Annotated in this window: 203 protein-coding genes, 2 pseudogenes and 2 other annotated features (2 of these 207 only partly in view); of the genes and pseudogenes, 39 read left to right on the forward strand and 166 right to left on the reverse strand. The window is 41.0% G+C overall.

What is annotated here, in order from left to right; genetic code table 11:
* From I588_RS26815 to I588_RS09615, 15 genes are all read right to left on the reverse strand, one after another.
* Positions 1–1,002, reverse strand: partial view of a DEAD/DEAH box helicase family protein gene (locus tag I588_RS26815; protein ID WP_010755239.1) — the 5' portion only. It extends 1,425 nt beyond the left edge of the window; only the first 1,002 of its 2,427 coding nucleotides appear in the window; it begins with the start codon at positions 1,000–1,002; the stop codon falls past the left edge of the window.
* A gap of 103 nt (positions 1,003–1,105) precedes the next feature.
* The gene (locus I588_RS09550; RefSeq protein WP_010755238.1) at positions 1,106–2,089 is read right to left on the reverse strand and encodes an aldo/keto reductase; all 984 of its coding nucleotides are present in this window, start codon (positions 2,087–2,089) and stop codon (positions 1,106–1,108) included.
* Positions 2,079–3,206: a mannitol dehydrogenase family protein gene (locus I588_RS09555; RefSeq protein ID WP_010755237.1), complete on the reverse strand. Its 1,128-nt coding sequence runs from the start codon at positions 3,204–3,206 to the stop codon at positions 2,079–2,081. Before I588_RS09555 ends, I588_RS09550 begins: the two co-directional genes overlap by 11 nt.
* Positions 3,207–3,219: 13 nt before the next feature.
* Positions 3,220–4,041, reverse strand: coding sequence for a PTS system mannose/fructose/sorbose family transporter subunit IID (locus tag I588_RS09560; protein ID WP_010755236.1), 822 nt, complete (start codon positions 4,039–4,041; stop codon positions 3,220–3,222).
* Complete coding sequence (locus I588_RS09565) at positions 4,028–4,795, reverse strand: PTS sugar transporter subunit IIC (RefSeq protein WP_010755235.1); 768 nt, start codon at positions 4,793–4,795, stop codon at positions 4,028–4,030. The genes I588_RS09560 and I588_RS09565 overlap by 14 nt, the downstream gene beginning before the upstream one ends.
* A 23-nt stretch (positions 4,796–4,818) precedes the next feature.
* A complete protein-coding gene (locus I588_RS09570; protein WP_010755234.1) occupies positions 4,819–5,865 on the reverse strand; it encodes a zinc-dependent alcohol dehydrogenase in 1,047 nt (348 codons plus the stop codon).
* Complete coding sequence (locus I588_RS09575; RefSeq protein WP_010755233.1) at positions 5,862–6,695, reverse strand: sugar phosphate isomerase/epimerase family protein; 834 nt, start codon at positions 6,693–6,695, stop codon at positions 5,862–5,864. Before I588_RS09575 ends, I588_RS09570 begins: the two co-directional genes overlap by 4 nt.
* A 1-nt stretch (position 6,696) precedes the next feature.
* Positions 6,697–7,578, reverse strand: coding sequence for a class II fructose-bisphosphate aldolase (locus I588_RS09580; RefSeq protein ID WP_010755232.1), 882 nt, complete (start codon positions 7,576–7,578; stop codon positions 6,697–6,699).
* Positions 7,579–7,617: 39 nt separating this feature from the next.
* A complete protein-coding gene (locus I588_RS09585; protein ID WP_010755231.1) occupies positions 7,618–8,079 on the reverse strand; it encodes a PTS sugar transporter subunit IIB in 462 nt (153 codons plus the stop codon).
* A gap of 12 nt (positions 8,080–8,091) precedes the next feature.
* On the reverse strand, positions 8,092–8,511 hold the full coding sequence (locus I588_RS09590) for a PTS sugar transporter subunit IIA (RefSeq protein WP_010755230.1): 420 nt from the start codon (positions 8,509–8,511) through the stop codon (positions 8,092–8,094).
* 174 nt (positions 8,512–8,685) lie between these two features.
* Entirely contained in the window at positions 8,686–11,400 is a 2,715-nt protein-coding gene (locus I588_RS09595; protein ID WP_010755229.1) for a sigma 54-interacting transcriptional regulator, read from the reverse strand.
* Positions 11,401–11,589: 189 nt separating this feature from the next.
* Positions 11,590–12,444, reverse strand: a complete 855-nt coding sequence (locus I588_RS09600) for a MurR/RpiR family transcriptional regulator (protein ID WP_010755228.1) — start codon at positions 12,442–12,444, stop codon at positions 11,590–11,592.
* 158 nt (positions 12,445–12,602) lie between these two features.
* On the reverse strand, positions 12,603–14,048 hold the full coding sequence (locus tag I588_RS09605; protein WP_010755227.1) for a PTS transporter subunit EIIC: 1,446 nt from the start codon (positions 14,046–14,048) through the stop codon (positions 12,603–12,605).
* A 13-nt stretch (positions 14,049–14,061) separates the two neighbouring features.
* Positions 14,062–14,949 (reverse strand): N-acetylmuramic acid 6-phosphate etherase, encoded by an 888-nt coding sequence (gene murQ, locus I588_RS09610; RefSeq protein WP_034692487.1) that lies wholly within the window; start codon positions 14,947–14,949, stop codon positions 14,062–14,064.
* A 13-nt stretch (positions 14,950–14,962) separates the two neighbouring features.
* Positions 14,963–16,024: a DUF871 domain-containing protein gene (locus I588_RS09615; RefSeq protein ID WP_034692301.1), complete on the reverse strand. Its 1,062-nt coding sequence runs from the start codon at positions 16,022–16,024 to the stop codon at positions 14,963–14,965.
* A 771-nt stretch (positions 16,025–16,795) separates the two neighbouring features.
* Between I588_RS09615 and I588_RS09620 the strand changes: the two genes are divergently transcribed.
* The gene (locus I588_RS09620) at positions 16,796–17,776 is read left to right on the forward strand and encodes a hypothetical protein (protein ID WP_010755224.1); all 981 of its coding nucleotides are present in this window, start codon (positions 16,796–16,798) and stop codon (positions 17,774–17,776) included.
* A 61-nt stretch (positions 17,777–17,837) separates the two neighbouring features.
* On the opposite strand, the gene I588_RS09625 is transcribed toward I588_RS09620, so the two are convergent.
* The gene (locus tag I588_RS09625; protein ID WP_010755223.1) at positions 17,838–18,515 is read right to left on the reverse strand and encodes a YjjG family noncanonical pyrimidine nucleotidase; all 678 of its coding nucleotides are present in this window, start codon (positions 18,513–18,515) and stop codon (positions 17,838–17,840) included.
* A gap of 616 nt (positions 18,516–19,131) precedes the next feature.
* Between I588_RS09625 and I588_RS09630 the strand changes: the two genes are divergently transcribed.
* Positions 19,132–20,058 carry an ABC transporter ATP-binding protein gene (locus tag I588_RS09630; protein ID WP_010755222.1) on the forward strand — a complete coding sequence of 309 codons (927 nt, stop codon included), beginning with the start codon at positions 19,132–19,134 and terminating at the stop codon, positions 20,056–20,058.
* Complete coding sequence (locus tag I588_RS09635; RefSeq protein WP_010755221.1) at positions 20,055–20,828, forward strand: ABC transporter permease; 774 nt, start codon at positions 20,055–20,057, stop codon at positions 20,826–20,828. Before I588_RS09630 ends, I588_RS09635 begins: the two co-directional genes overlap by 4 nt.
* A gap of 38 nt (positions 20,829–20,866) precedes the next feature.
* On the opposite strand, the gene I588_RS09640 is transcribed toward I588_RS09635, so the two are convergent.
* The 3 genes from I588_RS09640 to I588_RS09650 all read right to left on the reverse strand — a co-directional run bounded on the left by I588_RS09640 (position 20,867) and on the right by I588_RS09650 (position 23,180).
* Complete coding sequence (locus I588_RS09640) at positions 20,867–21,757, reverse strand: sensor histidine kinase (RefSeq protein WP_010755220.1); 891 nt, start codon at positions 21,755–21,757, stop codon at positions 20,867–20,869.
* Complete coding sequence (locus I588_RS09645) at positions 21,757–22,434, reverse strand: response regulator transcription factor (RefSeq protein ID WP_010755219.1); 678 nt, start codon at positions 22,432–22,434, stop codon at positions 21,757–21,759. Before I588_RS09645 ends, I588_RS09640 begins: the two co-directional genes overlap by 1 nt.
* A 62-nt stretch (positions 22,435–22,496) precedes the next feature.
* Positions 22,497–23,180 (reverse strand): hypothetical protein, encoded by a 684-nt coding sequence (locus tag I588_RS09650; RefSeq protein ID WP_010755218.1) that lies wholly within the window; start codon positions 23,178–23,180, stop codon positions 22,497–22,499.
* 272 nt (positions 23,181–23,452) lie between these two features.
* Between I588_RS09650 and I588_RS09655 the strand changes: the two genes are divergently transcribed.
* The gene (locus tag I588_RS09655) at positions 23,453–23,665 is read left to right on the forward strand and encodes a zinc ribbon domain-containing protein (protein ID WP_010755217.1); all 213 of its coding nucleotides are present in this window, start codon (positions 23,453–23,455) and stop codon (positions 23,663–23,665) included.
* An 81-nt stretch (positions 23,666–23,746) separates the two neighbouring features.
* Here the strand turns inward: I588_RS09655 and abc-f are convergent, their stop codons facing one another.
* The 11 genes from abc-f to I588_RS09710 all read right to left on the reverse strand — a co-directional run bounded on the left by abc-f (position 23,747) and on the right by I588_RS09710 (position 36,645).
* Positions 23,747–25,216, reverse strand: a complete 1,470-nt coding sequence (gene abc-f / locus I588_RS09660) for a ribosomal protection-like ABC-F family protein (RefSeq protein WP_010755216.1) — start codon at positions 25,214–25,216, stop codon at positions 23,747–23,749.
* Between the two features lie 308 nt (positions 25,217–25,524).
* Positions 25,525–28,995, reverse strand: coding sequence for a MucBP domain-containing protein (locus I588_RS09665; protein WP_010755215.1), 3,471 nt, complete (start codon positions 28,993–28,995; stop codon positions 25,525–25,527).
* Positions 28,996–29,436: 441 nt separating this feature from the next.
* Positions 29,437–30,276, reverse strand: coding sequence for an aldo/keto reductase (locus tag I588_RS09670; RefSeq protein ID WP_010755214.1), 840 nt, complete (start codon positions 30,274–30,276; stop codon positions 29,437–29,439).
* Positions 30,277–30,480: 204 nt separating this feature from the next.
* Positions 30,481–30,981, reverse strand: a complete 501-nt coding sequence (locus I588_RS09675; protein ID WP_010755213.1) for a GNAT family N-acetyltransferase — start codon at positions 30,979–30,981, stop codon at positions 30,481–30,483.
* Between the two features lie 68 nt (positions 30,982–31,049).
* Positions 31,050–31,808: a permease prefix domain 1-containing protein gene (locus I588_RS09680; RefSeq protein WP_010755212.1), complete on the reverse strand. Its 759-nt coding sequence runs from the start codon at positions 31,806–31,808 to the stop codon at positions 31,050–31,052.
* Positions 31,798–32,133: a PadR family transcriptional regulator gene (locus I588_RS09685; protein ID WP_010755211.1), complete on the reverse strand. Its 336-nt coding sequence runs from the start codon at positions 32,131–32,133 to the stop codon at positions 31,798–31,800. The genes I588_RS09680 and I588_RS09685 overlap by 11 nt, the downstream gene beginning before the upstream one ends.
* A gap of 110 nt (positions 32,134–32,243) precedes the next feature.
* A complete protein-coding gene (locus I588_RS09690; RefSeq protein ID WP_010755210.1) occupies positions 32,244–32,696 on the reverse strand; it encodes a hypothetical protein in 453 nt (150 codons plus the stop codon).
* Between the two features lie 218 nt (positions 32,697–32,914).
* Positions 32,915–33,616 (reverse strand): RraA family protein, encoded by a 702-nt coding sequence (locus I588_RS09695; protein ID WP_010755209.1) that lies wholly within the window; start codon positions 33,614–33,616, stop codon positions 32,915–32,917.
* An 11-nt stretch (positions 33,617–33,627) separates the two neighbouring features.
* Positions 33,628–34,194, reverse strand: coding sequence for an HD domain-containing protein (locus tag I588_RS09700; protein WP_010755208.1), 567 nt, complete (start codon positions 34,192–34,194; stop codon positions 33,628–33,630).
* A 43-nt stretch (positions 34,195–34,237) separates the two neighbouring features.
* Entirely contained in the window at positions 34,238–35,638 is a 1,401-nt protein-coding gene (locus tag I588_RS09705) for a DASS family sodium-coupled anion symporter (RefSeq protein WP_010755207.1), read from the reverse strand.
* 23 nt (positions 35,639–35,661) lie between these two features.
* Positions 35,662–36,645, reverse strand: coding sequence for a hydroxyacid dehydrogenase (locus I588_RS09710; RefSeq protein WP_010755206.1), 984 nt, complete (start codon positions 36,643–36,645; stop codon positions 35,662–35,664).
* 163 nt (positions 36,646–36,808) lie between these two features.
* Between I588_RS09710 and I588_RS09715 the strand changes: the two genes are divergently transcribed.
* The gene (locus I588_RS09715) at positions 36,809–38,692 is read left to right on the forward strand and encodes a sigma 54-interacting transcriptional regulator (protein ID WP_010755205.1); all 1,884 of its coding nucleotides are present in this window, start codon (positions 36,809–36,811) and stop codon (positions 38,690–38,692) included.
* Between the two features lie 96 nt (positions 38,693–38,788).
* Here the strand turns inward: I588_RS09715 and I588_RS09720 are convergent, their stop codons facing one another.
* A complete protein-coding gene (locus I588_RS09720; protein WP_010755204.1) occupies positions 38,789–39,760 on the reverse strand; it encodes a diaminopimelate dehydrogenase in 972 nt (323 codons plus the stop codon).
* 206 nt (positions 39,761–39,966) lie between these two features.
* Here I588_RS09720 and I588_RS09725 point away from each other — a divergent pair, with 206 nt between their 5' ends.
* From I588_RS09725 to I588_RS09745, 5 genes are all read left to right on the forward strand, one after another.
* Positions 39,967–40,536 (forward strand): glycerol-3-phosphate responsive antiterminator, encoded by a 570-nt coding sequence (locus tag I588_RS09725; protein ID WP_010755203.1) that lies wholly within the window; start codon positions 39,967–39,969, stop codon positions 40,534–40,536.
* A 159-nt stretch (positions 40,537–40,695) separates the two neighbouring features.
* Positions 40,696–42,144 carry an NAD(P)/FAD-dependent oxidoreductase gene (locus I588_RS09730; RefSeq protein ID WP_010755202.1) on the forward strand — a complete coding sequence of 483 codons (1,449 nt, stop codon included), beginning with the start codon at positions 40,696–40,698 and terminating at the stop codon, positions 42,142–42,144.
* A gap of 1 nt (position 42,145) precedes the next feature.
* Positions 42,146–43,414, forward strand: a complete 1,269-nt coding sequence (locus tag I588_RS09735) for an NAD(P)/FAD-dependent oxidoreductase (protein WP_010755201.1) — start codon at positions 42,146–42,148, stop codon at positions 43,412–43,414.
* Positions 43,411–43,764: a DUF1667 domain-containing protein gene (locus tag I588_RS09740; RefSeq protein WP_010755200.1), complete on the forward strand. Its 354-nt coding sequence runs from the start codon at positions 43,411–43,413 to the stop codon at positions 43,762–43,764. Before I588_RS09735 ends, I588_RS09740 begins: the two co-directional genes overlap by 4 nt.
* A 135-nt stretch (positions 43,765–43,899) precedes the next feature.
* Positions 43,900–44,979 (forward strand): CPBP family intramembrane glutamic endopeptidase, encoded by a 1,080-nt coding sequence (locus tag I588_RS09745; protein ID WP_010755199.1) that lies wholly within the window; start codon positions 43,900–43,902, stop codon positions 44,977–44,979.
* A gap of 48 nt (positions 44,980–45,027) precedes the next feature.
* Here the strand turns inward: I588_RS09745 and truA are convergent, their stop codons facing one another.
* The 15 genes from truA to I588_RS09820 all read right to left on the reverse strand — a co-directional run bounded on the left by truA (position 45,028) and on the right by I588_RS09820 (position 58,828).
* Complete coding sequence (gene truA, locus I588_RS09750; RefSeq protein ID WP_010755198.1) at positions 45,028–45,768, reverse strand: tRNA pseudouridine(38-40) synthase TruA; 741 nt, start codon at positions 45,766–45,768, stop codon at positions 45,028–45,030.
* 156 nt (positions 45,769–45,924) lie between these two features.
* Complete coding sequence (locus tag I588_RS09755) at positions 45,925–46,434, reverse strand: DinB family protein (RefSeq protein WP_010755197.1); 510 nt, start codon at positions 46,432–46,434, stop codon at positions 45,925–45,927.
* A 156-nt stretch (positions 46,435–46,590) separates the two neighbouring features.
* The gene (locus I588_RS09760; RefSeq protein ID WP_010755196.1) at positions 46,591–47,562 is read right to left on the reverse strand and encodes a Gfo/Idh/MocA family protein; all 972 of its coding nucleotides are present in this window, start codon (positions 47,560–47,562) and stop codon (positions 46,591–46,593) included.
* A 15-nt stretch (positions 47,563–47,577) separates the two neighbouring features.
* Positions 47,578–48,624, reverse strand: coding sequence for a PTS fructose transporter subunit IIC (locus I588_RS09765; RefSeq protein ID WP_010755195.1), 1,047 nt, complete (start codon positions 48,622–48,624; stop codon positions 47,578–47,580).
* On the reverse strand, positions 48,605–48,928 hold the full coding sequence (locus I588_RS09770) for a PTS fructose transporter subunit IIB (RefSeq protein WP_010755194.1): 324 nt from the start codon (positions 48,926–48,928) through the stop codon (positions 48,605–48,607). The genes I588_RS09765 and I588_RS09770 overlap by 20 nt, the downstream gene beginning before the upstream one ends.
* Positions 48,925–49,413, reverse strand: coding sequence for a PTS sugar transporter subunit IIA (locus tag I588_RS09775; protein WP_139243991.1), 489 nt, complete (start codon positions 49,411–49,413; stop codon positions 48,925–48,927). The genes I588_RS09770 and I588_RS09775 overlap by 4 nt, the downstream gene beginning before the upstream one ends.
* 46 nt (positions 49,414–49,459) lie before the next feature.
* A complete protein-coding gene (locus I588_RS09780) occupies positions 49,460–50,227 on the reverse strand; it encodes an SDR family NAD(P)-dependent oxidoreductase (RefSeq protein WP_010755192.1) in 768 nt (255 codons plus the stop codon).
* Between the two features lies 1 nt (position 50,228).
* Positions 50,229–50,927 (reverse strand): deoxyribose-phosphate aldolase, encoded by a 699-nt coding sequence (gene deoC / locus I588_RS09785; protein WP_010755191.1) that lies wholly within the window; start codon positions 50,925–50,927, stop codon positions 50,229–50,231.
* A 165-nt stretch (positions 50,928–51,092) separates the two neighbouring features.
* Positions 51,093–53,030 (reverse strand): BglG family transcription antiterminator, encoded by a 1,938-nt coding sequence (locus I588_RS09790; RefSeq protein WP_010755190.1) that lies wholly within the window; start codon positions 53,028–53,030, stop codon positions 51,093–51,095.
* A 373-nt stretch (positions 53,031–53,403) separates the two neighbouring features.
* A complete protein-coding gene (locus I588_RS09795) occupies positions 53,404–54,726 on the reverse strand; it encodes a coiled-coil domain-containing protein (RefSeq protein ID WP_010755189.1) in 1,323 nt (440 codons plus the stop codon).
* A 396-nt stretch (positions 54,727–55,122) separates the two neighbouring features.
* Entirely contained in the window at positions 55,123–55,803 is a 681-nt protein-coding gene (locus tag I588_RS09800) for a zinc ribbon domain-containing protein (RefSeq protein ID WP_010755188.1), read from the reverse strand.
* A gap of 15 nt (positions 55,804–55,818) precedes the next feature.
* On the reverse strand, positions 55,819–56,934 hold the full coding sequence (locus I588_RS09805; RefSeq protein ID WP_010755187.1) for a PrsW family glutamic-type intramembrane protease: 1,116 nt from the start codon (positions 56,932–56,934) through the stop codon (positions 55,819–55,821).
* A complete protein-coding gene (locus I588_RS26425) occupies positions 56,931–58,157 on the reverse strand; it encodes a serine hydrolase (RefSeq protein WP_010755186.1) in 1,227 nt (408 codons plus the stop codon). Before I588_RS26425 ends, I588_RS09805 begins: the two co-directional genes overlap by 4 nt.
* A gap of 4 nt (positions 58,158–58,161) precedes the next feature.
* Entirely contained in the window at positions 58,162–58,431 is a 270-nt protein-coding gene (locus tag I588_RS09815; protein WP_010755185.1) for a Mor transcription activator family protein, read from the reverse strand.
* 127 nt (positions 58,432–58,558) lie between these two features.
* Positions 58,559–58,828, reverse strand: coding sequence for a Mor transcription activator family protein (locus I588_RS09820; protein WP_010755184.1), 270 nt, complete (start codon positions 58,826–58,828; stop codon positions 58,559–58,561).
* Between the two features lie 68 nt (positions 58,829–58,896).
* Between I588_RS09820 and I588_RS09825 the strand changes: the two genes are divergently transcribed.
* Positions 58,897–59,841 carry a helix-turn-helix transcriptional regulator gene (locus I588_RS09825; protein WP_010755183.1) on the forward strand — a complete coding sequence of 315 codons (945 nt, stop codon included), beginning with the start codon at positions 58,897–58,899 and terminating at the stop codon, positions 59,839–59,841.
* A gap of 174 nt (positions 59,842–60,015) precedes the next feature.
* Here I588_RS09825 and I588_RS09830 read toward each other — a convergent pair whose 3' ends face one another.
* The 3 genes from I588_RS09830 to I588_RS09840 all read right to left on the reverse strand — a co-directional run bounded on the left by I588_RS09830 (position 60,016) and on the right by I588_RS09840 (position 61,794).
* The gene (locus tag I588_RS09830) at positions 60,016–60,273 is read right to left on the reverse strand and encodes a hypothetical protein (RefSeq protein ID WP_010755182.1); all 258 of its coding nucleotides are present in this window, start codon (positions 60,271–60,273) and stop codon (positions 60,016–60,018) included.
* Between the two features lie 108 nt (positions 60,274–60,381).
* Positions 60,382–60,897 (reverse strand): YehS family protein, encoded by a 516-nt coding sequence (locus I588_RS09835; protein WP_010755181.1) that lies wholly within the window; start codon positions 60,895–60,897, stop codon positions 60,382–60,384.
* 225 nt (positions 60,898–61,122) lie between these two features.
* On the reverse strand, positions 61,123–61,794 hold the full coding sequence (locus I588_RS09840) for a Fic family protein (protein WP_010755180.1): 672 nt from the start codon (positions 61,792–61,794) through the stop codon (positions 61,123–61,125).
* Positions 61,795–62,138: 344 nt separating this feature from the next.
* Between I588_RS09840 and I588_RS09845 the strand changes: the two genes are divergently transcribed.
* Positions 62,139–63,599, forward strand: a complete 1,461-nt coding sequence (locus tag I588_RS09845) for a helix-turn-helix domain-containing protein (protein ID WP_010755179.1) — start codon at positions 62,139–62,141, stop codon at positions 63,597–63,599.
* 184 nt (positions 63,600–63,783) lie between these two features.
* Positions 63,784–64,722 (forward strand): immunoglobulin-like domain-containing protein, encoded by a 939-nt coding sequence (locus I588_RS09850; protein WP_010755178.1) that lies wholly within the window; start codon positions 63,784–63,786, stop codon positions 64,720–64,722.
* Between the two features lie 503 nt (positions 64,723–65,225).
* On the opposite strand, the gene I588_RS09855 is transcribed toward I588_RS09850, so the two are convergent.
* The 4 genes from I588_RS09855 to rlmH form a co-directional block, all read right to left on the reverse strand.
* Positions 65,226–67,055 carry a beta-glucoside-specific PTS transporter subunit IIABC gene (locus I588_RS09855; protein ID WP_010755176.1) on the reverse strand — a complete coding sequence of 610 codons (1,830 nt, stop codon included), beginning with the start codon at positions 67,053–67,055 and terminating at the stop codon, positions 65,226–65,228.
* Between the two features lie 27 nt (positions 67,056–67,082).
* Positions 67,083–68,540: a glycoside hydrolase family 1 protein gene (locus tag I588_RS09860; RefSeq protein WP_010755175.1), complete on the reverse strand. Its 1,458-nt coding sequence runs from the start codon at positions 68,538–68,540 to the stop codon at positions 67,083–67,085.
* Positions 68,541–68,632: 92 nt separating this feature from the next.
* Complete coding sequence (locus I588_RS09865) at positions 68,633–69,415, reverse strand: MurR/RpiR family transcriptional regulator (RefSeq protein ID WP_010755174.1); 783 nt, start codon at positions 69,413–69,415, stop codon at positions 68,633–68,635.
* A gap of 238 nt (positions 69,416–69,653) precedes the next feature.
* Positions 69,654–70,133 (reverse strand): 23S rRNA (pseudouridine(1915)-N(3))-methyltransferase RlmH, encoded by a 480-nt coding sequence (gene rlmH / locus I588_RS09870; protein ID WP_010755173.1) that lies wholly within the window; start codon positions 70,131–70,133, stop codon positions 69,654–69,656.
* A gap of 350 nt (positions 70,134–70,483) precedes the next feature.
* Here rlmH and I588_RS09875 point away from each other — a divergent pair, with 350 nt between their 5' ends.
* Positions 70,484–71,800: a S1C family serine protease gene (locus I588_RS09875; RefSeq protein ID WP_034692475.1), complete on the forward strand. Its 1,317-nt coding sequence runs from the start codon at positions 70,484–70,486 to the stop codon at positions 71,798–71,800.
* A 61-nt stretch (positions 71,801–71,861) separates the two neighbouring features.
* Here the strand turns inward: I588_RS09875 and I588_RS09880 are convergent, their stop codons facing one another.
* The 4 genes from I588_RS09880 to I588_RS09895 form a co-directional block, all read right to left on the reverse strand.
* Positions 71,862–74,441 (reverse strand): YfhO family protein, encoded by a 2,580-nt coding sequence (locus tag I588_RS09880; protein ID WP_010755171.1) that lies wholly within the window; start codon positions 74,439–74,441, stop codon positions 71,862–71,864.
* Between the two features lie 204 nt (positions 74,442–74,645).
* Positions 74,646–75,257: a YtpR family tRNA-binding protein gene (ytpR, locus tag I588_RS09885; protein WP_010755170.1), complete on the reverse strand. Its 612-nt coding sequence runs from the start codon at positions 75,255–75,257 to the stop codon at positions 74,646–74,648.
* 101 nt (positions 75,258–75,358) lie between these two features.
* Positions 75,359–75,820: a universal stress protein gene (locus I588_RS09890; protein WP_034692474.1), complete on the reverse strand. Its 462-nt coding sequence runs from the start codon at positions 75,818–75,820 to the stop codon at positions 75,359–75,361.
* Positions 75,821–75,832: 12 nt separating this feature from the next.
* Positions 75,833–76,159, reverse strand: coding sequence for a thioredoxin family protein (locus I588_RS09895; RefSeq protein ID WP_281169966.1), 327 nt, complete (start codon positions 76,157–76,159; stop codon positions 75,833–75,835).
* 137 nt (positions 76,160–76,296) lie between these two features.
* Between I588_RS09895 and I588_RS09900 the strand changes: the two genes are divergently transcribed.
* Positions 76,297–76,629, forward strand: a complete 333-nt coding sequence (locus I588_RS09900) for a hypothetical protein (protein ID WP_010755167.1) — start codon at positions 76,297–76,299, stop codon at positions 76,627–76,629.
* Positions 76,630–76,675: 46 nt separating this feature from the next.
* On the opposite strand, the gene pepV is transcribed toward I588_RS09900, so the two are convergent.
* Entirely contained in the window at positions 76,676–78,088 is a 1,413-nt protein-coding gene (pepV, locus tag I588_RS09905; RefSeq protein ID WP_010755166.1) for a dipeptidase PepV, read from the reverse strand.
* 139 nt (positions 78,089–78,227) lie between these two features.
* On the opposite strand from pepV, the gene I588_RS09910 reads away from it, so the two are divergent.
* Both I588_RS09910 and I588_RS09915 read left to right on the forward strand, forming a co-directional pair.
* Positions 78,228–79,073 carry an NAD(P)H-hydrate dehydratase gene (locus I588_RS09910; RefSeq protein WP_010755165.1) on the forward strand — a complete coding sequence of 282 codons (846 nt, stop codon included), beginning with the start codon at positions 78,228–78,230 and terminating at the stop codon, positions 79,071–79,073.
* Positions 79,070–79,510, forward strand: coding sequence for an acyl-CoA thioesterase (locus I588_RS09915; RefSeq protein ID WP_010755164.1), 441 nt, complete (start codon positions 79,070–79,072; stop codon positions 79,508–79,510). Before I588_RS09910 ends, I588_RS09915 begins: the two co-directional genes overlap by 4 nt.
* A 5-nt stretch (positions 79,511–79,515) precedes the next feature.
* Here I588_RS09915 and I588_RS09920 read toward each other — a convergent pair whose 3' ends face one another.
* The 5 genes from I588_RS09920 to I588_RS26820 are packed head-to-tail and all read right to left on the reverse strand — an operon-like array spanning position 79,516 to position 86,943.
* Positions 79,516–80,340 (reverse strand): oxamate carbamoyltransferase subunit AllH family protein, encoded by an 825-nt coding sequence (locus I588_RS09920; protein ID WP_010755163.1) that lies wholly within the window; start codon positions 80,338–80,340, stop codon positions 79,516–79,518.
* Positions 80,341–80,364: 24 nt separating this feature from the next.
* Positions 80,365–81,588 (reverse strand): amidohydrolase family protein, encoded by a 1,224-nt coding sequence (locus tag I588_RS09925; RefSeq protein ID WP_010755162.1) that lies wholly within the window; start codon positions 81,586–81,588, stop codon positions 80,365–80,367.
* A gap of 27 nt (positions 81,589–81,615) precedes the next feature.
* Positions 81,616–82,941 (reverse strand): citrate transporter, encoded by a 1,326-nt coding sequence (locus I588_RS09930; RefSeq protein WP_425387099.1) that lies wholly within the window; start codon positions 82,939–82,941, stop codon positions 81,616–81,618.
* Positions 82,942–82,996: 55 nt separating this feature from the next.
* The gene (arcC, locus tag I588_RS09935; protein ID WP_010755160.1) at positions 82,997–83,932 is read right to left on the reverse strand and encodes a carbamate kinase; all 936 of its coding nucleotides are present in this window, start codon (positions 83,930–83,932) and stop codon (positions 82,997–82,999) included.
* 17 nt (positions 83,933–83,949) lie between these two features.
* Positions 83,950–86,943: a bifunctional FdrA/YlbE family protein gene (locus I588_RS26820; RefSeq protein ID WP_010755159.1), complete on the reverse strand. Its 2,994-nt coding sequence runs from the start codon at positions 86,941–86,943 to the stop codon at positions 83,950–83,952.
* A gap of 121 nt (positions 86,944–87,064) precedes the next feature.
* Between I588_RS26820 and I588_RS09950 the strand changes: the two genes are divergently transcribed.
* Positions 87,065–88,654 (forward strand): PucR family transcriptional regulator, encoded by a 1,590-nt coding sequence (locus tag I588_RS09950; RefSeq protein WP_010755158.1) that lies wholly within the window; start codon positions 87,065–87,067, stop codon positions 88,652–88,654.
* Positions 88,629–89,423 (forward strand): alpha/beta hydrolase, encoded by a 795-nt coding sequence (locus I588_RS09955; RefSeq protein ID WP_010755157.1) that lies wholly within the window; start codon positions 88,629–88,631, stop codon positions 89,421–89,423. Before I588_RS09950 ends, I588_RS09955 begins: the two co-directional genes overlap by 26 nt.
* A 33-nt stretch (positions 89,424–89,456) precedes the next feature.
* On the opposite strand, the gene relB is transcribed toward I588_RS09955, so the two are convergent.
* The 5 genes from relB to I588_RS09980 all read right to left on the reverse strand — a co-directional run bounded on the left by relB (position 89,457) and on the right by I588_RS09980 (position 93,793).
* A complete protein-coding gene (gene relB / locus I588_RS09960; RefSeq protein WP_034692296.1) occupies positions 89,457–89,687 on the reverse strand; it encodes a type II toxin-antitoxin system RelB family antitoxin in 231 nt (76 codons plus the stop codon).
* Positions 89,688–89,777: 90 nt separating this feature from the next.
* On the reverse strand, positions 89,778–90,608 hold the full coding sequence (locus I588_RS09965; RefSeq protein WP_010755155.1) for an energy-coupling factor transporter transmembrane component T family protein: 831 nt from the start codon (positions 90,606–90,608) through the stop codon (positions 89,778–89,780).
* Positions 90,605–92,311: an ABC transporter ATP-binding protein gene (locus I588_RS09970; protein WP_010755154.1), complete on the reverse strand. Its 1,707-nt coding sequence runs from the start codon at positions 92,309–92,311 to the stop codon at positions 90,605–90,607. Before I588_RS09970 ends, I588_RS09965 begins: the two co-directional genes overlap by 4 nt.
* 64 nt (positions 92,312–92,375) lie before the next feature.
* On the reverse strand, positions 92,376–92,927 hold the full coding sequence (locus I588_RS09975; protein WP_010755153.1) for an ECF-type riboflavin transporter substrate-binding protein: 552 nt from the start codon (positions 92,925–92,927) through the stop codon (positions 92,376–92,378).
* Positions 92,924–93,793, reverse strand: coding sequence for an SAM hydrolase/SAM-dependent halogenase family protein (locus tag I588_RS09980; RefSeq protein ID WP_010755152.1), 870 nt, complete (start codon positions 93,791–93,793; stop codon positions 92,924–92,926). The genes I588_RS09975 and I588_RS09980 overlap by 4 nt, the downstream gene beginning before the upstream one ends.
* 304 nt (positions 93,794–94,097) lie before the next feature.
* On the opposite strand from I588_RS09980, the gene I588_RS09985 reads away from it, so the two are divergent.
* The gene (locus I588_RS09985; RefSeq protein ID WP_010755151.1) at positions 94,098–94,328 is read left to right on the forward strand and encodes a DUF378 domain-containing protein; all 231 of its coding nucleotides are present in this window, start codon (positions 94,098–94,100) and stop codon (positions 94,326–94,328) included.
* A 136-nt stretch (positions 94,329–94,464) separates the two neighbouring features.
* Here I588_RS09985 and I588_RS09990 read toward each other — a convergent pair whose 3' ends face one another.
* The 4 genes from I588_RS09990 to I588_RS10005 form a co-directional block, all read right to left on the reverse strand.
* Positions 94,465–95,829, reverse strand: a complete 1,365-nt coding sequence (locus I588_RS09990) for an APC family permease (RefSeq protein WP_010755150.1) — start codon at positions 95,827–95,829, stop codon at positions 94,465–94,467.
* Positions 95,830–96,026: 197 nt separating this feature from the next.
* Complete coding sequence (locus I588_RS09995; RefSeq protein WP_010755149.1) at positions 96,027–97,004, reverse strand: NAD-dependent epimerase/dehydratase family protein; 978 nt, start codon at positions 97,002–97,004, stop codon at positions 96,027–96,029.
* A 33-nt stretch (positions 97,005–97,037) separates the two neighbouring features.
* Positions 97,038–98,231, reverse strand: a complete 1,194-nt coding sequence (locus I588_RS10000; RefSeq protein ID WP_010755148.1) for a glycine C-acetyltransferase — start codon at positions 98,229–98,231, stop codon at positions 97,038–97,040.
* 636 nt (positions 98,232–98,867) lie between these two features.
* Positions 98,868–99,176, reverse strand: a complete 309-nt coding sequence (locus tag I588_RS10005; protein WP_010755147.1) for a DUF2089 family protein — start codon at positions 99,174–99,176, stop codon at positions 98,868–98,870.
* Positions 99,177–99,609: 433 nt separating this feature from the next.
* Here I588_RS10005 and I588_RS10010 point away from each other — a divergent pair, with 433 nt between their 5' ends.
* Positions 99,610–100,371, forward strand: a complete 762-nt coding sequence (locus tag I588_RS10010; RefSeq protein ID WP_010755146.1) for a LytR/AlgR family response regulator transcription factor — start codon at positions 99,610–99,612, stop codon at positions 100,369–100,371.
* A gap of 165 nt (positions 100,372–100,536) precedes the next feature.
* Here the strand turns inward: I588_RS10010 and I588_RS10015 are convergent, their stop codons facing one another.
* The 13 genes and pseudogenes from I588_RS10015 to I588_RS10070 form a co-directional block, all read right to left on the reverse strand.
* Positions 100,537–101,589, reverse strand: coding sequence for a zinc-binding alcohol dehydrogenase family protein (locus I588_RS10015; RefSeq protein WP_010755145.1), 1,053 nt, complete (start codon positions 101,587–101,589; stop codon positions 100,537–100,539).
* A 102-nt stretch (positions 101,590–101,691) separates the two neighbouring features.
* Positions 101,692–102,360, reverse strand: a complete 669-nt coding sequence (locus I588_RS10020; protein WP_010755144.1) for an NAD(P)H-dependent oxidoreductase — start codon at positions 102,358–102,360, stop codon at positions 101,692–101,694.
* 194 nt (positions 102,361–102,554) lie between these two features.
* Positions 102,555–103,214: an endonuclease III domain-containing protein gene (locus tag I588_RS10025; RefSeq protein WP_245569547.1), complete on the reverse strand. Its 660-nt coding sequence runs from the start codon at positions 103,212–103,214 to the stop codon at positions 102,555–102,557.
* A gap of 70 nt (positions 103,215–103,284) precedes the next feature.
* Positions 103,285–103,628: pseudogene (locus I588_RS10030) on the reverse strand (winged helix-turn-helix transcriptional regulator).
* 335 nt (positions 103,629–103,963) lie between these two features.
* Positions 103,964–105,169 (reverse strand): hypothetical protein, encoded by a 1,206-nt coding sequence (locus I588_RS10035; protein ID WP_139243986.1) that lies wholly within the window; start codon positions 105,167–105,169, stop codon positions 103,964–103,966.
* Positions 105,170–105,577: 408 nt separating this feature from the next.
* Positions 105,578–106,249 carry a helix-turn-helix domain-containing protein gene (locus tag I588_RS10040; protein WP_010755140.1) on the reverse strand — a complete coding sequence of 224 codons (672 nt, stop codon included), beginning with the start codon at positions 106,247–106,249 and terminating at the stop codon, positions 105,578–105,580.
* Positions 106,250–106,273: 24 nt separating this feature from the next.
* Positions 106,274–107,359: a WxLIP family cell surface protein gene (locus tag I588_RS10045; RefSeq protein WP_010755139.1), complete on the reverse strand. Its 1,086-nt coding sequence runs from the start codon at positions 107,357–107,359 to the stop codon at positions 106,274–106,276.
* 95 nt (positions 107,360–107,454) lie between these two features.
* On the reverse strand, positions 107,455–108,096 hold the full coding sequence (locus tag I588_RS10050; protein ID WP_010755138.1) for a WxL domain-containing protein: 642 nt from the start codon (positions 108,094–108,096) through the stop codon (positions 107,455–107,457).
* Positions 108,097–108,108: 12 nt separating this feature from the next.
* On the reverse strand, positions 108,109–108,471 hold the full coding sequence (locus I588_RS10055) for an EF2685/EF0750 family sortase-dependent surface protein (RefSeq protein WP_010755137.1): 363 nt from the start codon (positions 108,469–108,471) through the stop codon (positions 108,109–108,111).
* A gap of 22 nt (positions 108,472–108,493) precedes the next feature.
* Positions 108,494–112,243 carry a WxL domain-containing protein gene (locus I588_RS26430; RefSeq protein ID WP_010755136.1) on the reverse strand — a complete coding sequence of 1,250 codons (3,750 nt, stop codon included), beginning with the start codon at positions 112,241–112,243 and terminating at the stop codon, positions 108,494–108,496.
* 277 nt (positions 112,244–112,520) lie between these two features.
* Positions 112,521–113,615 carry a tyrosine-type recombinase/integrase gene (locus tag I588_RS10065; RefSeq protein ID WP_010755135.1) on the reverse strand — a complete coding sequence of 365 codons (1,095 nt, stop codon included), beginning with the start codon at positions 113,613–113,615 and terminating at the stop codon, positions 112,521–112,523.
* A gap of 616 nt (positions 113,616–114,231) precedes the next feature.
* The gene (locus I588_RS28050) at positions 114,232–114,366 is read right to left on the reverse strand and encodes a hypothetical protein (RefSeq protein ID WP_010755134.1); all 135 of its coding nucleotides are present in this window, start codon (positions 114,364–114,366) and stop codon (positions 114,232–114,234) included.
* A gap of 337 nt (positions 114,367–114,703) precedes the next feature.
* On the reverse strand, positions 114,704–115,078 hold the full coding sequence (locus I588_RS10070; RefSeq protein ID WP_139243985.1) for a hypothetical protein: 375 nt from the start codon (positions 115,076–115,078) through the stop codon (positions 114,704–114,706).
* A gap of 335 nt (positions 115,079–115,413) precedes the next feature.
* Here I588_RS10070 and I588_RS10075 point away from each other — a divergent pair, with 335 nt between their 5' ends.
* A complete protein-coding gene (locus tag I588_RS10075) occupies positions 115,414–116,265 on the forward strand; it encodes a MurR/RpiR family transcriptional regulator (RefSeq protein ID WP_010755132.1) in 852 nt (283 codons plus the stop codon).
* A 116-nt stretch (positions 116,266–116,381) separates the two neighbouring features.
* Positions 116,382–117,221, forward strand: a complete 840-nt coding sequence (locus I588_RS10080) for a Cof-type HAD-IIB family hydrolase (protein ID WP_010755131.1) — start codon at positions 116,382–116,384, stop codon at positions 117,219–117,221.
* 81 nt (positions 117,222–117,302) lie between these two features.
* On the opposite strand, the gene I588_RS10085 is transcribed toward I588_RS10080, so the two are convergent.
* The 8 genes from I588_RS10085 to I588_RS10120 all read right to left on the reverse strand — a co-directional run bounded on the left by I588_RS10085 (position 117,303) and on the right by I588_RS10120 (position 131,016).
* Positions 117,303–118,127, reverse strand: coding sequence for a manganese catalase (locus tag I588_RS10085; RefSeq protein WP_010755130.1), 825 nt, complete (start codon positions 118,125–118,127; stop codon positions 117,303–117,305).
* 28 nt (positions 118,128–118,155) lie between these two features.
* Positions 118,156–118,398, reverse strand: a complete 243-nt coding sequence (locus I588_RS10090; protein ID WP_010755129.1) for a GlsB/YeaQ/YmgE family stress response membrane protein — start codon at positions 118,396–118,398, stop codon at positions 118,156–118,158.
* 628 nt (positions 118,399–119,026) lie between these two features.
* Entirely contained in the window at positions 119,027–122,302 is a 3,276-nt protein-coding gene (locus I588_RS10095; RefSeq protein ID WP_010755128.1) for an LPXTG cell wall anchor domain-containing protein, read from the reverse strand.
* Positions 122,303–122,317: 15 nt separating this feature from the next.
* The gene (locus tag I588_RS10100; RefSeq protein ID WP_010755127.1) at positions 122,318–123,193 is read right to left on the reverse strand and encodes a hypothetical protein; all 876 of its coding nucleotides are present in this window, start codon (positions 123,191–123,193) and stop codon (positions 122,318–122,320) included.
* A complete protein-coding gene (locus I588_RS10105) occupies positions 123,190–124,407 on the reverse strand; it encodes a class C sortase (RefSeq protein WP_010755126.1) in 1,218 nt (405 codons plus the stop codon). The genes I588_RS10100 and I588_RS10105 overlap by 4 nt, the downstream gene beginning before the upstream one ends.
* 111 nt (positions 124,408–124,518) lie before the next feature.
* Complete coding sequence (locus I588_RS10110) at positions 124,519–126,396, reverse strand: SpaH/EbpB family LPXTG-anchored major pilin (protein ID WP_010755125.1); 1,878 nt, start codon at positions 126,394–126,396, stop codon at positions 124,519–124,521.
* Positions 126,393–127,961 carry a SpaH/EbpB family LPXTG-anchored major pilin gene (locus tag I588_RS10115; protein ID WP_010755124.1) on the reverse strand — a complete coding sequence of 523 codons (1,569 nt, stop codon included), beginning with the start codon at positions 127,959–127,961 and terminating at the stop codon, positions 126,393–126,395. Before I588_RS10115 ends, I588_RS10110 begins: the two co-directional genes overlap by 4 nt.
* Position 127,962: 1 nt before the next feature.
* Complete coding sequence (locus I588_RS10120; protein WP_010755123.1) at positions 127,963–131,016, reverse strand: hypothetical protein; 3,054 nt, start codon at positions 131,014–131,016, stop codon at positions 127,963–127,965.
* 477 nt (positions 131,017–131,493) lie between these two features.
* Here I588_RS10120 and I588_RS10125 point away from each other — a divergent pair, with 477 nt between their 5' ends.
* Positions 131,494–132,996: a sensor histidine kinase gene (locus I588_RS10125; RefSeq protein ID WP_010755122.1), complete on the forward strand. Its 1,503-nt coding sequence runs from the start codon at positions 131,494–131,496 to the stop codon at positions 132,994–132,996.
* A 15-nt stretch (positions 132,997–133,011) separates the two neighbouring features.
* Here I588_RS10125 and I588_RS10130 read toward each other — a convergent pair whose 3' ends face one another.
* From I588_RS10130 to I588_RS10140, 3 genes are all read right to left on the reverse strand, one after another.
* Positions 133,012–133,830 carry a MetQ/NlpA family ABC transporter substrate-binding protein gene (locus tag I588_RS10130; protein ID WP_034692460.1) on the reverse strand — a complete coding sequence of 273 codons (819 nt, stop codon included), beginning with the start codon at positions 133,828–133,830 and terminating at the stop codon, positions 133,012–133,014.
* Positions 133,831–133,890: 60 nt separating this feature from the next.
* Positions 133,891–134,141, reverse strand: a binding site (T-box leader).
* Positions 134,142–135,074: a cysteine synthase A gene (gene cysK / locus I588_RS10135; protein ID WP_010755120.1), complete on the reverse strand. Its 933-nt coding sequence runs from the start codon at positions 135,072–135,074 to the stop codon at positions 134,142–134,144.
* Positions 135,075–135,200: 126 nt separating this feature from the next.
* Positions 135,201–135,893 carry a helix-turn-helix domain-containing protein gene (locus tag I588_RS10140; RefSeq protein ID WP_010755119.1) on the reverse strand — a complete coding sequence of 231 codons (693 nt, stop codon included), beginning with the start codon at positions 135,891–135,893 and terminating at the stop codon, positions 135,201–135,203.
* 666 nt (positions 135,894–136,559) lie between these two features.
* On the opposite strand from I588_RS10140, the gene I588_RS10145 reads away from it, so the two are divergent.
* Positions 136,560–138,017: a helix-turn-helix domain-containing protein gene (locus I588_RS10145; protein ID WP_010755118.1), complete on the forward strand. Its 1,458-nt coding sequence runs from the start codon at positions 136,560–136,562 to the stop codon at positions 138,015–138,017.
* Positions 138,018–138,050: 33 nt separating this feature from the next.
* On the opposite strand, the gene I588_RS10150 is transcribed toward I588_RS10145, so the two are convergent.
* The 12 genes from I588_RS10150 to infC form a co-directional block, all read right to left on the reverse strand.
* Positions 138,051–139,487, reverse strand: a complete 1,437-nt coding sequence (locus tag I588_RS10150) for a family 1 glycosylhydrolase (protein ID WP_010755117.1) — start codon at positions 139,485–139,487, stop codon at positions 138,051–138,053.
* A 10-nt stretch (positions 139,488–139,497) separates the two neighbouring features.
* Positions 139,498–141,360: a beta-glucoside-specific PTS transporter subunit IIABC gene (locus tag I588_RS10155; protein WP_010755116.1), complete on the reverse strand. Its 1,863-nt coding sequence runs from the start codon at positions 141,358–141,360 to the stop codon at positions 139,498–139,500.
* Positions 141,357–142,202: a PRD domain-containing protein gene (locus tag I588_RS10160; protein ID WP_010755115.1), complete on the reverse strand. Its 846-nt coding sequence runs from the start codon at positions 142,200–142,202 to the stop codon at positions 141,357–141,359. The genes I588_RS10155 and I588_RS10160 overlap by 4 nt, the downstream gene beginning before the upstream one ends.
* A 275-nt stretch (positions 142,203–142,477) precedes the next feature.
* Positions 142,478–145,036, reverse strand: a complete 2,559-nt coding sequence (locus I588_RS28055) for a LuxR C-terminal-related transcriptional regulator (RefSeq protein WP_010755114.1) — start codon at positions 145,034–145,036, stop codon at positions 142,478–142,480.
* 45 nt (positions 145,037–145,081) lie between these two features.
* Complete coding sequence (locus I588_RS10170) at positions 145,082–146,044, reverse strand: ABC transporter permease (protein ID WP_034692289.1); 963 nt, start codon at positions 146,042–146,044, stop codon at positions 145,082–145,084.
* The gene (locus I588_RS10175) at positions 146,041–146,781 is read right to left on the reverse strand and encodes an ABC transporter permease (protein WP_010755112.1); all 741 of its coding nucleotides are present in this window, start codon (positions 146,779–146,781) and stop codon (positions 146,041–146,043) included. Before I588_RS10175 ends, I588_RS10170 begins: the two co-directional genes overlap by 4 nt.
* A gap of 13 nt (positions 146,782–146,794) precedes the next feature.
* On the reverse strand, positions 146,795–147,730 hold the full coding sequence (locus I588_RS10180; protein ID WP_010755111.1) for an ABC transporter ATP-binding protein: 936 nt from the start codon (positions 147,728–147,730) through the stop codon (positions 146,795–146,797).
* 191 nt (positions 147,731–147,921) lie between these two features.
* Positions 147,922–148,992 (reverse strand): hypothetical protein, encoded by a 1,071-nt coding sequence (locus I588_RS10185; protein ID WP_010755110.1) that lies wholly within the window; start codon positions 148,990–148,992, stop codon positions 147,922–147,924.
* Between the two features lies 1 nt (position 148,993).
* Positions 148,994–149,626 (reverse strand): hypothetical protein, encoded by a 633-nt coding sequence (locus I588_RS10190; RefSeq protein ID WP_010755109.1) that lies wholly within the window; start codon positions 149,624–149,626, stop codon positions 148,994–148,996.
* Between the two features lie 598 nt (positions 149,627–150,224).
* Complete coding sequence (rplT, locus tag I588_RS10195; protein ID WP_010755108.1) at positions 150,225–150,584, reverse strand: 50S ribosomal protein L20; 360 nt, start codon at positions 150,582–150,584, stop codon at positions 150,225–150,227.
* A 68-nt stretch (positions 150,585–150,652) separates the two neighbouring features.
* A complete protein-coding gene (gene rpmI / locus I588_RS10200) occupies positions 150,653–150,853 on the reverse strand; it encodes a 50S ribosomal protein L35 (protein ID WP_010755107.1) in 201 nt (66 codons plus the stop codon).
* Positions 150,854–150,944: 91 nt separating this feature from the next.
* Positions 150,945–151,469, reverse strand: a complete 525-nt coding sequence (gene infC, locus I588_RS10205) for a translation initiation factor IF-3 (RefSeq protein WP_010755106.1) — start codon at positions 151,467–151,469, stop codon at positions 150,945–150,947.
* A gap of 38 nt (positions 151,470–151,507) precedes the next feature.
* Positions 151,508–151,638 (reverse strand) — a sequence feature (ribosomal protein L20 leader region).
* Between the two features lie 187 nt (positions 151,639–151,825).
* Here infC and I588_RS10210 point away from each other — a divergent pair.
* Positions 151,826–152,881: an FUSC family protein gene (locus I588_RS10210; protein ID WP_010755105.1), complete on the forward strand. Its 1,056-nt coding sequence runs from the start codon at positions 151,826–151,828 to the stop codon at positions 152,879–152,881.
* A 17-nt stretch (positions 152,882–152,898) separates the two neighbouring features.
* On the opposite strand, the pseudogene I588_RS10215 reads toward I588_RS10210, so the two are convergent.
* Positions 152,899–153,803, reverse strand: a pseudogene (locus I588_RS10215) (magnesium transporter CorA family protein).
* 108 nt (positions 153,804–153,911) lie between these two features.
* Positions 153,912–154,568, reverse strand: coding sequence for a deoxynucleoside kinase (locus tag I588_RS10220; protein WP_071879621.1), 657 nt, complete (start codon positions 154,566–154,568; stop codon positions 153,912–153,914).
* Positions 154,569–154,824: 256 nt separating this feature from the next.
* Between I588_RS10220 and mvk the strand changes: the two genes are divergently transcribed.
* The 4 genes from mvk to fni are packed head-to-tail and all read left to right on the forward strand — an operon-like array spanning position 154,825 to position 158,872.
* Positions 154,825–155,769, forward strand: coding sequence for a mevalonate kinase (gene mvk, locus I588_RS10225; protein ID WP_010755101.1), 945 nt, complete (start codon positions 154,825–154,827; stop codon positions 155,767–155,769).
* Positions 155,762–156,754, forward strand: coding sequence for a diphosphomevalonate decarboxylase (gene mvaD / locus I588_RS10230; protein WP_034692286.1), 993 nt, complete (start codon positions 155,762–155,764; stop codon positions 156,752–156,754). Before mvk ends, mvaD begins: the two co-directional genes overlap by 8 nt.
* Positions 156,751–157,839 (forward strand): phosphomevalonate kinase, encoded by a 1,089-nt coding sequence (locus tag I588_RS10235; protein ID WP_010755099.1) that lies wholly within the window; start codon positions 156,751–156,753, stop codon positions 157,837–157,839. The genes mvaD and I588_RS10235 overlap by 4 nt, the downstream gene beginning before the upstream one ends.
* Positions 157,829–158,872 carry a type 2 isopentenyl-diphosphate Delta-isomerase gene (fni, locus tag I588_RS10240; RefSeq protein WP_010755098.1) on the forward strand — a complete coding sequence of 348 codons (1,044 nt, stop codon included), beginning with the start codon at positions 157,829–157,831 and terminating at the stop codon, positions 158,870–158,872. The genes I588_RS10235 and fni overlap by 11 nt, the downstream gene beginning before the upstream one ends.
* Positions 158,873–158,922: 50 nt before the next feature.
* Here fni and I588_RS10245 read toward each other — a convergent pair whose 3' ends face one another.
* The 5 genes from I588_RS10245 to tgt form a co-directional block, all read right to left on the reverse strand.
* On the reverse strand, positions 158,923–159,615 hold the full coding sequence (locus I588_RS10245) for an aspartate/glutamate racemase family protein (RefSeq protein ID WP_010755097.1): 693 nt from the start codon (positions 159,613–159,615) through the stop codon (positions 158,923–158,925).
* Between the two features lie 8 nt (positions 159,616–159,623).
* Complete coding sequence (locus tag I588_RS10250) at positions 159,624–160,118, reverse strand: hypothetical protein (RefSeq protein ID WP_010755096.1); 495 nt, start codon at positions 160,116–160,118, stop codon at positions 159,624–159,626.
* 220 nt (positions 160,119–160,338) lie between these two features.
* On the reverse strand, positions 160,339–162,942 hold the full coding sequence (gene adhE / locus I588_RS10255; RefSeq protein ID WP_010755095.1) for a bifunctional acetaldehyde-CoA/alcohol dehydrogenase: 2,604 nt from the start codon (positions 162,940–162,942) through the stop codon (positions 160,339–160,341).
* Between the two features lie 303 nt (positions 162,943–163,245).
* Complete coding sequence (gene yajC, locus I588_RS10260; RefSeq protein ID WP_010755094.1) at positions 163,246–163,590, reverse strand: preprotein translocase subunit YajC; 345 nt, start codon at positions 163,588–163,590, stop codon at positions 163,246–163,248.
* Between the two features lie 80 nt (positions 163,591–163,670).
* Entirely contained in the window at positions 163,671–164,816 is a 1,146-nt protein-coding gene (tgt, locus tag I588_RS10265; RefSeq protein WP_010755093.1) for a tRNA guanosine(34) transglycosylase Tgt, read from the reverse strand.
* Between the two features lie 497 nt (positions 164,817–165,313).
* Between tgt and adhE (I588_RS10270) the strand changes: the two genes are divergently transcribed.
* A complete protein-coding gene (gene adhE / locus I588_RS10270) occupies positions 165,314–167,917 on the forward strand; it encodes a bifunctional acetaldehyde-CoA/alcohol dehydrogenase (RefSeq protein ID WP_010755092.1) in 2,604 nt (867 codons plus the stop codon).
* A gap of 62 nt (positions 167,918–167,979) precedes the next feature.
* Here the strand turns inward: adhE (I588_RS10270) and I588_RS26825 are convergent, their stop codons facing one another.
* Complete coding sequence (locus I588_RS26825) at positions 167,980–168,153, reverse strand: type II toxin-antitoxin system YafQ family toxin (protein WP_081632959.1); 174 nt, start codon at positions 168,151–168,153, stop codon at positions 167,980–167,982.
* A gap of 774 nt (positions 168,154–168,927) precedes the next feature.
* A complete protein-coding gene (locus I588_RS10275; RefSeq protein WP_010755090.1) occupies positions 168,928–169,758 on the reverse strand; it encodes a MerR family transcriptional regulator in 831 nt (276 codons plus the stop codon).
* Positions 169,759–169,840: 82 nt separating this feature from the next.
* Between I588_RS10275 and I588_RS10280 the strand changes: the two genes are divergently transcribed.
* Positions 169,841–171,817 carry an ABC transporter ATP-binding protein gene (locus I588_RS10280; RefSeq protein WP_010755089.1) on the forward strand — a complete coding sequence of 659 codons (1,977 nt, stop codon included), beginning with the start codon at positions 169,841–169,843 and terminating at the stop codon, positions 171,815–171,817.
* Positions 171,801–173,657, forward strand: coding sequence for an ABC transporter ATP-binding protein/permease (locus I588_RS10285; RefSeq protein ID WP_010755088.1), 1,857 nt, complete (start codon positions 171,801–171,803; stop codon positions 173,655–173,657). Before I588_RS10280 ends, I588_RS10285 begins: the two co-directional genes overlap by 17 nt.
* A 279-nt stretch (positions 173,658–173,936) precedes the next feature.
* On the opposite strand, the gene I588_RS10290 is transcribed toward I588_RS10285, so the two are convergent.
* From I588_RS10290 to I588_RS10465, 36 genes are all read right to left on the reverse strand, one after another.
* Complete coding sequence (locus I588_RS10290) at positions 173,937–174,548, reverse strand: YczE/YyaS/YitT family protein (protein WP_010755087.1); 612 nt, start codon at positions 174,546–174,548, stop codon at positions 173,937–173,939.
* A complete protein-coding gene (locus I588_RS10295) occupies positions 174,541–176,439 on the reverse strand; it encodes a BglG family transcription antiterminator (protein ID WP_010755086.1) in 1,899 nt (632 codons plus the stop codon). The genes I588_RS10290 and I588_RS10295 overlap by 8 nt, the downstream gene beginning before the upstream one ends.
* Before the next feature lie 54 nt (positions 176,440–176,493).
* Positions 176,494–177,936 (reverse strand): glycoside hydrolase family 1 protein, encoded by a 1,443-nt coding sequence (locus I588_RS10300; protein WP_010755085.1) that lies wholly within the window; start codon positions 177,934–177,936, stop codon positions 176,494–176,496.
* Positions 177,937–177,948: 12 nt separating this feature from the next.
* Positions 177,949–178,290 (reverse strand): PTS lactose/cellobiose transporter subunit IIA, encoded by a 342-nt coding sequence (locus I588_RS10305; RefSeq protein WP_010755084.1) that lies wholly within the window; start codon positions 178,288–178,290, stop codon positions 177,949–177,951.
* Positions 178,291–178,318: 28 nt separating this feature from the next.
* The gene (locus I588_RS10310) at positions 178,319–179,587 is read right to left on the reverse strand and encodes a PTS sugar transporter subunit IIC (protein WP_010755083.1); all 1,269 of its coding nucleotides are present in this window, start codon (positions 179,585–179,587) and stop codon (positions 178,319–178,321) included.
* Between the two features lie 3 nt (positions 179,588–179,590).
* The gene (locus I588_RS10315) at positions 179,591–179,896 is read right to left on the reverse strand and encodes a PTS sugar transporter subunit IIB (protein WP_010755082.1); all 306 of its coding nucleotides are present in this window, start codon (positions 179,894–179,896) and stop codon (positions 179,591–179,593) included.
* 193 nt (positions 179,897–180,089) lie between these two features.
* Positions 180,090–180,857 (reverse strand): helix-turn-helix domain-containing protein, encoded by a 768-nt coding sequence (locus I588_RS10320; protein ID WP_010755081.1) that lies wholly within the window; start codon positions 180,855–180,857, stop codon positions 180,090–180,092.
* A 17-nt stretch (positions 180,858–180,874) separates the two neighbouring features.
* Entirely contained in the window at positions 180,875–181,618 is a 744-nt protein-coding gene (locus I588_RS10325) for a recombinase family protein (RefSeq protein WP_010755080.1), read from the reverse strand.
* Between the two features lie 197 nt (positions 181,619–181,815).
* The gene (locus I588_RS10330) at positions 181,816–185,145 is read right to left on the reverse strand and encodes a hypothetical protein (RefSeq protein ID WP_010755079.1); all 3,330 of its coding nucleotides are present in this window, start codon (positions 185,143–185,145) and stop codon (positions 181,816–181,818) included.
* A gap of 110 nt (positions 185,146–185,255) precedes the next feature.
* Positions 185,256–185,903 (reverse strand): hypothetical protein, encoded by a 648-nt coding sequence (locus tag I588_RS10335; RefSeq protein WP_010755078.1) that lies wholly within the window; start codon positions 185,901–185,903, stop codon positions 185,256–185,258.
* A 12-nt stretch (positions 185,904–185,915) separates the two neighbouring features.
* Entirely contained in the window at positions 185,916–186,764 is an 849-nt protein-coding gene (locus tag I588_RS10340) for a BsaA family SipW-dependent biofilm matrix protein (protein WP_016250044.1), read from the reverse strand.
* The gene (locus tag I588_RS10345; protein WP_010755076.1) at positions 186,761–187,531 is read right to left on the reverse strand and encodes an LPXTG cell wall anchor domain-containing protein; all 771 of its coding nucleotides are present in this window, start codon (positions 187,529–187,531) and stop codon (positions 186,761–186,763) included. The genes I588_RS10340 and I588_RS10345 overlap by 4 nt, the downstream gene beginning before the upstream one ends.
* Positions 187,532–187,572: 41 nt before the next feature.
* On the reverse strand, positions 187,573–188,889 hold the full coding sequence (locus tag I588_RS10350) for a hypothetical protein (RefSeq protein WP_010755075.1): 1,317 nt from the start codon (positions 188,887–188,889) through the stop codon (positions 187,573–187,575).
* Positions 188,890–188,950: 61 nt separating this feature from the next.
* Positions 188,951–189,892, reverse strand: coding sequence for a signal peptidase I (locus tag I588_RS10355; RefSeq protein WP_010755074.1), 942 nt, complete (start codon positions 189,890–189,892; stop codon positions 188,951–188,953).
* Positions 189,893–189,905: 13 nt separating this feature from the next.
* Positions 189,906–190,991, reverse strand: a complete 1,086-nt coding sequence (locus tag I588_RS10360; RefSeq protein WP_010755073.1) for a glucosaminidase domain-containing protein — start codon at positions 190,989–190,991, stop codon at positions 189,906–189,908.
* A complete protein-coding gene (locus I588_RS10365) occupies positions 190,981–191,295 on the reverse strand; it encodes a hypothetical protein (RefSeq protein WP_010755072.1) in 315 nt (104 codons plus the stop codon). Before I588_RS10365 ends, I588_RS10360 begins: the two co-directional genes overlap by 11 nt.
* The gene (gene lepB, locus I588_RS10370) at positions 191,292–191,753 is read right to left on the reverse strand and encodes a signal peptidase I (RefSeq protein ID WP_034692280.1); all 462 of its coding nucleotides are present in this window, start codon (positions 191,751–191,753) and stop codon (positions 191,292–191,294) included. Before lepB (I588_RS10370) ends, I588_RS10365 begins: the two co-directional genes overlap by 4 nt.
* A gap of 42 nt (positions 191,754–191,795) precedes the next feature.
* Positions 191,796–192,962, reverse strand: coding sequence for a hypothetical protein (locus I588_RS10375; protein ID WP_010755070.1), 1,167 nt, complete (start codon positions 192,960–192,962; stop codon positions 191,796–191,798).
* 15 nt (positions 192,963–192,977) lie between these two features.
* Entirely contained in the window at positions 192,978–193,925 is a 948-nt protein-coding gene (locus I588_RS10380) for a coiled-coil domain-containing protein (RefSeq protein WP_010755069.1), read from the reverse strand.
* Positions 193,926–194,292: 367 nt separating this feature from the next.
* On the reverse strand, positions 194,293–195,399 hold the full coding sequence (locus I588_RS10385) for a tyrosine-type recombinase/integrase (RefSeq protein WP_010755068.1): 1,107 nt from the start codon (positions 195,397–195,399) through the stop codon (positions 194,293–194,295).
* Between the two features lie 2,240 nt (positions 195,400–197,639).
* On the reverse strand, positions 197,640–198,401 hold the full coding sequence (locus I588_RS10395; RefSeq protein WP_010759844.1) for a helix-turn-helix domain-containing protein: 762 nt from the start codon (positions 198,399–198,401) through the stop codon (positions 197,640–197,642).
* A 15-nt stretch (positions 198,402–198,416) separates the two neighbouring features.
* Entirely contained in the window at positions 198,417–199,154 is a 738-nt protein-coding gene (locus tag I588_RS10400; RefSeq protein ID WP_016250045.1) for a recombinase family protein, read from the reverse strand.
* Positions 199,151–199,342: a hypothetical protein gene (locus tag I588_RS10405; RefSeq protein ID WP_010759846.1), complete on the reverse strand. Its 192-nt coding sequence runs from the start codon at positions 199,340–199,342 to the stop codon at positions 199,151–199,153. Before I588_RS10405 ends, I588_RS10400 begins: the two co-directional genes overlap by 4 nt.
* Before the next feature lie 20 nt (positions 199,343–199,362).
* On the reverse strand, positions 199,363–202,530 hold the full coding sequence (locus I588_RS10410; protein ID WP_016250046.1) for a hypothetical protein: 3,168 nt from the start codon (positions 202,528–202,530) through the stop codon (positions 199,363–199,365).
* Positions 202,531–202,643: 113 nt separating this feature from the next.
* The gene (locus I588_RS10415) at positions 202,644–203,285 is read right to left on the reverse strand and encodes a hypothetical protein (protein ID WP_016250047.1); all 642 of its coding nucleotides are present in this window, start codon (positions 203,283–203,285) and stop codon (positions 202,644–202,646) included.
* A complete protein-coding gene (locus I588_RS10420; RefSeq protein ID WP_016250048.1) occupies positions 203,285–204,199 on the reverse strand; it encodes a hypothetical protein in 915 nt (304 codons plus the stop codon). Before I588_RS10420 ends, I588_RS10415 begins: the two co-directional genes overlap by 1 nt.
* Positions 204,196–204,972, reverse strand: a complete 777-nt coding sequence (locus I588_RS10425; protein WP_016250049.1) for an LPXTG cell wall anchor domain-containing protein — start codon at positions 204,970–204,972, stop codon at positions 204,196–204,198. Before I588_RS10425 ends, I588_RS10420 begins: the two co-directional genes overlap by 4 nt.
* Positions 204,973–204,999: 27 nt before the next feature.
* Positions 205,000–206,256: a hypothetical protein gene (locus tag I588_RS10430; RefSeq protein WP_010759851.1), complete on the reverse strand. Its 1,257-nt coding sequence runs from the start codon at positions 206,254–206,256 to the stop codon at positions 205,000–205,002.
* A gap of 61 nt (positions 206,257–206,317) precedes the next feature.
* Positions 206,318–207,238 carry a signal peptidase I gene (locus I588_RS10435; RefSeq protein ID WP_016250050.1) on the reverse strand — a complete coding sequence of 307 codons (921 nt, stop codon included), beginning with the start codon at positions 207,236–207,238 and terminating at the stop codon, positions 206,318–206,320.
* Between the two features lie 13 nt (positions 207,239–207,251).
* Complete coding sequence (locus I588_RS10440) at positions 207,252–208,313, reverse strand: glucosaminidase domain-containing protein (RefSeq protein ID WP_016250051.1); 1,062 nt, start codon at positions 208,311–208,313, stop codon at positions 207,252–207,254.
* On the reverse strand, positions 208,306–208,596 hold the full coding sequence (locus tag I588_RS10445) for a hypothetical protein (protein WP_010759856.1): 291 nt from the start codon (positions 208,594–208,596) through the stop codon (positions 208,306–208,308). Before I588_RS10445 ends, I588_RS10440 begins: the two co-directional genes overlap by 8 nt.
* Positions 208,593–209,057: a signal peptidase I gene (gene lepB / locus I588_RS10450; protein WP_051138942.1), complete on the reverse strand. Its 465-nt coding sequence runs from the start codon at positions 209,055–209,057 to the stop codon at positions 208,593–208,595. Before lepB (I588_RS10450) ends, I588_RS10445 begins: the two co-directional genes overlap by 4 nt.
* A 51-nt stretch (positions 209,058–209,108) precedes the next feature.
* Positions 209,109–210,236 (reverse strand): hypothetical protein, encoded by a 1,128-nt coding sequence (locus tag I588_RS10455; RefSeq protein ID WP_016250053.1) that lies wholly within the window; start codon positions 210,234–210,236, stop codon positions 209,109–209,111.
* 18 nt (positions 210,237–210,254) lie between these two features.
* On the reverse strand, positions 210,255–211,088 hold the full coding sequence (locus I588_RS10460) for a coiled-coil domain-containing protein (protein WP_016250054.1): 834 nt from the start codon (positions 211,086–211,088) through the stop codon (positions 210,255–210,257).
* Positions 211,089–211,126: 38 nt separating this feature from the next.
* Entirely contained in the window at positions 211,127–211,270 is a 144-nt protein-coding gene (locus tag I588_RS27280) for a hypothetical protein (protein ID WP_010759860.1), read from the reverse strand.
* A 187-nt stretch (positions 211,271–211,457) separates the two neighbouring features.
* Complete coding sequence (locus I588_RS10465) at positions 211,458–212,570, reverse strand: tyrosine-type recombinase/integrase (RefSeq protein WP_034705997.1); 1,113 nt, start codon at positions 212,568–212,570, stop codon at positions 211,458–211,460.
* A 732-nt stretch (positions 212,571–213,302) separates the two neighbouring features.
* Between I588_RS10465 and I588_RS10475 the strand changes: the two genes are divergently transcribed.
* The 6 genes from I588_RS10475 to I588_RS28185 all read left to right on the forward strand — a co-directional run bounded on the left by I588_RS10475 (position 213,303) and on the right by I588_RS28185 (position 216,273).
* Complete coding sequence (locus I588_RS10475; protein ID WP_016250056.1) at positions 213,303–214,076, forward strand: hypothetical protein; 774 nt, start codon at positions 213,303–213,305, stop codon at positions 214,074–214,076.
* Between the two features lie 398 nt (positions 214,077–214,474).
* On the forward strand, positions 214,475–214,690 hold the full coding sequence (locus tag I588_RS10480; RefSeq protein ID WP_010755458.1) for a DUF1659 domain-containing protein: 216 nt from the start codon (positions 214,475–214,477) through the stop codon (positions 214,688–214,690).
* A gap of 2 nt (positions 214,691–214,692) precedes the next feature.
* Entirely contained in the window at positions 214,693–214,935 is a 243-nt protein-coding gene (locus I588_RS10485) for a DUF2922 domain-containing protein (protein ID WP_010756584.1), read from the forward strand.
* Between the two features lie 124 nt (positions 214,936–215,059).
* The gene (locus tag I588_RS10490) at positions 215,060–215,452 is read left to right on the forward strand and encodes a hypothetical protein (RefSeq protein ID WP_010755456.1); all 393 of its coding nucleotides are present in this window, start codon (positions 215,060–215,062) and stop codon (positions 215,450–215,452) included.
* Positions 215,453–215,510: 58 nt separating this feature from the next.
* Entirely contained in the window at positions 215,511–216,104 is a 594-nt protein-coding gene (locus I588_RS26835) for a DUF2922 family protein (RefSeq protein ID WP_010756583.1), read from the forward strand.
* A gap of 76 nt (positions 216,105–216,180) precedes the next feature.
* The gene (locus I588_RS28185; RefSeq protein ID WP_010756582.1) at positions 216,181–216,273 is read left to right on the forward strand and encodes a hypothetical protein; all 93 of its coding nucleotides are present in this window, start codon (positions 216,181–216,183) and stop codon (positions 216,271–216,273) included.
* A gap of 153 nt (positions 216,274–216,426) precedes the next feature.
* On the opposite strand, the gene I588_RS28190 is transcribed toward I588_RS28185, so the two are convergent.
* From I588_RS28190 to I588_RS10565, 13 genes are all read right to left on the reverse strand, one after another.
* Complete coding sequence (locus I588_RS28190; RefSeq protein ID WP_081632996.1) at positions 216,427–216,663, reverse strand: CPBP family glutamic-type intramembrane protease; 237 nt, start codon at positions 216,661–216,663, stop codon at positions 216,427–216,429.
* Positions 216,664–217,353: 690 nt separating this feature from the next.
* Positions 217,354–220,557, reverse strand: a complete 3,204-nt coding sequence (locus tag I588_RS10505) for a C-type lectin-like domain-containing protein (protein WP_010756580.1) — start codon at positions 220,555–220,557, stop codon at positions 217,354–217,356.
* A gap of 301 nt (positions 220,558–220,858) precedes the next feature.
* Positions 220,859–221,620 (reverse strand): winged helix-turn-helix domain-containing protein, encoded by a 762-nt coding sequence (locus I588_RS10510; protein WP_010756579.1) that lies wholly within the window; start codon positions 221,618–221,620, stop codon positions 220,859–220,861.
* Between the two features lie 17 nt (positions 221,621–221,637).
* On the reverse strand, positions 221,638–222,381 hold the full coding sequence (locus I588_RS10515; protein WP_010756578.1) for a recombinase family protein: 744 nt from the start codon (positions 222,379–222,381) through the stop codon (positions 221,638–221,640).
* A 661-nt stretch (positions 222,382–223,042) separates the two neighbouring features.
* Positions 223,043–223,687, reverse strand: coding sequence for a hypothetical protein (locus I588_RS10525; RefSeq protein WP_010756577.1), 645 nt, complete (start codon positions 223,685–223,687; stop codon positions 223,043–223,045).
* A gap of 15 nt (positions 223,688–223,702) precedes the next feature.
* Positions 223,703–224,548 (reverse strand): BsaA family SipW-dependent biofilm matrix protein, encoded by an 846-nt coding sequence (locus tag I588_RS10530; RefSeq protein ID WP_010756576.1) that lies wholly within the window; start codon positions 224,546–224,548, stop codon positions 223,703–223,705.
* Positions 224,545–225,276 carry an LPXTG cell wall anchor domain-containing protein gene (locus I588_RS10535; protein WP_010756575.1) on the reverse strand — a complete coding sequence of 244 codons (732 nt, stop codon included), beginning with the start codon at positions 225,274–225,276 and terminating at the stop codon, positions 224,545–224,547. The genes I588_RS10530 and I588_RS10535 overlap by 4 nt, the downstream gene beginning before the upstream one ends.
* A 38-nt stretch (positions 225,277–225,314) precedes the next feature.
* The gene (locus I588_RS10540; RefSeq protein WP_010756574.1) at positions 225,315–226,631 is read right to left on the reverse strand and encodes a hypothetical protein; all 1,317 of its coding nucleotides are present in this window, start codon (positions 226,629–226,631) and stop codon (positions 225,315–225,317) included.
* 56 nt (positions 226,632–226,687) lie between these two features.
* Positions 226,688–227,671 (reverse strand): signal peptidase I, encoded by a 984-nt coding sequence (locus I588_RS10545; protein WP_010756573.1) that lies wholly within the window; start codon positions 227,669–227,671, stop codon positions 226,688–226,690.
* 13 nt (positions 227,672–227,684) lie between these two features.
* Positions 227,685–228,821, reverse strand: coding sequence for a glucosaminidase domain-containing protein (locus I588_RS10550; RefSeq protein WP_010756572.1), 1,137 nt, complete (start codon positions 228,819–228,821; stop codon positions 227,685–227,687).
* Positions 228,811–229,128 (reverse strand): hypothetical protein, encoded by a 318-nt coding sequence (locus tag I588_RS10555; RefSeq protein ID WP_010756571.1) that lies wholly within the window; start codon positions 229,126–229,128, stop codon positions 228,811–228,813. Before I588_RS10555 ends, I588_RS10550 begins: the two co-directional genes overlap by 11 nt.
* 4 nt (positions 229,129–229,132) lie before the next feature.
* Entirely contained in the window at positions 229,133–229,597 is a 465-nt protein-coding gene (gene lepB, locus I588_RS10560; protein ID WP_010756570.1) for a signal peptidase I, read from the reverse strand.
* 39 nt (positions 229,598–229,636) lie between these two features.
* Positions 229,637–230,686: the 3' portion of a hypothetical protein gene (locus tag I588_RS10565; RefSeq protein ID WP_010756569.1), read on the reverse strand. It continues 84 nt past the right edge of the window; 1,050 of the gene's 1,134 nt are visible here — the last part of the coding sequence; its start codon lies off the right edge, out of view; its stop codon occupies positions 229,637–229,639.

A 230,686-nucleotide genomic window follows, 5' to 3' on the forward strand; every position in this document is an offset into this window, starting at 1 on the left:
TGGGAACAAATGCAGCGCCTCATCATACAACCAGCCCGCCTTTTTCAACTGATGAAAAATGGGCAATTCCGGCTGCTCTGCAAACAGCTGCTGATAAATAGTAATTAATTGCTTTTTGCCTAAAGGTGGAACTGCAGCTTTCTTCCCCTGACGCTTGGAACTGCCTAATAGCTGCCAATGCTCAGGAGTCAATTCATAGCCATGATGATTCAAGTAAATTAAGGCACTAGTAAATAGCTCAAAATTTTCATAAATCTCCTTTGAGTACTCTAGCGGCTGCTGAACAAAGCCTAAGGAAAGCAAATAGTCCACCGTCTCCTGACTTTCCATCAACGCTTCCACCAGCTCATTTTGTTTCGCTAAAAAGGCAAAATACTGCTGGGTAATTTCCTGATTGGCCGGAATCAAATAGAGAAAATCCTGATGCGGACACAGAACCTCCTCCTTCACCAGCTCGGGAATGCTAATTTCTTCATCAATCGGGCCATTTAACTCAATGTATTGCTTCCACTCCGCCTGCGAACTGTCAATTGGCGGTGTGGCAGTCAAGGAAATCGTCAACAGCTGCGGATGTTTTTTCTTCAAGTCAATCAGCAATTCGCCCCAGCTTTTTTTTAAATGATGGGCTTCATCAAAAACTAACAGCTCCAGCTGATCAACATAAGTCGGCTCCTCCTTCAGTCGGTTGTAAATGGTCTGATACGTCTCCACTGTAATACGACCAGGCTGTTCAATCGAGCCAGAAAGATAGCAGCTGTCTGCTGGATTTACTAAAAAATATTCTTCGATTGTTGTTAACCACTGCTTTTTCAAGATCAGGGAAGGAACCAAAATTAAGGTTTTACGATCCAAACGCCGGATCATTTCAATCCCTAAAAAGGTCTTGCCAGCCCCTGGTGGAGCCACCAGATGGACTGAATTATTGGTTAAATAAGCAGCAAAGTTAGTCAATAGACGCTCCTGATAACTGCGCCATTGAATCTTTTCATCCGATAACCACATTTCGGTTCCCCTCTCTTGCGTGTTTTCTCTATTATAGCCTAAATGAATCCAGCAAAAAAACTGCTGGCAGCCTTTATAGGCGTGTCAGCAGTTTTTGTGCGTGTTATCCAATTTCCAACCGTTCCAGCTCGGCATTGATAGCCTGTAAGTCTTCGTCTGCCAGCTGCCAGTTGAAGGCCTCGCAGTTGATTTTGGCTTCCTGTGGGTTGCGTACGCCTAGCAAAGCAGTATTCACAAAGCTTTGCTGAGTAGACCAGTTAATGGCGACTTGAGCGACTGGCTTGTCGTATTTTTCGGCAATCTGATCCAACGTCTTTAATAGTTCCATAATCTTCGAGAAGGTTGGCTCTTTGAAGAATGGGTAAAAGGTTAATCGGAAATCTTTTTCATCAAACTTCGGCAACTCGCGAATAGTGCCGGTTAAAATTCCTGCTCCCAAAGAACCAGAAGTCATTGTCGCAATGCCCTTGCTTTCTGCCCACTGCATCAATTCCTTTTGTGACTGGTTAACCATTGAAAAGGGTGGTTGAATTACATTGACTTCCCCATATTGCAAGGCTTCTTCGATTAATTCTTTAGAGGCATTGCACAGCCCAGTATAACGAATCTTGCCGGCTTTTTTCAAATCATTTAAAGCGGCCATTGTTTCTTCAATTGGCGTATTAACATCCGGCCAATGCATCAAGTAAAAGTCGATGTAGTCTGTACCTAATCGTTCCAATGAATCTTCAAATTCTCGCATAATGGGATCATATTTGTTGTTGCGAACCGGCTTGCCGTCAAAGTGACTGATGTACGAGCCAAACTTGGTAGCAAGATATAATTTTTCACGGTCATAGCCTTTGATTGCTTCCCCGACAATTTCTTCTGCTGCTCCTTCACCGTAAATCGGAGCGGTATCGATAATATTGACCTCTTCCTCCAGCATCGCTTTGATCGCTGCAATTGATTCACTGCGATCTACCTCGCCAAAGCTGCCACCCGCAGAATTGGCTCCCCCCATTGCCCAAGTGCCAACTGCTACAGAGGAAATTTCCTGTCCCGTACTGCCAAATGTTTTATATCTCATCTTCTTTTTATATCTCATCTTCTTCTCCTTCAATTCCTTGATAGTGTTTTTTGATTAACTGATAGAGGATAAAATCCTGCTGAGGATCCAGGCCGCAGACTTCTATCAATAGCTGATCAACAGTTCGCTGATCTTCCTTTTGCAGATAACGAAGCCCATAGGCAACCCCCAATGTAATATAGAAAGGCAAAATATTGTATGCCAAACACAGCTTCGCTGGTCCAATAAAACGTTCCTCGGCACCTAGTTTTACCGCTGGATTGGCCGTAACCCGTTGAATCGGGTCTTTGACATTTTGGGTTAATTTTTCCTGCATGTAGGCTACCCATTCCTGGTCTTCTACTGGATCAAAGGTGTATTTGGCGCTTATCGCCTCATGCGCTTCTTCAAAGGCACCTATTAAATAGGAGCGAATCTTCGAGTCCTGCTGAGCTTCACAGACAAAGGTCATGTGTTGTGCATCACCGATAAAACCGGCCATCACATGCCGCATGTTGCCGACATAAACCTTGCGATAAATTCGACCTTCCGCATTAGAGACAAACGCTACCTGTGGAATTTGCGGCTGCTCACCTTTGAAGGACAAGCCATCTATTTCTAAGTGCGGATTAGCAGTAATCATAACTGCGTATGGGTATTTCTCCAATTGTGCTTCACTTAATGGCAGACCTGCAGATAAAACCATCACTTGATTGATTCCGACTGTTTTCTGGAAATCAATCTTCTTATCTTCATCTAGGGCGTCTTCAACAAAAGCACGGAACTTCTGCGGTGCACCTAAAGAATTCACACAAAGCATAATGTTCATCAGTTTCATTTTCTGACGCAGCGCTTCAGCGAGATGATTTGCAATGCTTTGAAAAGCGCCTTCGTAAACACAGCAGAAAACGAATTCGTGATCGATTAGCGCTTCGGTTAGTCGATCCGGCGGGATAATTTCAAAAGTATTTATCTCATGCCGTTCCGATGTTTCTCCGTCAGCGACAAAAACAGAATAGCCGCCATTTTGTTGCATAGTTTCCAAGGCTTCAGTGTTTAAATCATAGAAGGAAAGCTGGTAGCCAGCTTCCTTCAGCAAATAGCCCACGACTCCGCGGCCAATATTTCCTGCTCCGATGATTAGTGCTCGTTTCATTCTATTCGCTCCTTTAGGCAATAATGCCCAGCATGAACAAGGCAACGCCGACCACCATCGTACCTAGCAAAAGCGGTACAACCTTTACACCGCGATCCAGCAGCCAGTATATAATTCCTACTAAAATTAGTGACAGCATGCTTGGCAAGATACTGTCCAAGGTTTCCTGCAGCTGCATCGCCCCGTCCTTCACCGATCCGCCAATCACGATTGGGGTAGAAACTTTAATGTTAAAGGCACACATAGCTCCAATTGCCATCAATCCCACTACTGAACAGGCATAAGAAACCTTTTGCATAATGTTGGATTTTTCCGATTGGATAATAAAGTCGCTTCCTAGGTTGTAGCCTAGCTTCAAGGAATAAAAGCGGGCTAAAAAATTAGGAATATTGTACACTAGCAGGAAAATAATCGGTGCCAACACACTGCCGTTTGCCGCCATTTCAGTAACCATCGCAGTGGCAATAATTCGCAGCGTTGCCGGAAAAATCGTATCGCCAATCGCAGACAAGGGACCCATTAACGCAGTCTTCATCCCACTAATAGTAGTAACATCAAATTCAGCCGACTTGGCATTTTCCTCTTCCATCGCCAAGGTAATCCCCAACGGAAAGCCGGCTAGAGATGGCGTGATATTGAAGTATTCAGTATGGTGACGACGAACCGCTTCATTTAATTTCTCAGGATTGTCAGCATAGATTTTTTCTAACGCTGGCAGCATGGAAAAGGTAAAACCGCTGTGCATTTGCCCAGGGTAATCATTCAAGCAATTCAAGGCAATATAACGGGTAAACACTCGATTTAAATCTTTTTTAGTTAATTTAGAAGTCATCATCCAGATCCCCCTGTTCTACGGTTGGTGTATTATTTAAATTGTGCGGTGTCAGCATAATCATCACAAACATTACGGCAAACAAGGTAATAGCAATCGTCGGCAATTTCAAATAGGCTGCCAGCATAAAGCCGATGAAGAAAAACGGCGACATTTTTTTACTGATAATCATCTTCAGCAGCATGGCAAAACCGATAGCCGGCAAAAGATTGGCTGCAGCTGACATCGCGTTGATGACATCTACTGGAATGGAATCAACAAAGGTTTGAACTGCACCGCTGCCGGAATAGACCGCCAGCAAGCCGAAAACAAAATAAATCCCAAAAGTAGAAATCCAGCAGCCCAGCACATAAATTCGCGAGGCCGACTTCAGCTGGCTTTTTTCCAACTGCTTGCTCATGGCAGTGGCAAAAACGGAATTAAATAATTTCACAACAATAAACAGGAAGCCCCCCAATAAACCAATTGGAACTGCTAAAGCGGTTGCCAGCTCACTGCCGGCATTAGTCATAATGGCAAAGGCGGTTCCGATAACCCCAGCAGCAGCGCCATCTGGACTTACCGCTGCCCCAACAGGAAACGAACCAATGAAGATAACCTCCAGCACACCACCAATAATTACACCCTGCGTTACATCTCCTAATGCCAGTCCCATCAGCGTGGATGCCACCAGCGGACGTGACAAGTAGCAGTAGCCAAAAAACATATCCATCTTACAGATTCCCAAGATCAACCCTGCAAGTACTGCTTCTAACATAGTTTTCCCTCCTTGACTCTTCTTTAAAAGACGACGCTTACCCGAAATGCACCTGGGACAGTAGCCGCTTCAAAAGCCTCTTGAATTTTTCCCAGCGGATACTTGGCTTCTACTAGCTTGGATACATCAATTCTTCCTTCACTAATAATCTCAGCCGCATATTGGAAATCATCAATATCGGCACTAAAAGTTCCTAACAATTCCAGCTTGCGGTAGTGAATAGCATTGGAATCAATGTTCAGCTCTGGGCTGGGGTAGCCGGCCGCAAAAAGTAAAATTCGTCCGTCAATCTGCTTCACCATTTCCAGTGCCTGATTATTGGCCGAGGTTGCTCCAACCGCAACCACCACTGCATCAACACCTTTGCCGCCAGTCCATTCTTTAACGGCTTCCACTGGATCTGTCTCCGAAACATTGACAACTTCAAAGCCGTAATCCTGGGCAGTTTGAATTTTCTTCTCCATCATTTCAGTTAAAATTACTTGGCAGCCCATTTCACGGGCGATTAATGCATTCAAGATCCCCATCGTGCCGGCACCAATAATTGCTACAGTTTCTCCTGGCTGAACCCGTAATTTTCGCAACCCTTCAACAACCGTTCCAGCAGGTTCCACAAAAGCAGCTTCAGAAGGATCAACCTCTGGACTCATTTTGCACAAAGCACGGTAAGTCTTCACCACATATTCCCCACAGCCAAAATTGCCGTAGTAGCCATCTGATGAAGCCACATTCATTACGCCGCGATGCGGACACTGGCTGGTTTTTCCTGCTTGGCAATAGTCACACTCACCGCACCAGTCATAGCCGACACCAATCGTTTCACCGACCTCAAAATCAGGAACTTCCGCTCCTTTGGCAATAATTTCCCCGCTGTATTCATGGCCGAAAGCCATAGGCAATGGTTGTTTGCCTAGACGGGCACCATTCCAGACACCATATTCTGACGTACACAGGTTGCAGGCTTTAACTTTTACTAAGACTTGATCAGGCTTCAGCTCCGGAATAGTGCGCTCATGAACCTGAGCGACGAATTTATCAGTAATAACAGCAAATTTTGTTTGGTTGGTCATAATTGCTCCTCCAATAGTTTTAGTTGATCATAGGTAGCCTGGTAAATTTTTCGAGGATTTTCACGATAACTGCTGTGGGTAAATTCTAAGCAAAATTCCCCTTGATACCCTTGCTGTTGAAATTCCTCCAGCACCTGCTGCAGCTTCAGCTCTCCCGTTTGCCAGGCTACATGGGCAAATTGCCCTTTTTGATAATTGGTTAAATGACAATAATCAATGCATGAGCCGAATATCTGAAAATAATCAGCAATACACTCGCCCTGACGGCTGATGGTTCCCGTATCAATAATCACCTTCAAATTCTCCTCATCTACCTCAGTCAAATAGCGTTTCATGCGTTCTAACGAGTTTACCAGCTTGGTACTTTGAGGAGTTAACGGCTCCATTGCCACCTTAATACCATAGCTTTTGGCAAATCGACTTAACCAATGCGCCATTTCAACTGATCGCAGCCAGGCTGCAGCCGGATCCTCATCGTGAAATGCCCAGCCGGAAGTAATCATAATCCTCGGACATTCCAGCTCATGGGCACTGTATACCACGTGGCGAAAATAGTTTTTAGTCTGTCGAATTGCTTCGGTTCCCTTAGCAGCCAAGTGGAAAGGCTGTGGGCAGCTTTGTCTGGGACTCAAGCAGCTGACAGATAAGCTGAACTTTTTCAGCAGCTGCTGAAAAGTCAGAGTGTCCGTGTGGCTGTATGAATCAATGAAAAAGTGAGTCGGACAAGCCCAAAGATCAATCGTTTGATAGCCAATTTCACTGATCTCTTTTAGAAAAGTTTCCAGTTGATACTGCTGGTAGCAGTGATTCATCGGGGCAAAGCGCTGCATCTTACCAGCGCCCTTCAGATTTGAACAGCTTCATATAATGCATTAATTTAGCTTTGTAAGCATCGGCGCCTACAGCGAAAAGCTGCTGCATGTTCATGCGTTTAGTCGTGAACTCATCAGTGTCTACTCCCTTTGGTACTTTGATTTCTAAATTATTGGCATAGCTGGCTTCCATCGCATCTAAACCAGCCATTACTAAATCAGTGTTTAAATTAACCTTTTGAATGCCATGTTCGATGGTTTTGCGCAGATTGTCATCGCCGGAACCAGATCCGCCATGCAAGACTAATGGCTGTTCAATTTGAGCGGCCAAAGTATCCAGCAATGGGAAATCAATTTTGCATTCACCTTGGTAAACACCATGAGAGGTACCAACAGCTACTGCCAAACAATCGACATTAGTTTGGGCTAAGAAATCGGCAGCCTCTTCTGGTCGAGTCAACCCAGAATCACGAGTCTTATCGTATTCAAAGGCTTGACCGACATGTCCTAACTCTGCCTCTACCGAAATTCCGCAGGCATGGGCAAACTTAACAATTTCCGCGGTTTCCTTCACATTGTCCTCAAAGCTGCTTTGAGAGCGGTCAATCATGACTGAACTAAATCCGGCTCGGATCGCATTGGCGATATCTTCAAAGGGTCCGCCATGATCCAAATTGACAGCAACCGGTACTTCTGGATAACGACGTTCATAAAAACGAGCAATCTCAGCACATTCATAAATGCCGTGAACCCCTGCAACATCCAAAATAATTGGTGCCCGCAGCTCCTTGGCGGCTAAAAAACAGGCTTCTATCGTTTCACGGTTAAACACATTAGGTGCGGCCACCCCGTATCCGCCTTTCTTGGCTTCCTTTAACAGCTGATGCATTGGAATAATCATTGTTTTCCTCCTATTTTTTCCTTCAAAAATTACTCTCGTTTATTTGTATTGAACAATTGAATCGGTGGGAACCTGTTGGATTTCTACGCTGACTCCAGTTGAAACCAGCTCCTTCAACTGTTCCTCTTCCTGCGGCAGCAGATTAATGGCTTTTGAGATATTTTTGGTTCCTTCTCGTGCTTTAGTTCCACCCAAATTCAGTCGCTTAATATCCGGGATTGCCTGGATCAATTGATAAGCATCGTCGATTGAAGCTACAACAATAAATAGTTTGTATTTGTCGGTTTTACCGGCTTGAATCGCTGTAATTGAATCTTTGACCGTCTTGATAACCACCTTAATATTGTGGGGACAAGCCATTTTCAAGGTCGCTTTTTGCAAGGCATCGTTAACTACACTATCGTTAGCTACCAAGATACAATCGGCCTTGATACTATTGGTCCAAGACAAGGCTACCTGTCCATGGATTAAGCGATGATCAACACGCACTAATTGGATCATTTCATTTCCCTCCTAAAATTCGTCTTCTGTCATGTTCAGCTGCAACTGATTGCAGTAAGTAAATCCTTCATTGGCACTAGCCATCGCCTGAACAATCGCTGTCTGACTGTCGGCTTCTTCGTTGGACAACTGCACCAGCAAATCAATTAAAAACGCCAAGTTCATGCCCGAAATCAAATGAATGTTTTCGCCTTTATTGATACGCTTCATCCATTCATTGTTTACACTGCCGCCAAATATATCGGAAACTACAAACAATTCATTGTCCTGGTTTGCCTGAATGATCTGGTCGATTTCTTTTTCGACATCTTCATGCTCCCGGGTGTAAGCACAATAATAATCAAGATTGGGAAAATCGCCAGCGATCATCTTGACTGTATCTACCATGCCTTTGGCTAACCAACCGTGGCTGAAGCATAAAACCTTCCTCATGGAATCCCTCCTTTTTCCTCTTCGCTTTATTAAAAGCAAGTCCTGTGCCAATTACTGTTCATCAATAAAAAATAAGCCAAAATCCTACTGCTGCAAGGACTGCGGATTGAATGCAAACAAAAAGTGACACTATCTTTTGCAAAAAGACAGTGTCACTGATTTCTTTATTTAGTGTCACACAAAGTTCTGAGTGATATTGTAAATGTAATAAGCCTCTTCTACCGGCAATGTAATATTGTACAACTGCTCGATTGGGTGAAAGGCCGTTTGGATCATGGAACAAATCTGCTGCTGGTTTCGTAAAAATGCTTCATCCTGCGGCATCGTGTCCATCTGCTGATTGCGAATCAGCCGTTCAATCATGCAGCTGACGTGCACATACAACGTCAGCTTTTGATTATTGTTCAGCTTGCGATTGATAAAGCGTTCCAACGTTTCCATACAGGGCTCAATTTGGGAAATGACTTTAGTGCTGTCCAAAATCGTTAAGGAATCAATGATCTTATTCAAGGACAGATTCTTAATCATTTCATTGTTTACCACTTCTGCCACTTCCTTGGCGGTATGCTGTTCCAACAGCTGCAGCAGCCGATTGTCCTTATCGGAAAACAGATCCTCAATTGAAATAAACGGCAGCTGCCCCAGCTGCGGATCAGCCGTGCCGATTAAACCGATCACTTCATTCGTTTTGAAGACCTCTGTTTCAAAGCCCTTTTGCTTCAGCTGCTCAAAGTCTTGAGCAATAAATTGCAGCTCGCTTTCGGCTGGTACAATCTTAGTGAACAATTCCTTTAGTTTAATGGCAGTCCCAAACCCGGTACTGCAGGATATAATCACTGCCTTCGAAGCTTTCTTCTCTGGGTAAATCAGCTGGCAGTGAATTTTTCCGGTTTCCTTCATCTTCTCAGAGATTTCAAGAATACTTTGCTTTTGCTGGATTAGATCACCGCCCCATAAAGCCATTTCAGTGGATACATTGTTGATCAGTACAATCGGTGAAGTAATATTTTTAACTAACTGCTTGCCAATATTGTGAAGCGAACCCATATCCACCAGCACCAGCAATCCTTCCTGATAGTCGTAGCTTTCTACATATTGCTCAATGCGTTCAATTAACTCGTCAACACTAACATCCAGCGGCATATCAAAGGAATCAAAGATATGCGCCTTTAGCATTCGGTTCACCACACTGCTGATACTGCTGGCAGTCGCATAGCCATGGGCGATAATTAGGCCGCCAATCGCTTTGCTCTCAACCGTTTTTCCGGCAATTTGCGTGAGCATAATAAATAGCTTATCAAACTGACTTAAGGACAAATCTAAATTGTTTTCCAGCAGCTGAAACAACGTGGGGGTATTTTGTTTACTCATTTTATAAAGGTATTGGTACAGCTCCTGCAGCTCGGCTTTTTCTATATTAAACTGCAGTGCTTCGGTTCGTTTCAATAAATAATTGGCAATCATGAAGATGTCATTGCCGTTAGACAGATGGTTCTGAGCGTGCATCACCAGCTGGAAGGTCTCCTGCACCTGACGAATCATGTAATTCAGGATTTCCTGAGAAGTACTGACATCATTGAAAATCAATTGATCAATAAACGAATACAATTCCGACATCGCCTGCTCCTGAAAATCGACAAAAGTAAGCTGCTCCTTTTGCAGGGCCTTAAAAAGCTTTAGTACCCGGCGAATCATCTTGTCAGCATAGCGATTAAACAAGGTAATTTCCTTAGATACCCGAATCTCCATCGCCGGAGTAAACAAAACCGGTTCGTTCAAGAACTTCTTCTCATTTAACAAATCCAAATTAGCTAAAAGCATTTCCTCAGGCACGGAATTCCGGCGAATATCTACTGGATTTTTTCCCTGCTGCAGCGAATACTCGCGGGCACAAACCCGTTTGATCAAATTCTCCACTTCTCCAATATTACCTTTGTGCTGAGCATGCGTCAGTAGATGGATGACCGTACTGGACACCCGCAGTGAGCATTGCAGGACACTGGCTTCTTGCTTCAACATCAAGTAAATCAAATCCTGACGCTCCTGATAGGTTCGCTCCGCAAAGTTCGGCAAATGACAAATCATAGGAATTCGCCGTAAAAAGGTCGGCAAAAAACTGCTTTGCACTTCTTCAGTTGTGGCAAAAATTAACCGAACATTGGCTTTCCGCAGATTGTCCGTCTCCCCAATCCGACTGAAAACCTTCTGATCCATCAAAATAAATAGCTTTTCTTGTCCTTCCGGCGATAATCGGTGAACCTCATCCAAAAAAAGGATACCACCTTTAGCCTCTTCGATTAAACCGCCACGGTCACTATCCGCTCCGGTAAATGCCCCACGTTTGTAGCCGAAAAGCTGACTGGATAAAAGCTCCGGATTGTTGTAGTACTGGGCACAGTTAAACACAATAAACGGTGCCTTTTCGCTCAAAATATTCTTTGCTAGGCTGTATTCATAAACTAGACGAGCCAGCATGCTTTTCCCAGTTCCTGACTCCCCATGCAGCAGGATCGGTAAGCCTTCTGGATAAATCGCCGCGGAAATCAACTGCTCAATTGGTTCCTTCAGACTGTCGTTGCGGCCGATCACTCGATCAAAAGCATCGACTCCTCCCTGGCGCTTCAGCTCTCCGATCGAAGCGTACACCGCTCCCTCCAAAGCACAATCTAAAACGGTTTCAACAAAATTCCGACTAAAAAAATAAACTGGCCGGGAATTGATTTTGATTAACAACGACTCTTCCACCAGCTCGTTCAAATACTTACTAGCGGTGTTGCGCTTAATGGTAAAGTAATCACAAATTTCGTTAGCAATCACTGCTGCTGCTTCATCCAATTGATTGACCTGTTGATTTTTATCTACTACAAATTGATATATTTTCTGCTTCACAAGTATCATCCCCTTTGATATTGTTCGACATTTCACGTATATAATTTAACAGACAAACTATTGGTTAGCATTATAAGCTAGAAACAGAGAATCAACAATAGCTAAAATGGCCTGCCCAAAAAGAAAGCAGGTGATTTTGAATAAAAAAATCAGCATTCAGCCTGGAAACTGAATGCTAACTTTTTACGATTAATGGTCAATTTTCACTTTCTTAACTGCTTCTTTGGTATTTTGCAGCAGCTCAATGGTTTGATCGTAATGTTTTGCTGCATAAGACAGGAAGAAGACATCCACTACAAACAGCTGCGCCATTAAAGAAACGGTGGCTGCCGCACGCAAAGGATTCTCCCCTTCGTGCTCACTGACCAAACTGATGGTGGCGATGTCGGCCAATTTTGAACCCCCGAATGAGGTTAAGCCAATTACCTTCATTTGTCGCTCTCGAGCTAATTGTGCTAAACGAATTGTTTCCCGCGTTTCGCCAGAGTTGGAAACTCCGATAAACAGTGAGCCTTCACCGACAGAAGCCATCATTCCAGCCATGTGATGGTAATCCTGCTCAAAGATCGTCACCTTTCCTAAACGAGAAAATTTTTGATACATATCTTGGGCGACCAAACTGGAGGCACCCACCCCGTAGATATAGATCGTCTGTGCGTTTTCTACCAATTCTACACATTTTTCGACGGTTTCATTGGTTAAACAGGCCACATTTTTGTTTAAGACATAATCGATTCGAGCCTTCAATTTCGTTTTGATGGTATCAGGATTGTCTTCTTTATCAATATCCGTATAAACCTCAACTTTTTGCTGGCCGATGTCTGAAGACAGCTGCAGCTTCAGCTCGGTAAAGCCGTTCAAACCGATCGAACGAGTAAAACGAATAATCGTCGCAGGACTAGATGCAGCCTCTTTGGCTAATTGACTGGCCGTATAACGAATTACCTTTTCTGGCTTTGCTAAAATATACTCTGCTAAATTCCGTTCAGACTTACTAAGGGTAGGCAGCTTGTCTCGAATTAAAAATAGAATATCATCGTTCACAAAAGTCAGCTCCTCGTAAAATTGATATCAGAGAATCCAAGATCTCTGATTTTGTACTAATCCTTTTTTATCCTCTTCGTGAATATTTTACAGGAAGCCCTACTATTTAGATAGAGAAAATTCAAAAACTCCGGTATCGAACCGGAGCTTTTCAAAGGTTATGCAATATCGCCATCAATCGCTCGTTGCGGAACACCAAACAGATACGTTACGATAAAGCCGCCAAGATAGCCGGCCAAAAGTCCTGCCAGATAGCCCCACCATTTGCCATCAGCAATCAACGGAAGCAGCGCCACGCCGCTTGGGCCAATTGTCGTCGCCCCAATGCCGCCGATTAAACCAATTACGGCACCACCAATGCCGCCGCCAATACAAGCCGTAACGAAGGGACGTCCTAATGGCAAGGTCACACCATAAATTAATGGTTCACCGATACCTAAAATCCCTACTGGCAGAGCCCCTTTGATCATTTCTGTCAATTGATGATTTTTACGACATTTGATCCAAAGAGCCACAGCAGCTCCAACCTGTCCTGCACCAGCCATTGCCAAGATTGGCAGCAGCAAAGTCATTCCAGATTGATCAATCATTTCCAAATGAATAGGTGTCAAAATTTGGTGCAAGCCAAACATTACCATCGGCAGGAATAACGCCCCTAAAGCAAAACCAGCAAATGCACCACCAACATTCAAAATCGTATTAATCGCACCAACTAAGCTGTTTGATACAGCTCCCGCAAAAGGCATCAGGATGAAAATGGTGATTAAACCAACCACTAGCAAGGCAATCGTTGGTGTAACGATAATGTCAATTGCTTCAGGAATGATTTTGTGCAGACGTTTTTCCAGCATTGCCAATAACCAAACTGCAAGGATTACCCCGATAATTCCTCCTTGCCCAGCAGCTAAATCGCCACCGGTAAACAAGTTTTTCAAGGGTTCTTCCACATTCATTCCATTTAACATAGTAACGCCGCCGATGACTCCTCCCAGGGCTGGTGACGCACCAAATTCAGTCGCAGCGTTAATCCCTACATAGATAACCAAATAGGTGAAAATACCATTCTTGATGATATTCATCACTGTTACATATTGCAGCCAGTCGCCGGAAAGCTGTCCCCCAGTAATCATGTTTCCTAAGACAGAGGCTATCCCGCCAATGATTCCTGCGCCAACAAAGGCTGGAATCAGCGGTACAAAGATGTTGGAAATTGATTTTAACGCTCGCTTGAAGGGGGTGTTCTTATTGGTTTTCGCTTTTTGCTGCGCCTTAACCTCTGCCGCCCGCTGCTCGACTTTGGCTTTGCCGCTTAATTCTGGTTCAGCATTGGGAAATTCTTCCCCTAGCTTAACGCCCGCCAAACCAACCATTTCATTAGCTACTTTGTTGACTGTTCCTGGACCAACCACCACTTGCAGCGTTTCATCCTCGACCACACCCATGACGCCTTCAACTGCTTTCAGCTTTTCCAGGTCTACTTTGTCATAGTCTTTAATTTCCATGCGAACTCGCGTCATGCAATGAACGATTTTATTGACATTGTTCATGCCACCAACATTTTCATAGATTTCTCTTGAAATGCGTTTGATTTTGTCTTCTGCCATTTTTTTACCTCTCCTATAAAGTATTCTTGATAAAGCCTCTGCCTTGAATCAGTTTCTCTTCTGCTGCTTCTTTGCTTGAACCAGTTAGAATCATCACGATGGCTACTTTGACACTCTCGCCGGATTCAGCGAATGCTTGACTAGCTGTTTCGTAGGTACAATCAGTCGCCTCCATGATAATTCGCTTGCTGCGTTCCACTAGTTTTTCGTTGGTTGCCTTCACATCTACCATCAAATTCTTATATACTTTTCCGATACCAATCATCGACAGCGTCGAGATCATATTTAAAACCAGCTTCTGAGCTGTTCCCGATTTTAGTCGGGTTGATCCAGTCAAAAATTCTGGACCGACTTCAATCTCAATTGGGTATTTCGCGTATTTACTGATCACCGCATCGCCATTGCAGGATAAGGAAGCCGTTGAAGCACCGACTTCTTGGGCATACGTTAAAGCACCAATTACGTAAGGGGTTCTTCCGCTGGCAGCAATTCCGATGACCATATCTTTATCCGTCAGGTTCAGATCAATCAAATCTTGTCTTCCTAGTTCTTGAGAATCTTCAGCACCTTCAACGGCAACCGTCATCGCTTTTTCTCCGCCTGCAATTAGTCCGACTACCATTTCACTGGAAACACCAAAGGTTGGCACACATTCCGCTGCATCCAGTACTCCTAAGCGTCCGCTAGTTCCCGCACCTAAATAAATTAAACGGCCTCCTTGATTAAAGGATTGGATCGTCGCTTCAATGACTGGCTCAATTGTCGATAGCTTTTTCTCTACAATTTTGGCAACCTTTTGATCCTCTTGATTCATCAGCTGAAGTGCCTCTGAAATCGATAGTTCATCTAAATTCATCGTTGCCTGATTCCGTTTTTCTGTAATCAAATTTTCCAAATTAATCATTTGCCTGCTCCTACTCTTTCTTTTGTTCAATTAACTCAAAGGCCACCCCTGCAGTCACCAGGTTTAGCAGCGGTAAATCTTCAGGGCATATCGCTGCCACAACATTTACCTTTTCATCTGCGGGTAAGGCTCTTTTGATAATTTGAATCTCTCCCATATAGCGTTGATACTTCTGATTATCAATTGTCACAGCACCAATTGGACGTGCAACAGTATTTTCTGGCGGGATTGAATCAATGTCTTGAAACCTAGCATCTGCGCTGCGAATTACATCCCTGGCTTCGTCTTGACGATTCCGGTGTGTGCGCAAAATCATTGATCGATAGTCCTCAACCACCTTTTGAACCCTGAGCACTACTTTCTTTTCCTGTGAAAACTGCTGCCATTGCTGCAAAGTGGACATTTTAATCTGCGGGTCTCCAATGTAGCAAGCGTCACAATAGCCCTGCGTTTTCAATTCCCAGCTGGCAAATAAAGGATGAACCTCTCGATGCTGCTCTAGTGTAGGCAGTCCTCGCTTCAACGGGCCTCGTCGTTCCTTGTCACCAGCAACAAAAGCTACTACCCGAAAGGATTGCTTTAACCACTGGTTTTTAGCAGCCGCCCACTTATTATCTAGGCCCGTTTCAGGTCTTGGATAATAATTGTGCCATGCCTCAAGCTTTGAAAAATCTGCGCCTAATTCCTGCAACTCCGTTAGGTCGTCTGGTGTAATCGTGCTGGCGTTTAAACCGATTTCAATTCGGTGTGTCAGCTCAGCAATCGTTTGATTAGAAATACCATCATCCATTCGCAAACCAGTGACCCCCAGCTGCTTCAATTCCTCCACACGTTGCAAGGAAAATCCCGCCTTTTCCAAAGCATTCGCTGAAATATCAACCATCAGCTTCATCGATAACGCTTGCGCCAATGCACCCAGTCTTTGCAATCGCTCTTTATACTGCGAAGCATCCTCTTCTGGAATGTGCAGAGAAGAAAAAATCCCTGTAAAACCCGCCTGATGTGCTTGGCGAATATACGCTTCTTGCTCGCGGCTCATGTCCTGATCCAAAAATACTGAGATACCGTCCATAAAACTGCAACCCCTTTCATTCACAAACACATTATACACATTTAGGAATATTATTTCAATATATATTTTCAAATTTCCCATTTTCGGAAATATTATTCCTAAAAAATCACTCAGGTTATTTAATGTTGCCCTTCGATAAAGGCACTCTTGATTTCTTGTCGCTTTATTGTAAGACAGCATTTACCCGTTAGTATTTTGATCCCAAAAAAGACTGTATCCTCCATTCCTTTTTAGGAATTTTGTCTACAGTCTGAAGCTATGTCTCTTTTATTCTTTGTCGTTTCATCGAAAAGTATGTCCGGGTTTCGTTCAAGGAAAACATTTAACGATACTCTTATACTCGGGCAAGCGATATCCTCTCTCTTGCTCGCATTTTGATTAAGAAATCCTGCACCTTGCGTTCCAGTGTTAAAAATTTTTTCAGCATTAAAATAACAAATATTCGTGTGAAAACCAGAATGCTTTTGAAAGTGATGCTGGCGTGCCAAAAAACAAAAGAAATTAACGAAAATACTTGATTGTAAGTCACCTTTCACTTTTCTCTTCACGAAAAAAACTTACATAAAATAACCACTGTTATATTACACGTGTTATAAATAGTTTTAACAAAAGTGACTATTAATTGCAATTTATTATTGAATCATGAGATTTTTTACGGTATTCTATAACCAAATTATTAGAGCATTTACAACAATACAACAAACAAAAAAATTAGAATGATCACATTTTTGCTACAACTAAACCATTTAATGCTTACGAGGAGATGTAACTATGACAGCGAAATCACTTATGAACAAATCAGCCCAGCCCTTCGGAAAAAGACAGGTCTTCACCCTAAAAAAACGCGAGACTCTTTCCAGCCGCTTAGAAGCTTTTTTATCGGAAACCAAAAATACTGCGTTTTTCATTCAATTTTGTGTAGCCATCATGGTACGCAATGCGTTTAGTCCGCTTGATCTATCCTTTGTCGCAAAAAAACAAGTGCGCGACTTATTCCTAACTGGCGAAGTTCCGGCCTCCGTTCGTCATTTATGCATCTACTTCCAAGATTATTTTACCACTGATAAAGAATGGCAAACTGTCATCAACCGCCTATACAAAAACCAACAAGAATTCAACGAGCTGACGCAACAAGCGCGTTTACAGATAGAACCCTTGCGCCCTGCACTAATTTCTGGGGAGCAACCCGTCGACAGCAGACAAAAATTGAAGGCCGGCTTCTTAGATGAAGCCAACAAAATGCATACTTGGAGCTTAAGTAACGTAGTGTGTCTGCGTTCACCTGAAGAACATCGGGCTCTATTAGATATTTTAGGAAATTTAACCGTTTTCCAAAAGGATGGCCGGCGTCAATTCACCCAAGTGGTTTGGCTGGACTTTGCCCCTGATGAACGCACCCGCAACTTCGACATTCGCAATGAAGAAGACACGGCGGAAGAAGCAGGCGAACAATTAACCGAACAGCAAAAAAAAGCTTCAGCTAAAAAGGCCGTGCCAAACGATGGTGATAAAGCAGACGCAGATACTGAGGCTCAGTCAGCTCCGCCCGTTAATCAGTCAGAGCAGACACCATCTTCGAATGATACGAAGAAGAAAAAAGCCGGCAAAGTCCCAACGGATCGGATACCCAGCTGGAAAGACTTGACTGCAACTGGCAAAAAAAAGAAAAAAAAGCGGAATCTTGAGCTGGAAAAAGCGCTGCGCAAGAATACCAGCAAGAAAAAGAACCGGAAGCGGAATAGGCGGAAATAGCTGTATGTTGGGAAAACAGAAAAAGCCCCAGCAGCCAGCTTAGGACTTAGTTTACGAAGGATTAAATTCCTAGTTTTGGCAATTCCTCCAGCTTAGTGAGCTCCAAGAGTTCAGGAAGATCCGCTGGTCGACTTCGCTGATGCTTGTTGAACCAGATAGGAATTAATCCGGCATTTATTGCACCGTGGATATCTGCTGTTAGGCTGTCTCCTAACATAAACGTTGCTTCAGCTGCAGCACCACTTCTTTTTAGGCATTCGTTGAAAAACTCAGGATCAGGCTTTTCATACCCTATTTCGTCTGAAACATAAGTATCGTCAAAAAAATGAAGCAGCTGGGCCTTTGCTAACCGTTTGAGCTGCGTGGCCAAAATACCATTGGAAGCTGCATAAAGCCCATAGCCTTTCTGTTGTAGATAGGACAGCATTTCGAGTGCGCCCTTGATTACCACAGCTTCTTCGCCTAAATGTTGCTGGAACATGGTTTGGAATCGTTGATAAGGTTGGGATGACTGCGTCTGCTCTAAAAATTGCCGAGCTCTTTCTCTCAGCACCTCTTCAATGGTCAGCTCTCCTTTTTTCTGTTTGGACCAAAGCATTTTATCGATTTGGCGATAAATGGCTAACGTAGCTGATGAATACCCGATGTCCAGCTGTTGGCAGGTCTTTTTCAGCGCCTGCTCACTCCCCTTTTCGTAATCTAAAAGGGTATCGTCAATATCTAAAAAAATAGTTTTCATTGGGTTCCCCTCACTTGTTTGATGGTTTATTTATTATACCAGAGGAGAGCTTAAGTCTTACCACCAGTAAGCATTCAAAAAACAGAAATGACGGGCATCTTTGTCTTTTGAGTTAAATTGACGCCATAATTGCCTTTTTCTCCAACGCTCTGCAGCAAAGCCAGGCTCCTTTATGCCATTGGAAAAGACGGGATCGTCAACTTTTTCCTACATTGAATACCCCATCCTCAGCTGGTGCATAGCCCTCAGCTTTTTTATTTTACAAAAATCCAACTATAAACGTCTCCTATTTACTGAAGACCGTTCCCTTGTCGACATCATAATTCCTAAAAAGAGAATAAAAAACCAGTATTAAGTAGTACCCCCCCAAGCTCTGAATTTTCCCATTGTGATAGTAGCTCCTCCACTCTTTCATTTCTACGTCCGCTTAAGAATTCACGTTTCCAGCCCTTTAGAGAACCTTTTTCCGGCTAAACCTCTCAAGAATTTTAGAAATATTTTAGAATTGGTTGAGAGTTATCTGAAAAAGAAACCGTAAACTGATAAGTATAGAAGGTCAGTTAACTGATTCCGGACCTTATTAAAACTAAACTTAACTTAAAAGGAGCAGCACACCATGGAAACTATTCTAACTGTTCAGCAGCTGAATAAAAAATACAAACAGCAATATGCCTTAAAGGATGTCTCACTACACATTCGCAAAGGAGAAATTTACGGCTTGATCGGTCGCAATGGCGCCGGTAAAACAACCTTGCTAAAGGCAATCACCCGATTAATTGCGCCGACAAACGGCCAGATTGCTTTGTTCGGTTCTTCTACCGATAAAGAATGGACCAACAGCCTAAAGCGTACTGGGGCGGTGATTGAAACACCCTCCGCCTACGATCAGCTGACAGCCGAACAAAACTTAGCCTACTATTGCAAATTGCGCGGCATTGTTCAGTCAAAGCAGGTCATCAAAGAAACCCTAGAACTGGTGGACTTAACGGATACCGGCAGAAAAAAATATAAGAACTTCTCATTAGGGATGAAGCAAAAGCTGGGGATTGCCATTGCTATTTTGACTCGGCCAGACTTTCTAATTCTAGATGAACCGATTAACGGCTTGGACCCAATTGCGATCGTCGAGTTTCGTCGTCTGATTAAACGCTTGAATGAAGAGCGGGGCATGACCATCATTATTTCCAGCCATATTTTAACGGAGCTTTATCATGTGGCAACCCGCTTTGGGATTATTAACGACGGTCAGCTGGTGAAGGAAATTTCGAAAACTGAATTTGATCAGATGAATGATGAATTTATCGTCCTGCAAACCAAGCAAATCCAGCAGGCCAGTCAATTTTTACAGGACAGCTTGCATTATGTCCTAAAGGTAGTTGACAAGAATACCATGCACATTTTTGGAGAATCCAATCAAGTCAATCACATCATTCAGGCGCTGGTTGAGGAACGAATTGTCATTGACGGCATTTACCATTCAAAACAAAACTTAGAGGATTATTTCACCGAACTTGTGGGTGAATTAGGAGGAAACTTATCATGATTAATACCATTCGAGCAGATTTTTATCGTTTATTTCATTCAAAGGGCTTTTACATCAACCAGCTGCTTTTAATTGGCTTAGTCGTGCTCTCAGTCGGCACCGAAGCGTTAGGCTCCGTCGGGATTTCCCATGACTCTCTCCAGCAGCTGCAGGAGCAGGTTACCCAAGCGAAGTGGTCGGGTGCCAACACTTTAATTGCCATGTCCACTATGTCCAGTTTTCTTATGTATTTCTGCTTGCCGCTTTTCGTTATGACTATCGGCTTTGATCTATCAAAAAAGACCTTGAAAAACTTGATTTCATCTGGCATTTCTCGCGGGGAATTTTTCTTTTCAAAATACATTGTTTTCCTGGTGACCATATTGATGCAATTTGCCTTTTATTATGGTTTATCCTTTTTAACGGCAGCCATCAAAAATGGCGTAGGGGATTTTGGGGTCAATTACTTTGAAAATTTTTTCCGTACCTTAGGTGTACAGTATTTATCCATTAACGCAATCTTTGCTTTTGGTTTACTGGCTCTGTATCTATGCTTCTCTAATATTGCAGCCGTTCTAGCTGTCGTGATTTTGCCGATTGCAACTGGAATTATCACTATCATCTATTCTAAGGTAAAAGTTCTGCAATATATAAGCTTCCAAGGCAGCATGGATTCTGCTTGGCTAAGTCTTCCTGACAACTTTTGGTTAAACACCATGATTGCAGCTGTTCTAGTAATTATTTGCTGCGGCACGCTTTCCCTCATCTCCTTTAAGAAGCGAGATCTATAAAAACAGGAGGCTGTGACGGTTATCGCCACAGCCTCTCTTTATTTCCTGCTTAACTCCCAAGTAATTTCTAAACAAAACTGTTGGTCCTGAGCCTTCATGGAGAAAAATCCTTGCGTCAATTCAACCAGCTCTTTCGTAATGTACAAGCCCAATCCCGAAGATTTTTCCGTTTCAGACATATTCTCTGAATAAAAACGGCTGGTCAGCTTTTCGAGATTTTGAATTTCCTGCTGACTCTGATTGCAGATGGTTACATAAGCCCGCTTATCATCACTAGAGAGCTTAACCGTCAGCTGCTTTTCCCCATGCTTTAAAATATTGCTGAAGATGTTCTGGAAAATCCGCTGCAAGATTTCTGGATCATTTTCGATCAAACAGCCTTCCTGAATAGCCACCTCTGCCTCAAACTGCTGCTCAGTCAAACTACTATAATAATTTAACAGGTTTTCGGTTAATGCCTGCGAAAGATCCAGCTGCTGAAACTTAGGCTGGACATTGGCCTCCAATAAATCTTGATATTCCAGCAATACCTCGACCCGCTGAGAAACTGTCGTTAAATTCTTTTGGATTTTTGCTAGTCGTTCCTGTTCCTCCGGCAGCTCCTTTATCAAGGTTTGCGTGAAGCCGCTGGCAATTGTTAAGGGTGTCCGAATGTCATGGGTAATATTATGAATGGCTAAATCCAGCGTCTTTTTCTCCTGCTGATTAAGAATGCGACTCTCCTGTAGCTCGTTAAAAATCTGGTTTACCTCATGAATTAACGGGTCCAGCCCCTTTTGATGTTGGGAATTCATCAAAACAACGTTCGTTTGACTGACTCGCTTCTCTTCAATCTCTTTTGCCAGACTGCGAAGGCTCAAACGCAAAACAATATAACGATAAGCCAAAAACACAGCTGCCAACGTACTAAAAATTGCTAAATAGCTCATTATTCACCTGCCAGCTTTACACCGACAGCCCAGACGGTTTCGATGTACTCATTCTCAGCATCCAGCTGGCTGATTTTCTTACGCAAATTACTTAAGTGGGTGTTCAAGGTATTATCTCCTGGCAAATAGCTTTCCTGCCAAACCTGCTCATACAGCTGTTCCTTTGTAAAAATCTGCTTAGGACGGCTCATTAACGTTTTCAAAATCTCAAATTCCTTTTTCCCTAACCGCAGCGACTGGTCCCCTGATTGGATGGCAAAAGAATTCTCATCCAGTGTGATATTTTTATAGCATAAACAGGGTTTCTCTGTTTCAGCAGGCTGAGCACTTCTCAGCTGAACCATCACTCTGGCACGGACTTCATCTAAATCAAAGGGCTTGGTAATGTAATCATTGGCGCCATTCAGCAAGTAATCACTAACAGTCTTTTTATCACCTAAGGCCGTAATAATGATTACCGGCACGTTACTGCTCTGACGAATTTCCGCTAACACCTCTTCACCGTTTTTCCCCGGCAGCATAATATCCAGCAACACTAAATCGATCGCTTCATAACGAAACAGCATCAGCCCCTCAGTCCCCGAAAAAGCCGGAAACACCTCATGCTGCTCCTTCAATAAATCCTGTAAAATTTCATTGATATCGTTGTTATCTTCAATAATTAAAATCTTGGCCATCCGTTATCCTCATTTCTCTTAGGTAAGAACGCTCTTCACTCTGGTAAAAATATTTCCAGATCTCATTTTTTCTTCAGCTTACTGAAAAACTTTTGCAGCAAAGAGCTTTGCTTCGCAGCAGGTTCGCTAGCCTTCTGCTCATTTCTCAACGATTTCATCAAAGTAGCATTCAGCTGCTGATAGCTTTCTCTGGTGAAAAGTGTTTCCCCGTGATGATTAGAATATTCATCAGTCCCAATCGTCGAACCTAATGCATCCCCGGGAAAAATCCACTGGTTTTCTTCCAGCTTTTCAATTTGCTGAATAAGCGCTGCGATGGCGTGATAAAATTCCAAATGGTCTTCATAAAAACCGATCATCTGTCCATAGTCAATGGTAATCGTTGCCTCAGGATTGTGTTCCTTTTGCTGCTTAATTACGTTTATAAACGCATCATAGGTTTCCGTTAAGCAGCCATATGCCGACTCAATGTAGGTACGATTCTTTTCTAAGTTGTCTAAATACGCTTGAATGCCTAGCTGAACTTCACCAATTTGATTCGTGGTGAACCAGTCCACATACAGCTCTTCGTAGTCATCCTCATCCATTCCCTCTGGTTCTTTTGGAGCGGATAGCTGAACAGCTTCTGCTATTTTGGCCTGAAACGGCTGCGGACACCCGCCTAAAATCCAAAAAACTGGTAACGTATTGTTGGCCTCGAATAATTGACACTGATCATCGGTTAACAAGTAACTTCTATTCCCCATGTTTACTCCTCCCAACCCTTTTAATTCCTTAACTCATTTTAGCAATAAATGCTAAGCATAACTATTGTTTTTCTAAAATGGCTTTACTCCGACCAACCAAAAGCAGTTATTAATCAAATTCCATCAGAAGCGCTTGTCCTCAGTTATTCATTCTCTCCAGCTAAAAAATACTCCTAAAGTCAAGACAAAAATCAGTCTAAAGGAGTAAGCTTTTTTCCCGAAAAATTGCTATTCTATAAGTGTAGTTAAGCTAAATAAAGGAGAAAAAGAAAATGGAAAAACGACAATACGTTTGTGACAAGTGTGGGAATCAGCATTACGAAACCGATCAGTTTCAGGCAACTGGGGGAAACTTTGCCAAAATCTTTGATGTGCAAAACAAAAAATTCCATACCATCAGCTGCTCGCAATGCGGCTACACCGAAATGTACCGCGGAGAAACATCCGATGGCTGGAACATTTTAGACTTTTTAATGAACGGTTAATCATTCGATTTAACGTATTAACATTCACATAAAACCTTACGCTAGCCGGACCATTCGACGGGAAGAATGGTCCGGCTTATTTTAGTTCTGCAAGCTTAATTTCTGCCCCTCCAGCAAATACCCCTCGTCTGCGACCCGCTCCACAAAATACGAATCATGGGAAGTAAACAATACGGTTCCGTCATAAGCCTGAAGCAGCTCCTCCAAAGCTTCAATCGTTGTCAAATCAATAAAGTTGGTCGGTTCATCTAAAATCAGCGTATTAGACGGTTGAATGAACACCAAAGCCAGTGAAACTCTGGTCGCCTCACCACCACTCAACTCAGACAATGCTTTGGTAATATCCAGTTGAGAGAAGCCGAGCCTGTTCAGCACGCTGCGGACAATTGGTTCGGAATAGCTGGTTTGCTTCATCAAATACTGCAACAGGCTCTCAGTCCCACTATATTTGTAATCCATCTGACGATACATTCCCAAGACTACTTTTGGAGAAAGAATGATTCCCTCTCCGTTGGCTGCAATCTGGTTTAGCAAGGTGGACTTGCCCACACCATTGTCGCCAATAATGGCGATTTTTTTACCTAATGGAAATTGGAAATCACAAGTCTCAAGCAGGATTTTGTCTCCTGGCTGCAGTGTTACCTGCTCTCCACGAATAGGAAATTTGTTGTGCAGCTCCAATGACTGGCTCTTAGGAAAAGCAATCCTTGGTTTTCCGTCCAGTGCTACTGCTTGATCCAATTGTGCCAAACGAGATTCCATCGCTTTAGCTGATTTTTGCAGACCTTTTTGAACGGTGTCTTTTTGCTTAGAGGAGGACAAGCGATCCGGCCGAACGTTTTGCTGCTTTTTCTTAGCAGATACCTTTTCGGCTTTAGCTGCCTGTTCTTTTTTCTTGGCAATGGCTGCTTCTATTTTACTTTTTTCTTTTTGATACTTTTCAGCTGCTCGGCTCTGCTCCAACTGCTCAGCTTCTTTTTGCTGCTTATAGTCTTCATAATTGCCAATGTATTCGGTGACTCGTCCATCCTTGATTTCCCAAATGGTGGTCGCTAGCTGATTCAGAAAATAGCGGTCGTGGCTGACAAAAATCAAGGTACCATAGTAATAGCGCAGCTCCTCAATTAGAATATCGACACCCTTGCGATCTAAATGAGTCGTTGGCTCGTCCAGCAGCAGACCCATTTGATAAGTGGACAACACCTGCGCCAGTCGAAGCTTAGTAGCTTCACCCCCGCTTAAGGTTGCGACGTCGTTTTTAGGGATCTTCAACCGTCCCATTAATTCCCAATCCATACTCTCGGAATCCGTTACTTCTATCGTTTCGGCAATTTGCGAAAAGTAGTTAAAGCTGGTTTCTCGCTGAACAGTTCCTACTTCTGGAGCCAGTTCTCCTTGAATTATTTTTAGTAAGGTAGATTTTCCCGACCCGTTGTCGCCGATAATGCCGATGCGGTTATTCTCGTAGGCGCTCAACTCTTCAATGTGCAGCACATCTTTTGCGCCAAAGCTTTTTTGAATATTGGTTAATTTGATTGCTAAAGTTTCCATGATTTCCCTGCTCTCCTTTTGGGAAAAGAGCGCACAAAAAAAGAGATAGTCTGGTACTATCTCTAGCCATTTCTATTCGAACAGGAAAAAAGTATAGACTCATCCCTTGAAATCGCTCTTCCCAAGACTTTTGAATGTATTCAATTAACTATTCAAAAGTACGTTGCGCAATTTCATTGATGCAGTCATGGCTTTAGCTCCTCACTTGGTTGTTTGATACCTTAAGCCTAGCGTATTCTCTGACAAAAGTAAAGTTTTCCGCCAGACAAAAAAAGTGCGCACCTTTTACAGTACGCACTCAAATTGTTTTAGAGATTACTGAACTTTTGTTTTCTTAACAGGAGAACAGCTGCTCCAACAATTAAAATTCCTAAAGCAGTGATCAACACTGGATTCGCTCGTTCTTCTCCCGTTTTAGGCAGCGTCTTGCCTTGAGCAGCAGGTGCTGTGCTGCGCTGTACAGTGTCCGGCAGGCTTCTGACTGTGGCTGGTGTTGTTATGACACCTGTGCCTCCGCCAGTTGCTGAACCAGCTCCGTCACCGGTTGTTGGCAAGCTGTCTTTCACATAAACATAGGTAATGGTTTGTTCTTGCTCCTGATAAGTGCCATTCGCATTTTCAGGCGTTTCCTTTACCTTCCAGCCAGTAATTGCTTTAGCGGTCGTTTCATATTTTTCGCCAATGATGCCTGTTTGCTGTTCAGTGTCAGCTAGTTCATTGCCGGCTTCATCCACGTAGCGAATTGCGATGGTTCCCTTATTGCTGTAAATGTAGGTGACTATTTGTGGCTCCAAGGTGTATTTGCCCGCCTTATTGCCTAATACTTCCTTCAATACATATCCATCAAATTTCTTTTCTTCGGTCTGGTAATCTGAATTGACGGCACCAGATAAGAGAGCTGGATTCGCTAATTGCTTGCCTTCTTCGCTTAAGTAATTAACGAGTACCTTACCTTCTTGTTTCCGGTAAATCACAGTTACCTCTTGGGTCTTCTCGGTGTAGAAGCCGCTAGTTAAGCCTTTGATTTCCTTTAACGTATAAGAATCGATTGTTTTGGTAAACAGCTCCAACGGAATCGCTGTGTCGATTGGCTGTTCATCTGAAAAGTCTTCGGCAATTTTCTTGCCGGCTTCATCCTGGTAATGAACAATCAGCTTTCCTTTACTCACATTTTTCTGATAAATGTAGGTAACCTTCGTAATTCCCTCGGCATATTCGCCGACCTCAGAGCCTTGAACTTCCTTAAGGGTGTAGCCTTCAATTTTCTTAGAAGAAGTGGTATAGGACTTGCCCACCTCAGCAATCGTCACTTCACTGTTGCGCAAAGGATGACCATCCTCGTCCTGATGCTCAACTACCAAGACACCTGTTTGTTTTCCGCTGTCTTTTTCAGCATAAATCAAGGTCACTTCCTGATCGGCGGCTGTGAATTTCCCGCTGACAGCGCCAGTGATTCCCTTCAATACATACCCATCGAAGGCTTTCACCTCAGCAGCATAATACTCATCCACAGCTCCAGTTAATGTCTCATCATCAGCTAATGGTGTGGTATCTTCCTTCTGATAGTGGACGATCACTTGGCCTTGTGCCGCTGGATCTTTCGTATAAACGTAGACAACCTTCGTTATTCCTGCAGCATACTTTCCATTGGGTGCGCCTTGCACTTCTTTGAAGGTGTAGCCTGGAATGTCTTTTTGCTGGGTCGTATAATCGGTGTCAATTTCTCCCATCGAAACCTCATCGCCAGCCAATGGTTTGCCTTCTTCGTCTTGATATTGAGCCAAGACAGTTCCTTTTTCTTTTACCGTCTTCGTATAAATCAAGGTAATTTCCTGCGGCTGATCACTAAAGATACCAGTAATTGAGTCGCCTTCCTTTACCCCGGAAAACACGTAGTCATCAATTTGCTTAATTGATGCATGGTAAGTTTCTCCTAAGGCACCTGTTAACGTTTCATCTGGGCTGATGCTGACCAGCTGTTTATTTTCGTCGTAGGTCATGTAGTGGACGATTACCGGCTCTGATTTTTTCCAAACAGCATAAAGCGTTTCATTGCCTTTAGGGATGGTGATCGAATTGCCCTCCGCATAAGTTGGGTCAGGGTCCTTGGCTGCTTCATCCTTTGACCAGCCAGCAAATTGATAGCCTTCTTTGGTTGCTTTCAGGTCAGTACCTGCAGGAATTGACTGGTTCAAATCCTTGTAGCCTACTTGATAGTAAGCAGTGGGCTGTGTCCCCTCATAGTAAATGGTACCTTCATATTTAGCCAGCTCCGTACCAAGATCAAAAATCCCGCCATTGCTGTCATATTTAATCCAATCAATTTCAACCGATCCAATGTCAGCCTTCGCCGTTCTTGGCAAGTCCCGCTGATCTACAAATACACCCCACAGATTATCTACCTGGTCATCAGCGGCTTTTTCAGGAGCAATTGGGACAGTCGGTAAAACGATCGCATCACTAGCAGTGCCTGCTGTGATTTTGTTGTAATTGTCCACTAACCCTACTGGCGCTGTTCCGAAAACATCCGTCATAGTTGTGGTGCTTGCTGTTCCATTGTCATACCCAATGTTGGTTTCTAAATCACCGGTACCAGCGATTGAGGTAGCATCGGCAATATTGTTTTTGCTTGCCGTTCGGGATTTATTGCCGACAAATAGATTGTTGGCATAACGTCCAGCAGAAACATTCGTTATATAGCCTGAGCTTCCAATGGCACCCCCATCGTAAACAGCTTCGTTTTCCACAAAGCTGTTATTGACATAATCAATGGCCGCTTTTCTGCCTTGAGTCATTCCGCCATTGGCATATATCTGAATGGCCCCGCCGCTGTTTCCTGAAAGATCCTGTCCCAAAGCTTTATTTTGGTAGAAGGTATTGTTCTTGAACAGCACTCCGCTGTCAATGTTGTCATTAGTTTGTATCAGAATCGCACCGCCATCATCTCCGGCAATGTTGCGTACAAAGGAGTTGCTGTCGAATAAAATCTGCGTGCCGGCTACCGTATTAAAGAAGGCGATAGCCCCACCATCCGCCAGCTTCGCTTTTCCGCTGGTAATCGTTTCTACCGATTTATTGCCTTCAAAGTAATTGTTGGTAAAGCTGAAGGTTGCGGCACTGCTAGGCTGGAAGAAATAAATCGCCCCACCTTCACCACCGACATTGCCGGTTCCAGCATAGGTGGTTTCATTGTTTAGAAACTGACAATTACTGGCAGAAAAGTTAGCAGAATACCCTTTACAGGCAATTGCTCCCCCAGAATAACCAGAGCCGGTATTCTTATTATTGGAAAAGGTACAATTAACCAATCGGGTATTCCCTGCCGTGTAAAAGGCAGCCCCATCGTCATAAGATTGAAAATTATTCACTTTGGTATTTTCTAAAATGAACTCACCCTTGTAACCAGAGATAGCTAAGGCGCGTGCATTATTACCCAATCCTTCCAGATTCATATTTTTCAAGGTTAAGGTTGAGCCGGCAGCTCCCGTGCCGCTGCCGTAGGAAAACAATTGCTTTCCCGTAGTAGATTGCAAGGTCAGGCCATTCCCGTTTACCACCACTTGATACGGCGACTCCTGCAAAGCAATCGTTGTATCAAGATCCGTTGGAAACGAGCTGTCCAAGGTAACGGTTCGATCACTGGGTGCATTGTTCACCGCATCCTGCAAATCTGCAACCGTAGTAACCGTCATTTCATCCGCAAACGCTTTCTGTCCTGCCACGCCGAATGAAAACAGCAGCAGGCCGATTCCTAACAATCCTTTAATCCTTTTATTCATTTTTTTCCCCTCACATTTCTGTTAAAAATTATTTTGTCCATTAATTCACAAAAAGTAATTTGATCGCTTCACTTCCCTCATAGATTCAGACCAAAAATCATTTTCTGACCCTATAACATTATTTTAATTTTATTTTATGGGATTTAACTTGCTTTTTCAACACATTATTTTATAATTCACTTATTTTTTCGTTTAATCAGCTTTAATTAAAGATTATTGTTTAGAGCTAAATTAACAAAAAACATTTAACTTATTTCTCAAAACCAATCGATTTATTATCACTCATAAAATTACTAACGTTATTTAAAGACAAAGGCCTTTGGGAATAATAATCAGAAATTCTTTTGCGTTTTCTTACGTAACTTAAACACGAAACACAAAAAAGCTGAACAAGAGCAGCGAGTGCTAACTTGTTCAGCAAAGGTCAATTGTATTTAGTTGCTAGTCAAATTCTTCATATTCATTTGGATCTTGTCCATCCACACGACCCTCTGGCTTGTTCAGCTGATTGATCGCCGCTATTTCTTCCTCGGTCAAATGAAAATCAAAAACGGCGAGATTGTCCCGTTGACGTTGCGGATTGCTGGATTTTACTACTGGTAAAATTCCGCGATCCAAGTGCCAGCGAATGACAATTTGCCCCGGGGTTTTATCATATTTTTCCGCCAACTTTTTCAATATGTCTTCTTCCAGCGAAACCGTGCCGCGACCTAATGGACTCCACGCCTCGGTGACAATACCACGACGTTTGTTCTCAGCCAGCCGTTTTTCCTGCACCCAGTAAGGATGAATCTCAATCTGGTTGACTGCCGGTGTGACACCCGTTTCTTCAATGATGCGATCCAAATGCTCGGGTTCAAAATTCGACACCCCAATGGAGCGGATCAAGCCCATTTTCTGAGCAGTGATCAAGGCCTGCCAAGCCTCTACATAATGATCTCGCTTTGGCAGCGGCCAGTGGATCAAATACAAATCAAAATAGTCCAAGCCCATCCGACGCAGCGATTCTTGAATCATCATCAAGGCATCGTCATAGGTATGATATTTCCCTGGTAATTTAGAGGTTACAAAAAGCTCTGCCCGCGGTACACCTGAGCGGCGAATCGCTTCACCCACAATGCCCTCATTGTCATAGTTCGTGGAAGAATCGATTAAACGATACCCGCTTTGAATCGCTGTAATAATCTGGTTCATCCCATGGTCTCCGCGAATCGCTACTGTCCCTAAGCCTAAAGCTGGCAATTTGTGTCCATCATTCAATGTAATCATTGGTGCTGTCATTTGCAAATTCCTCCTTTAGTAATATGGCTGACCTTCATTTTTAAGGCAAACATGCTTGTTTTCCTGAATTCAAAAAACAGCCCTCGCCATGAAAATCAACTCTCCACCTTCAACTCTACCACTCATAGGACCACACGTTAAATTTGCTGTTTATAGGGACGAAAAAAGCGCACTCTCTTTTTTAGCTGAGAAAGTGCACCTTTTTTATTGCTCTGTTTTCCAAATTAGCTTTTCCGACTGAGTGGTTATTCCACCAATCGTATCTTCAAAATACTTCAAGTGAAGGGCACCTAGTTTGCTGTACACCGCTCGGGCTTGGTCGTTGCCTCGCAGGATACAAATAGTGACCTGCTTTCCTTCCTGTCTGGCATCAGCTAAGATTTCTCGCAGCAGTAAAGAACCAATCCCTCGGTTGCGGAACGACGAGGAAACATGAAGAGAATCAACATAGATCGTATTTTCCAGCTCAGACTCTTTTGATACAGCAACAAAGCCGGCAATTTGTCCTTCTGCCATTGCAACCAGTAAGGTCGTTTCTTGCGTTGCCAAAAACTTCGCCCATTGCTTTTCACTATCTGCTGGATTCATCGCCTGCAGAAACGCCTCAGGTAAAATTTGTTTATACGTGTGCTGCCAATTCTCTGTATAAATAGCAGCAATTGCCGGCAAATCAGTCACCTGTGCCGGACGCAATTCAACGGTCATAGAATCCCTCCTCGAAAATATTTCCTATCATAAGCGATGCAGACGGATTGTTCAAGTTGAATCTGCTGTTAAATTGCCACTGCCACCGGCCGAAATCCTTCTAGGCCGATTACCATAAATGGTCGATCTTTTTTGATCACTTCTTGATTGGTTTTGAGGCTCAGCTTTTTACCATTAACAAGACCAGTCCCTTTGTAAGAAATGTCCGTGACAGCCACACCTATTTCCCAAAGCAGCTGCTTTTCTTTACGGTCCTTGACGAATGTGATCAGATACCGCTGCAGGGTAAGCAATCCCGCCAACAGCAAAATACAAAAGAGCTTCTGCTGGAGAGAGCCGGAAAACGGAAAAACTGCGATTGCTAAAACGAAGCCGCTATTGGTAATTCCTCCGCCATCCCAGTTTTCACCCCAAGCATAGAACAAGGCCGAATCGGTATATTTTTCCATAAAAGAAATCAAAAAGCCGGCGCACGCAGTTATCCCCGCAATGCCATACAAAATAAAATTTGGTGCCGAAGCACTGGTTCGTCCATAGCCGAAAAAGTAAGGAACTACATTTATAATTACCGCACAAATTAGAAAGTAACCGGTCATCCGCCAATCAATTCCTCGACGATGGACCTTGTTCAATTGTCTCCCAACAACGACTGGATCACCTAATTGCTCCAGTACTTCCTGCTCAGCCGCTTCTTCACTTATCCCCTGACGGATCAACGATTCCTTATGATCCTCAATATGAGCGGTATACTCTGCCAAAATTTCTTTGCGAACACTGCTGACACTGATTTGCTTGGTCAGCCTTTTTAAATAGTTTTTAGTATCCATAAGTCACAGCTCCAAGAATGTCGGTGACGGTGCTGGAGTAGGTTTCCCACTCTTTGATTTTCTCTTCTAAAAAAAGACGGCCGGTTGCAGTCAATTGGTAATACTTCCGCTTTTTCCCCTTCACCTCAGTTTCATAGCTGGTTAAATGTCCAGCTTTTACCAGCTGATGCAGCAAGGGGTATAAGGTACCCGTTTTCAATTCAAATACATTTTGCGAGCGCTTGGCTAAGGTTTCGATCATTTCATAGCCATACATATCCTTGTCTGACAGCAAACTTAAAATCAGCAATGTCGTACTACCAGATACTAAGCCTTTATCAATCATTGATCTCACCTCCATAGGTAGATTATCTACTTATAGTATATGTCGACAATCTACTTATGTCAATGGCACAAAAAAAGACACAACCAATTTCAGTTATGTCTTCATCCGATCTATTCAGCTAAAGCCGCTATTTTTTTCAACGTTCCATCTAAATTGTTTACATGCCAGCTTTTGGTGCCCCAGAAGTTTTCAACCGAAAGTGCACCGCTGTTTCTAAATAGTGCCAATTCTTTTTGCTGGGTAACCAAATCAATCTTGCCATCTTCTAGTCCCAAAGAGATCCGGTAGTCAAAGCCTGATTCTTCAATCTGTACCGATTTAACTGTACTGATAGGAATTTTTAAGGGCTCTTGATCCTTCACTTTGCCCGTCCAGCTTAACGGTGCCAAGACTAAATCCTTTTCGCAAAGCTGTAAAATGTAAGAAGGTGCTTCCTTAATTAAAAAACGTGCGACCTTTTCACTTAAGTTTGGCGCTGCATATTTTACTACGATACAGCTGTTTTCTAAAGGCTCTACCCCTAATGCTCTCAATGATTCTACCACTTTAATTTCTTTTGCCATGTTTAACTCGCTCCTTTTTTCTTTTCCTTCGATGAATTAAAGATACTGGAAAAAGCCGCAGAGAAGGCTTGAATTTCCTGAATGGTTTCTTTTCTTTCCTGAACAGAAGTTTATGGTTGGCTTTTGCTACTTCTATAGTTGGAATAAAGTTTGGTATTGCAATCGCACAAAATAAGCCGGCTCGAGTTCAAGCCGGCTTACCTCTTTTCTAAATTAGTTTATCGGTCATTCCATTTGCTTGGAATAAACTCGATAGATTTTTTCTCAAGTGTATTTTTTACCCAATCACGATTGTTTTTGCCTTCTCTAGCAGCATTCACCTTCGCTTGATCGCCTTCAGAAAGCTTCAGCGCTTTTTCGTAAATGTCTTCAGCGTCTTCCCGTGGAATAACAATTACGCCGTCCTGATCACCTAAAATAATATCGCCCGGATTCACGGAAATTCGTCCGCAGGCAATCGGAACATTCACTTCTCCGGGGCCTTCTTTATAAGGGCCACCTGGAGTTGTTCCGCTAGCATAGAAAGGAAAATCCATTTTACCAATGCTGTCGATGTCTCGCATTGGACCATCTAATACAATGCCGCCTAATTCCAAGAAGCTGGCACTATACACCGTCATAATTTCCCCCATCAAGGCTTGGCTGCGATCGCCTTCATTGGATACCACAATGATGTCTCCCGGCTGTGAAATATCTAAAGCCGCATGAATCATCAGATTATCTCCTGGACGTGCCTTTACCGTCAAGGCTGGACCACACATGAACTTTGTTGGTTTAGACATTAATTTAATATCGCTGTGCATCGCACATAAGCGCCCCATTGTGTCCGCGACATTGGCCGCTGGGAGTTTGCTAAACTTCTCGATTAATTCTTTTGAAGGTAATTCTCTTTCTAAAAAAACTCTACTTCCTACACCCATTTTTCCATCTCCTAATCAACTTCTAGTGTAAGCGGAACGTTGGCTTCCATAAAATGAAGATCCGCATCCATAACATCACAGTAAAATAAAATCAATTCTTCCTTTGTTTTAGGCAACAGCTTCGACTGCCCCGCATGAGAAACACAGAAAGCCACTACTTCTTTTGGCAAATTGTATTTTTGCGCATAGAAGCCGCTTAGGAACCCGTGCTGATAAATGGCTCCAATGTCTGATTTCTTACTAGTACCGACGCCGCCTTCAGCATAGGTCATTTCCTCTAGCTTGCATACATCATGCAGCACACCTGAAATGATCAAGATATCAAGATCCAGCGGATAATTGTATTCAGTGATTGTCCGCTTCGCAACCTTCAAGGCATTGTCGACTACGCTGTTAGTATGCTGCACCAAAGGAACATTAGGTGCTCGCATAGCAAACTGGGCATCTTGAACGTCCTTCCAGTCACTTTTTTCAAAGGCTTCTATCCAAATATCACAGGCGGTATCCACCCATTGTTTATTTGTTACTTCATTTAAAGCTGGGAAAAAATCTAAGATATTTTGTCTGTTTAAGGTCATTTTTGTTACTCCTTCTTTTTTTATTTAAAACAGGGAATTCTTTTTACCAAAAACCTAGCAGCTTCCAATAAGGAAAACCAATAACAATATAAATAGCTAAGATGATGATCAGCATAATGGTTCCTACTACATACCAATCTCTTTGCGAAACATATCCATTTCCGTAGATATAAATGCTGGCTCCATTTCCGTAGTTACACAGCAGTGCGCCATAGCCGCCAAAGAATGCCAGCATAAAGGATAGGATCAGCATATTAACCTGTGTAGTAGAAGCAATCGTTAAAATAACCGGATAGATCGAAGCAATATAGGCTGCATTCGATACGAAAAAGTATTTAGTGAGAAAACTAATTAATAATAAGATAGCTAATACAACCATACCGTTGACATGAACTAAATCTAAATTGGCTTCCAGGATACCAGATAGCCAAACATAAAAGCCGCCGGTCATAAGTGCAGAAGAGACACTGAAGAATAAGCCGTACCATAAATACATGTTCCAAGCAGCTTTTTCCTGCATTAAATCGTTCCAGTCCAATATTCCTAGAACTAATTCCAAGGCTAAAAATCCATAAGCAACGGCGTACATGTCGATACCAAAACGAGGTCCAATCATCCAGCCTAAAATAGCTAAGATAAACAGCACTGCTAATTGCTTTTCTTGCTTAGAAACTTCGCCCATTTCAGCTAATTTCCCTTGCACAAAAGGCTTGATATTTTCCAATTTTTTCAGCTCAGGCGGGTAAAGCTTATAAACCACTAGCGGTGAAATTAACAATACAATAGCACCTGGTACTAATGCAGCCTTGAACCAAAGCATCCAAGTTAACTCAATTCCTGCTACACTCTTAATCGTTGAAGCAATTACCGCATTGGAAGCCATCCCCGTCAGAAACAGCACCGCTGTGGACATTGCCACTACGTGTTCCAATATTTCTAAATAAGCACCCAATTTTCTTGGATTTTTATCAGGATGGGAATCTAAAGACTCCGCCACCCCTCTAAAAATCGGGAAGACAATCGCTGATCGTGAAGTATTCGATCCCGTAGCAGGACTTAAAATCAAATCACAGAACATCATGATGTAGCCTAACCCCAAGGAAGTTCTGCCGAATTTCGAAAGAATCATATAGGCCAAGCGTTTGCCTAAACCCGTTTTATTGAAGGCCCCGCAAACCAATAAGACGACCAGTAAAAACCAAACACCCTGATTGGCATAACCGGAAAACAGGACAGTGGCATCTTCGACAAAGAAGGCGAAGACACCGATAATTACTAAGGAAATGATTGGTTCACTTAAGGGCTTCAGGATAAGCCCTAGCAGAACAGACAAACAAATTCCAAACATTCTCCACGTTTCTGTCTCTAAGCCTGCTGGTGTTTCGATTAGCCAAATAATCACAGGAACTAAAAAGACAATCACTAATTTAACGATCCTTTTCATTACAAACCCTCACTTTTTATGATTTAAACAGTCACCTTTTTTTTACAAAAGTCCTTCATTTCTGGAATCGGCCAAGTGACTTCCTTGCCGCTAAGCACTTCATCCACACCAATTGCACAATGCAGCGACGCACGATCTGTTGCTTCAATCGTGGCAGCACCTAAGTGAGGCCCAATTGTAACGTTGTCTAAATAAAGCAATGGGTTATCAGCTTTTGGAGGTTCTTCCATCATTACATCCAGTGCAGCGCCAGCAATTCGTTCATTCTTCATCGCTTCGTAAAATTCGTCTTCTTTAATCAATTTCCCTCTGGCGGTATTGATTAAGTAGGCAGTCGGTTTCATAAGCTCTAATTCTCGTGTACCAACAAATCCTGTTGTTTCTTCATTAGCCGGACAATGCAAGGACACGAAATCACTTTCCTTAAAGATCTGATCAAAATCATCGATTAATTGAACACCCTCTGGAACCTCGGCTTGGGTTTTATATGGATCGTAAGCAATGACCTTCATGTTAAAGCCGTGCAAAGCCTTTTTGGCTACGCGAGAACCAATATTACCGACTCCAATAAGTCCTAATGTTTTCCCATCCATTTCTACACGCGGTAATTTTAATTTTGCATAGTAGAAATCATCGATGAAGTGCTTTTGAGTCTTTTTGAAATTGCGTGAGCAATTCAGCATGTACATCATCGCTGCTTCAGCAACCGACATGCTGTTTGCAACTGGTGCATAACAAACCATTACATTGTGGTCTCGGGCTGCCTGTAAATCTACCGTATCGTAGCCTGCCCCATGACGTACCACGACTTTCAATTTATCAGCTGCTTCAAACACCTTGCGAGACATCTTTGACAGACGTACGATAATGCCATCACAGCCCTTAATATCACGAATGATATCTTCCTCTTCTAGACCTGAACCTTTAATTAGTTCATACCCTCGTGATTCTAAATACTCTCTTCCTTCTTCCATAATTTCTTGCGGCAATAAAATTTTGTATCCCATGAATAACTCCTCCTTTTTTCTTATACAACTATTTATAAAGCAAATAGCGTGCCAAAAGTAAAAGCCTAAAAGAAAGGGTTTACTTCCCTATTTATGAAATGATATATTTCATATAGCGAAACTTTTTATTTCAACGAAATATTTTATCCCAAAGGAGAATATCATGGAGATCATACTTTTTTCTGGTCAAGAACGCTTTACTGCAAAGGCGGAAAAAATTCTTGAAGACCGTAATCTTAAAGAACGATGTCTAGTTGTGGAAACGGCTGGAAGAAAAACTCAGCAGGTAGCTGACTTCTATTCTGAAAATGGCGCCAAAGTATTTATTGCTCGTGGACAGAATTTTGACCTGATCAACAAAAAATACAATATTCCGGCTGTCTCGGTAAGAGCTACCTACGAGGAAATTTTGGTGGCTTACCAACAAGCACAAATGATTTCCAATCGAATTGCGATTCTAGGCTACGGTTCGATTTACACCATGATTCAACGGTTTCAACGCATTTCACAGGAAGAGTTTTTGGCAATTAAAATTGACGATGTGAAAAACGTCAGTCATTTGATGAAGGAAGCGGCTGCTAAAGGGTACGATACCTTTGTTGGCGGAATTACAACCCGTGAAGCCTGTAGTGAACTCGGTCTAAACCATGTCATGTTGGATAGCGATTCGCTATCCATCAAAATAGCTTTAGATCAGGCACTGAGCTTAATTGACATTCAATCAGAAAGAAGCCAGAATTTCACATTAATTCAAACGATCCTGAACACCTCAGAAGATGCGATTATCGCCTTTGACGAGAAGCTGAAGATCACCTTTATCAATGACAAGGCCAAAAGAATTTTCAAAAGCGAGTTGAATCAAAGCGTTACTGAAAAACTCTTTCCAGCTGAAATCAAGACAAAAATATATGACAATCAAGAAAGCCTGCAAAATTACTTAATTCAAATCAATGAAGAACCACACTTGCTCTCCATCAAACCATTAATTACTAATCAAAAAGTTTACGGCGCCGTAGCAACCATCACAATTAGTACCGAATTGATTAATTCGGAAACTACCTTGCGGAAACAATTAGCCGAAAAAGGACATATTGCTAAATCAAACTTCAAGGATGTAATAGGCAAAAGCAGTGTCATTGCCAAGACAATTACTTGGGCTAAAAGAATCGCCAAGTCTGAAAACAATATTCTAATTCACGGTGATACCGGTACAGGTAAAGAGTTGTTCGCTCAAAGCATTCATAATTTCAGTTCTCGTCAGTATGGTCCCTTCATTGCCATCAACTGTGCGGCATTAGCAACCTCCATTTTGGAGAGCGAGCTCTTTGGTTATGAAAAAGGTTCCTTCACTGGCGCCAGCAATCAAGGGAAAATGGGCGTATTTGAACTTGCTCATAAAGGAACACTTTTCTTAGACGAAATTGGTGAGATCAGCGGTGAACTGCAAGCGAAGCTGTTAAGAGTGATTCAAGAAAAGGAGATCGTTCGCGTAGGTGGCAACAATGTTATTCCTGTCGACGTACGGATTATTACAGCTACGAATAAAGATCTGAAGAAGCTGTCTAGAAAAAATGAATTTCGCAGTGATTTATTCTATCGTTTATCCGTCTTAGAATTAGAACTGCCTCCATTGAAGGAGCGCAAAGAGGACATTCCCCTATTGGTTTCAAATTATTTAAAAATTAACTATCCAACGATTGAAATCGAAGAAGCTAGTCTCGATTATTTTAAAAAGTTTCCTTTCGAGGGGAATATCCGACAATTAATCAATCTGGTAGAAAGATGCGCTGTCTTAGCGGATTATTCAAAAATTAGTCAATACATTGTAGAGAAGGTCTGTAAAAAGGAATTCGAAGCAGTAAATGAGGACACCTCAATAGACATAGAAGATGCGGCAACTCCGCTTCAACCGATAACTGATGAAGCGAGGTGCCTTGAAGCAGCTTTAAAAAGGAATTTCGGTAATCGGAAGCAAACAGCTCAAGAGCTCAAAATTAGTACAACTACCCTCTGGAGAAAAATGAAAAAATACGGCATTGGTCTGTGAAATAGCATTTAATCGGCCGTTTATGGTACTACAGCTATTGCTATAAACAGCAAAAAAGTTCGGCCCTTCTTCGAGAAAGGTCGAACTTTTTTATTCTTACAGTAATTCTTTCCGCAACGTCGCATCATCTAACGGCGACAAGTATTTTGGTGCAATATCTAATACAGTGAATGCCCCAAATTGTTCTTCCTTTGCCAAACGGACACACGCTCTAGCATAAGCAACTAATACACTGGCTGTGAATTCTGGATTGCTCTCTAATTGCAGGGTGTACTCGATCACTTGGTTCGTGATTTCACCAGTCGTTCCTGTGTGTAAAACCGTTCCGCCATGCGGCATCGCTTTGTGATCACGATTTAACTCTTCTTGAGAAACGAAGTTCACTTCGGTATCGTAGTCAGAGAAATAGTTTGGCATGGTTACAATCTCTTCTTTGATTGCTTCGGCGTCTGCGCCTTCCTCCAATACGACAAAGCATTCTCTAAAATGCTTGTCGCGAGTGGTTAATTCCAGCTTTTCGCCGGCCTTCAAATTTTCAATTACTTCATTGTTAGGAATGGTATATTGAGTCGCATCGGCCACGCCTGCAATTCTCCGTAAAGCATCTGAATGTCCTTGACTGACACCCTTGCCCCAGAAGGTATTCGTTTCACCCGTCGGCAAGATACTTTGTGCATACAATCGGTTCAAGCTAAATAATCCAGGATCCCAACCCGTTGAAATAATCGACACTGTTTGATTGGCTTTAGCCGCTTGATCAACCTTGGCAAAATGCTCAGGAATCTTGGCGTGGGTATCAAAGCTGTCAATCGTATTAAAATTCTTGGTGATTTCCGGTGTTTGTACCGGCAAATCAGTTGCTGAACCACCACACAGAATACAAACATCTATATCTGCTTTTTTGCTTAATAGATCATCCATGTGGAAAGCCGCAGCTCCTTCTGTTGCGACTGTTTCCGGTGATCGTCTAGTAAATACTCCGACTAATTCCATGTCCGGATTCTGTTTTAAGGAACGCTCCACACCGCGACCTAAATTTCCATACCCGACAATTGCTACATTGATCATTCAACCACTCCTCATTCTTTGTTAGTTTGATTATACTATAATAGAAGGAAAAAAATACTGAATTATTTAATCGTTTTCTCATATTTTCGCTAATGGCAAAATTTTTCCTCATACTAGCAGAGCCATATTCTGCTAGTAATTTATGATAAAATAAAACTGACTACTAAAGGACCTTGGTTCCTTTCAAGATGGGGAGAAAGTTGACGATGAACACACATGAACTCTATACAAAATTGGAGCTGGCTCCAGTGATTGCTGCTGTGAATAACGAAGAAGAATTGGCTCAAGCTTTACTAACTGATGTAGAGGTCGTGTTTGTGCTGCAATCTCATTTAATGCAGCTGCAGGAGCTGTCAGAAAAGATTAAACACAGCGGCAAAGTTGCCGTTTTACATGCGGATCGGGTCAAGGGACTGTCCTCAGATGAGACAGCGATTGACTATATTAAAAAAAGCACTTCTTTTGATGGCATTATTTCCACCAAGTCTACAATTGTTCATTATGCGAAAAAAAGGCAGCTGCTGGCTATTCAGCGTTTTTTCCTGCTGGATTCTTCTGCTTTAGCCAATGTTGAACGGCAGCTGACTCAGACCGAAGCTGATCTAGTGGAAGTCCTGCCAAGTGTTTCGCCAAAAATCGTTAAAGAGCTGGTTAAACAATCCCGCAAGCCCTTGATTGTTGGTGGACTAATTCGTGATAAGGAAGATGTCATGGGGGCTTTAGGAGCTGGAAGTCTCGCCGTATCAACAACAATGGCTGCCGTTTGGTCAATCTAATATTGTTGCCGCCGCAAAAAGGTGTTATAATACAGGTAACTAAATAACTTGCTAGAGACAAAAAGAGTATAGCAGCAAATGCCAACAAACCTTGGCATCTGTTTCCTATACTCTTTTTTTGTGCTGTAGTCCTTGAAAATTAAGCTAGGGGGAAAGAATATGTATGATGTAACCATCATCGGTTGTGGCATCGTCGGAGCCGCAACTGCCTATGAATTAAGTAAATATCAATTAAAAACACTCGTCTTGGAGGCCGAAAACGATGTCAGCCAAGGAGCCACCAAAGCCAACAGTGCTATTTTACATGCCGGCTTTGATCCTGAGCCTGGTACTTTAATGGCCAAACTGAATGTGGAAGGTGCTGCGTATGCCAAGGAGCTTTGCCAAAAGCTTGCCGTTCATTACAACCAGATCGGCTCATTAGTTGTTGCTTTTTCCGAAGAAGATTTAGCCTTGATTCAGGAACTATATGACCGTGGAGTAAAAAATGGGGTGCCAGATTTAGCGTTGCTGAATAAAGAAGAGCTGTTGGCAAAGGAGCCTAACCTTTCCCACCAAGCTGTTGGGGCACTTTATGCACCTAGTGCTGCCATCGTTAATCCTTGGGAATTTTGTCTGGCTCTAGCTGAAACAGCCGTAAAAAACGGAGTCGAACTGGCGTTGAATAATCAGGTAGAAGCCATCACCCAAACCGCGGAAGGCTACCAAATTGAAACCAATCAAGGCACGTATCAAACGAAATATATCTTTAATGCAGCCGGCATTCATTCAGACGACATTCACAATATGGTTGCTGAGCCGAATTTTGAAATCACCCCAAATCGCGGTGAATACTATCTATTAGATAAATCAGAAGGCGCTGTTGTCAATCATGTAATTTTCCAATGTCCTTCAAGTATAGGAAAAGGCGTGCTGATTAGTCCAACCGTTCACGGTAACCTGATTGTTGGTCCTAACTCTCATGGCCTTCAGAAAAGTGAGCTGGGAACTGGCTTAGATACAGGCAATACCGCTGCCGGATTATCCCAGGTTGCCCAGCTAGCCGCCAAATCGGTTCCAGATCTTAATCTACGGCAGTCGATTCGTAATTTTTCCGGTGTTCGGGCCAACAGTACCGGCAGTGATTTCGTAATTCAAGAGGCAGCAGCCGGCTTCATCGATCTGGCCGGGATCAAATCGCCTGGTCTCACCTCTGCGCCAGCCATTGCGCTCTATGCCATTGAATTGCTGGAAAAATCAGCAGAAACCTCATTTGAACTAAAAGAAACATTTGTCGATACACGGGAAAAAGTTGTTTTCCAGGAACTGACTATTCCTGAAAAAAATCAATTGATTGCAGAAGACCCTAGCTACGGGAGAGTAATTTGCCGCTGCGAAACCATTACCGAGGGCGAAATCAAAGCAGCCGCTCACTCACCGATTCCTACTACCTCGCTGGACGGCATCAAACGCCGCTGCAATGCCGGAATGGGACGCTGCCAAGGCGGCTTCTGCGGTCCCCGAGTAGTGGAAATTTTGTCAGAGGAGCTGGGGATTTCTCCGCTAGAGGTGCTGCAGGATCGTAATGGAAGCAACGTATTAGTCGAAGCTACTAAGGGAGGGATTTAATATGCATGAATTAATCGTTATTGGCGGTGGTCCAGCTGGGCTGGCGGCGGCGATGGCTGCCTACAATGAAGGAGTTCGAGATATTTTAATCATTGAAAGAGACAAGCAATTAGGCGGCATTTTGAATCAGTGCATCCACAATGGCTTTGGCCTGCACTACTTCAAAGAAGAGCTGACTGGTCCCGAATATGCGGGACGGTTTATCGATATGATTAAGGAAACAACTATTCAGGTCTTTTTAGATACAATGGTGTTGGAAGTATCCGAAAATAAAGAAGTTCATATTGTTAATAAGGAGCAAGGCTATCAAATCCTGAAGGCTAAATCCATTGTCCTAGCAATGGGCTGCCGCGAACGCACTCGTGGAGCAATTGGGATTCCCGGCAGTCGACCAGCAGGTGTTTACACCGCTGGTACTGCCCAACGCTATGTAAATATGGAGGGCTACCTAGTTGGGAAGAAGGTGCTGATTTTAGGTTCTGGCGATATTGGACTTATTATGGCTCGCCGCATGACTTTAGAAGGGGCTGATGTTTTGGCCTGTGTTGAGGTGATGCCTTACTCAGGCGGTCTGACCAGAAACATCGTTCAGTGCTTAGACGATTTTGATATTCCATTATATTTATCCCATACCATCACTGAAGTTCGTGGCAAAAGCCGGGTAGAGGAAGTCGTTGTTTCACAAGTGGATGAAAACCGGCGACCGATTCCTGGTACAGAACAGACCTTCGAATGTGACACGATTCTTCTGTCGGTTGGTTTAATTCCAGAAAATGAATTGAGTCGCAGCGCTGGTGTTGTGATGGATAATAAAACCAGTGGTGCTATTGTTTACGAAAACATGGAAACCTCAATCCCAGGTATCTTCGCCTGCGGAAATGTGGTTCACGTCCATGATTTGGTGGATTTTGTAACCGCCGAAAGTACCCGGGCTGGTGTGGCAGCTGCTCAGTACCTGTCCCAACAAAACCAGCAGGAACAGGAAACCGACTGTCTCACAATTAAAAATGGCAATTATGTCACCTATGTCGTGCCGCAAAAAATTCGCGAGGACAACGTGCCGAAAAAAGTAGAGCTGTTTTTCCGGGTAAACAAGGTCTTTGACGACAGTCAAATTGTTGTGAAGTCTCAAGGAGAGGTCATTGCTAAAAAACGAAAAAGCTATATTGTTCCTGGAGAAATGGAAAAGATCAATTTATCGAAAAAAGTTTTGGATAAAGCCGGCAGCGGCGAAATTGAAATCTCAGTGGAGGAGGTCGTAAAAGCATGAAAAATTTCATTTGCATTATGTGTCCCAAGGGCTGTCACTTAACAGTCGACGAAGAAAATGACTACCAGGTTACCGGCTATAGCTGCAATAAAGGAATTAAATACGGCAAAGCCGAAGCCACCAATCCCATTCGGGTGGTGACCTCCACTGTTGTAGTAAACAACGGGGAAGCGCATCGTTGCTCAGTCAAAACCGCCCATGGCATCCCAAAAGAAGCCGTTCGTGCTGCCATGCAGGAGATCGATCAAGTCCGACTGCAGGCACCTGTCAAAATCGGTGATGTCGCGATTGAAAATCTTTTAGATACCGGCGTCGATGTAGTGGTTACCTGCAACATTCAAGCAAGCTGATTTACTAGGAGGTTCATCCCTTGAGATGGACCTCCTTTCTCATTCACGCCTAATATTCAACCATTTAGGAAAAAAGCCGCTCTCCAGTCAGCATATCCGCTAAACTTGCTATAAGAAAAGAAATGGAGAGTGGAAATGATGGAAGAGCAACTTGAAAGTAAACAGCTGAAGATTTTCTCCGCTATTGCTTTTGGATTACCAGTAATTATGGGGTTATTCATGTGGTATGGCTACAATACTAAAGGAAACATTGATCTTTTCACCTTGACACATATGTATTATCCGGCAGCTGGAGCAATGATGGCCCTTTTAATCAGTGGAAAGGCCAAGAAAACTATTCCGAAAGCCTTTTTTATTGGTTATTTGATTCAAACCGGAATGATGATTGCCTGCAGCTTATTGGGATTATTTATGGGCGGCAGCACGTTTATGATGATCGGCAGCTTCGTCATGATTCTTGGCAGTATTTTTCTATGGATTGCTCTGCCGGTTGCTAAAAAAGAGCGCCGAGAAGCTTATGGTCTGCGTAGAAAAAACGGGAAGCTGACCGTCGCTTTGGTTTTATTGTTTGTTGTATTGTATACCGCACGCATGGTGATTTATTATGTAATCGAAGGTGAACTTGGCAGTATGACAGAGATCTTCTCCAAATCGCAAACCTGGTTGTTCTTAGTACAAACCTTAGTCAGCTACTTGATTATGTTTGCCCCTTATTTTGGTGAAGAATACGGCTGGCGTTACTTCCTGCAGCCGATGTTGCAGAAAAAATATGGCATGGTGAAAGGTGTATTACTACTAGGAATCGTTTGGGGACTTTGGCATTTGCCGCTGAATTTCTTCTATTATACTTCACCAGCCATCGGTATTATTTCCGTAGCTAATCAACTTGTGGTTTGTATCACCATGGGTATCTTCATGGGATGGGTATATATGAAGACCGACAATGTTTGGAGTGTGGTTGCGATTCATTTCCTGAATAATAATCTGGCACCGATTTTCGCTGGCGACCTTACCGGCGAATCGATGTCTGGCTACTCGATCGGCTGGTCTGACGTTGCCACAGCAGCTGTTATCATGACCCTTTGCTACGCTTGGCCGATAATTACCAAGTACTTCAGGAATCGAAATCATTTGAACCTGACCCCTGAAGCTCGGGCAAACCAACTAATTGAAGAACCCGTACCAAAAAAGAATATAACAACTAAATACGCTTAACTATCCAGATAAAAAATGGGCTCAGCTATCTTCGCTGCGCCCATTTTTCTATTTATAATACACTTCATCCAAAAATAACCCTTGAGCTGGCACGGTTTCTCCAGCATTTTTTCTGACCTTGCTGGCAAATACTTCGTCAATTGCCTCAAGCTCCATTGTTCCGGCACCAATTTCCAGTAACGTCCCCACAATAATGCGCACCATTTTATGCAGGAAGCCATCTCCCACAAAGGTAAAATGCAGCAGGCTGCCTTCTTCCTCAATGCTAATACGTTCAATTGTGCGAACAGTCGATTTTTTCGTTTTCTTCAAAGCAGAAAAGCCTATAAAATCATGTTTGCCAGTTAGCTTGCGACATGCTTCCCTCATGCGATCTAAATCCAACGCTTGCGGATAATGATAGCTGTAGCCTCGTTCAAAAGCCGAAGGAATTTCAGCATGCCAGACATAGTAGCTGTACTGTTTCCCAGTCGCATTGTAGCGCGCATGAAATCGTTCAGCTGCCTCTTCGGCTTTCTTCACTACAATATCCTGCGGCAGATACCGATTGAGAAAAGCAATCATCTCCGCCAAAGACATGTCACTGTTGGTTTTAAAATTTGCTACCTGACCACGCGCATGAGTTCCGCCATCGGTTCGTCCTGAACCAATAATCTCAAGCTCCTCACCCGTCATTTGCTTAATGATATTCTCAATTTTCCCCTGAATCGTCTTATCTGAATCTCCCAGCCGTTGCCAGCCCAGGTAACGTTTGCCATCATATTCGATGGTCAGTTTAATATTTCTCATGTGATCTGTTTTGCTCCTCTAGTTAAGTTAGCTTTATAATATCATTTTTCAACGATCGCTCGCTTACTTTTTTGCAACACCTTTTGATTCTTAAGAAAATAAGATCCATTCTAAAAAAGCCAACCACCCTAAGATGATCAGCCTTAACCTATAGAATTATTTGCCGATGACCAGTCTTCTAGTGTAAACTGCTTGCCCCGAATGCATCACCGCATCATCAATTGCCGAAACAATCCGCACCTCTCTTGTTACCGGTGGTGTCCAGCTGTCGTCAATGATCTCCTCCAGACTTTCTTCCTTTAGCCCTTCTAAGTAAGTAATCGTAAAATCAACACAGGCCGACAAATAGTCCAGCAAAATATCCTTGTTGTTCACTACCACCTTCTCGGCTTCTTCTGGCGTATGATGCCACTCTTCTGTATCATCCGGTAAATCCAACGCAAACTTTTCGCTCCAACCAGCTGACAGCCACAGCGGCTTCGTATGATTCAACTCTGAAATCTGAAAATCCAGTTCGCGAGCCGTGTGCCACATCAGCCAAGTAACTGATTTGATCAACGGTGCCGGCATCGTGTTGGCTTCCTCCACACTCATCTGGCCTAAGGTATCCTCCAGCCGTTCCTGCCCCCGCTTCAACGTATCAATCGACAATTTTGTAAAATTCATCTGTACCCCTCCTAGTTAAACCAAAGTGAACACTAGTATCTATTACTCACTTTACTACAGCGGTTACTTATCAGCAAACGTTCTGGTGCAAGGAGCAGCCGGAAATTCTTTGCTCTAAGAAGAAAGAATACTCTCATACAAAGCTGGCGACATTTTTTATTCAAAGGGATATTTAAATCCCCATAAATTACGAATTTCTGTCAGTAGTCTGTTCACATCCAAGCTCCAAGCCAATGTGTCATTGCTTTTATTTTCGGTAATATATTTTTGAATAGCAGCCACTTCATACTCTAACGCTGCGCCACTATGTCCCAAGACAATTTCTTCTACTCGATTATCCTCAGTAAAAACTATTTTGGCTTGATCCGCCCTGGGGTAATTTTCAATTTCAATATATCCTTTTTCTGCAATAATCGTACCACGTTTAGCTTGCTTAGCCCTCATTGTCAACGCAATAACCACTAGCTGACCTAAAGCATTTTTCATCAAAATTCCGGCCTCTTCATCCACTCCTGTTTCAAAATAATTTACAGTTGAGAGAACAACGTTCGGCGTTTCAGCTAAGAAAAAGCGAGCAAAGGACACCGCATAGACCCCGATATCCAGTAAAGCACCTCCTGCCAACTCCTTGGAAAAAAAACGATGAGTTACATCATACTCCTTACAACTGCCGAAATTTACTTGAACCATTTTTACTTTCCCCAATTCTCCTGACTGCAGTCTTTCTTTGACCGCCGAAAACAGAGGCATATGATACAGAGTCATTCCTTCCATAATTACTAGGTTCTGTTGCTCAGCAATTGCGATACATTCTTCTAATTGTTGATTATTAACCGTAATCACTTTTTCTACAAATACATGCTTTCCAGCTAATAAAGCTTTCTTCATCCACTCATAATGCAAATTGTGAGGGGTGGCCACGTAGACAATCTCTATCTGTTTATCTTCAAGAAACTCTTTTTCACTGGTAAATACCTGCTGAATCGCATATTCCTCGGCAAATTTCTTAGCCATATCTGCTGAAATATCATAAACACCATAAATCTCCCCATTTACTTTCGTCAGAGCCTCGCCCATTTCATGAGCAATCCAACCGCTGCCCACTATTCCCCAATTACATTTATCCATTGAGTATCTCTCCTTTTATACCGACGGCTCTTCTTCTATTTGAGTCTCAGCTTCCGGCGATTTCTTTAATAAGAGAAGACAAATCGCAGTTACTACTCCTCCTAGCAGCCAATAAAGAACGAACAAACCGGGATTACTGCTTAGAAAAACGACAAACAATCCCCCATGAGGTGCATGAAGTGTAATGGCAGAAGCATAGCAAAGCGCACCAGAAACCGCTGAGCCAGCCATCAACGCCGGAATAACTCGAAAAGGATCGGCAACAGCAAAAGGAATGGCAAATTCGGTAATTTCAAAAATCCCTCCAGTAATCAACCCAGGCAGGTTTGAAAACTCATCCTTAGTGAATTTCTTTTTCATAATAATCATTGCTATAGCGATTCCCAAAGGAGGTGTCATTGCCGCCACACAACTAGTTGTTAAAGGAATCCAGTTTCCTGCTTCACTAGCTGCTAAGGCAAACGCGTAAGACGCTTTATTCAGCGGGCCGCCCATATCAAAAGCAATCATACACCCATGAATAATTCCCAGCATAATAGCACTTCCTGTACCTAACCCCTCTAACCAATTAGTCAAACCCACACTTAACGCAGTCATCGGCTTGCCAATCACGTAAATCATTAAAAAGCCAATAACCAGAACGCTGATTATAGGAATAATCAAAGTCGGAAGAAGCGAACGCATGCTCAAAGGTAATGGAATCTTTTTTAATTCGCGAACCAAAAAGCCGGCAATAATCCCCGCGACCAAAGCACCAATAAACCCAGCACCCATTTCATCAGCTAATAGCCCACCTACCATGCCGGAACAGATAGCTGGCTTATCGGCGATGGCAAAAGCTACATAAGCTCCCAGTACGGGGGTCATCATAGCGAAAGCTCGTTTCCCTACCCAGAAAATGGTGCTGCTGACATTGCCGAAAGGCTCAACCGAGCTGGGAATATCTACTCCCCCTACCGCAAACCCTAAAGCAACTAAGATACCGCCGGCAATAACAAACGGCAGCATAAACGATACCCCTGTTAACAATCCCGTTTTTATATCATTCAGTATTTGCTTCATTTTCATGCTCCTTCCTAAAGATAATGCCCGCATCCTTCACTAAAGTATGAGGATCTGTTTGAAAAATTTTTTCTTCAAATCCTGCAAATCGTTCGCTTTTTTGAATGCCGACATCATTTGCTAATACAATCAAATCCGCCTCTTCAATATCTTTTTTATTCAACTCATTTTCAATCCCTAAGGCGCCTTGAGTCTCAACCTTACAAGGGATGTTTTTTTGTTTGCATAATTTCTTTATCGATTGCGCCGCCATATAAGTGTGCGCAATCCCTGTCGCGCAAGATGTAATCGCAATTATTTTCATGTGTATTCCCTCTCTTCATCTGCTAAGTCTCTGGCATACTTCAAGAATTCTTGCAGTGTTTCTAGTGAACGTAATTTTTGTAAAAATTCATCATTAGCCAATAAACCGGCTAAACTGGCCAGCATTTGAATATAAGCTTCTCCCGATTGCTCCTGAGAAACCGCTAACATAAATATAAAACGAACCAAGCCGGTCTCACCAGAAGATTCATATAAGAAGGGCTCTCGCATTCGACAAAACAAGACTGCAGGCCTTTTTACTACAGAGCTTTTGGCATGAGGTAAAGCAATTTCATTGCCCATGTAAGTAGAGCCTAAAGCTTCCCTTTCATATAACGCCTGTTTAAATACTTCTTTATTGGTAATAAGACCCGCTTCAAAATACCATCGAGTTAATTGAACAAACATTTCATCTTTATCATTGAACGGGGCTATATCTAGAAAAAAAGTTTTTTCATTTAAGATCGCTCCAATGTTTTTTTCCATCATGTACTCTCCTCACACCACCATTTGCTTTTTTGGCATCAGCAGTCTATTTTGCTGCAATTCCTCCATCAATTCGACAGCAGCAGCCAACGATATAACTGGATTTATTCGATGATAAAAACAAGACTAAATCTGCTATCTCATCGGGTTTGGCATAACGCTTTAATGGAATACCACTGACAAAATCCGCATGAGCTGCAGCAGGATTTTCCGGCTGAGCTTTTTCTTCCATCGCTCGAATCATGGCTGTATCGACTGATCCTGGACAAATTGAGTTCACCCGAATGCCTTCATTCACATACTCCAAGGCCACAGACTTAGTTAATCCATTCACCGCATGCTTTGCAGCGCTATACAGTGGTTTTCTTCGGCTGGCAGATAACCCAGCAATTGAAGAAATATTCACTATTGTTCCTTGCTTGTCTTTCAGCATTTCCTTTATTGCATGTTTAATAAAGAAAAATGTTCCTTTCACATTGGTGTTCATCATTACATCAAAATCATATTCCTCCATGTCAGTAATGTAGGCCTGTTTCCCATCTATTCCGCCGCAATTAACCAGATGATTAAGCTTGTTAAAATGTTCAACTCCCCTATTCACAACCTGAATAACTTCAGACTCCTTGGTTATATCAGCCGCCTGACAAATACAGCGTTCATCTGAATAAGCATTGGCTTCCTTCATTTCTTCCAGCGCTGGCAAAGAGATATCTGTTAAAATCAACTTTGCGCCTGCTTCATAGAACTTCTGTGCACAGACACGGCCGATTCCGCCACAAGCACCATTAATCAATACGACTTGCTGCTCAAACATTCTACCCCTCCTCTGCCAGCTGTTCCTTGGCTGCTTCTGTAATAGCAATCCCTGCGGTTCCTCCCAAACGGACTGCCCCAATTTCTAAATAAGTGCACGCATCTTCTAATGTACGAATTGCGCCTGAGGCCTTTACTAGAATTTTATCTCCAGCGGCTTTTTTCATTGCAGTCACATCCTCAACAGTAGATCCGTAATTCGCGTACCCAGAAGAAGTTTTCACAAAATCTGCTCCCGCCTCAATTGCACACTCCACTGCCTTTGAAATTTTGTCATTTCCAATAATTGAAGTTTCGATAATCACCTTTACAATTTTTTCTTCTCCATAACTCTTGAAAGCCTGCACAACCGCCTGTAAATCAGCAATAACATACGAATAATCTTCATCTAAAAATTTCCCAACATGCATCACGATATCAATCTCATCAGCACCATACTTTGCACATTCATGCGCTTCAAAAACCTTTGTTGCTGTCGTCATTGCTCCTAAAGGGTAAGCCATTGTGCAGCATACATGCACCTGCGTACCAGCCAAAGCCTCTTTGCACAATTGACAATAGCTTGAACTTAAAACAACGGAAGCAAAGCCATATTCTTTGGCTTCACTACAAAATTTCAATACTTCTTCCTTCGTTGCATCTGCCTTTACCAAACTGTGGTCAAAGTAACTAGCCATCGTTTCTAAAAATTCCCTATTCATTCGATCACCCTTCCTATTTTTTTACACCCTAAGTATAGTCTGAGAAAATCTGTTTGAATATTCAGAAATTTTCATTTAGTTTTGAGTAAAGCAGACTCACTTATACAATTCATTTCCTTTATTCAATGCAACGTCAGCAATCACTCAATAAAATTCTTCACTTGCTTAGTGAAATTTATTACCGATTCCTTCTTCAATGACCTGTTTAAATTCAGATAAGTTCTCTACTTTCTTTAATTGGGAAACTAAAAAAGGCAGCTGCGATATTTCATAAATACTTTCCATGATACGTTCAAACTCACGTGTTTCATCTGGTTTTATGCATAAAAGCAGCACAATTTGAACCTTTTCTTGATTCCATAACAACGGCTTAGCAGTGGTGAGAATACCGATTCCATTCTTTTGGATGACCTCGGGATAGGGATGGGGAATTGCAATAAAATTCCCTACTTCCGTTCCACTGACCGTCTCTCTTTTAGCAACAGAATCATACATATCAGAAGAGCCATAGTTCAGAGCCTCCATCTTACAGCAAATATAACGCAAGGCTTCATCTTTGTCAGGAATTTGTTTTGAAAATATTGATATTTCTTCTTTAAAATAGCCAAAGAGCAGATTTAAGCTTTCTTTTTCTGTTTGTTCCTTCCTGTTCAAATAATCATGAATCTTCTCAATATCATGTTGCTTCAATACGGGCGATACATAAATTACCGGTGTTTCAACATTCTTTATTTCAGTAGTCGCAACAATTAAGTCAAGCTGCTCCTCCTCTAGCTTATCTAATTGCCGACTGCTGGTCATAACCTTTACGACATGCAGCTTGGGGATTTCCGAATGAAGCTTAACCTTTAAAAACTCTGCCATCCCTTTTCCTGAAGGACAGACAATTGCTACTTGACTCTGTTCATTTTGATTGACCTTCGTTTCCAAGGCAACAATGATATGCATAGTGAACAGACCAATTTCTTTATCACTAAGGTGAATACTCAACCGATCTTCTAGTCTTTTGGCAATTAACAACGATATCTCAAAGGAGAATGCAAAAGACCTTTTCAATTCATGTAATAATGGATTGTCTATTTGAATGCTATAGATTGACCGATTAATAGCAGGTATCAGGTGTTTAAACAAATTCTCAATCAAACGCTGATTGTGGTGAAAATTAGTAAAATAGATTAGATCAATTTCTTCCAAGACAGTCGTCAAAATTTGGCGAACCTGTTGCGGATCGATCGTTGAATGATGAATATTCTCAGTGGTCATGCTCAAACCTGACAGAAAACAAGCCAAATACGTCAGCTCAGCGCTGCGATATTCTAAATCAAAGGCAACACATAGCTTTTCCAACAAATAATTACTCTGCTTGAAAAGAATCGTTTCTACCTGTGTTTCATCCATTATTTTTCGACGATCCAAGAATTTTTTTTGACGATAAATAGTCACACACAAGTATATGAATAATTTCTTAAATTCATGATCGGGAATAATTGTGTTGTGATATTTTTCGTATTCAATTAATAACTCATATAACCCTATGACAGAAACTCCCTGATAATCCTTTGTTTCTTGTAATGTTTGAAACAGGCTGAAACTTTTGGATTTAAGCTCAATCATGACTAATGCCATCCGAATATCGATTTCGTTGCCCGAAACAAATAATCCTAAGTTATTCCTCAACAATTTCAGCTGATGTTTTTCCAACTCCTTAGCTACTATATCCAATTCATTGGTAATCACACTTCGACTAAAATACATAGACTCACATACTTCGGCAATCGTTATATAGTTATTCTGTCCGAGCAAATACTTAATAATTTCATATTTCCGAAAATTATCTGTGAATTGATTAGTAGTAGCATCAACAGAACCAATCAAGTTATACAAATAGCCTTTTTTATTTTCATCAACGACCAAAAAAACTCCTTTGCCTCTAAGTGTCTGGATTTGAATGTTTTCAGACTTCAGCTTTTGGTTAATATTTTTGATATCCGATTTGATTGTCCGCGAAGAAACATGCAGCATTAAAGCAATATACTCAGTGGTAATCGTTTTGTCTTGATGAATCAGCAGTTGAACAATCGCCTTTTCACGCTCTTTTAGCATACTTATCCCCCCAGTAAAGTAGCCTATTGTTACCTTTATTATAAACAGCTTTTCCCCAAGTGCAGTATTTACTTTTTCACTAACTCATGAAACCTTTAGAGGTTAGAGAAGACATTTGAATACCTGAGAAAAGGTTTAGAGTCTCTCTTTTTTCATTCCGAAAAAGCAGTTGTTGTTTTTTTATTAACTGTCAAGTAAACTAAGCTATTCAAAAATATGTTGCTGTTTGATGTTTGATCAATAATCCAGTCTTGATAAATTTTTCACTTATCTCAGAAAACTACTGTAAAAAGTTAGATAGGCTAAATGATAAAGAGTTATATTCAAGGCACAAAAAAAGCTTCCGAAATTCGGAAGCTCGTAATTGATTGCTTTATGGGTGAATATAAGTTAAACCTGATGCACTTAAGGTTGCAGTGTTTGGTCCCATTGGTGTTGGGAAGCCCATGCCGCCTTGAGTGATTGTGATTGTGTTGCTGCCAGCATCATAGGATTGTACGTAAGCTACGTGTCCATAAGATGGATCGGCATTCCATGTTCCAACAGATTGTCCTTGAGCAAAGACAACGATTGAACCAGCTGCAGGAGATCCGTCTACCTGGAAGCCGTCAGCTGCTGCTGAAGCACCCCATTGACAGCCATTCCCCCAGTAAGTTCCAGCCCATGGAGCTACTGATTTCACGTACCAAGTACATTGACCTGGTGAGTACATATTGCCTGAACCAGTATGATCAACTCTGCCGCCAGTGCTGGTGCTTGGAGCTGTCGCTGCAGGTGTTTGTGGTACAGAAGAACTTGTTTCTGTTTTTGGCTCAGAGCTTGTTTGTGTTGAAGAAGAGCTTGATTCAGTAGCCGCTGTTGATGACTCTGAAGTTGCTGCTTGTTCTTTCGCTTCTTGAGCTGCTTTAGCTTGAGAAGCTTCAAACGCTTTTTGTGCTTTCGCTGCTTCTTCGGCTTGACGTTTTTCTTCCGCTTGACGTGCTTTTTCAGCTTCTTGCTGTTCTTTCAGAATACGCGCTTGTTCTGCTTTAGCAGCTTCTTGCTGCGCCTTCAATTTAGATTTATCTTGTTCAGCAGTTGCTTGCTCAGCCGCATAGTTTGCTTTGATAACGTTCAATTCAGCTTGCTTATTCGCAATCGCATTTTGTTGCGTTTCTAGTTCTTTTTGGTTTGCAACCAGCTCAGCCACTTTTTCTTCATTGGCTTTGACTTGCTTTTCAACTTCTTGTTTGTCTTCTTTTTGCTGTTCCATCAATGTTTTGTTCGCTTTAACCATTGTCGTCATCGCTTGAACACGACCAACAACATCTGATAATGATTCAGCATCTAACACTGCGTTCACGTAATTAGTTGCTTGACCATTTACTTGTGCATCACGAGCTTGATCTTCAATCAACTTTTCACGCTTTGCAATACGAACCTTTAAGGTAGCAATTTTATCTTGTAATTTCATTGTATCTTCGTTTAATTTTTCTTGTTTCGCTTCTAAGTCTTTTACCTGTCCGCTTACTGTTGCGATTTCAGCAGTCATTTCGTCAATCTGTGTTTGAACAGATGATTGTTTTCCTTGCAATTCGCTGATTTTTTGATCTTTTTCTTGAATTTGCTGGTCGTAGCTATCGGCTAAAGCAATGCTTGGTACTGTTGATAAAGCTAATGTGCAGACCAATACTGCTGATAAAATACTTTTCTTCACTGAATAATTCCTCCGGTTACAACTTTAATTATTTAATAAGCTCTTCATAAGATTTTCTTTCGATACCAGAAGCAATTTTACCATAGTGATGTATCACACATATGAATAGGATGTTACAGAAATATTTCAATCTAGTTTTTTTATGTCGCCGTAACCATATAGTTGAGTAAGATTAGATGATTATTAGTAATAAAATCATTTGTTATTTTTAACCATTCTAATCTAGTGAAATCCTAATTCATAAGCATTAAATCAGCTTTGAAAGCGTTAACCATTTGTTTTAATAGTCCAATTTAGACTTTATAAGATTGAAAAAGTTCAACGAGAATTCGCTGAACTTTAAGTTGAAAATAAACTATTTTGCCTAGTAGGAGTTTGCTTACTGAGGCATTTGGATTATTCCTTTGTTGCTGTCCCACATTCTGGACAGAACTTAGCATCCTCAGCCAGTAACGCCTGGCAATTTTCACAATGCTTTTCTTGAGCTGCTTGTACATTTGTGCCGCACTCTGGACAGAACTTGGTATTTTTGTCGATTGCAGCCTGACAATTGGGACAAGTGTCTAGTAATGATTGTCCGCAAGAGCTGCAAAATTTCGTTCCTTCTGGATTTTGCGCCCGACAGTTGGAACAGACAATTCCAGCAGTTCCATTACTGCCAGACATCGAAACAGTCACTATTTTGCCGCCGGTTTGAATATAATTTTCAATTGCAGCGAAAATTTCCTGTGGTAATTGCTGCTGCTTAAAGGCTCCAAATGCAGCTGTTGCCAGCAATGGGGCAAAAACAATTGCTCCGACACCTGCTGCGGCAGCTTTATCAACCCATTTTCCAGTACCAACATTAACGGTAATGCTTTCTGGTGTCGACTGGAAGATCTGCACCTGTGTCGCTTGATCCATGCCAGCAAACTTTTTCCAGCTTTGCTCTTCTTTTGCTTGAACCAGATAACCTTCCGGTGTTGCCATTCCTTCGACTACAAATCTTTTCTTTTCACGGAAAAAAATCTCCAAGCCGCGACCAACACTTTCAGCTGTCATTCCCTCTTCTAATGTAAACATCTTTGATTCTGCCATTTTCATCCATCTCCTCTAATTTTTTATCTGCCGAAACTGATTAACTTCTTTTAATCCGGCACTCATTAAAATAAATAATTCGATCCAAGCCGCAACGATCAGCAAAATATAAATCAGCAGCTCGCTATTCAGTAACACGATGCCCATATCCCAGACGCCATGGAGTACCACTGCCGAAGCAAAGAAAAAGACAAAGCGTGTATCAAACAGCTGATTCATATTGAAAGAGCTGGTTTTCTTCACAATAATCACCGCTCCACCAATCATCGCTGACCAAGCCAGATGTGTGCCGATACTCATCCAGCCCCGCAAAATAATCAATCCGATCACATCTCCATAGCCCAACAATTCCCTAAAGACATAGCCAGAAGTTTCAAAGGCCGCAAAACCTGCACCAACCGCCGCTCCTATCAGCAAGCCATTTAGAATTTTGTTAATCTTATATTTGTTAATAAAGTAAACAACAATCACTGCCTTTCCCAGCTCTTCTACCACACTGACTAAAAAAGCATCTGTAATCGTCATTACTCCAAAATAAGTTGCTTCATCACTAAACGTCACAAACTCATACAAAAATAATGTGCTAAGAATTGAAATAACACCCCCGATGAAAAAGATTTTAATGACTTCAAAAATACTGATATTTTGATAGACATTAGTTTCAAAGAAAAAGATCAATACTGAGAAGGGAACGGCAAAAGCACCAATGATAATCAGTCCTGGAAGTGCATTGCTGTTTTCAAAGCTAGTCACAGCTACCAAAAGTGCTCCAAAAACAATCAGTGCCGCGATAAAAATTCGGGAAAACAACCATGGCTTAGACCAGCTGTCAGAAACCTCTGAAATGTCGGGTGTCGTCTGCTTCGTGCCCGCAATAAAAATTTTTTCAGCTTCCTCGTTTGTGTGCTTTTTAGCGACCTGTGAAAACAATTGATTCAAATCAATCTGCAGGCCATCCTCTTCTCCAGCGTACTTGCCGATTGCCCGAGTCGCTTCGGTAAAAAGTCCCTTCGCTTTAGCTGTTTCCGCCGCTTCCGCTGGGGATGTCATCATTGGTAATGCAGCACCACACTTCCCGCAAAACTTTGCTTGATCCCCTAATTGATTGCCGCAATGTGGACAGAATTTCATTCTTCATCACTCCTCATAAACGTTTCGTAAAATTCTTTTCCTAAACGATTCATTGCTACTAATTGTTCACTAGAATTGCCATCCTCTGAAAGAACCACCAATACATAAGCGTTGCCGTCCTTTTCAAAAATACAGGCATCATTTTCTATTCCATAATCAGCATACTCTCCCGTTTTGTTGTAGATATTTACTTCTGGTCCAATTTGCGCCGGCAGCTTGCGGTGGTTTTTATTCTGATTCAAGAGCTCTAGCATTGCTAAATCATGAACCGGTGAAACCTGTTTTTGCTGATAAACGTTTTGTAGTAAGCGAGCTACATCTTCAGCACTCGTGTAGTTATCAATTCCCGCTTCCAATGCTTCCGTATCCAGAAACAAACGATTCATCACGGTTCCGGAAAAATTCTGCTCACGAAGATAATTGTTCAACTCTGAAAGACCCCCAAGCTGTTCAACCAGAATATTGCCAGCTGTATTGTCGCTATCCACCATCATATGAGCAAGCAACTGATTGATCGTCAATGTGCTACCAATTGGATAATCTTGCAACACGCCCGTTCCACCAACAATATCTTGGCTGAGCAGCGTATATTCCTGATTTAACGCCAATCTTTTTTGATCCACTTGCTCATACACAGCTGCCATAATGAATAATTTGATTACACTTGCAGCCCGTCGCATATTTTTTTCTTCCATTGTAAAGGTAGGGCCGTCAGCTTCAATTGGTGCCAGCAGTACACTGAAATTTCCATCAGCTCCGTTTAAAGCAGTTTGAGCAATTCTTCTGGCTTCTGCCACGTTAAATGTTGACTCCTCTGATTCGCCTGTTGTCTCCGTGGTAGAGACCAATGATTGACTGGTGTTGCTTTCTTGTGATGTTTCCGTTGAATGCTCAATGGAAGACTGAACCGTCGTTGCCTTTTCTTCAGAAGTACGGGTTGTCCACCAGAAATAACCGCCGATTGCTCCAACCAGCAGTAATACCAGCAGGCCCCACTTCCAACCAGACTTTTTGGGGTCAGGGTTTATTTGCGGCCTGCCGCGGTAGATGGCCCCTTCCTCTTTTTGCGAAATAATTTTCTCTGTAACAGCTTCGGTATCGACAGCAGTTTCTGCCGACTCTTCAATTGGTTCTGGCGTTGAATGTTTAACCGATGTTCCACATTTCTCACAAAAGGCTGAAGCTTCTGCCAGCGGCGCACCGCATTCTTCACAAAATTTCATAAGCCTAACTTTCCTCCTGCTCTTTGATTTCTCGCAGCATTCGCTCAATACTGCGCTGACTGTAGCCATAGGTGCGAGCCAGCTTTTGCTTGTTGCGGCCATCGTAATCGCTGCGCAGTACATCCAGCATATGTGACCGAGAAATCAAACGTACGGGTAAATTCAATTGAATCCCTCGATATTCCTTGAATAAGTTCAACGTTGCTTCGGTACCAATAACTTTCTGCAAGTCTTTATAAATTTTATTCCAACCAGACGTATCAAGCTCATTCACTTCTTTTCCCCCATTCGTCACTCCTTAGTTAAAATAATAATGTTTTCAAAAAACCTTATCTCGCGATTTTTTCAACGACATTACGCTTCCTTTTGTCGCTGCTTTCTAGTTGACTCTGTAACAACAACTAGGTAAAATCCTCTTTTTGTTTTTCCTTGATAAGTCGTTCAATCTGTCGCTGTGAATAGCCATATTTCTGGGCAAGATGTTGTTTGGTCTTAAGGTCAATCGGAGGAAGGATTGCCAGTCTTTCTGCCAGCTTTTTACCACTGTAAAGCTTTTTAGGAACACTAATTACCAGCCCTTGGTAATGCTCAAAAAATACCAGCATTGCTTCTTCGCCCAGCAGCTCTGCTAATTCTTGATAAAAGCTATTTAGTAATTCTTTTTCAACCATTGAAACCTCCCTCCTTCGGCAATATGGTATCATTAAGCAATGACACATTATGTCGCAAGGAGGTCCTCATGAACAGCAATAAGCGAATTATTGAATTATTTCTCACTCTTTACCAAGGTCAACGTCTTGCTATCCCAGAGACTAGTTCTCGCTACGATGTTTCGCCGCGTACCATTCAACGGGATCTTGCCGCAATTAAAGAGATTCTGAGCACCAGCGATGTTGCGCTAAAATTGATTTACGATCCCCATCAACAACGCTATAAGCTGGAAAATACTGACAAGCTTTCACCACAAGAAGTTTTATCAATCGGCAAGATTCTACTGGAGAGTCGAGCACTGACGAAAGAAGAACTAGAAAAGATCATTAATCATCTATTAAAGGAACTCTCTGACGAATCCAGCAAGACAGTCAAGAAGTCACTAGCAAATGAGTTGTTAAACTACTATCCACTAAAGCATCAGGAAAACCTATTCCAATTAATTTGGGATTTCAGCCAGTACATTGCTGAACACACCGTCATTGCTTTCGATTACCGCAAAAATCGCGGCGAATTTGTCCAACGCAAAGGCCTGCCGGTTTCACTGATTTTTTCGGAGTACTATTTTTATGTCCTGCTGTACAACCCAACGTATGAAAATTATTTGATTTATCGCCTGGATCGTTTCGGTAAAATCACTATTACTTCAGACAAAATAAAAATCCCCTACAAAAATCGTCTAGAGGATGGTGAGCTGCGGAAAAAAATCCACTTTATGTATGCCGGCAAAGAAGTCACCTTCACCTTTCGTTTTTGGGGAATCGTCGAGGCCGCTTTAGACAAGCTGCCAAATTCTAGAGTCATCAAAACATTCGAAGACACTAGCGTGATTATTGAAGCCACTGCCTACGATACCGGTGTAATCATGTGGCTGCTGAGTCAAGGCAAGAATGTTCAGGTACTTTCGCCGCCGTCATTTGTGGACAAAATACGAGAAGAAGTTGAAGACATGTTAAAAAGGTACACGGATTGACCGTGTACCTTGGGTTGAATTTATTCTTTTGCTAAATACTAGATAATAGATTACTTTTTCAATAGTTTTGCGTAATAAACCACCCTAGCTAAATTTATCGCTTCACCATCTAATAATCCTCATCGTTTCCAGCTACGGAGCCTTTGCTTTTAGGCCAACTGTCATTTCCAACTGTTAATTTAAAAACCAAACTTCATTCATCTTACGTAGAAATTCATCAGACAATGTATATTGACTGCCTTGTGGAATGACTGAATCTATACCACAGCTTGGACATAACGCCGTTTGATCCGGTTCCCCATCAATCCAGCTTTGAATTCTCTCGTAATTAAAGATTGCACCACAATAGAAGCAACCACACAAGCCTGAATTCTTTAACAACTCCTTGTTGTAAATTGAATATTTGTGGGCATCAGCATAAATTTTTTCCACGATAAAGCGACTCCCTTACTGTTTCTAAATACGGGCTACTTTCATATTTTGAATCCGGCTCGAGATTATAGATATCAAGCGATTTTTACATTATAAATCAAGCATTAATCACTTCTCTCGATTTTCCTCACTCCGATAAACCAAACCCAATCCTTTTAAGAAATTACGCGCATACTTATCTCCACAAGGTTTGAAGTTGCGATGTCCTTCTTTTCGCAAGATAGCCCCAAGCTCACCTTTTGAAGGATAAACTTTGGCCTCAGCAAGAATCGCCAGCATGTCATCGCTAGTCAAGAATAGCGCAATTTTCAGCTTTTTCAGAAGAACATTATTAATATATTTGATCTCCTTGCTTTGCGGCTGTACTTCTTCCGCAGGTTTATCTTTTTGCGGACCGCGTTTAAGAATGATGAAACCATTCAAAAAGGCATCTAATTCTTGATTGTCGATCGGCTTCAAATACACATTGTCTTCCTCACGTGAAGCAGGCTTCACTTTAGTCAGCATCTTATGCATGTCATCCTTAGTAATCGTGATTCCACCTAGCTCAAAAGCCTTGATGAGATCATTATCCTTAATATCAATGGCGTATCTTAAACGCAGCAATCTATCATTGTTGTTCATTTAGTGTCTCCTTGTTTTCGTTTTTCTATTTGAAATTCTCGAAAATTGATTTCAAACATCCTATCAGTTGTAGTATACCTTACAATTAATTGCTTTAGTGATGCAAATACGTAAAAAAGACATTTAGGATTACACATATGCAGGAAACATTCCTGTACATAAGGTGTAATTTCTAAACGCCTTTATTCATTCAAAGCAAAAAGTCATTGCTATTACTAAGCTTAACTATGGGAATTCAGTCATTCGTTCACGTTCAAATACCATTGATTCCTTAAATAATTTTGCCAAGGACTCACTATCCTGTTCTCCTAGATATTCCATATATTGACCTCGCCATTCTTTTCTGATAACAATCGGCACTCCTAAATATTTCATACTCAGGTACATCAATAGTAGGCGTCCGGTTCGTCCATTTCCATCAGAAAAAGGATGGATTCGTTCAAACTGAATATGAGTATCTGCTAATACTTCCAAAATTTCTTGTTCATCAGTTAATAAATCTAGACGGTTGTTTGTATTGTCAGCCCATTGACTCATTAGTAATGGCATTTCCTCCGGCACAGCCGTTTTGAATTCCGCTCCACGGATCGCATTTTGCTGCGTTTTAAACTGACCCTTATCATGCTGCAGACGATCTGTTAGCAGAAAATGAAATTGCTTGATTTCTGCTATATCTAATGACTGATTTTCAGCTAACAATCCAATCAAATAAGCAAAGGCTTGCTTATGATTTTCAATTTCATAAAATTCACGAATGCTTTTACCGCTGCTGGGAAGCGTTCCTTCTAAAAGGATAGAGACCGTCTGCGGCAAGCTGATGGTGTTACCTTCTATTCCACTGGAATGATACGCCATTCGGACAAGCGCATCGTCTAAATAGTCTTGAGAAACATCCATGTCTTTTCCTCCCCACCCGTGCTTACACTATTTTATTATACCTTAATCGAGCGACTCAAAACACTTGTAGCTTTTATATCTACACTGACACTAGCATCTAATGTTCAAATGTCCGCAAAAAAATACTTACTTATATTACGAACCCACATATCGCAAATAATACTTTCAAAAACCGCATTACTCAGTATCCCCTCTCCCTATCATAAACTAATGATAGCCATGACTTTTCTCGATAGCATCAGATTTCTTATTGCTAAAGCTAGTGACAAAAATCCGGAATGTTCGTGATTTTTGCAGGTGGTCAGACTATAATAAATGTAGTGATGAGGAGTGGAGGTAGTACGGTGATTGAAGCATTTATTGAAAAAGATGTTATTCGACAAGTCAAATTGATCGAATACCTTTATGAGTTAGAAAAGCTGACCTTGCGTGAGGTTGCCAAGCGGCTACAAGTGACAACGAATACAGTGAAACGAGACTTTGATAAAGTCGTCTTAATGTTAGAGGAGCAAATCGAGTTTTCTGAAATCACCAGTACAACGATTTCCATTATTTTCAATAGCTCCTTTACGCGTTATGAATTAATTAAATTGATCTACCAAGATTCGTATTTTTTAAAAACATGTGCCTATTATTTGCTTGGTGAATCCGATTATCTGACTCTGGTAGAAGCAGAATTTATTTCAGTCGCCAAAGCTTTCACAATAAAAAAGCAGGTAGAAAACTATTTCAAGGCAGCAGAGATCATGGACGAAAATGGTGCCTTCATTAATAATGAAATTCGCTATCGTTTAGTCCTTATTTCTGTTTGGATGCGATGCGATGTATTGGATAAGCTGATTGTTTCAGATAAGTATAAAACCGCTACTGTTTTTGTAAATCAAGTCTTATTCAAGTTTGCCAATGGTTACGAAAAAAACAAAAGAGAATATCAATTTTTGCTGCTGAATACCTATTTGTCGCTCAGTCGCTTTAAAGATTTTTCTTTAATGTACGAAAAAGAAGCCATTACCTATTTGAAAAATACACCGACTTTTCAACAACTGATGGACGTTAATGACTTGATTTTGACGAAAGACAAATTACCGGAAACTGAAATTCAATATCTGGCTTCGATTTATAAATCGATCCCTTTAAACACGAGAAATTATTTAATTGTGGAAATGAACTATCAGAGGGAAAGAGAATTGATGATCGAGAAAAATTTTATGGTTCGACAATTGCTTAAAAATTTTGAAGATGAATTTTCTGCTGATTTGTTCAATCATGTTCTATTTGAAAAACCCTTTATGAATTTTGTTTATTCTTTATGGCAGGAAACCCAAGCTTTTTCTGTTGAAAAGCATTTTTATCTAAGTGACCAGCAATTACAGTTAGCAGAAAGAATCAAGCAAGTCTTAGAATCTTGGCAGAAACACTTCCATTTAGAAACAGAAGTCACATTCAATCAGACCACACTTGAAAAGTTCTGCTCTCAAGTAACCGTGAGTTTGATGCAAAAAAGAACCCCAAAATTTGTTTTCTTCTTTATTGCAGAAGATGAGCTATCCCATACTATTTACCGGGAGAACTTAAAACGTTGGTTGAACTTGGACTATAATGTTATTGATAGCACTATGTATTATTCCTTAGATGAATTACCAATTTATGTCAAAGACTGGCCAAGTATCGTTATATGCGAGCGATCGCTAAAATACGATTTCACGATTCCCGATTCACTCACCTTCTTTCCAATCTCACGAAACTCGATTTTAGAGGATACCAAAAATATTTTATCCTATGTTTATAACTGGAAAACTGAATAATACCTCAAAAGAAGACAGCTGTACCTTAGAAAAGCCATTCTGGCACTAGGGCTACAGCTGTTTTCTTTATTTTTTCATCTTTTGTGAAAATCCATGAAATAAGATAGAAAATATCCTGGAAAAGAAATTGTATACTACTCTCGAAAAAAGAAATAAATCTATTTTATTAAAGGGAGTGTTTACAATGACTGCATTAAAAAAAGCAATGATTTTTTCTATTGGTTTGTTGTTACCACTGACTTTTCTAGGATTTGCAAAGCAAGATGATCATTCTAATGCAAGTGCAAAAGACACGATGCCCCCTAAAATCGAGCATATCGCAGACTGCACGTTGACATTAAGCGAAGCAAAAAATTTTGATCCAATGGAAAATGTACAATCTTTTGATAACGTAGATGGAAATCTAACAGAAAAAATAAAGCTAAACAGTGACTTAAAGAAGGACACGGTTGGAAAATATGAATTGATTTACTCTGTAGCAGACAGCAGCAGCAATAAAACTTCTAAAAAACGAACAGTCACAATTGTTCCAGACAAAGAAGACCCTTCAACTGTTGAGCCTGCTGTTTCTGATCAACCAAAATCCGTCGAAGCAGATACTCCAGTTGCTGAAAATAATCCCGATGTTCCTGAAGCTGTAGAACCAGTTGCGGATAATACTCTTACAGAAAATCAACCTGCATTGGTCGAAGAGAATACAGCACCCGTTCCTGAAGCTGAATCAGTCATGACCCAACAAAATTCTACTATCAGCTTTTTAGGTAGTACCATTCCCTTCATCAATTGTAATGGCGCTAGTCAAGCTCCTAGCAGCGGTGCCGGTACATGGACAGGGACAGGAATGGTCAATGATGGCGCACCTACCCATTTCATTGGGCATAATCCTGGTGACTTTGCACCAGTAATGAACATCACAGTTGGCACACCAATTACCGTAGTTGATGGGCAAGGTAACACTCGAACCTACACAGTTTATGAAGTACTTGATGTCTATGATGATGGAATTAATGTCCATGACCCAAACGACGATATTTGGGCTAGAGTAATTGATGCCGGGGGAGAACGCATCTCACTTCAAACCTGCATCACTGATTCAGTGAATCGAATCGTTTTAGCAAGCTAAAAATAATTCTACAGATCAATAAAATGAACCCTGTAAATATGATTCCATAATATTTGGTGTTATTACTTAAATGAGTAGGAACACCAAATTTTTTATGACAAAAGGCATTTGCTTCCTCTATAATTAAGTCGCTGAACAAAATATAGAAGGAAAAACCAAATGCCTACGACTAAGAGCAATAGAAAGAAAGACGAACAGACAAGTGAATTCGTAAGAAAGTTGCTAAATATAAAGGATCAAACCTCTACCTCTGCAATCTGAGAGAACATCGAAATGTTCTCCATTTTTTAACTTAATTTAAAAACAATATCATTTAACAAATACCCTTTTTTAGTGGTCAACTAAAAAATAGGCAGGACCAAATAGGTAGAAAAGAACATAGTCTTCTCTACTTATTTGGTCTTGTCTGCATTACCAGTGACATACCTGTTGATTTGAACTTACATCAATAAAAAGAAAACGTTATCAATATTTCTAGTTATAAGCCCTCTTCCAAACTGTCTTTACAAACTAAACAAATAACTATTTTTTTCAACTTTGTTAGATATTTTCCCAATATTTTTTTTGTCAAGCTCTCGATTCAAAAAAATTATTGGAACGACTGTATCATACTCTTTCCCAATATTTTCTAAATCAAAGCTTAATAATTCTTGTCCAATACTTATTTTATCTCCTGTTTTAACAAGAGGTGTAAAATGTTTACCATCTAGTTCCACCGTATCAATTCCCACATGAATCAACAATTCGATTCCCTCATCAGAAGTTAAACCAATTGCGTGATTTGTTGGAAAAACCGTAGTAACGACACCACTAAATGGTGCAACTACTATTCCATCTGTTGGTTTAATCGCAAAACCTGATCCCATTGTTCCAGTTGAAAAGGCTTGATCATTTACTTTAGATAGTTCCACTATTTCACCTGATAGAGGAGAGTTGAACAAGCCTACACTATCATCACTAGTTTGCGAAATTTCAACATCAATTTCTTTTTTCGGTGTTTTCACAATTAAGAAGGTAATCACAAAACCTGCTACCGTACTAATTAAAAAAGCACTTAAAACAACGGGTACATTAACTTGTAAATAGATTGGTAAACTAACAATACTTGATGAAGCAAACGCTGGCAATTCAATTCCCATAAAAGAAATATAAGCTCCACCAATCGCTCCACCTAAACAAGCAGAAAATAAAGCCCGTTTATTATGAATTAGCACCGTATATAAAGCTGGCTCAGTAATTCCAAGAACTGCTGAAATACTGGCTGAAGTGGCTACTGCTTTTTCTGTTTTATTTCTTGTTTTAAAAATCATCGCTGCCGTTGCTCCAAACTGAGCCATTGTAGACATCATCATTGTTGGCAATAAAAAGTCACTTCCACGATCCGATAGATTCTGGAAAATCACAGGTGTAAAAGCTTGATGCATACCTGTAATAACTAGTAGTGGTCTTAAAAATGATAAAATGAAACCAGCAATTAATTTGTTAAATGAAAATAATGAACCAACGAAGGTTGAAATAGCTACTCCAACATAATTTCCTAAAGGTCCTAAAATAATAAACATTAATGGGATCATGATTAACAGTACAATAGTTGGTGTGAAAATAACTTTTAAAGCATTTGGCATATGTTTATCTACAAACTTATAAACATAACTTAAAATCCAGACTGATAAAATAATTGGAATAACTGAGTTCGCGTAATTAATAATTGGAATTGGTAAACCAAAGAATGATAGTTTGCTTACTTCGCCACCAATTACAAAAGCAGTGAAAGTTGGGTGAATTAAAGCAGCCCCTAAAACAATCGCTATTGTTCTATTTGTATTAAATACCTTAGCAGCGGAGGATGCTAATAAAATTGGTAAAAAGTAAAAAGAAACATCCGCAATCATATTAAATAGAACAAAAACATCACTTTCAACTGGTACTAAATTAAAAGCTTTAACTAACGCTAAGATAGCTTTAAGCATTCCCGCACTAGCAATCGCTGGAATAACTGGTACAAATACACTAGATAAAATATTCAAGAAGTTTGAAAGAATTCCCTTCTTCTCTTCTGATTCATTTTGATTTGCATTTTCAGAATTAAAATTCCCTAGTAAATTAATTTCACTATAAACCTGTGCAACTTGTGGACCGATAACAATTTGCAACTGATTATTTTTAAATTGAACTTTTAAAACTTCATCAACTTTTTCTAATTCATCAACTTTGACAAGATTATTATCTTTTAGATTAACTCTTAGGCGAGTCATACAATGCATCATGCTTACAACATTAGATTTACCACCAATAAGCTCTAAGATCTTTTTAGCTTGATTTTTCTTATCCATTTTTTTCTCCCCATGTCATCCTTAAAATTAGTTTCCTTTTAAGTTTTTTCCATTTGTTTCAATAAATTCTTTCATCCAATAATAAGAAGCTTTCGGATATCTATCTTTTGTCCCATTTCCCTTATCATCCATGTCTACATATACCCAACCATAACGTTTTTTCATTTCGCCGGTACTTAGAGAAACTAAATCAATACCACCCCACATGGTGTAACCAAGAACTGGAACTTGATCAATCTCTACTGCTTTTTTGATTTCAGCAAAATGATCATTTAAATAGTCTATACGATAATCATCTTGTACAAATAAATTTTCATCAGGTTGGTCAATTTCACCTAAACCATTTTCAACAATAAATAGAGGTTTTTGGTATCTATCATAAACTTCATTTAAAACATATCTAATACTTGTTGGATCAATCGGCCAACCCCAAGGTGTAGCTTTTAAATATGGGTTTGATCCAAAAGGTAAAGCGATAATTCCTAAAGTATCTTCTCTTGAAACAGTTGTTGAACGATAACAACTAAATGAATAAAAATCTAATGTTCCTTCTCTTAAAATATCGTCATCTTCATCAGCCATCGTAATAGAAATACCTAATTCATCCCATATTTTTTGACTATAAGATGGATAGTAACCTCTTAACATCACATCTGAAAAATAGAAGACTCTTCTTCTTTGATCCATCCAGGCTTGTTGGTCATCAGGATGACATGTTGCTGGATAAGTTGGTGAAGAAGCAAACATCGCACCTAACATAGCACCTGGCATAAGTTCTTTAGCAAGTATTTTGGCTTTAGCACTGGCTACAAATAAATGATGAATACATTGGAAGGTTGTTTGGGCATCTGCTCTAGTTGTTCCAAGGTGAGAATATCCTTGTAACACATTTAATTCATTAAAGGTAATCCAATATTTTACTTTATCTCCAAAACGATTAAATAAAACTTCACATAATTTAACATAGCGATCAATTAAAATACGATTCGACCAGCCACCATATTTATTCGCTAATACAGCAGGTAATTCATCATGACAAATTGTAATCATCGGTTCAATATTATATTTTAGACACTCATCAATAACATTGTCATAAAATTTTAATCCTTCTTCATTTGGTAATTCTTCTTCCCCTGTTGGAAAAACTCGTGTCCAACAAATACCAAAACGCATTAAACTTAACCCCATATCTGCTAATAATGCGATATCTTCTTTATACCGATGATAAAAATCTACTGCCTTGTGACTTGGATAATACTCATTAGGGTCAATACAACCAATTGCTCCTTCTGGAATTGAACCACGAATTGGCGATGAGCCTTTTATTCCATCTGGTAACTCATAAGTAATTTTTCTTGGTACTTCATGAGAACCATCTGTTACAAAATCATGAGTTAACAGACCTCTTCCCCCCTCAGAAAATCCTCCTTCATACTGAAAATCTGCACTAGCACTTCCCCATAGCATATTAAATGGCTTATTCATAATAATATTACCTCCTACTATTTATAAGTTGATAGTAGCAAAAAAAACGCTTTAGAAAGCGTTTTTTTCACGTTATGATTCTCTGTTTCATATTATGAAACACTTTCGTCATCAAACTTTCTTTTATAATTTAGGTAAAGTAAATCTGAATAAACATTCAACAACATCCATGATGAATAATCTGTTTCTTGACCCAATACAATAGTTTGATTAACATACGAATAGTCTTTTGTCTCATCAATAGTAATAAAGTAAATAGTCGGCTTTTTTAAACGTTGCATAGTAATTGGATTTGGTTCTACTCTTTCAAAAAACTTACCGCCAGCTGAAAAAACAATGACTAAAGCATCATCTTCCAACGTTTCAATCAGTTCTTTCTGTTCAACAAAATCATGACTGGTCCGGACAACTTTTCCTAATTTAGTTAAGTTATCCTGTAAAGAAACTGCAGCAAATCCAGAAGAAACTTGTCCCATTAAAAAAATATTGTCATGACTTTTAATCAACTCAACCAAATGCTCGATTTCTCCTAAATCTAAATTATCACTTAAATAATCGACTTGATTTTTTACCTTACTAAAGTAATTGTTAAATAAATCGTCACTTTCAATAGCGTTTAAATAAAAATAATCATTTTTAGAAACTCGGTAAGTTGCTAAAGCTAGCTGAAAATCAAAATAATCCTCATAACCAAGCCGTTTAGAATAACGACTAATAGATGCTTTGGATACATTACAAGCGTTCGCCATATCTGACATAGATATTTTCTTTTGATACTTGATGTTTTCAAGTATGTATTTAGTAATAACAAAATTCACAGAGTCTGCTGGTTCACGATTCAGAATGGATAATAATTGGATTCTTATATTACTCATATAATTTCTAGCCCAATAATCCAGGCTACCTCCTTTTAAATTATTTCTTAATATATTATATATAGTTCATCACAATGTTTTTATAAGCATCTATTTAATATATTGTACACAACGCTATTATTATATTACGTAAATGGATTACCAATTTATTTTTAATAATCAAAACAACCTATCTTTCATTGATGTTTACTTATAATTTGAATCATTCTTATCTCTCACAAATATCCCACTAATCGCATCACTTATGATATGGAGCATTCGTATTTATCCTAAACGATCGATAAATTTGCTCCACCAAAATCAACCGCATCAGCTGATGAGGATAGGTCATCTTCCCAAAGGATATTTGAGCATTGCTGCGCTTCATGACTTCTGGACTTAGACCTAATGATCCACCGATAACAAAGACGAATTGACTGTTGCCAGAAACCTGCAGGCGGTCCAGCTGGGCAGCGAATTCTTCGCTGGTGGGATTTTTGCCTTCGATAGCTAGGGCATAGACGTATTCGCCTTCTTTGATCTTGGCTAGAATGCGTTCGCCTTCTTTTTGTTTGACCTGCTCCATCTCGGCTTCGCTTAGTTTTTCGGGGGCTTTTTCATCTGGAACCTCTAGAATAGTTATTTTTGCGTATTTTGACAGGCGTTTGGTGTATTCGGCAATTCCTTGAATTAAATATTTTTCTTTCAGCTTTCCCACAGTTATGATTTTGATATTCATTTTGTTTTCCTCTTTTCCACTTTTTTATCCACACTAATCACAGGTTTATCCACAAAAACATGGGGTAAAAAGCCTGTTTTGATACGAATTTTGCTTACAAACATATGTTTTCCCCAGAGTTACCCCCATTATCCACAAAACTGTGGATAACTATATTCCTCTTTTAAACAGAGTTTTCCCTGACTTTTCCACGAGGAATGTGGAAAAGTAGTCTAATTTTTTTCATGTTATAAAAAATAATTACCCAACTTCTTCATAAAAAAGTCAAAACAGCATAGTAGACTAATCTTAGTTAAAAATACTATACTTAATATAACGTATATTCAAGTAAAGGTGGAGGAATAATAATGATGGATAAAAATGATATGACCCCTACTCCAAAAAATTCAAACGGCTTCTTTAAGCGGTTTGGGATTGGCCTATTAGGCGGTTTGGTTGGGGCAGGTTTAATATTTGGTATTTATTATGCTGCAACTAGTGCTGGCTCTAGCGACAATGCCAGCGGGTCACCAAGTGCTGGCAGTACTCAAGTCAGCAATATGAAGGTTGACGCAAATTCTGATATTACTGAGGCAGTTGAAAAGGTGCAAGGTGCAGTAGTATCTGTAGTTAACCTGCAAAGACAACAACAGCAGCAAAATGGCTTAGGCGGCTGGTCAGATATTTTTGGCGGCGGAAATAATGGAAATAGCGGTGAAGAGTCTCAGGATAGCCAAAATGAAAGTGATGACAACCTGGTAGAGGCTTCTGAAGGTTCTGGTGTCATTTATAAACGTGAAGGCAATACAGCTTATGTCGTAACTAACAATCACGTAGTGGAAGGACAAAATGGGCTGGAAGTTTTGCTAAAAGATGGCTCTAAAGTAAAAGCTGAGCTAATCGGAACGGATACTTACACTGACTTGGCTGTTTTGAAAATCGAATCAGACAAGGTTGCAGATATTACACCAGCTACCTTTGGTGATTCTGACAGCTTGAAGGCGGGTGAACCAGCAATTGCTTTAGGTTCTCCACTAGGTTCTCAATATGCCAACTCAGTAACTGCTGGTATTATTTCTTCATTAGGGCGGCAAGTAGTCAGCCAAACAAGTGAAGGCCAATCGGTGAATATCAATGCCATCCAAACAGATGCTGCGATTAACCCTGGTAACTCTGGTGGTCCGTTAGTAAACATTGCCGGACAAGTAATCGGTATTAACTCTAGTAAAATTGTTCAAACTGAATCTAACGTAAGTGTTGAAGGAATTGGTTTTGCCATTCCAAGTAATGATGTAGTCAATGTCATCAATCAACTGGAAACGGATGGAAAAGTAACTCGTCCTGCTCTAGGAATTACCATGCACAATCTTTCTGATTTAACGAGTCAACAACAGGAACAAATCGTTAAAGTACCTAGCTCGGTAACCCAAGGTGTGGTTATTGCCTCTGTTCAAGGAGCAACTCCAGCTGAAAAAGCTGGCTTGAAGCAATATGATGTAATTACTAAAATTGATGGCGAGAATGTTTCCACTGGAGTTGAACTGCAATCCGCTTTATACAAACATAAAGTTGGGGACACCGTTGAAATTACCTACTACCGTGAAGACAAAGAGCATACAGCCAAGGTTGAATTGTCATTAGATTCTAGTGCATTGCAAAAGCAATCAAACAACCAACAAGGTGAATAGCTAAAAGGGCGGTCGCGAGATCGTCCTTTTTCTTGCGCAAAAAAAGCAGAGAAATCCCCAATTACTTGGTGGATTTCTCTGCTTCTTTGCGTCTTGCCAGCGGTTTGTAGACAACGTAATAGCCAATGACACCTGTCATTACAACTATGGACACGATACCTCCGACAACCGGTGCTGTTGGACGGTACACAAGTCGAATCTGATGTTCTCCCTTTTTAGGGACAGTCACTGATAAAAAGCTGCCGAAAACCTTTTTAGTTTTTACTTTTTGATTATCAATATACACCTTCCAGGCATCGTCATAAGGTATCGACAAATACACTGTTTGATTGTCTTCTTCAACGTTTAACGTACCTCGCAGCTGGTCATCTCGCTGTCCTTTCAAATCAAAGGCAAATTGATGCTTGTCAGCCAGCAGCTGATTGAAGTTGGCTTCATCCAATGTAGCAATTTCTGCCTGTTTAAAGTTAAAGTCTTTCTTGCCCTTCAGCTCAACGGTAACCTGTTCACCAGCTTTAAAGTAACCTAAGTTGAACAATTGATTGGTTTGAATGCCAATAGCAGTTTGGTGTTTTTTGCCATTGATTAATAATTCATCAACATTTTTCCAATAGACTTTAGGCAAATACATGAACAGCTTGCCGCTCTCAGTTGTTTCCAGGGTAAAGGTATTGGGCTTCTCGCCCATCGTCATTTTAGCCGGCTGGAAATAGTGCTTTTCTTGTTTCTTAAGGGACTGTAAAATACTTTCCTGGTTATCAATTACTTTATTCGGCTGCAATTTTACTTGGCTGTCTTCCAGCAGCAAGCCCATTCCCAAGGCCTCCGAATTTTCGTAAACATGTAAATTGTGCGATTTTTTAAAGGCGGCTCGATCCTCTAGTTCCTGCGGTTTTATCGAGTAGCGAACATTCAGCAATAAATTCAGTACCGGATTTTCATCCACATACGTAAAGCGCCGTACATTGCGCGAATAAATGCCCAGATTGACGAGAGTGTCCAGCACATCCTTTTCCAAGGTAGAGGTGTAGCTGGAAATATCAGCAAAATTGTACAAGAACGAGTCGTTGTAGCTGTTGTAAGCAATTGAAAAGCCATCATTGTTTTGATCGGTCTTCTCATTGATGCGCCATAGGGTCGGCGAAGCATTCAGCTCATCAATCAGCTCACTTTGGTTCTCATAAAATTTGGCGAACTTTGATTGGCTGCCAAAAGGAATCGCGTTTAGCGCATGCTGATAGTTAAAGCCCAATTCGAAAAAGGTTAAGCAGGCGATAACACCGATTAGCCATTGATAATTTTTGCGCTTCAGAATAATAATCAGCAATGCATACAGCCAAATCAGGGCTAAGCTATAGCCGAGATAAGCGGTATTGCTGACCAATTCATTTTTGATGAACCAGCGTTCGTTAGCTGTTCCTTCAATATTCGCACTAAGTGGCGCCAGTAAAAGCAAAATGCTAAAAACGCCCGCCGATTTGACCAGCGTCTGAGTCAGCTGCTCTTTGTCTAATTTCAGCCAGGCGGCATAGCCAAAGCGAATCATCAGCAGGCTGAAAATAAATACATTGCGGTAAGGAAAACCGGCTGGACTTTGGAACATGTGCCAGACCGTATTTATCAGCTGAACAATAAAGGATAGAAATAAGGCCAGCATCAAAAAGAAGGTGCCTTTTCTTTCCCGCTTACTAATTTTTTGACAGAAAAAGTAGCTGATAAACAACAGAACCATCAAAATGCCTGAATACATCGTTGGCAAATGCTGCAGACGATCCTCGAATTCATACGTGCCAATTCCTAATTCACCGAAAGCGGACAACGCAAAGCGAGGCGTTGGCGCAAAGCTTAGCGGATCAAAATTAGTTTTGGCAGTCCGCAGCATGCCCACCAACGATGGCAGCAAAATAAAGCTGGTAGCAATTCCGGCTAAAAAGGAAACGACAATAAATTTCCGCCATTCCTGCCACAGAACTTTGGGTCTCCAGGCACCTTTTTCCGGATGAGCCAGCCAGTAAAGATACACACTGTAAATCACGGCATAAATACAAACCATATAACCTAAATAATAATTGGTCATAATCGTCGCAAACAGCGAAATCCCATACAGCGATCCCGTTTCCTTGCGCCACAGCTTTTCCAGTCCAAAGGTTACCAGCGGCAGTAAAATCAGAGCATCCAGCCACATAAAGTTTAAGCTGTAGGCCACTACAAACCCGCACAAGCTGTAGGAGGTGGAAAAAATAATCGTCGCAAAGCTGGGTTGATTAAAGTGTCGAGTTAGATAGTAGTACATGGTGCTGCCCATCGTAGCGATTTTGGCCGTGATAATCCAGATGAGAGCAATCGGCAGATTTTCGTCTTGAAAGAGCAGACAAATCAAATTATAAGGACTGATTAAGTAATAGCCGCTCAATGCCTCGATTGATCCGCCAATTCCATTTGAAAAGGAATACAGACTGACTCCTTCATCGAAGAAACGCTTAAACAAACTCATAAACTCCAGGTATTGGGTTCCGATATCACTTACCAATAAGTTATTATCGCCAAACGGGGCAATTGCCAGTGAGTGCCAGATCGCCAGCATGATAACAAACGGTACTAGAAAACTCCCTAGTCCGCGTAAAATTTTTTGCGTGGTCATTTCAACCTCCTTGATACAAAATTTCATTTTTTCAGAAATTTTTCTTTATTCTAATCAAGGATAGCCATTATCTGAATTTCTGTCAAAAGACTTCCGACCGATTTAACAAATAATTTGTATGATTTTTTTCAAAATAACCCGATTTTTTATGAATTTCAGCAAAAAAATAGCCAAACGAAGGATATTTTCCCGTTTGGCTATTGCTTATTTTCCTACTTGAAAAGCTTCTCCCACCACAGCAGCTTCATCAAGAACCAAAATGCCCTTTTTCTCTGGAGCGTTAGGCAAATGTAATTCCTTCGCTGAACAAATCATGCCGTAGCTTTCAACACCTCGCAGCTTACCAGGCCAGATCATTAAACCGTCAGGCATCATCGCACCAGGTTTAGCTACCACTACCTTTTGTCCTGCTGCGATATTGCTGGCGCCGCAAACAATTTGCAGCACTTGGCCGTTGTCTACTTCAGTTTCGGTGATATGCAAATGGTCTGAGTCGGGATGATCGACACAGGTCTTCACATAGCCCACCACAATTTTAGGCTCATGATCTGGAGCTAAGCGCTCTTCAAAGCCGGCCATTTCCATTTGTTTATTCAATACATCAATGTCTTCATCGCTTACGTTGACCTGTCCATTGCCTTCAATCGTTAAATAGTCGGAAACGTTGAAGAAGTTCCAGGCAACTGTTTTACCCTCGTCGGTTTGGATACGTGCAACATTTGCTTTACGCTCCGTTTGATTTTCTTTGTTTTCATCATTGGCAACGATCACCAGTAGTGTATCGCCGATTGTTTCTTTATTATAAGCAAAAATCATGCTGTGACCTCCCTTTAATTCTCTGGTATCTTATCAAAAAAAGCAAAAAAGTGCATGAGATTTTTTTCATTTTAGCCCGCTGCGCCCAAAAGAAAAGCTGGCTATTCACCAGCTTCTTTACTTGGATGAACGATCAGTACATCGCAAGGTGCTTCCTTAATCACGTGACTGGCTACACTGCCCGTCATAAACCGTTCAACCGCATTTAAACCAGATTGTCCCACCATAATCAGATCAATGCCATATTTTTCCGGCAGCTTGTGGGCCATCGCTTCTTTTGCTGAGCCGTAAGCTAAAATGCCTTCCACCTCATCATAGCCGAAATCCTTTGCCAGCTTCCGATAGTCGGTAATCAGCTTTTTGGCATCATTGGTTTGCTGCTCAATGATGTTTTCGTTTAAAGACGAATAGCCCATAATGTTATAAGCTTGATTGTCTAAAACATGAGCCACATAAACCTTTCCTTGGTTACGCTTAGCAACAGAAAGAGCCTTTTTAAATGCCTCGAGTGCTTGTTCGCTGCCATCTGTCCCTACTAAGATGCGTTGATAATTTTGTATCATCATTTTTCTCACTTATCCTTCCACTTTTTCTAAAAAGCCTACGATCTCCTCTTTGGTTTTACGATTTTTATTTACCAGACGCCCTAATTCTTCCCCATCATTGGTGACAACGAAACTAGGAATGCCAAATATATTCCACTCAGCGGCTACATCCAAGTATTCATCCCGGTCCACTTGAATAAATTGAAACTGAGGAAAGGCGGCTTCAATCTCCGGCATTTGCGGTTTGATGAAGCTGCAGTCACCACACCAGTCGGCAGTAAAAAAGAAAACATTTTTTCCCTTTTCTGCATAGCTGGCTAGTTCCTCAATGTTCTTTGGAATAATCATTTGCGTCACGACCTTTTCTTTTGTTACTTTAATTATACACGTTTCTTTTTGTTTTGCGAAAGAAAGTATTTTTGGCAATTAAGCAAACCTTTTAAGCGAATCTATGTTAAAATTGATGGGAAATAGACGTCAGGAGGTTTATGCATATGGGCAAGCACACAGATTTTTCCCGCGGCTTACTCCTTGGTTCAACTCTTGGACTCGTAGGTGGAATTGCCGGTAGTTACTGGATTCAGAAAAAACAAAATGTCTCCCCGGATGAGATTTTAAATCGCATTAAAAAAGCGTTTTTAGAAGAAGGACCCATTGAAGGCTCATGGATTTCCTTTGAAACAAAACCTTTACGAAAATTTGCTATTCGCATGAATGCTGTTGAAGGCGGCATTACCCGTCTAGAGGATGGGAAATTGGTGGCCTACGAATTTATGGCTGATGCCAAAACCGGAGCAGTTTTAACCATTGATCGTTTAGCTATGTAAAAAAGTCACGAAAATCTTTGTCGATTTTCGTGACTTTTTTTGTTTACTATTTTGCCAAGCGGTAGATTGCGTCTGCATAAATGGCAGTTGCCCGTAAAATATCGGCTACTGGCATAAATTCATTGGCTTGGTGCATGGTATCAGTATAGCCTGGGAATTGTGCCCCGTATGCTACGCCGCGTTCCAACAGACGGCCAAAGGTGCCACCGCCGATGATTTTTTCTTCGCCTTTTAGTCCGGTATGTTCTTCAAAAACATCCATCAAGGTAGCGACTAATTCATCATCCACTGGTACATAGTGAGGCAGCATGTGGTGTCCATCTAAGACGACCTTCGCATTGTCCGCAAATAAGTCAGTTAATGTTTTTTCAATTTCTTCTGCTGTAATGCCTTTTGGATAACGGAAGTTCAAGACAATTTGGTTGCCTTCGTCTTGGCCGTTTTCAAATTTGAATACACCCGCATTCATGGTTAATTCGCCCATGACTTCATCTTGGTAAGCCACGCCTAGTTTTTTACCATAAACATCTTCATGGATGTAGTTGGCTGAATAATCAATAAAGGCTTTAGCCGCTCCGTCGAAATCGTAGTTGTTCAAGAAGACTGCCAGGAAAGTTCCCGCATTGGTTCCTGATTGTGGGCTGGCACCGTGGGCAGCTTTACCGACAAGATCAATGGAGACTTCGTTGCCGTTTACTTCAGCAGTACCACTAATAGGATTATTTTCAACATAATCTGCAAAGTCATTGGCTAATGCTTTAGCAGCCGCTTCATCTGGCGTTTGGACAACTGCCTTCGCATTGCCTGGTACCATGTTGGCACGCAAGCCAGCATTAAAGCTGCTTAGTACATAGTCCACGCCGTTTGTGCCGCTGAATTGAGGAACAAAGGTAACATTCCCTTTTTCACCATTGATCATTGGGAATTCCGCATCTGGCGAGAAGCCAAAGTCTGGTTTTTCTTCGTGTTCAAAATAATAATCCATATCTGCCCAGCCGCTTTCTTCATCGGTTCCGATGACAAAACGGATTTTTTTAGAAACAGGCAGGTCTAATTCTTTAATCATTTTCATTGCATAGTAAGCCGCAACGGTTGGGCCTTTGTCGTCGCTTGAGCCGCGGGCGTATAATTTCCCGTCTTTTACTACTGGTTCATAAGGATCTGTATCCCAGCCATCACCAGCAGGTACCACGTCTAAGTGGCCGAAGATTCCTAGGGTTTCATCCCCTTCGCCAAAATCAATGTGGCCGGCATAGTTGTCTACGTTTTTAGTAGCAAAGCCGTCACGTTCAGCGATAGCCAACATTTTTTCCAAGGCTTCTTTTGGTCCTGGTCCAAATGGGGCTTCCTTTGTTGCCTGACTGTCGTCACGTTCGCTGTTGATTCGCAACAAGTCGTTCAAATCGTTTAACAAGTCGTCTTTCCGTGCTTCGACTTCTTTTTTCCAATCGATGGTCATTGCATTCATCCTCCTTGTTTTTACCACTTTTATGATAGCACTCTGAATTGTAAAATGAAAACAAAATAAACCGACTATTTAAGACAGATGACCCTGGTTGTTCTATAATAAGAAGAAAAGCATAAAGAAGGTGAACCTCGTGAACCAACTGACCGAAGATATTTTAACTAAGGTCATTACTCGGCGTCCTGAGAATTCCCATAAAGGGACCTTTGGACGTGCCGCTTTAATCGGCGGAAACAACCAATATGGCGGTGCCATTATTATGAGTGCCGAAGCCTGTGTGAATGCCGGTGCTGGCTTGACAACCGTCGTTACCTCTGAAAAAAATCATGCACCCCTGCATGCCCGACTGCCAGAAGCGATGGTTATCGATTATTCTGACACAGAGCTGCTGGTGGATCTGCTGAAGAGTATGGACGTCATTTTGATCGGTCCAGGCTTGGGGCTCAGTGTTACCGTTCTATCTATTTTAAAAAAAATCTTGCAGGTTCAGCTGGAGCACCAATGGCTGATTATTGACGGGTCGGCAATTACCCTGTTTGCTAGTCATCGGCTGCCTTTGAAATACCCGGAAAAGGTTGTCTTTACCCCGCATCAAAAAGAATGGCAGCGACTAAGCGGACTGGAAATTGATCAGCAGACAACTGAAAACAATCAGGAAAAACAAAAAGAGCTGCAGGCCATGATCGTACTAAAAAGCCATCGCACTGAAATTTACGATGGCCATCAGATTTGGCACAATACTGCCGGCAACGCTGCGATGGCAACTGGCGGCACAGGGGATACTTTGGCAGGCATGATTGCCGGCTTTATTGCTCAGTTTGGCGGCAGCAGTGAAACAATTGCAGCGGCGGTCTATCTTCACAGTAAAATCGGCGATGATCTGGCTGAGGAGCATTATGTGGTTCTTCCTACCACAATCAGCCAAGAAATCTCCCGCTATATGAAAAAATACGCACAACAAGAAAGGACAAAAAAATGAAACTTTATCCTGGCTACAAACGCAAACCTTTTTATTATGAAACAGACAAAATGGGCATTATTCATCATTCCAATTATATTCGCTGGTTTGAAGAAGCTCGAGTGGACATGCTGGAATTTGTCGGCTATCCCTTTGAGCGAATCGAAAAATACGGGATTATCGTGCCGGTTTTAAGCGTCAGCAGCACTTACAAAGATATGGTACGCTTTGGTGATGAAGTATTGGTCAAGCCGACTATCAGCAACTATACTGGGACTCGTTTGGATTTCAAGTATCAAATCATTAACGTGGCAACTGGCGTAACCACGACGGTTGGAACTAGCGAGCATTGCTTCATGTCCAGTGAATCCAATCGACTGGTTCATTTGAAACGGCAAAATCCTGAATTACATCAACTATTTATGGACTATTACAATCAAACAGGTGAAGAAGCTTAGCTTCCTCACCTGTTTTTTACTGCATTTAAGCCCAGTAAAATCCCATAGGCTGTGTCTTTTCCTGAGGTTTCTCCGATAGATAAAATTCGTTGCACGGCTTGTGCTAATTCTGCCTCGGCTGCCGGCTGCTGCATTCGCTGCTGCAGCTCTACAAAAGGTGAACTGGCAAAGCCGGCCAGCATCGCTTCCAAATAATTTTGGCTGACAATCGTCGTTCGATCCGTTTTTGAAGCCAAAGCGGTCTTCAGCTGTTGGGCTGCCGGCAATTGATAACTGAGCAGGACAAACAAATAACCCATCAGCAAATCATCGCCGCTGGGGGTTAATCCCTGCCCTCGCCCTACAAAATATGTAGTCAATGCTTCCCAATTTTCACGGTCCAAGTTCGGCTGCAGCAAGAATTCAAAGAAGGCGGATTCCTTTACCCCCACGGTCAAGCCCAGCTGAGGTCGCAGCTGAAGGCTTTCTAGTTTAGCAATCATGGTCATAAGCACCGTGGAGTCAAAGGAAACCGTCGTCAAGCGTAAAGAAACTGGCTGAACTACCTCAAAGCTGATTCTTTTGGTGCCCTTGCGGCTGTAAAAGGTCATGGAGTGATCCGTTAGTTTCACCACATTGCCCTGCTGGCAAAAGGGTTTTACTGCCTGGAAGCTTTCCGCTGGAATCTGAATACCAAAGCTGGACAGAAAATCCTTCGCATCAGTTACATGCAGCAGCTGCTGGCCAAACACTAAATTAAAGGAGTGCTGAAACACACTGTGAATCTGCCCGATCTTGCCGAAGCCATCCAAGGACGTTAGATAGGAACTAATCTGACAGCTATTTTTCATGTTTATTGCACTCCTTTCGTTTAATTAGCGGTTGATGGTTACTTTTGTATCCACCTTCACGGTTACACAGCCGTTTTTAATTACATAAACTCGTTCAGGGATGTCAATGATCGCATTGGCTTTGACCTTCGTGTCTAACAAGACTAGGTCAGCCTTTTTCCCTTCTGCAATTCCATAATCGGTTAAGCCTAAAGCCTTGGCTGGATTTTCAGTAATCATTGGTAAAACGGTTGGTAAATCGTCAGCGCCGCCTAAATGTCCCACAGGAACCGCCAGCATCGCAATTTGAATCAAGTCACCATTGCCGTAAGGGGTGAAGGCGTTGCGAATATTATTGGTTGCCAGACAGATGTTTACGCCGGCATCACGCAGCTTGCGAATTGGCGTTACCGCTCGGCGAACGTTGTATTCGTCATTACGCGCACCTAAATGCAAGTCAGTCGCTGGTAATGGCATCACATTGATTTTCGCTTGGGCCATCTTGCCGATTACTCGATCCAGTTCGTCTTTCTTCATGGCATGCAAAGCCGTTAAATGCCCCACTGAAACACGGCCTTCGTAGCCTTCTTTGATGGTTTTTTCGCACAGGTATTCGATGGACGTTTCATCTGCTTCGTCCGCAAAGTCCTGATGCAGGTCGATATCCTTGTTATATTTTTTAGCAATTTCAAAAATCAAGTCGATGTGCTCATTGGCTGGTGCATCATTGTAAGGAATGCCGCCAACTACATCAGCACCCATATCCATGGCTTCATACATCATTTTTTCTGTACCAGGTGCTTTGAAAATTCCTTCTTGCGGGAAGGCCACTACCTGCATATCAATCATGTCTTTGTATTCTTCTTTTAATTTCAAAATCATCTTAAAGCCGGTAAAGCCCTGTGCCGGATCAAACTCGGAATGGGTTCTAACAGTTGTTGCCCCACGGCGAATAATCATTTCCAAGGCTTGCTTCGCCCGGTTGTATACATCTTCTTCAGTGAACGTTGGTTTCAATTTGGCGGTTACTTGAATTGCTTCTTTTAACGTGCCTGATTTGTTCGGTTCACGGTCAGCGATTAACGCCTTGTCCAGATGAATGTGGCTTTCCACTAGTCCTGGGATCAATACGCGGCCGTCTGCTTCAATTACTTCATTTGCGGTTTCGTCAATCGTCGGTGCAATTTTGACAATTTTGCCGTTTTCAATTGCGATATCCTGCAACGCTTCGCCGTCATTTAATCGTGCTTGTTTAATTAATAAATCCATTCTGTTCACTCCTATGTCTTTTTTATATTAACCAAAAATTAATCCAATTGCTAACAGTAAAACCGAGGCTAAACTCAGCCATTTGACATTTCCTTTTACCACATCCAAAATTGGGATCTGGAAACCGGAAGATAAAGCCTGCATCGTAATGTTTACAAAGCTCATTTGACTGCCTAAGCCGACACCCATCGTCACAAAACCTAAAGCCAACGGTGGGAAGCCTAGTGAAACTGCGACTGGCAGGACTAACGTCAATACCGAACCTACATAAGCACCTGCTGGAACCCCGATTAATACGCCAGTCAAAATAGCTACTGGTACTACGATAAATTCCGGCGCATTTTGTGCAATTCCGGCGATTACCGCAAAGGTTCCTGTTTGAGCGATAACATTAATGAAGGCCAAGAAAATCCCTACTTGGAACAAACGCGTTAAAATGTAGGTGGAACCGTCGACCATTGCTTCCACTGATTGATTCATGGTGAAGTCGGTACAAATGAATACCAGTGCTAAGGTTAAAATCATGTAAACCAATGGCGTGAAGAAGGCAAATCCGATTACATCATTTACCACTGGACCAAAGATTACGGCAAACAACAAGAAAGTTGCCGGTAAAGTTAATTTGAACAGTTCTCCATTGGATTTTTTATCAAAAACATCATCCTCTGATTCCTTGAAGCCGACGTTCCGGCGTTTGGTTCCCCAGAAAGCTAAAACAATCGCTAAGGCAACAAATACTAACCAGTACGGACGCATTACTGAAACGTAATCACCAACACTTACATCTCCCAGCTTGGAAACAATACTTGATTCCAAAGAAGCCGGTGAAGTGGTAAAAGATACCGCTGCCGCCAAGGACATTCCGGCAATCAGCTCGGGAACAACCCCAACCGCCGCAAAGGCCAAGGGTGCGATAACCATCGCGCTGCCGCCGCCAATTCCTGACATGTAGGTTGCTGCGGCTAATAACACTACGATAAATGCTGAAACAAATTCGACTTTTCCTTTAGTGCCTCGTTTAGCCAGTGTTAAGGCTGCCGAGTAGCTGCCTGCTTTAAATACCGCCATCGCTACTGCTGAGTTGATAATGGGAACGGTGATGCTCAACATTGATGGAATGGTCTCCAACAGCTGAGCATTGGCATCCATTAGGCTGACGCCGCCGATCAGCATGGCTAGAACCCCGGCTACTAAACCTGCGATAATCATATCGACCTTCATAAACAGCAAAACCAGCACCAATATTAAGGGAACAATAACTAAAATAGCTTTAAATCCAGTTGGCGCAGTAATGGCATCTAATCCATCCGATGCATAAGCGCTGATTCCTGATGTCACGCCTACCAGCAACATCAGGAGAAATAACGTAATTTTTCGTTTCATGACTAAGCTCCTCTACTTTGTAGTATTAACAAACAATTCTCGTTCCAAAGCCGGCTACAATATTGCTTAAATTTTCAATGGACGTAATCACGGCTTCGCGTTTTTGACTTTCTTCTACAAAATCAATCGCAGATTCAACCTTTGGCAGCATGCTGCCTGGCGGGAATTGATTTTCTTTAATGTATTGCTTGGCTTCTTCAATTGTTAATTTTTCCAGCTTCTTTTGATCCGGCTGATTGTAGTTGATGTAAATATTATCGACACCCGTTAGGATAATCAGTCGATCGGCATTGATCTCTTTGGCTAGATTGTTAGCGGAAAGATCTTTATCAATCACCGCTTCTGCCCCTTCATAAACACCGTCTTGGTTTTTGATCACGGGAATGCCGCCGCCACCGACACAAACAGTGATAACATCTGCTGCCACCAGTGATAGGATCGCATCCTTTTCAACAATCCGTTTAGGCTTAGGAGAGGCAATCACTTTACGATAGCCTCGTCCTGAATCCTCCTGATAAACACCTTCCCCATTGGCCATTTTTTGCTGCGCTTCCTCTTTGGTGTAAAAAGGCCCGATTGGTTTCGTAGGATTTTGGAAGGAGGGATCTGCGGCATCTACCTCCACTTGGGTAATCACGCTAATGACACTTTTTTGGATGCTGCGTTTTTGCAATTCGTTTTGAATCGCCTGTTGAATCCAGTAGCCGATACTGCCTTCTGTCATAGCTACATTGGTGTCCAGCTTCATCATAGGTGTCTTTTCTGAATCACCGGCCTTTTGCTGGATCAGCAGGTTTCCTACCTGCGGACCATTGCCGTGGCAGATCACCACCTGCTCTCCGAGTTCAATAAATTCGATAATGTCTGACGCGACCTTGCGTACAACCTCCTTTTGTCCTTCGTCAGTAGGAATTTTATCTAAAATGGCATTTCCGCCTAAAGCAATCACATTTAATCCCATGTTTGTCTAATCCTTTCTTACTCGACTTCGATGCCTAGCGATGTTGCATAGGCTTCTAAGGCTTTTTCAAAGCAGCTTAATGGTGCTCTAACTGTTCCTGCACCGACTTGACCAACGCCGGCTTCTTTATTGGCAATACCGGTATTAATAATTGGAGTAATTCCTGTTTCTACAACTTTGCGAATATCGATGCCTAGACAGGTCCCTTGGAAATCCCAAGTTGGAATGGTCCAGGTTGGGTTATGTCCAATACTAATCTCGGCCATTTCATTGGAGATAGACAAGGCATCTTGGAAGCCGCCTGCTCCGACAAAACGAGTGACCCCAGGAGCTGCTACCATCGCCATACCGCCGACTCCGATGGTTTCAGTGATGGCACTGTCTCCCATATCCGGGTTGCCGTCTTCTTCGGTAAATCCTGTGAAATACAAGCCTTTTGGCAAATTCACCGGAGCAGTGAACCATTCGTCGCCGGTCTCAGCAATCCGTACCCCAAAATCAACACCGTTTCTCGTCAAGGTGGTAACTACTGTTCCTTTGGCATTTTTACGCGCCGTATCTACGATGGATTTGCCGGCTGCCATCATAATATTCAAGAAGAACTGATCGGTATCTGCCAAGAATTTCATGACATCGAATTTGTCTTGTTCATCGATTTGCAGCGTCACAATATGTGGTGCTACTTCCCGTAAAAAGTTCAAGGATGCCGCAAAATTGCGTTGATGGAACTCATCCCCCATCGTAATTGAACGGGCAATCAGAACACTCAAGTTAATTCCGTTGGCGTTTTGTTTCAATGCTCCTGACAAGGTTGGTCCTAAAACATCCTTCATCCAGTTCAAGCGGTCAATCACTTCCTGTGAAAAGGCCCCAAAACGCAGCACTTTACCAATACCTTCATTCATGGTGCAATAGCCAGTTGAGCCGTCCAGGCGATTTTCAACTACAAAGACCGGCATGTTCGCTGAGGTAATCCCTCCCATTGGTCCAACTGCATGGACATGATGACAAGGAATAAAGCGAATCTCTCCTGCTTCGACTAAGGCAGTGACTTGATTTTCATCGGTCGCCCAGCCTTCAAAAATAGCGGCCCCTACCACTGAGCCCTTCATAGGACCAGTCATGTCTGCCCAAGCAATCGGTGGTCCAGCATGCAGCAAGGTTTTGGTTGCTTCATTCAGCTCTGGAATCACCGTTTTAGCTGGCACAACATCGGTTAGGAATGGCTGAGCGTTTTTGATTTTTTCCATTACCTGCTGGTTTTCTTCGTTAATTTGATCTTCGTAATCAGCTAAAGCGTTCAAGATTTTGATCATCTTCTGATTGCCGCCTGCCCGAGGCTTCCAGTTGAATTGCTCCGATTTGCCATCGAAGGCTTGAATCGATTGGTTAAAGCTTTGCAGACCGACATTAATGATCCGTGGTTTTGTGTTTAATAGTTCCATCACCTTTTCACTTGGTGCAGGCACGGTTACTTTGCTGCCTTGATAAGCAACCACGACTTTTGGTTCTTCGGTTAGTTCAATTCCTTTTAAGCGCAAAGCCAATTGGACGGCTTTCGCATTGCTTTCGGCAACCAATACACCTTTGGCTTTCAAACGTAAAACGGCATCTTCATAGTTTTGCGGATCTTTATTCGTTCCAACTACCGTAGCGATAAATGTCAGCTCTGGATTAACACCTTGGGCTTCCTTGATGGCTGGCATTAACGCCCCCACCATGTCTTCATGAGCACCGTAGCCTAGAACAACATCCAACAAGATGACTCCGGTATTTGCATCTGCTGCGTATTCTTGAATCTTCTTCACTCGAACTTCTGGGTCAATCATAGGATGAGGCTTGCCTTGAGTGTAAATATCATCCCCTAAGTCAATCACATCGTAGCCAGCTGATTTCAAAATGTAGCCGGCTTCCTTAACTAACCCTGCCAAGCCTAGAGCTTCTGAGATCAGCATGCCGGCTTCAGCTGCCAAGGTTCCTCCTGAATAAAGGCCTTTGATAACTTTGTCTTCGCCAATTGTTTGCTCAGGTGCCGCAACTGGTTCGAAATAGTTTTCCTTAACGGGTACTTCATTAGCTAAATCAACCGCAATCTTAGCTGTTTCCTCTAACGTATGAGCCAAGTAAACCTTGCCTTCATGAGCTGCAGGTTTTTCACCTAGGAAAATTGCTACGACTGGCTTGGAAATACTTTGCAGCAGCTGCACCACTTCATCCCGCACTTCTTTTGCTGGCGGCTTAGAAATGACACAAATGACATCTGTAGGTTCGTGGTTCTCTAAAGCCACAATTGCATCCTTCATCGTAATCGCGCCGACCTTGTCACTGAGATCCCGACCGCCGGTACCAATGGCATGAACCACGCCATTTCCTAGACGATCAATAATCGTAGTTACTTCTTGAATCCCGGTTCCGGAAGCTCCGACAACCCCGATATTCCCTGGTGACACGACATTGGTGAAGGCAATCGGAATACTAGAGATAATCCCCGTTCCGCAGTCTGGCCCCATCATCATCAAGCCTTTTTCATGGGCCAGTTGTTTCAAACGTACTTCGTCTTCTACAGGAATGTTGTCAGTGAAGGAGAAGACATGCAATCCGTTTTTCAACGCTGTTTCCATTTCAGCTGCTCCATATTCTCCGGGAATACTGAACAACGCCATGTTGGCATCTGGTAATTGCTCCAAGGCTTCCTGCCAAGTAGTCGACGCCTTTTTTGCTTCGCTAGAGCCTTTAGAAGACAAATCGCTTAAGAAGTTGTCCACCTCTGGCAAGACCTGCTCCATAATTTCCGGCAATTCGCTGTCAACTACAATCATCAGGTCATTGGGTGAAGCCGCTTTCGCTTCTTCCGTTAATAAACCGGTATTTTCTAAAATATCTTTATTGGCATTGGTTCCCATCATCAGCTGACTCATGGTAACTGCCTCTAATTCATTGATACGGTTGGTCAATAGCATCAAATTAATGGAATCTTGATAATTATTCTTTAAAATAACTGTATTAAGCATTTCATTTATCCTACCTTTCCTCTACACTATTATTCTAAAGATAAAAGATTGCGTTTTCATCGGACAATATTCTAAAAAAGTGCTATACTTTTTATCCATAAAGCGCAAAAAGGAGAATCTCATGAAATTAAAGGAATTGCTGGCCCAGGGAGAATTAAAAACGAGTAAAATTCTGACTAAGGATATCGGTCTGGAAAACGATGTAGAATCGGCGATGGTCTTAGAAGCCATGGACATTGAAAATTGGAGCAAGAAAAATCAATTGATTCTGACTTCCTTTTACGCCTTCAATGGGGTTTCCGAGGAGGAGCTGGAAATCTTCTTCTGTAAGATGCAGCAGATTGGCGTCAGCGGCTTAGTGGTAAAGATGGATCGCCTCATCAAAATTATCCCGGAATGGGTAATCGAGCTGTCCTTTAAATATGAGATTCCCTTGATTAAGATTGCCCAGGAGGTCAGCTACGAAAAAATTCTGTTGACGATTTATGAGCCCCTGCTAAATTACCAAACCCATATTTTACGCACCTATTACGAAGTACGCCAGCGCTTTACTAAGCTGGAGCGCAGCTATCCTTCTTTAGAACGGATTATGGAAGAGTTCTATCAAGTAATTAATTATCCCTGCAGTTTGAAGCTGATTGATAAGCAGCGGGAGATTCACTTTGGCGAAGTACCGAAAAATGACGTGGTACTAAATCGGGAGAGCTTAGCCAGTGGCGAATTTACTAAGAATGACTACACACTGCTGACCCTTTTTTCGCAACACGAAGGCAAGACGCGCTCGGCTCTGGAGGTAAGCCTATTCAATCCTTACTCCAGCAATTGTCTGCTGCTGGTTTATCTAAACCAGGCAGAGGTGAAGGAAACGGATTTGATGATTATCGAAAATACGATTGATGTGCTGCAGGAGAAATTCAATACGGAGTACTTATTAAAGAAGGAACGCTATGAACGGCTGAACAACTTAGCGGATGCCATCCTGCAAAATACGCCGAAAAATCCGGAGGAACTGGAAAGCCTGTTGAAGGAAGCCGATATGAACCACTATGCGTTCTATCAGGCAATTGCCTTCCCCACTAAGACACCAGAGGCTCAGCTGATTAAGGATCGGACATTGAATTTATTGAAGTCCTTGAAATCTAAATCGATCTTCTTTGATCACCACAATTACTCCTTGATCCTGCTGAATTTTGATCAGGAGAAGAGTATTGCTAAGGTCGAGGTGAAGCGTTTGTTGGCAGAGGTGCTGGAATACCATCCTTCGATGACGTTTGCCTTAAGCAGCTTGAAACGTAAGCATGAACTGAAGGAAATTTTGATGGAATGCTTAGATATTCTGAATTTCAGCGAGGAATTTTATCACGATGATGTAGTGGAATTAGCCGATATTGGCATCTTCCGACATTTTATTCGCAGCGAACAGCTGGAAGTGATTGATGAACTGGTGCCAGCAAAATTATTGGCTTTGTCGCAGGAAAACTACGATTTGTTTGAAACCTTCTATCAGTTTCTGCGCAACAAGCGCAATTATAAGCAAACGGCCGAAGCCATGTTCCTGCATTCGAAAACGATTCGCTATCGTTTGACCAAGATCGAACAGTTTCTGGCAATTGAGCTGGATGATCCCTTGCAGGTCATGAACCATGAAATTGGTACCTATATTATTAAGATGAGGAGAAACGCCATTGAAAAAAATCATCACCCTGACTAACGATGCTGCTGTTGCTATATATCCTGCAACTTCCGAAAAGAAAGTCGTGCTTTATTTCCACGGCGGCGGCTTGATTTACGGTTCGAAAAACGATTTACCCAGCGAATTAAGCGAGAAATTTTTAGCTAAAGATTACACTGTTCTAGCGGTAGATTACTTGCTAGCCCCGAATAATACACTGCCGGAAATTGTTGATGCCTTAGAAGAAAGCTTTTATTTATTGAAGGATTCGGTGTTTGGTGATCGGCCCTTTGGCTTTTGCGGACGTTCGGCTGGCGGGTATTTGATGCTGCTGTTGACGAAGCGTTTGTTGGCTAAGGGAATTTCGCCGGACTTTTTGGTTAATTTCTATGGCTATACTGATTTGGCGTTTATTCAGCAGGATCGGCAATTGCTACCTATGACGATTGAAAAGGAGCAGCTTGCTGCGGTGGAATTGACGCAACCCGTTTGGGACGATCCGCTGATGACCCGTTTCTTGCTTTACCATTACGCAGTGCAGCAAAAGCTGCTGCCGGAATACTATGGGGTAGATTCTGATGAGGCATTCTCGGTTACAGATGCCGACTTGGCACAATTCCCGCGAACCTTCAGCAGCGCCAGTACTTCCGATAAGGAAATCCCCTTTAGCTATAGTAAGAAAATCGGTCGTTTAATTCCTGACAGCTGCTTCAAGCCGGTCTATTATTTGGAACATGATTTTCTAAAGGAAGTCCACAAGCCAGAGGTGCAGAAGGTGCTGCAGGCGTTGGAGGATTGGCTGGAATAGAAAAAACCTCCATCGGCTGGAGGTTTTTTCGCCTTATTCTAGTCCGCCAAACTCAGCTAAAACTTCTGCTAGCGAGACTGTTTCTTTTCCTGCTTCCAGCCATTGCTTATGAGCAATTTCAGCCAGCTGCTGATCGTAAGCGTCTTCCAATTGTTCCATGGAGTACTGCTTCATTAATTCAGAAAGAGACAGTCCATAAAATTCTGCCATGTATTGCAGCCATTCTTTTTCGGAATCACTTACTTCGATTGCAATGATTGCCATTTTCCCTGTCCCCTTTTTTTCTTTCACTCTACCATAAAACATCAAAACATCCCAAAAAAACTAGTCAGGCCTTCACCTAACTAGCTTTCGTTAAAACGGATTATAAAAACGTCCTCCATTGACTCTAAACAGCAGCAGGCTGACAGCAAACAGCAACACACTGCTTAGCATCAACAGATAGTCCTTATTCTTAAATGGTTGATCCACATACCAGGTGCGTTTTTTCTTTTGACCGAAGCGGCGCAGCTCCATCGCGGTACTGATGGTTTCAATCCGATCCAGACTGGAGAAAATCAGCGGCAGCACAATTTGTCCTGTGCCCTTCAAGCGTTGCGACAGCTTGCCCTTTTTGGACATTTCAAAACCGCGAGCCTGCTGGGCTTGGGAAATACTAAAGAAGTCCTCTTGAATATCTGGAATATAGCGCAGAGCCAAGGAAACTGCATAGCTGATTTTGTAGCTCAAGCCGATTTTATTCAGACTGGCCGCAAAAGAGCTGGGATTGGTCGTTAATAAAAAGACCAGTGCCAACGGAATCGTACAAAAATATTTCAGCACTAGGTTAAACAAGTAAAACAGCTGCTCCTGCGTTAAGGTGAAGCGACCGATTCCTTCCAAAATCACATGGCGGCTGCCATACAAATGAACCCCGTACTCTGGTTCAAAAATATAGACTGCCAGTAAATTTAACACCGAAAAGAAAAAGATAAACTTCATAACAAAGGAGATCTGGTGCCATTTAATATTTGCCAGTTTAAACAGGAACAGGGAAAAGACACTGACAATCAGCAAATACCGGGTGTCATAGGTTGTCATACAGGCTACTGACACCAGCAGCAGGAATACCAGCTTAGCTGTGGCATTCAAGTGGTGGATCATTGTATTATCGGGATGATACCCTAAGGTTTGATGTTCGTTCATCGTTGGCGCACCTCCCGATCATAATGGATAAATTTGCGAGTGAAAGCAATCGGGTCCGAGAGACCGATTTTCTCGGCAAAGGTAAACAGGCTGGTTTCCTTCAAGGAAGATTCCTCTACTAGCTTTCTCGAGGTCAGAACGTCAATTGGCGTGGTGTCCATCAAGACTTTTCCGCCGCCGATCACTAAGGCCCGATCACTATATTCCAGCATTAAATGCATGTCGTGAGTAATCATAACCACGGTTTTTCCTAGCTTGTTTAATTCTTCGATAAAGCTCATCATTTCGGTATAATTACGGAAATCCTGCCCAGCCGTTGGTTCATCAAGAATAATCATCTCCGGCTCCAGCACCAAAATCGCCGCAATCGTTACCCGTTTTTTCTGTCCGTAGCTAAGGGCGGCAATCGGCCAGTTTCTAAACGGATACAGTCCGCAAACTTTTAAGGCATGCTCGACTCGTTCCTTAATCTCTGTTTCAGAAACTCCTCGCAGCACTAGCCCCAAAGCTACTTCGTCAAAAATCATTTTCTTTGAAATCATTTGGTTAGGGTTCTGCATCACGTAACCAATTTTGTCGGCTCGCTCTTTAATAGATTCCTTAGTGATATCCTGACCGTTCCACAGCATTTGACCATCGGGTGAGATGAAGCCGCAAATCGCTTTAAACAGGGTGGATTTACCGGCACCGTTTTTGCCGACAATACTGATCCGTTCGCCTTTGTGAATCGTAGTTGATAGGTGATCAATCACTAATGGATCTTGTTTGCGGTAACGGTAGGTTAAGTCGGATAATTCTAACAGCGGCGCCCCTTGTTCAGCAGGACTCAAATCAAAGTGCGCCGCCTCCCAAGTCACCATGTTAGCCTTGATTTCTGAACCATCTAAAGCAGCCAGGTTCGCCAAATTCGTTACTTTTTCTAAGTCAACCTTGGCATATTTCATAGACGTCACATACAACGGCTCGCGAATCCCATTTTCAGCTAAAACCGAAGACCGCAGCAGCTCATCTGGTTTCATGTCCGCAACAATCTCGCCCTCATTGAAAACGATCACCCGATCCACCGGCTGATCCAGCACGTCTTCTAAACGGTGCTCAATAATGACTACCGTGGCTTTAGAATCTTTGTGCAGCCGATCAATCAAGGCAATCGCTTCTTTACCAGCCGAAGGATCCAGATTGGCTAAAGGCTCATCAAATAAGAGAATCGGTGCCTCATTAATCAGCACACCCGCCATGGAAACCCGCTGCTTTTGACCGCCTGATAGATCCTGCGGTCGTTTGTCCAGATGACCGTCAATATCCACCACCTCAGCCCAGCGTGCTACCTGTTCCTTCATTTGTGCCTGGTCCACTGTGTCATTTTCCAGCACGAAGGCGATATCTTCAGCGACGGTTAAGCCGATAAACTGACCATCGGTATCCTGCAAAACAGTTCCGGTACTAAAGGACAGCTCAAACAACGAACTGTCAGCAATATTTTTCCCATCAACCACTACTTCCCCTTGAATGGTTCCTTCGTATTGATTGGGAATCAAGCCATTAATACAATGGGCGAAGGTTGATTTGCCGCTGCCAGATGGGCCCACGACCAACACCTTTTCACCTTCATTAATGGTGACAGTTAAATTCTTCAAGGTTGGTTCCGATTGACTATGGTATTGAAAAGTAAAATTGTTAAATGCAATCATCGGTTTCGTCATGTGATCTTCTCCTTGAGCAATAAAACGCAGAAAAGCCGAGTGCTAGGCACCCGGCTAGCGACAGCTAGTCCTTTTTCAGACTTCCTTGTTTGGTTTGGGTCGCTGCGTAAGCTTTCATTAATAATGTACCAATAATTCCTACAGCCAAAGCATTTACCACCACAGAGACAACGCCTTGGGTATAAACTTTGTTGGCAGGTTCGCTATAGATGATAACATCTAAAGTTGGTGCTAACAAGCCCCAAACAACTGCATTAGACAGTACTTGAAAAATATTGAAATAAATTATTTCTTTTTTACCAAAAATACCATGCTGCAAATCAATCTTGCGGCCCACAAAGCCGAAAATCAACCCGATAACCCCTGAACAAATAATCCAGCTCCACCAAGCACTGCCATAAGTAGTAAAGTCTTTTAACGTATGGCCGATGAATCCGATCAAGGCACCAGCAACAGGTCCATAAATGACAGACATCAACGCTAAGAATGGATACGCTGTTTCGATGTTGGTATTAGGAATCCCGGTTGGAATCACCACAAAACGTCCCAAAATGACAAATACCGCTGAGCCAATCCCGATGGCTACAATTGTTTTGACTGAAAATTCTTTTTTCACACTTCTTCCTCCTCAAAAATAATCCGTGGTGCCTTGCGCAATTCAATCTTCCAATCCGTACCCGTGCCGATATGATACAAGTCAGAGAAGGAATCCTGATTGACAGCAACACCGATATTTACTAATGAATTGATGTAAACCAGCGGTTCGCCGACATTCACATCAGCAAATGATTTAGCAAACTGCATAATGTTTTGATAGACCTTTTTGCCTTGGTGGAAAATGGTTACCTGCAGCATATCTCCATGCTGGATGCCTTCATTTTTAAAGTAGTCCAGCGGAATATTGGTCCATAATGAACCGAAACGTACATCTAATACGTCAATGCTGCCGCTTAAAATATGGCCTTCATGCTTCGCTTCAACGATCTCTAATTTTTCAATACTATCATTAGAAACGACACTGCCTAGTTCCTCAAAGGTAATCTCTCCACTAGCTAAACGAGCACCATTGTAGGCATAAATGTCCCGACCGTGGAAGGTATGGCTCTCCTCGGAATGCGGCAGACGGCTTTTCACTTCGTCAATCGCCCGAACTTCTTCAATACCTTCATAATGCTTAATATGTGTCAATGACCCATTATCCGGTGTAATTACATAATGCCCAGACTTGGTTTTGCAGACAATACTGCGACGGGCACTGCCCACACCAGGATCGACTACTGAAACAAAAACCGTTCCCTCTGGCCAGTATTTAACTGTTTGGTATAACCGATAAGAAGCTACCCAAATATCATAAGGAGGGATATCATGAGTCAAATCACTAATGGTAATCTCTGGACTCACCATATGAGCCACTCCGTACATTGCGCTGACCGCGCCATCACCTAATCCAAAATCCGTTTGTAACACTAAATATTTTCCCATAACAGCCTCCGATTGAACAAAATTTCATAACTTTCTGAAATATCTTATAATTTCAGACACAAAAAAGCAACTGATTTTTACGGTAAATTGCAGAAACATTCGCGATTTACCAAAAATCATCTAAAATCAATACTTTTTTTCACTTCACTGCCGACAATCGTTAAATTCACATCTGATTTTATCCAAATTGCGACTAGTGCCATTAGAGTTTTCCCATACTGAGAAATAACAAGTTCATATCTTTGTAAGCTCTGTAAAAAAGCTATAATATATAAAATATCTTAAGATAAAGGAGGAAATGACAATGAAAACATTAGACTATATTGCACTTGGATTATTGATCGTTGGCGGCTTAAACTGGCTATTAGTAGGGTTATTCGAATTTGATTTAGTAGCAGCGATCGCAGGTGGTCCAGCTACCCTTCTCGCAAAAATTATTTACGTAGTTGTCGGGATTTGTGCGATCTATTGCTTACGCTTCTTCCCACTTATCTCGCGCTCGGCTGAAGTTAGAGACACCACCACGCGCATGTAAAAATGAATAACACGTTAGGTTGTTGGAGCAATAGTTCCAACAATCTTTTTTTGTGCTTTGAACCCTCCGTATAGCAGGTGGTTTTCAAAGCACAAAAAAACACCAGCAACCGTGGCTGCTGATGTTCGTTTGATACTTATGCTTGTTGATTTTTCTTCATCATATAGAAGTATACAGGAATTCCCAATGCAGTAATCAATAAGCCAACCATTGCTAGTGAGAATTGATTAATTAGGGTCATAATTAAAATGAAGACCCCGCCAATGATGGCAACTGCTGGAATGATTGGGTATAACGGCACCTTGTATGGGCGATGCAGATCTGGTTCGGTTTTCCGCAGCTTGATTACCGCAATGAAAACTAATGTATAGAAAATCCAGATAACAAAGACCAGCATGTCCGTTAATAAATCAAATCCGCCTACCATCATCATGCCAATAGCAATGACTAATTCTAAGAGACCGGCAATGTAAGGAACGGAATTCCTGTTTAATTTGGCTAGCTGTTTAGAAAATGGCAATTGTTTTTCAATTCCCATGGTGTATGGCAAACGCATCCCAGTCATGGTATAGCCATTGATCGTTCCGTATACGGAAACCAAGATACCGATAGTGACCAAACGTCCACCCATACCGCCGAAAATGCGTCCGGCAACTTCCATCGCTGCGTTTTCGTTACCAGCTAATTCTGGAATAGCCATGGTTTTCAAGTAAGCCCAGTTGACTAACAGGTACACTACCATGATACCTAAGATTCCGCCAGCAATTGCTCGTGGCAAATCTTTCGCTGGTTTTTTCAATTCCCCAGCCAGGTTTCCTACGTGAATCCAGCCGTCGTAAGCGAACATTGTTGCCAATAGTCCGGCACCTAACGCTGGTGCGAAGCCGCCGACATTCGCTCCAGCTTGAACTGGAAACAGGCTGACTTCTACGGCACCTTGACGCATCAAACCAAAAATTACAATTAATGCTAGTGGGATTAACTTGAAGACTAGTGTAACGGATTGGAACATTCCGCCGGCTTTAGAGCCTAAGAAATTAATCAGCATAATGGAGGCTGCCGCCACAATTGCTATTGGGATGATCGTTCCATCTCCTAAGCCGAACAAATTCTTGAACTGAGTAGCAAAAATGATCGACAATGCGGCCACATTCGCTGGAAAATAAATAATTACTTGAGCCCAACCTAATAAGAAGCTTGGGAATTTACCATAAGCGCGTTCGATATAACGCAGCATTCCGCCGGTTTCTGGAATGGCTGCGGCAAGCTCCGCTCCGGTCAATCCGGCACAGACACTAATTAGTCCTCCTAAGAACCAAGAAAGCATGTGCATGCTGGTTGAGCCAGTTACTGCAGCAACACTGGCTGCTTTAAAAAATACTCCTGCACCGATTACCGTACCCATTACGGTAGATAGCGCCGGGAAGAAGGTCATCGTTCGTTTCAATTCACCTTCTTTTGTTGCTGCTGATGCAGCAACCTCTTGTTGGTTCGTTGCCATGCTTGTTCCCCCTCATTGATCTTTTGCAATGACCAGCCGCAATCGCTAATGTAATAAATGCAGTTTGCGAAGGAATGGCGGCTTTTTTGGTCTGCCAAATATTTTATCACGCAGCCTAGAAAAAGGGAGTATTTTGCTTAAAACACTCACCTTTTTCTTAGCGGCGCCTCATAGATTTTTTAACGATGTGTGTTGGGTTATTTTGCGACCATACCTTCTGTTTCAAATTTTTTCTCTAAGCGCATCAGCATTTCATCTGTCATGCGTTCTAAGTCGTAGCTTGGGGTAAAGTTCCATTCATCCACAGCACATTGGCAATCGATGGAGTTTGGCCAAGATTCAGCGATACCTTGACGAACTGGGTCCACTTCATAATGCATTTCAAATTCTGGAATGCGTTTTTTGATGGCTGCGGCAATTTCTTCAGGTGCAAAGGACATTGCCGTAATATTGAAGGCATTGCGATGCTCTAAACGATCTGCATCAGCATTCATTAAGTCAACAATCGCATCAATTGCATCATCCATGTACATCATGTCCATATAGGTTCCTTCTGCAATAAAGGAGGTATAGGATTTATTCTTCAATGCTTCATAGAAAATATCTACTGCGTAGTCTGTAGTTCCGCCGCCAGGTTCAACCTTATAAGAAATCAAGCCAGGGAAACGGACAGAGCGAGTATCCACGCCGTATTTATCATGGTAATAGTTTTCCAGTAATTCACCTGCAACCTTGGTAACACCGTACATGGTTGTTGGATGCATCACAGTATCCTGCGGTGTGCTGTCTGATTCCGCATCTGGACCGTAAGCCGCAATCGATGATGGCGCAAAGAATTTAATGCCATCGCCTAATTCACGCGCGACTTCCAAGCCATTCATTAAGCCGCCCATGTTCAATTGCCAAGCAAAGGCCGGACGTTTTTCAGCCGTTGCTGACAGCAAAGCAGCCAAGTGAATGATGGTATCCACATCATACCGTTTAGCTAACGCTAAGAAACTATCGTAATCCTGTACATCTAATGTTTCAAATTGGCCGTTTTCAACAGTTGGGTTGTTGTCTGGACGACGAATATCGGTAGCGATTACATTATCGACACCTAAGTCGCGACGTAAACGTTCCGTTAATTCTGATCCGATTTGTCCTAAAGCTCCAGTGATTAATACGCGTTTCATAATAAAATACTCCCCTTCTTTAATTGAATAATTTTATTTGATAATTTCTAACTCTTGACCGACCTGCTGATAAATCTTGATCGCATCATCCAGCATTTCTTTCGTATGGCCGGCATTCGGCATGTTGCGTACCCGACCGGTTCCCAGCGGTACTGTTGGATAAACGATTGGTTTGGCGTAGACACCGTTTTCAATTAGCTTCTTAGAAAATGTTTGCGCCAATTTTTCGTCTCCTACAATAACTGGTGTGATTGGTGTTTCGGATTTACCAATGTCATAGCCAATCCGTTTTAGCTCTTGTTTGAAGTAGTTAGCGTTGTCCCAAAGTTTTTCTACATATTCTGGATGTTCCTGAATCAATTCAATAGCCTTAATAGCTGCCCCAGCTGCACCGGGTGTTAAAGAAGTTGAGAACAGGAATGGTCGCGCTTGTGATTTTAACCAAGTGATTAATTCTTTCGTTCCGGCTACGTATCCGCCGACAACACCGATTCCTTTGGATAATGTTCCCATTTGGAAATCAATGTGATCCTGCATACCGAAGTGTTTCACCGTTCCAGCACCTTTGCCCATTACACCTGTACCGTGAGCATCGTCTACATAGGTAATCACGTTGTATCTTTCGCAAATTTCAACGATTTCTGGAATTTTGGCTACATCGCCATCCATGGAGAATACGCCGTCTGTGATGTACATCACTTTGTTGTACTCGCCGCTTTCCGTTGCTTCTTTGGCTTTCTTTTCTAAGTCTTCCATGTCCTGATGGTTTACACGAATAATTTTGGCACCAGATAGACGGCAGCCGTCGATGATGGAGGCATGATTCAATTCATCTGATAGAATGGCATCGCCCTTTTTCATAACTGCTGAGATGGCCCCCATGTTGCAGTTAAAGCCTGATTGGAAAGCAATTGCCGCTTCAGTTCCTTTAAATTCAGCAATTTTTTCTTCTAATTGGCGGTGAATCTCCAACGTGCCATTGATGGTTCGTACTGCTCCAGCACCCGCTCCGTATTTTTCTGTTGCTTTTACATCAGCTTCAATCAGCTCAGGTCTAGTCGCAAAGCCTAGATAATTGTTTGAAGCCAAGTTAATTAGTTCTTTCCCGTTAATGGTAATTTTAGGGCCATTGCTCCCTTCAATTACATCAATTGTATTGAACAGTCCTTTTTCTTTTAGTTCCTTCAGATTGCTTTCAAGAAACTGATCAAGTACTTTTGAACTCATGTCGATTCCTCCATTGCTTTTTTTTACGGGTGATGTGTGGTCAATCGATCGTTATCTTTTCTAAGTGATCAGTTTAGAAAAGATAACGAAACCGATCAATAAATCATTTCTCTGTCACCTACATTTGTAGTATATATCCTCCGTGTCAACGCTTACAACATTTGTGCATTCGAATTCCTCGAATTATAATAAATAACTATAGAGCTTCTCATATTTCTTATTTAATCAGCAATTATACGTTTATAGGTAGAGCAAATAAAAACCGCTTTTGACCAGAAATTTCGCAGAAAACTTATCACATCTAAAAGTAATCGCTTTCACAATTAGGCAATTAGTTTAGCATAAAATACCTGTACATCAACAATCCCATTAACGATTTCACTTCACAAACCGGTTATTTATAGGGAATTTAAAATGACAGGCTTATCTGATTTTTCTGACAAATCGACTTTAATAAACCGTTTTCTTTTTCTCATTTTAGAAAGATTTTACTAAGATTTTTTGCCATAAAAGACTTTTTTACTTTTGGATTTTGGCGTTTTGACTAAAATTAGCCGCTTTTTTTAGCAAATGGCAGAAAAAAAGACTCGTCAGCGGACGAGTCTTTGCCTGATTATTCATTTTATGAAAGGTTTTCTAATCAACCAGTAAACAATTTAACGATTTGCTGTACTCGTTGACAACGGTCTTTGCAATCGTGCGATCGATCTTTCCTTCCCGCTCCAGCTGATGAATCAGCTTCACTACTTGGTCATTGTCTTTTCTTTCGCTTACTTGAATTTTTTGAATCAGCTTATCCAGCCGTTTTCGCACAGTTGGATAACTCAATGAGTATTCCCCTGCCAGCTCTTTAATCGACCCTGAGGAAAGTAAAAAGCTTTTCACAAATTCCATTTCCTGTTCATTTAAATCTAAAATCCAGCGAGGTACGCCTTCTTTCTTCATTTTGTCCACCTCATTCTCATAATTTTGTCTTCAGCTGATAAAGCAGCTGACCACTTGTCGATTTGTTTCTCTATTATGTTTAGAAATTTATCCTAAACTTTTTTCTTTCAAAAACATTATATTATGTCAATAAAAAGTTTATCTAGAACTGGCACGAATAGTGTTATAGCAGCATAACTGTCACTCTTACTTACAAAAACCAACGTTTAACTTACATGAGCGTCACCTTTTTTAATATTTTTACTCATTTTTTAGTTATTACCTGATATAATAAACTTATGAATTTATTTATGGCGCAATGATTAGGCTATAAAAATCAAAATTGACTTAATCTTCTCTGCGAAACTCATTTTATTTTTTCTGATCAGCTTATTTATCTATTGATTAACGGCAGCTGGATCACACTCTAATTAAGCCAAAAGGGAGAACGACTATGACTATTAAAGTATATATCGCTGAAGACAACTTTGAGCAACGTAAACAAATTAAGCAGGCTGTAAAAAACTATCAGCTGTTTTCGGACTGGGAGCTGGAAATTGCCAGTACCGTTTCTACTGGTGAGGAGCTGTTAGCAAGTATTGATCGTGAAAATCAATGGAATATCTATTTTCTGGACATTAACTTAGCCAATGATACTCGACTGAATAATGGCTTTATTGTGGCGCAGGAGATTCGCAACTTTGACCCCTTTGGCTTTATCGTCTTTATCACTGTCCGATCTGAGCTCAGCTTCCTTACCTTCCAATACCGCGTGCAGGCGTTGGATTTTATCATTAAGGAACCCACCATTAATATTCAGGAACGTGTTCATGCCTGTTTGAAAACAGTGGAGCAGCGTTTAAGCATCTTATCAACGGGGCAGACCATCAAACTAAATACAGGAAGTGAGATTACCTCCTTTATTGTGGAGGATATTCTTTATATTTCTGCCAATAAGGGCCACGTGCTTTCTCTGCATACGAAGCAAAAAGAGTATCAAATCTATCAGGAAACCTTAAACCACCTCCAGGAGCAGCTGGAGGATCAGTTTATTCGCTGCCATCGCAGCTTTTTGATTAATACAAAATATATTAACCAAATCTCCCGTGATTTCAGCAACTTGGAGCTGGAGAATGGCACAATCATTCCCGTGTCGGTTCGCAAACGTAATTCCTTAAGAACGCTGCAGTCAAAATATGCTTCAGCGAAATTCTAGCCATTGCTTGATTCAAATAAGGACGGATACCTTCTTCCTACAAGAAAAGGTCTCCGTCCTTTTTCAACTGGATAGTCGACGCTTGTCTCTAATGAAAGACAAAACAAAAAAGATTGCCGAGCTTCTTATAATAGAAGAAACTCGGACAATCTTTTTTATTCGTTGCTATTCAAGTGGTTCGCCACCGTTAAAGGGACCACTAACAACCACTTTCCCCAGCATGTGACCCCCTTCAACATCTTTGGTCGCCTGCTTCAAATTAGTTGCATTAATACCATCTGCATACACCTTGCTCAAAGTAGTAATCAGTTTGCCCTCATCAGCTAACTTAGCAATTAACTCCAAGGCTTGACCTTGCGTTTCAACCGCATAGTCATGGTCGGTTTTGGCAAACATATACTCCCAGTCAAAGCTGACAGATAAGTTTTTCCATTCACTTATATCAATGGGTTCCTGAATCCCCACAATGGTTCCTACATGACCAAACGGCTTCACCATGTATTTGATTTGATCCAGGTAGCGAGTAATATCAAACAGCACAGCAATATAATTTACTTCATGAACCCCTAAAGCTCTCAGGCTGGCCTTTAAATCCTCATGATAATCAAGGGGATGATCCACCCCTACTTTTTCCAGCCATTCAAAATTCTTCGGACTAGCTGTTGCGTAAATTTCCAATCCGGCCCAGTGTGCCAGCTGATTCAAGATCGAGCCGACACCGCCAGCACCATTGATTACTAGAATGCTTTTGCCTTGATTGGCCTTCTCTTCTGGAATCAAACCGAATTTTTCAAACAATAATTCGTAAGCTGTTAATGCAGTCAAGGGCAATGCTGCAGCTTCTTCATCCGACAGCTTTTCAGGTGCCAAAGCAACAATTCGTTCATTTACTGCTTGATACTCCTGATTGCTTCCGGCACGTGTAGTGGTGCCCGCATAAAAGACTCGGTCGCCAACCCTAAATTTCTCAACTTCTTTTCCGACAGCAACCACTTCACCGACAGCATCAAAGCCTAAAACACGCAGGGCGTTTCTTTTAAGGGTGCCTTGGCGTAATTTCGTATCTACTGGATTAACCGATACGGCTTTTACCTTTACTAGTAAATCACGAGAACCGGGGGTTGGTATTAATTCTTTTTCATCAATAAAGCTTTGAGGATCGTCAATTGGCAGTCCTTCGAAAAAACCAATTGCATGCATAAATTTGTTCTCTGACATTTGAATTCCTCCTTATTTTCCCCAGCGCAAAGCAGCAGCCTTACGTTGAGCAGCTACCTTGATTATGGAACAAAGCCTCTAATTTACAAAACGTTCTGCTTTCTATTTAATGACATCATAAATTTCTGACAGCTTTTGACGCTTCTTCTCCGGAACAGCTTGCTCTCGGTAGCCAAAGCCGGCCATGTAAGCCACGCCGAATTCTGCTGGATCAATGATTCCTTGATCGGTTAAGTAATCCTCCACGGCGGCCTGATTGAAGCCTTCAATCGGTACACTATCGATTCCTAAGTAAGCAGCCGTCGTCATCATATTGGCTAAAGGAATATACGTCTGTTTCGCTGCCCAGTCAAACAGCGAACGTTCATCAGTTAAATGAAAATCCTCTTTTTGAAAATTGTTGAAGAAGATTGTTTGGGGCGACGTTTCAGAATAAGGCACCCCAAAGACGTCCTCTACCATATGCTTGACATGGGCACTGTCGCCGGTTACATGCTTCCGAGCTAACCCAATCAGAAAATGACTGGCTCCGTTCAGACTATTCCGGGCTCCCCAGGCAATATCCTGCAAGTCATCCTTTACCTGCTGGCTTTCAATTAGTAAAAATTTCCAAGGCTCGTAGCCAAACGAACTAGGGGACAGCCTAGCAGCCTCCATAATCGTCAGCCAGTCTTCCGCTGAAATTCGCTTGGCAGCATCAAACTTTTTAGTCGCAAACCGCTTTTTATGAATAGCTACTATTTCGTTACGTAGCTTTACTTGATCAGTCATGAGTCATTCTCCTTCTATTATATAGCTTTATCTGGTTGAGGATCGGCTACCATTCAGCAGCATTCGAATAATTCAGCTTGGGCAGAGCCTTTGCCGTCAAAGGTACGCGATAAAAAACTACCGTTATCTTTCCTCAACGACACTAGACTAAACCCTCACAACTAAAATGTAAATGAGAGAATTTTTTATACCACTTATTCCTGCTGCAGCTCAAAATTATTTAATACACCTTTTTCCCAAGCCTCCGGTGATTTCAAATAAATTTGACCATAATCCACCAGCCAGCCGTGAAGATTTTGAGCCTGCTCATTGGTAAAATCAGCCGGCAGCTGAATCATCCCCTGCAGCTTAGCATAGGTGAGTGTTTCTTCGATTCCTAAACACTTAAAAATCCGTTGAGCATACTTGTCGGCAATAAAAGCTACCTTATTCAACACAAATACCAGCAAGACATCCGCTGTTTCTTGGCCAATCCCCCGAATAGCCAGCAGCTCTTCCCGCAAGGAGTGGACATCCTTCTTTTCCAAAGCTTCAATATCAAAGCCATAACCTTGAAACCAATTAAAGACGTCCTTTATCGTTCGTGATTTATTTTTGTAGAAGCCGCTGGGTCGAATCAGCTCCTGCAGCTCCAGCTGGTCAATTGCGGCCAGTGCCTTCGGATCAAAGCCGATGCTTTCTTTAATATTCGTTAAGGAATAATCGACGTTTTTCCAATTGGTATTTTGAACCAAAATGGCACCTACCACAATTTCCCATGGATTTTCCGTATTCCACCAAATAGAATGGTCCATTGCTTCACTTAATACTTCATATAATGCCTTCAGATTGGTGATCATTTTTTTCTCCTTCATAAAAAACTCCCTCTCACAAACGATTATACTGCAAAAAAAAGAAACACCGTTTTATGGCGCTCCCTCCCTATTAGTTGAGTAAATTTTCTTCTTCAAGATAACCAGCGTTTTTAAGATTGAACGCTTCGCCCCAGACATAAAGTCTTTCGATTATAGGCTTTAAAGAATTACCATACTCAGTCATCCCGTAAACCACCATTAACGGTTTCTCTTTCATGACTTAATCAATCCATCACTTTCCAGATCCTTTAGCTGTAAGGAAAGCATTCGTCTAGTGATGCCGGGAATAAACCTTTGCAATTCACCGTCAAAAATCAAATGGTTCAAAATGACACTTTTCCAGCGACCCGATAGAACCTGCAAAACGGACTCAACAGCACAGCCCTTTTCACAATTATAAATTTTTCTAGCCACAATGGATTCGCTCTCTCTTAGCTAAGTATAGCTTCATCATAAATATGTCAACTCTTTATGGCATCCGTAAAGTAAGCGACGAAGCAAGAAACTAATTTATTGCCTTTACAGACAGCTCAAATAAGCCTATAAATTAGGGGATTTTCTTTTATGCTGACCACTGGTGAACAAAATATTTGAAGATCACCAGGAAAATATCCGTTTGCACGACAAAGAAGCTAGAAGGAAACCCTCCCATTCAGCTGAATGAACTGCTTAATCCGTTGATGCAGCTCCCGTTTACTATTGCCAAAGTAACTATTTTTATTACAGCCGTTCTAAAACAATTTCACTAGTTATTTCCGTTTTTTCCGTCTGCTTTTGGCTTTCTTTTTCAGGTTATATTGCTGCAGCCGCTGCTGACTTTCCTTCCTACTTAATTTGCGGCTGGATTTATTTGCGGTTTCTTCTGATGCTTGGTCTTCAGCTTCTGCGGTTGCGTCAGACACAGGATTTGAAGTTAGCAGGTCTGTTAAGTTAAATAATTCTTCCTCTTCGCCCTCCATTTCCGACTCTTCACCTGCATTATACTCAACTAAATGCGCCAATCCTACTACGTCCTTGATTTGTTTACCCTGCAACACAGCCACCATTGCCAGCTTAGCCAATTCTTCTTCCGAAACAGAGCTACGATCAAAGCCTTCCAATAAATAGGCCTCCATATCTGCTGCGTTTTCTGCTGCAGGAGCAGTTGCGCTTTGTTGAGGAGCAGTTGGTTCCCCTGTCTCCGTTTGAGCTGCTGCTTGCTGAGAAGGGATTGTTGGGTTGGCCTCTTCTGAAGTCGCGGTCGCTTCTTCTTGAACACTCGCTGCTTGAGTGCGAACAGGCAGCAATCGGCCTGGTAGTTGCTGTAAGAAGTTCACTTCCTCTTCCTTGCGCGTATCAAAACCAGAATGATAGATCATGAAGTCAGCATAAATTGGCTCTGCGAAACGACGGACGCCATCCTTTTTAAAAATATCCAGCGTGCTGAGAATCGATAACAGCTGATAATGTTCCTCCTTGGTAATCTCAGGATTCACATTGCTAAGACTCCAGCTGTGTCTTTTGCCAGCTCCATCCTTAAAGTAAGAGATCATACTGGTTCGGCGCTCAACCTCGTGAGCCCCAGAATTTAATTTAGGACGTAAATGCTCTAAGTAGGTGCTGGTGCTTTTCGTTACTTGCTGAAACTCGTCTTCATTAGCAAACAAACGGCTTTTCACCGTTTCCCACTCTTCACTGGTGAAAAAATCGCGGAAATAAATACAGGTAAGCGGCATTGAACGAACCTGATCATTGGTTAAATACAGATCACGAATTAAATCTTTGCCCACAGTAGAAAAATCGCCGCAGCTTAACCCATTACGTACCATGACAGCGATAGCACATTGTATTACGTAAGTCGCGTCTTTAGTCGCGTTAAAAAAATCATTAAAGCGTTTATCTAAATTCGTGGCACCCATTCTAAAAATCTGTGTCATCCCCAAGTCTATTCTTCCCGAACCTTTTCTTACCATCATTTTCTCCCCTTTTCAAACGTCCCTTTTGTAAATTTACTCATCTCTTTATCTTCGCTTAGAAGCCCCTTTGGAAATCTGTTCCTGCAGTGCTCCAACAGGCGGCTAGCTATTTCGAAGTTATTGTAATATAACCACAAGAATATATCAACAAGCGTTTTCATTTGATATTTATTGTATATAACTAAGTGTTTTAATCAAATTAACAGCGAAATCGCTACTTTATTATCCGCTTGTCTAAAATGGAGCGGACCACTTAATTAAACCTCCATTAATTTCCGATCAGAAATGTAATTCTCTTTTTTAATTTAGTTAAAAAGATTAGCGGGAAATTTTTTTAAATTTTTTTGATCTCCGAAAAAAAATGCCTATCTGCTAGTTAATTAACTAACAGATAGGCACGCCTTTTCTTTAGACTTGCTGATAAAACGCCTTCCAATCCAATGACTGTGAAAGCTGATACCCTTTATTCCAGAGCGTTTTGATTGCATCTGCTTCAACTCCCTCCAGCCGAAGCTTTCGGCGGATATTATTCACCATTGTTGAAAGCTGGACTAAGCGCGAATTGCTGGGCTTTTCGTTCCACAAATGCCAGCACAAATCCGGACGTGTCATAAAAAAGTCCTCCTGCTCCAGCAGTGTGCAAATAATCCGGTACTCAATTTTTGAAAATTTTATTTTCCGCGAGACCGTTGACTTGGCAACAGTCTTAGTGAGGGGCGTAGGATTGGCGCGAATAATTTCATCTAATGATTCCCGCAGCTTTTCGATCGTCACCGTGTAATCCAGCCAACCGGCAATCCCTTGTTCCACCCAGTCCGCTTTTTCCTCAGTTGAAAGCCGCTCAACTGACTTGCGGATAACCACTATATTTTGGTCTTTGATTCCTGAAAGAAGCTTACTCACGTCCTGATCCGGAATCGTTTCGCTAAATAAAAGGATATCGAAATAAGTAATCAGCTCACTAGGCAATTCCTCTAACAGGCACTTTGAACAATATACTTCATGACTTAGTACCAGAAGCTTATCCTGAAAGCTTTGTTCTGCATAAACATTGTTCGTTAATACTACTATTTTTTTCATGCCCGTCTCACTCCTTACCGTTCTTTATTCTTTGTTCTTATCGTTCTGATTCAGCTGTTTTAATAGCGCCTTTTGCTGTTTGTTCTTACGAATTAAGTAAACAGCAGCTAGCGCAAACACAGCAGCTAAAGCCGCAAGAACAATAATCATTGTGTAGTCCTCAGGCTCAACATCCGGATCCGCTTCATTAAATTTATTGGCCTGCTCCCGAGTCACTGTAAATGCTTCTTTAATCGGCCACTCGTTATTTCCTGAGGTAATCGATCCCGTCAAAACATAGTCCCCTGCCTCATACTGTTTTCCCTGCATCGGCACATACAAGTCAAAAATCGTATTGGGGGCAAATTGCATTTTTTCTTTCTTGACCTCAGCAATGGTTTCATCTGAACCCGCCCGCGTTATCTTCGCTTTAAAAACTGCCTGGTTAATGTATGTAGGAGAACTATTGCGAGTCTTCAACGAAACAGCATTACGAGCATTCAATTGATTAGCTTCAGCACCTTCATAAACTACTTCAGGAGTAACTAAATTGTCATTATTTCTCAGCAACAATGCGATTTGATAACCAAACAGGTTCCTTAAATTGGTAGAAGTTCCCTCTTCAACAGCGTTCTTATCGCTCTTTTCTTCTGTATACTTTTGCGACAAATAAATACCGCCGGCAATGACACCTGTTACTTCTTCAGCCGGCATTTGAATCGTCATTTTCAGCTCTCGTTCTTCTTGCGGCGCCAAAGCAACTTCATCGGACTCCAGCTTTACAATCTCTTCAATGTTCGTCTGCAGAGACTTGTCATAAATCCGTTCCTTGTTGTTAAAATTCGAATATTCTACTACCCCATCAGAATTCGTCATAGCTGCATTGATTTTGGGAAGAATGATGACTTCTTCGTCGGTATTATTCTTTAACGTTACTGAGATTTCCTGCGTTTGACCAACCGACATCAGAAGATCAAAATACGTAACTTCGGGATTGTGCTGATTTTCTGGTATATTGGCCTTCACATTAAACTTCAGCCCATTTGATGCTTCAGCGGCTGGTGACCAGATTAGACTGCAAACCAATAAACCAATTGTCATAAAAACAAGCGTCGCCTTTTTGACTTTCATGTTTCACCCTCGTCTCTGCCTTTTTTCGTAAAAACAGGCCCAAACATTGACCTGAAAAACGGAAATGTTTGAGCCATTTTTGTCTACTTTTACCATTAAACTCCTGGTGTGTTGGAAGTAGTCCAAACAATGTCAGATGTGTACGTAACATTGGTTTTAGGTGCATTAGCTGGAACGGTCAAGCTGAATTTAGTCAGGTCTAAACTAACAAATTTAGCATTGGTATCTGTAGCTTTGGCAGCTAGAACCACTTTATCTGACCCTACAGCAACATCTAATTTACCACTTGAAAATCCGTTCGCACCCGTTACATTGGTAACTAATGATGGATCTCCGTAAATGCTTAGAGTTGAACCAGTCAGAACATCTGAACCATTAGCAAATTGTGCTGTTTGTTGAACATTTACTGTCCATCCATGCGTACTAGAGCTGCGGTTATCTGTTACTTCTACTTTACCCGTTGTCAGGTTAGCAGCACTTGCATTCTCAGTATCTGTACCATCATCTGTTGCATAGAATGTTTGCTCGATATCATTCCGGATTGCATGCGTACCGAAATTTAAGCTGTCTGGTAATTTGGCTCCGTCAATGACTACATCCCCTTCAGTATAAGTAACTGTACCTTGGGTTGTTTTGGTTGTTACTGGCGCTGCACTAACAGATTGTGTTCCCACACTTAATGTAACCAACGAAATCCCTACAACTCCACATAAATAACCTAGTGATCTTTTCTTCATCGTTTTCTCTCCTTAGTTTTTTTTATAATAAAACAATAATTGTTTTACTAACTTAGTTAGGTAAAGCATGATACAAAAAGCAATGACGCCAATTCCCAGACCAACCGTTGACCATTTTAAAATGCTTCCGGTTTGAGGAAGTCTGCGGGTAGATTTCGTATCGCCGTTTCCTCCAGCTGCTGGCAGACGATTGGTCCCCGTTTGACTATCACTGGTACTGACTGGCGGCTCTTCTTCATAAAAGCCCACATTGCCTGTCATACTATTTTTGTTTTCTTCAATATTCTCAGCAGCATACCCTACAGAGGCGTTAGTCAGAAGTACAAACATGCTTAAGAATAGGCAAGCAAAGATTCTTGGCAGCCACTTTTTCATTTGCTGTTCTCCCTTCCTCCGTTTACGGTACATTCGATACCAGCCACTCGACTTGCGTTGTATATTCACTCGCATACTTATCCGCAGTGCCAGGTATCTCTAAAGTAAATTTATCAATTGGCAGTTCAACAATGCCTTTTCCCTGTCCACCTGATGCCAGTAATAGCTGGCTTGAAAGCGATGGTGTCAACGTGACCTTTTGATTGCTTACACCCGTTGGCGCTCCACCTGTGCTTTGACTCAAGTCCGGCTGTCCCACATCCATCGACAATTCAGCACCGTTCAGCTCTTGATTCGCAGCCGTTTTAAATTGTGTAAGCTGCTTAACCGTTAGACTCCAGCCTTCAGTAGACAGCCGCGTATCTTCTACGCCGACAGCGCCTTTCGTTAAATCACTTGCTGCGGCGTTCTCAGTGTCATTTCCACTATCTGTTGCATAGTAGGTTTTAGTGGTACTGTTTTCGATTTTGTGTGTCCCGAATTTCAAATTATCGGGTATTTTGTTTGTTAACAAATTCAACTCTTCAACAATACTGTCTGACTGCCATTGAGCTGTGAAGGTTACATCTTCCTGCCCCATCGTATAGGTCGTTGGTGTACTGGATAAGAAAGGATTTTGATAAATTTGATTATCTACACTATTTAACCAGCCGACAAACTTGTGATCAGCTTTGATTAAATCCCCCTGCGGAGCAACATTAACCGTATCTCCTTGGCTGTATAAGTTAGAATCCGTTGGCGTCGTTCCACTATCTGCACCATTGGAATCATAGATGACACTATACTGCTCTTCGCGGCGAACAATCATGTTGATCTCATGTAAAATTTGTCCTGGATTCGCTACGTTGGCCTCATCATGGAAAATACGTTCTCCAGTCTTATGCAGCGTCCGTTTGGCGGTTAATTGGGCTTCATCATACTCTGTATCTAACGTAAACAGCTTGTTTTGATCAATCTGGCTCTGATCAATTACCAGAGCATTGTTATTGTCTGTCCGCAATGCTTCCCACTCATAATTGGCATATTTCTCCATATTGAAGTTTGCTGCAATAGAATACGGTATGGACGGAGCCGCATTAAACGGTATCGATACGGCTTTTTGATAATTTTCGATCAGCTGGATTTTTTCTGAATAGCCATCTATCGACACTAAATGATCCTTAACATAAAAAGCTGGATACGTTCCCTGATCAGGCTGGATCCCCTTTGAGGTGGTAATGATGGACAAATTATCATAGTAACTACCCGTAGACTCATCATTTTTTTCATAATTGCTAATCATTACTTCCCCATCAATCCAAACCGGGTATTGATCCGCTGTCACCTCAATCCGCATATCGCCGACACTATAGCCAGAAGTAATCTCAACATAGGCCTGCTCTGTATAGAGTCCATATTCACCACTAACGATAGTCGCTGATGTGTCTGCAAGCATTACCATTCCTGAGCTGTCACCACCAGTGAGCCGCATCCCAGTTTTCTTAGTATTGATCGAAAGTTTACTGCTGTTAAAATTGTACATGTCCAGTCCACTAGCTTTGATCCCTTCCTGGGCACCAGCAATGGTTAAAGCAATTCCCTCCAAGGCGATGCCTTCTGGACTCCAATTGGAGGTGGTGTATTCTGACTTTATGCCTGTAGCTTGGGCCGTAATCGTGACTGGAATTTTGAACGTATTTTCTTCTCCGTATCCGCTGATGAATTTTAATTCAACACCTGTACTTGTTACGATCCCATCGCCAGCACTAGCAGTAACTGCTATTTTTGACCCACCATCAACGGTTGACGCATTAGGGGCACTCGCTTTAAAGCTTTTGTTTGTTCTAACTCCGGTTGTTCTGGCATTTACATCTATCGACAATAAACCTTCCGTATTTGTCAGTCCATTGGATGCCATAACCTCTAAATTGGCAGTCTGTATCCCACAGTCACCGACAGCTTCGATGATTACTTCATTTTCAGCCATAATATTTATGCCTGCTTCTGTCCCATCCAAGCCGTAGAAGCCATAAGAACCAGCTATCGCAGTCGGAGCTTGGGCTTTCAAGGTAAGATCATTGCCCTGATCACTGAATTCCAGCAAACAAATTACTCCAGCCGAAGTCGGCAGCTCAGTCAGCGTTGAACTAGTAGCAATACTCAGCAGCTCCAGCAGAACAGCCATAGTCACTGACGATTCCCCTGAGGAGTTGCCTGTGACTCTTACTTTAGGCTTAGGTGTAGAATACGTATTGATCAATAAATTCGCTGCTACAATTCCCTGTCCGCTATCTGCCTCGCCAATTAACTCAACCTCTTGATTTCCTTCAATCCTGAAACTCCCAGTAAAGACCCCTGTGCCCTCAGCTGCAAAACCGGCAACTTTCCCGGAGTTCAGCTGCATATCTCCCGGGTCAATATAGATTGTTCCATCATAGACACTCGCTGAGCGCATCAAAATGCCAAAGCCTGACTGAACAGTTCCCTCCAGCTCAGACAGGTAATCTGTCCCATTATAGGAAACTGCATCACAAGTATAGTTGCCTGCCTCTACACCCGTAGCTGTTGTAGACGCTCCCCTAATGATTCCGCCATAATTTGTCAAATAGCCATCAACAAAAACACCAATCCCTGACACACTGGTTCCGTTTAGCTTCCCTTCAAAGAAGCGCTCGGCTTCTTGTCCATGAGCATCTGGGATACTTTCGATGGTTATCCCTTCCTCCTTAGAAAAAATACCGTAGCCAGCACCATCGGCAATCCCGGTTAGTTCCGTTCCCTTCAGCTGATAGCTGGCAAATACCGCACCACAGCCGTTGGCACTTGTTCCATGGGCCAGCATTTTCGTTCCCGATAAGGCTTCATAGGATGAAGAAGCAGCATCCTCCTGGTCAAGCTTCTCATAAAACTGAGCCAATCCAGTATAATCTTCCCGAACCGGCGGAGTCTCTTTGGTCATACTGATCCCAGCCTGACTGGCGGAAGTATCAACATCCCCAGTAACATTTTTTGTGCCATCAGGCGTATAAATACCAACTTTGGCCGCCCGAACCTTCAGCAGAACTGGATTCCAGACCAGCTCCTCTAATTCACCAATGATCAAGCGATTAACGTGAATGCCATAAGCTAAATCCGTTTGAACAGTCAAGTCGGAGTCACTTAAAATAGTCAATTCACTGTAGCTGCCAGCCGCTATCGTAATCTGCTGAATTGTATTGCTGTCGCCAGCAGGATTCTTTTCAGAATACAATCGATTTAAGCCATAGTCCTTAACATTAGCAAATTCAACAATCGTCTGTGCATCGTATTGCCCCGACCCTTTAACATCCTCTGGACGGTGAATCCCTCCGGCATAGTCTTCCGGATTATCCATTAGCAAGTACGTTCCATCGTTTTTCAATACGATGCCTGTATCAACTATCGTAATCTTGGCCTCCGCATTGCGGGTCAAGCCACGACTTTTCTGCGCTTTATTTTCCGCTTCGGTCGTTTCCGGTGCTGTATTTTCCGGAACCATAGAAGTTGAAGTCTCCGCTTCCTTAGAAGAACGCATTGCATTTTCTTCCTTTATTTCTGAGGATTGATTATAATTAGGTAACTCATTTTCTACAACGTCGCTTTGGATCGTTTTTAGTGTTGAACTGTCTGTTGTAGGTACCTTTTCTGTCTCGGCAAAGACAGTATTAGGAAGTATTGGTGCAAAAACACTCAATAGGAGCCAAAAGCATAAAAAGCTTGGCGCCTTCCTAATCACGCTGGTTTTTCTTACCAAGCGTTTTGATTCTCTCTTCAAAAATAGCCACCTCCTACTTTCAGCCTACGCAGCACACTACAATACCTGCACCTTTGCAGACTGGATCCCTTTTTTCTTTGAAGGAAGAATTCTGAGAAAAAACACCAAAAATCCTTTTATATCAAGGCTTAAAGCAGCAGTTGACGGCGGAGGCGGACGGCTCATTTTTCCGAGTCAGCAATTAAGAACTTAAAACAAACAAAAAAACGCTCTTTTTAGTTAGCGCTTACATTTTCGAGTTATTCAATGTAAGGTACCTCTCCTAATTTTTAAAAAATTAGCTGCATAGTGCGTTTACCCATTTTATCCGCTGTTCTTTGGTAGAATCCACGTAAATATCTAGCGTCATTTTAGCCGAATGGTGCCCTAACAAAGCGCTGACGGTGGCTACATCGGCACCCTTTTCAAGCAATCTTGTAGCAAAGGTATGCCGCAGCTGATGAAAATGAACAGCTCCTAGCTGCAGCTTTTTCATAAATGTTTTAAACTGATAATTTAATGCTCTAGGCTCAATATAGCGCTGCTTTTTCCCAATCACATAAGGACTTTTCTTCTCTTCAGCGATTCTTTTTAACAGCGACAGCAGGCTTGAGTTGATGGGGATCTTTCGTAATGAGGATTCACTTTTAACCGGTCCTTCAATCACTACCGTCTTCTGTTCTGCGTTTTGGACTGGAATTCTTTGCAGTGTATGCCTCACCGTGATTTCTTTAGCAGAAAGGTCAACATCTTCCCACTTCAAGGCACAAATTTCACCGATTCGCATCCCGGTATTTAAGGCAATGGCAACTGGCAGCTCTACCTCCTTTTCAGCCAGTGATTCCTCTACCTTGAGCTGTTCTTTTCTTGGCAAAGCAGCAATCTTGGTTTTCGCGGCCTTTGGTAGTTTTACATAGTCAAATAGGCGGACAATCATCGACGCTTGAAACACGTTTCGCAGCGACCGCTTCATAATTTGCAGTACTAATCGGATAGATGAAGTCGATAGATTGGTTTGTTTCAGCTGCTGTACCAGCGCTTGAATATCCTCCTGTGTAAGCTTGTCCAGCCTTTTATTTCCTAAGTAAGGCAGAACATATTTAATCAGCTTGTATTGATAGCTTGCTTGGGTTGAAGGCTTCAATGGTTCATACTCCAGCTCTTTAAACCATTGATTCAGCCATTCCTTGACCGTTCCTCTGAAGTCATTGGATAAAATATTGCTGTTCTCATAGAGATTTTTGCAGTGCAGCAGCTTTTTTCTCAGCTTTTTAAATGAACGGTCATAGACATACCCATAACGAATTCGACCGCTTTCTGTTCGGCCTTTAATATAGCGTCCCTCCCAGCGTCCATCCTTTCGTTTGTAAATATTTTCTCCTCTACGGGCCATAAAATGATTCCTCTCCTTCTATATAATCGACGGCTTATTTGACGGCGGATAAAACTAGATGAATAAAACTATCCAGCTATCCAAAACTCATTTTCTACATATTTTTTTTGCATACTGTACATTTTTAAAAAAAAATGAACTTTTTCCTAGAATTCTAATTGACAATTAAACTTCGATAAAATAGAATGATTACAAGAAAGTGCTTTTTATCTTAAAAATGAACTTTTATAAGATCGGTTTTTTAACTATTCTTCGTTTGTTTATTCTTGTTTTTCTTCCTTCAAAGAAAAAAATTTCTCCTTAGACTTTCAAAATCTTCTTTTTAATCGAAAAAAACCAGATAATTTACTCTAATTAAGAATGGGTCGGCCTATTTATAGCTTCTCCATAGTGATAACATCATTTATATACTTTCCTCCTCTAAAAAAAGCAACAATATAGGTATTCTACCTTATAAAACCCCTTAAACGATAACAGAATTGAGTTATTATAAAAAAGAGATTGGTACTGTCTAATTAGGTTTTCCCAACTTCAACACAAATAGGCATTGATCAACAGAATGCCAGTTGATCAATGCCTATTTCAGATTGAATAGCCGAAAAAAACGACTGCTAAATTAATCAGGATAATAACGATTTTGCTTATTTTTATTGATTGCTAGAACATCTAGCTCGCGATGAATTTCCTTACGGACCATCCAGAAAAAAATAACTGCAGCTACTACACTTGAATTTAGAATTAAATGCTTCATTTGAACGTCCTCCTTATCTTTTTTAGTGAATGTGGACGGCAGGAATCGAACCTGCAGCTCTTAATAAATATGAAACAAACCGTCGTTTACGTCTCATTGAGAGTTCAAACACCAAGTTCATCCACCAGTTGATGACTTAACTATAAACATAAGAACTTATACAAAGACTAAGAATCTAAGGAGAAAAAACGAACAATGCTAAATAATTACTTAATAGCATTAATATTTATCTAAACTGGCAGCTCCTGAGAAGCGGCAGTCACTTTTTATGGTATAGAAAAAATCAGCAGCTTCTCTCCAAAAAGCTGCTGATAAGCATTCATTAACGCCAGAGAGATTACTCCGTCGAGTGATCTTCCTCTTGGGTTTCTGCGGATTCCTTAAACAGGAGCAGGACATCGTCGTAGGCCTGGTGCACGCGATCCAGCCATTCCTGCGTAATCATCCCCTCTAGTTTTTTCTCCAGCTTAACCACCCCTTCATCTAAGGTTTCCGCGTAGACAATCGGCAGCCATGCCCCCTCTTTTTGTATGAAATGGTACATCCATTTAGCTTCTAGGGACAACGCATTAGGTAAATGAGTCAGCCCCGTGAAGTCACTGGAATGTCGCTTATACGGAGTTACATAAACAAAATAGCCTCCTCCAAAAGCGTACCACCTTGTTTCCAGTTTCCATCCATACTGCTGAACAACCTTGTGGATATTTTTCATACTGTGTATTGCTTGCATCACCCTCACATGCGTTGCCCTAGTTACTCTTTTGATACAAGCAAATTCACCTCCTAAAATTACATTCTAAATACGTTTCTAAGGCAATGGGAAAACGCATTCTTAGAAATTCTAAAGGCAGTTTTTCCACTCAGAGATGAATTTTCAAAAAAGGAAGTATTTAGATCAAAATCGACTAAAGCAAGAATAACTCCAGCTAATTTTTCTTATTTTATCGATCCTCACAGCTTATTTTTGAGCTTATCAACTATTAATCAGCAGGCAGGGTCATGTTATAATTTGTTTATTAACCAAGGTATTTGCTAAAGGAGAAGTTTATGAACTTATTTAAAAAATTTGCTGAAATGGACCATCTAACGAATAACGAAAAAGCACTCGTGGCGTATATCCTAGCCGATCCAGCAAAAACATTGACTTTCAGAGCCCAAGAATTGGCTGATGCTGCTTTTGTCTCCGTAGCTGCTCTTTACCGCTTCATTAATAAGCTGGGACTTACCGGTATGGGAGAGCTGAAGGTGGAGCTGGCCTCCTCATTAAAGGAATCCCAGTCATCTGCAGCGATCGATTACGATTACCCAATTCTAGAGTCAGACACGCCTTTTCAAATTACGGAGAACTTAAACAAGATTTATAAGCGGACAATTGACGAAACCTTAACCTTTTCTGACCCAGAGGAATTAGCGGCTATCGGTCAAGCCTTGCAAAAAGCTAAAACCATTGATATCTATTCGGCCTCTGCCAATTTATTTTTCGCCAAAAATTTCAAATTTCAAATGCAGGAAATCGGCGTACTAGTCAACGTTCCCGAGGAAGATTACATGCAGCGCTTGTCCGCAGCCAATAGTGATGCCGATCACCTTGCCATCGTGGTTTCTTATGGCGGTCGGGGGCAAACACTGAATGCAGTCGTGGAAATTCTCCACGAAAATCAGATTCCGATCGTCCTAATTACTTCAGTTCAGGACAATCCCTTAGCCAGCTTCGCGGATTACAAAATTTTTATGGCTTCGATTGAAAATCATTACGACAAGGTGTCTTCTTTTTCCACAAGAATGTCGCTCTTGATGATTTTCGATACGTTGTATGCCGTCTATTTTAACCATCATTATGAACAAAACGTTGCCTTCAAAATTGCCAATTATCAGAAGATCAATAAAGAATTGAAATAAATGTTTCAGCTTGCGGCTGTTGTTTGCCGCTCATTGAAAAAGTTGTTTCAAAGTCGCTCCTACCGACAACTTTCTCTTTTTTTCTTGCTATACTCTAAAAAAGAGGAGGAGAAACAATGACCTTAAAAGCAATTGTTTTGGATATCGATGGAACCTTGTTAAATGAAAAAAAAGAAATTTCACCCGCTACGAAGAAAGCCTTGATCGAGGCGCAGCAAAACGGCATCAAGCTTATTTTAGCCTCTGGTCGTCCGACCTCGGGAATGCTAATCTACGCCGATGAGCTTGAAATGAAGCAGCACCATGGTTTGCTGGTTTCGTATAATGGTGCCAAGGTAATTGATTGCCAGACGAATGAGGAACTGTTCAGCCAGGCAATGACGGTGGAAGAAGGCCGGGCAGTATTGGAACACCTGAAGAAATTTGATGTGAAGGTAATGATCGATAAAGACGATTATATGTACGTAAATAATGTCTACGACTGTGATATTACCCATAAAGGGAATAAAATAAACATTATTGAATACGAATCTCGCGGCGGCAACTACAAGCTGTGTGAAATTGATGATTTAGCTGCCTTTTTAAACGAGCCTCCCAGCAAGATTCTTACAGCTGGCGAACCAGAGTATCTAGCCACTCATTATCAAGAAATGATGGCGCCTTTTAGTGATTCCTTAAATTGTGTTTTTACCGCTGATTTCTATTTTGAATTTACCGCTGAAGGAATCGACAAAGCCAAAGCCTTAGACACGGTTTTACGACCGCTAGGCATTACTCCTGAAGAGATTGCGGCTTTTGGAGATGGTCATAATGATATCACCTTGATTCAGTATGCAGGCAAAGGCGTTGCCATGGAGAATGCCGTGCCAGAATTAAAAGCGGCGGCTGATCACATTACCCTTTCCCATAATGCTGATGGTATTCCCCATATGCTGGAACAGCTGGTGAATGTTTAGGCAGGAAATGATTAACTATTCCACAAGCCAAAAAGGCACGAGAATTTGAACCTTCGCTCAAATTCTCGTGCCTTTAACAAGCTATTTCTTTGGTGTACCATACATTTTAGGAGTTACGTCTGACAACTTAGGTGCTTGGCCTTCCACCTTCGGCTCTTCGTGATACTGATACTCACCTTCGCCATCCAGTGATTTGCCTTCAGCCCAGCTGCCCTTCTTGCTGTCTTCTCCTTCAGAAAAATTATAGAAATCATAGGCGATATCCATCCGTTCCTTTTCGCGAGGAAACGTACTTGGAACCAAAATAGATCCCTCTTTTTCTTCCAGTTCTTTTACTGCTTCTGCCCATAAATTTTGATGATAACTATCGCGAGCCAGTAAAACTGCTAACAGATCCTTGACTCCCTTATCATCAATCATTTCATAAATACGAGCTACCTGCAGCCGGCCTTGCGACTCAGCATTTAGGTTTGCTCGGAAATCTGCCAATAGATTTCCGCTGGCGATAATATAAGCACCGCTCCAAGGATTTCCTAGACTATCCGCTGGTCGTGGTCCTAATCCAGCAACAATTGCTTGCTGCGGATTCATTCCGGCGATCATCGCGCCAATAGCTGGATCCTTTTTCATTGCGGCTTCTTGATCCTCAACTGGTGCGCCCTCTAACAAACGAGCCACCATTGTTGCCAGCATTTCTACGTGACCAATTTCTTCCGTAGCAATATCCATCAACATGTCTTTATATTTTTCTTCGCCGCGACAGCTCCAACCTTGGAAAAGATATTGCATCGCAACACTCATTTCGCCGTATTGCCCACCAATTAATTCTTGTAAATACTTGGCAATTAAAGGATTGGGCTTATCCGGTTTCGCTTCAAACTGTAGCTCTTTTTTGTGCAAAAACATCCTAAGATTCCTCCTTTATGACGGGTATTTACGCTTTATTTCTTCCAAAAAAGAATGAAACAACGGCAACTAAAATAACTGCTCCGATGATTGATGGCACAATTGCCATACCAGCTAATGCTGGTCCCCAGCTGCCAAACAATGCTTGACCTAACCAAGAACCGATTAATCCAGCAACAACGTTTGCAATGATTCCCATTGAAGCTCCTTTACTTGTAATTGCTCCAGCGATAGCGCCGATTACGCCGCCTACTATTAATGACCAAATCATGTTTACCACTCTCTTTCTTTTCGTTCATCGAACCGTTTGATTCGATAGGTATCTCAATAAATTACATAAAAATCCTGCAGGGTTTTTCTTTGCCGGCAATAATTTCTGATCAGAAAAATCCAATTACGTGTTTAAGAACAGGTGCCTGTTTTTTCATTCATCATCATTTAAGTACTTTTTTTTGATAACATGCATGCTTACTAACAGCTTAGACTCTTCTGCTGTTTTTAGCAAAAAATCTGCTTTTAATTTTGCTTTATGAGAAATTTTTTAGTATTTTTTCTGAGTGGTTTTTCCTAACTAGGCTTATCTGCTAGTCTTTTTCAGCTGCTGCTTTTTTCTAATCTCTTTTTCCATAATAAAGTGATCAGAATCAGTATAAACATAATTAGAGCAGCTGCTATTGCAGCTGCCCTGATTATGCTTGCTCCTCCGTTATCAGTTCGATCTTTTTTGATTTATGTTCTATTAGAAACTATTTTTAAACATCGCCTCCTGGCTCCATCAATTATCCTCTACTCCAAAAAAGGTATCGTTGCACAGCTCCTAACAATCAATCGGCTTAAACAGAGATATATAACAATTAGCCTTTTTCATAATTAGCCAGCTTCAACTACTATCGTATCTTTTATCGTCCTTTTTTCAGCAAGTACATGCTTGCTCCCATCAACATTAAACCAACCCAGACAAAAAATTCATTTGCTGAGCTACCCGTCTGAGGCAATCGTTTGCTGCTATTCGATTGAACCGTGTTTGTGTTTCCATTTTGATTGATGCCTCTATTCGTGTAAATCCACGATGTTCCATTAGGTGAACCTGGTGTGCCCGAATTTTTTGAATTGCTTCCTATCAGATTGGTTTGTTTTTCTGAAGTACTACTCGTCGTTTCTTTATTTATTCCACTAGACTCACTTGGTGAACTGCTACCCGGCCCCTTATCGGATTCACTACTGGATTCGCTACTCGATTCTGTATTCGATTCGCTGCTGGATTCCGCGCTCGACTCACTACTCGATTCCGTACTTGATTCGCTACTGGATTCCGGACTCAACTCACTATTCGATTCGCTGCTGGATTCACTACTGGATTCACTACCGGATTCGCTACTGGATTCCGTACTCGATTCGCTACTCGACTCACTGCTCGATTCACTACTCGACTCACTACTCGATTCACTGCTCGACTCACTACTCGACTCTGTACTCGATTCGCTACTCGACTCACTGCTCGATTCGCTACTCGATTCGCTGCTGGATTCGCTGCTGGACTCTGTACTCGATTCCGTACTTGACTCACTGCTCGATTCGCTACTCGATTCCGTACTCGATTCCGTACTTGATTCACTGCTGGATTCGCTACTCGATTCGCTACTCGACTCACTGCTCGATTCGCTACTGGACTCCGTACTCGATTCACTACTTGACTCCGTACTCGACTCACTGCTGGATTCCGTACTCGATTCGCTACTCGACTCGCTACTTGACTCACTGCTGGATTCCGTACTCGACTCTGTGCTCGATTCACTACTCGACTCGCTACTCGATTCACTACTCGACTCCGTACTTGATTCACTACTTGATTCGCTGCTGGATTCCGTACTCGATTCGCTACTCGATTCCGTACTAGACTCACTACTCGATTCGCTGCTGGACTCTGTGCTCGATTCACTGCTCGACTCGCTACTTGACTCTGTACTTGATTCACTGCTGGATTCGCTACTGGACTCTGTACTCGATTCACTGCTCGATTCGCTGCTCGATTCGCTACTCGATTCGCTGCTGGATTCCGTACTCGACTCGCTACTCGACTCACTGCTGGATTCCGTACTCGATTCGCTACTCGACTCTGTGCTCGATTCACTGCTCGACTCGCTACTCGATTCACTACTCGACTCGCTACTGGACTCTGTACTTGATTCACTGCTGGATTCGCTACTTGACTCTGTACTCGACTCACTACTCGATTCACTACTGGATTCGCTACTGGATTCCGTACTTGATTCGCTACTAGATTCACTACTGGACTCTGTACTCGATTCGCTGCTGGACTCACTGCTTGGTTCTGGTGGTGTTACGCCAGAATATTCATGCGCTCCTATGTCTGGTTGTCCGTCTGCCAAAGGATTTCCGAAATAATCACGTCCGCCATTATTCGCGATAGCGACACCTTGATTTATTGCAGGCGAATTTGCTGTTAGCTGATACCCTCCGACTGTTGCTAATCCTACGCCGCCGGTTCCCGGTGCTTCCATTACTTGCCCTTCAATAACCTCGGCTTCCGTGACTGCCCGCTCATGCTGCGGCTCCCCAGGAAGACTGATGGAATTCATCGCTCCGGTTAATTCTACAGCGGGATTTTTGACAATAATGGGTTTTTTCTCATTTTCTGGCACATTCGTATAGCCGTAATACAAGTTGTGGTCATACTTGATCGTAGCAGGATGGTCCTTGCCATAATGTGCTGGCTGCCAATAAGGCGTCACGTTGGTACCCTCATTATAAAAAATATTGTTTTTCACTCGCACATACCCTGGTTCTTCTTGACTCATAACTGTTACACCGATCCCTTCGCCGGTGTAACAAGTATTGTTGTATACTTGGGCGACCTCTTCTTCCGTAATCCCAGGATAACGCGGATCATTATAATCTGGATTTAAACTATTAGACACTAAAAACAGGTGCTTTCGATCATTTTCACTAATATTGTAGCGAATAACCGTATCAAAATTCTTTGCTGAACAGATTAGCATGAATCCGCCTTGATTGTCATGACTATAATTGTATTGATAGATCGTCCCCGTTCCTGAGTCGCAATCAAACCCTTCACCGTCATAATTATCGACTGTATTGAAGGCTTCATTAAATTGGAACTTCGGATAATAGCACAACCAAGGCCAAATTCCCGCATTCACTTGCCAATAGTCTGGGACTTTAGGGACTTGGCTAAGTCGCGGATCTTCCTCATGGCTTTTGCTTGCTCCATTTGATACATTGTATTGAATTAATGGTTGGTATGAATCAAAAGGCACAATGGCGTCACCGCCGGCATCCTGTACATAATTATTTTCGATGAGAACATTCGTATGTCCGTATTTTTGAATTTTTTCCGGATCAATAGTTGTGGCTTCCGCTTCGTTTGTAATTAGACCTTCATACACTGTACAGCCGACTGAAATACCTGTTCGAGTCACATCCTCTACGTGACAATTCGTCACGGATATATTATCAAATCGGGTAATTTCTCCCTCGGTTGTTCCGCCGACTGTAAAATAAATCCCGCCATTTCCCCAGTTTTTGGCATGAACACTGCCATTGACATCCGTAACCTTCAAATTGTCTGCATGAATGTTTTTGGTTAAGCCATTATTTTTCGCCAACACATAAAAGCCGACACGGCCTTCAGGGGTATTTTGCGTTCCCCAGTCGGGCATTTCAGTCTCTCCATGATTGGTAATGGCTAAATCTCTAACCGTCCAATTACTGGCATTGAACAAAGTGACCGCAGCATAGATTTCTTTGCCCATATCCTCCATCTGGGAAATGTAGCCTTTGCCTTCTCCATTGATCGTAGCTCTTCCACCAGCTTCGCCATAGCTTTCTAGAACAATTGGTGCGTCGTCCGAGCCTTCACCATTCACTTTTCCTTCTAAAAATAAAGTATCATCAAATATACTATCTTCATGGAGCCGAATCGTATCGCCCGGTTCAAACTTGGTCTGCTCCAGCTTATCTAAGCTTTTCCAGGCTTCGCCAGGAGATGTTCCCAGATTCTCATCATCTCCACTTTCAGCATTCACATAATAAATTGTTCCCGCCGCATATGTGCTCTGGGGCAGCGCCCCAACAAGCATCGGTAATACCAGTAATACGATCCCTAATAGCATGAACACTCGATTATTTTTCATTTTTCCCTCCTGTGTCTATTTTCGTTCTACCCGTGCTGCCTCCACCCATTTTTTCACTTGCTTTTGATAATTTTCTTTTTCCAGTTGTATTCTGATGCTTTCCTCTACAGAAGCTAACGGCTGAATGGTTCCTCCTTGTGAATCCATGCAATAGTAGCCCCATGCTTCAGCTTCCGTACCGAACAGCTCACTCCAAGTTTTCGCTTTAAGTGTTACTACGTCAGACAGTTCGTCTTCCCGATACTTGATCCAATCTCGCAATGATTGTTCATTCAGCGTTGTTTCCTCAACCATTACGTCCTTAGCTGAACCAATTTCATCCATTGAGAATTCTTTAGCGGCTAACGCCTGCAGCGTTTGTTTGGGACCTCGTATCCGATAAAGCTTTTTGGTATCAATGGTTCTAAATTGTTCGCTATGGGCTTGATAGTATCTCTTAACTGCTTGATCAGAAATGTCCTTACGCATTTTTTCCTTGAGTTTGTTGATGGTATTGCTAAGTGAATAAGGATAAAAACTTTCTAGGTCATATTTCTTCAACCCATAAACCACTTGACCCTTTTGAAGCTTTTTTTCATTTTCTTTATTGACCTTTTTTAGCTCTTGGGTTAACTGTTTATAGGTAGCAGCTCCTTTGATTCCCAGCTTTTCCGCCTGCTGCAGCTGGACTTTGTCTTCAACAATCTGCTTTTGCAGCTCGTGCTCATTTAAACGCGGATTTATTTTTTGATAAAAGGCATATTCTTCTTCCGTTATTGCCTGATCATTAACCTTCAACACCCATGGCTCGCGGAAAAAGGCAACGCCGATCAGCAAAACAATGCCTAAGCTGCCTAAAAGCAGAACTACGTTTCGTTTACTCTTTATTTTTTGACTAACAAATTTTTTCATCTTAGCAAATCCTTTGAAATGTGTACTTCTTGCTTTTCCACAACGCTGGTTTTTATCACCTTTTTTAGTGTGAAGGTTGTATCCTTGATTCGTTTTACTTTGGTGCGTGCTAAAAATAGACGTTCTTTTCCTGAAACACCAATGGTATAGGTTTTTCCAAAAAGATCAGGAAAGACTACTTTCCCTTGCTCATCAGAAACCGCAACAAGGGCTTCACCCTCTAGAAGGACGGGATTTTTTCCACGTTTCCCTAAAAGCTGCAGCGAAACGCCAGCGAGTGGCTGCTGATTCAGATCCTTCAGGTAGAAAACCAGGGCATATTTTCTTCTGCCAATCATGCCTAAGCGGATAATTTGCCTGATGATAAACAGCAGCAAACAACTGCCTAGTATCCCGCCGGCTACCATCAACAGCAGGGTTTGTTGTTTGTTTTTATCTACCTGCTTGATTTCCTTTTCCATTTTTTGGGTATAAGGAACCCGATGGCCGCGTACTAATAAGCGATGGGTATTAATCGCATAGGGCGTACAAGTAAGCAGGGTGACATAATCCTTGCCCTCAACTACCAATAAATCCCGCGCATCGGTGGGCTCGATGACCTTGATCTGGTCCACTTCATACGCATGGGTTTCCTTTAATACTTCGATGAAGAACAAGTCTTTTTCCTTTAGCTCAGGCAAATCAGAAAACAGCTTGGCTTTTTTTAAGCCGCGGTGCGAAGAAATGACCGAGTGGGAGCTTTCTCCGCCCTTTAAAGAGGACGTCCCTTCTAAGATCGTTGCCCCCTTTGAGAGAAAAAAGTCATTGGTTAGATCATAAATCGGCAATTTGACATCAATTTTCGGAATAACAATCATTCCTGCCGTGTGCTCCTCTACGTAAGTCGGCGTTGCCTCTACCTTCTTTTCTTTTTGCCGGCGTTTTTCAGAAAAAGGTTCCCCATCAGAACCAGGATTTTTCTCCTTGCGGGCTTTTTCATCCCGAGCCTGCATTTCCTGCTGCAGCTTTTGAATTTCGGCCTCGTTTTTCTTCGAAGCCTCTCTTTGATATTTTTGGACAATTTTTTGGTCTAAATAATCATTGATTCCCTGACTTACTATTGGATACAAAAGCAATGAAAGACCAAAAAGAAAGAACAGCAGCATGAATATCCGCTGCAGCATGATTGCCACCGCGTTCGATTTTTTCTCTTTCTTTTTCACCAATTTCGCCATGATGCTCTCCTCATTTCTCGCTTTCCTTTATCCAATGATTGAAAAAAGACAGTAACGAATGTCGCTCCTCTTCGCTACTGTCTTATCGAAGCTTAAGCTTCTATTTAATTGTTACGCTTCTTTTCGTTGTGAACGTACATACCATACGCCAACAATCGCCATTACTGCCACACCAAGAGCCATCATGACATAGATACCTGAACCACCTGTTGATGGTAGGCTGCCCTTTTGCTTGTTGACTACTTGACCTGGTGTACCTGCCAATGGATCTGTCGTGTTAAAAGATGTTTTAGACACAGTAAATTCAACCATATCTGTTAACAATACATATTTATCTGTTGGTGTTTTGGTTTCTTGCAAGTAATATGTGCCATCTTTTAGGCCTTTAATTGTTACATAACCACTTGGATTGGAAGTGAAGACTTCTGCATCTGCTGCATTTGCTGACCAACTAACTTCTCCATTTGAACCAATGACTAAATATTTAGCCGTTGATTTGTCGCTGCCATCGCGAACAACAAATTCAGCACCTTCTAATCCTTTATTGTCATTTGAGCCATCAACTTTGATAAAATTATAACCACCGGTGTAAACGGAAGTTTTCCCTTCATCTGTATCAAAGTCGGTATCAATTTTTACCGTATTTTCAATGTCTGCTCCTGGTGCTGCTGTTTGAAGCAATTTCATTTTGTAAGTCATTGTTAAGGTAGCCCCTGGTTCCATCGCAGCAATACCAGCTGGAGTAAATTTCACAACAAAGTTTCTAGGATCAGCAGAAGCATTTACCTCCAAGGTATAATGTGTCGTTGGTGAAAAAACAGTTGTTCCATCAGTTAATGTTAAATCCGCGGTCGTTGAATCGAAATCTAAGTGCGTACCATAAGCATCTGTTACTTCGTATTTAGTGTACCGAGGCGCGTCTAATGTACCATCGCCATTCGAATCAATTTTGTCCTTAATCCCCAAAGGAATAACCGTTGTCACTGTATACTCGATAAAGTCCCCAACATTTACGGTTGCGCCTTTATGTTCCTTTTTTACATCAATATCATCATTGATGATTGCATCGCTGCCGGTAAATGATTTAAGCGGTGTGCCACTATCCAAGGTAAATTGCTGGTTAACGGCCCCATTTTGAATGGCATAACCTGGAAGGGTTGTTACCTCAGTTAAATAATAGGTGCCGAACAATAGGCGTTCTTCTTTGAATTTACCGTATTCGTCTGTTTTAAATTTAAGGGCACTTCCTTTTACTGTCGTCCAGGTTGGTGTACCAGATGAATCAAATCCGCTCAGGTATTCAGTTCCTGTTGCACTGTAAAGACCACCCTTGTGAATAACGAATTCGACATCTTTCAATGGAATTGGATTATCATCTTCATCTTTCAGGCTTGAAAGCTTCTCCACTTCAACTCCAGCAGTTTCAACCACATTTTTTGGATACAAGTGAATATCGACAAGCGGATCTCCATCAGAATCCTCTAAAGGCAAAGCAACAATCATATTAGCAGCTGCTGTTACCCCAGCCATTGGTGTTTCAACAATCGCATAAACCGAATTTTTCCCGTTGGTTTTATCAGGTAATCCTGAAAATGTTAGGTCCCCAACTGAACCAGTAGTTGATGAGGTTGTGCCTGTTTTTACTAGTGGGCCGGTATAAGTCGACTTCCCACTTAATGCTGCAGTTGCTTCATCTATCGTGTATTTAGCTGTACCACCGCCAGGCTTTACTGTATTTAATAGCGTGTAAAACTCCTCTGTCACATCATAAACTTTGAATTCTACCCCGCCAAAGCCGTCAGCTGATGCAAATTCTGACATAACTTCACCTGTATTTTGAATTGGTGCTTGGGAAGTGCTAAACCGCTTCTTGTGCAAGGTAATATCTACCGTTCCAGCCGCCTCAGCTTTTAAGCTGGACCCCAAGCCTAAAGCAACTGGTAATACCATAATCACCGTTGCGATAAGCAACATTAATTTCTTTTTCATCTTTTTGTCTCTCCTCCATTATTTTTGATCTTTTGCTGTTTGTTGCGCTTGAACCACAGCAGTGTGCAGACGAATGCTACCAGCAAACAGCCTAAGCCTACTGCTTTTGTTGATGCTTGCTCTCCCGTCTGAGGCAATAATCTGGAATTCTTTGCTGTGGCAGTAGTAGTCGTTACACGCCCAGTCTGATTCGTTGTTCCAGGGTTTCCTGTTGACGGCAGCTTACTATTTAGAACCGGCAGCATTGGTGCAGGTTGATTCTCTGCTAGATACGTATTCTTTTCGATCGTGAATTCGATCGGTTTATCCAGCAGACGATACCCTTTTGGTGCCGCCACTTCCTCCAAGAAATACTTGCCATAAGCTAGTCCTTTTATCTCAAACGTTCCCTCTTGATTTGAGGTGATTCTAAATAGCTCTTGATTATCCATTGCTTTTTTATTCTTCCACTGATAATCAGTCGTCAAATAGTCGTCTTGCTCATTCTTAATAACAAAGGCAGCATCACTTAATGCTTGCTTCTGATTGGCTGCATCGACTTTAATAAAGCGATAACCGCCAGTGAATACCTCTTTAGAAATACTTTGCTGTTCACCCTCCTGCAGTGAGTTGTGATACCTCAAATAGGCTTGATTATAAAAAGCTGTATCTGGCTGCACATCCTTATCTAGTGAAAGCTGGTAAGTAATCCGCAGCTGCTTGCTATTCAAAGGTGCCAGCTTACTCGGATCAAAATTTAAGATAAACCCGTTATCCTTTGCTTCAACCTGATACCAAGAACGATCTAGCGCTTTTCCATCCGCTGTGATTTGCAAAGAGGATAAATCACAAGACAAGCCTTTATCTGGGACATCCACTACCTGAAAGTATTGATACGTAGCAATCAGTGTCGGAACAGTGACTGAAATTTCATAATGAATCGCTTCACTGTATGAAAAATCCTGCTGGTTTCCGTCTAATTTTTTCTCAATGGCTGGCAGCTCCAGCAATGTATCATTCTTAGAATAAACATGTATTTCTTCCTCTTGATTTTCAGTTGGAAAATTCAAAATGAGGTTGTCACTCGGTCTTGCCGCATCCACCGAAGACGTTTCGACAAATAAATAGCTGGCATCGAATGCTGCGGCTTTTTTTGCTAAGGTTAGCTTTAAAACACCATCTGATTCGATTGTTTGGCCTTGTTTATCCAGCCAGGCTGTCCGCTGGGTTTTCCCCTTTGCAGCAACTGTCATACCAGCATAGCCTGAAAGCTCTTGGCCAATACTTAGTCCAGCAACTTCTTTCTTAGTCACTGCTTTCGCTGCTTCTAAAGCAGCCTCCAACGAAGAGTGATTCCGAACATATTGAGTAATATCAACAACCGTAAATTCCACACCATTGATGCCTTGTTTTGCTGTCATCATCTCTTGGTTTTGGCTGAGCGCTGCTTCCGTCACAACTTCCCCTTTAGTCACCTGTTTATGCAGGTAGACCGTTTGGGTTTCGACGGCCAAGGTTTGATTAGAAAAGCCCATTAATCCCAAGAGCATCATTAATCCTGTCAGAAGGATAGCTGTCTTCTTCATATTAGGCACCTGCCTTTCTGCGACGGTATTCGATCATCCCCGCAGTAAGCAGTACTAAGAAAATAATTCCGCTTGCTAACAGCAGCTGCTGATGCAAGCCTTCGCCACCGGTTTGCGGCAAGGGAGCTTTGTCTCGCTTGTTTTCTACCTTAATGGCAAATGACTGTCCGGTATTAAATTGAGGAACAAATTGATTCGTCTCTGTCCCATCCTGATTAGTATAGGTAACCGCATAACCAGTATCCTCTACTTCTTTTAGCTGATAGGTTTCACCTTCAATTAATACGCTCGTCCAATCGTTGATCTTAGTAGTAGGATCATTTAGATCGGTATAAAAGTCGATTTCAACCTCTGTATTTTTACTGCTGACTGAAGCTTTTCCATGGGCAACGATTTGATTGCTGCTGTTCAGCAGCTGGAATTTAAAGTCTTCGCCTTCAAAAATGCCATCTCCTATTACTTTTTTCGAAGCACTGAAATGAAAGGTATCTTTATTTTCCGTATTAATCGTAATCGTTGGAGAATTGTTGTAGGTGACAACAAATTCATTCTTGGCTGCTCCTGTCCCACCGGTGTAGGATGGTGCGTAATTATGGGTGCCCGTTTCCGTTAGCCGATAAGATTTATTTTCGTCTAACTCGGTTGTCCAATCCGTGATTCTATTCGCTGGATCATGGTCACTGGTAGTAAAAAACTCAATCGGATGATCCGTTCCTTTAACACCAACAGCCACTTTTCCGTAAGCAACTACAGTGTCATCTGCTAGATCCTTCAATTCAAAGGTGAAGGTCTTGGGGGTTGCTAAATTCCCTGACCCTGCAATTTTTTTGTTCGCTGCAAAGTTGAAGGTATCTTTGTTTTCCACCAAGAAGGTGATTTTGCCGCCTTCTTCGTAATTGGCGGTATAGGTATTCCCCAAAATCGGATTTCCCTGATCATCCGTGCCATTGTAGTAATTGACTTCATAGCCTTGGTTATCAACCTCCACTAGCTGATAGGTCACACCGTCCTCTAAAATGATATACTCGGTTCCCGAAATCTCCATTTTTTTCCAATTTGTAATTTCTGTTGTATAAGCATCATCTAAATAGAAGGTAATTTTTTTCTCGGTATTTTTATTATCGACAGTCGTTTTTCCGTAGGCGACAGGCGTTCCTGGATCTGTTCGCGTATCTCGTAATTCAAACTTAAATTCCTTGCTGCTGCTCAAATTACCCGTGCCGACGATTTTTTTGTTCCCTTCGATTTGAATGGGCTCTCGATTGATAATCGCAAAACGCCAGCGCTGTTCCACACCATCTAGATACCTGAAACGATTGGATTCCGTGCCTGCTAAGGTATCTTGTATGTGAACCTCATAGCCATCGGCATCCACCTCTTCAATGTAATACCATTGGCCGTCTACTAGAAAATTCCCCCAATAATTTGGATCTGCCTTGTTTTTATTCTCAACCGGAATCGTATAGCCAGAATCACGGAAGAATTCAATCTCTACTTCGGTTCCTTTATGCGTAACAACCGTTTTGGTTCGCCCGTAGGCATAAATATTTCCTCGTTTGTCCACTACATTGAACTTAAACTGTTTACTTTCCGCTAGCTCTTTGCCATCTTCACCAGAGACCTTTTTGTTGGCTAGCAAGAAGTTGGCATCCAAATTCTGATTGATGTCCTGGAACCCGGATTCACCTACAGTTGATTCCTTCTCGCCATTTCCATAGACAAAATCAATGCCATTTTTGTAAGTACCTGAACCGTACTTAGTGGTATCGACATCAACATAGAATCCGATATTATAGGCCATAATCGCACCACCTGAGGGGCTTTTACTTCCTTTGCCGTAAATATCCTTCAGTTGTTCTTTCTGATCATCTGTTAAACTAGTATCTTCCTTAATTGCTTTAAGAATACCAACCTGTTCTGGTCCGCTGCCTAAATCAAACTCCTTACGCAAATCTTCATAATAGTGCGTTGTACCTGGCATCGTACCAAAAGCAATCAAGACAGATTCTGTTTCATCTGCATGCTTGTAAACCCCGTAGGCCCGCTGTCCACCATTATCATCTGGATAGCTTTGAACATACGCTGCAAAATCGTCATAGCTTTGCCCAGCTGCCGGCTGCAACCTTACAAAGGATTGAGGGTTACCAGGGTTTTTCCCACTATTTAACTCAATAATTACATCTGAAAAGTTCAATGGTGAGCCATTGTAGCCACCAATCTGCCGATCTCCCATCTGAGCTACTGGATCGCCAGGGTCCTTATCAGAGGTAATAATATACGTAGGTACAGTCACATACAGGGAATCTTCTCGGAAGCTCGTCCCTGGTGTTAAGTGATCTACCACCATCCCGTTCGCCTTATCTATAATTTTAGTTGCCCCTTGATCTTTCGTGTACTCATCAAAGGCTCTTCCATACTCAGAGTAATTCACCCGCATTGACCAAGCGATGGCATTTTCTCCATTTAACTGTTGTCCATTTTTAAATAGGTACTTGCTCTCATTTGGAAAGGGACGATTAGTTTCTGGATAATCTGTAGGATCGGGTGCTGGTTTAATAGTGATGTCTGGGACTGAGCCATCCCCGCCGGAATCAATTGGTCCATATTTTTCGGTAGTCTTAATTGACTTTGCAGTTAAATCTAATATTCCATTCGTCAGTCCACTGGATTCGATCGCCAAATCGCAAAGAGTGAAAATCACTTTATCTCCCACAATTCGAAACGTTACCAGCGGGTCTTCTGAGTTAACCGGCAATGTCCCGCTCTGCTTATGATAAGAAAAGTATTCCCCAGACGGAATGGTAATCTCAAAGGTATCTCCCACCTTTGCACCTTCTGGAAGTGGATTTAAGTCAAATTCGATATGAACATTGATACTTTCCCCAATTTCCATTGTAGTGCCGGAACCATATTGTCGGGTCACGTCATACCCCGTAATATTCACTGGCCAATTATCCGCCAAGGCTTTCTCTGGATTTAGATTTAAAATACCTAAGAGATATGTGCTGAGTAGTAGAAAAACCATCAGGAAGGCTTTGTATTTGCGTTGCTTCACATCCTCATCTTCCTTTCTTTAAACTAGAGATTTTTCAATTAGCATAAGCATTTGAACAGCAAGAAATCACACGTTTTCCTCTGCTAACTCCAACACTAATTCCAATCTCAAAAATATTATAAAATAGCAAATAAATGGTTTTTACGAATAATCACGAATAGCCAAATGCAGGATTAAGTGTTGTTTTTATCGAAAAAAAGAGACGCTTATGCAACATAAGCGTCAACTTAAAATTAGGTTCCCCCTTATTCTTTTTTACTTTTTGATTCACTAAAAATTCATTTTTTTATTAAAGAAAATCATTTAGAACATTATAAAAGATCAAAAGATCCAAAATTTTCCCCTTGTCATTTTTATAAAACAATTATGTTTTTCATGTAACCGGGATACCCATATGCTAAAAAATGTTATATAATAATCTAGTGAGTAAAAATCATTTTTTACCCTATTACATTATATTTTTTATAGAGGACTCTTATGATCTATTTTTATAGTGAACATCTAACTCAAAATGAAATGCTTCTTACCTATGTACTACAGACTACGCCTGTTCTGATTGTCTACTTAGGTATGTTGACTTATTGCTTTCCAAATAAGTTCAAGAATCGAATAATTGTTTTTATTGTACTTGCAAGTATAATATTTGGCGGTATATTTAACCTAGTAATTCAAAAATTTTTCCAAGACGTATTAGTAATTCACAATCTATTGATTATTCAGTATCTATTTGCGATGATTCTGATCTTCTATTTTGTCTTTCACCGGGGTGAACGGCTCTTTCTGATTGATCTGTTGACTATGACTATTTTAATCGCCTTAGCAGCAAGTCTTTTTGAATATTTAAGAATGTTCATCTTGAATTGCAGACCTACCCCTTTCAATTCGATCTTTGTGGTTAACTGGTATTTCGTGCTGACACTGGGCCTGCTTCCTGCAGTCAAAAAGCTATTGTCTTTATCCAAACAGCGGACTCGATTTGCACCCACTAAGACTCTCGCTGGGTTATGGATATTTTTGATTGCGTTATCATTATTTTATATCTTTGTACAAGTCTCTTCAGTTAGTGATTCTTCTAAATATTCTGACTATACATCAGTGGTCTATTTATCGACTAGTTTTATCGGAACCTCCTTTGTTAAGTGGCTTGCTCCGTCAGCCTACTTTATAATTGAACCGGTCTATCATGTCTTTTCAGTCAGCACAGTTGTTATGGTTTTTACTACTCTCGTCATTGGGGCATTTGCCTTCTTGCTTCTGCTCAACAAACGTGCGAAGGAACGGTTAGCTCAGGAAAAGCGGACAAAATATGAATTAACACAATACATTAATACATTAGAAACGGTTACAAGCAACATTCGAAAGAATCATCATGATTTCAGCAATATCCTTTTTTCATTGGGCGGGTACATTTATCAAACCCCGATTAACGAAAAAGAATTAATCGCTTATTTTGAATCCGTTACTCAAACCTTTGAAGAAGACTACCATTATTTTATTGAAATATCGAAATTGAAAAATTTGGCAATTCCTGAATTAAAGACCTTAATTTTTACGAAATTTATGGCAGCGACAAAACGTAATATTGCTTTTGAAATTGAAATCGAGAATCAAATTACTGATTTGTCGATTGATCATTTAGAGCTGTCGCGGATCTTCGGTATTTTGCTTGATAACGCCATGGAGGCTGCTGCTGAAAGTGAACAGCCTTATGTTCGTTTGGCAATTTTTGAGGATCGAAAGGACTATGTAGTTATATTGGTAAATTCAACGAAGCAAAAAAATGTGGTCTCCTTCATTCATCAAAAAAACTTTACGACTAAAGGAGAAGGTCATGGTTTAGGCTTAGCCATCGTAAAATCAATTGTACAAAACTACGCGGACACCTTAACACTTAAGACCTCACAAAAAGAGTATGAATTTTGCCAAACCCTGCTGTTCAAAAAAGAACAAGCACTGCTGACAAAAAGCCAAGCCCGGTAAAGGCTTGGCTTTTTATTATTGATCGACAGGCTTCACTGAGCCGCCCCATTTATTCAAAATCCATGCTTGAACCTCATCCTCATGCAGCACATCAATCAGCTTTTGCACCCGCGGATCCTCTGCATCCTCTGAACGAACAGCCAGAATATTGCCATAAGGAGAGTTATCATTTTCCAGCAGCAACGCATCCTTCACCGGATTCAATCCGATGCCATAAGCAAAGTTCGCGTTGATTGCTACTAGATCGCCTTCCTCATTATTGTAGGTAGTTGCCAGTAAGGCTGGATCGATGGAATGATCAAAGGTCAACTTCTTAGGATTTTGATCAATATCCTCAAAGCTGGCAGTCTCCAAATCAACACCATCCTTAATCGTAATTAAGTCTGCCTCTTGCAGGATGGTCAAAATGCGCCCCCAGTCGGAAACTGAATTGGAAGTAATTATTGTAGCCCCATCCGCTAGATCCTGAATGTTTTTCAACTTCTTGGAGTAAAAACCCATGGGTTCAACATGCACCGCTCCAACATCAGCAAAATCATAATCGTTTTCTTCTACTGCCTTTTTAAAGAAGGGCTTATGCTGAAAATAATTGACATCCACCTCTCCGTCAGCTAAAGCTTTGTTAGGCAAAATATAGTCATCAAAGTTGGTCAGCTCCAACGTCACTCCCTGTTCTTCCAGCAACGGCTTCACATGCTCTAAAATTTCGCCATGAGGAGTCGGCAAGGTTCCCACGACTAACGTTTCATTTTCCTTTGCACTGCCGCCTTTTCCGCAACCAGTTAACCCGATCGTAACAACAACCGCAAGAACTACCCAAACCAATTTTTTCATCTTCTCTTCCTCCAATTTTTTCAAATAAAAAACAGCCCTCGCCCCAAATGTATCTACTACATTTAGGACGAAAGCTGCTGCATTCGTGTTACCACCTAAGTTCATTATCGCTTTTACACAATAACCTCTACCGGAACTTGTCAGTGACGCATTCCGTGATGCTGTAACGGGCACTCCCGTGACAAATTTGATTACTCTCATCTGCCCTTGCTCAAAGACCATTTTCCATTTAACTGCCGTTTCCCCTTCACAGCATACCGGGGTTCTCTGGATATGTTGGTTAAATGTACTTTTCTTTTCACTGCATTTTTTTATTCAGTTGGAAAATCATAAAGTACCGTTGACAGGTAGCGTTCGCCATTATCTGGCACCACAACCAATACTTTCTTTCCCTTGCCTAAGCGTTTTGCAACTTCAATTGCCCCTTTAATGGCTGCACCACTGGAAATTCCCACCAAAATAGCTTCCTGTTGAGCCACCGAACGAGCTGTTTGAATCGCATCCTCACTGGAGACTTGTAAAACCTCTTGATAAATTTCAGTATCTAAAATACTCGGAATGAAACCAGCAGAAATCCCTTGAATCTTATGAGGACTTGGCTGCCCACCCGATAAAACCGGTGATTCTGCCGACTCGACTGCAAAGATTTCGATCTCAGGGTAAGCTTCTTTGACTGCAGCTCCGGCACCAGTAACCGTTCCTCCCGTTCCAACACCGGCAACAAAAGCATCTAAGCCTTCACTTCCAAAAGCAGCGACAATTTCTTTCCCGGTAGTTTGCTTATGAACAGCTGGATTGGCTGCATTATCAAACTGCATAGGCAAGAACCAGCCATGCTCCTCAGCTAGTGCTTTCGCCTTGGCAATAGCTCCCTTCATCCCGTCTGCCCCTGGTGTCAAAACTAATTTTGCCCCATAGGCTTGAATCAGTTTTCGCCGTTCAATGGAGAAGGTATCCGGCAGCACAATCACCACCTGATAGCCTTTAGCAGCACCAGCAAAGGCCAGGCCTACACCGGTATTGCCTGAGGTAGGTTCGACAATCGTTCCTCCCGGCTTCAGCAATCCGTCTTTTTCGGCCTGCTCAATCATCGCTACGGCAATCCGATCCTTCACTGAACCTGCTGGATTATAAAATTCCAGCTTCGCATAAACCTCTGCTGCATCTTCTGGCACCACATGATTCAATTTCACAATCGGTGTTTCACCAGTCAATTCTAAAATATTATTGACTATTTTGCCCATGCTATCCCTCATTTCTTCCATCGTTCTTTATTAGATATTGAAGTCATTGTATCATGGGCAAATTCAACAGGATAATAGCTTTTATTGATAGCCGGTTATCGATTTTTTCTATACAAACGCAAAAGATCAGAAAAGATAGTCACCTTTTTTTAGCAATTTAATAAATTCTTTGTCATACGAATAGCCCCTCCCCCAAAAAGTATGAATGGATCGTTGGATACCTAATTGTTGATTTTTTTTACTAATCCCCTGAACTATTGCGGATAGAGCTGATAAACGAGATTGAGTAACCTGCTTATCCTCCCAAATATAATGACACAAATCCTCCCTAGATACCGTTTGTCCCTCTGCAAGGGATAATCTTTCTAATAATTTACGTTCGCGCTTGGTTAAGTGAATGTTCTGCTGCTGTGCTTTTTCTTTTATTCTCAAAACATCAATACTCGAATGTTCCAGAGGACTACTGCTAATCCGTTCTCTAATATCTTCAATCGTTGCACCATTATTTAACCAGTTTTGCTGCCCCTTATTAATATATTTCAGCTCTAGTTCTTCACAGGGGAATTGATCGAACTTTCTCACAACGTCTATATTCGCTTTTTTTAAGATAGCCGCTATTCTGTCTGCTTTTGCTTCGGCGATCGTTTCACTCAAAATGGCTATCTGAAAATAATTCAGCATATAAGCAGGCACTCGATCATCTTCTATTTCCTTAATAAAAGTTGCCGAAGTAAATACTTCTAAATTTAAAATCTGTAATTTCTTTTGAAATGATTCATCCACCAGGATATTTTCAGTTAACAATAGGATCCGTTTCACTTTTTGATCTTCCTTTGCTTAATTTTTTATGTGAACGTGCTTGAACTCTAGCAAATTCTAGCCGATTATTTTTACACAAATTTTGTGTTATCTGCCTCCACTGGCTAAACACCCATTTTTTCTGCTCTTTCCTGTTGTAAGGCTGTCTTTCGTTTTTCATTCTGCTTATCGCTCATCAGCGATTCTCTTCTTGATCCACAATTCTCATCTATTAATAGTCATCCTAATTAACTCTATAAAGATAATCGTTTTAATTAGCTTTCCTATTATTGTTTAAAATCTTGTCCTTGTATATTAGAAGCTAAAAAATACAGAAAATTAGTTATAAACCTAATAAGCTTTTCGCAAACAAAAGATTTAACTAAGTATTTTGACCAGTTTGTATTTTTTTACGATTATATCAATTTGTCGACATCATTCAAACTTAACTTTTTCTCAAGTTAAAACAAATTATCCTTTAATTTTTATGTTATATAATATCCTGGCTATCTTGTTAAGAGTAACAACATATAGCGATAACCGCTGTTATCTTTCGAGCTCCAAATCACTTTTTTTTTCAAATTCCGACTTTTTTTTGACTAGAATTTGAAAATAATAATTATCATCCTTGTGCTATTTTAATTAAGTGATCCTATCAAACAGATAACCACACAGAGGAGGTTTAGAATGGAATCCATCTTGCTAAGTGAAGATGCGAAGAAAAAAATTAGAATAGTGAATCTGTTAAATAATCTGGATTCTGGAATTTATACGACTCATTACATAGCAAGCGTATCGCCTTTTTCTAAACAAACAGCTCTTTATTTGCTCGACAGTATTTCAGATGATTTAGCAGAACTTTTCGGCTATCATTTATTTGGTTCTAATCGAAGAATTACCGGCGGCGGTACCATTGACACTAACCGCTACCACCAATTCCTAATTTACAAGTCTGTTCCTTATCAATTTATCTTATTTATTTTATTGAATCCTCGTAAAACGTTAGATGATTTTTGTACACAGCTGTTTATGAGTACTTCTTCTGTTCGCAGATTATTAAAGCCCTTTTTAACGTTCTTGGAAACCTTTGACATAAAGATCAATTTAGCTTCAATGAAAATTGAAGGGAATGAATACGAAATTCGTTTAGCCTTTAATGCCCTGCTTTGGATTGGTTCATCTGGTAAAGATATCCTTGAACACGACCATTTTAGGCAAAAGCACATAGAGGTACTCAAAAAAATCGGCTTTTGGGATAGTCCGTTTATCAACAATAATGAGCTGCTGACGTTGTTGACTATCGCTCAATTAAGGATGGAAAATAATTGTCCCGTTGACAGCTTTCCGGTAATGAATAACCATTTGCCTAAACAAGAGACGAAAATTTTAACCGAGTACCTTCGTCAATTTTTACCAGATGCTTCACAGCTGCCTACAGAATTAAACTTTCTGGTCTATTGTCTCTACTACAAATTTTTAGCTTTTGATGCTCAGGATATGCGAATTCATTATTTGGAGGAATTTATCCGAATGGAAAAAGAGCGAAGCGACGATAAATTTTGGTTATTGTTTGATGAATTAATCCATTTGGTCAAAGCTAAAACTCAGATGAATACCAATGAGTTTCTTACCGTTTCATCAAACCTTTCAGCAATTTTGTTAGGCTTTTATTTCAATCATCGACCGCTGCCTGATAAAAATGAAATTGCCCGACACGAGACCGTTTTCCCTCATATTTATCAAGCATCGTTTCCTTTCATTCAAGCCTTCACTAAGAAAGTTGCTCGCCGTAAGGGACTTGGCTGGATAACGAATGTCTCCGATGAATTAGCGGCCTGCCTTTCTTATGTTGTGAAACCTTACTTATATGAAAAGAAGAAGGTCATTGTCGCAATTACTCCGCTGCCCAATTTTATTCTCATGCGGACATTAGCTGAATTTCTTGCTTCTTTTTCTTTTGTGGAGGTTGTTTACAGGGACAAAAATGATCCTGCAGTTGATTTATTCATTAGTACGTTTCAATCATTTATTCCTGAAACCAGCAGCAGTACTTTCCTAGTTGATATCAGAGGCGTTCCTGATGGTATGAAAGAACAGCTGTTTAAAAAACTTTATGCCATCTATCAAAAGAAAAATAGACAGTAAAAAGAGTGGAAGCCTTTCAGCTTCCACTCTTTTTTATTGAGCAGATAAGTTACCTGCATTCTCCGCAATTGTTTGTTTATACCAATCAAAGGAATCCTTTCGGGATCGATTCAAGCTTCCCCTTCCCTCATCATCTAAATCTACATGAATAAAGCCATAGCGTTTACTCATTTGACCAGTAGTTGCGCTAACTAGGTCAATCGGTCCCCACATTAAGTAACCAAAACAATCCACTTGATCAATTTCAACTGCTTTTTTCACTTCCAAAATATGATCCTTCAAGTATGCGATCCGGTACTCATCATGAATATGGCCATCTTCGCCGATTTCATCTACTGCACCAAGACCATTTTCGGTAATAATAATCGGCAAGCCGTATTTACGATACGTATAATTCAGCAGATAACGAATACCTACTGGATCAATCGTCCAACCCCATTTACTAGTTTTCAAAAAGGGATTTTGCAATCCTCCAAATAAAGCACTGGCTCCCGTTTCCGCCCCCTCGTACTCAGCGACGGAAGAGGCATAGTAATTCATTCCAATGAAGTCCAGTTTGCCGTTTTTAAAGGCCTGCTGATCGGCTTCATTAACCGTTAAATCAATCCCAATCGCTTGATATTCCCGAATTTTATACTTAGGAAATTCACCATTGCACATCGCATCAATTTGATAAAAATCACGATCCATTTGTTGGAAAGCCTTTAATACATTCTCTGGATTGCAGTCTACTGGATACACTGGTTCAATACCAAAGACACAACCAATCTTGTTTTCTGGATTAATCTTGTGACCCAACTCAACCGCCATACAGCTAGCTACTGTCATATTGTAGCCGATAGTTGCTAAGGTTTGCTTCTTGTCTTCAATTTCTGAATACTTTAAACCAGCAATAATGTAAGTAAAAATGTCACTAGCCTCAGTTTGAGGATCAATATGATTCATTTCATTGAAGGTTACCCAATACTTTACTTTGTTGTTTAACGATTGGAACATGGTCTCACAAAATTTCAAATAAAAATCTACTACTTTACGGTTGGTCCAAGAACCATACTTGGTCACTAAATGGATCGGCATCTCAAAATGATACAAGGTGACAATTGGCTCAATTTTTTGTTTTAACAGCTCATCCACAACATCATGGTAGAACTCTAATCCAGCTTGATTTGGTTCTTCCTCATCTCCCTTAGGAAAAATCCGCGACCAATCGATTGAAATACGCAACGCCTTGAAACCCATCTCGGCAAACAGTGCAATATCCTCTTTGTAGCGATGATAAAAATCAATTCCTTGATGCGAGGGATAACGACTCTCCGCCTGAAATTCACGATGAATTTCCCGTGGCTGCCCATAAGCTCCCACTGTCACTAAATCCATAATTCCAGTTCCTTTGTTACCTTCTTTTACCGCACCTTCGCATTGATGAGCAGCAATACTACCGCCCCATAAGAAGTCCTTGTTCATTTCCATTTACTAGCCTCTATTCAAATATAATATTCATTGCCAAATCACTGTCGCAAACTGCTTTATTCGCTTCGGGAATGACGTCCAAGTAATCATTAGTATTGGTTACAACAACAATTGTAGTTGGATCATAGCCAGCCTGTTTGATTCTGTCAAAATCAACTGTCCCCAATTTTTGTCCCGCCATTACTTTGTCGCCAGCAGCTACGGCAATTTCAAAACCATCACCATCTAATTCTACCGTGTCAATTCCAATGTGAATCAAAATCTCTTCGTTGTTCTCGCCCTTAATTCCGATTGCGTGTTTGGTTGGGAATACGACAGTTACTTCCCCATTGACTGGTGAATAGATTTCATTGGCTTCAGGAATAATTCCGACCCCTTTACCTAGTGCCCCAGTAGAGAAAGCTTTGTCTTCTAGCTCTGATAATTGAACCAATTGCCCCTTAACCACACTCTTTAAAGGAATCGAACGTAAATTAATTTTAGTATCCTCAGCAACAACCTGTTTTGGTTCAACTGTAGATTCAACTGCGCCATCTTCAGCCGGTACTCCCAGCATATATGAAGCAACCGCTGCTCCTAAGAAACTAATCGCTACCGATGCCACCATAAACCACAGGTTGGCAAAATCGCCTTCTCCGATATAAGATGGTAAACCAAACAATCCCCAGGCAACGGAATAAGCTTTTACACCAGTAATCCCTGCAAATAATCCACCAAGTCCCCCACCAATCATTACTGCTACGAAAGGACGGCGATACTTAACAAATACACCATAAATGGCAGGCTCGGTAATTCCTAAAATCGCCGATAATGTCACTGTACCAAATAATTGCTTTTGCTTATTGTTCTTAGTCCGCAAAAAGTATCCCAGCATCGCACCGCCCACAGCAATATCAGAAATCGTGCATGAAGTAATAAAAGCTGGATCATAACCATTAGAAGCAATTAACGAAGCAACGACTGGCATAATAAAGTTTCCAGCACCAAGCATAATCAAGAATGGCTGTAAAGCAGAGTAAAGCATCATAACAAACCAACTGCCAACAGTATTCAACAACCAATTGAATACACCAATAATTCCTTCACCTAAATAAAAACCCATTGGACCGAATACCAGCAATGTTGCTGGCAGCATAACAATCATGACCAGCAAGGGTGTCAAAAACAGCTGCAAGGAATTTGGCACAATTTTCTTCACATATTTAGTCACGTAGCCCATCACCCAAACAGCTAGCAAAATTGGTACAAAGCTGTTAGAGTAAGTAATTTCTGGCAGTGAGATGCCAAACATTGTCAATCCAGAAACACCATTAATTGAATCCGACAGAATTGTTACCGCCAAAGCCACTGCTAAATACGGGTTAGCACCCAAACGTTTGGCACAACTCATTGCCATAAAGATTGGCAAGAAGTAGAAAACAGCACTGCGTAAAGTATCAAAAATAATATAGGTTGAACTTTCTGGCGAAATAATTCCAGTTAATGAAACAATCGAAAGTACAGCTGCTAACAATCCAGCACAGATAATCGGTTCTAAGATTGGCGTCATTGATTCAGAAACTACGTCCAAGGCGGCCTTCACAAAGTTTTTCTTTTCCTTCGGCGCATCTACCTGTGCTTCAGGATTCAAGCCGATCATACTGACTAATTCTTTATACACCTCATTGACGTGAGTCCCTACAATAATTTGGTAAGCGACCTTATTACTGACAACATCAATTACCCCATCCATTTCTTTCAAAGCTTCCGTTTGCGCCTTGGAACGATCCTTTAAAGTAAATCTTAGGCGAGTCATACAATGTACCACTGCCTGAATATTTTCTTTGCCGCCAACTAAATCAATAATGTTTTGATTGAATTCTTGGTATTTCATGTTTGTTCGTCCTTTCTTTCTGTCACGCGATTAATATGGATCATCAAATAGGTATATTCATCCTTGGTTAAATACTGATTGAATCTACCCTTCACATAAATATCAATTTTTTCAGTTGCTTTAAAAGCTTCAGGATAGAGCAGCTTCACTTGGTCATATAGCCCGGCACTATCTTGACTGTAAACCTCCTGCTTGCGCAGCCGCTCAATGAAATACTGCAAATGGGTCACTAACCGCATATAATTCATGGAAGTTTCGTCTAACGAAATGTTGAAATGATACTTAATAATATTCAAAATATCTCGTAGAATTTCCATGCTCTCCAGTGTTTCATCCAGTAACGACTGACTCTCCTGAATATTGACAAAGTGTAAGGCGATAGAAACAGCTTCTTCATCGGGAAATTCGATGTTGAAGGTCTTACGCATCAATTTCACTGCATACAAACCGATATCATAGAACTTAGGATAAAACTTCTGAACCTCCCAAGTTAACGGACTGCGAATAAATTGATCCTTTTCTCCCCGTTTTATCGCAAAAGTAAGATGATCAAGCAGTGCTAGATACAAATAATCATTGGCTTCCTGCTTCGTCACAAATTCACCGTAGGCAACGATGTCATTCAATAAATGAATCATTTCCTCATCTGAATTTGTCAGCAAATAGCTGAAATGTTCTAAACGATCCTTTGAATCCAGCACATAAGTCTTTTCAATTTCAGAATCACTAATCCGTTGGCCAACGTTCTTTTTAAAAGAGATTCCTGGTGAATAAACGATGGATTCATGCCCACCCTTATCAACTATTGCAATATTGTTATTCAAAATTTTGACTACTTTCATCATTTACTCCTTTCCAGAAAAAAAACTCAGATTACATACTAAACAAACCGAAACGTTTCGGTACGTTTAGTGCATAATCTGAGTTCTGCCTGCATGACCAGTCACATAACTCTAAAAATGACTACGATGTCATTCTTAGTTCTTTTTCTTTCTTACAAAATGATAATAGCACCTTAAATTTTAGGTGTCAACGCTTTCTTGATCGTTTTTCCCCTTAGCATATTGAAATCCAATTAAAATCCTTGTAAAAAAAGCAGGACTAACTATTGAAAAAGTTAGTCCAAAAGCTTCAAATGGCGCGCTTTTTCAACTGCCATGACTCGCGAGCTGACTGCGAGTTTACGGTAAATGTTTAAAATATGGGTTTTGGTAGTAGCCATTGAAATGAATAGCTGAGCTGATATTTCTTTATTAGTCAACCCCTTGGCTAATTCCTTCAGCACCTCCAACTCCCGTTTACTTAAGAGAGCCTTCTCTTCTGAACAGATTAAGCTTTTCACCTTTTGATGAAACTGCAATTCATCCGGTTCAAAATTTTCACAAATACGATCACCCAGTTGCTGAAAAAGAAGCACCAGTTCTCTTCTATATAAAAAGAACTCGCTTAAAATTTGATATTCTTTTCCATAATGAACCGCTTCATGGTACAGATCACAAAGACTTCGTTCTTCACTATTTTCCAGCTGCATCAGAATATCCATTTTTAGTAAATCAGCGCCGATAATCCGTAAATAGATTCTTTCTCGGCGACTGATTTCTAAGACCTGATCAATCATTTCTAATGCTTGATCTCGTTGCTTCTGCTCCAACAAAAGCATACTGTAAAACAATTGATTGCTGAGAGAATGTTGATTGGTTTTAGCATACTCTTCCAGATACTGCTGCTGTTTTCCCTCGGACAATTGGTGACTTTTAAGCATATAACGGAATAATCCAGCTTTCATGCGCAAGTTTTGGTAGTAATCTGTCAGCTCCATTTGTTGAACAGCAGCCAAAGCCTCCTCGTCCTCACCTTTCAAATATAATAATTCAGCATAATTATAGAGATAGGAAGCCCGCATGTGCGGATGCTGCTGCTGAGCGAGCATTTGAAGGGCCTCTTCTGCTGAAGACAGCTCCATTTTTTTCAAATAGATTCCAGCAATGGTTAAATTGAAGCTTAAATGATAATTGCGCATAACTCTTTCGTCGGCACTAATATCTCCGATTTTCGCATAGGTCTTGTCCAATAAAATCAGGCCTTGTTGAAAATCACCAATTTCTTCATACACTTGAGCCAGAAAGGTTTCACAGAAATAATTGATGAAAGGATTTTTGCTGCTTCGATTCAACGTTAAACTTTCTTCTATTAAATAAACCGCCTGACGAAAATCATTCCGATAGTAAGAAATCACTGCATTTTTTAAAAGCAAAAATGCTTTGGATACGTCATTCAAAGGTAAGGCATACAGCACCGGCAGCGAAAGAAGCGTATCTTCTACCTCCGTCAAATTAATCCCTAAAAGCATCCGCAACCCCTCAAATGTATGAGCTTCATACATGGCTGGAAAAGAGTCCTCCAATGCATTAATTAACCGCTCCAGCCTATCATAGTCTAGAACTGTGTAGTAATAGAATATCTTTTGGAACGCAAAATCAATATTGGTGATTGCCGCTTCATCGGGTACCTGTTGGATGTAAAAGGAAGTTCGTAGATTTTGCGGTCTTTCCAACAATAATTCCATAATTTTCTGATACTCTTCCACTTCAAATAAAAGCTTTACTCCTTCATCGAAGTATCCCTTTTGCAGAAACATATCCGTAGCCTGCCTTTTCTGAGCAATGACTTCATTCGGCGCCTGCTTCAAAAAAGATTCAATTAATGCATCTCGCAATAATGGATGATACACATAACTATCATCGGTACCCTCTAAGGTTGTAATCATCAGATGCTGCTCCTGTAAGCTTTCCAGCATTTCCTTATAAATTATCTTCGGAAACAGCGTGTAGCTTAATTCAGGAAATACAAATGGATAATAGGCCGTCCGAATCAAATAGTCTCGCTCTATCTCAGGGAGATTATCTAAAATTTCCTTTGCCAAATAATCAAAAACAATTTTTTGTTCTGAAGGCTCCCTTTTATCTACTGAAGAAAAATTACTGGAAAGCAGCAGCAGCTGTAAGCCCCCCAGCCAACCACGAGCTTTCTCGATTAGTTCATCTTGAAGCCCCGGTGATAAACGCTCACCGCTAACTTCCCCAATAAATTCCTTAGCCTCCGTTGGCGTAATCAAGAAATCTTCTTCATGAATATAGAGTAGCTCGTTTTCCATCAACAGCTGTCCTAAATAAATCGACGGCTTGCTGCGGGTGAGTAAAATTAAATGCAGGTGGTCTGGCAGAGCGGCCACAAATGAATCCATTGACGCCACCAAACAAGGATCGCTAATATGATGAAAATCGTCTACGATTAAATAGATATCCTGATCAGGCAGCAGCTCCAACAAGTATAAACCAAACTCTGCGATCTGGTTTTCCTGCATCCCCTGCTGAAAATACTCGTATGCGGCTGCCTTATTTGCACCCAAAAAATCAGACAGACTTTCTAAAACATAGCTCCAAAATACAGTAAGCTGATTACTGTCTTCTGCCAAACTCAACCAACGCCATTGTTGATTGGGCAATCCTTCTAAGGCCTGACGCAGAACAGAGGTTTTCCCATGCCCCGCGCCTGCTTCAAGAACGGTTATTTTCTTTTTAAATCCCTTTTGAATCTTGGCGACCAATGGTTTTCGAGGGATTCGGCTGCTTTTCAATTTTGGTGGTGTCATGCGGCTATTGGCTAAAATTTCCACAAACCAATCCCTCCCCTTATTTTTATCCAGTATAGCAGTTTTTTCTTATTGTAAATATTGCTTTTGATTTTTCTTAATCGCGATGAGCAGAAATATTCCACTTAGCACAACTAAGAAAATAATTTTCAAGCTATTTTCCTGATAGCTTTGTCCCTTGCTGATCGCTTCTGTCAGCTGCAGAAATTGTTTTTGCGGCAAATAATGGGTTAAGCTTTTCCACCAGCCAGTGTCATCCGCCAAAGAGAAAAAGCTGCCTGAAACAAGCGAGGTAATGACAATAAGCATTGATCCAATCATATTTGCCTGATCTCCATCCTTAAAGAAGGAAGCATTACACAAGGCAAAGCTAACACCAATTAAACAAAGCAACGCCAGCAAACAAGCATAATTTCCTAACGACATCCCCAGGTCAACCTGGAATACCTGATTAACCGTCGCAAAAATAATGAAGGTTGGTATAAAAAGTAAGCCAAATAGAAAAATGAAATAAGATAAAAAGAGTTTTCCTTGAGAAAGACCGCTGCAAATCATTCGTTCCATTAAATGCTTTTCCTTATCCTCACTAAACAAAAAGGTATTGGTAATCCCCGCCATCAGCAGAAACATCAGCACGTATCCTAGAATTCGCTGTGCCTTATTCATCTGAGCAGCCGTTTGAACAGCCTCCCCAGATTTCCCTGCCAAAAAAGCCGCTAATTGCTTTTTAAAATCATTATTTTTGAAGGTAGTGATTTGTGGTGCTCCTTGAGAGAAGTCTACCACTGCATCATAGGTTCCTAATGCCAGCTCCGATCTTGCTGGTTGTTTTTCTAAAGAGGTGATTTCCAAGGAACTATCCTCAAGCTGGATTGTTGGATTGCCCACTACCGCAATTTTTAAAGAAGAGGATGTTCGATCACTTAAAAACAAGGCGACTCCTAAAGCAGCTACAATTAAACTACTCATAATAATAAGCCGCATCTTTTTATTCCAAGCTCGTATTAAATGGTTTCTCAATAGCTCCATCATACATATGCCTCCCCTTTAAAAAGCAATTGCGACAATAGACTGAATACTAATGCAACCAGCAGGGAACCAATGAAAGCCAGCAGAAAATATTGACTATGGTTATCATAAATCAATTCAAAAGCAGCCTGAATAACTTTTGACAACGGCATCCATTGGCTTACCTTACTAAATGCCGGACCCATCGCTGCCGCCGGGAATAATAACCCCGCAGTAATTGCTACAATGCTGGTTAAAACACTTAAAATCTGATTGGCAACTCCTTCGCTTTTGAACAAACAGCACATGAAGACACCAAAGCTGCTGCTAGCTAAATTTATCCCAACAAACAACAGCCATAGCTGAAAAAGAGCAGCGCCGTAGTTGATTGAGAACAATACACTCACTAAAACAGCAACAAATGAATAAATGATCAGCGTATAAAGAAACGTAGCGATTGTTTTTGAGAAAGGAATTTTCCATTCACAATTTGGGGCGTAAATTCCTCGTAGATTAGCCTTTTTTATCCGTTCCTCCATAAAGCTATTGGCTGCAAAGGTTCCCGAATATAAGGCTGAATAAAACATGAGGGTAACTCCGTAATAATCATAGCTGGTAAAGCTGTCACTATACATTCCCTGCGTCATAAAGCTGACGATTGTTATCAGCAAGAAAGGAAACATTAGACAAAAGAACAGCCAAGTGGGATTAAACAGCAGGTTCAAAAAATCCCGTTGGATCATTTTAATTAATTGATACATCGTATTTCAGCTCCTAATCTCTCAATGAACGGCCCGTCAAATCCAAAAAGACCGTTTCAAGATTGTCTGTTTGAATCGCAATATTTTGAATCTTTTCCTTACGCCGAACTAAATAATCAATAATCCGATCAAGATTCTCAATCCCTTTAATTGCCGTAAGCATCAGCGTTTTATGGGAAAATTCCACTGTTTTTACTCCTTCGATTTGATAAAAATCATCAAAGCTATCGGAATGTGGCGCCTCCAACTCGATCAAAATCTTGCGCTCCTTATTTTTTTCCTTAAGGGCCTCTTTGGTTCCTTCGGCAATGATTTCCCCATGATCCATAATGATAATTCTGGTTGAAATCTCTTCAACCTCCTCCATATAATGGGTAGTGTAAAGAATCGTCATTCCGGTTGCCTGCATCTCACGAATGGACTGCAGGATATGGTTCCGAGACTGAGGATCAATTCCTACTGTAGGTTCATCCATGATCAGAAGCTTAGGCCGATGAGCAATTGCACAAGCAATGTTTAGTCGCCGTTTCATTCCTCCAGAAAAAGTCCGGGCCTTTTCCTTTCGATGCTCCAATAGCCCTACCGACCGCAAAGCAAATGCTACCCCTTCTGATAAATCAGCTCCTCGTAATCCATACAACGAAGCAAAAAAACGAACATTTTGCTCGGCACTCAAATCTTCATAAATAGCTAGATCTTGCGGAACAATCCCCAACTGCTTCTTGAATGTCGGTAATTTCTTGACAACTACTTGGCCTTCATAGCGAATTTCTCCACTATCAAAGCTTAATGCCCCACACAAAATATTGATTGTCGTACTTTTAGCTGCACCGTTCGGCCCTAAAAAACATAATATTTCCCCTTCGTAAATCGTGAAACTAATGCCATGCAAAACTTTTTTCTTCTCATATGATTTAACTAGTTGTTTGACTTCAATTAATGGCTGCATCTGAACTTCCTCCTTTGATAGTTCAAGCTTACAAAAAAGCAGGGATGAAAAAAATCAACCATGTGGTTGATTTTTGTTGAGAAGGAAAAAACTAAGCACTCATAGTGAATCAAATACCGATAAAAATGAACAAAAAAATCCCTGCTCAAGCGAGCAGGGATGAAAGTTTAGAAAAACTATTTTGCTACTATTCATATTTCTTGATAATAAGGTATTTCAATGGTTCCATCTAATAATTTTTGGATAATCTCATTATTTAACATAGCTGCAAAAATCTTCACAGATCTCTCATCCACATACATCTTTTTTTGTATTGGGTCAATTCGAGGTATTTCATCTAGTGTGAACAAGTTATCCGTTTGCGTATCAATTACATATTCTTTTAAATCTTCAATAACTTCTTCTAATCTACTTAAACTTATTTTTTGGATTGTCTTTGTAGCTCTTCCAGAGAAAGACGCATAAGTCTTTTTTAGATTAATATTATCACTAGAAATAACTTCAGTTATGACATTCATTAAACGATCATTACCAAGGTCATCTTCGAAAACCACATCAGCATGTTGATTTGTTATCTTGAATTTTTTCTCATCTATGTCACAAACAAATCTACGAATTTTCTTTTCCGCATAGTCATCTATTAAACTAGTTACACTGAATAACTTATCTAGTTCAATAGCTCTGTACACTTTTAATCCAATTTTCCCCTCAAAATTTTCAATGCTACAAATGAAGTCTTTCTCAGGTAAAATGAAAACATCTCTTTTTTCGAGGATACCAATTTCAGTAACATCCATTTCTTTGTCTTTTTTCTTTTTTTTACCGAACAATATCGTTTTATCTTTCATAAGCATACTGTTTTTAAACAAACTTACATATAGACACTCTTTTTCCTTATTATCGTTACTTTCAATTAATCTATAGATAATCACATTGGGTTCGAATAGTTTTTGTTCTTCAAATAACTCATCTAAGGAATTTAACCAATTGTCGTCATCATCAGAATTGATTATTTGTTTGTAAAAGTCTCTCAAAAAGAATAAATAATTATCGACCTCTAACTCTTCTATCCTAAACCTGGTAGACGTTGAGAATATATTTTCTCCTAAAGAATCAAAGCTAGGTAATCTTTTTTGACTAGGTATTTTTATTTCCTTAGATAGTTTAGCTAAATCCTTATTTTCGATATACAACTTTTTAATCTGAATCTTCTCAACACTTTTAAATTCAACTAGATAAACTCCACATATATCAATTTCCATTTTATTCTCCTTCAGTAATAATTCCTACTTCACTATTTTTATTTGATTTTCCAAAATAGACGAATTGACGACTCTCATTTATCATCTCTGATATTTTATATGTTTTGACAAAAAGATAGATTTCTTTATTACTTTCTTTATCAATTCCATTTATGACAGAATATCTAATTAATTGGAGACTCAAATTAGGGAAATATTCACTAGAGTTCGAATAAAAAAAGTAAATTAAAATTTGTAAAATTAACATTGAGCAAAATCCTGTTATTGGACTGTCTTCTATTGATATAGTCGTCATTACTGGTACCAAAACACTTAATAAGAATTCTCGCATTCCAATATTATAATTTCTTGTTATGTAAGCACTTCTGGATTTTTCGCCTCTGCTTTTAGAATTTTCCAAAATATTTTCTAAAGAACTTTTTATTCCTAGCAAGCATATGAAAGACATGGTCAATAATACAACAGTCAAAAAAAAGACTACCTTCGTACTTGTAATGTGATAACTAATCGGTAAAATTTCCCCGCTGACTTCAAAATGTTTTATAATAAGTATAAGTAGTAGAAAGATATAAGTAGGTAAGAAAGAAGATATAAAATAATTAATTCTAAAGCTTCTTTTCGAACTATTAAACATCTATTTTCCTCCTACTTCATTCTTGTTGAATTGCCAACCCGAAAAAAGCGTGGTCCCCTATTCTAATTCAATCATTCCTGTTTATTTTACAATATTACAAGTGTTTTTACTAGAGTGTTCATGAAGTCTAATCTTTTATAATTGTTTATCCAACATCATAAAATGGTACATATCAAAAACATCAATGTCATGAAGTCACTGCTCTTTTTTCAGCTGAAAGTTTTTAGCTAATGACTAGGTAGTAGATAGTAGCCTATGAACCAAAACTATCATTTCCCATATTAATACTTCAGATTTTCATGACGATCGAAAATAATTAAACTATTTATCCATTTCAAACACTGTAAATATAAATGATTTTTATCCAATATCTTGGTAAAAAGATATGATGATTATATCTTCAAATTGTATGTATTGGTTCACTTTGCTTCCCTCAATAAAAAAGTTCTTGGATTTTATTTATGAAACTATCGTCTAAGCAGCATTATTTTACTTTTACACAACCCTAGAATTTTTCTGGAGATGCCACATAATAATAGAGGATTCCTGATAACAAAAAACCCCTGCTCAAGCGAGCAGGGATGAAAGTTTAGAAAAACTATTTTGCTAATGATTCTTTTGCTTGGTCAGCAAGCGCAGTGAAAGCAGATGCATCATGTACAGCTAGGTCAGCCAACATTTTGCGGTTGATTTCGATGCCAGCTAATTTTAAGCCATGCATTAATTTTGAGTAGCTTAAGCCGTTCATACGAGCTGCAGCGTTGATACGTGCAATCCACAATTTGCGGAAGTCGCGTTTTTTCTGACGACGATCGCGGTATGCGTAGTTGTATGAATTCATTACTTGTTCTTTAGCTGTTTTAAATAGTGTGTGTTTAGAACCGTAGTAACCTTTAGCTAATTTTAGTGTCTTTTTACGACGTTTACGAGTTACTGTTCCACCTTTAACACGTGCCATGTTTAATTCCTCCTAAATGTTTCCGTTGAATTTTAAAATTAAATGTTTGTAAAGCTTAGGTGCTGCAATTATTTCATGCGAGCTAGTTGTTGACGAATACGTTTGTAATCGCCAGCTGACACCATACGTGCTTTACGCAATTGACGACGTTGTTTTTTAGTTTTGCCGTGGAAACGGTGACTTGTAAAGGCACGGAAGCGTTTAAGACCGCCACCACCAGTACGTTTTACGCGTTTTGCTAATCCGCGGTGTGTTTTTTGTTTTGGCATAATAATTTCCTCCTACATTTCATTTCGCATACCGTTCAACTACAAGAAATGTAAAAGTTGAACAAGCATCCTCAAAATATTTTGCTGACTATTAGTCTTTCTTCTCTTTCGGTGCAAGCACTAAGAACATGCTGCGTCCGTCCATCTTCGGTTTTTGTTCGACTGTCGCAATGTCTTCTGTTTCAGTAGCCAAGCGCATAAGAACTTTCTGACCAATCTCTTTGTGGGTAATGGCACGGCCCTTGAAACGGATAGAAGCTTTCACTTTATCGCCTTTTTCTAGGAATTTACGTGCATTACGAAGTTTTGTATTAAAGTCATTCACGTCGATTGTTGGACTTAAACGAACTTCTTTGATGTTAATCACTTTTTGTTTCTTACGAGCTTCACGATTTTTCTTTTGCATCTCAAAACGATACTTGCCGTGGTCCATAATTTTCGCTACTGGCGGTTTTGCGCCGGGAGCTACTAGAACAACATCAAGGTTTGCTTGTTCAGCGATTCTTAATGCTTCTGCTTTAGACTTCACACCTAATTGTTCGCCATCTTGTCCGATCAATCGTACTTCGTGAGCACGAATGCCGTCGTTAACCATCATATCCTTTGCTATGGTCATTCACCTCCAAAATTTTTGAGAGAAAATAAAAGCCGCATTCGGCACAAAAAAAACGAGTTCATACTGAACCCGCAACTTAGCCATACTCATCCCTACAGACGAGTCATTAACTATCTAGCCCAGCGAGATGTTCGCGTAAGGCGAGAAGCGGGTGCTTCTGCTTTCATTTCTCAACTTTTATAGTATACAGGTTTTTGCTCTTTGCGTCAACCCTTTTATTCCTTAATTTTCCTTTTTTCAGAAAAGAACGGTTGTTTTTCTTTACATTTATGTGCTAAGCTTAAAGAGAAGCTTTCAGCTCTCTAAAAGAAACGCTCCTTAATAAGTGCATACTATATAAGGAAAGAAGTGATCAAATGGAACGTTCTTTTTTTCGCGAATTAATTCATTATAATCAACCCAAGGATTCCTATATTCGACTGATCGGTGCCGGTCTTTGTATGATCAGTGTCCTCTTTACCGGCTATTTTACTCACCAGCTAGCCATCGCCAGCTTCGGTTCTCTAGGTATTTTCACCTTTTTGTATTATCAGCCTTTACCATTGAAACAACTCGTTCTTCGCTTAAGCCTGATTGGGCTATTTTTAACCGCCGGCAATTTTTTCGGCATGCTTTCCACCCATTGGCACTGGACCGCACCATTATTTGTTGCCTTGATTGGTCTAATTGGCCGCTTCTTTTTCCGTTTGTACGATATTGCTAAACCAGGTGCCTTTTTCATTGTCATGGTGTCAGCCATGGGGGCCAGCACTCAAATCCCTTTACATAAAATTCCTGTAATGAGCAGTTACTTCTTGATTGGTGTCTGCTTTGCGGTACTGTTTGGCTGTTTGTTGCATTTCTTTGACAAACGAGCACCACAGCTTGAAGCAAAAAGAAGCTTAAAGGAACGGCTGAATGATGATCCAGCTGTATTGATTGATAGCTTGTTTTATAGTTCGGTCCTGTTCTTTGCTGTTTATTTAAGTATGGGGCTGCAGCTGAAGAATCCTTACTGGTTAGTGGTTTCTTGTGCCTCTATTTTGCAGGGAGACAATTTGCGGGCGATGCTGCATCGCAATATTCAACGGATTTTCGGCACACTGGTAGGCTTAGTAATTGCGGCCGGATTATTGAATCTTCCTTTGACAGTGTTTGAAACGTTGCTAGTGATTACGGCTTTGTTTGTAACCGTAGAATTTTTCGTTAAACGTAATTATGCGATTGCTCAATTCTTTACCACACCAATGGCCTTGATGCTTTCCATGCTGGTACGTCAGCAATACCTATATTCCTTGATCCAGTATCGCTTCTTAGGAATTGTCCTTGGCAGCTTGCTGGGATTGGCAGCTGCCTGGGTTATGACCACCGGCCTTAAATTTTACAATCAGAAGTTCAACCTTCATGAAAACTTCGACAAAGAAACCGAGTAGCTGCCTACTCGTTTTTTTTATCGTATCCTCCGCCACAAAACCACAATTAACCAAACAGATAAACCTAAGCTGATAAACAGCGAAATAATCCAGCCGATTTCTGAATGCTCAAATGGCAAGGGCATATTCATGCCAAAGAAACCAGTGACAATCGTGGGAATCGTCAGAAGCAACGACCAGATTGTCAGAATCTTCATCGTGTCATTCAAGTTATTGTTCAGCAAATTATTGTAGGTGCCGGAAAGCTGATCCAGGATTTCACTGGCTAATTTCGTCATTTCCACTGCCTGCTTGGCTTCGATTAAAGCATCATCTAATTCTTCTTTTTCTTTATCCGTGAAGTTTGGAAAGAGTCCCTGGGCTTTAATTTGCTCCAGCAGCACAACATTTTGCTTGGTTGCCGTTACTAAATAAACCAGTCCAATCTCCAAATCGGAAAGCTCCAGCAAATTTTTGTTCGTGGTTTTTTCCGCAGCTTGGTGTTTAAACGAATCCGTTGGCTATTGACCTCTTCGATATTTGGAAAATAATAATCCGAAATCAAAAAAAGTGTGTGAAAAAGCAGGCTGGCTGTACTTTGCTGTGGATCACGCTTTAGCACATTCTCCATTAAGCCTACGACATAATCAGTTTTATCCGAAATAAATGAAAAGATATGGTGATCCTTCATAATGAAAGCCATTGGACTCGTTTCATAATGATTATCGGTCTTTTCTAAATGCGCCACATTGAAAATAACCAGTAAAGCTTGATCAAGGGGATCATACTCTACTCGTGCTCGCTCGTTTTTATCCAGAGAATAGGTCAGCATTTCGTCGCTAATGTGATGCGTGTCTCTTAACTTCTCTATTTCCTTGGTATCCTTGGAATCAATAATAATCCAAGAACACAATCCTTGATTAAATGTACGGTGCGTCTCCATGCATTCTCCTCCTCATCGTTTCCATTATATCGGTTCCCCAGAGAGATTGCACAAAAAAATGCCCAAAAGAAACGGAGCACTCCAGCTTCTCTTGGACAATTTCTACTATTAGATAACTGAAATATTTTGTACTTCAGCAATTTTTTCATCAATCATTTGCAGGACGATATCGCGAGCCGCTGCATCTTCGACAAAGTTCAGCTTGTCGCCGTCGATTTGAATTTTCGGACTTTCATTGTAGTCCTCATACCATTGATCGTAACGGGTATTTAACTCTTTATAGTAATCATATAAGGTAGGATCAAAGCTCAATTGTTCGTACTCCCGACCGCGTTTTTCAATCCGGTCCAGCATCGTTTCAAAAGAAACCCGAATGTGAACCAACAAATCAGGATGCTTCTTATGCGCCGCATAAGGCAGCTCTTCCATCATATTGGCTAACAGCTCATCATAGACCTTTACCTCAGTATCAGTTGCCCGTCCAAGATCAGCGTTCAAGTGGAATAACAAAGAATCCTCATAGATCGAACGATCCAATACATTGTTGTCATCCTGCATCGCTTGCTTGATGCTGTCAAACCGTTTGTTCAAAAAATAAATTTGCAATAAAAAGGCATACTGCTCTGGATTCGCATAAAATAATGGCAATACCTCATTGTCTTCAATTGATTCATAAAAAGCTTGGCTGCCTAGATGTTCTGACAACATCGCAGTCAAACTGGATTTTCCTGCTCCAATAGTACCTGCTAATACAATCACGCTCATTTACCTCCAACTCGTTTCATACAAAATGTGGTGTTTTTTCATTAACTTTAATAATATACCCCCAATATCTGGTATCGTCAATAAAAGAACCTTTGAAACATATAAGAATTTGCTTGTCAAGGAATGTTTAAAAAAAAGTTCAGTTTATAAAAGTTTTTAACGGATTCATTTACTTGTTTGTTTTCTCTGAGTAAAATAGAAGAGATTGAATACAGGAGTGAAACTTCTGCATCGGGCACAAAAAGGAGTTTTTTGAATGAAAAACATTGGCCTAGGACACGCCAGCGGAAAAATCATTTTAATGGGGGAACATGCGGTGGTTTATGGGGAACCCGCAATTGCTTTTCCCTTTTCTGGTACCGGCATTACAACTACTGTCCAATTTCATCAAGGAAACGAATCTTGGATTGAATCCAGCTTTTATCATGGTCCTTTGACAAAGGCCCCCCACTCTATGCGGAATGTGACGGTCTTATTATGGCAGCTGATTCGCCAATTTGCTATTCAGAAACCATTTTACGTAACAATTGAAAGTACGGTTCCAGCCGAACGTGGCATGGGATCAAGTGCAGCCGTGGCTGTCTCTATCACCAGAGCATTTTTCGACTGGCTGGAGCTGCCGGCAGATCAAGAAAATATATTATTTTTTGTTAATCAAGCTGAGAAAATTGCCCATGGAAATCCTAGCGGAATTGATGCGGCAACGATTAGCGGTACAGAGCCGTTGCTTTACCAAAAGGGCTTGGATTTTCAGCCCTTCCAGCTAAACATGGATGCCTTCTTAGTGGTGGCAGACACTGGACACAAGGGACAGACCCGTAAAGCTGTAAAAGATGTTGCTCATTTGATGGAGGTTGACCGCTTGGTAACCGGCAGCCGAATTCGTCAACTGGGACAGCTGACCAAACAAGCACAGCAAGCAATTTTGTCCAATCAGCCTGAGCTTTTGGGTGCTTATATGACTCGGGCACAGGAACATTTACAAGCATTAGGAACCAGCGATTATGCCTTGGACCACTTAATCGAAACTGCTTTAGCCAATCAAGCGTTGGGTGCGAAATTGACTGGCGGCGGTCGTGGCGGGTGTATGATTGCTTTAACAAAAAACGAAGAAAGCGGACGCCGCCTGCAGCAGATTTTACTCAGTGCCGGCGCACGCGATACGTGGATCGAAGGGTTAGGGGTATATGCACATGTATAAAGGTCACGCGCGAGCGTACACCAATATCGCGTTGATTAAATATTGGGGGAAGGCTGATCAGCAGCTGATTCTGCCCATGAACAATAGTTTGTCATTAACACTGGATGCTTTCTACACAGAAACCTCCGTCACCTTTTCCTCAGAATTCTCTGAGGATCAGTTTTATTTAGATCACCAATTACAGGATAAAAAAGCAACCGATAAGATTAGCCGTTTTCTCGATTTAATTAGAGAAAAAGCACAAAGTCAGCTATTTGCCAAAGTGGACAGTCAAAATTTTGTCCCGACAGCAGCTGGGCTGGCTTCTTCGGCGAGCGGTTTAGCAGCTTTGGCTGGTGCGGCTAGCGCGGCTTTAGGCTTATCTTTGGAAGAAAAAGAATTGTCTCGGTTAGCCCGACGTGGTTCAGGTTCAGCTTGCCGCAGTGTTTACGGCGGCTTTGCAGAATGGCAAAAAGGGGATTCCGATGAAACCTCTTATGCTGTACCGATTGTCTCCAACAGCTTTGAAGATGAGCTGAGTATGATCTTTGTGGTAGTCAACGACCAGCAAAAGGATGTTTCTAGTCGGGATGGGATGCAGCGAACGGTTGAAACCTCCGCATTTTACGATGGTTGGCTGGCTACCGTGCCTCAAGATTTAGCTAAAGCTCACACAGCAATCACTGATAAAGATTTCCAAGCATTAGGTGAAGTTACCGAAGCTAGTGCTCTGAAAATGCACGGCACTACTTTAGCTGCGGCACCGCCATTTACCTATTGGTCGGCTGAAAGCATGCGGGCCATGAATCTTGTCCGTCAGCTTCGCAATCAAGGCTTGTCCTGCTACTTCACGATGGATGCAGGACCAAATGTTAAAATTCTTGTACAGCGAAAAGACGAAGCGGCCTTACTAGGCAAGCTGCAGGAACATTTTTCAGCGGATCAATTGATCACTGCCCATGCTGGGCCTGGAATCAAAATAACGACAAAGGAAGTAGAAGCATGATTGAAGTTTCAGCTCCTGGTAAATTATATATCGCCGGCGAATATGCCGTAGTCGAGCCTGGTCATCCAGCTATTATCGTAGCCATCGACCAGTTTATCAACGTCTCCATTGAAGCTGCTAAAAAAAGCGGCAGTATTCAATCGGCTCAATACAGTGACCTGCCTATTCGGTGGACACGACGAAACAATGAACTAGTTTTAGATATCAGGGACAACCCTTTTCACTATATTTTGGCTGCCATTCATTTTACTGAGCGTTATGCGCAGGAAAAAGGCAAAGCACTGGCCTTTTTTAATTTAAAAGTAACCAGTGAGCTAGATAATTCCAACGGTCGCAAATACGGCTTAGGTTCTAGCGGTGCGGTAACCGTCGCTACGGTAAAAGCGCTAAATGCCTTTTACGATCTGCAGCTTTCTCAATTAGAGCTGTTCAAGTTAGCTACACTGGCCCATTTAAATGTGCAGGGCAATGGTTCCTGTGGAGATATTGCAGCCAGCTGTTATGGCGGTTGGTTGGCTTTTTCAACCTTTGATCATGATTGGCTGCTGGAAAAGCTGGAGCAGGAAAGCTTATCAACTATTATTGAAAGCGACTGGCCTAGTTTGCGAATCGAACCCTTGAAGGCACCGGAGGATTTGCGGCTGCTGATTGGTTGGACAGGCAGCCCAGCTTCTACTTCTGATTTGGTGGATCAGGTTCATCAATCAAGAGAAGAAAAAGCCGTGGCTTATGAACAGTTTTTAGCTGACAGCAAAGCCTGTGTGGACCAAATGATTGAAGGCTTTAAGCATGAAAATGTAGCTGAAATTCAAGCAATGATTCGCAAAAATCGCGAACTGCTTAATCAGTTAACTACGTTTAGTAATGTATCGATTGAAACACAACAGCTGAAGGTCTTAAACGACCTGGCGGAAAAATATTCTGGGGCAGCCAAATCATCTGGTGCTGGCGGCGGCGATTGCGGTATTGTCATCGTTGATAAAAAGGCTGGCATCCTTCCTTTGATGAGCTCATGGGAAAAGGCTGGCATTACCCCATTACCTTTACATGTCTACCATTTTACGGAGGAAATTAATGAATCGTAAAGATGAACACCTGTTACTGGCAAAAGCGCAACAGAGCCAGCCAAAAGAAAATGACTTCGATGCGGTATCTTTTGTCCATCAGTCAATGGTTTCGATTTCCGATGCTCAGATTGATTTAACCACTTCGATTAATGGACTCACTTTAGAAGTCCCTTTTTATATTAATGCTATGACCGGCGGCAGTGAAAAGACCAAAGTGTTTAATCAACAATTGGCCATGGTGGCAAAAGCAACTGGCCTAATGATGGCAACGGGTTCTGTCTCAGCTGCTTTGAAGGATCCATCGGTCGCTGACTCTTACACGGTTGTCCGCGATGAAAATCCACAAGGGCTAGTTCTTGCTAATATGGGTGCTGGCCGAAATGCCGAGGATGCACAAAAAATGATTGATCTGCTGCATGCGGATGGCTTGCAAATCCATTTGAATGTCCCTCAAGAATTGGTAATGCCTGAAGGTGAACACGATTTCGACTCGTGGGCAGCCAATATTCGCGAAACGATAGAGGCCGTTTCCGTTCCAGTCATCGTCAAAGAGGTCGGTTTTGGCATGGCTCAGGAAACGATTCAAAAGCTGTTAGAGCTTGGGGTTCAAGCAGTGGATGTTTCTGGCCGCGGGGGTACCAGCTTTACTCAGATTGAAAATTCTCGTCGTGAGCGTCGTGAGTTGTCTTATTTAGACAACTGGGGACAATCCACTGTCATTTCCCTGCTGGAGGCTCAGCCGTTTATGGATGAGCTGACTGTCTTGGCTTCAGGCGGTATCCGCAATGCCTTTGATATTTTTAAAGCGGTGAGCTTAGGAGCTAACGCGGTAGGTATTTCTGGTACTATCTTAAACACCGTCATGTCGGAGGGTGTAGATGCCACAATTGAGTTAGTAGAAGACTGGAAAGCTCAACTGCGTTTGCTTTACGCGTTAACAGGCAAAGCAACAACTAAAGATGTGCAAAAAAATCAGTTAATCATCACCGGAGCCCCCAAAGAATGGGCGGAATTGCGGGGGATTAACCTTTACAACTTAGCTGCACGCTAAAAAAGACGAGAGACTTCAGAATATTAGCTGAGTCTTTCGTCTTTATTTGTTTATTCTGCCAAAGCTTTCTTCACGGCAGCTGTACAATGAATTTCCGTGGTATCAAACAATGGAATGTCCACATCGGCTTGCTGGATCAACAAACCAATCTCCGTACATCCCAAAATAATCCCTTGAGCGCCTTCAGCCTTCAATTGATCAATCACTGCTAGGTATTGCTGCTTCGAAGCGGCATTAATCGTCCCTAAACACAGCTCATCAAAAATGACCGTATTCACTCGTTCAATTGCCTCTTCATCAGGAATCAACACTTCGATTCCCTGATCAATGATTCGTTCCTTGTAAAAGTCTTGGGTCATGGTATACTTCGTACCTAATAACCCCACCTTGGTAATTCCCTCCTGCTTCAGCTGATCAATCGTCGCATCTGCAATATGCAAAATAGGAATCGTTAGCTGCTGTTGAATCTGGGGCGCTACCTTGTGCATCGTGTTGGTACAAATTAACAGAAAGTCAGCTCCAGCTGCTTCTAATCCCTTAGCATAATCAGCTAAAATCTCGCCGCTCTTCTCCCACTCACCTTGCGCCTGACACGTTTCTATTTCTTGAAAATCCACACTGCCTAGGAGAATCTTGGCTGAATGCAAGCCACCCAGCTCGGATTGAATCCCTTGATTAATCAGAGTGTAATACGATACCGTACTTTCCCAACTCATACCGCCTAATAATCCAATTGTCTTCATTTTTCCTCCTATTTTCTGTTCAACAATCGCTGCCAGAAGCTTTTCTTTTTTCCCACACGAATATTGCCACCTGTTGTTTCGTGGGTACTAATCATCGTCTGAAAGACCAAATTATCCTGCAACAGGAACTGGTTTAAAATATGCAGCTGCTCTAATTGCTCCATTATATGAGTGATTTGTTCTGCGTTTAAATCGAATAAGTTCAGTTTTTCGCCTTGGGCTTTCAACAAACGCTGAAAATCCCGTTGAATTAATTTAATCAGTTCATATTCCCGCGTAAGCAGACTGTTGATCTTTCTCGGCTCCTGCTGCTGACTATCAGCTGCCGGTACGAGGTTTGTTACTATCTCTAACGCCTCCACATAATCTCTTAAATCCAAGATAAAGATTTGGGCGGCTTTTTTATTCATTAAATAGGTTTGACTGGTTAAAAACTCGCCTAAAGAAACCAATTCTGCGTTTGTTTGGCTGAGTTCACGTATCTCCCGCGTTAGCTTTTCCACTGGCGTCTGTCCCTCTTTTCTTCCCTTAATACCAGTCTAACTTTTTTTTTAAAATAGAACAATCGTAGAGTTCAAATTTATAAAAAATAAAGAAACCCAAGAAAGTTCATATCAGATCTAAAGCTGATTCATGAAGTTTTTTAGAGCTATTTTCCGAATAAAAGTTTCGCTTAAAAACTCAAAAAAAGAACCTCCACGTGGGAGGCTCTTCATTGTAGTCTTATGCTTTGTAATCGTAAGCTGTAACGATGATTTCTTTCAGCTCGCTGATTAGTGGTTCTTTAGGGTTAGCAGTAGTACATTGGTCTTCGTAAGCCAATTCAGCCATACGATCCGCTGTAGCATCTAGAACTTCTTGCGTTACGCCTTGTGCTTTCAAGTTCATGTCGATACCAACGTTTTTACCTAAGTTGTAAACTGCTTCGATTAATGCATCAACCAATTCTGCAGTTGTGTTACCTTTAAGACCTAAGAACTTCGCGATATCAGCGTAGTCTGTATCGGCACGGAAGTAGTCATATTTAGGGAACATTGCATGTTTTTGTGGGTCTTTCGCATTGTAACGGATGATATGAGGCAATAGAATTGCGTTCGTACGTCCGTGAGGAATGCCGTATTCTCCACCGATCTTGTGAGCGATTGAGTGACAAATTCCCAAGAAAGCATTCGCGAATGCCATACCAGCCATTGCTGATGCGTTATGCATTTTTTCTCTTGATTCTGGATCAGCTGTTTTCACTGAATTTTCAAGGTGTTCAAAGACGATCTTGATTGCTTGCAAGCTCAATCCGCGAGTGTAGTCAGATGCCATTACAGATACATAAGACTCAATTGCGTGAGTTAATACGTCCATACCAGTATCAGCTGTTACTGAAGGTGGCACAGTCATAACAAATTGAGGGTCAACAATCGCTACATCTGGTGTTAATGCGTAGTCTGCTAATGGGTATTTCACGTGAGTGTCGCTATCGGTGATAACGGCAAACGGAGTAACCTCAGAACCAGTACCAGAAGTAGTTGGAATACATACAAATTGTGTTTTCTTAGGATCAGCAATCTTGTAAGTACGTTTGCGGATATCCAAGAATTTTTGTTTCGCGCCGAAGAATGAAGTGTCTGGGTGTTCAAAGAACATCCACATACCTTTCGCCGCATCCATCGCAGATCCACCACCTAATGCAATGACAGTATCAGGTTGGAACTCGTTGAACATTTCTAGACCTTTGTAAACAGTGTTTGTTGAAGGGTTAGGCTCAACATCTGAGAATACTTCAACCTTCACGTCGTTTTTGCGACGGCCTAATACTTCACGAACGATGTCAGCATAACCGAATTGAACCATACCTGGGTCACAAACTAACATAACGCGTTCAACATTTTGCATCTTAGTTAGATACAATAATGAGTTCTTTTCAAAGAAGATTTTTGGTGGTAATTTAAACCATTGCATATTATTTCTCCGTTTCGCTATAGTTTTAACATTGATTAAGTTAATAGCAGATACGTTCTTAGATACAGAGTTCTTACCGTATGAACCACAACCAAGAGTCAATGATGGAATCATTTCGTTGTAGATATCACCGATACCACCTTCAGCAGATGGTGTGTTAACTAAGATACGGCAAGCTTTCATGCGCAAACCAAATTTCACTTGCAAGTCTTCATCTTCAGTATGAATAACTGCTGTATGTCCTAGTCCGCCTAGTTCAAGCATACCTTGACACATATCTAATGCTTCTGCTTGGCTGTTCGCTTTAACCATTGCTAGTACTGGAGAAAGTTTTTCACGAGATAATGGATATTCAGCACCAACGCCATCTAATTCAGCGATTAACATTTTAGTCCCTTCAGGAACTTTAATGCCAGCGCGTTGCGCGATATCCATAGCTGAATGACCAACGATTGCTGGGTTAACAGCATATTTGCCTTCGTTCATTACAGCATCTTCTAATTTTTTCAATTCATTTTTCTTAACAACGTATGCTTGATGTGCTTCAAATTCGCGTTTCACATCATCGTAAATTTCTTTGTCAACGATGATTCCTTGCTCAGAAGCACAGATCATGCCGTTATCAAATGTTTTTGATACAAATAAGTCATTAACTGCACGTTTGATTTTCGCAGTTTTTTCGATATAAGCAGGAGCGTTACCAGCACCTACACCTAAAGCAGGTTTACCAGTAGAGTAAGCAGATTTAACCATGCCTGGTCCACCAGTTGCTAATACGATCGCTACGCCTGGATGATTCATCAAGCCTTGAGTTGCCTCAATTGATGGTGTTTCAATCCATTGGATACAGTTTTCAGGAGCTCCAGCAGCAATTGCAGCGTCACGGACGATGCGTGCAGCTTCCACTGAACATTTTTGTGCAGATGGGTGGAATGAGAATACGATTGGGTTTGCTGTTTTCAAAGCAATCATTGCTTTAAAAATAGTTGTTGAAGTTGGGTTAGTTGTTGGTACAACCCCACAGATAACACCAACTGGTCCAGCAACTTCGATCAAACCTCTTTGTTTGTCTTCGCCGATTACACCAACAGTTTTATCATGTTTAATGCTGTTCCAAATGTACTCAGAAGCATACATGTTTTTGATTGCTTTATCTTCGACAATCCCACGGCCAGTTTCTTCAACTGCCATTTTTGCCAACATCATGTGCTTGTCTAGTGCTGCCATTGCCATTTCGTGAACGATGTGGTCAACTTTTTCTTGATCGAAATCAGCCATGATATCTAATGCTACATTGGCCTTCGTTGCCATCTCATCGATCATTTGCTCAACATTGATCGTGTCTTTTGTTTCTTTCTCAACCGCTTTTGCCATGTGAGTCCTCCTAATAACATAAATTATTTGTTAATTTTTTCACATTCCCATCATACAACATCGGTTTAGATTTGTAAATACTTTTTTGTGATTTTTTTTCACACCTTTTTATTCTTTAACAAATGTGCCTGCTGCTAGGCCTTCTGTGGTATTTTCTAAAGTTTAAGAAATTCTGCAAAAGATAAAAAGACAAACATTATTTAATTCAACATTTCACAACGTTGGCAGAATATTGAAAAAACGAGACAAAAAATAAGCCGCAAGTAAACATTACGCTTACCTGCGGCCTTCATCTGTACAAAATTATTCTTCTTTATCCGTTGGTTCTGGTGTTACTTCCGGTTCAACAACTGCTTCAGTTGTTTCAACTGGTGCTGGATTGACTGGTGCTGCTGACTTCACAGTGCGGATCGATGCCCGATCAAACACTAAGAAGATGCCTTCGCAATCTAAAGTAACAGTTTTTTCAGCACTGTTCATTTCAGAAATAACTCCGTGCAAGCCGCCGATTGTTACAACACTATCGCCTGGCTTCATTGCATCTAATAAATTTTGACGTTCTTGCTGTTGTTTCTTTTGGGTACGATTCATCATAAAGAACATACCGATCATCACAACTAACAAGATTATCATTGGAAAGCTTCCCATGTTTATTCCCCTCACATTCTAATAGTCACTAAATACTGTAACAAAGATAACAGACTTAAACTAGTGGTTTGCATCATTTTTTAGAAACTTTTTGCGTTTTCTTTGTTAAATCCATAGGCCTCAAAGAACGCTTCACGGAATTCTAACAAGTTATCATCCATAATCGCCTGACGAACTTGCTTCATTAAGTTGATTAAGAAATACAAGTTATGATAAGAAGTTAAACGAATCCCGAATGTTTCATCACAGTGAATCAAATGACGAATGTAAGCACGGCTGTAATTACGGCAAGTATAGCAATCGCAGTTTTCATCCAGCGGACGGAAATCATGCGCGAATTTCGCATTCTTTACTACTAAACGGCCTTGAGAAGTCATGGTCGTCCCATTACGAGCAATTCGAGTCGGCAATACGCAGTCAAACATATCTACGCCGCGAATGACGCCATCAATTAATGAATCCGCAGCGCCAACCCCCATTAGGTAACGAGGTTTATTCTCAGGAATCAATGGTGTAGTAAATTCCAAAACCCGATTCATTTCAGCCTTTGGTTCCCCTACGGATAAGCCGCCAATAGAATAGCCAGGGAAATCCATGCTGACTAAATCTTTCGCACTTTGACGACGTAAATCTTCAAAGCCGGCTCCTTGAATAATTCCAAACAAGCCTTGAGTATCTGGATTGGCATGCGCCTTTAAGCCGCGTTCTGCCCAACGTGAAGTGCGTTCCACCGACTTCTTCACATAGTCATAGCTTTCATCAAATGGTGGACACTCATCAAAGCTCATCATGATGTCTGAGCCTAGCTTGTTTTGGATATCAATTGCTTTTTCAGGAGATAAGAACATTTTCGAGCCATTTAAATGGTTCTTAAAATGAACGCCCTCTTCAACGATATTTCGCATATCAGCTAAAGAGAATACTTGAAACCCACCTGAATCAGTTAAGATCGGTTGATCCCAGTTCATGAACTTGTGCAGTCCACCAGCTTCCGCCACTAAATCTTCTCCTGGGCGCAGCCATAAATGATAGGTATTGCTCAGGATAATCCCAGCACCCATCTCTTTTAATTCTTCTGGTGACATGGTTTTTACAGTAGCTAATGTTCCTACTGGCATAAACATTGGTGTGGGAAAGGTCCCATGAGGAGTGATAATTTCACCTAAACGGGCACCTGTATGTTTTTCTTTTTTAATTAAACGATAAGAAATCGCAGGTTGTGTCATTTTTCTTCCTACTTTCCTTGCTATGTATGGACAAACAACTTGTATCATCATACTGGTTTTAACGCCCTTTTGCAACTTTCTAAAGGGTGCTTAATGACTTGTTGAGATATTTTTAAAAAGAATTTTCTACCAGCATCGAATTTTCGAAAAATGAGCACTTTTTTCATTTTAAAGACAGATTCTGCCATTTTTTTATAATTTTAACGCTTGTTACTCTTTTCTCAAATTCTCAAGTAACTAAAAAAGTTTTTATTGCATTAAGTTCGATTCTATTATATTAATTTCACAAGCTCAGCTAAAGAGTGGCACAAGACAGTTGTCACTAAGCTTTTACATATATTTGAGATGAAAAAATAACTATAATACAATGAGCTAAGTATTGTTATTTCATTATATGAAAAAGTTTGTGAAAATATTTTTATGTTTAGAAACCGTTTACAAGCGCGTTCTCTTAGCCTATGCTTAGTGAGAATAAAATATTATTTAGGAGGAAACAAATGGTTAAATCAGCGGAAACAGAGCAAAAAGAAACAATCAATGTGGAGCAGATGATTGACGACTTGGCTGCTAAAGGCAATGCTGCATTGAAGGGCATGAAAAACTTTACACAAGAGCAAGTCGATCATATTGTTCACGAAATGGCTATGGCTGCTTTAGATAAGCATATGCTGTTAGCCAAAATGGCTGTTGAAGAAACGGGTCGTGGAATTGTCGAAGATAAAGCGATCAAAAACATGTATGCTTCCGAGTATATCTGGAACAATATCAAGCACGACAAAACCGTTGGCGTCATTCACGAAGACAAGCAGCGCCATTTGATCCAGATTGCCGAGCCTGTCGGTGTTATCTGCGGAGTTACACCTACAACTAACCCAACCTCTACAACTGTTTTCAAATCATTAATTGCTATTAAAACGCGTAATCCAATTATTTTTGCTTTCCATCCAAGCGCTCAAAAATGTTCAGCTGAAGCAGCACGGATCGTCCGTGATGCAGCAGTAGCAGCCGGCGCTCCTGAAAACTGTATCCAATGGATCGAAACACCATCCTTAGACGCAACACAAGGTCTGATGAACCATCCAGGGGTAGCGATCGTCTTAGCAACAGGCGGTGGCGCGATGGTTAAATCTGCATATTCCACTGGTAAACCTGCTTTGGGTGTGGGACCTGGTAACGTACCAGCCTACATCGAAAAAACAGCGTTAATTAAACGTGCCGTCAATGACCTATTCCTTTCTAAAACCTTTGACAGCGGGATGATTTGTGCCTCTGAACAGGCAGTCATCGTTGACAAAGAAGTCTACGATGAAGTGAAACGCGAATTCGAAGCACATCAAGCGTATATCGTGAAAAAATCTGAATTGAAAAAATTAGAAGCAGCCGTAATGAACGAAGGCAAATATGCTGTTAACCCAGCAATTGTTGGGCTTTCCGCTGTTACGATTGCTGAAAGAGCAGGCATTCGAGTTCCAGAAGGGACAAAGATGCTGATTGCTGAATTAGATGGCGTTGGCACGGATTATCCATTATCGCGTGAAAAACTTTCTCCGGTTTTAGCAATGGTTAAGTCCAATAACGCGGAACACGGCTTCGATCTTTGTGAAGCAATGCTAGATTTGGGTGGTTTAGGCCATACCGCGGTTATTCATACCGAGGACGAAGATTTGCAATTAGAGTTCGGAATGCGCATGAAAGCTTGCCGTATCTTAATAAACACACCATCCTCTGAAGGTGGTATTGGAGATATTTACAATGAATTGATTCCATCATTAACTCTTGGTTGTGGATCTTATGGTAAAAACTCAGTTTCTCATAACGTCTCAGCCCCTGATTTATTAAACGTCAAAACAGTAGCGAAACGGAGAAAAAATATGCAATGGTTTAGATTACCACCGAAAGTTTTCTTTGAAAAGAACTCTCTATTGTACCTAACCAAGATGGAAGATGTTTCTCGGGTTATGATCGTTTGTGACCCAGGAATGGTTCAATTTGGCTATGCTGACATCGTGACTGAGGTCTTAAATCGGCGCGACAACGATGTGAAAGTTGAAGTCTTTTCAGACGTTGAACCAAATCCTTCTACTAATACGGTCTACAAAGGCTTGGAACGAATCATTGACTTCCAGCCAGATACCATTATCGGTCTAGGCGGCGGCTCAGCAATGGATGCGGCAAAGGGCATGTGGATGTTCTATGAGCACCCAGATACTTCCTTCTTTGGCGCAAAACAAAAATTCTTAGATATTCGCAAACGGACGTACGGCATTAAGAAACCTGTGAACTCTCAGCTGGTTTGTATCCCAACTACTTCAGGTACAGGTGCCGAAGTAACACCGTTTGCCGTTATTACAGACAGCGAAACACACGTGAAATATCCGTTAGCTGATTATGCATTGACGCCAAATGTGGCAATTATTGACCCACAATTTGTAGTCACTGTGCCAGCATCAATTACCGCTGATACTGGTATGGATGTATTAACCCATGCGATTGAGTCTTATGTATCTGTAATGGCGTCAGACTACACACGTGGCTTAAGCTTGCAGGCAATTAAGATCGTCTTTGACTATTTAGAAAAATCAGTCAAAACCGCTGATCCCGAAGCTCGCGAAAAAATGCATAATGCGTCAGCGATGGCTGGTATGGCCTTTGCCAATGCTTTCCTAGGAATTTGTCACTCAGTCGCTCATAAAATCGGCGGCGAATACGGTATTCCTCACGGACGTACCAATGCGATTCTATTGCCGCATATTATTCGTTACAATGCCAAGGACCCGCAAAAACATGCGATGTTCCCTAAATACGACTACTTCCGAGCGGATACTGACTATGCAGACATTGCTAGATTCTTAGGCTTGAGAGGCAATACAACGGCTGAATTAGTAGAAGCCTTGATCTCAGCCGTTTACAACCTGGGTGTTAGTGTAGGTATCGAAATGAACTTGAAAGCCCAAGGAGTAACCCAAGAAGTCTTGGATGCTACTGCCGATCGGATGGCTGAACTAGCTTACGAGGATCAATGTACAACCGCCAATCCAAAAGAACCACTGATCAGCGAGTTGAAAGAGATTATCGTGACCTGCTTCGACTACAAACAATAAAAGTAAGAAAAGCCGAATTGCCTTCTATTTTTGAAGGTGGTTCGGCTTTTTAGGTTAATTGGTTATCTTAGTAAATTGTCGTGATTCCCAGTTCTAACAAGAACTAACTCACATACATCATTGTGAATCCGATAGATAAGCAGCCAGTCGGCCTCAACATGGCACTCTCTGAAGCCTTTCCAGTTTCCCTTTAGTCTTGATGTATGCTCCGGTTTGGTCGATAACCATATGAACAATCTTTAGAATCTACTTCGAAAATGGGTTCTATAATCAGCTTTGTTGCTTGGTAGTCCACTCGATCCTCGATAGTTAGAATACCTCATGGTCTTTCTTGTATCATCATTTCCCTTCGAAATATGAATACGTCTGACTGGTTGTGTTTCCTACGTTTTATTTTTAAGTTTCTGATACAAGTCGTTTAGAAATTGGCTTTCACCAATCGTTGATGTAGTCGATCGTTTATCCATCGAAGCCACCGCTTCCCCGATTCTGCTTGACCATTGCTCAAGCAAGTCTTAGTACATCTGGTCGATAAATTTTATCGTATAACACATGAAACTTACGTTTTGGCTGTACCATAGCCCATTGATATTAGAATTTGTCTCAAGGCATTCACTTTGGGTTTCAATATGGTGTTAGTCATTGCTTTGACATTCATGTATGAACGCCACCTTTCAAATTCTTTAAATGAAGTAGATGTACTTTTCTACGCTAAGTTATGTTGTCCTAGCGATCATTAGTACTATGCTCTCCTCCTACTCCCTTCCATCCAGTTCTCATTTCAGCTTTTCCTTATAGATTTCTGCTTTACATTTATCAAGGTGACGGGAAGGGTTTCCCCAGTTCCCCTAACTACTGTCTTTCATGTCGCTTCCTAATATTTCGAGAGATTCTTAGGTGTTATTCCAAGTTCTTCACACTGTACATGGACTTCGCCTATATGTCGAAGACTCGACTCCTATTTGATTGTTTTCACAGGTTCCATGATGCACCTGCTTAGTTGCATAAAATTATCTTTTTTTAACAGGTATTAAAATTTCAAACACTCGTTTTTCAGGAATAGTAGTAGTAATTTCATCTTGCCAAAGTATTTTCCAAAAGAATTTTTCAGGGATAAATTTATTTTCTAGAAAATAGTTAGTTAGTTTATTATTGAGTTTTTCCTTATTGTAATTCGAATCCTGTACAAAGAAAGATACGTATATTCCGTTTGGCCTAGTTACAATTTTTTGTTTATCGTAGAGTTTACTCTGTTCCTTATTTATTTTAATTAGTGACTTAAAGGGAGTATTTTGAATGTCAGAAAAAATAGAATCTTCTACCATAAAATTTATCGGATAACCATTGAATAAATCTTTTTTATCTAAAGATAAATAGAAATCACTATAGCTAGATAAGGAGTCTATTGAGTCGTAGTAATGAGAATGCATCCAGTCAGAACAAATAAACGATTCTTCTTCTCTATAAGAATGAGTAATGGTATTAAAATCTATATTTTTTAACGTTGTATATCTGTCTATGTAATTTTCTAAAAACGTCTGCATATGTTTTAAGTTGTTGATCTTTTTATCCAAATTTTTTTTGCGATTTTTAAATTCGGTTAACGTGTCATCCATATTTCTATTATCGAGAAAATATTTAATCTGTTCTAAAGGTACATCAAGGAACTTTAAGGTCAATATAACATCTAATTCAAAGCATTGGTCACAAGTATAATACCTAAAACCATGATCAGATATTTTTTGGGGTTTGAACAGATCAATTTGATCATAATAGATTAAAGTTCTTCTACTTAAATTTACGTACTTTGCGAATTCACTAATTGTTAAATAATTATTCATAATTTCCTCCTTGAATGTGACGTAACGTTACAGATTATTCTAGCAAAACAATAACGCGATCGAGCTATGGAAGGAGCTTCTTATGTTAAGTTTAAAAAAGATAAAAAGAGTATTTGGAAAGGAAGTAGTACTAAATAATTTATCAGGTGATTTCCAAAAAGGACTTAATTTTATTTACGGACCATCTGGTAGCGGAAAGACAACATTGCTAAATATAATTAGTGGTATGGATCAAAATTTTGAAGGAGATGTTTACTTTAATAATCAGTCAATTAAAAAGTTCACAAGAAAAGAGCTATCCAACTATTATTACAATTCAATAGGATTTATATGGCAAGATTACCAATTAATAGAATACTTGAGTGTAGAATGCAACATTGATTTAGCTCTAAGTCTATCGAATTTAAATAAAGTAGAAAGAAAAATGAATGTCGCAAAGGTATTAGACGAACTAGGAATATCTGGATTAGCTAAAATGAAAGTCGCAAAATTATCTGGTGGACAAAAACAGCGAGTAGCGATAGCCAGAGCATTGGTAAAAGATCCAGAAATTATATTAGCTGATGAACCAACAAAGGCATTAGATCCTTTAGCTTCTAAAAAAATAATGACGGAATTACAAAAGATAGCTAAAGAAAGAGTAGTAATAATAGTAACTCATGATAAAGGTTTAATTGGGGAAAATTCAAATGTCTATAGAATAGAGCAAGGACAATTAAAATTAGTAGAACAAAGTAAACAAAACTCAAAAGATAGCGAGAAAAAGAAGCCATTGATTAAATCTCCGTATTTATCTTTAAGAAATTGTATTTCTCAATCTTTTAACATTCTAAAAGGAGCATCTATATATTCCATATTAACAATTAGTCTACTGATACTTTCTTCCTTTTTTATGCTTATTAATTTGAGTGGAGAAATAGAAGAAAAGCAAGATGGTAATTTTAGTCGTCTTGTTGAAGAAAGAGGAGAGACCATAAAGGATATTTCTTTACCAAAAGAATCGACAGGAAATGGTTCTTCTAGTTCTCTAAAACAAGATGTTTCAGGAGCTGTTGATTTATTGAAAGATGACCCCAGAGTAGATTTTATGGCAGCCTTAGAAATAGTAGGTAATTTAAAAATAAGCATAGGGGATGTAGTTAAAAATTATGAAGTACAGGACAGCTTTAATTACCCTGCAATTACCAAATTGATAGCAGGAAGATATCCCTCAATTGGTGAAACAGAGGTTGCTGTTCCTAAACGATTACTTGATTTATTAGGTCTAAAACCATCTGAGGTGATTGGGAAAAATTTAAATATGACAGGGCTGATAGATGTAAATCCAAAGATTGGAAGTGACGAAATTACAGGGTCAAAGGTTGCACTCGATGATGTAAAAGTAGTAGGAGTTATTGAAAATAATCCTAAAGGTGGAGCGATTACCAGTACTCTAGGGAGACATGATGGGAAACTAACAGATGGTCCGTTGCTATTTAGTGTAGAATCTATCAAAAAAATGCGTCAACAAGCAGGTGTTGAGAAATCTATGAGCTATAACATACGAGCAAAAACATTAGATGACATTTTACCTATTGTAAACACACTACAAAAATCAGGTTTACAACCTTCTGGAGATTTCAGCATGATTGAAGACATGCTCCGATTGAGAAAGAAAAACGAAGAACAAGGTGCTACCATCAGTTTGATTTTCTTTATCTTGTCATTAACAATTAGTATTGTTCTGGCTCTATTCAATTTCCATTTAAAGAAAAGTGAATTTGTTTTTTTCAAGTTCAATGGTTTCAGTAATAAAAATATTTTGAGTTTGACGATTTCAGAATACTTTATGCTCGGAATGATGTCTTCTATTCTATTCCTTCTAAGTTTTCCGTTGCTAAGTCTCTTAAGTCAAAAGTTTTTTAACATATATGTAGTATCTACAAATAATTTAGTTTTAGTGTTATTGCTACCGTTTGTCCAATCAATACTAATCAGTGTCCTGTCATACTTATTATTTCTTAAAATTAATCCTGCTACCAAAATGAAACAAGGTGATCCTAATGATTCGTTTAAATGATGTCAGTAAAAAATACAAAGATTTGGATATATTACTTCATACAAATTATAGCTTTAAAGATTGTACGTTAACTTGCGTTTTAGGTGATAGTGGCTCTGGTAAATCAACGTTATTAAATTTAATAGCAGGTTTAGATACAGAATATGAGGGTGTAATTGAAAATGTATGTTTTAAAGAGCCAAGCTTATCTAATAAAAACTTGTCTAATTATAGATTCAACAATGTAGGGTTCATTTTTCAAGATTATCATCTCTTAGACGGATATACAGTGATTGAAAATGTAATAATGGGTGTTCATTTAAACTCTGAATTGACTAAAGAGAAGAAAAAAGAAAAAGCATTAAAATTATTAACGGAACTGGGATTAAAAAATAAAGCAAACCAAATGGTGCATGAGTTAAGCGGTGGTCAAAAACAAAGGGCTTCTATAGCAAGAGCACTAATGAACGATCCTAAAATAATTCTTGCAGATGAACCAACAGCTGCGTTAGATGAACTAACTGGTGATGGTGTAATGAGGATACTAAAAAGATTGGCAAGAAATAGAACAGTGATTGTTATTACACATAGTGAAACAGTTTCAAAGTACGCCGATGAAATAGTTTGTTTAAAAAATCATACGCTAGAGATAGTGAAAGAAAAAGCTAAGCATGAATTAGACAACAACAAAGAAAATAAGTCTTTTAAAACTAAAGAAAACAAAGATATAGTTCCGAAAATCAACTCAAAATTACTTTTTGGGATCGCTATGAAGAATTTTAGAATACATTTTTTCAAAAACTTACTTGCTATCTTACTAATTTCATTAGGCTCGGTCTCCTTTATTGCGACACTAGGGATAAAAGGGACCATAAACAATGAAATACAGTTATTTAAAGAGAAAAATGCTTACTATAGTAAAGGATCAATTGCTTTTTCAAATAAGCCTTTATCTGAGGGGATTACTTATTTGCATTCATTGCCTAATGTTAAGGATGTTTATTATCAGTATAATCTTCAAAATATTAATCTTAAATACGATCATAAGAATAAACACTTAGATACTAAACCGCCAACATTGATTTCTTCAAATCTTTCGATGATTTATGGAGATATGCCTAAGGATAATAAGAATGAGATATGCTTATCTCTCAGTATTGCCTCCTCTTTAAATAAAAATATCAGTAAATTAGTTGGGAAATATATAGACTTTGAATATTTTGATAAGCATGGAGAAAAAAATAGAATAAAAATGAAAGTCAGCGGCATTTCAAACGATTCTTTAGATAATTTTACAATGAGCACGAAGATGGAAAAGAAAATTTATAGAGAAATAAATAAAGGTAAGGCCTCTGCCATAGCATTTAGTGTAAAGAACTTTGAGGATATTCCCATAGTTCATCGCCAGCTGAAAAATGAAGGATATGATGTATATACTAAGGAAAAAGATATTCGTGCTTTCAAAAATAGTTTTGCTGATACTGTAAAGTTGTTCACACTATTATCCAATTTACTTTTGATCATATTTATTTCTGTTAGTTTTATTATAATATATCGTATATCTATCACTAGATATTCTGAAATCGGTATATTAAGCTGTTTAGGATATAGTATCAAAAATATTTCTAAGATATTGATAAGAGAAACGGCTCTATTTTGTATCCTGTCAATACTATTGAGTACACTATTACTTCTTAGTTTTTCTACTGTTTATAGCTATAAATTGGGTTACAATTTAGATTTAAATTTCCAACTAGCTATGCTTTTATTATTGGTAAATATTGGCTTAGTTTTTGGAATAACTACTTTTGCTAATTATCGATTGGTCAATATATCGCCTAGTCTGGCTTTGAAAAAATAAGAGTTGAAATTTTTAGTTATCCTACCCATTTATCGTCAACAGGATATTGTTTTGTTTACTACTCATTTACACACCGCATTTTTTCTGTCTAGCCTAGTATATCCAGTGAGATGTATTAATCTCTACAATCGGGTAAAGCACTATGAAGAAAAAAGCAAAGCTGATTTAGAAGATAATCGTGGACAAAGAAAAGCTCAACAAGAAAGTTTGACACCAGAAGAAGCGTAAATAAGAATCACTCAACTCGAGGAACAAGTAAAACACAAGCAGACGAACCGTTCAAGACAGTTCGTCTGCTTTCATTCTCAAACTAACCTTTGTGCCTAGATTCAGAAACAATTGAATCGTAGGTCCTAACAAAAAGATGGCAAATAATGTACCCCAGCCGACAAAGCTGCCTAGCAGCAAACCCGCTAAGACAATCAAGAAATCCAACAACACTCTTCCTCGTTGCAGCGAGACCTTTAACAAACTGCAAACACAAAACATCATGCCCTCTAAAGGTCCTGAGCCTAAATCAGCGGCTAAATATAAAGCTGTACCCGCAGCCATAATTAGAAAACCGAAGAAGGAAACCATCAGCTGATCGTGCAGCCCTTCAACACTGTCTATAAACGGCTGCACCCAGCGAATCGTTTCACCTACTAACAAAGTATTAATCACACTGCCAATTCCCAGCATTTTTCGATTATATAAAAAACTGACTGCTAAAAATATTAGACTAATAATCTGACTCCAGCGGCCGAAGGGAATACTCGTATGCTGCATCAACCCACTGATTAAGGTACTAACCGAATCCATTCCCTGACCAGCAGTCACAATTACCTGTATCCCTAGTCCCATCAGCATTGTGCCGATGCAGACCTGAATAATACGTCCGACTTTATTCATCCGCTTCAACCATCATTTTCAATTTCAAAATAAATTCATCATAATCCTCGCTCATACTCAGCTGCTTAGTGTTCACCGGCTCCGAAACGATCTCGATAAACTTCTCGAAGAAATCATTGAAGGTATTGGCTTCCTCCTTATTGATTGCAATAAAGGCCACCAGCTTCACGGGGTAATTCGCCCAGATTAGCGGCTCTTGCAGTGTCATAATCGCAACTCCGCTTTTCTTGGCCTCAAGCTCAACCGAGTGAGGTACCGCAATCCCAGAAGGAAAGCTGGTGGGTGACATGCGCTCCCGTTTTTCTACTCGTTGAATAAAGTATTCATCCACCAAGTCAGCAGCTACCATTTGCTGGCACAGCTGTTGACGAATCTCCTCTGGATTTAGTTCCGAGGGATCAATTTGGTTAAAATATAATTCCGGCAAAATAAAGGCATCAATGGCTTGATACATGCGTTTCTTTTCTCGCTGTGATTTGACTGCCTCTATTCGGTTTTCAATCTTTTTAATGTCCTTGGTGGTCAGAAAAGGATGAATAAACACTGAACCGGCATGCGCCGAGGCTACCCTGCGATCCGTTGTCAACAGCAAGTCGCAAGCAGCCAAATTCTCAGCCTGACGCTCAGTGACTAGAACTACCAGACTATCACTGAATTTCTCCTGAATTTGCTTGCTTAACTGCTGACCAATGTCGTGATAATCATTCACAATTAATCGAATAGTAATCTGATTTTGATGATGCCGCTTCGTCTCCAAAAAGGCGCCAATGTGCAAAGCAATAAAGGAAATCTCATCGTCGTTGAACCAGATATCCAAGCGTTCCTGAATCAGCGAGGAGATGTACACTGCTAAGTCATAGGTCAAAGGATAGGCCGTTTTGATATCTAATAAGCTGCTGTTGCGAGTAAAGGTTTCATAATGAGAGCGGTAGTACAGACTTTGAATATGGATCGCCAGCTTATTGAAAAAATCCTGATCGTGCAGCTCCACTAAGTAGGTTTGCTCCACTTCATACAGTACATCCTTGAGTACACGGATAATTTTAGGATCAACAAAGGTCGATAGCTGCTGATCGCTCTCTTTTGCTAAGTTTTCGTTTTGCATACCAATAAATAATAAGGACAGCTGCTCTAATTCCATTTTCGAAAAATGAATGTCATATTCCTGAGCCAGCGAGTCGCCAATTTCTTCGGCTAATAAAAATTCTGGCTTCTCTTGTAATAGGGGAATGCTGGGGCCAATATTCAGACTGTGTCCTTGACGAATCCGTTCAATACTAATGGCGTAATGCAGCACAATATTGTTCAAAGAATACTGATTGATCTGAATCTCGTGAGCTGCCAGCGTTTGTTGGATGGTCTGCTGCAGCTCTTCCAACGAAATGTAGCCAATCATCTGCTGAATACTGTGCTTTAGTTTTTCTTGCAGATCACTTTCGTTATACAGCAAAGAGATCAAATAGCGGCGTTTGGCCCGTTCTGGTCCCGTCAGCTTAACAAAATCCTGCTCAAAAGCAATCTGAATCGCATCGTTGGTAATTTCCTTTTTTAATTGCTGGATATCATTCTTTAAGGTTGATTCTGAGACAAACAGCTTTTCAGCCAGCTCAAAGACATCGACACCTTTAGAAGAATGCTTTAAAAGCTCAAGAAAAATGCGCGACTTTCGATCCTCCACCCCTTCTTCAGCAATTGCTACCGCTGAATTTAGCTGATAGCCTAAATGACTGGTTAAAACAAGTTCTGGTGTTTGCTGGTTGATTTTTGCGACACGATTGCGAATGGTTCGGGTTGTACATTGGCAGAATGCGGCCAGCTCCTTGGAGGTAACCCACTGCGGCTGCTTCTTTTCTAAAAATCCAACTAATTCCTTTTCTTTTTCCGTCAGCATCGTCTCACCCCTATTCAAAGAAAAGCTGGCCAAAGGGACCAGCTTTTCGATTCGTTACAGCTGCTCGCCGTTTGTAGCGATTACCTGTTTATACCAGTCGAAGCTGTCTTTTTTAATTCGTTTGCCGCTGCCGTTCCCCTCATTATCCAAATCTACATAGATAAAGCCGTAGCGTTTTTCCATTTGAGCTGAGGAACAGCTGATGATATCAATCGGTCCCCAAGCACAGTAAGCAATTACGTCTACTCCATCGTACATTGCTTGCTTCATTTGTGCGATATGCTCAGAGAGATAAGAAATCCGGTAATCATCATGCACCTTGCCATCCTCCAGCTTGTCATACATCCCAAAGCCATTTTCGGCAATAATTATCGACTTGTGGTAGCGATCCCAGTATTGTGACAAGGAATTGTATAGTCCCTGCGGATCAACCGCCCAGCCCCATGGATTGGCTTTAAGATTGGGATTCGGTGTTACCGAAGAAGGATTCATATCATTCTTTGTGGAGTCCACCATCTGCGAGTAATAATAAGAGAGACCTAGATAATCCATTGGATGAGCCTTCAGGAGTTGCTTGTCTTCTTCTGTAATTTCCAAGTGGATATCATTTTCTGCAAAATAGTTCAGAGCATATTGCGGATATTCCCCCTGAAACTGAACATCTGTGTAGAAGTATTGCATCCGGTTACGACGCAGCGCCAAATTCACATCATTCGGATCACAAGAATATGGATAAGCTGTACAGTCTGCCATCATTGTACCGATCATCATCTCAGGATTGATGCTTTCCGCATATTCCTTCAACAAGGCACAAGCGATAAACTGATGGTGCACCGCCTGATAACTAGCCTCTAAATAATTATCTACCGTATCGTAAGGGATCGCCGTTGAGTTAAAAGGCTCAAACTGAATCAGATTGACTTGGTTAATGACGATCCAATACTTCACTTTGTCCTTGTAGCGATCCAGCACAACCTTGCCGTATTTTACAAACAGGTCAACCACCTTGCGATTGTTCCAGCCGCCATAGTTTAAAGTAATCTCAACCGGTGTTTCATAATGCAGAATGGTAATAATCGGTTCCATTCCTAAGCTGAGAATCTTATCGATTAATCGATCATAGTAAGCTAAGCCAGCTTCATTGGGTTCCTCTTCTTCACCGGTTGGAAAAATTCGTGTCCAGTCAATCGACGTCCGAAAGTTTTTAAAGCCCATTTCGCTTAACAGCTCTAAATCTTCTTCATACGTATGATAAAAATCAATGCCATGACGCTTCGGATAATAACCCTCCGTATCTGCCATATTCGCCTTCACATCCGCTAACGACATTCCTTTATGCTGCTCTTCGGCAATCTCAGCATTGCTTTTGTCAGGATAATACTTGTGCAAATCAGCCAGGCTGACGCCCTTTCCATCAACTTTATAAGCACCCTCTGCCTGATTGGCAGCAATCGCGCCACCCCACAGGAAATCTTTCGGCATTTGATAATTTTTCAAGTTGCTTCCTCCTTATTTTTGACTAAACGCTTCAAAAAGCTTCACTAAATGCTCCCCAATTAAAATTTCGCTTTGAGCAGTCATCAAAGTATCCTGCGCATGACAAAACAATGTCGAGTAGCGTATCTGTTCACCTGAAGCCTCCAGCTGCAATGTATCCGTCTGAAGACCATGAGCGACGACTACTTCCTTGCGAGCAGCTGTCACTTCAGTTTTAGCCTTTTCAAAATCCATTGTTTCTAAGCTTTCTAATGCCTGAACTAAATGATCTCGGGCATTGCCAGCATGAACCAGAATATTCATGGATAACTGGTTCAGCTGATCGTTTTCTTCTATATAAGTTGTCTCTTCCATATGCGACCTCCTGCTTTCGTTGCTAAGCTTATTGTGCTGCTGCGTTCATTTGTGCTTCTTCTAATGCATCCTTTTCTTCCTGTTTCAATAAAGAGTTATCGTAAGCCTTAAAGAATGGCAGGAAGATCAACCAAGTTACCGCAAAAATAATGACACTTACTACAATGGCCCGCCAATCCTGTGTTGCCAAATAAGAGGTGATTGGATAAGGCATATACCATAATAAGAACGTCTGGGAAGGGATATTTACCAGCCCCAAGGACATCGTCACATAAGCAATAGTCGGAACAATAATACTGTTGATCCACATTGGCACCATCAAGTAAGGGTTAAATGCAATCGGTGCACCAAACACCAGCGGTTCATTAATATTAAAGATGGACGGAACAATGATCGCCTTACCAATCGCCTTCAGCTGAGCGGAACGACTCAAAATCAGCATCATTACTGACAAGGCCAGCGTAGTTCCAATTCCTCCCATCGAAGAAAAAGCATAACAAGTTTCTTGCGTAGCGATATGCATAGCTTCGCCGCCACTTGCGACTGCTTGGGCATTTTCCGCTAGACCTGACATATACACCGGATAGATTACCGGCATCATTACCCAACCAGAGATCCCAAAGGTATATAAGAATACCGGAATAAAAACGGATAACACAAAACCAGGGTAAGATTGAACAATTTTCGCCAGTGGGCTGAAAATCAAGATAATCACATCAAAGAAATCCACTTGCATTTGGAAGGTAATTAACCAACCGACAAATAAAACAAAGGTAATCGGCAGCAAGCTGTTAAACCAACCCACCACGAAATCTGGAATCGGCGTATCTTCATCAAAGAATGATTTCTTGACAGCTAAATTCATAACAAACGCCACGAATAGTCCAGTAACAATTGACAAGAACATCCCAGTTGACCCAAAACGAGAAAGAATAAAAATTGCTTCGCCATCCTCCGTAATCGTCGGAAACAGCAGCATCATAAACAGAACCAATGAGGTAGAACCGGAAATCAGCTTTTGCCCGCCGTGACCTTTCTTTTCCATTAAATAGTAAGGAATTAGAAAAGCGACGACTAACCCATACATCCCAAAGGAGAAGCTGCTGATCATAGAAAAGTCTGGCATCCCACTAAAAATGTTCCCCAATAAAGAAACGACTGTCACTAACGAACCCACAAATACTAAAGGCAGTGCAATCATAATCGAATCCTGAATCGCTGAAATCCACGGATTCTTCACGACCTTATTCACCTTAGGAGCAAAGGATTCCGTCATAAATTTCATAATATTATCCATCAATTAATCCTCCAAACTTAGAATCAAGTCCAACGCCTTTTCACCATTTAACGCTCCGTAAACATTTTGCGGAATTACCGCTGCTTTCACCTGTTTATCTTTTGTTTGTTCCTGAATATCATTTAGCATGTAAGACAAATGAGGCCCAATCAGCAAGTAATCGATTTCATTAATTCGATCATCTAACTGTGATTCACTTGCCGCCTTTACCGTTACCCCCACGCCACGCTTCTTAGCTGCTTTTCTGATTGCTGCCGCCATAAACCCGCTGGAAGCACCGGACCCACAAATTAATAGAATATTTTTCATTTTCTCCACCGCTCTCTTTTCTTGATACTCTTATTATAGGAAGTCCAGACCTCCCCCACAAACTTACTTTTTTCCTATGGGTAGGAAAGAGGAAAAAAGACTGGAAAGGATGCTTTCCAGCCTTGGATACTATATGATCGTGTATTTGATGGAAAAAACACCCAATCATCAGTGATTGAGTGCTCTTGGTTAACTAATTCATCGCAGAATAATACTTTAATTCTTCCAGCTGCTGAGAGTTTTCTAGCCAGTATTCGTAAAAGGAACTGCTTAATTTGTAGCCCCTGCCCCACAAGGTAGTGATGGTTTCGCCCTTAATACCATGCAATTCGAATTTGTGCTTCAATTTGTTGATTAAGCAAGATAGCTGGCTCATGTTTGAAGACGTACTGCCATCCTGCCACAAGTAATTGCATAGTTCTTGGCGAGATAAAACGCCACTAGTAGAGTAGGATTGGATGAGGCATTCAAAAACGCGTTTCTCTGTTTTGGAGAGACTCTTAATCAATAACTTCAAATTATTCGGAGTGGTTTCCTCTCCTGGTGTCGTTGGGAAGTTCAGAATCTGATTACCTGTCACTGCATCTTGTTTCACTTGTTGCTGCAGTTCGTTCATTTTTTCGCGTAAAAGTTCATAGCTGGTTTCTTTTGATATCCAGTCGACTAGGCCTCGTTCTTGCCAGTAGGCCTGTTCTTCTTCATTCGGAATAGTTTCTACTACTCGCAAAACCAATAGAGGATGATTTTTTAGCATTTGCAGAATATGTTCAACTTCCGAATTACATAAACTTTCACTCAAGATAATCCATTGGAAATAAGAAAGAAATGGGCTGATCGTTCCTGCTTTTAGCCGTTTGAACAGATCTGTTGAACAGAGAATTTCACAATTCATTCGTTGTAATTTCTGAACCAGCGGCTCTTCAGCCAAGGAGTTTTTCGTTAAAATAAGTACGTGTTGCATGGGGACTCACCTTCTCTTTAAATTTTTGGTGTTTTCTTCTCTTTCATGGGCGGCTTGGTCTCGATTTCTTCAGTATCAATCAGTACGTTCCACAGGATGACTAAAGTTACAACTACACAAATAGCTACTTGAATCCATAGCTGGTCAAAATAAGATTCAGCTAGTTTGATACTAAAAATTGCCAGCAGGAAACAAACCACTAGGATAATCGCTAGTTGGACTTGTTTTAGTTCCTGTTGCACACGATACGCTGTCTCTATTGGTACACGTTTTTGCTGGGCTACCTGTCGAACGGAATTTTTCTCGGCTAAAAGCCAGATCATTTCACGATACAGCTTTCGTGCTTCTGGTTCCTTACTAAACAAGGAGTAAGCATCTTTACTGCGATCTCGCTCTTTTCCTGCCTTGACTAGCACTGGATGGAGTAACCGATCGTTGCGTAAGGACCAACGAAAAACTTGGCGCCATTCTTCAATGGTGAGTTGAGGCAGGTTCAATACATCCAAGGTTAACTCCTGTGTTTCCAACTGATCCAAGCAAGCCAGCAGCTGGCGATAATCACGGGAAATAACTTCCCAAGAAGCAATTACTAGATGATCACCTGGTTGAGCAAAGTTCATTAATGCCTGGAATTCACTTGTTGGTGAATGTAGAGCTTCCACCTCTTGTGCGCCATCAGAAAAGAGTTCGTCCACTGGGTAATCTTCCAGCATATCCAATTGTTGGGTCAGTTGAAACCCGCGTGCATAGCCAAGATTCATCGTGTCCTTCCTCTTTCTGTTGAAGTTTTTCGTTTGATATTATTCGGTTGCGGCCTTCTCAACAGCAACCGAGTCATTTTTTCCTGCAAGTCCTGTTGGCTTCGCATCAGCGAGAACAGTAGATAGCTTTGAACCAGTACAATCAGGCCTAGTACCAGTAATAATAGATAGACCACGTTCTGCCTCGCCTCTTTCGTTTACTTGGTTTTGATTTTTCCTAGGTCGTTCTTTTTGTAGTCCCAACTGTAGGGTTGTGGGCCATCTTGATTCAGCTTAGGTTTTAGATAAATAGTAATAAAATATTCTTCGTCGTTGTAAAGCTCGTCCCGCTTGAAGATTAAAGAAGCTTTATTGCTATTTGCTTCAGTTTTCCCTGTGTGGCTTGCACCATTTGGGTCTGCATTTCCTAAAGTTAGATAGTTGCCTACTATTTCATAATATTCAGGGATAATTAGCTTCAACTCCAATTCATCCAACGGATCATCCATGTGGTCTGCATTCACAGCAATCGTTTCAAAGGCTGAATTATCGGCATTCTTACCTGATGAAATCCTTACCTGTCGTAACTGATCTGCATTTTCTATTGTTGTTCCAGACACTCCATCGTAATCATTGGTCGCCATTCTTAAGTAGCCTTCTTCAGGTACGACCAACTGATTGGAATCACCTACAATCACCTGGCGTACATGCAAGAGTATATCGCCTGTGAGTGTGACATCTAGTCCTCCAAGAGTAGGCTTTGTCGTTCCGGCCTGATGATTGCCATCCACGGTTCCATCCCATTCATAACGAATCATAGGTGCTCCATCCGGTGGACTGGAATCGATTAAGCCAGGTTGAGTAGCTGATTTAATCGCATTAAGATTGACTACTTGTAGTTTGGAAGAATTGGTTGTCTTATCTGCTAATACAGGCAGCTCAGTATCTGTTTCATGAGTAGAATCATAATAGTCATACACACGAACATTGCCTCGATCTAATACATCGGCTGCAGTATGTCCACTTCTTAACCGAAATGGCAAAGAATAATCATCTGCATAATAGACTACACCATTGGTATCAGCAGGCGTTACCTCTGGATTAGTTTTACTATTTGGCACTGTATTTTTTGTGGTAACAAAAACCCAGACCCGATTCCTGATTTCAATGCCGTTTTCAGGTTTATAGATCACATCGACTGGATAAGGTTTTGCGACCTTTGCGTTTTGAAGTGCTTCTAGCTGATCCACATTTATCACAACTTTGCTTGACAACTTATTAGTATCTGTTCCATCTTCATCTATAGTTGCATTCGCTGTATTCCAAGCCATTGTTTTTGCCAACTCTTTGAATTTGTCAGCATCAGGCATAGAAGTATTTAGTTTATTCAAAGGAATGTGGAAGTTTTGTGCGTCCAGCATATACTCGTCCTCTACCTCTGTTTGTGGTGTCTTACTATTCACCCATCGGGATGTTGCAGCAGGTTGATTTTGTGTGTCTGTTACAAAATACGTCACAAGCTGTGGTCCAGTTTTTGAAGCATCAAATCCTAAACTTTTCCATTGAATTGATGCGGAAATATCCTTAGGGTTTCGATTAATACGTTTTTGAAGCCATTCTTCTCTTTCAGCAGATGTTCCAGCAATGGAAGAATCATTGCTATCAAAATAATCGTAAACTTTGATTGCAGAAGAGTCTGCTATAGTCCCATTTTTTGAGCCGGTAATTAGCCAGCGATCTAAGGTATTCCATTCTCTATAATTAGTTGCAACAGGATTAGTAACAGCTTTATCAGTAATGTCTACTAAAATATTATTATCACTGCTTATTATTGGTGCATAATCATCATTGATATTCAATGTACCTATAAATCCACAATTACTTGAAGGATTTCCAGCTGGATTAAGATAGATACCTTGGGGACCTTCATCGATAGTGTATGTTTGATTAGGAAAGATATCAAAATCGTTTGTAATCCCCCCTATAAAAATTTTGTTATCTTGGCCTTCTAATGCATAATCAGCGGATATCGATCCGTCCACCTCGAAAGCTCTCAAACTTCTAATATCCAGATCATCAGCGCTACCTGTTATTCCTTCAACCGTACCATTTACGAAGAAATGACTTCCTATGGTTGGATTAGCTGGATAATAATTGGAAGCAAATTCTCCTGTTAGACTAGTAGTTGTTCCATAGTATGAGAAAGTCCCATCTGTATTCTTAAAAAAATTTATATTTGTTGCTCGAGGATACACTTTAATTATTTCATCTGTATAAGTATTTAAATCCACACGAATTAATTGAGTTTCTGTTTGATTTTCCACAGTGAAATAAATATATTCACTATTACACATATTCTTTATCACTTTATAAGAATGGTTATTTCCAGTTACAATATCACTTTTTATTTGTTCCACAGTCCTATGCTGGTATACACGTTCCTTCAAAATTGGATTTACCATCCCTGGATTTATGTCTCCCCTTTCTTGAACGTTAACATTCGCATCAAAGACTTGGAAGGTCTGCTGGTTTTTCCGTATTCCATGTTGATATCCAGCATAATTTATCAGTCCAAAAATATAATTGTCTAACTTATATATATCTGACCCGCTCACTGAACAGACATTAGCTCCTTGCGACTCATCAAGATTTAGTTCTTCATACATCAATAAAGATTCTAAGGTATATTGATAGGTGGATTCACTGTTAAATCCTCCTGTTTCCCATCCGCTATTATTTATGGCTCCTATTGAAATTCTTTTTCTGTAAACACCTGGAGAAGCAGGATGTCCTGGATAAGATCTACCAATGATTAGTGCATCATTCGAATAATTTGAAAATTGATCAATGATAATATGAGTATCAATTTTAAGTGCAGTATTAGGATTCCCCGTAACAACCCCTACCGGATATTGGTACCGGTCAATTGTTACGGGGGTTGATGTATCATTTACTGTGTACCTAAACCAAGTATTATTGAAAGTTGTTACTAAGAAAGTGTTGTTGCTCCTGTTATATATTTTAGTGCCAACTCGAAGATTCACATTATGTCTTGTGCCAATACTATTTGATGCTAGTTCGTTCCCCTCTTTATCATAAACAGCTGTTCTAGTAATTCCACCAACACCGCCACCAGCTATTTGAAAGAGCACAAAATAATTACCATTTTCTGTTTCCTCGATACTTTGAATGTTTACACCTATATCAGCACCATTCGAAGCTCGTTCACTACCATAGGCACTAACGTTTTCCTTATTTAAAACTGGAACCTTATCACTTCCTTGAACATAGCCATCAAATTGCGATCCTAAATCCCTAAGCACCTGCTCTTCCAACTGTGTTGCATCTAAAGGAACTGTAAACTTCGTGCCGCCACTTCCTAATTCAATTGTACTAGCGGGATGGGCAGACACATGCTTTTTTTCCTGAAAAAAACTTACTAAGAAAACAATGCTTGATAAACAAACTCCTAGAATACAAATCAGTCCTAAGCACTTTTTCCAGCTTCTATTGTTTGACAATTTTTGATTAAATTTAACCTTTCTCATCCCGATTCCCTTCTTTCAATACTCATCAAATCAATGTTCTACTTACTAAAACACTCACCTCATGAGTGTTGTTTCTTTTTATAAAGAGACACAGCGGGGAAACTGCATCTCTAATTTTCTGTTTTTCCCGTTAATGCTTCATCTACTATCTTTAAAGGATCTCCATTCACACTAGGAACAACACCTTGCCACCAAGCGTCACGATATACATGTTTCGCACAGTTAATGGTTTCAACCTTTAGTGAGATGGTGAATGTGGCATCATGATACTGATCACTTATTTGAGCGGATAATCTGATTTTTTCAAAAAGCGCTGTTGTTGGCTTACCAGGTTCTAGTGCCTCCTTAATATAGTAGTAATACCCATCTTCTCCATCTACCCATTCAGTCGCATCCAGTCCCTCTAAAATCAAATCTGTTCCAAGCTTTAAGGACAATATCTGATAATTATCAGGATCTCCAGCAATGCTCGTTCGGACCTCTGGCAAAATCATCACTCGTACGAATTGATTGATTGTACCGGTATTTTTAATCTTTACAGTCTTTGTAACCGAAGTATTCTTTTTTATCTCTTGAATACCTTCGTTGAAAACTTCGTCCAGCTCGGTTTCTACCTGCCCGATTAAAAAATCATTCTCTTTCTTGTCCTCTGCCGTCATTGCTGCATACACTAAATAACTTCCACCAAGCAATAGGAGGAGACAACTAACTGCAATGAAAAGATAGAACTTTCGACGATTTTTTCTTCGCTGCTTCATCTTGCTCCTCCTTTACTTGACTAGTTTATCTTTGTATAACTGATAGGCATGATCATCGGTAGGTTGAATTCCCCAGTCACTGATTAGTTCGTTGGTCAGGTCATGGGCATTCATCTCAGGAACTAATTTGTACAAGGCTCCTTTGTGTTGATTCTCATAAGCTGCACTTAAAGTAACACTATCCAACAAATTAGGCGTAACTTCCGTTGGTTGAAGAACCTCTGAATAATAGAAATATCCCTTCTCGTAATACCAGTAATTGGTGTCACTAGCAGTTGGAGGCATACTTTGATCAAAGACTTTTCCAGCTTCAAAGTTCAATTCAATAGACGGTAAAGGATTTGCTCTTGTTCCTTTATAAGGATACGTCTGATCTATCAAGGCAACGTTTGCTTTGTAATGCGTATTGGCCTTCGTTCCATACGTGTTGCCAACAACCCAGGTATTGGTTTTCTTGACATCAATCGTTGTTGCACTGGGTGTGCCATAGACTTTCAAATCCCCATTGCCATCACCAATACCATGATTGTCAGTGACATCTGTTTCAAAACCAACGAAGAATTCTTTTAGAGAAATGCGCACAATTGCTGGTGTTTCTCCCGTGTTACGCACTCGAACGTTTTTCTCCTTCGTGGTTCCTGGTGACCAGTGAAAGACTTGGCCGAAGTCTTCTTCTACAATCGCTGACAACTTTCGATGATTGGCATCCGTCCGGTTGACCCGTTCATCGGCAGAGGTAATCCACGCATAGGTACTGCCTACGATTAATAACAAGCTCAACACTAGAGAGAAGCAGGCGAACAGTCCTTTACTGCGGACAAAGGTCTGAAATAGATGTTTTCGCTTTTCCTTCTGGTTCATCCCTGCTCCTCCTCTCGACGTTTTTTCCATAGAAACAATGCAATCATTACCAGTAATAAACCAGTCAGAAACATGTAGACCACTTGTTCACCTGTTTGCGGCAATAGCTTCCGACTAGAAGGGTTTCCTTGTCCAGTGGACGGCAAATTGCCTGATCCTCCAGACGAACTGGGGATTGTGGGTTCAGATGGTTGCGTTGGTGTCGTAGGTTCCGTTGGCTTCGTCGGCTGTGTGGGTTCTGTTGGTTGATCTTTCGTTCCCACAAAGGTCCACAGAAAATCTAACGTGCTTTTTGTTTTCAAATTCTCATTGGTCAAATCAGCATCTATTACAAAGGTTGCTTGCATGATTTTGTCTGTTCCATAGGTACAAACACCTAATTCCAGAGGTGTCTTACTCCAATCTCGACTGGCATCCCCCAGTAATGGACCATGATAAATTTCTTTGCCATCTAAAACCAAGGTCATGGTAATATGATTCTTCCAGTCCACCGACCCGCTGGAGTCAATCTCTTCGACTAACATTCCTAAGGAAAATGGTTCTTCCAGATCCAAGCTGCGAATCGTAATCTCTTTTTCAAAGACATCTCCGGGGAGAATATCTACTAAATCAATGTAGTACTCTCCCTCAGAGGTGGCATACATCCCATCGGAATCGCCGATCACCATGCCGGGGGGAAGTGCTTTTGCCGCTTGCACAGTGGACATGCCGCAAAAGAAGAAACAAAAACACAGGATACTACTAAATAAAATCCTAAGTTTTCTCAACCTCTGTCACCTCTCCCTTCTTTTCATGGCGTGCTCATAGCCTAGATGCCTGCTTTAAGTTTGTTTACAATTGCTAATGTATCGCCTGTTGGTGTTGAACCGCCACCTAATTCCCAACCTGCTGAATCAGTTAGTGCATCCGCGTTGGCTTGAACGGCTTCCATTTTCACTACTAAATCGTAAGAAGCATTCGTATACTCTGTACCCATTGCACTTTCAAAGACTAGTTTCTCCAATAGATTCTTGGTTGTTTCACCTGATTTCACTGGTACAGTGTAGTAGAACCAACCATCATCCTTGTTGTATACCCACTTGTCACTACCTAGAGTAGCGATGTCTGTAACATCTGCACTGTAGCCGATCTTGATCTCACTCTTACCTAAACCTTTGGTATCTGCTTGAACGTCTTTTTTACCTGTTGCTGTTGGGATTTGATTCGTTACTGTTGCTGGTGTAACCGCTGGTAGGTCTGTAGCGGCAGCATAGCCTAATCCACCGAAGGTATAGTCATAGTCAACACTGTAACGGACACCGTCTGTTCCCAGCAACGCGCGACCGGTTGCTGCACCGTCTTCATCTGGTAGAGATGATTTTGCCCAGTTGACAGTGGTATTCTTGTACCCATTTTCGTAGTAACCGTATTTCACATTGGTCAAGGCAAAGTTCCAGTCTTTGGCATCCAATTTGCTGTTTTCATTGGTTACTGAGATATCGAAAGTCATGGATTGGTATTTATTTTTACTTGCATCGTAACCAGTATCGCCAGGATTTTTTCCATTGTTGTCCGTATGAGTAAAGTATTCATGCATCATTTTTGCTTCATAACTAATTTTTTCAGCACCAGTAACTGGGTCAACCGTCTTTCCACCCTTAACCAATAATTTTGCATTGTCATCTGCTGGCGTTGCCAACCCAGTAATTTGTCCAGCTGGCACTTGGACAAAGCCATCTTTATAGGTTTGGTCTCCATTGAAATTAATTGGCATATGTTTGTTCAATCCTGAATCATTCGCTACATAGGTGTATTTTGCACCCGTAACTGAACTTGGATCATACTTTTCTGCACCTAATTTGTCCAAATGTTTCAACACTTCTTCATAAGAAACTCGAACAAATACACTCGCTGTACCAGTATTCGATACGGCAACTTCTTTAGTTGCTTCAGTTCCTGGTACCAATGGTTTTGGTTCCCAGGTTTCCTTTACTGTCACGCTGTTGTCACTTACTGCTGCAGATTCCGCCCGGTTAATCCGTTGATCCTGCGCAGTAATCCAGGCGAATGTCCCGGAGATGGCTGCGATTAACGCCAAAGCCGCTGCGGCAGCCATCAGCTTTTTCTTTTTACTATTCTTCTTCATTCCTTTTTTCCTCCTATACATCCTTTTTTCTTTTTATATAAATACTTGTACAAACAAGTAGTTATACCCCTCTTGGATAATTCCTTTGTTTGGTGGGTCTTCTCACTGGTTCTGGCTGTAGAAAATATGCCTTCAAAACTAGGAAGAAGCCAAAGGTAGACAAGACACATACCAGACATAACCACAGATTTTCCTGTACAAAGTTCAAGACACTCCCCATTTTAGGAATGACAAAGGTGACTTTTCCGTAAACTCTGTCAGCAAAGATTGGTGGATCCTTACTGTTATTGGCGTCCCCTTTGGTAACGATGTAGTCACCTTCTTGTCCGTTTAATTCAGTTAATCGCTCCACCATTCTATGGGTCAGATAACGATCGCCTTCCCCAACCTGAAAAGTGACAATATCTCCTTCTTTGACTTGACTGCCATCGGTCATCTTCACTAACACAATATCTCCCGCATAGAATCCTTTCGACGGAGAATCCGGCTGTGGTGCCATCGAATCTGTCAAAACCTGGTAAAAGCGATAGCCAAAAATAGCCGCATCGGACTTTTCACTAAAGGCAAACATCAGCGAACTCAACAAAATCCCTATCGTCAACGTGTAAAAGAACAGGTTATACACGAATAAGAAAATCTTGCGATTCGTAGATTTCTTGGCTTCTTGTAGTGGTGGCGCTCCTTGTTGGACAGGTCTAGGACGTTGTGGTCGCGCTCTTGGCGGTATTGATTGATTCTGATCATAAGGTCGCGACCGTTCATATCTTTCCGATACCCTTCGAGAAGGATAGGAACCTCGGACGGGTGGAACCTCTCGACGAGGATAGCAGCCTTCTCGTCCTCGATTAACTGGTCGTTGCGGTGGATAGGATCTTCGATCGTCATACTCATCTTCGTAATAGTCATATCTTCTTGGTGGTCGGTGGCTCGAAGGGGCCCTGTCACGATACGGTGGTTCATCAAATTCATAGTCATGATCCCGGTATTCACGTTGTCTCGACATATCTCCCCTTCTTTCATTGGACACTTCGATTGCCAGATAGCTGCTTTGCCGGTCTTTGGGCAGTCGGTGGAAGCATGACTGCTGTTTGTGTTGTTTCACTAACAATAATTGGCTGCTTCCTATTCTCATTGGAAGCTTTCACTGTTTGTTTTTCTTCCGAATTGTTTTCTGGTTTAATTGGATCATTGGCTGATTGTTCATGCTTCACTTCAGTATTTTTCGCTGGATCGTTATCGTAGGTTGTTAAATCGTATGCATCAATTAAAGCAATCAATTTCTTGTCGTAGGATGTATCTGTCGCGTATTTTCCAGTTAAAGCCTTTGCCGCTTCTTGATACGTTGCAGCAGTTGATTTCCACGTTCCTTGGTAGAAACCATCATTGCCTGAGAGACCATTTTTCAAAAGGGTTGCGTAATCTTTTAAGGATTCTTTATAGCTTGGATACTGTCGAAAAGCCGATTGAATCGTATACAACTCTCCATTCCCTTTATCTTCTTGTGTTTTGAAAGACACCTGCTTGCCTTGATAACTGCCTTTGATCCCGAACAGATTATGATAAGGTGGCTGAGCTAACTGACTGTTGCCTGATCCCGTTTCTAGTATCGCTTGAGCAATCATGACCGAAGCATATAAATCTTCCTGCCAAGCAATTGCTTGCGCATCTTTCCCTATGACTTGAATGAAGATTTCGGTTGTCTGATTTTTACTTACCGAGAATTGGTAGTTTTCTTCTACTTTTTTAGTAGGTAGTGCTGTTTGAATCTTAGCTTGAGCTGTTTCTAGAACAGATGATGAAGAGTCGAGTGTCTCTTCCGTTCTTTCTTTTTGTTCATTTGAATTTGAGGTAGTTGACTCTTGTGTTTCATCTCTCTTGCTTTCTCCCATTAAAGAAGTCTCTGAATATATCGTTGACGCGATCGATTCCTGGGCTGCGCTGCTGCTAGTGCTATTCATCATAATTGATGCTGTTTTTTCCTGTCGCAAAGTTGAAACAGTGGATTCCTTTACCTCTGCCAATACGATTTGCATGGATGCCTGGTAAATAGTAAATAAGAAAACACTCATCCCAAAACCAACCAATAAGACTTTACCTTTCATTGGATTTTAGCCTTTCCTGAGGATGTGATCGCGGCTTTCCTCTTGGCCGCCTTGTTTTAGCTGCCGCTTGTTGCAGTCTTAAAAGAACACTATGATAATGCAGCGCGGTTATTCGTAAATAAACAGCCAATAGCATTAATAGCAATAGTAAGAAAAGCTGACTAACCGTCACTACCTCTTGAAAATCTGTAAAATAGAAGAAAATTCCTAATACAAGAACTCCTAACAGCACCACCAAGGAAAACAACCAGTAAACCCAATACCAAAAGGTGTACCATTCAATTTTTTCTTGCAATGTTTTCATTTATTACTGTTCCCCTCTTGGACGATACCTAAAATTTGTTTTTCTGAGACTAATCCGAAAATTCGGCTGTCTTTAGAAATGGTGCGATTGTCTCCCAAAACAAAGTAATAGCCTTCTGGAATTGGTTCCTTTGAGATACTCTCCCAAACAAAGTCCTCTGTTCGATAGGCGAAAGTGTCGGCTATTACTTCATGGTTAACGAGTAACTCACCAGCTTGATAATCAATTCGTTCCCCTGGCAAACCAATTACTCGTTTTAAATACAACTCATCAGGGGAATCTGGTGGATGCAACACCACCACATCGAAACGTTTCGGCTTGCGATGGGCTTTCACTTGGACAATCTCTTGTTCCCAATAGGTGGGATTCATGGATTCCCCACTGACAAAATATCTTGGATACAACCAGTAATAGGTCCGGAATGCAACAAGAAATACGAAGTAACAAATAACAAATATGCCTGCCAGCTTTGAAGCTATTGACCACTGAAATCTCCGACCTCAGCCAACCTCCTGAGCTTCTTTGACTGGCGCATCCTGTTGTTCTCGAACCATTCGTTCCAGCAAAGCACTTTCTCCTTGAAGCAAATCAAAATAGGCTGCCTTACTTAACAAATTGTCATAATCCATCTTCATTAGTTTGACGTAGGGTTTTCTGAACCACGGTCTGGCATGGACCTTGGCTCGTGATTCAATCACCTGGCACTCATACAGTACAAAGTGAATATCTCTCGCCGAAAGATTCGCTTTGATTTGTTTGACTTGATCTCGTTCGTAAACTAGCTTATTGCCGGTAACGGTCATTTTTTCGGTTTTATTCACCAGCTCACCATTGAGATTCCACATCTGTTCCAAAAATCTTGCCTTCTGTAGCAGATAGGTATACTCCCGCAAGCTGATCTTGATTCGTTTATCCCAATCACTTTCTTCTTTGCTCTCTTGATTGAAGTATTGAATCCCGCTGTAAAGCATGGAGAGCTCCAGCTTCTCGATTACCATTTCCAGCTTTTGATTGACCGCTCGTAACCTAGCCTTACTTTGACTTTCTTGTTTGACTTCTTCCTGTTGGACTCGGTTAACTGATACTTCTGCTTCCTTGACCTGTTCTGCTACTTCCTTAACTGGAATAGTCTCAACCTTTTCTGTTACTTCCTTCGACTTAGGTGGTACATCTGACAAATGCTGCCCTGCCAATTCAAGCAATAACTGTTCTGCTCGTTCTAAAGCTTCTTCGGCAGACAAAGGAAACTGTTGTGTCAGGCTCTCCTCTAAATGAATCGCAAAGGGAAACCCGACTTCGCGAAAAGTTAATGGAATAAAGTCAAATCGATAGACCCGTCGGCCATACTTGGGTTCTTCCGTTTGGGCCTTGATCCAAGCAAATTGTGGAAAGAACTGATGCAGCGACTGCCAAAAACCGGTCCAATCAAAATAGTCGGTTGGCAACAACAACTCCACATGATAGCTGCTGTTCATCAAACGAAACAACTGCTCAAAGTGCTGATAAATCTTTTTCCGCTGGTCCTCGTTTAAGGTGCCATGCGGTGCATATAAATATTCACATGCCCGTTCAATTTCTTCTAACAGCGGCTGTGAAACCAACACTTCTTGCATAGCAGGAGCTGGTGTTGGATAGAGGGCGAGCTGATTCTGTGCTTGTTTCACCAAACCTCATCCCCTCTTCTATTCGTCATCCAACAAGTTGTCGCTCGTTGCTAACAAACGCACAAAAAATTGGGTAGTTTCTTCTTGAACTGAACGCAGACGCTTGCGGTAATTCCTGATTTCCTGCTTCATCACGCGTAATTCCAGTGAAGCATCGTGAATCACTTGATGGGCTTCCTGTTCAGCTTGGCTGCGAATTCCTTTAGCTTCGTATTCTGCTCGTTCCAAAATCGCTCGTTCCTGTTTTTTGGTTTCAATCAGGATCGTCGCCAATTCTGCTTTCATGTCTTCATTTTCCTTCTGGGTTTGTCTCAAGGTGTCAATTTGGCGTTGGGCCTGAGCCAAGGCTTCACTTTGATGAGTTTGATCCTTTTGAAGGTCGTTTTTCAATTGAGACAGTTGCTCCTTCAATTCATTGATTTGTTGGTCCTTTGCTGCCAGCTGCACTTGGATTTTCTGTTGATTTTCTGTTTGCAGGGCTTGGAGCTCGTGTTTCTTTTCTTCCTGCAAGGCTTCTATTTGTTGTTCTGCTTTAGTTTGATACTCCTGGAATGCTTGATCTTTTTCAGTCAGGGTAGTCGCCATCCCTGTCATTTCAGTTTGCTTGACCTCCAACTGGTGCTTCAGCTGAGCCACTGTTTCTTCCAAACGCTCGATCTCTTGTTGCAGTGGCGACTCTTGTCGTACAGGTTGCTCTTCCTCGAAAGCGGGTGAGTGCTTTGGTTCAGGCTCACCACCATAACGAGTGTCATAACGCTCCTCTGCAGAAGGTTCTGCTCGTCTGCGTGAGCGCCGATCTCCACGGTCATAGTCCCGATAATTTTCTACTGGCCGCTCATATTCTTCTTCGGGATACGAGTCATATCCGTAATCATCTTCGTACCCTTCGTCATATTCGTCGTAATAGTAGTCGTCTTGATTCGTTTCTTGATAGCTATCCTTCTTCTGTTTGCCAAATCCAAACATGCCGCTTCCTCCTCTATCCACTAACTCCTAAATACTGCTTTTTGATAATTCTGCTTGTTTCATCTATACTTTTAGCAAGCACAAAAAAGCTGCTTTTTTCATAGTCTTTGGAAGACTATGAAACCTCCCTAAAGGCTTATCAGACCAACAAAAAAAGACCGTCCTTTGACGGTTGTTGACGGTATAAAAAATGTATGTACTCTTTTTCATCACTTCAATTAAACAATTTCTCCGGAAAATAAAACAACCAGTCACACAAAGACCGGAAAATCCTTGAACCATTACCTCACCTTCGAAGAAAGCGCTTAACTAGAAAAAGATAAAAAAAGCCTCCCCAATGAAGAATATCGTCTTTTTTGAAAACGGTTTAGCTAATTGCCTTCTCCATTTGACCAACTACCTGGAACCGTTGTTCCATGAGAGAACCTGCGTATGTATCTAAGGTCATTTGCGTGGAGCTATGTCCCATTAAGGCGCTGACACTCATGATATCCCCACGACTTTCTAAGCAGCGAGTCGCAAAGGTATGTCTCAATTGATGAAAATGGATTGTCGACAATTTAGCTTTTTCACGGATCTTATGAAAATGATAGGTCAACAGTCTTGGCTCTACCGGTTTCTCATGATTGGTGAGAACAAATTTGCCCTTTGACCGCTGTTTCTGTTTCAACAACACTTGCTTTAGCAGTTGACTCATTGGAATCAAGCGCGTGGAAGAAGCTGTTTTTGAACTGGTATAAACTAACTCAGATTTCTTTCCATTGAATACCCCGATGATACGCTGCACCGTTGAATGAACATGAATCAAGTTGTTTTCAAAATCAAGATCTCCCCAAGTAAGAGCAGAAATCTCTCCGATTCTCAAACCAGCATGAAGAGCCAGCAACGTTGCGATTCCGCGCCCTTTCTTTTCCGACAAAGCCAGCGTTTCCAAGCCTTTTTGTTCCTGTTTTGTAAGGGCCTGATTCTTATTCTTCACCAGTTTAGGCAGCTTTACTGAAGCAAATGGATTCTCATTAATCATTTTTTTTCGGATGGCTAGATTGATGCATTGTTTGGTAATGCGGAAGACCGCATGAATTGTTGAAGGCTTCAATTGGCGTTTTTCTAGGTCTCTTAATAAGCTTTCTGCCGCAGCTTCATCTAGTTCATTCAGACTATATTCCCCAAGTACTCCTAGTACATAATGTTCCAATTTATGCTCATAATTCGCATAGGTGGACTGCTTCACATTGGCTTGAACCTCCTGAAGCCACAGGTAGGCCCACTCGTTAAAACTGATTGCAGCAGTTCCCTGATTATTTTGGATAAATTGATAATGCAGCTTTAAGGGGTACAGCTTTTCACGGACTTCTTTTAAAGTCTTGCCGTACACTGATCCGTACATAGTTTTGCCTTCTGCGTTTTTGCCTTTGGAATAGCGGCCCTCCCAGCGTTTGTCTTTGCGGCGATAGATATTTTCACCTCTGCGCATGTCTTCACTTCTTTCTATTATATTCATTAAGGACGTGATTTTTGACGGTGAATAGATTTTCCGTCTATTTCAAGGGATTCCTACTCTGTTAACCAGAGCAAGAAGTTCCAAAGAAATAATTTTAATTATTTTTATAAAACATATTGCGTATTTCTACCTCCTAATCTATAATTAGACTAGTTAATAATCCATAAATATAAATAAACATAATTACTTACGAAATCATCTCATAGTCTTCCAAATACTATGAAATAAATTCAATTCTTTCAGTCATTCATCATTATTGAATGGCTTTTTTATTTCCAAAGATTAATAACCCCTTGTACATTATATAGATTAACCAAGCTAAAAAAACGATAATTTTTGTTAGATACATCAAAAAAGTCAATGAAAATTAGTTTTCTACCTCAACCCACTAAATCTCTGGCTGCTTCCCTTGCTATTCACCAAAATAAATAAGCATCTGCTAATGAAGTTCAGCCTTCCGCAAATGCTTAATTACTGTTTTATGATATTAGTAGGACAGGCTCTTATCAGCTGGTAATGACGAATTTTCAAAACGAATCAATTCGTTTCTAACAGCTCTCATAGGAATGGTCCTAATTTTACAGTAGTTACTTACTCTGTATATTAATCATCGCAATTCCTGTATACAAAACCCTTTATCCGAAATTCACAAAAACGTTCAATCTCTGATTGAGCGTCAGACCATGAAAGTCGGACTGCTAACGGTAGAACACTTCTCCTCGATTATTCAATTGTCTATTTCAACACAAAAGCGCCGCCATACTCTTCGCTGGCGGCGCTTTATGTGAAATACTCATAGATTATACTCGCTTGAAAGTCTGTATCCCTTTTGTTTCTCAGAGTTTGTCCAAGTTCCATAATTTCACTCCAATTAGTCGTTTAAATGTCATTCAAACTAAACAGTCTATTCACAATTCGGTCATATCTTCCAGGTATTATATATTCATACCAACAAACAACCCTAACACTTTTTCATTTTTAACTCCTTTGCTAGTCGGCCACCCACCGACTAGCTTTTTTTGTTTTCGATTAGGTGTTGTAGCTTATTCTCGCTTTTTCAGTCAACACAATTTATCCTCCACCTCGAGTATTTACTTCTCTTGAAAAGAAAGTTCTTATCTTCTTCCCATCAGAAAAATAGGCCATCCCAAAGAAGCAAAATAGGCTAATGTTTAAAAAAATCAATCGAACAAAAAAATGAGAATTAGCTTGAATAACAAGCAAAAAGCCGAACGATTTTATCTCTATTCACTGAGATAGAATCATTCGGCTTTATTGTGCTGATTTCTCTTCAAAGAGACTTTTAGATTGTCATCTTTTCTATGGTTTTACGATTCAATTATAATTTTTAGATGTTATTCTGATGAGTAAAGCCCCAACTTGACCCTCCTCGGTTGACGGTTATAGCATGAGTGATGCCACAAGCAGAGGTAATTTGTAATACGTAATATCCCATTCGGAACTCCCTTTACTCCCAGCAGCCATTGTCTCCTTAGTAGTATCAGTTGTGTTCACTGAATAAGGCAATTGTCATCAAGATAGTTAAAGCCAATTTTTTCATTTTCTATTCTCTTTTTATTAGTTGGATAAAAAATACAGTTAGTCCAGATATCAGTATGACGAATATGGATACAAATCCGAACCTTTCGAAAAACAACTTTGAAAATACCGGAAACCCCATAAAAGTCGGAAAGAATATCAACAGAGCAATGAATACTGATATTAGCCCACTTGCAAAATTCAACCATTTTTTTCTTTTAACAGTGATTAAAAGCACGATTAGTGTTGTCACATAGGTATAAATGATGGGGAATTTTATAGAGAATACCTGAAATCCAGTATAGTCTAAAAGTCTGTATAACGATTGGCTCATAACTATATCTTTATACCACGTTAAGGGAAGTAACAGAGCAATAGACAAAAATAGCACAACGGGGAAATAAGTTTTGTATTTCATAGAGGCACCTCTTCCCTAAGGTAAACGTTTATAAATCAATTATATCATGCTCTTACTTTCCCACTCCCTCTAATTTTTCACATCTTTGAAAATTAATAAATAATTTCACTGTTGTTAAACAATAGGAATGGTCCTAATTTTACAGTAGTTACTTACTATATATATTAAGCATCGCAATTCCTGTATACAAAACCCTTTATCCGAAATTCACAAAAACGCTCAATCTCTTCCTGATTGAGCGTCCCCGTTTCATCATCTAAATAACCGACTGAGGAGAATAAAGCTGCGCTTCCTGTTCTTCAGCTAACCAGCGTTGATAAAACTCTTCATTTAGCTTATAACCTCTGCCCCATAAGGTAGTTATGATTTCATGAGTCACCCCAGCATGTTCAAACTTTATTTTGATTTTATTAATCAAACAAGATAGCTGACTCATATTGGACGAGGTTTGTCCGTCCTCCCACAGATATTCGCACAACTCCTGTCTGGATAATACACCACCATGACTTTGTGCCCATAATAATCGTTCAAATACCTTCTTCTCTGTTTTGGAAAAGGTCTTGTGAACTTTTTTTAACATACCAGCCTCTTCTGTTACGACTTCACTCATTGGAAAACTCAAAATTTGATTCGTCCCCACCCGTTGATCTTCCAATAGGCGGATTGCTTCTACTAGTCCTTCTCGCAGCTCTTGAATGGTCGGACTTTTAGTAATCCAATGATGAATCCCCTGCTCCTGCCACATCGCCTGTTCACTGGATGGCAAAGGTTCGCCCACCCGTATAACGGCTAGTGAATAGCGATTTAAAGTTGGCAAAAGTTGTTCAGCTTCGCTGTTGCTGACTGTTTCGCTGATAATTACCAGTTGGAAATAAGCGATGACTGGTGACATTCTTCCTTGCTGTAGAGATTGAATCAAATCAGCGGAGCATAAGACTTCATAATTCAAATAGTGAAGCTGCTGAATCAAGGGTTCTTCGGATAAAACATTTTTGGTTAAAATAAGTACATGTTGCATAAGGTTCCACCTTCTCTAGTGTTTAGATTTTTTTATTGCTTGCTTTGGCTCAGCTGCTTCATCACTATCGACTAAGACATTCCATAAAATAATTAACGTGACCACGATGCAAATTAAGACTTGAATCCAAATTTGATCAAAGTAAGCCTCCACTAACTTGATACTGAAAATTGCCAGCAGGAAACAAATGACCAGGATAATGGCTAATTGTAGTTGCTTCAATTCCTGTTGAATCCGATAGACCGTTTCTACTGGCACTCGTTTTCGCTGGGAGATTTGACGAACGGACATCTTCTCTACCAGCAACCAAATGACTTCTCGATAGAGTTTGCGAGCTTCTGGTTCTTTACTAAATAATGAATAAGCATCCTTACTGCGGCTTCGTTCTTTGCCTACCTGAACTAAATATGGATGAAGGATACGATCATTGCGAACAGACCAGCTGAAAATTTGGCGCCATTCTTCCAAACTTAGTTCCGGCATGTTTAAGACTACCAGTTCCATTTCAAGCGCCTGCAGCTTATCTAAACAAGCCAATAGCTGGCGATAATCTCGCGAAAGAACGTCAAGCGAAGCCACCACGAGTACATCCCCCGCTTTGGAAAAATCCAAAAGTGCTTGAAATTCACTCACAGGAGAAAACAACGCTTCTGCCTCTTGATGACCATCTGAGAACATCTCATCTACTAAATAGTCTTCTAACAAATCCAATTGTTGGGTAAACTGATAGCCGCGTGCATAGCCTAGATTCATCGCCGTTGGCCTCTTTCTTCTCCATTTTTCTGTTTCCGTGGTGGTTGTTTAGCGCCAGGAGGCCGTTTTCTACGGGCCAACTGAGCTACTTTTTGTTCCAATTCACGTTGTTTTTGAAGCAAATTAACTAGTAAGTAGCTTTGAACCAGCAGCACTAGTCCCAGCACTAATAATAAAAGATACACCACCGCTTGTTTCTTCCTCTCGTTTACTCAGTAATTTTTCCTAAGTCATTGTGTTTGTAATCCCAGCTGTAGGGTTGCGGCTTCCCGTTGTTTGTGCCATTTGGTTCTAGATAGAGAGTGATCCAGAATTCACCTTGATCATAAATCTCTTGGCGACTTAAGGATATCTTGTCATCAGTATAATCTGGCGTATTTGTATGACTTGCTTGATCATTCGATAGAGAATAACCACTTACCTTATAGAATTCTGGAACAATCACAGATAGTTGTACTTGGTCTTGTGCATCCGCTAAATGGTTAGTTGCAAAAATCACCTTAGTGAATTCTGGATTGTTGTTTTGCTTATCCGATGAAATTTTTGTATTTAATTGATAATTTCCATTTATTGCAGGACTGCCACTATTGTGAGCTTGGTGTTGTACCTTCAAATATCCTTCTTTAGGAACAACTAGGTCAGTATTGGAATTGACAATCACTTGCCGGATATTTATGTCTGCTTTTCTCAAGGAATAGATTAGTTTCCCTTCTTGATACGTATTGGTTACTGTGTAAGAAAGACCTCTTTGCGCTCCGTCCGAATCCTGCGCTTCAAGAAATGTATAAAACTCCAACTCTTTTGGTTGAACTGTAATGGCTTTTCCAAGCCGCAATTCTTGATCATAAAGAATATCGCCTAATGGCAATGCCCCACCTTTGTCATCGTAAGCCTTCAAAGAAATTTTTTGAGGAATTGCCGCACTCCAGCAAAGATCTGTAATCTCTTCGCCTTCGGTTTGACCACCATATTCGGAGAACTCAACATAATATCCCTTCATGTTAATCTCATTGTATGTCCACTCTCCCTGCAAATCATTCCAAAATTTCTTTTTAGCTTGGGCAAATTGTAACGCATATTCATTTCCACCACTATTGTTAGGTTCTGTTGAAGAAAAGGCGCTATATGCACCTGAAGGTGTGTAACTTTCATTTCGCACTTTCCCTACAAAAAAAATCTTTCCTGTCTCTGGGCCATTTGCCCAGTACCATTCATCATAATTTGTATCATAATCCTCGGACCTTTGAGGCACCGTTTCTTCATCATTAATTTTAGTTCCATTCCTTAATCTACCTCTTGTCCCACCTAACCAGCCTGGCTCTTTAGCAATATTTTCAAAAATAAAATCATGTTCTTCTTCTGACATAATAGTCGCTAAATATCCAGTCAATCCTCTGTAGGTCAACTTCTTAGCACTATTATAAGCTTGAAACCAATTCTTCCCAGGAGCTGTAAACTCTGGCATAAACACGTAATAATGTGCCACTCCGTTTTCATCTATCCACGAAGTATATACCTTCTCATGTAGGATAACTTTAATACTTCCTGAATCATTTACTGGATTTTTTATTGTAAATAATAGACTTTCAAGAAAATCCTTAATAGTTGCTGCAGCATTATTGTCTTCCATCGCAAAACTAAAAGAATAATAGTCATCGGTTTCACTGTTCTCAAATGAATACCAGTCGGATGGTAGAGTTAATGAAGTAAAATTCTTGATCTCTGTGTTCTTTGGAATTTGTATTTCAATGGATTTCATCTTGTCACCAATTGAAGGATCAATAGCCACATCTACTAGCTTAGCTTCATCTGCGGTTCGTTCAACTTCAAAATCTACTGGCTGTATTAAATCTTTAATTTGATTACTAGAGACAGTACTAATATTATTCGCCCGATCTACTGCTAAAACATGAACATACTTTTCAGAGGTATTCTTTTCAGAAATAGTTGTCAGTGCAGAAGTATCATAGTCAACCGAATCATCATCAGGAGCAACATATATATCATATTCACTAGGATCAATGCGTCCATACTCATCTTTTAAACTTTCAACTCTAGTTGCCAGATTCGTTGTTGGGGAATCAGTCACTTCATAAAAATATCCGGCAATATTACTAATAATGTTTTCTTTTACCACATCTGATTTTTTTAATCCAGCATCTCGAGTATCTGCTTCAACATAAAATTGATACTCTTTTCCTTTATCTTTAGCATCCATTTTGATACTTAATGTTTCATCACTTCCACAGCGAATAATAGTTTCTGGTTTTTCAGGCACTTTGTCATCCAAAACAGAGTAATCTGTTGCATTATTCTCTAAAGAAACTTGTGCTAAATTATACAACGTATTTGCTATGATCTTTCTTTCATCTATAGAGGATTGACTCATACTATGCCCTGTCTGAATCATTGCAAGATTATTATTCGTGATTAAATAATAATTCCCATCTCCGCCTGAAGTATTGATGTTACTACTAAATGGAGCAATGAAAGATAACCATTTAGTTAATTTTGAGTTTGCTGGAATAGATTGATTAAACGTATGCGTTTCAGGGATACTTAATTCAGCTCCATTTGGAATTTCAAAAGGGTATTTCATTAAATAACCGTCATTATTTACTTTTATTTTTTCACTACGAATACGAACAATAATGTTGGGAGCTACACTACTAGGTAGGGTTATACCTAATTGATTTGCAAACTTACCAAATTGTGGTTTCCCTTTTCCACCAGTTATTACACCAGTAAGAGTATCGTGACCAAAAAGCACTCCCCGATCGGAGTCTATATATTCTTGTACAGCTTTTGCTCCAATTGAAGAAAGATCACAACTATAAAACCAATCCCAACTTCCAAACATTACTACATCATACTGATATTCACCTGAGCCGTTCTTTAAATAGTTATTGGGATTTGCATTGAAATCCGTGATTGTGACAGGTGTTACCTGAATCAAATTTGTGTTATCATTTGCCTTTAATTCTAAGCTGTCCATCCAAGTTTTAAGAGTATTAGAAGCTTCTATATCAGGATAAACATTCAACACCTTAATACTCTTCCCATACGAAAGTGATCGAATCTCCCAATTTATCCCGTTTTCAGACTGATAAAGCTTATATCCAGATTGTGTCAAATTTGGAATACTGTCCCAATCAAGTTGAGCATAATTTCGCTTTGCAGTATTATCCCATTTATTATTTGCTGTCAAACGAAATTCTCCCGTTGTTACTACTGTAGAAGCCTCAATTTTTTCCGTGTCTTTCTTCGCTTCTGATTGAAATAACCAAACTCCTGCTACAATTAAAAGTGCTGCAAGTGAACAAAAGATACTTCTGTGAATCCATGTTTCTATTCGATTTTTTTTTCTTTTATTCATCTTTCTAAACCCCTTTTCTCCAATACTCATCAAATCAATGCTTTAGTCGTAAAACACTCACCTCATGAGTGTTGTTTCGTTTACTTAGGACACAGTGGGGAAACTGTATCCTGTTAGTCCTCTACTTTTGTTTTTAGTACATCATCTACATCTTTTAATGGCGAGCTGGTCGGTGTGGTACCTTGCCACCAAGCATCACGGTAAGCAAATTCCGCACAATTGACGGCTTCAACTTTCAAGGTGATGGTTAGCGTCGCTTGTTCATAACGGCTACTTAGTTGGTTAGACAATTTTACCTTCTTAAACAGATAACTGGTGTATTCTTTAGGTTTTACTGCTTCTTTATAGTAGTAATACCCATCCTCACCTTTAATCCAATCCGCTGAAGCCATCTCCTCCAGTTCAATATCCGTTCCTATATTCAATGGCAGAACCTGTTTGTTTTGCTCGTCACCTACAATTTTTGCCCGTACTTCTGGTAAGACCATTACCCGAACAAATTGTTTGATTGTCCCAGTGTTTTTGATTCGGACTTCTTTGGGAACTGCTGTATTCTTGGGTATTTCCGTAAGATCTTCATCGAAGTTTTCTTCAAACAGCTGAGTTTCCACCTGTCCAATTTGGAAATCATTTTCTTTACGATCAGATGCGGTCATCGCCGCATACACTAGGTAACTGCCACCAATCAATAAACCAACACAAGCAATCGCAATAACCAGATAAAATCGGCGGTGAATAGTTTTGTTTTTTTGCATTATCCTCCGCCTCCTTGATTACTTTTACTCATATAGACCAGCTGATCCTTATACATTTCCTCCACTGGACTGCCAGTGATTCCCCAATCACTTAGGAGTGATTCTGTAATATCATGGGCATCCATTTCTGGAACTAACTTATAAAGGGCGCCTTTGTACTGATTGGCATACCCAGCATCCAAGGTGATGCTTTCTAACAGATTAACTGTCAGATTGTCCTTATGAGGTGTTGCTGGATCATCTTTTGCCTGCAAGACTTCAGAATAATAGAAGAATCCTTCATGATAAAACCAGTAGTTTTCTTCTCCTACTGTATCGTCAAGATCATCAAACACCTTCGCTGATTGAAAGTTCAACCGAAAAGCAGACAATGGTTCTGTTCTTGCCGCTTTATAAAGATAGTCGTGATCTTGTACACTGGCATTGGCTACATAATGCTTCGTTCCATCTACCGAATAGACATTACCGATCTCCCAAGTACTTGTATCTTTTGTGTCAATTAACGTATCATTCTGCTCATCCAACTCATGAAGGGTCAGATTCGCATTCCCGTTTAGAATGTTGACATCCTGTCGGTGATTATCAGTCGTGTCGACTTCAAACCCTACAAAGAACTCTTTAAAAGACAGCCGGACAATTGCCGGTGTTTCTCCATCATTGGTCACTCGAACAGCCTTGGTTTGAGTCGTTCCTGGTGCCCAATGAAAGACTTGGTTAAAGTCTTCATCAATTCGAGCAGACAACTTCCGTCGATTGGCTTCTGTTCGATTCACTCGTTCATCCGCTGAAGTAATCCAAGCGTACGTACTGCCTATAATCAAAAGGAAGCTCAACACGAGCGAGAAGCAGGCGAACAGGGCTTTACTTTTAAGAAATACTTGAATTAAATGGCGCCGTTTTTCTTTTGGGGTCATCCCTGTTCCTCCTCTCGTCGTTTTTTCCATAAGAACAAGGCAATCAGTACAAGCAATAGGCCGCTGAGAAACATATACACCATTTCTTCACCGGTTTGCGGCAATCGTTTGCCAGAGCCGGAGGTATGGGGAGTCCCTCCAGCTGCTGGCAACGTTCCACGACCGGGCCCTGAAGTTGAATCAGAAGGAACCGTCGGTGTCGACGAATCGGACGTCGAAGGTTCTGTCGGTTTAATCGGCTGTTGATCCTTGGTTCCCACAAAGGTCCAATAGAATTCCAACCGACTTTGTTCTCTCAGGTCTTCATTGGTTAATGCAGAATCCATAGTAAAGGTTGCCTGCAACACCTTATCCGTACCATACGTGCAAACACCCAACTCCAACGGTGTCTTCGACCAGTCGAATTCACCATTGCCCAATAAGGGGCCTTGATAGATCTCCTTCTCATCCAGTACCAACGTCAACGTGATATGGTCTTTCCACAACACGGAACCACTAGAGGAAACTTCTTCTACCAACAGACCTAGAGAAAAAGGTTCCTCTAGATCCAAACTGCGAATCGTAATTTCTTTCTGATAGCTTTCACCTGGCAGAATATCCACTAAATCAACATAATATTCGCCTTCAGAAGTCGCATGGATGCCATCTGAATCACCAATGACAAGCCCTGGCGGCAATGTATTGGCAGCTTCACTGACTAGTCCATGACCAAAAGATAGGAGGAAAAGAGAAAGTCCCAGTAAACAACGGATGATTGATTTCGGGTATTTCATACACCTCCCCCTCTCTAGTCCTCATTTTTATGCACCAATTCGTTCAACTAGCTTTTCAACAATCTTGCCTGTCGTACTATCGTCCGCTGCACTGCCTAATCCCCAACCTGATGTATCTTTCAACGCTTCTTCAGTGGCTTGGATCGCTTCCATTTTCACCACTAAATCATAGGTAGCATTGGTATATTCGCCGCCTAATTCTTTGTCATAGATCAATTTTTTCAACAAGTCAGGCGTTGTTGCGCTTGGTTTCAATGGTTCAGTATAGTAGAACCAGCCATCCTCTTCGTTGTAGATCCAGCTAGTTGCAGCTAAATCTTCAACCTTGGTAATAGCTGTTCCATACCCGATACGGATATAGTTCGTACCCAAACCTTTTTTATCTGCCTGCACGCCTTTAATTTCTTCATTAGCAAGTGGAATCTGATCTGAATCTGTTGCTTTAGTTGGATCTGGAATAGACGCAATTCCTAATTTTTCAATCGTATAGTCATAATCGACCCCATGACGATTACCTTCTGTGCCCAGCAAAGCATGTCCTGTTTTAATGTTATCTTTATTCGGTAAAGAAGATGTTGCCCAGTTCACCACGGCATTTTGGTACCCACCTGCGTAGTAACTGTATTTCAAATCACTAACGGTAAATTTCCAATCTTTTGCAGCGAGAGCTCTGTCAGGAATATCTTCGGTTGGTGTAACGGTATATTGCATCGCCTGGTATTCACCTGGTGCATATTCATGAACAACCACTGCTTCGTAGCTAACGGATCGCTCGTTTGTCGTAGGATCAACCGTTAATCCACCTTTGACAAATAACTTCGTATTTGGCTCTAATCCAGTTACTTGTGTACTCGGATCGGTCACTTCAGAAAAGCCATTGGCGGCACTGATTTTATCTGCACTGTACTTAACGGGTACCGGATCGGTTAGCGCATGATCAGCATCTGGATCATATTTCGCCCCGGCAACATCCTTGTCACCATGAGAGATAACCCCTTTACTTGCCAAGTGTTTCAATACTTCTTCATAGGAAACCCGAACAAACACATTGGCATTCCCAGTGTTGGTCACACTGACTTCCTTGGTTGCTTCCGTTCCTGGAACCATTGGTTTTGGTTCCCATTTTTCATTTACAGTGACACTGTCGTCGACTACCGCCGCCGACTCCACTCGGTTAATTCGTTGTTGTTGTGACGTAATCCAGGCAAATGTCCCGGAAATCACCGCAATTAATGCCAGCAGTGCGGCAATGGCCAACAACTTTTTCTTTTTACGTTCTTTCATTTCTTTTCTCCCCCTAAAAAAATTTGTCTTTTTTTATATAATCATTTGTGTGAAACAAATGTTATATCCTTGATGGTGACGGATTCGTCTTTTCTGATGGCAGAAAGTAGGCTTTCAATACGAGGAAAAAACCAAAGGTGGACAAGGCGCAGACCAAACACAGCCAGACATTTTCTTGAATAAAGGCTAAAACAGTGCCCATCTTAGGAATAACAAACGTCACCTTGCCGAAGACTCGCTCTGCAGGTATCGGCGGATCATTGGTGTTATTGGCATCTCCTCTAGTCACGATATACTCCCCTGGTTCGCCATTTAGTTCATCCAAGCGCTCTACCATCCTATGGGTTAAGTAACGGTCGCCTTCTCCCACGCCAAAGGTCACCACATCGCCTTCTTTGACCTCAGACCCATTCATCAATTTGACAATGACAATATCCCCTGCGTAGAAACCGCCTTTCGGCGAATCGGCCTGCGGTGCCATGGAATCCGTCAATACCTGATAAAACCGATGTCCTAAAATAGCCGCATCCGATTTCTCACTGAAGGCAAACATTACCGAACTCAAGAGAATCCCAATCGTCAAGGTATAGAAAAACAAGTTGTAAACAAACGAAAAGAGTTTATGATTGGTAGTCTTCTTCGCCTGTTGCAGCGGATAACGACCCTCGTAAACAGGTTCCCTTGGATACGCTCTTTGCCGCTGAGGTGGCACTTCGCGATCATAAGGATAATACGGTCGCGAAGCAGGTCTTCTAGGTGGTTGTTCCCTCTGTCGATACTCCTTCTGTCGCCTTGGTCGTTCCCTTTGTTGCTCCGGATAGTCTCGATAGCGGGGACGCTCCTCATAGAAATAGTCGTCTTCTTCCTGATGCCTTCTAGCAGGCCGTGGTTTTGAAGGAGGACGTTGATACTCATTGGATGACCGATAATAGGGTAGTGCTTCACGATCTTCCCGCCTGCTCTCTTCTTTTTGTCTCGTCATCCTGTCCCTTCTTTCATTCCACAATTTGCTTTCCTGCGACTTGTTTCGCAGGTCGTTGTGTGACCGGTGATACCTTCACAACAGATTGCTTAGTTTCTGTTATCACTACTTGGCTTTCTTCTATAGAATGATTAGAATCATTCGTTTCAGAGGTCGGTTCCTCTGGTTTTGGTAATTCTTCTAAAGACTCAGCTGTCTCAGGTGAGGTCACTTCTGCTTCTCGATTGGGTTCCTGATCAAACTTAGTTAACTCATACGCCTCAATCAAAGCATTCAGTTTCTTATCATACGAGGTGTCTGTCGCATATTTTCCGGTTAATGCTTTAGTTGCTTCGCGATAGGTTGTTGCGACTTCCTTCCATGTCCCTTGATAGAACTGAGGATTTCCAGAAAGACCCTTTTTCAATAGAGAGGCATAATCTTCCAACGATTCCTTATAGCTGGGGTATTGTCGAAAAGCGGAACGAATCGTATACAGCTGTCCGTTGCCTTTATCCTCTTTAGTTGGAAAAGTTATTTGTTTGCCTTGATAACTCCCCTTTATCCCAAACAAATTATGGTGCGGTGGTCGAGCCAGTTGACTATTGCCAGAACCCGTTTCTAGAATCGCTTGAGCAATCATCACCGAAGCATAGAGTCCGTTGTCCCACGCAATCTGTTGGGCATCATTTCCGATTAGTTGAATAAATTCCTCCGTTGTTTGATCCTTAAGCACTGAAAATTGATCATTCGCCTTAGCATTTTTGTTCGTGCTTGGTGGTTGAATGAGTTCTGCAGGTGCTGTTGATTCAGGAATCACGGCTTCACTTGATTCTATTGAAGAAGACGCGAAACCTTCGCTTGTTTGGCTGTTTTCCTCTTGGATAGACGTTTCTACCAAGAGGTTCGATTCCCGCAGTTGACTATTGGATGGACTGCTTTGGACCGTTGAATCCTTTTCACTTTGTGCTGTCTCTTCTTGGACAATTCCAGAATCAATGGTTTCCGCCCCAACAGCTTCTTTTATCTGAGAGCGACAGCCCATTACCCCAAAGCAACTAACCAGCAAGATAATCAATGCTCGTTTATTATTCATTGGACTGCCGTCTTTCCGGTGGTCTTCGCCTTCTTGGTCGAGCCATTCGTTTTAAGTCTTGAAGTGTCGAATGATAATGCAAAGCTGTCATCCGTAAATAAATCGCCAATAACATCAGTAACAACAATAGAAACAATTGACTGACAGTTACCACTTCCTGAAAATCGGTGAAGTAAAAGAAAATTCCTAACACTAAGACACTTAACAACACCACAAGTGAAAACAACCAATATACCCAGTACCAAAAGGTGTACCATTCGATTTTTTCCTGCAGTGTCTTCATTTTCGATAGAGCCCCTCATGGACGATCCCTAAGATTTGGGGCTCGGTAATCAAACCAAAATGGCGGCTGTCGCAAGACAGTTCCCGATTATCTCCTAAAATAAAGTAATAGCCTTCCGGGATTCGATCTCGAGAAAAGTCATCCCAGTTAAAATCCTCAGTATCTGGGGCAAACGGATCGTGTACCCGCTTTTTATTGACAAATAATTTCCCATTGTGATAATCAATCCGCTCTCCTGGCAGACCAATCACTCGTTTTAAATACGTTCCTTCTGGGTTTTCTGGCGGATGCAAGACAATCACATCAAAGCGTTTAGGTTTATGATGGGCAGTAATTTGAATCACTTCCTCTTCTTTAAAGGTTGGGTACATGGACAAGCCACTGACTGAGTATTTGGGATACAGCCAGTGATACGCTTGAAAGAAACTAAAAAATATCAGATACAGTCCGACAAAAAGCAGGGCAACTTTCGTTGGAAGCGGCCATCTGCTGAAAGGATTGAGTCTCCCACCTCAACCCGCCTCCTCGGCGTCTTTTACCGGGGGATCCTGATGGTCTCGAACCATCTTTTCTAAAATAGAACTTTCACCTTGGAGTAGATCAAAATACGCTGCTTTGCCTAACAGATTGTCATAGTCCATTTTCATCAATTTGACGTAGGGCTTACGAAACCACGGTCTGGCATGAACCTTTGCCCTAGATTCAATGACCTGGCATTCATAGATCACAAAATGAATATCACGCGCAGAAAAATTGGCCTTAATCTGCTTCACCTGATCGCGTTCGTAGACCATTTTATTTCCGGTAATAGTCATCTTTTCCGTTTTATTGATTAACTCACCGTTAAGGTTCCACATTTGTTCTAGAAATTTGGCTTTCTGAAGCAAATACGTGTACTCTCGCAGACTAATCTTAATCTGTTTGTCCCAGTTGCTTTCTTCTTTCTGCTCCTGTTTAAAATATTGAATGCCGCTATAAAGCATGGAAAGCTCTAACTTCTCAATCACTAACTCCAGCTTTTGGTTCACCGCTCGCAGGCGGGCCTTGCTTTGGCTTTCGAGGTTTTCCTCCTCTTTTTGAACTCTATCGATTGATGATGTTTCGATTGAATCAACCGCTGTAGTAGTGGTTGATTGCTCTAATTCTTTCTCCAGTTGTAGGGCAGCTAATTCTTGGAAAAGCTGTTCGGCTCGTTGCAAGGCTTCCTCTGGTGCCAAGGCAAATTGTTGAGACAGGCTTTCTTCTAAATGAACCGCAAAAGGAAACCCTTCTTTTCTTAATGTCAGCGGCACAAAATCAAAACGATAGACTTGTCGTCCATATTTAGCTTCTTCCGTTTGTGCCTTTAGCCAAGCAAACTGAGGAAAGAATTGTTGAATAGCTTTCCAGAAAGCTTGCCAGTCGAACTCGCCAGGCTCTAGCAATAATTCCAAATGATAGCTGCCGTCCATCCATTGGAATAATTGTTTAAAATGGGTGTGAATTTTTTCTCGCTGCTCACTAGTTAAACTACCTTCCGGTGCATACAAATACTCACAGGCTTTTTCGATAGCCACTAATAAGTCTGTTTCAGCCAAGACATCGGTCATCTTTGGTGCCGGGGTGGGATACAGTGTTACTTGTGTCTGGTTCGTCTTCACTGTGGATCATCCCTTCTGTTACTCTTCATCTAATAGATGATCGCTGTTGGCTAATAATTTCACGAAGAATTGGGCCGTTTCTTCCTGCACTGCTCGCAGGCGCTTGCGGTAATTCTTGATTTCCTGTTTCATCACTCGCAGCTCCAAGGCCGCATCATGCATCAATTGTTGGGCTTCATGCTCGGCTTGATGGCGAATGCCGTTGGCTTCGTATTCCGCCCGTTCCAGAATTTCCCGCTCTTGTTTTTTGGATTCCACCAAAACACTGGCCAGTTCATCCTTCATTTCCTCATTGGCGGACAACTCTTGTTTCAGTTGATCAATTTGTTGCTTAGCCTCAATCAATGCAGAGGCATCGGATTCTTTTTCATCTAATTCTCGATTCAACTGTCGCACTTCTTCTTTCAAGTAAGTGAGTTGATCGATTTGTTCATTGAGCTGATTGCCTTGCAGCTCATTGGCAAGTTTCTGATCTTGAAGCTGTTGTTCTTTTTCGGTCAACGTTGTTGCCATACTCGTCAACTCGGTCTGCTTCACTTCTAATTGATGTTTTAATTGCGCCACGGTTTCTTCTAGGCGTTCAACTTCCTGTTGTAATGGCTGTTCCTTAGCAGTTGTTACTTCCTTTCGTCCTATTTGTTCCTCTTGAGAATGATCTTCCGTTCGTTGTCGCGAACGTCTGCCTCCCCGTTCATACTCGTTATACGATTCAACTGGTCGTTCGTACCCTTCTTCTGGATAAGAATCGTACCCGTAATCCTCTTCATAGCCTTCTTCGTACTCATCATAGTAGTAGTCTTCCTGTGGACCTTCTTGAAATGTCTCTTTTTTCTGCTTGCCAAATCCGAACATGCAGTTTCCTCCTCTGTCTCATCCCCGTTAGTTTTGATCTATTCATATAATTGCTCTATACTCTTATCAGTCATTCCGCTCATTTTTTTACTTGGTCTTAAGAAGACCAGGATAACTACCATAAAGACTGTCAGAACAACAAAAAAGACCGCCCTTGGACGGTCACCGACGGTGGAATCCATTGAAAACCACCTCTTCATTTTCTTGTTTTCAATAACACTGCTCAAGAGCAGGTGTTTTTAGCATAATTAATCATCGATTATGTCCTTTCAGCTGTCACAATTAACATACCTTATTTTAGGAAGCGCTTACTTGGAAAAAGCAGTAAAGTTCCTCCCAGGAACTATCAATTATAATTTTGAAAGCGGTTTATTTAGTTATAATAAACTTTTCCATTTGATTCACAACATGGATCCGCTGCTCCATCATGGAGGCGGCATAGGTATCTAACGTCATCTGAGTAGAGCTATGCCCCATTAACGCACTCACACTGACAATATCTCCTTGACTTTCCAAGCAGCGTGTCGCAAATGTATGGCGCAGTTGATGGAAATTAGTCGCTTCAAGCTGGGCTTTCTTACGAATCTTATGAAAATGATACGTGATCAAACGCGGCTCCACCGGCTGCTGCTTTCTGGAAACGACGAATTCACCGGTTGCTTCCTTCTTCTGTTGCGATAATACTTTTCTTAACGTTTGACTCATCGGAATCGTACGTGTCGATGTTTCTGTCTTTGAACTACTGTGAATCAATTGGGTTTTCTTTCCATTAAACACACCAATGATCCGCTGGAACGTTCCTTGTACATGGATAACATTGGTATCAAAATCAACATCTTGCCAAGACAAGGCCGCAATTTCTCCAATCCGTAATCCAGCGTGGAGTGCCAATAGTATAGGTAGTCCTTTTCCTTTTTTCTCCGCCAGAGCAGCTGTTTCAAGACATTTTTGTTCTCTTTTAGTCAGCACCTGATGCTTTTTTTTCACTAACTTAGGCAACGAAATTTGCGTAAATGGATTTTCTTTTAACAGCTTTTTGCGGATAGCCGCATTGATGCACTGCTTCGTAATACGAAAGACCGACTGAATCGTTGATGGACTTAGCTTTTGTTGCTTCAAGGAATCCAACAATTTCTCACCGCTTGCTTCGTCTAGTTCATTCAGTGCACAATCCCCCAAAACGGACAACACATAATGGGTCAGTTTATATTCATAGTTGGCATAAGTGGATTCTTTAATGGTTTCTTGCGCTTCAGCCAGCCACTGATGCCCCCATTCATACACCGACATGGTTACTTTCCCTTGATTCTTTAGGATCAGTTGATACTTCACCTTCAAGGGATACAGCTTTTCGCGAACTTCTGCAAGTGTTTTCCCGTATACCGAACCATATTTTGTTTTACCATTTTCCTTTTTACCTTTGCAGTACCTCCCTTCCCATCGTTGATCTTTGCGCCAATAAATGTTTTCGCCTCTTCGCATGGTATACACTCCTTCGTTTTCGACGGTGCCATTGACGGTCTCTGGAACACCTGTCAATCCTCCGTCTTTTCTCATCGCTTCTAGTCAAAACTCTTCATTTTTATCGTAAACCAATCATAAAATTGCCATTTTAATTATTTTTATTGAAAGATATTGCGTAATTATTCATCGTATTCTATAATTATATTAATCAATGGTAAAAAAAGATTCGTTTACCCGAGGAACTCTTGGTCTTCTTAAGACCATGAAACTTCTTAACAAAATAAATAACATTTGTTTTTGTAATTTCCTTTATCATACTTGTGATACCCACCTAAATACCTTCATTATTACTTTAAGTATTATACTCAAAAAAACACTTTTCGCATAAATTGATTACCGTACGCTTTCATCGCTGATTTTCATATGAAATTATTTTTCAGAATGACTTTACAAAATAACTAAATCATGTGTATGATCTAGTTATTGATAACTATTACCAGATAGTTATTAGTAACTTCGTCAGTGACGTTTGAGATCATCAAAAAACGCTTTTGACTGATCACTCGCTTTGAAGAATCGCTTTTTCCTTCCAATTCTTCTCGTGCGCACGAGCCTGTACCTGCTTCAAAGCAGTCAACGCTTCTGACAACCACTTTTTTGATTTGAATCAAAACCATTCAAGTAGTATTTTCTAACATTGAAACGATTAATTGAGCGACTAAAAATAGAAAAGAAATAGGAGTAAGGATTATGCAAAAAGAAACTTCCCCTGAGGAATTTGTTGGGGCCAACTCATTATTACTAGATTGCGAAAAGGATTCCGACGTCTGGCAAGGACTGTTAAGCCAAGCAGAACCCTATGTACCACAGGAAAATCAACCGCTCTCTTTCGTGCTGCCTGTTCCAGAACAAAATGTGAGCATGATTTTTTATCAGGATACACACTATTACTACCCGAAACAGACCTTCACTACTCTTAAAATCTATGAAAAAGCGCATAATTTTCTGGATTATTCTGTATTAACGAAAGTATTGAGACGCTTTAACTGCTTTGGCCATTATCGGATGCCGATGGTCAGCTTTACGTCTGTCTTGTTTCCCTTGGGGAAACCTAACCATACCGCTTGGATCAATCCGTTTGAAATTTTGGAACTAAAAGAGGAGGGGCCATTTACGTGGATCTATTTCTGTAATGGACCAGCTATCAAGGTTCCTTTAACCAGCCAAACGATTCGAAATTACACCGAAAATGCCTTAGTGATTTTAGCCACGGTTGCACGGGATCATTTCTCCACTGGGATGATTGGGCCGGTCTCTCCGTTGTCTGTCTTAGGTATCCCAGACACGCCTTTTGCCCGTTCCCTTAGTCAACGACCGAAGCTGCAGAAATTTCCGCTGCCTCTGCGGCTTCTTAAAGAGGCGTATGAAAAAGAACTCGCTCTACAAACGATTTTGCGTTTTGGCTATCAGAGTGGCTTGGAGCATTGGAACCATCAAACCTTTTACGATTTATTTGATCAGTAATCTCTAGTCAACACAACCGAAGAGTTGTTTCCGTTATTTTATTTCCCTCTTGGGAAGACGGAAACAACTTTTTTTCGTTCCTTTTTTCTGATTCACAAGTATGAACGCCTTAAATACGGCAATAATGTACCTTTTTTTCACAAAACACAGGAAGTTTACATAAAACCTACAAACTTTTTCTGACCCTCTGATTAGCCACCTTTTTCTTTACCCGAAAAATACAAAATCCCATGAAATCAAGATTCTTCAAAAAATTTAGAGGGCTAATCATGCAGTCCGAGAGCTAATCGTGCAGTTTTCAATTTTTTGTTATTGAAGTATGGTTTAGTCACCGGCCGGGAAACACAACAAGCAACACCAAATACCAACCAAAAACAGAAAACGGAGGAATGAAAAAAATGATTCAGAAGTTAGGCACGAAATTACAAGTACAAATCGAACAAGCAGGAGAAGATAAACAGAAGAAAGTGAATTTTTCAAACGTGATTGACAATCCACCCGAAGAAGATGTGGTGAAATTAGGCGAAATTATGGCAGATCTGTCTCAACAAGGCAGCTCATTGGATAGTGTAATCATGACCGTGCAGTCACGAATTACGAAGGAGGTTGAATAAGGATGAACCGAGTCGTGAAATTAGTCTCATTGTTTAGAAATGGTGCAGGAAAAAGCCAAACGTGGAGTTTAAACAATCCAGATACGACTAAAACGCCATCCCAGATCAAAGGATTGTTAGAAGAAATGTCCAAACTAAACTTGTTCCAAAAAGACGGCATTCGTCTCTTTGATACCGTTGTTAGTGCTAAATATGTCGAAACAATTGAAACACCGATCTTTGAAGAAGTCCCTGTTACACGCTAATTATTAATTGAGAAGCTGCGACAGACGTGTCGTGCTTCTCTTGCACTATTTTATGCTTGAACCAACTTTCCTAGGTAGTTGAGTTCAATGAATACTTACTATAAAGAGAAATGAGGAATCCATTATGATGTCAGAGCAACCCTTCACCCACCAACAACTGTTTAACCTAAAACTCGAAACTATCGAACAAAGACTCATGGAATACTACCAGGAAACCCAAAATGGCACCATGACCATCAAGCTATTACTTGCTTTACGTGTCCGATACCAGCTTGGTGCGAAGGAATTCGCTCTGGTATTGCAGGACTTAGTTCGTTACTTATTTATGAATACCAAAGCTACGAAAACTATGAAGCAATTCTTCTGGTATTTCGTGGATTATTTTGAAACCAGTGAGTTGCGGATCTTGAACTTAAAACTGAATCCAGTTCGCAACTTTATCGAAAAAACCAAGTCTCTGATTAAGTCACAAGTTGCCAAGCTATTTCATACTGAAGCTGACACTGAAGCCACCTGATAATGTACTTATCGTCTGCCTCACCTACGCGAATAAATGAAAGAAAGGAGTCAAGTAAATGATCAAACTAGTATCCACCTTCCTAAACAGTGCAGGAAAAACGCATAATTTTACAGTTAAAAATCCGGATACGACGAAAAGTCCGGAAGAGATCAAAGAGTCATTGCAGCTGTTAAGCAGTTTACATCTGTTTGAAAAAGATGGTGTGGTTCTGTTCCAAGAAGTGGTCAAAGCCAAATTTGTAGAAACCATTGAACATCCAATCTTCGAAGGTGATGAATTGTTTGGTGTTCCAGTACCAGAAGAAAAACCGGAAGAAATTGAACAGCCACAACAACTGTCAGCACTTCATTGTATCTGGCAAGAAACACCAAAAATTCCAGAAGTATCTGTAGATTTACCACCAATTAGAAGTGAGGTGCACGATACTCTGCGTTCTGTAGTTGAGAACGATGGAGAAGTTAAGGAGGTTACTGAAACTAGCTGTCCTTCTATTGAAGTAACAACTACTTTAGATAAGGAAGCACCTTTGAATCCTCCTGCCGGAAGTCCTTATGATGCCGTGAAAGAAATGATTCGCCGGAGAAAACGGAGGAAAGACAAAGAAAAAGAGCGTCAGAAACGGAATGGTCCGCCTGACACCCCTTCTTGATAGTCTGATCATTTACCAGCGTAGGTAGATTAATCTCGTCTGGGTCGTGATTCTGCACATGAAAGGAGGTGATAAAATGCACCCTTTTGTGCAGTATATTCTAGCCCCGATTATTGTCGGTGTGGTTCTGGCGATTGTGAACCATTTGTTAGACGATCATGATCCATGACGAAGAATCAACAACTGACACTTGCGAATCGGGCCCATTCGCAGGTTGTCGCTTTATTCCTACGATAAAAATTCGTTCTTTGAAAACAGAATAGTAGCTGCGAAACAAAAAAGGACCCCCGTTTCCCAGAGTCCAATCATTTATCTCCTATATCTAACTTGCTAAGAATCCAACTAAAAATGTGAGCGTATCAAATGTAAAGTGAACCAGAAAGGACGCCCAGATGGATTTCGTTCGAATATAGGCTATTGTTTCAAAAATTCGTGCGAGTCCGATCACAAAAAAAACCTGCAGCCAGTTCCACTGATAAGTTGGCAAATGCAATAACCCGAAGATCAATGAAGAAAGCATTAAAGCAACTCCTATACTTTTGCTTCTTGACCAATTCATTCGTTGATAAAAAAAAGTATAAAAGAGCTAGGAATGGTAATGTTGCCAGAAATTCTTCTCCTAAAAGAGTAGGGATATCAGATAAGGTATTTAATAGCAGATGCGTTAAGGCACGACTTCCCTCTGCATGAGTAATCGCAGCTGGATTGGCATTGGTTTTAGAAAAAATCCCAACAATTCCGCTGGCAACGAGTGAATAAACAATATTCAGGATTAAAGTGCCCAGCAGAAACGGCAAATCCTTGACATTGAATTTTTTGAATAATGTAAAAGCGTCTTTCCCAGCAAAAATACTCAAGCTTCCTAAACCAAAAATAAGATTCATGCAACTAAATAAAACAACAATTAAAATAGTAAATGCTCCTGGTACATTAGGTATCCAGAACGAAGCAATTAAGAAACCGATGAAAACAATTCCTAACATAATCAACCATTGAGACATTGCTATGCTTCTTGGCTGACCATTATAAAAAGGAAAATCTCGCGGGTCATTTTTCTTTTCAATAAAAAAACGGTCCTTCATCTTAACCATCCTTTCTTTTCTCAAGCATAGCTTGATTAATAAGAAAGAGGAAAAGAAATGCTCTTTTGATGTAGAGCAAGAAAAGATATTCCATTATTTTAGCAGCAAAAAACCGAAAGTCTCTTTATTGAAGATACTTCCGGTTCATTACTTAATTCTACTGGTTGTTACGATGGAAGAATAGTATGAACTTTGTCGAATTTATTTCGTTCATAATCCCAGCTATAAACTTCTGGGGTATCACCATCTCTTTTAGTGGAGCGTACATAGAGGGTCAGCCACTGTTCCTGATCCGTGTAGAAGCTGTCTCGACTGATTGCTGGTACACTTGGTGTTACTACGGTATTTGCCTGATGGCTTGCACCGTTCGGATCTTGTTGCTGAGTCGTTAAGTGGTAACCTTCGTATTGGTAATAAGCTGGCACTGTCAGTTCAAATAATGATGCATCCTGTCCGTCTTTTTGGTGCACCGTTGAGAAAATTACCTCCGTAAAATTCGGATTATCCTCTTGCTTTCCAGATGAAAGGATTCGATTATTTTGATACTCAGTGTCTAAAGTTGGACTATTATTATTGAATTGCTTATTCCTAATTTTCAAATATCCTTCCTTAGGTACTGGAATCTCGTCATTTGCATCCAAGATTACTTGGCGAACATGCAGCTTGGCTCCACGAGAGGTATAGATTAGCTTACCTTCTTGATGCTGAGGTCCCACGATATAATTCATATCTCTTGGAGTATCTGTCATATCTCGCAGCTCTACGAATTTATACAAGTCGATGTCTTTAGGTTCAGCGGTAATGCCTTTTTCTAATCGTAGTTGTTGATCGTAAACCAAATCACCGTATGGGAGGCGTGATCCTCTTTCTTCATAGGCTTGGAGGGTAATCTTTTGCGGCATTTCCGCAGTCCAGCCTATATCGGTTTCTTCGATGCCTTCTTTTTGGTCACCGTATTCCGAAAATTCTACGTAATATCCGTGATTGCTCGCCCAAAAGCCTAGATCACCTGGTAAGTCGTTCCAATATTTACTGTTACTTTGGGCGAATTGCAGCGTAAACTCTGATCCTCCAGAATTGTTTGGCTCTTTAGAATTAAACGCACTGTATGCTCCGGCAGGTGTTTTCCCACCGCTATAGGTTATGCCATTGTAAAATACTTGTCCTGCTTCTGGGCCGTCTGCCCAATACCAATCCTTTAAGGTGAGATTATAATCTGAGACATTCTGAGGTACAGTGGCTTCATCATTGATTTTGCGGTTGCCTGTCTTGACGACTCCCCGTGTACCGCCTAACCATCCAGGTTCTTTAGAAATATTGTTGAAGACAAAGTCATGCTCCTCTAGAGAGGTTATGGTTGCCAGATAACCTGTTAGTTGTTTGTACCTTAACTGCTTCGCACTATTATAGGCTTGGAACCAGTTTTTACCTGGTAAAGACATCTCTGGCATAAATACGTAATAATGGTTGGCACCGTTTGGATCGATCCATGAGGTATATATTTTCTCATGGAAGATAATGTTTATCCGTCCTGGATCATTCACATTATTCTTCAAGGTAAAGCGCAAGGATTCTAAAAATGATTGAATAGTTGCCAGACTGTTGTTGGTTTCCATCGCAAAGCTGAAGGAATAATAGCTGTCCGTTTCACTGTTTTCAAAAGAGAACCAGCCAGTTGGCAGCTGCAGTGAGTTAAAATCCTTAATCTCGGAATTTTTAGGAATCTGAATCTCAATTGATTTCATTCGGTTATCAATCGTCGCAGCATCCATCGTTAGATCCACAATTTTCGCCTCGTCTCCGGTTCGTTCCAAGCCGAAGCCCATCGGTCTAGTAAGATCTCGCACTGGCTGGCTGGCAATCTCACCAATATTATTGGCACGATCGACAGCAACTACATGGAGATATTTGCCGATAACGTTATTTGCTGAGACTATTTTACTGCCGGAAGTGTTGTAGTCAGTATCACTGCTGTCTGGTGCTACATATAAGTCATACTTACTAGGATCAATTCGCCCAAATTCATCCTTTAATCCATTGACCCGATCAGTTAAGGTACTGTTGGGAGAATCAGACAGCTCGAAGAAGTAGCCAGCAACGTTACTGGTAACTGTCTCTTTTACTATATCTGACTGCAATACACCACGATCCTTAGTATCTGCATCAACATAGAATTGATAATCTTTCCCTTTGTCAGTCGCCTCTACTTGCAGGCTTAAATCCTTTCCGTTGCTGTTCCTTGCTGTAACTTTAGGCTTAGCTGGCCCTTGATCGTCAGTCACTGAATAGTCCGTTGCATTACTTTCTAAGGAAACTTGAGCCAAATTATACAGAACATTCGCAATAATTTTACGTTCATCCTGTGTCGATTGACCCCCGCTATGCCCTGTTTGAATCATCGCGGCATTATCATTGGTTTTCAAATACCAACCACCGCGCCAAATACCAGCATCATAGGGTTGATTAGGGTAACCACCGGAAGGTTCAATAAATTCAGACCAGACGGTTCCAACATTTTTGTTGCTTAGTTCAATATTGTGCGCATATGGAATCGTCAAAACAAGTCCATTCGCCATTTCGAAAGGATACTTCATTAAGTAACCATCGTTAATAACCTTTACCTTTTGGGAGCCTGTCCAATAATTGCTGGTAACGATTCCGTTCGATCCTTCCATGGCTTTCTCGTGACCTATCCCTAAATAATCCTTTTTGTCGTGAAAATAGGTCCAAAAGTTCTTCGATTCCGTTTTAGAAACAACCGTATCATGACCGAACAATGCGCCTCGGCCAGAGCTAAGAAATCGAGTAGTAGCCTCAGCAGCGGCTACAGAAATATTTTTATTATTGTTGCTGTCCCAACTGCCAAACATGATTACATCGTATTGGTATTCACCAGCGCTATTTTTTAAATAGGAGTCTGCAGCACCATTAAACGTTGTAATCGCTACAGGTGTAACCTGGATTAAATTGCTGCCATCCGTGCCTTTTAGATTCAGTCCGTCCATCCATCCCTTTAAGGTATTTGATGCGGCACTATCAGGATAAACATTTAATACCTTAATACTCTTTCCGTAGGTTGTTGAACGTATATTCCAATCTGACCCATTCTCTGACTGATAAAGCTTATAACCAGATTGGGATAGGTTAGCAATTTTGTCCCATTTCATGTCGACATAGCTTCTTTTAGCTGAGTTATCCCAGCTATTCTTCGCAGTTAAGCGAAAATCACCGGTCGAAACCACAGAAGATGCTTGAATCGTTTGGATAGGCTCTTTTCCAAAATAGAAAAACAGCCCAATTCCTACTAGGATTGTTCCTAATAATAAGCCTAAAATACCTTTAGGAACTCTTTGCTTGCTCCTTTTAACCATTTAATTCACCCTTTTTCAGCCCTCATTCAACTAAGCCTTTCTGAGGAAAGCTGGATATTGTTCCAATCTGTTCTCTTTATGGCTATAATATGAAAGGTTCATATCTCCATCGAAAGCAAATGATGTTCCTAAATTCTTGCTTTGTTTTCGTTGTAAACACAGATCTTCCTAAAACAAGGGCTATTTATTTTTTACTGCTGGTTGTTTTTATTCTATATGCTGACTTCATAATATTAGCTGCTGTCTACACCTTTATTGGCAAAAGCGCTCAATCAAAGAAATGATTGAGCGGCTTCTTTGTTTAGTTTGTTGCTGAGTACTGGACTACTTCTTCCTGTTGGCTGTTTTCCATCCAGTACTCATAGAACTCACTACTTAATTTGTAGCCTCTCCCCCATAGCGTTGTAATGGATTCACCAGAAATCCCGTGCAGCTCAAATTTTCGTTTCAATTTATTAATCAAACAAGATAGCTGGCTCATATTAGATGAGGTTTCACCGTCACACCATAGCTGTTCACACAACTCTTTACGAGAAAGTACGCCGGTGCTGGGATACGCTTGGATAAGGTTTTCCAATACTCTTTTTTCCGTTTTTGATAAACTTTTTACCAAGGCTTTCAACCCCTTATTTCCAAAGACATTAGCTGTAATTGGGAAGTTTAGGATTTGACTTCCCGTTGTACTTTCTTCTTGTAATTGCTTTTGCAAGCAATTTATCTTTTCACGAACGGTCGTAAAAGTCGCATCGCTTACTATCCAGTCAGCTAGTCCGTAATTCTTCCATTCTGTTTGTTCTTCTTCTGTCAGCTGACTCTCAGTTATCCGTATAGTCAATAAAGGCAGACCTTTTGTTTGGCAAAGCAGCTGTTCAACTTCTTCATCACATAGAGTTTCACTTAAAATTACCCATTGGAAGTAAGAAAGAAATGGTAAAGCTGTGGATTGCTGCAGGCGATAGAGTAAGTCAGTTGAGCAAAAGGTTTCAAAATTCAACTGCTGCAGCTTTTTGATTATCGTTTCTTCTGCTAGAGTATTTTTTGTTAAAATTAGTGCATGTTGCATCGTGATTCCTCTTCTCTTTAGTTTTTTGATATTTTTTTCTCTTTGGCAGATACTTTCACTTCGTCATCTTCAGTATCTACTAGAACATTCCACAAAATAATTAGTGTGACCACCACACAGATGGCCACTTGTATCCATAGTTGATCAAAATAGGATTCGGCCAGCTTAATACTAAAAATGGCTAACAGGAAGCAAATGACTAATACAATTGAAAGCTGGATCTGTTTTAGTTCCTGTTGAATCCGATACACCGTCTCCATGGGTAATCGCTTTTGCTTTGCAACTTGACGAACCGATTGATTCTCGACTAGCAGCCAAATCGTTTCTCGATACAGCTTGCGAGCTTCTGGCTCCTTACTAAATAAAGAGTAAGCATCCTTGCTGCGATCCCGTTCTTTGCCAGCCTTAACCAAAAAGGGATGCAGTAAACGCTCATTGCGCAGCGACCACAGAAATATTTGCCGCCATTCAACAAGTGTTAGCTGGGGAAGATTGAGTACGTCTAAGGTTAACTCACGTTTTTCCAGCTGCTCCAAATAGCTCAGTAATTGGCGATAATCTCTAGAGATCACCTCCCAAGAAGCAATGACCACATGATCACCCGGCTGAGCAAAATTGAGTAACGCCTGCAATTCACTAGTAGGAGAGTTCAGCTCTTCAATTTCCTGATGCCCATCGGAAAAGAGTTCATCAACTGGATAGTCTTCCAGCATATCCAGTTGTTGGGTAATTTGATACCCCCGTGCATATCCCAGATTCATCGCGGCCTTCCTCTTTCTATCGTTTTTGTCGATGGGGCTTTTCTTGCTTCCGGTCGTCTTTTTGTCGGGTGAGTCAAATGGGCTACTTTTGCCTGAAGTTCACGCTGATCTTTTATCAGTGAAACCAGTAAGTATCCTTGAAACAGCAGAGCAAGTCCCAATACTAGTAATAAAATATAAACCACTGATTTTCGCCCCTTTCCTTTTATGTTGTCTTGATTTGAATAAAATTGTTTGCTTCTTATTTTCCTAGTTTATGGTCTGGATCGAGGTATAGTATGAATTAGATCACTAATTTTCAATGAAGAGCATTTATTTGCAGCTTTTCTGATCAATCGATAGCTAAAATAATCTTCATGAAGCTTAGCGAGACTTACTGATCCCAGAAATCACTATTCAATTCTATTTGTCCTTCGGAGCTTCTTTTTTAAAGTCCTCACTTCCTTAACAGGATTTGATAACTGATTAATGGTTCGAAAAACGCCATTTGAAAAGAGACCCACAAGGACTAAAAAATGATCCAATGTGTTTTTGCACTTTTTTTATGTATGTCTCTTTATTTGTTTTTGAAAAGCTGATCAAATCAGTATTTTACATAGTAAAACACTCATCTCATAAGCATTGACATTTTTATAAGGGATACAGAGGTGTGTCTGTATCCCTAGCTATCTAGTTTCGTTTTTAAAATGTCATCAATTGTTTTCAGCGGCTCTTCAGTTGGTGTAGTGCCCTGCCACCAAGAGTTCCGATAAGAATCCTCAGTGCAATTGATTGTTTCTACCTTTAATGATAAGGAAAGTTCAGCATCATCGTATTGGTCGCTGAGATTATCAGATAGCATGATCGAATCAAATAAATTGGTAGTTGATTTTCGAGGCTCTACTGCTTCCTTTACGTAATAATAGTAGCCATCTCCGCCGTCCTTCCAATCAGTTGTATTCAACTGCTCTAATAGTAAATCCGTACCAATCGCCATTGGCAGAATTTGTTTACTTGTTGAATCGCCAACCACAGCTACTTGAACCTCTGGTAAGACCATCACTCGAACAAATTGCTTAATCGTACCAGTATTTTTAATGGTTACCTTCATTTCCACACTTTGGCTCTTAGTAATTTCCTTGATATTCCCATCAAATACTTGTTCAAGCTTGGTTTCGACTTGTCCAATCTGAAAATCATTCTCTTTTCTATCTGACGCTGTCATTGCTGCGTACACCAAGTAACTGCCACCAACTAAAAGGAGTACGAGGCCCATCGAAGCAATGAGATAAATCAGCCGACGAGGCATTGATTTTTGTGGTTTCATCTTTTCTCCTCCTCATTAGTTGGACAATTTACTTTGATAAAGGCTATACACGTAATCAGTTGAATTAATTCCCCAATCGGAAATCAAATCCTTAGTGATGTCATGGGCATCCATGGCAGGCACTAATTTGTAGAAAGCCCCCTTGTAACGATTCGCATAGTCTGCGTCCAAGGTAATACTGTCTAACAAATTACTGGTTTCCTCATTGGGGTGAAGAACCTCAGAATAATAAAAGTAGCCGTCTTCGTAATACCAGTAAGCCTTGTCTGTACTGGCAGGCGGTTTATTTTCATCAAATACTTTGCCATTAGGGAAATTTAATTGAATTGCCGGCAGCGGTTCTGTCCGTGCGCCTTGATAAACGTAGGTTTGATTCCTTAATGCATGGTTCGCTTTATAATGCGTATTTGCGTTCATTTCATACGTCTTACCGACTACCCAAGTACTAGTATCTTTCACATTAATAACCGGCAAAACTGGTGCGGGATAAACCGTTAAGTCCCCGTTTCCGTTTCCGGCATCATGATTGTCCTGTACATCCGTTTCGAAACTGACAAAGGATTCAGTCAATGACAGGCGGACAATCGTTGGAACCTCGCCATCATTTTTCACCCGGATTTGTTTCGTTTTTACTGTCCCAGGTGCCCAGTGTAAGACTGGATCAAGATCCCCGGTGATTTTGGCGGAGAGCTTCTTTTTATTCTCCTCCACGCGGTTCACTCTTTCATCACTGGAGGTAATCCAGGCATACGTACTCCCCATTACCAATAGTAAACTCAATAAGATGGAGAAGAAGGCGAAGAAGCCTTTACTTTTATAAAACACTCGGAGCAAATGACGCCATTTTTCACGCTGACTCATCCCTCCTCCTCCTCTCTTCTTTTTTTCCATAGACATAACGCAATCAATACTAACAGCAAACCAGTTAAAAACTTGTAAACAATTTTTTCCCCAGTTTGTGGTAAGCGTTTATTGTTTGACGCTGTGTTAGGTAGAGTTCCCGGTTCATTTGAAGTACTTGGCTCTGGTTCTTTCGGTTCTGTGGGCTTAGTTGGTTCAATTGGCTGATCCTTGGTTCCAACAAAGGTCCAGTAAAATTCGACCTGACTTTGTTCTCGTAAATCTTCGTTTGTCAACGCCGCATCCATTGCGAAGGTTGCGTGCAAAACTTTGTCAGTTCCATACTTGCAGACGCCTAATTCTAACGGTGTTTTCGACCAGTCGAAACTACCGTCGCCTAACAATGGTCCCTTATAGATTTCTTCACCGTCTAACGTTAAGGTCATCGTGATGTGTTCTTTCCATAAAACAGAGCCTTTTGAATTAACTTCTTCGACTAACATCCCTAAGGAAAACGGTTCTTCCAAATCCAGACTACGAATTGTGATATCCTTTTCGTAGACATCCCCTGGGAAAATATCTACTAAATCAATATAATATTCTCCATCAGAGGTAGCATACACTCCTTCAGAATCCCCGATCACCATGCCGGGAGGAAGTGCTTTTGCAGCTTGGACTGGGGCCGTACTGCAAAAGAAGAAACCGAAACACAGGATAATGCTTACTACTGTTTTAAGTTTTCTCAACATCTGCCACTTCTCCCTTCGTTTCATGGTGTCCTTTTCAATTAAATACCAGCTTTAAGTTTGTTCACAATTGCTAGCGTATCGCCAGTTGGTGCTGCACCTTCACCTAAGTTCCAACCTGCTGAGTCAGTTAATGCGTCGGCATTAGCTTGGACTGCTTCCATTTTCACGATCAAATCATAAGAAGCATTGGTGTATTCAGTACCCATTTCACTTTCGAAGATTAATTTTTCCAATAGATTCTTCGTTGTTTCGCCTGATTTCACTGGTACTGTGTAATAGAACCAACCGTCATCTGCATTGTAGACCCATTTACTGTTGTCTAAAGCAGTAGTATCTGTCATATCAGTGCTGTACCCAATGCGGATATTATTCTTACCTAAACCGTTTTTATCTGCTTGAACACCTTTGTTACCTGCTGCTGTTGGAATTTGATCTGCTGATGTTGCTGGTGTAACTGCTGGCAAATCTGTTGCACTAGAAAAACCTAAACCACCGAATGTGTAGTCATAGTCCACACTGTAACGAACACCGTCAGTACCAAGCAACGCGCGGCCTGTTACTGCTTTGTCTTCATCTGGTAGAGAAGATTTTGCCCAGTTAACTGCTGTATTCTTATAACCATTTTCGTAATAACCGTATTTCACATTAGTCAAAGCAAACTTCCAGTCTTTTGCATCAAGGCTGCTGTTTTCATCGCTGACTGTAATATCAAAGGTCATCGATTGGTATTTGTTTTTGCTGGCATCGTAGCCGGCGTCTCCAGGATTTTTACCAGCGTTATCTGCATGGGTGAAGTATTCATACATTAATTTAGATTCATAGCTGATTTTCTCTGCTCCGGTAACGGCATCAATTGTTTTTCCACCCTTAACCAATAGCTTCACGTTGTCATCTGCTGGTGTTGCTAACCCAGTAATTTGTCCAGCAGGTACTTGGACAAAGCCATCTTTATAAGCTTGATCCCCATTAAAGTTAATTGGCATATGTTTGTTCAGTCCTGAATCATTCGCCACATAAGTATATCTTGCTCCTGCAACTGAGCTTGGATCGTACTTTTCAGCACCCAATTTAGCTAAATGTTTCAACACTTCCTCATAAGAAACCCGCACAAATACGCTCGCTGTACCTGTGTTGGACACGGCTACCTCTTTGGTTGCCTCGGTTCCTGGCACCAATGGTTTTGGTTCCCATGTTTCTTTCACGGTTACGCTGTTATCGTTAACCGCTGCAGATTCCGCTCGGTTAATCCGTTGATCCTGCGCAGTAATCCAGGCAAACGTTCCTGATATCGCTGCAATTAAGGCCAGAGCTGCCGCAGCAGCTAACAGCTTTTTCTTTTTACTATTCTTCTTCATTTCTTTTCCTCCTGTTTCCTTTTTCTCTTTATATAAACACCTGCAAAAGCAAGTGGTTATACCCTATTGGGATACTTGTTTCTTTGGTTTGGTTGTCTCGTTGGTGGTTCTGGTTGTAGGAAATAAGCTTTGAGAACCAGAAAGAAACCAAAAACTGACAAGACACAAACCAGACATAACCATAGATTTTCTTGTACAAAGTTCAAGACACTACCCATTTTAGGAATGACGAAGGTTACTTTTCCGTAAATCCGATCAGCTTCAATCGGTGGGTCATTGGTGTTATTGGCATCTCCTTTGGTGATAATATAATCACCTTTTTTGCCATTTAACTCATCTAAGCGCCCTACCATTCTATGCGTTAGGTAGCGATCCCCCTCCCCTACTTGAAAGGTAACGATGTCCCCCATTTTGACCTGCTTACTATCGACCAGTTTGACCAACACAATATCTCCTGAATAAAAACCACCCTTAGGTGAATCTGGTTGTGGTGCCATCGAATCAGTCAAAACTTGATAGAAGCGATACCCAAAAATAGCGGCATCAGACTTTTCACTAAAGGCAAACATTAATGAGCTGAGCAAAATGCCAATGGTCAACGTGTAGAAAAATAAATTGTAGATGAACAAAAATATTTTTCGATTCGTTGATTGCTTAGCTTGCTGCAGCTGTTGGACTCCATGCGGTAGCGCTGGCTGTCTTGGCGGTCGTGCATGCGGTGGCTCAGGAGTCCCCTGATGAGCATAGGTAGGACGAGTATTTCTATAATATTGCGGTGGTGGGCCCCCTCCGTTTTGAGGCCTCCTTGGCTCACGCCGTGGATCAGCTTGACGTGGCGGCCGATAATGTTCTCTTCGCGGGGCCTCTCGAACCGGCAGTCTGTCGTGATAGTGATGACGCTCATGACGGTCATCATAATAATCGTCTTCTTCATACCTTCTAGCAGGTGGTCTATTAGAGGGGGAGCGCTCACGATACTGCGGCCGGTCATCGAAATCATAGTCAGACTCTCGATCTCGGTAATCACGTTGTCTCGGCATAGGTCCCCTTCTTTCATTGTGCTATTCGTTTGCCAGTAACCTGTTTAGCAGGACGCTGGGCAAACGGCGGAATTATTTTTACTGGTTGCTTTGTCTCAGAAACTTGCAGATTCGATCTTCTATTTTGTTCCGTACTACTGCTTTCACTTGCTTCATTGAATGCACTGGCTGTTGTTTTAGTTTCCTTTTGATTCACTGCAACTTCAGAGGAATCTTCGCTTTCAGCATTTGGTTCTTTATCATAAGAAGTTAATTGATAGGTTTCAATTAATGCATTCAGTTTTTTATCGTAAGAAGTGTCTGTAGCATAGGTTCCGGTTAAGGCTTTTGTTGCCTCTTGATAAGTCGTTGCCTGCTTTTTCCAAACAGCTTGGTAAAAGCTGCTGTTGCCAGAAATTCCATTTTTTAGAAGTGAAGCATAATCTTCCAATGATTCCTTGTAGCTAGGGTATTGGCGAAAAGACGATTGAATCGTATACAGTTGACCATTCCCTTTATCCTCTTGGGTTGCAAAGCTGGCTTTTTTCCCTTGATAACTGCCCTTAATGCCAAATAAGTTATGATGAGGTGGCCGGGCTAGTTGGCTATTGCCAGATCCTGTCTCCAAAATAGCTTGGGCAATCATGACTGAGGCATATAAGTCTTCCCTCCAGGCAATTTGTTGCGCATCCTTGCCAATAGTTTGAATAAATTCCTCTGTCGTTTGATTTCTAGTTACAGAAAACTGGTAGTTTTCCTCTACATTTTCGGCTGGTAAAGCTGGGGGAACCTCTTGGATCGCTTCAGGTATCAAAGCAGGTTCTGCAGGAGCTTCCGTTGCTCCGGGTATTTGATTGCTTGTTTCTATCGGCACTTCACTGCTGGATACTTCATTAGATTCTTCACTGCTGAGAAGCGTACTTTGACTCAGATTATTTTCTGCTGATTCAGACACTCCAGTAGTCGATGCTGATTCAGAGGATTCTCTTGCAGCCTGCACTAAAGCTTCCTTCTCTTTGGAAGAGAGAGTTGTTCTATCCTGTAAGGTATTCTGTTGTTGGGTAACTTCTTTAGTTTCTGCCAAAACGGTTTCCTGTTTTTTCTCTTGGCAGCCAGCTAACAACAGCGTACTTAGCAATAAGAAACTGCCTAATAAACCCTTACTGTTCATCCAACCTCCGCCTCTCGTTATTGCGAGGCTGCTGAGGATTTCTTGGCCGTTTGGGTGGACGAGCAGCCATTCGCTTCAAATTCAGTAGAATCGAATGATAATGTAAAGCAGTCATTCGCAAATAAATGGCCAATACCATCAGCAACAGCAATAGAAATAATTGGCTGACAGTTACAACATCTTGAAAATCAGTAAAATAAAAAAAGATGCCTAGTACAAATACACCTAGCAGCACCACCAAAGAAAAGAGCCAATAGACCCAATACCAAAAGGTGTACCATTCGATTTTTTCTTGTAGTGTCTTCATTTTTTCAGTTATTCCTCTCTTGGATGATTCCTAAAATTTGTTTTTTCGAAACTACTCCGAAGATTCGACTATCTCTTGAAACAGTCCGGTTATCTCCTAGAACAAAATAATGGTCTTCTGGAATTGGCTCCTTATACATGCTCTTCCAATGAAAATCTTCCGTTCGATCAGCGAATTCATCGGCAACTGGTTTTTCATTTACAAATAATTGTCCCTGCTTAAAATCAATTTGCTCACCAGGCAAGCCAATGATTCGTTTTAAATAAAGTTCTTTGGGATCATCAGGTGGATGTAGTACGACCACATCAAAACGTTTCGGCTGATGGTGGGCCTTTACTTGGATCACTTCTTGTTCTCGATAGGTGGGGTTCATAGATTCACCGCTGACAAAATACTTGGGATACAGCCAGTTATAAGTACGAAATAAACCAAAAAATAGTAAGTAACACGTAACAAAAGTAGTTCCCAACAAAAGTGCCTGTTGCTGAAAGGGTCGTTTTCTTCGACCTCAGCCTGCCTCCTGCGCATCTTCAGTTGAAATATCCTTATGCTCTCGGACGATTCTTTCAAGAACAGAGCTTTCTCCTTGCAGTAAATCAAAATATGCAGCTTTGCTAAGCAAATTGTCGTAATCCATTTTCATTAATTTGACGTAAGGCTTTCTAAACCAAGGTCGAGCATGTACCTTCGCCCTAGATTCAATCACCTGGCATTCGTAAAGAACGAAATGAATATCTCTAGTTGAAAGGTTGGCCTTGATCTGCTTCACCTGATCTCGTTCATAAACTAATTTGTTGCCAGTCACCGTCATCTTTTCTGTTTTATTCACCAATTCACCATTCAGCTGCCACATCTGTTCTAAGAAACGCGCTTTCTGAAGCAGATACGTATATTCTCGCAAGCTAATCGTTAATCGTTTATCCCAGTCACTTTCTTCTTTGTCTGGTTGATCAAAATACTTAATCCCGCTATAGAACATAGAAAGCTCCAGCTTCTCAATCACCATCTCCAGCTTTTGGTTCACTGCACGTAAGCGGGCTTTACTCTGACTTTCCTGCCGGGAATTTTCCTTTTTGACTAGATCTAACGAAGTACTGGACTCTTGCTTTTCAGTTGGCTTCTCAGGTTCTTGGGATACTTCATACTCTTCTGAAATTTGTTGCTCAGCTAGCTCCAGCAATAATTGTTCTGCACGTTTTAACGCTTCCTTCGCTGGCAACGAATATTGCTGAGTTAGGCTTTCCTCTAAATTCACTGAGAAAGGAAAATCCATTTCACTGAACGATACCGGAACAAAATCGAACCGGTAAACTTGACGACCATATTTCGGTTCTTCTGTTTGGCATCGTATCCAAGCAAATTGCGGAAAAAATTGCTGCAATGATTGCCAGAATGTCGACCAATTAAATTTCCCCGGCAACAGCAACAGCTCCATATGATAGCTGCTGTTCATTAGGTTGAATAATTGATCAAAATGCTGATAAATTTTCTTCCGTTGATCACTGGTTAATGTGCCATGAGGTGCATACAGATATTCGCAAGCTCGCTCGATTTCTTC

Source organism: Enterococcus pallens ATCC BAA-351 (genome assembly GCF_000407485.1).
Taxonomy (GTDB): Bacteria; Bacillota; Bacilli; order Lactobacillales; family Enterococcaceae; genus Enterococcus_A; species Enterococcus_A pallens.

Bases quoted from the DNA above. Each gene is read 5' to 3' on its own strand.
- I588_RS09550 (WP_010755238.1), bottom strand. From the start codon at position 2,089: ATGAGATATAAAAAGAAGATGAGATATAAAACATTTGGCAGTACGGGA.
- I588_RS09555 (WP_010755237.1), bottom strand. From the start codon at position 3,206: ATGAAACGAGCACTAATCATCGGAGCAGGAAATATTGGCCGCGGAGTC.
- I588_RS09560 (WP_010755236.1), bottom strand. From the start codon at position 4,041: ATGATGACTTCTAAATTAACTAAAAAAGATTTAAATCGAGTGTTTACC.
- I588_RS09565 (WP_010755235.1), bottom strand. From the start codon at position 4,795: ATGTTAGAAGCAGTACTTGCAGGGTTGATCTTGGGAATCTGTAAGATG.
- I588_RS09570 (WP_010755234.1), bottom strand. From the start codon at position 5,865: ATGACCAACCAAACAAAATTTGCTGTTATTACTGATAAATTCGTCGCT.
- I588_RS09575 (WP_010755233.1), bottom strand. From the start codon at position 6,695: ATGCAGCGCTTTGCCCCGATGAATCACTGCTACCAGCAGTATCAACTG.
- I588_RS09580 (WP_010755232.1), bottom strand. From the start codon at position 7,578: ATGATTATTCCAATGCATCAGCTGTTAAAGGAAGCCAAGAAAGGCGGA.
- I588_RS09585 (WP_010755231.1), bottom strand. From the start codon at position 8,079: ATGATCCAATTAGTGCGTGTTGATCATCGCTTAATCCATGGACAGGTA.
- I588_RS09590 (WP_010755230.1), bottom strand. From the start codon at position 8,511: ATGAGGAAGGTTTTATGCTTCAGCCACGGTTGGTTAGCCAAAGGCATG.
- I588_RS09605 (WP_010755227.1), bottom strand. From the start codon at position 14,048: ATGGCAGAAGACAAAATCAAACGCATTTCAAGAGAAATCTATGAAAAT.
- I588_RS09615 (WP_034692301.1), bottom strand. From the start codon at position 16,024: ATGGACGGTATCTCAGTATTTTTGGATCAGGACATGAGCCGCGAGCAA.
- I588_RS09620 (WP_010755224.1), top strand. From the start codon at position 16,796: ATGACAGCGAAATCACTTATGAACAAATCAGCCCAGCCCTTCGGAAAA.
- I588_RS09625 (WP_010755223.1), bottom strand. From the start codon at position 18,515: ATGAAAACTATTTTTTTAGATATTGACGATACCCTTTTAGATTACGAA.
- I588_RS09630 (WP_010755222.1), top strand. From the start codon at position 19,132: ATGGAAACTATTCTAACTGTTCAGCAGCTGAATAAAAAATACAAACAG.
- I588_RS09635 (WP_010755221.1), top strand. From the start codon at position 20,055: ATGATTAATACCATTCGAGCAGATTTTTATCGTTTATTTCATTCAAAG.
- I588_RS09640 (WP_010755220.1), bottom strand. From the start codon at position 21,757: ATGAGCTATTTAGCAATTTTTAGTACGTTGGCAGCTGTGTTTTTGGCT.
- I588_RS09645 (WP_010755219.1), bottom strand. From the start codon at position 22,434: ATGGCCAAGATTTTAATTATTGAAGATAACAACGATATCAATGAAATT.
- I588_RS09650 (WP_010755218.1), bottom strand. From the start codon at position 23,180: ATGGGGAATAGAAGTTACTTGTTAACCGATGATCAGTGTCAATTATTC.
- I588_RS09655 (WP_010755217.1), top strand. From the start codon at position 23,453: ATGGAAAAACGACAATACGTTTGTGACAAGTGTGGGAATCAGCATTAC.
- abc-f (WP_010755216.1), bottom strand. From the start codon at position 25,216: ATGGAAACTTTAGCAATCAAATTAACCAATATTCAAAAAAGCTTTGGC.
- I588_RS09665 (WP_010755215.1), bottom strand. From the start codon at position 28,995: ATGAATAAAAGGATTAAAGGATTGTTAGGAATCGGCCTGCTGCTGTTT.
- I588_RS09670 (WP_010755214.1), bottom strand. From the start codon at position 30,276: ATGACAGCACCAATGATTACATTGAATGATGGACACAAATTGCCAGCT.
- I588_RS09675 (WP_010755213.1), bottom strand. From the start codon at position 30,981: ATGACCGTTGAATTGCGTCCGGCACAGGTGACTGATTTGCCGGCAATT.
- I588_RS09680 (WP_010755212.1), bottom strand. From the start codon at position 31,808: ATGGATACTAAAAACTATTTAAAAAGGCTGACCAAGCAAATCAGTGTC.
- I588_RS09685 (WP_010755211.1), bottom strand. From the start codon at position 32,133: ATGATTGATAAAGGCTTAGTATCTGGTAGTACGACATTGCTGATTTTA.
- I588_RS09690 (WP_010755210.1), bottom strand. From the start codon at position 32,696: ATGGCAAAAGAAATTAAAGTGGTAGAATCATTGAGAGCATTAGGGGTA.
- I588_RS09695 (WP_010755209.1), bottom strand. From the start codon at position 33,616: ATGGGTGTAGGAAGTAGAGTTTTTTTAGAAAGAGAATTACCTTCAAAA.
- I588_RS09700 (WP_010755208.1), bottom strand. From the start codon at position 34,194: ATGACCTTAAACAGACAAAATATCTTAGATTTTTTCCCAGCTTTAAAT.
- I588_RS09705 (WP_010755207.1), bottom strand. From the start codon at position 35,638: ATGAAAAGGATCGTTAAATTAGTGATTGTCTTTTTAGTTCCTGTGATT.
- I588_RS09710 (WP_010755206.1), bottom strand. From the start codon at position 36,645: ATGGGATACAAAATTTTATTGCCGCAAGAAATTATGGAAGAAGGAAGA.
- I588_RS09715 (WP_010755205.1), top strand. From the start codon at position 36,809: ATGGAGATCATACTTTTTTCTGGTCAAGAACGCTTTACTGCAAAGGCG.
- I588_RS09720 (WP_010755204.1), bottom strand. From the start codon at position 39,760: ATGATCAATGTAGCAATTGTCGGGTATGGAAATTTAGGTCGCGGTGTG.
- I588_RS09725 (WP_010755203.1), top strand. From the start codon at position 39,967: ATGAACACACATGAACTCTATACAAAATTGGAGCTGGCTCCAGTGATT.
- I588_RS09730 (WP_010755202.1), top strand. From the start codon at position 40,696: ATGTATGATGTAACCATCATCGGTTGTGGCATCGTCGGAGCCGCAACT.
- I588_RS09735 (WP_010755201.1), top strand. From the start codon at position 42,146: ATGCATGAATTAATCGTTATTGGCGGTGGTCCAGCTGGGCTGGCGGCG.
- I588_RS09740 (WP_010755200.1), top strand. From the start codon at position 43,411: ATGAAAAATTTCATTTGCATTATGTGTCCCAAGGGCTGTCACTTAACA.
- I588_RS09745 (WP_010755199.1), top strand. From the start codon at position 43,900: ATGATGGAAGAGCAACTTGAAAGTAAACAGCTGAAGATTTTCTCCGCT.
- truA (WP_010755198.1), bottom strand. From the start codon at position 45,768: ATGAGAAATATTAAACTGACCATCGAATATGATGGCAAACGTTACCTG.
- I588_RS09755 (WP_010755197.1), bottom strand. From the start codon at position 46,434: ATGAATTTTACAAAATTGTCGATTGATACGTTGAAGCGGGGGCAGGAA.
- I588_RS09760 (WP_010755196.1), bottom strand. From the start codon at position 47,562: ATGGATAAATGTAATTGGGGAATAGTGGGCAGCGGTTGGATTGCTCAT.
- I588_RS09765 (WP_010755195.1), bottom strand. From the start codon at position 48,624: ATGAAGCAAATACTGAATGATATAAAAACGGGATTGTTAACAGGGGTA.
- I588_RS09770 (WP_010755194.1), bottom strand. From the start codon at position 48,928: ATGAAAATAATTGCGATTACATCTTGCGCGACAGGGATTGCGCACACT.
- I588_RS09775 (WP_139243991.1), bottom strand. From the start codon at position 49,413: ATGGAAAAAAACATTGGAGCGATCTTAAATGAAAAAACTTTTTTTCTA.
- I588_RS09780 (WP_010755192.1), bottom strand. From the start codon at position 50,227: ATGTTTGAGCAGCAAGTCGTATTGATTAATGGTGCTTGTGGCGGAATC.
- deoC (WP_010755191.1), bottom strand. From the start codon at position 50,927: ATGAATAGGGAATTTTTAGAAACGATGGCTAGTTACTTTGACCACAGT.
- I588_RS09790 (WP_010755190.1), bottom strand. From the start codon at position 53,030: ATGCTAAAAGAGCGTGAAAAGGCGATTGTTCAACTGCTGATTCATCAA.
- I588_RS09800 (WP_010755188.1), bottom strand. From the start codon at position 55,803: ATGGCAGAATCAAAGATGTTTACATTAGAAGAGGGAATGACAGCTGAA.
- I588_RS09805 (WP_010755187.1), bottom strand. From the start codon at position 56,934: ATGAAATTCTGTCCACATTGCGGCAATCAATTAGGGGATCAAGCAAAG.
- I588_RS26425 (WP_010755186.1), bottom strand. From the start codon at position 58,157: ATGAAATTTTGTGAAGAATGCGGTGCGCCGCTGGCAGAAGCTTCAGCC.
- I588_RS09820 (WP_010755184.1), bottom strand. From the start codon at position 58,828: ATGGTTGAAAAAGAATTACTAAATAGCTTTTATCAAGAATTAGCAGAG.
- I588_RS09825 (WP_010755183.1), top strand. From the start codon at position 58,897: ATGAACAGCAATAAGCGAATTATTGAATTATTTCTCACTCTTTACCAA.
- I588_RS09835 (WP_010755181.1), bottom strand. From the start codon at position 60,897: ATGAACAACAATGATAGATTGCTGCGTTTAAGATACGCCATTGATATT.
- I588_RS09840 (WP_010755180.1), bottom strand. From the start codon at position 61,794: ATGGATGTTTCTCAAGACTATTTAGACGATGCGCTTGTCCGAATGGCG.
- I588_RS09850 (WP_010755178.1), top strand. From the start codon at position 63,784: ATGACTGCATTAAAAAAAGCAATGATTTTTTCTATTGGTTTGTTGTTA.
- I588_RS09855 (WP_010755176.1), bottom strand. From the start codon at position 67,055: ATGGATAAGAAAAATCAAGCTAAAAAGATCTTAGAGCTTATTGGTGGT.
- I588_RS09860 (WP_010755175.1), bottom strand. From the start codon at position 68,540: ATGAATAAGCCATTTAATATGCTATGGGGAAGTGCTAGTGCAGATTTT.
- I588_RS09865 (WP_010755174.1), bottom strand. From the start codon at position 69,415: ATGAGTAATATAAGAATCCAATTATTATCCATTCTGAATCGTGAACCA.
- rlmH (WP_010755173.1), bottom strand. From the start codon at position 70,133: ATGAATATCAAAATCATAACTGTGGGAAAGCTGAAAGAAAAATATTTA.
- I588_RS09875 (WP_034692475.1), top strand. From the start codon at position 70,484: ATGGATAAAAATGATATGACCCCTACTCCAAAAAATTCAAACGGCTTC.
- I588_RS09880 (WP_010755171.1), bottom strand. From the start codon at position 74,441: ATGACCACGCAAAAAATTTTACGCGGACTAGGGAGTTTTCTAGTACCG.
- ytpR (WP_010755170.1), bottom strand. From the start codon at position 75,257: ATGATTTTTGCTTATAATAAAGAAACAATCGGCGATACACTACTGGTG.
- I588_RS09890 (WP_034692474.1), bottom strand. From the start codon at position 75,820: ATGATACAAAATTATCAACGCATCTTAGTAGGGACAGATGGCAGCGAA.
- I588_RS09900 (WP_010755167.1), top strand. From the start codon at position 76,297: ATGGGCAAGCACACAGATTTTTCCCGCGGCTTACTCCTTGGTTCAACT.
- pepV (WP_010755166.1), bottom strand. From the start codon at position 78,088: ATGACCATCGATTGGAAAAAAGAAGTCGAAGCACGGAAAGACGACTTG.
- I588_RS09915 (WP_010755164.1), top strand. From the start codon at position 79,070: ATGAAACTTTATCCTGGCTACAAACGCAAACCTTTTTATTATGAAACA.
- I588_RS09920 (WP_010755163.1), bottom strand. From the start codon at position 80,340: ATGAAAAATAGCTGTCAGATTAGTTCCTATCTAACGTCCTTGGATGGC.
- I588_RS09925 (WP_010755162.1), bottom strand. From the start codon at position 81,588: ATGGATTTATTAATTAAACAAGCACGATTAAATGACGGCGAAGCGTTG.
- I588_RS09930 (WP_425387099.1), bottom strand. From the start codon at position 82,941: ATGTTGCTGGTAGGCGTGACATCAGGAATCAGCGCTTATGCATCGGAT.
- arcC (WP_010755160.1), bottom strand. From the start codon at position 83,932: ATGGGATTAAATGTGATTGCTTTAGGCGGAAATGCCATTTTAGATAAA.
- I588_RS26820 (WP_010755159.1), bottom strand. From the start codon at position 86,943: ATGCTTAATACAGTTATTTTAAAGAATAATTATCAAGATTCCATTAAT.
- I588_RS09950 (WP_010755158.1), top strand. From the start codon at position 87,065: ATGAAATTAAAGGAATTGCTGGCCCAGGGAGAATTAAAAACGAGTAAA.
- relB (WP_034692296.1), bottom strand. From the start codon at position 89,687: ATGGCAATCATTGCAATCGAAGTAAGTGATTCCGAAAAAGAATGGCTG.
- I588_RS09965 (WP_010755155.1), bottom strand. From the start codon at position 90,608: ATGAACGAACATCAAACCTTAGGGTATCATCCCGATAATACAATGATC.
- I588_RS09970 (WP_010755154.1), bottom strand. From the start codon at position 92,311: ATGACGAAACCGATGATTGCATTTAACAATTTTACTTTTCAATACCAT.
- I588_RS09980 (WP_010755152.1), bottom strand. From the start codon at position 93,793: ATGGGAAAATATTTAGTGTTACAAACGGATTTTGGATTAGGTGATGGC.
- I588_RS09985 (WP_010755151.1), top strand. From the start codon at position 94,098: ATGAAAACATTAGACTATATTGCACTTGGATTATTGATCGTTGGCGGC.
- I588_RS09990 (WP_010755150.1), bottom strand. From the start codon at position 95,829: ATGGCAACGAACCAACAAGAGGTTGCTGCATCAGCAGCAACAAAAGAA.
- I588_RS09995 (WP_010755149.1), bottom strand. From the start codon at position 97,004: ATGAAACGCGTATTAATCACTGGAGCTTTAGGACAAATCGGATCAGAA.
- I588_RS10000 (WP_010755148.1), bottom strand. From the start codon at position 98,231: ATGAGTTCAAAAGTACTTGATCAGTTTCTTGAAAGCAATCTGAAGGAA.
- I588_RS10005 (WP_010755147.1), bottom strand. From the start codon at position 99,176: ATGAAGAAAGAAGGCGTACCTCGCTGGATTTTAGATTTAAATGAACAG.
- I588_RS10010 (WP_010755146.1), top strand. From the start codon at position 99,610: ATGACTATTAAAGTATATATCGCTGAAGACAACTTTGAGCAACGTAAA.
- I588_RS10015 (WP_010755145.1), bottom strand. From the start codon at position 101,589: ATGTCAGAGAACAAATTTATGCATGCAATTGGTTTTTTCGAAGGACTG.
- I588_RS10020 (WP_010755144.1), bottom strand. From the start codon at position 102,360: ATGACTGATCAAGTAAAGCTACGTAACGAAATAGTAGCTATTCATAAA.
- I588_RS10025 (WP_245569547.1), bottom strand. From the start codon at position 103,214: ATGAAGGAGAAAAAAATGATCACCAATCTGAAGGCATTATATGAAGTA.
- I588_RS10035 (WP_139243986.1), bottom strand. From the start codon at position 105,169: ATGATGGTAAGAAAAGGTTCGGGAAGAATAGACTTGGGGATGACACAG.
- I588_RS10040 (WP_010755140.1), bottom strand. From the start codon at position 106,249: ATGAAAAAAATAGTAGTATTAACGAACAATGTTTATGCAGAACAAAGC.
- I588_RS10045 (WP_010755139.1), bottom strand. From the start codon at position 107,359: ATGAAAGTCAAAAAGGCGACGCTTGTTTTTATGACAATTGGTTTATTG.
- I588_RS10050 (WP_010755138.1), bottom strand. From the start codon at position 108,096: ATGAAGAAAAGATCACTAGGTTATTTATGTGGAGTTGTAGGGATTTCG.
- I588_RS10055 (WP_010755137.1), bottom strand. From the start codon at position 108,471: ATGAAAAAGTGGCTGCCAAGAATCTTTGCTTGCCTATTCTTAAGCATG.
- I588_RS10065 (WP_010755135.1), bottom strand. From the start codon at position 113,615: ATGGCCCGTAGAGGAGAAAATATTTACAAACGAAAGGATGGACGCTGG.
- I588_RS28050 (WP_010755134.1), bottom strand. From the start codon at position 114,366: ATGAAGCATTTAATTCTAAATTCAAGTGTAGTAGCTGCAGTTATTTTT.
- I588_RS10070 (WP_139243985.1), bottom strand. From the start codon at position 115,078: ATGAAAAATATCCACAAGGTTGTTCAGCAGTATGGATGGAAACTGGAA.
- I588_RS10075 (WP_010755132.1), top strand. From the start codon at position 115,414: ATGAACTTATTTAAAAAATTTGCTGAAATGGACCATCTAACGAATAAC.
- I588_RS10080 (WP_010755131.1), top strand. From the start codon at position 116,382: ATGACCTTAAAAGCAATTGTTTTGGATATCGATGGAACCTTGTTAAAT.
- I588_RS10085 (WP_010755130.1), bottom strand. From the start codon at position 118,127: ATGTTTTTGCACAAAAAAGAGCTACAGTTTGAAGCGAAACCGGATAAG.
- I588_RS10090 (WP_010755129.1), bottom strand. From the start codon at position 118,398: ATGATTTGGTCATTAATAGTAGGCGGCGTAATCGGCGCTATCGCTGGA.
- I588_RS10095 (WP_010755128.1), bottom strand. From the start codon at position 122,302: ATGAAAAATAATCGAGTGTTCATGCTATTAGGGATCGTATTACTGGTA.
- I588_RS10100 (WP_010755127.1), bottom strand. From the start codon at position 123,193: ATGAAAAAATTTGTTAGTCAAAAAATAAAGAGTAAACGAAACGTAGTT.
- I588_RS10105 (WP_010755126.1), bottom strand. From the start codon at position 124,407: ATGGCGAAATTGGTGAAAAAGAAAGAGAAAAAATCGAACGCGGTGGCA.
- I588_RS10110 (WP_010755125.1), bottom strand. From the start codon at position 126,396: ATGAAAAAGAAATTAATGTTGCTTATCGCAACGGTGATTATGGTATTA.
- I588_RS10115 (WP_010755124.1), bottom strand. From the start codon at position 127,961: ATGAAGAAGACAGCTATCCTTCTGACAGGATTAATGATGCTCTTGGGA.
- I588_RS10125 (WP_010755122.1), top strand. From the start codon at position 131,494: ATGATCTATTTTTATAGTGAACATCTAACTCAAAATGAAATGCTTCTT.
- I588_RS10130 (WP_034692460.1), bottom strand. From the start codon at position 133,830: ATGAAAAAATTGGTTTGGGTAGTTCTTGCGGTTGTTGTTACGATCGGG.
- cysK (WP_010755120.1), bottom strand. From the start codon at position 135,074: ATGGGCAAAATAGTCAATAATATTTTAGAATTGACTGGTGAAACACCG.
- I588_RS10145 (WP_010755118.1), top strand. From the start codon at position 136,560: ATGGAATCCATCTTGCTAAGTGAAGATGCGAAGAAAAAAATTAGAATA.
- I588_RS10150 (WP_010755117.1), bottom strand. From the start codon at position 139,487: ATGGAAATGAACAAGGACTTCTTATGGGGCGGTAGTATTGCTGCTCAT.
- I588_RS10155 (WP_010755116.1), bottom strand. From the start codon at position 141,360: ATGAAATACCAAGAATTCAATCAAAACATTATTGATTTAGTTGGCGGC.
- I588_RS10160 (WP_010755115.1), bottom strand. From the start codon at position 142,202: ATGAAAGTAGTCAAAATTTTGAATAACAATATTGCAATAGTTGATAAG.
- I588_RS10170 (WP_034692289.1), bottom strand. From the start codon at position 146,044: ATGATGGAGCTATTGAGAAACCATTTAATACGAGCTTGGAATAAAAAG.
- I588_RS10175 (WP_010755112.1), bottom strand. From the start codon at position 146,781: ATGTATCAATTAATTAAAATGATCCAACGGGATTTTTTGAACCTGCTG.
- I588_RS10180 (WP_010755111.1), bottom strand. From the start codon at position 147,730: ATGCAGCCATTAATTGAAGTCAAACAACTAGTTAAATCATATGAGAAG.
- I588_RS10185 (WP_010755110.1), bottom strand. From the start codon at position 148,992: ATGGAAATTGATATATGTGGAGTTTATCTAGTTGAATTTAAAAGTGTT.
- I588_RS10190 (WP_010755109.1), bottom strand. From the start codon at position 149,626: ATGTTTAATAGTTCGAAAAGAAGCTTTAGAATTAATTATTTTATATCT.
- rplT (WP_010755108.1), bottom strand. From the start codon at position 150,584: ATGGCACGTGTTAAAGGTGGAACAGTAACTCGTAAACGTCGTAAAAAG.
- rpmI (WP_010755107.1), bottom strand. From the start codon at position 150,853: ATGCCAAAACAAAAAACACACCGCGGATTAGCAAAACGCGTAAAACGT.
- infC (WP_010755106.1), bottom strand. From the start codon at position 151,469: ATGACCATAGCAAAGGATATGATGGTTAACGACGGCATTCGTGCTCAC.
- I588_RS10210 (WP_010755105.1), top strand. From the start codon at position 151,826: ATGGAACGTTCTTTTTTTCGCGAATTAATTCATTATAATCAACCCAAG.
- I588_RS10220 (WP_071879621.1), bottom strand. From the start codon at position 154,568: ATGAGCGTGATTGTATTAGCAGGTACTATTGGAGCAGGAAAATCCAGT.
- mvk (WP_010755101.1), top strand. From the start codon at position 154,825: ATGAAAAACATTGGCCTAGGACACGCCAGCGGAAAAATCATTTTAATG.
- mvaD (WP_034692286.1), top strand. From the start codon at position 155,762: ATGTATAAAGGTCACGCGCGAGCGTACACCAATATCGCGTTGATTAAA.
- I588_RS10235 (WP_010755099.1), top strand. From the start codon at position 156,751: ATGATTGAAGTTTCAGCTCCTGGTAAATTATATATCGCCGGCGAATAT.
- fni (WP_010755098.1), top strand. From the start codon at position 157,829: ATGAATCGTAAAGATGAACACCTGTTACTGGCAAAAGCGCAACAGAGC.
- I588_RS10245 (WP_010755097.1), bottom strand. From the start codon at position 159,615: ATGAAGACAATTGGATTATTAGGCGGTATGAGTTGGGAAAGTACGGTA.
- adhE (WP_010755095.1), bottom strand. From the start codon at position 162,942: ATGGCAAAAGCGGTTGAGAAAGAAACAAAAGACACGATCAATGTTGAG.
- yajC (WP_010755094.1), bottom strand. From the start codon at position 163,590: ATGGGAAGCTTTCCAATGATAATCTTGTTAGTTGTGATGATCGGTATG.
- tgt (WP_010755093.1), bottom strand. From the start codon at position 164,816: ATGACACAACCTGCGATTTCTTATCGTTTAATTAAAAAAGAAAAACAT.
- adhE (WP_010755092.1), top strand. From the start codon at position 165,314: ATGGTTAAATCAGCGGAAACAGAGCAAAAAGAAACAATCAATGTGGAG.
- I588_RS10275 (WP_010755090.1), bottom strand. From the start codon at position 169,758: ATGAATAATTATTTAACAATTAGTGAATTCGCAAAGTACGTAAATTTA.
- I588_RS10280 (WP_010755089.1), top strand. From the start codon at position 169,841: ATGTTAAGTTTAAAAAAGATAAAAAGAGTATTTGGAAAGGAAGTAGTA.
- I588_RS10285 (WP_010755088.1), top strand. From the start codon at position 171,801: ATGATTCGTTTAAATGATGTCAGTAAAAAATACAAAGATTTGGATATA.
- I588_RS10290 (WP_010755087.1), bottom strand. From the start codon at position 174,548: ATGAATAAAGTCGGACGTATTATTCAGGTCTGCATCGGCACAATGCTG.
- I588_RS10295 (WP_010755086.1), bottom strand. From the start codon at position 176,439: ATGCTGACGGAAAAAGAAAAGGAATTAGTTGGATTTTTAGAAAAGAAG.
- I588_RS10305 (WP_010755084.1), bottom strand. From the start codon at position 178,290: ATGGAAGAGACAACTTATATAGAAGAAAACGATCAGCTGAACCAGTTA.
- I588_RS10310 (WP_010755083.1), bottom strand. From the start codon at position 179,587: ATGGATAATATTATGAAATTTATGACGGAATCCTTTGCTCCTAAGGTG.
- I588_RS10315 (WP_010755082.1), bottom strand. From the start codon at position 179,896: ATGAAAAATATTCTATTAATTTGTGGGTCCGGTGCTTCCAGCGGGTTT.
- I588_RS10320 (WP_010755081.1), bottom strand. From the start codon at position 180,857: ATGCAACACGTACTTATTTTAACGAAAAACTCCTTGGCTGAAGAGCCG.
- I588_RS10325 (WP_010755080.1), bottom strand. From the start codon at position 181,618: ATGAATCTTGGCTATGCACGCGGGTTTCAACTGACCCAACAATTGGAT.
- I588_RS10330 (WP_010755079.1), bottom strand. From the start codon at position 185,145: ATGAGAAAGGTTAAATTTAATCAAAAATTGTCAAACAATAGAAGCTGG.
- I588_RS10335 (WP_010755078.1), bottom strand. From the start codon at position 185,903: ATGAAGCAGCGAAGAAAAAATCGTCGAAAGTTCTATCTTTTCATTGCA.
- I588_RS10340 (WP_016250044.1), bottom strand. From the start codon at position 186,764: ATGAACCAGAAGGAAAAGCGAAAACATCTATTTCAGACCTTTGTCCGC.
- I588_RS10350 (WP_010755075.1), bottom strand. From the start codon at position 188,889: ATGAAGAAGAATAGTAAAAAGAAAAAGCTGATGGCTGCCGCAGCGGCT.
- I588_RS10355 (WP_010755074.1), bottom strand. From the start codon at position 189,892: ATGTCGAGACAACGTGAATACCGGGATCATGACTATGAATTTGATGAA.
- I588_RS10360 (WP_010755073.1), bottom strand. From the start codon at position 190,991: ATGAAAGGTAAAGTCTTATTGGTTGGTTTTGGGATGAGTGTTTTCTTA.
- I588_RS10365 (WP_010755072.1), bottom strand. From the start codon at position 191,295: ATGAAAACATTGCAAGAAAAAATTGAATGGTACACCTTTTGGTATTGG.
- I588_RS10380 (WP_010755069.1), bottom strand. From the start codon at position 193,925: ATGTTTGGATTTGGCAAACAGAAGAAGGATAGCTATCAAGAAACGAAT.
- I588_RS10385 (WP_010755068.1), bottom strand. From the start codon at position 195,399: ATGCGCAGAGGTGAAAATATCTATCGCCGCAAAGACAAACGCTGGGAG.
- I588_RS10395 (WP_010759844.1), bottom strand. From the start codon at position 198,401: ATGCAACATGTACTTATTTTAACCAAAAATGTTTTATCCGAAGAACCC.
- I588_RS10400 (WP_016250045.1), bottom strand. From the start codon at position 199,154: ATGAATCTAGGCTATGCACGCGGCTATCAGTTTACCCAACAATTGGAT.
- I588_RS10410 (WP_016250046.1), bottom strand. From the start codon at position 202,530: ATGAATAAAAGAAAAAAAAATCGAATAGAAACATGGATTCACAGAAGT.
- I588_RS10415 (WP_016250047.1), bottom strand. From the start codon at position 203,285: ATGCAAAAAAACAAAACTATTCACCGCCGATTTTATCTGGTTATTGCG.
- I588_RS10420 (WP_016250048.1), bottom strand. From the start codon at position 204,199: ATGACCCCAAAAGAAAAACGGCGCCATTTAATTCAAGTATTTCTTAAA.
- I588_RS10425 (WP_016250049.1), bottom strand. From the start codon at position 204,972: ATGAAATACCCGAAATCAATCATCCGTTGTTTACTGGGACTTTCTCTT.
- I588_RS10430 (WP_010759851.1), bottom strand. From the start codon at position 206,256: ATGAAAGAACGTAAAAAGAAAAAGTTGTTGGCCATTGCCGCACTGCTG.
- I588_RS10435 (WP_016250050.1), bottom strand. From the start codon at position 207,238: ATGACGAGACAAAAAGAAGAGAGCAGGCGGGAAGATCGTGAAGCACTA.
- I588_RS10440 (WP_016250051.1), bottom strand. From the start codon at position 208,313: ATGAATAATAAACGAGCATTGATTATCTTGCTGGTTAGTTGCTTTGGG.
- I588_RS10445 (WP_010759856.1), bottom strand. From the start codon at position 208,596: ATGAAGACACTGCAGGAAAAAATCGAATGGTACACCTTTTGGTACTGG.
- I588_RS10460 (WP_016250054.1), bottom strand. From the start codon at position 211,088: ATGTTCGGATTTGGCAAGCAGAAAAAAGAGACATTTCAAGAAGGTCCA.
- I588_RS27280 (WP_010759860.1), bottom strand. From the start codon at position 211,270: ATGGATTCCACCGTCGGTGACCGTCCAAGGGCGGTCTTTTTTGTTGTT.
- I588_RS10465 (WP_034705997.1), bottom strand. From the start codon at position 212,570: ATGCGAAGAGGCGAAAACATTTATTGGCGCAAAGATCAACGATGGGAA.
- I588_RS10475 (WP_016250056.1), top strand. From the start codon at position 213,303: ATGCAAAAAGAAACTTCCCCTGAGGAATTTGTTGGGGCCAACTCATTA.
- I588_RS10480 (WP_010755458.1), top strand. From the start codon at position 214,475: ATGATTCAGAAGTTAGGCACGAAATTACAAGTACAAATCGAACAAGCA.
- I588_RS10485 (WP_010756584.1), top strand. From the start codon at position 214,693: ATGAACCGAGTCGTGAAATTAGTCTCATTGTTTAGAAATGGTGCAGGA.
- I588_RS10490 (WP_010755456.1), top strand. From the start codon at position 215,060: ATGATGTCAGAGCAACCCTTCACCCACCAACAACTGTTTAACCTAAAA.
- I588_RS26835 (WP_010756583.1), top strand. From the start codon at position 215,511: ATGATCAAACTAGTATCCACCTTCCTAAACAGTGCAGGAAAAACGCAT.
- I588_RS28185 (WP_010756582.1), top strand. From the start codon at position 216,181: ATGCACCCTTTTGTGCAGTATATTCTAGCCCCGATTATTGTCGGTGTG.
- I588_RS28190 (WP_081632996.1), bottom strand. From the start codon at position 216,663: ATGAATTGGTCAAGAAGCAAAAGTATAGGAGTTGCTTTAATGCTTTCT.
- I588_RS10505 (WP_010756580.1), bottom strand. From the start codon at position 220,557: ATGGTTAAAAGGAGCAAGCAAAGAGTTCCTAAAGGTATTTTAGGCTTA.
- I588_RS10510 (WP_010756579.1), bottom strand. From the start codon at position 221,620: ATGCAACATGCACTAATTTTAACAAAAAATACTCTAGCAGAAGAAACG.
- I588_RS10515 (WP_010756578.1), bottom strand. From the start codon at position 222,381: ATGAATCTGGGATATGCACGGGGGTATCAAATTACCCAACAACTGGAT.
- I588_RS10525 (WP_010756577.1), bottom strand. From the start codon at position 223,687: ATGAAACCACAAAAATCAATGCCTCGTCGGCTGATTTATCTCATTGCT.
- I588_RS10530 (WP_010756576.1), bottom strand. From the start codon at position 224,548: ATGAGTCAGCGTGAAAAATGGCGTCATTTGCTCCGAGTGTTTTATAAA.
- I588_RS10535 (WP_010756575.1), bottom strand. From the start codon at position 225,276: ATGTTGAGAAAACTTAAAACAGTAGTAAGCATTATCCTGTGTTTCGGT.
- I588_RS10540 (WP_010756574.1), bottom strand. From the start codon at position 226,631: ATGAAGAAGAATAGTAAAAAGAAAAAGCTGTTAGCTGCTGCGGCAGCT.
- I588_RS10545 (WP_010756573.1), bottom strand. From the start codon at position 227,671: ATGCCGAGACAACGTGATTACCGAGATCGAGAGTCTGACTATGATTTC.
- I588_RS10550 (WP_010756572.1), bottom strand. From the start codon at position 228,821: ATGAACAGTAAGGGTTTATTAGGCAGTTTCTTATTGCTAAGTACGCTG.
- I588_RS10555 (WP_010756571.1), bottom strand. From the start codon at position 229,128: ATGAAGACACTACAAGAAAAAATCGAATGGTACACCTTTTGGTATTGG.